General features: G+C 65.9%; 224 protein-coding genes, 1 tRNA gene and 2 pseudogenes (2 of these 227 only partly in view). 134 read left to right on the top strand and 93 right to left on the bottom strand.

Annotated features, from left to right (window positions below; genetic code table 11):
- On the bottom strand, positions 1-174 hold the 5' portion of the coding sequence (locus ACQY8M_RS27305; RefSeq protein ID WP_428662403.1) for an inorganic phosphate transporter. 1,452 nt of this gene lie to the left of the window's left edge; the window shows 174 of its 1,626 coding nt (coding positions 1-174); it begins with the start codon at positions 172-174; the stop codon falls past the left edge of the window.
- Positions 175-332: 158 nt separating this feature from the next.
- Here ACQY8M_RS27305 and ACQY8M_RS27300 point away from each other — a divergent pair, with 158 nt between their 5' ends.
- Both ACQY8M_RS27300 and ppk2 read left to right on the top strand, forming a co-directional pair.
- Positions 333-1,508, top strand: a complete 1,176-nt coding sequence (locus tag ACQY8M_RS27300) for a patatin-like phospholipase family protein (protein WP_428662400.1) — start codon at positions 333-335, stop codon at positions 1,506-1,508.
- A gap of 19 nt (positions 1,509-1,527) precedes the next feature.
- Positions 1,528-2,454 (top strand): polyphosphate kinase 2, encoded by a 927-nt coding sequence (gene ppk2, locus ACQY8M_RS27295; RefSeq protein ID WP_428662398.1) that lies wholly within the window; start codon positions 1,528-1,530, stop codon positions 2,452-2,454.
- A gap of 93 nt (positions 2,455-2,547) precedes the next feature.
- Here ppk2 and ACQY8M_RS27290 read toward each other — a convergent pair whose 3' ends face one another.
- The 4 genes from ACQY8M_RS27290 to ACQY8M_RS27275 are packed head-to-tail and all read right to left on the bottom strand — an operon-like array spanning position 2,548 to position 6,364.
- Positions 2,548-3,672 (bottom strand): sulfate/molybdate ABC transporter ATP-binding protein, encoded by a 1,125-nt coding sequence (locus ACQY8M_RS27290; RefSeq protein ID WP_428675502.1) that lies wholly within the window; start codon positions 3,670-3,672, stop codon positions 2,548-2,550.
- Positions 3,608-4,465, bottom strand: coding sequence for a sulfate ABC transporter permease subunit CysW (gene cysW, locus ACQY8M_RS27285; RefSeq protein WP_428662396.1), 858 nt, complete (start codon positions 4,463-4,465; stop codon positions 3,608-3,610). Before cysW ends, ACQY8M_RS27290 begins: the two co-directional genes overlap by 65 nt.
- Positions 4,458-5,318, bottom strand: coding sequence for a sulfate ABC transporter permease subunit CysT (gene cysT / locus ACQY8M_RS27280; RefSeq protein WP_428662393.1), 861 nt, complete (start codon positions 5,316-5,318; stop codon positions 4,458-4,460). Before cysT ends, cysW begins: the two co-directional genes overlap by 8 nt.
- On the bottom strand, positions 5,315-6,364 hold the full coding sequence (locus tag ACQY8M_RS27275) for a sulfate ABC transporter substrate-binding protein (RefSeq protein ID WP_428662390.1): 1,050 nt from the start codon (positions 6,362-6,364) through the stop codon (positions 5,315-5,317). Before ACQY8M_RS27275 ends, cysT begins: the two co-directional genes overlap by 4 nt.
- A gap of 518 nt (positions 6,365-6,882) precedes the next feature.
- On the opposite strand from ACQY8M_RS27275, the gene ACQY8M_RS27270 reads away from it, so the two are divergent.
- The 6 genes from ACQY8M_RS27270 to ACQY8M_RS27245 all read left to right on the top strand — a co-directional run bounded on the left by ACQY8M_RS27270 (position 6,883) and on the right by ACQY8M_RS27245 (position 12,164).
- A complete protein-coding gene (locus ACQY8M_RS27270) occupies positions 6,883-7,863 on the top strand; it encodes a Bug family tripartite tricarboxylate transporter substrate binding protein (protein ID WP_428662387.1) in 981 nt (326 codons plus the stop codon).
- 269 nt (positions 7,864-8,132) lie between these two features.
- Complete coding sequence (locus tag ACQY8M_RS27265) at positions 8,133-9,197, top strand: ABC transporter substrate-binding protein (protein WP_428662384.1); 1,065 nt, start codon at positions 8,133-8,135, stop codon at positions 9,195-9,197.
- 11 nt (positions 9,198-9,208) lie between these two features.
- Entirely contained in the window at positions 9,209-10,219 is a 1,011-nt protein-coding gene (locus ACQY8M_RS27260; RefSeq protein ID WP_428662381.1) for an ABC transporter permease, read from the top strand.
- Entirely contained in the window at positions 10,213-11,010 is a 798-nt protein-coding gene (locus ACQY8M_RS27255) for an ABC transporter ATP-binding protein (RefSeq protein ID WP_428662378.1), read from the top strand. Before ACQY8M_RS27260 ends, ACQY8M_RS27255 begins: the two co-directional genes overlap by 7 nt.
- A gap of 5 nt (positions 11,011-11,015) precedes the next feature.
- Entirely contained in the window at positions 11,016-11,234 is a 219-nt protein-coding gene (locus tag ACQY8M_RS27250) for a hypothetical protein (RefSeq protein WP_428662376.1), read from the top strand.
- A 120-nt stretch (positions 11,235-11,354) separates the two neighbouring features.
- Entirely contained in the window at positions 11,355-12,164 is an 810-nt protein-coding gene (locus ACQY8M_RS27245) for a CmcJ/NvfI family oxidoreductase (RefSeq protein ID WP_428675500.1), read from the top strand.
- Positions 12,165-12,202: 38 nt separating this feature from the next.
- Here the strand turns inward: ACQY8M_RS27245 and ACQY8M_RS27240 are convergent, their stop codons facing one another.
- Complete coding sequence (locus ACQY8M_RS27240; RefSeq protein WP_428662374.1) at positions 12,203-12,391, bottom strand: hypothetical protein; 189 nt, start codon at positions 12,389-12,391, stop codon at positions 12,203-12,205.
- A 25-nt stretch (positions 12,392-12,416) separates the two neighbouring features.
- Here ACQY8M_RS27240 and ACQY8M_RS27235 point away from each other — a divergent pair, with 25 nt between their 5' ends.
- Positions 12,417-14,636, top strand: a complete 2,220-nt coding sequence (locus ACQY8M_RS27235) for a molybdopterin-containing oxidoreductase family protein (protein WP_428662371.1) — start codon at positions 12,417-12,419, stop codon at positions 14,634-14,636.
- On the opposite strand, the gene ACQY8M_RS27230 is transcribed toward ACQY8M_RS27235, so the two are convergent.
- The 3 genes from ACQY8M_RS27230 to ACQY8M_RS27220 all read right to left on the bottom strand — a co-directional run bounded on the left by ACQY8M_RS27230 (position 14,624) and on the right by ACQY8M_RS27220 (position 17,246).
- Entirely contained in the window at positions 14,624-15,067 is a 444-nt protein-coding gene (locus ACQY8M_RS27230; protein WP_428662369.1) for a hypothetical protein, read from the bottom strand. The genes ACQY8M_RS27235 and ACQY8M_RS27230 overlap by 13 nt on opposite strands.
- A gap of 104 nt (positions 15,068-15,171) precedes the next feature.
- Positions 15,172-16,776 carry a GMC family oxidoreductase gene (locus tag ACQY8M_RS27225; protein WP_428662366.1) on the bottom strand — a complete coding sequence of 535 codons (1,605 nt, stop codon included), beginning with the start codon at positions 16,774-16,776 and terminating at the stop codon, positions 15,172-15,174.
- Between the two features lie 5 nt (positions 16,777-16,781).
- Entirely contained in the window at positions 16,782-17,246 is a 465-nt protein-coding gene (locus ACQY8M_RS27220) for a YbaK/EbsC family protein (RefSeq protein WP_428662363.1), read from the bottom strand.
- Positions 17,247-17,314: 68 nt separating this feature from the next.
- On the opposite strand from ACQY8M_RS27220, the gene ACQY8M_RS27215 reads away from it, so the two are divergent.
- Positions 17,315-17,515, top strand: a complete 201-nt coding sequence (locus tag ACQY8M_RS27215) for a hypothetical protein (RefSeq protein ID WP_428662360.1) — start codon at positions 17,315-17,317, stop codon at positions 17,513-17,515.
- Positions 17,516-17,604: 89 nt separating this feature from the next.
- Here the strand turns inward: ACQY8M_RS27215 and ACQY8M_RS27210 are convergent, their stop codons facing one another.
- Positions 17,605-18,279 (bottom strand): OmpA family protein, encoded by a 675-nt coding sequence (locus tag ACQY8M_RS27210; RefSeq protein ID WP_428662357.1) that lies wholly within the window; start codon positions 18,277-18,279, stop codon positions 17,605-17,607.
- Positions 18,280-18,348: 69 nt separating this feature from the next.
- Between ACQY8M_RS27210 and ACQY8M_RS27205 the strand changes: the two genes are divergently transcribed.
- From ACQY8M_RS27205 to ACQY8M_RS27195, 3 genes are read left to right on the top strand one after another with little or no spacing between them, the layout of a single operon-like run.
- A complete protein-coding gene (locus ACQY8M_RS27205; RefSeq protein WP_428662355.1) occupies positions 18,349-18,690 on the top strand; it encodes a hypothetical protein in 342 nt (113 codons plus the stop codon).
- Positions 18,691-18,700: 10 nt separating this feature from the next.
- Positions 18,701-19,549: an amidohydrolase family protein gene (locus tag ACQY8M_RS27200; protein WP_428662352.1), complete on the top strand. Its 849-nt coding sequence runs from the start codon at positions 18,701-18,703 to the stop codon at positions 19,547-19,549.
- Between the two features lie 5 nt (positions 19,550-19,554).
- On the top strand, positions 19,555-20,394 hold the full coding sequence (locus ACQY8M_RS27195; RefSeq protein WP_428662349.1) for an amidohydrolase family protein: 840 nt from the start codon (positions 19,555-19,557) through the stop codon (positions 20,392-20,394).
- Here ACQY8M_RS27195 and ACQY8M_RS27190 read toward each other — a convergent pair.
- A complete protein-coding gene (locus tag ACQY8M_RS27190; protein WP_428662347.1) occupies positions 20,370-20,567 on the bottom strand; it encodes a hypothetical protein in 198 nt (65 codons plus the stop codon). The two genes, ACQY8M_RS27195 and ACQY8M_RS27190, sit on opposite strands and share 25 nt — an antisense overlap.
- A gap of 588 nt (positions 20,568-21,155) precedes the next feature.
- Between ACQY8M_RS27190 and ACQY8M_RS27185 the strand changes: the two genes are divergently transcribed.
- Positions 21,156-21,551 carry a hypothetical protein gene (locus ACQY8M_RS27185; protein WP_428662344.1) on the top strand — a complete coding sequence of 132 codons (396 nt, stop codon included), beginning with the start codon at positions 21,156-21,158 and terminating at the stop codon, positions 21,549-21,551.
- A 190-nt stretch (positions 21,552-21,741) separates the two neighbouring features.
- On the opposite strand, the gene bcp is transcribed toward ACQY8M_RS27185, so the two are convergent.
- Together bcp and ACQY8M_RS27175 are read right to left on the bottom strand one after the other, a co-directional pair.
- A complete protein-coding gene (bcp, locus tag ACQY8M_RS27180) occupies positions 21,742-22,206 on the bottom strand; it encodes a thioredoxin-dependent thiol peroxidase (protein ID WP_428662341.1) in 465 nt (154 codons plus the stop codon).
- Complete coding sequence (locus tag ACQY8M_RS27175; RefSeq protein ID WP_428662338.1) at positions 22,203-25,055, bottom strand: bifunctional [glutamine synthetase] adenylyltransferase/[glutamine synthetase]-adenylyl-L-tyrosine phosphorylase; 2,853 nt, start codon at positions 25,053-25,055, stop codon at positions 22,203-22,205. The genes bcp and ACQY8M_RS27175 overlap by 4 nt, the downstream gene beginning before the upstream one ends.
- A 187-nt stretch (positions 25,056-25,242) precedes the next feature.
- Here ACQY8M_RS27175 and ACQY8M_RS27170 point away from each other — a divergent pair, with 187 nt between their 5' ends.
- Entirely contained in the window at positions 25,243-28,353 is a 3,111-nt protein-coding gene (locus ACQY8M_RS27170; protein ID WP_428662335.1) for a DUF3971 domain-containing protein, read from the top strand.
- A 70-nt stretch (positions 28,354-28,423) separates the two neighbouring features.
- On the opposite strand, the gene tyrS is transcribed toward ACQY8M_RS27170, so the two are convergent.
- Positions 28,424-29,677, bottom strand: coding sequence for a tyrosine--tRNA ligase (tyrS, locus tag ACQY8M_RS27165; protein ID WP_428662332.1), 1,254 nt, complete (start codon positions 29,675-29,677; stop codon positions 28,424-28,426).
- Positions 29,678-29,730: 53 nt separating this feature from the next.
- Here tyrS and ACQY8M_RS27160 point away from each other — a divergent pair, with 53 nt between their 5' ends.
- Both ACQY8M_RS27160 and ACQY8M_RS27155 read left to right on the top strand, forming a co-directional pair.
- A complete protein-coding gene (locus ACQY8M_RS27160) occupies positions 29,731-30,816 on the top strand; it encodes an anhydro-N-acetylmuramic acid kinase (RefSeq protein WP_428662329.1) in 1,086 nt (361 codons plus the stop codon).
- A gap of 60 nt (positions 30,817-30,876) precedes the next feature.
- A complete protein-coding gene (locus ACQY8M_RS27155; protein WP_428662326.1) occupies positions 30,877-31,701 on the top strand; it encodes an alpha/beta fold hydrolase in 825 nt (274 codons plus the stop codon).
- A 45-nt stretch (positions 31,702-31,746) separates the two neighbouring features.
- Here the strand turns inward: ACQY8M_RS27155 and ACQY8M_RS27150 are convergent, their stop codons facing one another.
- Positions 31,747-32,421 (bottom strand): alpha/beta hydrolase, encoded by a 675-nt coding sequence (locus ACQY8M_RS27150; RefSeq protein WP_428662324.1) that lies wholly within the window; start codon positions 32,419-32,421, stop codon positions 31,747-31,749.
- Between the two features lie 216 nt (positions 32,422-32,637).
- On the opposite strand from ACQY8M_RS27150, the gene ACQY8M_RS27145 reads away from it, so the two are divergent.
- The 12 genes from ACQY8M_RS27145 (at position 32,638) to mnmA (ending at position 42,297) form a co-directional block, all read left to right on the top strand.
- The gene (locus tag ACQY8M_RS27145; protein ID WP_428662321.1) at positions 32,638-33,111 is read left to right on the top strand and encodes an Rrf2 family transcriptional regulator; all 474 of its coding nucleotides are present in this window, start codon (positions 32,638-32,640) and stop codon (positions 33,109-33,111) included.
- Positions 33,112-33,124: 13 nt separating this feature from the next.
- Complete coding sequence (locus ACQY8M_RS27140) at positions 33,125-34,240, top strand: cysteine desulfurase family protein (RefSeq protein WP_428662318.1); 1,116 nt, start codon at positions 33,125-33,127, stop codon at positions 34,238-34,240.
- Positions 34,241-34,258: 18 nt separating this feature from the next.
- Entirely contained in the window at positions 34,259-35,497 is a 1,239-nt protein-coding gene (locus tag ACQY8M_RS27135) for an IscS subfamily cysteine desulfurase (protein WP_428662316.1), read from the top strand.
- 25 nt (positions 35,498-35,522) lie between these two features.
- On the top strand, positions 35,523-35,933 hold the full coding sequence (iscU, locus tag ACQY8M_RS27130; protein ID WP_428662313.1) for a Fe-S cluster assembly scaffold IscU: 411 nt from the start codon (positions 35,523-35,525) through the stop codon (positions 35,931-35,933).
- A 7-nt stretch (positions 35,934-35,940) separates the two neighbouring features.
- Positions 35,941-36,345 (top strand): HesB/IscA family protein, encoded by a 405-nt coding sequence (locus ACQY8M_RS27125; protein ID WP_428662310.1) that lies wholly within the window; start codon positions 35,941-35,943, stop codon positions 36,343-36,345.
- Positions 36,346-36,357: 12 nt separating this feature from the next.
- A complete protein-coding gene (hscB, locus tag ACQY8M_RS27120) occupies positions 36,358-36,867 on the top strand; it encodes a Fe-S protein assembly co-chaperone HscB (protein ID WP_428662307.1) in 510 nt (169 codons plus the stop codon).
- Positions 36,864-38,759: a Fe-S protein assembly chaperone HscA gene (hscA, locus tag ACQY8M_RS27115; RefSeq protein ID WP_428662304.1), complete on the top strand. Its 1,896-nt coding sequence runs from the start codon at positions 36,864-36,866 to the stop codon at positions 38,757-38,759. Before hscB ends, hscA begins: the two co-directional genes overlap by 4 nt.
- Before the next feature lie 155 nt (positions 38,760-38,914).
- On the top strand, positions 38,915-39,250 hold the full coding sequence (locus ACQY8M_RS27110; RefSeq protein ID WP_428662301.1) for a ferredoxin family 2Fe-2S iron-sulfur cluster binding protein: 336 nt from the start codon (positions 38,915-38,917) through the stop codon (positions 39,248-39,250).
- 9 nt (positions 39,251-39,259) lie between these two features.
- Entirely contained in the window at positions 39,260-39,466 is a 207-nt protein-coding gene (iscX, locus tag ACQY8M_RS27105) for a Fe-S cluster assembly protein IscX (protein ID WP_428662298.1), read from the top strand.
- A 56-nt stretch (positions 39,467-39,522) separates the two neighbouring features.
- Positions 39,523-40,401, top strand: a complete 879-nt coding sequence (locus ACQY8M_RS27100) for a hypothetical protein (protein WP_428662295.1) — start codon at positions 39,523-39,525, stop codon at positions 40,399-40,401.
- Between the two features lie 44 nt (positions 40,402-40,445).
- Positions 40,446-40,952, top strand: coding sequence for a hypothetical protein (locus ACQY8M_RS27095; protein WP_428662292.1), 507 nt, complete (start codon positions 40,446-40,448; stop codon positions 40,950-40,952).
- Positions 40,953-41,064: 112 nt separating this feature from the next.
- Complete coding sequence (gene mnmA / locus ACQY8M_RS27090) at positions 41,065-42,297, top strand: tRNA 2-thiouridine(34) synthase MnmA (RefSeq protein ID WP_428662289.1); 1,233 nt, start codon at positions 41,065-41,067, stop codon at positions 42,295-42,297.
- Here the strand turns inward: mnmA and ACQY8M_RS27085 are convergent.
- Positions 42,210-42,488, bottom strand: coding sequence for a hypothetical protein (locus tag ACQY8M_RS27085; RefSeq protein WP_428662286.1), 279 nt, complete (start codon positions 42,486-42,488; stop codon positions 42,210-42,212). The genes mnmA and ACQY8M_RS27085 overlap by 88 nt on opposite strands.
- A 1,313-nt stretch (positions 42,489-43,801) precedes the next feature.
- On the opposite strand from ACQY8M_RS27085, the gene ACQY8M_RS27080 reads away from it, so the two are divergent.
- Positions 43,802-44,569: a Crp/Fnr family transcriptional regulator gene (locus tag ACQY8M_RS27080; protein ID WP_428662283.1), complete on the top strand. Its 768-nt coding sequence runs from the start codon at positions 43,802-43,804 to the stop codon at positions 44,567-44,569.
- A 693-nt stretch (positions 44,570-45,262) separates the two neighbouring features.
- On the opposite strand, the gene ACQY8M_RS27075 is transcribed toward ACQY8M_RS27080, so the two are convergent.
- A complete protein-coding gene (locus ACQY8M_RS27075) occupies positions 45,263-45,403 on the bottom strand; it encodes a hypothetical protein (RefSeq protein WP_428662280.1) in 141 nt (46 codons plus the stop codon).
- 49 nt (positions 45,404-45,452) lie between these two features.
- Here ACQY8M_RS27075 and ACQY8M_RS27070 point away from each other — a divergent pair, with 49 nt between their 5' ends.
- From ACQY8M_RS27070 to ACQY8M_RS27050, 5 genes are all read left to right on the top strand, one after another.
- Complete coding sequence (locus tag ACQY8M_RS27070) at positions 45,453-46,445, top strand: isopenicillin N synthase family dioxygenase (RefSeq protein ID WP_428662277.1); 993 nt, start codon at positions 45,453-45,455, stop codon at positions 46,443-46,445.
- A 127-nt stretch (positions 46,446-46,572) separates the two neighbouring features.
- A complete protein-coding gene (locus ACQY8M_RS27065; RefSeq protein ID WP_428662274.1) occupies positions 46,573-47,043 on the top strand; it encodes a hypothetical protein in 471 nt (156 codons plus the stop codon).
- Between the two features lie 50 nt (positions 47,044-47,093).
- Positions 47,094-47,170: transfer RNA gene (locus ACQY8M_RS27060), tRNA-Met, on the top strand.
- A gap of 123 nt (positions 47,171-47,293) precedes the next feature.
- Complete coding sequence (locus tag ACQY8M_RS27055; protein WP_428662271.1) at positions 47,294-47,554, top strand: hypothetical protein; 261 nt, start codon at positions 47,294-47,296, stop codon at positions 47,552-47,554.
- A gap of 150 nt (positions 47,555-47,704) precedes the next feature.
- Positions 47,705-48,724: an NAD(P)/FAD-dependent oxidoreductase gene (locus ACQY8M_RS27050; protein ID WP_428662268.1), complete on the top strand. Its 1,020-nt coding sequence runs from the start codon at positions 47,705-47,707 to the stop codon at positions 48,722-48,724.
- Between the two features lie 11 nt (positions 48,725-48,735).
- Here ACQY8M_RS27050 and ACQY8M_RS27045 read toward each other — a convergent pair whose 3' ends face one another.
- The 6 genes from ACQY8M_RS27045 to ACQY8M_RS27020 all read right to left on the bottom strand — a co-directional run bounded on the left by ACQY8M_RS27045 (position 48,736) and on the right by ACQY8M_RS27020 (position 55,742).
- Entirely contained in the window at positions 48,736-49,803 is a 1,068-nt protein-coding gene (locus tag ACQY8M_RS27045; RefSeq protein WP_428662265.1) for an ABC transporter ATP-binding protein, read from the bottom strand.
- The gene (locus ACQY8M_RS27040; protein WP_428662262.1) at positions 49,800-50,801 is read right to left on the bottom strand and encodes an ABC transporter ATP-binding protein; all 1,002 of its coding nucleotides are present in this window, start codon (positions 50,799-50,801) and stop codon (positions 49,800-49,802) included. Before ACQY8M_RS27040 ends, ACQY8M_RS27045 begins: the two co-directional genes overlap by 4 nt.
- Positions 50,802-50,871: 70 nt before the next feature.
- Entirely contained in the window at positions 50,872-52,335 is a 1,464-nt protein-coding gene (locus tag ACQY8M_RS27035; protein ID WP_428662259.1) for an amidohydrolase family protein, read from the bottom strand.
- A 19-nt stretch (positions 52,336-52,354) separates the two neighbouring features.
- Positions 52,355-53,929, bottom strand: coding sequence for an ABC transporter substrate-binding protein (locus ACQY8M_RS27030; RefSeq protein WP_428662257.1), 1,575 nt, complete (start codon positions 53,927-53,929; stop codon positions 52,355-52,357).
- An 8-nt stretch (positions 53,930-53,937) separates the two neighbouring features.
- Positions 53,938-54,843 (bottom strand): ABC transporter permease, encoded by a 906-nt coding sequence (locus ACQY8M_RS27025; RefSeq protein WP_428662254.1) that lies wholly within the window; start codon positions 54,841-54,843, stop codon positions 53,938-53,940.
- A complete protein-coding gene (locus ACQY8M_RS27020; RefSeq protein ID WP_428662251.1) occupies positions 54,840-55,742 on the bottom strand; it encodes an ABC transporter permease in 903 nt (300 codons plus the stop codon). The genes ACQY8M_RS27025 and ACQY8M_RS27020 overlap by 4 nt, the downstream gene beginning before the upstream one ends.
- A 114-nt stretch (positions 55,743-55,856) precedes the next feature.
- Here ACQY8M_RS27020 and ACQY8M_RS27015 point away from each other — a divergent pair, with 114 nt between their 5' ends.
- The 4 genes from ACQY8M_RS27015 (at position 55,857) to ACQY8M_RS27000 (ending at position 60,089) form a co-directional block, all read left to right on the top strand.
- The gene (locus tag ACQY8M_RS27015) at positions 55,857-56,816 is read left to right on the top strand and encodes a dihydrodipicolinate synthase family protein (protein ID WP_428662248.1); all 960 of its coding nucleotides are present in this window, start codon (positions 55,857-55,859) and stop codon (positions 56,814-56,816) included.
- Between the two features lie 8 nt (positions 56,817-56,824).
- A complete protein-coding gene (hydA, locus tag ACQY8M_RS27010) occupies positions 56,825-58,294 on the top strand; it encodes a dihydropyrimidinase (protein WP_428662245.1) in 1,470 nt (489 codons plus the stop codon).
- A gap of 117 nt (positions 58,295-58,411) precedes the next feature.
- Positions 58,412-59,362: an N-carbamoyl-D-amino-acid hydrolase gene (locus ACQY8M_RS27005; RefSeq protein ID WP_428662243.1), complete on the top strand. Its 951-nt coding sequence runs from the start codon at positions 58,412-58,414 to the stop codon at positions 59,360-59,362.
- A gap of 100 nt (positions 59,363-59,462) precedes the next feature.
- On the top strand, positions 59,463-60,089 hold the full coding sequence (locus tag ACQY8M_RS27000) for a flavin reductase family protein (RefSeq protein WP_428662240.1): 627 nt from the start codon (positions 59,463-59,465) through the stop codon (positions 60,087-60,089).
- A 36-nt stretch (positions 60,090-60,125) separates the two neighbouring features.
- On the opposite strand, the gene ACQY8M_RS26995 is transcribed toward ACQY8M_RS27000, so the two are convergent.
- Positions 60,126-60,782, bottom strand: a complete 657-nt coding sequence (locus ACQY8M_RS26995; protein ID WP_428662237.1) for an aspartate/glutamate racemase family protein — start codon at positions 60,780-60,782, stop codon at positions 60,126-60,128.
- Positions 60,783-60,866: 84 nt separating this feature from the next.
- Here ACQY8M_RS26995 and ACQY8M_RS26990 point away from each other — a divergent pair, with 84 nt between their 5' ends.
- The 9 genes from ACQY8M_RS26990 to ACQY8M_RS26950 all read left to right on the top strand — a co-directional run bounded on the left by ACQY8M_RS26990 (position 60,867) and on the right by ACQY8M_RS26950 (position 69,257).
- Positions 60,867-61,709, top strand: a complete 843-nt coding sequence (locus ACQY8M_RS26990) for a transporter substrate-binding domain-containing protein (protein ID WP_428662235.1) — start codon at positions 60,867-60,869, stop codon at positions 61,707-61,709.
- Complete coding sequence (locus ACQY8M_RS26985) at positions 61,709-62,446, top strand: amino acid ABC transporter ATP-binding protein (protein WP_428662233.1); 738 nt, start codon at positions 61,709-61,711, stop codon at positions 62,444-62,446. The genes ACQY8M_RS26990 and ACQY8M_RS26985 overlap by 1 nt, the downstream gene beginning before the upstream one ends.
- Positions 62,447-62,618: 172 nt before the next feature.
- On the top strand, positions 62,619-63,299 hold the full coding sequence (locus ACQY8M_RS26980) for an amino acid ABC transporter permease (RefSeq protein ID WP_428662231.1): 681 nt from the start codon (positions 62,619-62,621) through the stop codon (positions 63,297-63,299).
- Entirely contained in the window at positions 63,287-63,961 is a 675-nt protein-coding gene (locus ACQY8M_RS26975) for an amino acid ABC transporter permease (protein WP_428662229.1), read from the top strand. The genes ACQY8M_RS26980 and ACQY8M_RS26975 overlap by 13 nt, the downstream gene beginning before the upstream one ends.
- Before the next feature lie 69 nt (positions 63,962-64,030).
- A complete protein-coding gene (locus ACQY8M_RS26970) occupies positions 64,031-64,840 on the top strand; it encodes a TIGR03084 family metal-binding protein (RefSeq protein WP_428662226.1) in 810 nt (269 codons plus the stop codon).
- 23 nt (positions 64,841-64,863) lie between these two features.
- The gene (locus tag ACQY8M_RS26965; RefSeq protein WP_428662223.1) at positions 64,864-66,483 is read left to right on the top strand and encodes a thiamine pyrophosphate-dependent enzyme; all 1,620 of its coding nucleotides are present in this window, start codon (positions 64,864-64,866) and stop codon (positions 66,481-66,483) included.
- A 1-nt stretch (position 66,484) separates the two neighbouring features.
- Complete coding sequence (locus ACQY8M_RS26960) at positions 66,485-67,720, top strand: alpha/beta fold hydrolase (RefSeq protein ID WP_428662220.1); 1,236 nt, start codon at positions 66,485-66,487, stop codon at positions 67,718-67,720.
- 55 nt (positions 67,721-67,775) lie between these two features.
- On the top strand, positions 67,776-68,747 hold the full coding sequence (locus tag ACQY8M_RS26955) for a Bug family tripartite tricarboxylate transporter substrate binding protein (protein ID WP_428662217.1): 972 nt from the start codon (positions 67,776-67,778) through the stop codon (positions 68,745-68,747).
- A 120-nt stretch (positions 68,748-68,867) separates the two neighbouring features.
- A complete protein-coding gene (locus ACQY8M_RS26950) occupies positions 68,868-69,257 on the top strand; it encodes a response regulator (protein ID WP_428662214.1) in 390 nt (129 codons plus the stop codon).
- A gap of 51 nt (positions 69,258-69,308) precedes the next feature.
- Here the strand turns inward: ACQY8M_RS26950 and ACQY8M_RS26945 are convergent, their stop codons facing one another.
- Positions 69,309-69,875: an NnrU family protein gene (locus ACQY8M_RS26945; protein WP_428662211.1), complete on the bottom strand. Its 567-nt coding sequence runs from the start codon at positions 69,873-69,875 to the stop codon at positions 69,309-69,311.
- A gap of 109 nt (positions 69,876-69,984) precedes the next feature.
- Here ACQY8M_RS26945 and ACQY8M_RS26940 point away from each other — a divergent pair, with 109 nt between their 5' ends.
- On the top strand, positions 69,985-70,536 hold the full coding sequence (locus ACQY8M_RS26940; RefSeq protein WP_428662208.1) for a hypothetical protein: 552 nt from the start codon (positions 69,985-69,987) through the stop codon (positions 70,534-70,536).
- 29 nt (positions 70,537-70,565) lie between these two features.
- On the opposite strand, the gene ACQY8M_RS26935 is transcribed toward ACQY8M_RS26940, so the two are convergent.
- Together ACQY8M_RS26935 and bamE are read right to left on the bottom strand one after the other, a co-directional pair.
- Positions 70,566-71,204 (bottom strand): isochorismatase family protein, encoded by a 639-nt coding sequence (locus tag ACQY8M_RS26935; RefSeq protein WP_428662205.1) that lies wholly within the window; start codon positions 71,202-71,204, stop codon positions 70,566-70,568.
- Positions 71,201-71,473, bottom strand: a complete 273-nt coding sequence (bamE, locus tag ACQY8M_RS26930; RefSeq protein ID WP_428662203.1) for an outer membrane protein assembly factor BamE domain-containing protein — start codon at positions 71,471-71,473, stop codon at positions 71,201-71,203. Before bamE ends, ACQY8M_RS26935 begins: the two co-directional genes overlap by 4 nt.
- Before the next feature lie 94 nt (positions 71,474-71,567).
- Between bamE and ACQY8M_RS26925 the strand changes: the two genes are divergently transcribed.
- Genes ACQY8M_RS26925 through ACQY8M_RS26910 form a run of 4 tightly spaced genes read left to right on the top strand, consistent with a single transcriptional unit; the run spans position 71,568 to position 75,664 of the window.
- Positions 71,568-72,785 (top strand): pyridoxal phosphate-dependent aminotransferase, encoded by a 1,218-nt coding sequence (locus ACQY8M_RS26925; protein WP_428662200.1) that lies wholly within the window; start codon positions 71,568-71,570, stop codon positions 72,783-72,785.
- 7 nt (positions 72,786-72,792) lie between these two features.
- On the top strand, positions 72,793-73,563 hold the full coding sequence (locus tag ACQY8M_RS26920) for an ABC transporter ATP-binding protein (RefSeq protein ID WP_428662198.1): 771 nt from the start codon (positions 72,793-72,795) through the stop codon (positions 73,561-73,563).
- The gene (locus ACQY8M_RS26915; RefSeq protein ID WP_428662195.1) at positions 73,560-74,369 is read left to right on the top strand and encodes an ABC transporter permease; all 810 of its coding nucleotides are present in this window, start codon (positions 73,560-73,562) and stop codon (positions 74,367-74,369) included. Before ACQY8M_RS26920 ends, ACQY8M_RS26915 begins: the two co-directional genes overlap by 4 nt.
- Positions 74,370-74,377: 8 nt before the next feature.
- On the top strand, positions 74,378-75,664 hold the full coding sequence (locus ACQY8M_RS26910) for a J domain-containing protein (RefSeq protein WP_428662192.1): 1,287 nt from the start codon (positions 74,378-74,380) through the stop codon (positions 75,662-75,664).
- 174 nt (positions 75,665-75,838) lie between these two features.
- Here ACQY8M_RS26910 and ACQY8M_RS26905 read toward each other — a convergent pair whose 3' ends face one another.
- The 3 genes from ACQY8M_RS26905 to mepA form a co-directional block, all read right to left on the bottom strand.
- Positions 75,839-76,579, bottom strand: coding sequence for a hypothetical protein (locus ACQY8M_RS26905; RefSeq protein WP_428662189.1), 741 nt, complete (start codon positions 76,577-76,579; stop codon positions 75,839-75,841).
- A 13-nt stretch (positions 76,580-76,592) separates the two neighbouring features.
- Positions 76,593-77,492, bottom strand: coding sequence for a hypothetical protein (locus ACQY8M_RS26900; protein ID WP_428662186.1), 900 nt, complete (start codon positions 77,490-77,492; stop codon positions 76,593-76,595).
- Between the two features lie 159 nt (positions 77,493-77,651).
- Complete coding sequence (mepA, locus tag ACQY8M_RS26895; RefSeq protein ID WP_428662183.1) at positions 77,652-78,491, bottom strand: penicillin-insensitive murein endopeptidase; 840 nt, start codon at positions 78,489-78,491, stop codon at positions 77,652-77,654.
- 166 nt (positions 78,492-78,657) lie between these two features.
- On the opposite strand from mepA, the gene ACQY8M_RS26890 reads away from it, so the two are divergent.
- Complete coding sequence (locus ACQY8M_RS26890; protein ID WP_428662181.1) at positions 78,658-79,461, top strand: enoyl-CoA hydratase/isomerase family protein; 804 nt, start codon at positions 78,658-78,660, stop codon at positions 79,459-79,461.
- A gap of 4 nt (positions 79,462-79,465) precedes the next feature.
- Positions 79,466-80,308, top strand: a complete 843-nt coding sequence (locus ACQY8M_RS26885) for a TauD/TfdA dioxygenase family protein (RefSeq protein WP_428662178.1) — start codon at positions 79,466-79,468, stop codon at positions 80,306-80,308.
- Here ACQY8M_RS26885 and metG read toward each other — a convergent pair.
- The 4 genes from metG to ACQY8M_RS26865 all read right to left on the bottom strand — a co-directional run bounded on the left by metG (position 80,280) and on the right by ACQY8M_RS26865 (position 86,595).
- The gene (metG, locus tag ACQY8M_RS26880) at positions 80,280-81,902 is read right to left on the bottom strand and encodes a methionine--tRNA ligase (RefSeq protein WP_428662175.1); all 1,623 of its coding nucleotides are present in this window, start codon (positions 81,900-81,902) and stop codon (positions 80,280-80,282) included. The genes ACQY8M_RS26885 and metG overlap by 29 nt on opposite strands.
- A gap of 210 nt (positions 81,903-82,112) precedes the next feature.
- The gene (locus ACQY8M_RS26875) at positions 82,113-84,548 is read right to left on the bottom strand and encodes a penicillin acylase family protein (protein WP_428662173.1); all 2,436 of its coding nucleotides are present in this window, start codon (positions 84,546-84,548) and stop codon (positions 82,113-82,115) included.
- Between the two features lie 4 nt (positions 84,549-84,552).
- Complete coding sequence (locus tag ACQY8M_RS26870; RefSeq protein WP_428662170.1) at positions 84,553-85,710, bottom strand: CaiB/BaiF CoA transferase family protein; 1,158 nt, start codon at positions 85,708-85,710, stop codon at positions 84,553-84,555.
- A gap of 9 nt (positions 85,711-85,719) precedes the next feature.
- A complete protein-coding gene (locus tag ACQY8M_RS26865) occupies positions 85,720-86,595 on the bottom strand; it encodes a DMT family transporter (RefSeq protein ID WP_428662167.1) in 876 nt (291 codons plus the stop codon).
- 29 nt (positions 86,596-86,624) lie between these two features.
- On the opposite strand from ACQY8M_RS26865, the gene ACQY8M_RS26860 reads away from it, so the two are divergent.
- Positions 86,625-87,626 carry a YheT family hydrolase gene (locus ACQY8M_RS26860; RefSeq protein WP_428662165.1) on the top strand — a complete coding sequence of 334 codons (1,002 nt, stop codon included), beginning with the start codon at positions 86,625-86,627 and terminating at the stop codon, positions 87,624-87,626.
- Here ACQY8M_RS26860 and ACQY8M_RS26855 read toward each other — a convergent pair.
- The gene (locus ACQY8M_RS26855; protein WP_428662162.1) at positions 87,616-88,503 is read right to left on the bottom strand and encodes a LysR family transcriptional regulator; all 888 of its coding nucleotides are present in this window, start codon (positions 88,501-88,503) and stop codon (positions 87,616-87,618) included. The genes ACQY8M_RS26860 and ACQY8M_RS26855 overlap by 11 nt on opposite strands.
- 101 nt (positions 88,504-88,604) lie before the next feature.
- On the opposite strand from ACQY8M_RS26855, the gene ACQY8M_RS26850 reads away from it, so the two are divergent.
- Positions 88,605-89,465, top strand: a complete 861-nt coding sequence (locus ACQY8M_RS26850) for an isocitrate lyase/PEP mutase family protein (protein ID WP_428662159.1) — start codon at positions 88,605-88,607, stop codon at positions 89,463-89,465.
- Here the strand turns inward: ACQY8M_RS26850 and ACQY8M_RS26845 are convergent.
- Together ACQY8M_RS26845 and hemB are read right to left on the bottom strand one after the other, a co-directional pair.
- Positions 89,452-89,940, bottom strand: coding sequence for an NUDIX domain-containing protein (locus tag ACQY8M_RS26845; RefSeq protein WP_428662156.1), 489 nt, complete (start codon positions 89,938-89,940; stop codon positions 89,452-89,454). The two genes, ACQY8M_RS26850 and ACQY8M_RS26845, sit on opposite strands and share 14 nt — an antisense overlap.
- A gap of 10 nt (positions 89,941-89,950) precedes the next feature.
- Complete coding sequence (hemB, locus tag ACQY8M_RS26840) at positions 89,951-90,961, bottom strand: porphobilinogen synthase (protein ID WP_428662154.1); 1,011 nt, start codon at positions 90,959-90,961, stop codon at positions 89,951-89,953.
- 83 nt (positions 90,962-91,044) lie between these two features.
- Between hemB and ACQY8M_RS26835 the strand changes: the two genes are divergently transcribed.
- From ACQY8M_RS26835 to ACQY8M_RS26795, 9 genes are all read left to right on the top strand, one after another.
- Positions 91,045-92,184: an acyl-CoA dehydrogenase family protein gene (locus tag ACQY8M_RS26835; protein WP_428662151.1), complete on the top strand. Its 1,140-nt coding sequence runs from the start codon at positions 91,045-91,047 to the stop codon at positions 92,182-92,184.
- Positions 92,185-92,333: 149 nt separating this feature from the next.
- The gene (locus ACQY8M_RS26830; RefSeq protein ID WP_428662148.1) at positions 92,334-93,401 is read left to right on the top strand and encodes an enoyl-CoA hydratase/isomerase family protein; all 1,068 of its coding nucleotides are present in this window, start codon (positions 92,334-92,336) and stop codon (positions 93,399-93,401) included.
- 170 nt (positions 93,402-93,571) lie between these two features.
- On the top strand, positions 93,572-94,453 hold the full coding sequence (gene mmsB / locus ACQY8M_RS26825) for a 3-hydroxyisobutyrate dehydrogenase (protein WP_428662146.1): 882 nt from the start codon (positions 93,572-93,574) through the stop codon (positions 94,451-94,453).
- Positions 94,450-95,130, top strand: coding sequence for a glutathione S-transferase N-terminal domain-containing protein (locus tag ACQY8M_RS26820; protein WP_428662143.1), 681 nt, complete (start codon positions 94,450-94,452; stop codon positions 95,128-95,130). The genes mmsB and ACQY8M_RS26820 overlap by 4 nt, the downstream gene beginning before the upstream one ends.
- Positions 95,127-95,741, top strand: a complete 615-nt coding sequence (locus ACQY8M_RS26815) for an HAD-IA family hydrolase (RefSeq protein WP_428662141.1) — start codon at positions 95,127-95,129, stop codon at positions 95,739-95,741. Before ACQY8M_RS26820 ends, ACQY8M_RS26815 begins: the two co-directional genes overlap by 4 nt.
- Before the next feature lie 26 nt (positions 95,742-95,767).
- Positions 95,768-96,253, top strand: coding sequence for a MaoC family dehydratase (locus ACQY8M_RS26810; RefSeq protein WP_428662138.1), 486 nt, complete (start codon positions 95,768-95,770; stop codon positions 96,251-96,253).
- Positions 96,254-96,264: 11 nt separating this feature from the next.
- Positions 96,265-96,549 (top strand): putative quinol monooxygenase, encoded by a 285-nt coding sequence (locus ACQY8M_RS26805; protein WP_428662136.1) that lies wholly within the window; start codon positions 96,265-96,267, stop codon positions 96,547-96,549.
- Positions 96,550-96,567: 18 nt separating this feature from the next.
- The gene (corA, locus tag ACQY8M_RS26800) at positions 96,568-97,635 is read left to right on the top strand and encodes a magnesium/cobalt transporter CorA (RefSeq protein ID WP_428662133.1); all 1,068 of its coding nucleotides are present in this window, start codon (positions 96,568-96,570) and stop codon (positions 97,633-97,635) included.
- Positions 97,636-97,637: 2 nt separating this feature from the next.
- Positions 97,638-98,639, top strand: coding sequence for a glutathione S-transferase family protein (locus ACQY8M_RS26795; protein ID WP_428662131.1), 1,002 nt, complete (start codon positions 97,638-97,640; stop codon positions 98,637-98,639).
- Positions 98,640-98,660: 21 nt separating this feature from the next.
- Here ACQY8M_RS26795 and ACQY8M_RS26790 read toward each other — a convergent pair whose 3' ends face one another.
- The 6 genes from ACQY8M_RS26790 to ACQY8M_RS26765 all read right to left on the bottom strand — a co-directional run bounded on the left by ACQY8M_RS26790 (position 98,661) and on the right by ACQY8M_RS26765 (position 103,959).
- The gene (locus tag ACQY8M_RS26790; protein ID WP_428662128.1) at positions 98,661-99,407 is read right to left on the bottom strand and encodes a sulfite exporter TauE/SafE family protein; all 747 of its coding nucleotides are present in this window, start codon (positions 99,405-99,407) and stop codon (positions 98,661-98,663) included.
- Positions 99,408-99,412: 5 nt separating this feature from the next.
- A complete protein-coding gene (locus ACQY8M_RS26785; protein WP_428675499.1) occupies positions 99,413-100,627 on the bottom strand; it encodes an acyl-CoA dehydrogenase in 1,215 nt (404 codons plus the stop codon).
- A 73-nt stretch (positions 100,628-100,700) separates the two neighbouring features.
- A complete protein-coding gene (locus tag ACQY8M_RS26780; RefSeq protein WP_428675497.1) occupies positions 100,701-100,994 on the bottom strand; it encodes a HigA family addiction module antitoxin in 294 nt (97 codons plus the stop codon).
- A 362-nt stretch (positions 100,995-101,356) separates the two neighbouring features.
- Positions 101,357-102,157, bottom strand: coding sequence for an ABC transporter ATP-binding protein (locus ACQY8M_RS26775; protein ID WP_428662126.1), 801 nt, complete (start codon positions 102,155-102,157; stop codon positions 101,357-101,359).
- A 21-nt stretch (positions 102,158-102,178) separates the two neighbouring features.
- The gene (locus tag ACQY8M_RS26770) at positions 102,179-103,180 is read right to left on the bottom strand and encodes an ABC transporter substrate-binding protein (protein ID WP_428662123.1); all 1,002 of its coding nucleotides are present in this window, start codon (positions 103,178-103,180) and stop codon (positions 102,179-102,181) included.
- Positions 103,181-103,194: 14 nt separating this feature from the next.
- A complete protein-coding gene (locus ACQY8M_RS26765) occupies positions 103,195-103,959 on the bottom strand; it encodes an ABC transporter permease (RefSeq protein ID WP_428662120.1) in 765 nt (254 codons plus the stop codon).
- Here ACQY8M_RS26765 and ACQY8M_RS26760 point away from each other — a divergent pair.
- From ACQY8M_RS26760 to ACQY8M_RS26720, 9 genes are all read left to right on the top strand, one after another.
- Positions 103,958-104,842 (top strand): sugar phosphate isomerase/epimerase family protein, encoded by an 885-nt coding sequence (locus ACQY8M_RS26760; protein WP_428662117.1) that lies wholly within the window; start codon positions 103,958-103,960, stop codon positions 104,840-104,842. The genes ACQY8M_RS26765 and ACQY8M_RS26760 overlap by 2 nt on opposite strands.
- Positions 104,839-106,254: a mandelate racemase gene (locus ACQY8M_RS26755; protein WP_428662115.1), complete on the top strand. Its 1,416-nt coding sequence runs from the start codon at positions 104,839-104,841 to the stop codon at positions 106,252-106,254. The genes ACQY8M_RS26760 and ACQY8M_RS26755 overlap by 4 nt, the downstream gene beginning before the upstream one ends.
- Before the next feature lie 510 nt (positions 106,255-106,764).
- The gene (locus ACQY8M_RS26750; protein WP_428662112.1) at positions 106,765-107,784 is read left to right on the top strand and encodes an NAD-dependent epimerase/dehydratase family protein; all 1,020 of its coding nucleotides are present in this window, start codon (positions 106,765-106,767) and stop codon (positions 107,782-107,784) included.
- Positions 107,771-108,628, top strand: coding sequence for a hypothetical protein (locus ACQY8M_RS26745; protein WP_428662109.1), 858 nt, complete (start codon positions 107,771-107,773; stop codon positions 108,626-108,628). The genes ACQY8M_RS26750 and ACQY8M_RS26745 overlap by 14 nt, the downstream gene beginning before the upstream one ends.
- Before the next feature lie 9 nt (positions 108,629-108,637).
- Complete coding sequence (locus ACQY8M_RS26740) at positions 108,638-109,693, top strand: dihydrodipicolinate synthase family protein (RefSeq protein WP_428662107.1); 1,056 nt, start codon at positions 108,638-108,640, stop codon at positions 109,691-109,693.
- Between the two features lies 1 nt (position 109,694).
- Complete coding sequence (locus tag ACQY8M_RS26735; RefSeq protein WP_428662104.1) at positions 109,695-111,086, top strand: amidase; 1,392 nt, start codon at positions 109,695-109,697, stop codon at positions 111,084-111,086.
- 397 nt (positions 111,087-111,483) lie between these two features.
- The gene (locus ACQY8M_RS26730) at positions 111,484-112,539 is read left to right on the top strand and encodes a TRAP transporter substrate-binding protein (RefSeq protein ID WP_428662102.1); all 1,056 of its coding nucleotides are present in this window, start codon (positions 111,484-111,486) and stop codon (positions 112,537-112,539) included.
- A gap of 176 nt (positions 112,540-112,715) precedes the next feature.
- Positions 112,716-113,237 (top strand): TRAP transporter small permease subunit, encoded by a 522-nt coding sequence (locus ACQY8M_RS26725; protein WP_428662100.1) that lies wholly within the window; start codon positions 112,716-112,718, stop codon positions 113,235-113,237.
- Between the two features lie 12 nt (positions 113,238-113,249).
- Positions 113,250-114,629, top strand: coding sequence for a TRAP transporter large permease (locus ACQY8M_RS26720; RefSeq protein WP_428662097.1), 1,380 nt, complete (start codon positions 113,250-113,252; stop codon positions 114,627-114,629).
- Here the strand turns inward: ACQY8M_RS26720 and ACQY8M_RS26715 are convergent.
- The 3 genes from ACQY8M_RS26715 to ACQY8M_RS26705 all read right to left on the bottom strand — a co-directional run bounded on the left by ACQY8M_RS26715 (position 114,608) and on the right by ACQY8M_RS26705 (position 118,821).
- Complete coding sequence (locus ACQY8M_RS26715) at positions 114,608-114,937, bottom strand: ATP-binding protein (protein WP_428662094.1); 330 nt, start codon at positions 114,935-114,937, stop codon at positions 114,608-114,610. The two genes, ACQY8M_RS26720 and ACQY8M_RS26715, sit on opposite strands and share 22 nt — an antisense overlap.
- A 302-nt stretch (positions 114,938-115,239) precedes the next feature.
- On the bottom strand, positions 115,240-116,664 hold the full coding sequence (locus ACQY8M_RS26710) for a sodium:proton antiporter (RefSeq protein WP_428662091.1): 1,425 nt from the start codon (positions 116,662-116,664) through the stop codon (positions 115,240-115,242).
- A gap of 210 nt (positions 116,665-116,874) precedes the next feature.
- Entirely contained in the window at positions 116,875-118,821 is a 1,947-nt protein-coding gene (locus ACQY8M_RS26705; RefSeq protein ID WP_428662089.1) for a tetratricopeptide repeat protein, read from the bottom strand.
- 250 nt (positions 118,822-119,071) lie between these two features.
- Here ACQY8M_RS26705 and ACQY8M_RS26700 point away from each other — a divergent pair, with 250 nt between their 5' ends.
- Positions 119,072-120,793, top strand: a complete 1,722-nt coding sequence (locus ACQY8M_RS26700) for a calcium-binding protein (protein WP_428662086.1) — start codon at positions 119,072-119,074, stop codon at positions 120,791-120,793.
- A 380-nt stretch (positions 120,794-121,173) separates the two neighbouring features.
- Here ACQY8M_RS26700 and ACQY8M_RS26695 read toward each other — a convergent pair whose 3' ends face one another.
- Complete coding sequence (locus tag ACQY8M_RS26695) at positions 121,174-121,950, bottom strand: potassium channel family protein (RefSeq protein ID WP_428662084.1); 777 nt, start codon at positions 121,948-121,950, stop codon at positions 121,174-121,176.
- A gap of 296 nt (positions 121,951-122,246) precedes the next feature.
- On the opposite strand from ACQY8M_RS26695, the gene ACQY8M_RS26690 reads away from it, so the two are divergent.
- Positions 122,247-122,576, top strand: a complete 330-nt coding sequence (locus tag ACQY8M_RS26690) for a type II toxin-antitoxin system RelE/ParE family toxin (RefSeq protein WP_428662082.1) — start codon at positions 122,247-122,249, stop codon at positions 122,574-122,576.
- Here the strand turns inward: ACQY8M_RS26690 and ACQY8M_RS26685 are convergent.
- From ACQY8M_RS26685 to ACQY8M_RS26655, 7 genes are all read right to left on the bottom strand, one after another.
- Positions 122,554-123,405: a carbohydrate ABC transporter permease gene (locus ACQY8M_RS26685; protein WP_428662079.1), complete on the bottom strand. Its 852-nt coding sequence runs from the start codon at positions 123,403-123,405 to the stop codon at positions 122,554-122,556. The genes ACQY8M_RS26690 and ACQY8M_RS26685 overlap by 23 nt on opposite strands.
- The gene (locus ACQY8M_RS26680) at positions 123,389-124,279 is read right to left on the bottom strand and encodes a carbohydrate ABC transporter permease (protein ID WP_428662076.1); all 891 of its coding nucleotides are present in this window, start codon (positions 124,277-124,279) and stop codon (positions 123,389-123,391) included. The genes ACQY8M_RS26685 and ACQY8M_RS26680 overlap by 17 nt, the downstream gene beginning before the upstream one ends.
- A complete protein-coding gene (locus ACQY8M_RS26675; protein WP_428662074.1) occupies positions 124,276-125,514 on the bottom strand; it encodes an extracellular solute-binding protein in 1,239 nt (412 codons plus the stop codon). Before ACQY8M_RS26675 ends, ACQY8M_RS26680 begins: the two co-directional genes overlap by 4 nt.
- 215 nt (positions 125,515-125,729) lie before the next feature.
- On the bottom strand, positions 125,730-126,701 hold the full coding sequence (locus ACQY8M_RS26670; RefSeq protein WP_428662071.1) for a hypothetical protein: 972 nt from the start codon (positions 126,699-126,701) through the stop codon (positions 125,730-125,732).
- 13 nt (positions 126,702-126,714) lie between these two features.
- Positions 126,715-127,755 (bottom strand): hypothetical protein, encoded by a 1,041-nt coding sequence (locus tag ACQY8M_RS26665; protein WP_428662068.1) that lies wholly within the window; start codon positions 127,753-127,755, stop codon positions 126,715-126,717.
- Entirely contained in the window at positions 127,752-128,267 is a 516-nt protein-coding gene (locus ACQY8M_RS26660) for a UGSC family (seleno)protein (protein WP_428662065.1), read from the bottom strand. The genes ACQY8M_RS26665 and ACQY8M_RS26660 overlap by 4 nt, the downstream gene beginning before the upstream one ends.
- A gap of 16 nt (positions 128,268-128,283) precedes the next feature.
- Positions 128,284-129,156 (bottom strand): NAD(P)/FAD-dependent oxidoreductase, encoded by an 873-nt coding sequence (locus tag ACQY8M_RS26655; RefSeq protein ID WP_428662062.1) that lies wholly within the window; start codon positions 129,154-129,156, stop codon positions 128,284-128,286.
- Positions 129,157-129,222: 66 nt separating this feature from the next.
- On the opposite strand from ACQY8M_RS26655, the gene ACQY8M_RS26650 reads away from it, so the two are divergent.
- The 3 genes from ACQY8M_RS26650 to ACQY8M_RS26640 are packed head-to-tail and all read left to right on the top strand — an operon-like array spanning position 129,223 to position 130,762.
- Entirely contained in the window at positions 129,223-129,549 is a 327-nt protein-coding gene (locus ACQY8M_RS26650; protein WP_428662060.1) for a PadR family transcriptional regulator, read from the top strand.
- An 11-nt stretch (positions 129,550-129,560) separates the two neighbouring features.
- Positions 129,561-130,169 carry a hypothetical protein gene (locus ACQY8M_RS26645; RefSeq protein ID WP_428662057.1) on the top strand — a complete coding sequence of 203 codons (609 nt, stop codon included), beginning with the start codon at positions 129,561-129,563 and terminating at the stop codon, positions 130,167-130,169.
- Positions 130,166-130,762 (top strand): hypothetical protein, encoded by a 597-nt coding sequence (locus ACQY8M_RS26640; protein ID WP_428662054.1) that lies wholly within the window; start codon positions 130,166-130,168, stop codon positions 130,760-130,762. The genes ACQY8M_RS26645 and ACQY8M_RS26640 overlap by 4 nt, the downstream gene beginning before the upstream one ends.
- Before the next feature lie 45 nt (positions 130,763-130,807).
- On the opposite strand, the gene ACQY8M_RS26635 is transcribed toward ACQY8M_RS26640, so the two are convergent.
- Complete coding sequence (locus ACQY8M_RS26635) at positions 130,808-131,707, bottom strand: LysR family transcriptional regulator (RefSeq protein WP_428662051.1); 900 nt, start codon at positions 131,705-131,707, stop codon at positions 130,808-130,810.
- 100 nt (positions 131,708-131,807) lie between these two features.
- Here ACQY8M_RS26635 and ACQY8M_RS26630 point away from each other — a divergent pair, with 100 nt between their 5' ends.
- The 9 genes from ACQY8M_RS26630 (at position 131,808) to ACQY8M_RS26590 (ending at position 138,355) form a co-directional block, all read left to right on the top strand.
- Positions 131,808-132,806 carry an alpha/beta fold hydrolase gene (locus tag ACQY8M_RS26630; RefSeq protein ID WP_428675495.1) on the top strand — a complete coding sequence of 333 codons (999 nt, stop codon included), beginning with the start codon at positions 131,808-131,810 and terminating at the stop codon, positions 132,804-132,806.
- Positions 132,807-132,852: 46 nt separating this feature from the next.
- Complete coding sequence (locus ACQY8M_RS26625) at positions 132,853-133,677, top strand: alpha/beta fold hydrolase (protein ID WP_428662048.1); 825 nt, start codon at positions 132,853-132,855, stop codon at positions 133,675-133,677.
- Positions 133,678-133,742: 65 nt separating this feature from the next.
- On the top strand, positions 133,743-134,492 hold the full coding sequence (locus ACQY8M_RS26620; protein ID WP_428662045.1) for an SDR family NAD(P)-dependent oxidoreductase: 750 nt from the start codon (positions 133,743-133,745) through the stop codon (positions 134,490-134,492).
- Positions 134,493-134,582: 90 nt separating this feature from the next.
- Positions 134,583-135,587, top strand: coding sequence for an alpha/beta fold hydrolase (locus tag ACQY8M_RS26615; protein ID WP_428662042.1), 1,005 nt, complete (start codon positions 134,583-134,585; stop codon positions 135,585-135,587).
- 65 nt (positions 135,588-135,652) lie between these two features.
- Positions 135,653-136,099 carry a cytochrome P460 family protein gene (locus ACQY8M_RS26610; RefSeq protein ID WP_428662039.1) on the top strand — a complete coding sequence of 149 codons (447 nt, stop codon included), beginning with the start codon at positions 135,653-135,655 and terminating at the stop codon, positions 136,097-136,099.
- 46 nt (positions 136,100-136,145) lie between these two features.
- The gene (locus tag ACQY8M_RS26605; protein ID WP_428662036.1) at positions 136,146-136,466 is read left to right on the top strand and encodes an SH3-like domain-containing protein; all 321 of its coding nucleotides are present in this window, start codon (positions 136,146-136,148) and stop codon (positions 136,464-136,466) included.
- A gap of 2 nt (positions 136,467-136,468) precedes the next feature.
- Positions 136,469-137,146: a nitrile hydratase subunit alpha gene (locus ACQY8M_RS26600; protein WP_428662033.1), complete on the top strand. Its 678-nt coding sequence runs from the start codon at positions 136,469-136,471 to the stop codon at positions 137,144-137,146.
- On the top strand, positions 137,143-137,949 hold the full coding sequence (locus ACQY8M_RS26595; RefSeq protein ID WP_428662030.1) for a cysteine hydrolase: 807 nt from the start codon (positions 137,143-137,145) through the stop codon (positions 137,947-137,949). Before ACQY8M_RS26600 ends, ACQY8M_RS26595 begins: the two co-directional genes overlap by 4 nt.
- A 70-nt stretch (positions 137,950-138,019) precedes the next feature.
- The gene (locus tag ACQY8M_RS26590; protein WP_428662027.1) at positions 138,020-138,355 is read left to right on the top strand and encodes a nitrile hydratase; all 336 of its coding nucleotides are present in this window, start codon (positions 138,020-138,022) and stop codon (positions 138,353-138,355) included.
- Between the two features lie 84 nt (positions 138,356-138,439).
- On the opposite strand, the gene ACQY8M_RS26585 is transcribed toward ACQY8M_RS26590, so the two are convergent.
- On the bottom strand, positions 138,440-139,132 hold the full coding sequence (locus ACQY8M_RS26585; RefSeq protein ID WP_428662025.1) for a Coq4 family protein: 693 nt from the start codon (positions 139,130-139,132) through the stop codon (positions 138,440-138,442).
- A gap of 234 nt (positions 139,133-139,366) precedes the next feature.
- Between ACQY8M_RS26585 and ACQY8M_RS26580 the strand changes: the two genes are divergently transcribed.
- Positions 139,367-141,322: an acyl CoA:acetate/3-ketoacid CoA transferase gene (locus ACQY8M_RS26580; protein WP_428662022.1), complete on the top strand. Its 1,956-nt coding sequence runs from the start codon at positions 139,367-139,369 to the stop codon at positions 141,320-141,322.
- Between the two features lie 351 nt (positions 141,323-141,673).
- Positions 141,674-142,057, top strand: coding sequence for a hypothetical protein (locus tag ACQY8M_RS26575; protein ID WP_428662019.1), 384 nt, complete (start codon positions 141,674-141,676; stop codon positions 142,055-142,057).
- A 236-nt stretch (positions 142,058-142,293) separates the two neighbouring features.
- Here the strand turns inward: ACQY8M_RS26575 and ACQY8M_RS26570 are convergent, their stop codons facing one another.
- Together ACQY8M_RS26570 and ACQY8M_RS26565 are read right to left on the bottom strand one after the other, a co-directional pair.
- Positions 142,294-142,701, bottom strand: coding sequence for a type II toxin-antitoxin system VapC family toxin (locus ACQY8M_RS26570; protein ID WP_428675493.1), 408 nt, complete (start codon positions 142,699-142,701; stop codon positions 142,294-142,296).
- Positions 142,698-142,958: an antitoxin gene (locus tag ACQY8M_RS26565; protein WP_428662017.1), complete on the bottom strand. Its 261-nt coding sequence runs from the start codon at positions 142,956-142,958 to the stop codon at positions 142,698-142,700. The genes ACQY8M_RS26570 and ACQY8M_RS26565 overlap by 4 nt, the downstream gene beginning before the upstream one ends.
- Positions 142,959-143,077: 119 nt before the next feature.
- On the opposite strand from ACQY8M_RS26565, the gene ACQY8M_RS26560 reads away from it, so the two are divergent.
- Positions 143,078-143,260 carry a hypothetical protein gene (locus tag ACQY8M_RS26560; protein ID WP_428662014.1) on the top strand — a complete coding sequence of 61 codons (183 nt, stop codon included), beginning with the start codon at positions 143,078-143,080 and terminating at the stop codon, positions 143,258-143,260.
- Between the two features lie 288 nt (positions 143,261-143,548).
- On the opposite strand, the gene ACQY8M_RS26555 is transcribed toward ACQY8M_RS26560, so the two are convergent.
- Positions 143,549-143,797 (bottom strand): ribbon-helix-helix domain-containing protein, encoded by a 249-nt coding sequence (locus ACQY8M_RS26555; protein WP_428662012.1) that lies wholly within the window; start codon positions 143,795-143,797, stop codon positions 143,549-143,551.
- A 93-nt stretch (positions 143,798-143,890) separates the two neighbouring features.
- Between ACQY8M_RS26555 and ACQY8M_RS26550 the strand changes: the two genes are divergently transcribed.
- The 6 genes and pseudogenes from ACQY8M_RS26550 to ACQY8M_RS26525 all read left to right on the top strand — a co-directional run bounded on the left by ACQY8M_RS26550 (position 143,891) and on the right by ACQY8M_RS26525 (position 149,272).
- Positions 143,891-144,805, top strand: a complete 915-nt coding sequence (locus ACQY8M_RS26550; RefSeq protein ID WP_428662010.1) for an ABC transporter permease subunit — start codon at positions 143,891-143,893, stop codon at positions 144,803-144,805.
- 6 nt (positions 144,806-144,811) lie between these two features.
- A complete protein-coding gene (livM, locus tag ACQY8M_RS26545; RefSeq protein WP_428662007.1) occupies positions 144,812-146,224 on the top strand; it encodes a high-affinity branched-chain amino acid ABC transporter permease LivM in 1,413 nt (470 codons plus the stop codon).
- Positions 146,221-147,042: pseudogene (locus ACQY8M_RS26540) on the top strand (ABC transporter ATP-binding protein); the annotation flags it as partial. The gene livM and the pseudogene ACQY8M_RS26540, both read left to right, overlap by 4 nt.
- Positions 147,038-147,751 carry an ABC transporter ATP-binding protein gene (locus ACQY8M_RS26535; RefSeq protein WP_428662004.1) on the top strand — a complete coding sequence of 238 codons (714 nt, stop codon included), beginning with the start codon at positions 147,038-147,040 and terminating at the stop codon, positions 147,749-147,751. The pseudogene ACQY8M_RS26540 and the gene ACQY8M_RS26535, both read left to right, overlap by 5 nt.
- On the top strand, positions 147,748-148,110 hold the full coding sequence (locus ACQY8M_RS26530) for a DUF6867 family protein (RefSeq protein ID WP_428662002.1): 363 nt from the start codon (positions 147,748-147,750) through the stop codon (positions 148,108-148,110). The genes ACQY8M_RS26535 and ACQY8M_RS26530 overlap by 4 nt, the downstream gene beginning before the upstream one ends.
- Positions 148,111-148,159: 49 nt before the next feature.
- Positions 148,160-149,272, top strand: a complete 1,113-nt coding sequence (locus ACQY8M_RS26525) for a branched-chain amino acid ABC transporter substrate-binding protein (RefSeq protein ID WP_428661999.1) — start codon at positions 148,160-148,162, stop codon at positions 149,270-149,272.
- Between the two features lie 104 nt (positions 149,273-149,376).
- Here the strand turns inward: ACQY8M_RS26525 and ACQY8M_RS26520 are convergent, their stop codons facing one another.
- Complete coding sequence (locus ACQY8M_RS26520) at positions 149,377-150,585, bottom strand: MFS transporter (protein WP_428661996.1); 1,209 nt, start codon at positions 150,583-150,585, stop codon at positions 149,377-149,379.
- Positions 150,586-150,693: 108 nt separating this feature from the next.
- Between ACQY8M_RS26520 and ACQY8M_RS26515 the strand changes: the two genes are divergently transcribed.
- Entirely contained in the window at positions 150,694-151,599 is a 906-nt protein-coding gene (locus tag ACQY8M_RS26515) for a LysR substrate-binding domain-containing protein (protein WP_428661994.1), read from the top strand.
- Here the strand turns inward: ACQY8M_RS26515 and ACQY8M_RS26510 are convergent.
- Positions 151,596-152,066 (bottom strand): hypothetical protein, encoded by a 471-nt coding sequence (locus ACQY8M_RS26510; protein WP_428661992.1) that lies wholly within the window; start codon positions 152,064-152,066, stop codon positions 151,596-151,598. The two genes, ACQY8M_RS26515 and ACQY8M_RS26510, sit on opposite strands and share 4 nt — an antisense overlap.
- Before the next feature lie 11 nt (positions 152,067-152,077).
- Positions 152,078-152,503 (bottom strand): phosphoribosyl-AMP cyclohydrolase, encoded by a 426-nt coding sequence (gene hisI, locus ACQY8M_RS26505; protein ID WP_428661990.1) that lies wholly within the window; start codon positions 152,501-152,503, stop codon positions 152,078-152,080.
- A gap of 68 nt (positions 152,504-152,571) precedes the next feature.
- On the opposite strand from hisI, the gene ACQY8M_RS26500 reads away from it, so the two are divergent.
- Positions 152,572-153,051, top strand: coding sequence for a Fur family transcriptional regulator (locus tag ACQY8M_RS26500; protein ID WP_428661987.1), 480 nt, complete (start codon positions 152,572-152,574; stop codon positions 153,049-153,051).
- A gap of 128 nt (positions 153,052-153,179) precedes the next feature.
- On the opposite strand, the gene metC is transcribed toward ACQY8M_RS26500, so the two are convergent.
- The 6 genes from metC to ACQY8M_RS26470 are packed head-to-tail and all read right to left on the bottom strand — an operon-like array spanning position 153,180 to position 158,513.
- The gene (gene metC / locus ACQY8M_RS26495) at positions 153,180-154,373 is read right to left on the bottom strand and encodes a cystathionine beta-lyase (RefSeq protein WP_428661985.1); all 1,194 of its coding nucleotides are present in this window, start codon (positions 154,371-154,373) and stop codon (positions 153,180-153,182) included.
- 22 nt (positions 154,374-154,395) lie between these two features.
- Positions 154,396-154,995 carry a GNAT family N-acetyltransferase gene (locus tag ACQY8M_RS26490; protein ID WP_428661982.1) on the bottom strand — a complete coding sequence of 200 codons (600 nt, stop codon included), beginning with the start codon at positions 154,993-154,995 and terminating at the stop codon, positions 154,396-154,398.
- Positions 154,964-155,821, bottom strand: coding sequence for a 3-mercaptopyruvate sulfurtransferase (gene sseA / locus ACQY8M_RS26485; RefSeq protein WP_428661979.1), 858 nt, complete (start codon positions 155,819-155,821; stop codon positions 154,964-154,966). The genes ACQY8M_RS26490 and sseA overlap by 32 nt, the downstream gene beginning before the upstream one ends.
- A 54-nt stretch (positions 155,822-155,875) precedes the next feature.
- A complete protein-coding gene (locus ACQY8M_RS26480) occupies positions 155,876-156,577 on the bottom strand; it encodes an alanyl-tRNA editing protein (protein WP_428661976.1) in 702 nt (233 codons plus the stop codon).
- Positions 156,578-156,586: 9 nt separating this feature from the next.
- A complete protein-coding gene (locus tag ACQY8M_RS26475; RefSeq protein ID WP_428661973.1) occupies positions 156,587-157,468 on the bottom strand; it encodes a ribokinase in 882 nt (293 codons plus the stop codon).
- Between the two features lie 43 nt (positions 157,469-157,511).
- Positions 157,512-158,513 carry a cysteine synthase A gene (locus ACQY8M_RS26470; protein WP_428661971.1) on the bottom strand — a complete coding sequence of 334 codons (1,002 nt, stop codon included), beginning with the start codon at positions 158,511-158,513 and terminating at the stop codon, positions 157,512-157,514.
- 124 nt (positions 158,514-158,637) lie between these two features.
- On the opposite strand from ACQY8M_RS26470, the gene ACQY8M_RS26465 reads away from it, so the two are divergent.
- Both ACQY8M_RS26465 and ACQY8M_RS26460 read left to right on the top strand, forming a co-directional pair.
- A complete protein-coding gene (locus ACQY8M_RS26465; protein ID WP_428661968.1) occupies positions 158,638-158,820 on the top strand; it encodes a hypothetical protein in 183 nt (60 codons plus the stop codon).
- Positions 158,821-158,824: 4 nt separating this feature from the next.
- On the top strand, positions 158,825-159,616 hold the full coding sequence (locus tag ACQY8M_RS26460) for a hydroxyacylglutathione hydrolase (protein ID WP_428661965.1): 792 nt from the start codon (positions 158,825-158,827) through the stop codon (positions 159,614-159,616).
- A gap of 27 nt (positions 159,617-159,643) precedes the next feature.
- On the opposite strand, the gene ACQY8M_RS26455 is transcribed toward ACQY8M_RS26460, so the two are convergent.
- A complete protein-coding gene (locus tag ACQY8M_RS26455; RefSeq protein ID WP_428661963.1) occupies positions 159,644-160,147 on the bottom strand; it encodes a VOC family protein in 504 nt (167 codons plus the stop codon).
- Between the two features lie 93 nt (positions 160,148-160,240).
- A complete protein-coding gene (locus ACQY8M_RS26450) occupies positions 160,241-161,824 on the bottom strand; it encodes an ABC transporter substrate-binding protein (RefSeq protein WP_428661960.1) in 1,584 nt (527 codons plus the stop codon).
- A gap of 61 nt (positions 161,825-161,885) precedes the next feature.
- On the opposite strand from ACQY8M_RS26450, the gene ACQY8M_RS26445 reads away from it, so the two are divergent.
- Positions 161,886-162,842: a Bug family tripartite tricarboxylate transporter substrate binding protein gene (locus ACQY8M_RS26445; RefSeq protein WP_428661957.1), complete on the top strand. Its 957-nt coding sequence runs from the start codon at positions 161,886-161,888 to the stop codon at positions 162,840-162,842.
- 46 nt (positions 162,843-162,888) lie between these two features.
- Positions 162,889-163,464 (top strand): N-acetyltransferase family protein, encoded by a 576-nt coding sequence (locus ACQY8M_RS26440; RefSeq protein WP_428661955.1) that lies wholly within the window; start codon positions 162,889-162,891, stop codon positions 163,462-163,464.
- On the opposite strand, the gene ACQY8M_RS26435 is transcribed toward ACQY8M_RS26440, so the two are convergent.
- From ACQY8M_RS26435 to ACQY8M_RS26395, 9 genes are all read right to left on the bottom strand, one after another.
- Entirely contained in the window at positions 163,446-165,800 is a 2,355-nt protein-coding gene (locus ACQY8M_RS26435) for an Orn/Lys/Arg decarboxylase N-terminal domain-containing protein (protein ID WP_428661952.1), read from the bottom strand. The genes ACQY8M_RS26440 and ACQY8M_RS26435 overlap by 19 nt on opposite strands.
- Before the next feature lie 41 nt (positions 165,801-165,841).
- The gene (locus tag ACQY8M_RS26430; protein ID WP_428661949.1) at positions 165,842-167,023 is read right to left on the bottom strand and encodes an MFS transporter; all 1,182 of its coding nucleotides are present in this window, start codon (positions 167,021-167,023) and stop codon (positions 165,842-165,844) included.
- 179 nt (positions 167,024-167,202) lie between these two features.
- Positions 167,203-168,117: an HpcH/HpaI aldolase/citrate lyase family protein gene (locus ACQY8M_RS26425; RefSeq protein ID WP_428661947.1), complete on the bottom strand. Its 915-nt coding sequence runs from the start codon at positions 168,115-168,117 to the stop codon at positions 167,203-167,205.
- Between the two features lie 259 nt (positions 168,118-168,376).
- Entirely contained in the window at positions 168,377-169,597 is a 1,221-nt protein-coding gene (locus ACQY8M_RS26420; RefSeq protein WP_428661944.1) for a CaiB/BaiF CoA transferase family protein, read from the bottom strand.
- Between the two features lie 96 nt (positions 169,598-169,693).
- Positions 169,694-170,173, bottom strand: a complete 480-nt coding sequence (locus ACQY8M_RS26415; protein ID WP_428661941.1) for a MaoC family dehydratase — start codon at positions 170,171-170,173, stop codon at positions 169,694-169,696.
- On the bottom strand, positions 170,173-171,333 hold the full coding sequence (locus ACQY8M_RS26410) for an acyl-CoA dehydrogenase family protein (protein ID WP_428661939.1): 1,161 nt from the start codon (positions 171,331-171,333) through the stop codon (positions 170,173-170,175). The genes ACQY8M_RS26415 and ACQY8M_RS26410 overlap by 1 nt, the downstream gene beginning before the upstream one ends.
- Positions 171,333-171,821 (bottom strand): MaoC family dehydratase, encoded by a 489-nt coding sequence (locus ACQY8M_RS26405; RefSeq protein WP_428661936.1) that lies wholly within the window; start codon positions 171,819-171,821, stop codon positions 171,333-171,335. Before ACQY8M_RS26405 ends, ACQY8M_RS26410 begins: the two co-directional genes overlap by 1 nt.
- 15 nt (positions 171,822-171,836) lie before the next feature.
- A complete protein-coding gene (locus ACQY8M_RS26400; protein WP_428661934.1) occupies positions 171,837-173,180 on the bottom strand; it encodes an MmgE/PrpD family protein in 1,344 nt (447 codons plus the stop codon).
- A gap of 27 nt (positions 173,181-173,207) precedes the next feature.
- Positions 173,208-173,813, bottom strand: a complete 606-nt coding sequence (locus tag ACQY8M_RS26395) for a class I SAM-dependent methyltransferase (RefSeq protein WP_428661931.1) — start codon at positions 173,811-173,813, stop codon at positions 173,208-173,210.
- A 56-nt stretch (positions 173,814-173,869) separates the two neighbouring features.
- Here ACQY8M_RS26395 and ACQY8M_RS26390 point away from each other — a divergent pair, with 56 nt between their 5' ends.
- From ACQY8M_RS26390 to ACQY8M_RS26360, 7 genes are all read left to right on the top strand, one after another.
- Positions 173,870-174,889, top strand: coding sequence for an ABC transporter substrate-binding protein (locus ACQY8M_RS26390; RefSeq protein WP_428661928.1), 1,020 nt, complete (start codon positions 173,870-173,872; stop codon positions 174,887-174,889).
- Between the two features lie 140 nt (positions 174,890-175,029).
- Entirely contained in the window at positions 175,030-176,763 is a 1,734-nt protein-coding gene (locus ACQY8M_RS26385; RefSeq protein ID WP_428661925.1) for an ABC transporter permease, read from the top strand.
- Positions 176,760-177,740, top strand: coding sequence for an ABC transporter ATP-binding protein (locus ACQY8M_RS26380; protein WP_428661923.1), 981 nt, complete (start codon positions 176,760-176,762; stop codon positions 177,738-177,740). The genes ACQY8M_RS26385 and ACQY8M_RS26380 overlap by 4 nt, the downstream gene beginning before the upstream one ends.
- Before the next feature lie 21 nt (positions 177,741-177,761).
- A complete protein-coding gene (locus ACQY8M_RS26375; RefSeq protein ID WP_428661920.1) occupies positions 177,762-178,940 on the top strand; it encodes a CaiB/BaiF CoA transferase family protein in 1,179 nt (392 codons plus the stop codon).
- A complete protein-coding gene (locus ACQY8M_RS26370; RefSeq protein WP_428661917.1) occupies positions 178,940-179,737 on the top strand; it encodes an enoyl-CoA hydratase in 798 nt (265 codons plus the stop codon). The genes ACQY8M_RS26375 and ACQY8M_RS26370 overlap by 1 nt, the downstream gene beginning before the upstream one ends.
- A 2-nt stretch (positions 179,738-179,739) precedes the next feature.
- Positions 179,740-180,621, top strand: a complete 882-nt coding sequence (locus ACQY8M_RS26365) for a phytanoyl-CoA dioxygenase family protein (RefSeq protein WP_428661915.1) — start codon at positions 179,740-179,742, stop codon at positions 180,619-180,621.
- On the top strand, positions 180,618-181,442 hold the full coding sequence (locus ACQY8M_RS26360; protein WP_428661912.1) for a hypothetical protein: 825 nt from the start codon (positions 180,618-180,620) through the stop codon (positions 181,440-181,442). The genes ACQY8M_RS26365 and ACQY8M_RS26360 overlap by 4 nt, the downstream gene beginning before the upstream one ends.
- 37 nt (positions 181,443-181,479) lie before the next feature.
- On the opposite strand, the gene ACQY8M_RS26355 is transcribed toward ACQY8M_RS26360, so the two are convergent.
- Positions 181,480-182,331: a polysaccharide deacetylase family protein gene (locus ACQY8M_RS26355; protein ID WP_428661910.1), complete on the bottom strand. Its 852-nt coding sequence runs from the start codon at positions 182,329-182,331 to the stop codon at positions 181,480-181,482.
- A gap of 132 nt (positions 182,332-182,463) precedes the next feature.
- Here ACQY8M_RS26355 and ACQY8M_RS26350 point away from each other — a divergent pair, with 132 nt between their 5' ends.
- The 12 genes from ACQY8M_RS26350 (at position 182,464) to ACQY8M_RS26295 (ending at position 194,685) form a co-directional block, all read left to right on the top strand.
- The gene (locus ACQY8M_RS26350) at positions 182,464-183,285 is read left to right on the top strand and encodes an ABC transporter ATP-binding protein (RefSeq protein ID WP_428661908.1); all 822 of its coding nucleotides are present in this window, start codon (positions 182,464-182,466) and stop codon (positions 183,283-183,285) included.
- Complete coding sequence (locus ACQY8M_RS26345) at positions 183,282-185,237, top strand: AMP-binding protein (protein ID WP_428661904.1); 1,956 nt, start codon at positions 183,282-183,284, stop codon at positions 185,235-185,237. The genes ACQY8M_RS26350 and ACQY8M_RS26345 overlap by 4 nt, the downstream gene beginning before the upstream one ends.
- Positions 185,238-186,143, top strand: a complete 906-nt coding sequence (locus ACQY8M_RS26340) for a branched-chain amino acid ABC transporter permease (RefSeq protein WP_428661902.1) — start codon at positions 185,238-185,240, stop codon at positions 186,141-186,143.
- A gap of 166 nt (positions 186,144-186,309) precedes the next feature.
- Positions 186,310-187,377 carry a branched-chain amino acid ABC transporter permease gene (locus tag ACQY8M_RS26335; RefSeq protein ID WP_428661899.1) on the top strand — a complete coding sequence of 356 codons (1,068 nt, stop codon included), beginning with the start codon at positions 186,310-186,312 and terminating at the stop codon, positions 187,375-187,377.
- Positions 187,378-187,418: 41 nt separating this feature from the next.
- Complete coding sequence (locus tag ACQY8M_RS26330; protein ID WP_428661896.1) at positions 187,419-188,666, top strand: ABC transporter substrate-binding protein; 1,248 nt, start codon at positions 187,419-187,421, stop codon at positions 188,664-188,666.
- A gap of 3 nt (positions 188,667-188,669) precedes the next feature.
- The gene (locus tag ACQY8M_RS26325; protein ID WP_428661894.1) at positions 188,670-189,461 is read left to right on the top strand and encodes an ABC transporter ATP-binding protein; all 792 of its coding nucleotides are present in this window, start codon (positions 188,670-188,672) and stop codon (positions 189,459-189,461) included.
- 22 nt (positions 189,462-189,483) lie between these two features.
- Entirely contained in the window at positions 189,484-190,242 is a 759-nt protein-coding gene (locus ACQY8M_RS26320) for an SIR2 family NAD-dependent protein deacylase (RefSeq protein WP_428661891.1), read from the top strand.
- On the top strand, positions 190,242-191,258 hold the full coding sequence (locus ACQY8M_RS26315; RefSeq protein ID WP_428661888.1) for a TAXI family TRAP transporter solute-binding subunit: 1,017 nt from the start codon (positions 190,242-190,244) through the stop codon (positions 191,256-191,258). The genes ACQY8M_RS26320 and ACQY8M_RS26315 overlap by 1 nt, the downstream gene beginning before the upstream one ends.
- 10 nt (positions 191,259-191,268) lie before the next feature.
- Positions 191,269-192,003 carry an SDR family oxidoreductase gene (locus ACQY8M_RS26310; protein ID WP_428661885.1) on the top strand — a complete coding sequence of 245 codons (735 nt, stop codon included), beginning with the start codon at positions 191,269-191,271 and terminating at the stop codon, positions 192,001-192,003.
- 2 nt (positions 192,004-192,005) lie between these two features.
- Complete coding sequence (gene eda, locus ACQY8M_RS26305; protein ID WP_428661882.1) at positions 192,006-192,632, top strand: bifunctional 4-hydroxy-2-oxoglutarate aldolase/2-dehydro-3-deoxy-phosphogluconate aldolase; 627 nt, start codon at positions 192,006-192,008, stop codon at positions 192,630-192,632.
- A gap of 54 nt (positions 192,633-192,686) precedes the next feature.
- Positions 192,687-193,694, top strand: coding sequence for a hypothetical protein (locus ACQY8M_RS26300; protein ID WP_428661879.1), 1,008 nt, complete (start codon positions 192,687-192,689; stop codon positions 193,692-193,694).
- A gap of 16 nt (positions 193,695-193,710) precedes the next feature.
- Positions 193,711-194,685 carry a sterol desaturase family protein gene (locus ACQY8M_RS26295; RefSeq protein ID WP_428661876.1) on the top strand — a complete coding sequence of 325 codons (975 nt, stop codon included), beginning with the start codon at positions 193,711-193,713 and terminating at the stop codon, positions 194,683-194,685.
- 26 nt (positions 194,686-194,711) lie between these two features.
- On the opposite strand, the gene ACQY8M_RS26290 is transcribed toward ACQY8M_RS26295, so the two are convergent.
- Positions 194,712-195,632: a sugar kinase gene (locus ACQY8M_RS26290; protein ID WP_428661873.1), complete on the bottom strand. Its 921-nt coding sequence runs from the start codon at positions 195,630-195,632 to the stop codon at positions 194,712-194,714.
- Positions 195,633-195,666: 34 nt separating this feature from the next.
- On the opposite strand from ACQY8M_RS26290, the gene ACQY8M_RS26285 reads away from it, so the two are divergent.
- On the top strand, positions 195,667-197,463 hold the full coding sequence (locus tag ACQY8M_RS26285) for an IlvD/Edd family dehydratase (RefSeq protein ID WP_428661871.1): 1,797 nt from the start codon (positions 195,667-195,669) through the stop codon (positions 197,461-197,463).
- A gap of 148 nt (positions 197,464-197,611) precedes the next feature.
- Here ACQY8M_RS26285 and ACQY8M_RS26280 read toward each other — a convergent pair whose 3' ends face one another.
- Both ACQY8M_RS26280 and ACQY8M_RS26275 read right to left on the bottom strand, forming a co-directional pair.
- Entirely contained in the window at positions 197,612-198,193 is a 582-nt protein-coding gene (locus tag ACQY8M_RS26280) for a hypothetical protein (RefSeq protein WP_428661869.1), read from the bottom strand.
- 292 nt (positions 198,194-198,485) lie between these two features.
- On the bottom strand, positions 198,486-199,364 hold the full coding sequence (locus ACQY8M_RS26275; RefSeq protein ID WP_428661866.1) for an SDR family oxidoreductase: 879 nt from the start codon (positions 199,362-199,364) through the stop codon (positions 198,486-198,488).
- A gap of 115 nt (positions 199,365-199,479) precedes the next feature.
- Between ACQY8M_RS26275 and ACQY8M_RS26270 the strand changes: the two genes are divergently transcribed.
- Together ACQY8M_RS26270 and ACQY8M_RS26265 are read left to right on the top strand one after the other, a co-directional pair.
- Positions 199,480-199,998, top strand: coding sequence for a cold-shock protein (locus tag ACQY8M_RS26270; protein ID WP_428661863.1), 519 nt, complete (start codon positions 199,480-199,482; stop codon positions 199,996-199,998).
- Positions 199,999-200,031: 33 nt separating this feature from the next.
- Positions 200,032-200,520: a DUF192 domain-containing protein gene (locus ACQY8M_RS26265; RefSeq protein WP_428661861.1), complete on the top strand. Its 489-nt coding sequence runs from the start codon at positions 200,032-200,034 to the stop codon at positions 200,518-200,520.
- A 78-nt stretch (positions 200,521-200,598) separates the two neighbouring features.
- Here the strand turns inward: ACQY8M_RS26265 and ACQY8M_RS26260 are convergent.
- Positions 200,599-201,137 (bottom strand): annotated as a pseudogene (locus tag ACQY8M_RS26260) (O-methyltransferase).
- 135 nt (positions 201,138-201,272) lie between these two features.
- Positions 201,273-202,154, bottom strand: a complete 882-nt coding sequence (locus ACQY8M_RS26255) for an aldolase/citrate lyase family protein (RefSeq protein ID WP_428661858.1) — start codon at positions 202,152-202,154, stop codon at positions 201,273-201,275.
- A 67-nt stretch (positions 202,155-202,221) separates the two neighbouring features.
- Here ACQY8M_RS26255 and ACQY8M_RS26250 point away from each other — a divergent pair, with 67 nt between their 5' ends.
- A complete protein-coding gene (locus tag ACQY8M_RS26250; protein WP_428661855.1) occupies positions 202,222-203,196 on the top strand; it encodes a Bug family tripartite tricarboxylate transporter substrate binding protein in 975 nt (324 codons plus the stop codon).
- A gap of 111 nt (positions 203,197-203,307) precedes the next feature.
- Entirely contained in the window at positions 203,308-203,991 is a 684-nt protein-coding gene (locus tag ACQY8M_RS26245) for a glutathione S-transferase family protein (RefSeq protein ID WP_428661852.1), read from the top strand.
- A gap of 22 nt (positions 203,992-204,013) precedes the next feature.
- Here ACQY8M_RS26245 and glsA read toward each other — a convergent pair whose 3' ends face one another.
- A complete protein-coding gene (glsA, locus tag ACQY8M_RS26240) occupies positions 204,014-205,864 on the bottom strand; it encodes a glutaminase A (RefSeq protein WP_428675492.1) in 1,851 nt (616 codons plus the stop codon).
- 71 nt (positions 205,865-205,935) lie between these two features.
- On the bottom strand, positions 205,936-206,517 hold the full coding sequence (locus ACQY8M_RS26235) for a cupin domain-containing protein (RefSeq protein ID WP_428675620.1): 582 nt from the start codon (positions 206,515-206,517) through the stop codon (positions 205,936-205,938).
- Between ACQY8M_RS26235 and ACQY8M_RS26230 the strand changes: the two genes are divergently transcribed.
- The 6 genes from ACQY8M_RS26230 to ACQY8M_RS26205 all read left to right on the top strand — a co-directional run bounded on the left by ACQY8M_RS26230 (position 206,432) and on the right by ACQY8M_RS26205 (position 212,433).
- Positions 206,432-206,692, top strand: a complete 261-nt coding sequence (locus ACQY8M_RS26230) for a DUF433 domain-containing protein (RefSeq protein ID WP_428675490.1) — start codon at positions 206,432-206,434, stop codon at positions 206,690-206,692. The two genes, ACQY8M_RS26235 and ACQY8M_RS26230, sit on opposite strands and share 86 nt — an antisense overlap.
- Positions 206,626-206,835 (top strand): DUF5615 family PIN-like protein, encoded by a 210-nt coding sequence (locus ACQY8M_RS26225; protein WP_428661849.1) that lies wholly within the window; start codon positions 206,626-206,628, stop codon positions 206,833-206,835. Before ACQY8M_RS26230 ends, ACQY8M_RS26225 begins: the two co-directional genes overlap by 67 nt.
- 63 nt (positions 206,836-206,898) lie before the next feature.
- Positions 206,899-208,110 carry an acyl-CoA dehydrogenase family protein gene (locus tag ACQY8M_RS26220; protein ID WP_428661846.1) on the top strand — a complete coding sequence of 404 codons (1,212 nt, stop codon included), beginning with the start codon at positions 206,899-206,901 and terminating at the stop codon, positions 208,108-208,110.
- A gap of 108 nt (positions 208,111-208,218) precedes the next feature.
- Entirely contained in the window at positions 208,219-209,433 is a 1,215-nt protein-coding gene (locus ACQY8M_RS26215) for an acyl-CoA dehydrogenase family protein (protein WP_428661843.1), read from the top strand.
- Positions 209,434-209,538: 105 nt separating this feature from the next.
- Positions 209,539-210,555, top strand: coding sequence for an aldo/keto reductase (locus ACQY8M_RS26210; RefSeq protein ID WP_428661840.1), 1,017 nt, complete (start codon positions 209,539-209,541; stop codon positions 210,553-210,555).
- An 18-nt stretch (positions 210,556-210,573) separates the two neighbouring features.
- Positions 210,574-212,433: an ABC transporter ATP-binding protein gene (locus ACQY8M_RS26205; protein WP_428661837.1), complete on the top strand. Its 1,860-nt coding sequence runs from the start codon at positions 210,574-210,576 to the stop codon at positions 212,431-212,433.
- Between the two features lie 84 nt (positions 212,434-212,517).
- Here the strand turns inward: ACQY8M_RS26205 and ACQY8M_RS26200 are convergent, their stop codons facing one another.
- From ACQY8M_RS26200 to trpE, 6 genes are all read right to left on the bottom strand, one after another.
- The gene (locus ACQY8M_RS26200; RefSeq protein WP_428661834.1) at positions 212,518-213,396 is read right to left on the bottom strand and encodes a TauD/TfdA dioxygenase family protein; all 879 of its coding nucleotides are present in this window, start codon (positions 213,394-213,396) and stop codon (positions 212,518-212,520) included.
- A gap of 10 nt (positions 213,397-213,406) precedes the next feature.
- On the bottom strand, positions 213,407-214,537 hold the full coding sequence (locus tag ACQY8M_RS26195) for a glutathionylspermidine synthase family protein (protein ID WP_428661831.1): 1,131 nt from the start codon (positions 214,535-214,537) through the stop codon (positions 213,407-213,409).
- Between the two features lie 414 nt (positions 214,538-214,951).
- Positions 214,952-215,362 carry a DUF350 domain-containing protein gene (locus ACQY8M_RS26190; protein WP_428661828.1) on the bottom strand — a complete coding sequence of 137 codons (411 nt, stop codon included), beginning with the start codon at positions 215,360-215,362 and terminating at the stop codon, positions 214,952-214,954.
- 18 nt (positions 215,363-215,380) lie between these two features.
- On the bottom strand, positions 215,381-216,133 hold the full coding sequence (locus ACQY8M_RS26185; RefSeq protein WP_428661825.1) for an SDR family oxidoreductase: 753 nt from the start codon (positions 216,131-216,133) through the stop codon (positions 215,381-215,383).
- Between the two features lie 147 nt (positions 216,134-216,280).
- On the bottom strand, positions 216,281-217,093 hold the full coding sequence (locus ACQY8M_RS26180) for an enoyl-CoA hydratase/isomerase family protein (RefSeq protein ID WP_428661822.1): 813 nt from the start codon (positions 217,091-217,093) through the stop codon (positions 216,281-216,283).
- A 189-nt stretch (positions 217,094-217,282) separates the two neighbouring features.
- Positions 217,283-218,728, bottom strand: partial view of an anthranilate synthase component I gene (gene trpE / locus ACQY8M_RS26175; protein ID WP_428661819.1) — the 3' portion only. 81 nt of this gene lie beyond the right edge of the window; 1,446 of the gene's 1,527 nt are visible here — the last part of the coding sequence; its start codon lies beyond the right edge, outside the window — the gene reads right to left on this strand; it ends in the stop codon at positions 217,283-217,285.

Below are 218,728 nucleotides of genomic sequence, written 5' to 3'. Positions count from 1 at the left end.
GCCGCTCTCACCGACATCGACATACAGGCTGTAGGCCACGTACAGCAGCGTGGCGGCAAGGACCCCTCCGAACACGATGATCGTGAGCGGGTTGACCGGGTGGTGAAGCTTGGGACGCGGATCACCGTGCGGCGTTCCTCCTGAATGACGCAGCGGTGCGGTGATGTCGGTCATGATCGCTCTCCCCCGAGAACACAAATGCAGGCTACAGCAAACAGCGAACCCGTTACGGTCTCGTGATGGATTGGGCGCAGTGCATCTGCAATTGGGCGCCGTCACGATCGTGTCACGCGTTGATGGCCAAGTATGGCCCTCGGCTAGCGGAGAGATCGATGGGTGACGCTGCAGTGAACGTCGCGAAATCGTTGCAGGGGCGTGCAACGCGTCTTGTCCCGCGACCGGAAGGCTGCGACCGGATCGCGCTCGTGCTGCAAGGCGGCGGAGCGCTCGGTGCGTACCAGGCCGGAGTCTACGAGGCGCTCCAGGAAGCGGGCCTCGAGGCCGACTGGATCTCGGGAGTGTCGATCGGCGCCATCAACGGGACGATCATTGCCGGCAACCCGCCGGCGCTGCGGGTCCAGAAGCTGCGCACCTTCTGGGAGCGGATCACCGAGCGCAAGGTGTGGAACTACACGCCCGACGGCGACATCTTCCGCCAGGCGCGCAACGCGGCGAGCTCGTGGCTCACCATCACGCAGGGACAGCCCGATTTCTTCGCGCCGCGCCATCCCAGCCCATGGTTCAGCTTCGCCGGCTCGCGGAACGCCACCAGCTACTACGACAGCGCGCCGCTGCGCGAGACGCTACTCGAGCTCGTCGACTTCTCGCTGATCAACGAGAAGGCGGTCCGGCTGGCGGTCGGCGCCGTCAACGTGCTCGACGGCAACTTTGTCTACTTCGACAATGGGCGCGACGAGATCGCCCCCGAGCATGTGATGGCCAGCGGCGCCCTGCCGCCGGCACTGCCCATGGTGAAGATTGGCACCGACCATTTCTGGGACGGCGGCATCGTCTCGAACACGCCGCTGCAGCATCTGCTCGACCAGGAGGACAACCTCAACTCGCTGGTCTTCCAGGTCGACCTTTTCAGTGCGCGAGGTGTCCTGCCGCGCGACATCCACGAGGTGATGGCGCGGCACAAGGACATCATGTATTCGTCGCGCACCCGCTACAACACCGACCTCTACCGGCGCATCCATTCGTGGAAGACCCGTCTCAAGCAGGCGCTCGCCAAGATCCCGGCGGAGCTCCTGAGCGAAGACGAGCAGCGGCTTCAGGCGGAGTTGTCGGACTTGCCCGAGGTCGCCATCCTGCAGCTGATCTATCAGCAGAAGTCCTACGAGGGTCACGCGAAGGACTACGAGTTCTCGGGCACCTCCATGCGCGAGCACTGGCAGAGCGGATACGAGGATACGATGCGGACCTTGAAGCATAAGGTCTGGATCTCGATGCCTCCCCCGGGGCAGGGCGTCGTGGTGCATGACGTGCACCGCGAAGACGGTTTGTGAGTCACACGGAGCCATTGCCATGAACGACATGACTGACGAGAAGGACGCCGCACTGCGCGCACGCCTCCACGACGAGATGGCGGACAACATCGACGAGGAGCGCGAGCTGGAGATGGACGACGATCGCCTGGCGCAGCTGCTCGAGGAATCCGGCGACAGCCCGGCGCCGGAGAGCGTCGAGCGCCACCACTATTTCAAGGAGCTGCTTCGGCTGCAGCGCGAGCTGATCCGGCTGCAGGACTGGGTCGTGCACAAGGGCCTGAAGGTGGTCGTGCTGTTCGAGGGCCGCGATGCCGCGGGTAAGGGCGGCGTGATCAAGCGCGTGTCGCAACGGCTCAATCCGCGCGTCTGCCGGACGGTGGCCCTGTCGGCGCCGACCGAGCGCGAGCGCAGCCAATGGTATTTCCAGCGCTACACCGCCCATCTGCCGGCGGCCGGCGAGATCGTGCTGTTCGATCGGAGCTGGTACAACCGCGCCGGCGTCGAGCGGGTGATGGGCTTCTGCTCGCAGGGGGATGTCGAGGAGTTCTTCCGCACGGTGCCCGAGTTCGAGCGCATGCTGGTGCGCTCGGGCATCGTCCTGATCAAGTACTGGTTCTCGATCACCGACGAGGAGCAGAACCTGCGCTTCCTGATGCGGATCCACGACCCGCTCAAGCAATGGAAGCTCAGTCCGATGGATCTCGAATCCCGGCGCCGCTGGGAGGAGTACACCAAGGCCAAGGAAGAGATGCTGCACCGGACGCACATCCCCGAAGCGCGCTGGTGGGTGGTCGAAGGCGTCAACAAGAAGGCGGCACGGCTCAACTGCATCCATCACCTGCTGCAGCAGATCCCCTACGAGGACGTGCCCCGCCCGCCGATCGTGCTGCCGGTGCGCGAGCACAAGCCCGACTATCACCGGACGCCGGTTGCGCCTGAGCTGTACGTGCCGAGGACCTACTGATCCAAGCGGAAGGCGGTCAGGCGCCGGTCGTCTCGTCCGCTCGATGTAGCGCGATGGCGGCCTCTCGGCGGCGTTGCAGCTCGTCGGCCGTCGTCATCGCGGATACAGCCGCAGAGAGAGCAGCCGGACGTGCACCATCTGGCCCTTGCGCACGGTTTGCCTCAGCGGCAACTCGATCTCCACCGGCGGCAGGCCGTCGTCGAGCAGAAGCTCGGCCCGCCGCGCCGGTCCCGTGCGGCGCACCGAGAGGATCGTCGCCGGGAGAGCATTTCCGCCGGCGGCATTGGCAAGGGCGACATCGTGGGGACGCACGAACAGGTCGGCCGGTCCGTCCTTGATCGCGTGCGGTACCGAGAGGGAATGTCGTCCGATCCGCAGCGAGCGGCCTGCGATCTCGACCGGAAGACGTACGGCCTCACCGACGAAGCCCGCGACGAAGGCGGTTGCCGGATGGTCCAGCACCTCGTCGGGGGAGCCGACTTGCTCGATCCGGCCACGATTCAGGATGGCGACGCGATCGGCCAGCTCCAGCGCCTCCTCCTGGTCGTGGGTGACGAATAGCGTGGTGTGACCGGTGCGTTCGTGCAGGTCGCGCAGCCAGCCGCGCAGGTCGCGCCGCACCTGGGCGTCGAGCGCGCCGAATGGCTCGTCGAGCAGCAGCACGCGCGGCTCGACGGCCAGCGCGCGGGCTAGCGCCACGCGCTGGCGCTGGCCGCCCGAGAGCTGCGCCGGTGCGCGCTTGCCGAGGCCGCCGAGCTGGACCAGGTCGAGCAGCTCGTCGACGCGGCGCCGGATCTCCCGCGCGGAGGGCCGGGTCCCACGCGGCCGGACGCGCAGGCCGTACGCCACGTTCTCGGCCACGCTGAGATGCTTGAAGAGCGCGTAGTGCTGGAAGACGAAGCCGACCCTCCGGTCGCGGACGCTGAGAAGGGTCGCATCCTCGCTGCCGAATAGAATGCGGCCGGCTGTCGGCGTTTCCAGGCCGGCAACGAGACGTAGAAGGGTCGTCTTGCCCGAGCCGGACGGACCGAGCAGTGCCAGAAGCTCGCCCGGCCCGACCTCGAGGTCGAGGGCGTCGATCGCGACGGTGGCGCCGAAGCTCTTGCCGAGCCCCTGCGCCGTGATGCGAACGGCGTCTTCGGCGGGAGGACCGCTAGTGTCGCCGGGCGGCGGCGAGCCCGTCGCCGTGTCGCCATTCGAGGATGGACTTGCCGACAAGGGTGACGAGGGCGAGGCCGGCCAGAAGCGAGGCGACGGCGAAAGCAGCGACGAAGTTGTACTCATTGTAAAGGATCTCCACATGCAGCGGCATGGTGTTGGTGAGGCCGCGGATATGGCCGGAGACGACCGACACTGCGCCGAACTCGCCCATCGCGCGGGCGTTGCACAGCAGCACGCCGTAGAGCAGCGCCCAGCGGACGTTGGGCAGGGTGACCGTGAGGAAGGTGCGCAGGCCCGAGGCGCCCAAGGTCAGCGCCGCTTCCTCCTCGGCGGTGCCCTGTTCCTGCATCAGCGGGATGAGCTCGCGGGCGATGAAGGGGAAAGTGACGAAGACGGTCGCCAGCACGATGCCGGGGACGGCGAAGATGATCTTGAAGTCCCAATCGTCGAGGATCGGGCCGAGCAGGCCCTTGGCGCCGAACAGCAGCACGTAGACCAGCCCGGACACCACGGGCGACACCGAGAAGGGCAGGTCGATGAGGCTGACCAGCAGGCTCTTGCCCGGGAACTCAAACTTGGCGACTGACCAGGCCGCGCAGATGCCGAACACCAGGTTGAGCGGAACCGCGATCGCCGCGATCAGCAGGGTGAGCCAGATCGCCGACTGCGTGTCCTCGTCGGCGAACGAGGCGAGATAGGCGTCGAGCCCGCGGCGCAGCGCTTCGGTGAAGACCGCCAGCAGCGGCAGGGCGAGGAATAGGGTGAGGAATCCGACCGCGACCGCGATCAGGACCCAGCGCACGATGGCACTCTCATTCGTGGCGGTCTCGCCGGTGGCCGTTTTACGCATTGCCAAGCCTCCGCCGGCCTAGCGCCTGCAACAGGTTGATGCAGAGCAGGGCCACGAAGGAAATCGCGAGCATGACGGTGGCGATCGCCGAGGCGCCGGCATAGTCGTACTCCTCGAGCTTGGCGACGATCAGCAGCGGGGCGATCTCCGATTTGAACGGCATGTTGCCGGCGATGAAGATCACCGAGCCGTACTCGCCGACCGCGCGGGCGAAGGCGAGAGTGATGCCGGTGAGCAGCGCGGGCAGAAGCGTCGGCAACACGAGACGGAAGACGGTCTGGCGGCGGCTGGCGCCCAGCGTCGCGGAAGCTTCCTCGACCTCACGGTCGAGGTCCAGCAGCACCGGCTGCACGGTGCGCACGACGAACGGCAGGCCGATGAACACCAGTGCGATGAAGATGCCGAGCGGCGTGAAGGCGATCTTGATGCCGTACGGCGCGAACAAGGAGCCAATCCAGCCGTTCGGCGCATAGAGGGCCGCGAGCGCGATTCCTGCGACGGCGGTCGGCAGCGCGAACGGAAGGTCGACTGCAGCGTCGATGATCTTGCGGCCGGGGAACCGGTAGCGAGTCAGCACCCAGGCCACGACGGTACCGAACAGTGCGTTCACGGCGGCGGCGAAGGCAGAGATGAAGAAACTGGTCTCGAGCGCGGCCAGCACGCGCGGCGTCGTCGCCACGCGCCATATGCCGTCGAGGCCGAGGCCGCTCGCGCGCCACACCAGCGCGGCCAGTGGCAACAGCACAATGAGCGACAGATAGGTGAGCGTGAAGCCGAAGGTGATCCCGAAGCCCGGCAGCGGGCTGGGTCTCGGGATTGCCGGCGTCCACGTACGGAGCGCCGCGACGCTCATCGCGTCGCCGCTCCGCCCGGCTTGTAGATCTGGTCGAACAGCCCGCCGTCGGCGAAATGGGTCGCCTGCGCCTTGGCCCAGCCCCCGAACGACTCGTCGATCGTTGTCAGGCGAATCTTGGGAAAGCGGGCGAGGTCGGCGGCATCGGCCAGTTCCGGCTTGAACGGCCGGTAGAAGTTCTTCGCGATGATCTTCTGGCCCGCCGGCGAGTACAGGTAGTTGAGGTAGGCCTCGGCGACCTTGCGGGTGCCGCGCTTGTCGACGACGGCATCGACCAGGGACACCGGCGGTTCGGCCAGGATGGAGTACGGCGGCACGACGATCTCGAACTTGTCGGCGCCGAACTCCTGCAGGATGAGGAACGCCTCATTTTCCCACGAGATGAAGACGTCGCCGACCGCGCGTTGCGCGAAGGTCGTGGTCGAGCCACGGGCGCCTGAATCGAGCACCGGCACGTTGCGGAAGATCGCTTCGACGAACTTCTGCGCCGCGGCCTGGTCGCCCTTGGTGCGGTCGAGCTCGTAGGCCCACGCGGCGAGATAGTTCCAGCGCGCGCCGCCCGAGGTCTTCGGGTTGGGCGTGACGACGCCCACTCCCGGCTTGCCGAGGTCCGGCCAGTCCTTGATCGCCTTGGGATTGCCCTTGCGTACGACGAACACGATCGTTGAGGTGTAGGGCGCGGAGTTGTTCGGCAGCCGTTTCTGCCAATCCGCCGGCAGGCGCTTGGACTCGCGGGCGATGGCGTCGATGTCGCCGGCGAGCGCCAGGGTGACCACGTCGGCCTCGAGGCCGTCGATGACCGAGCGCGCCTGCTTGCCCGATCCACCGTGCGAGGCGCGCACCGTCACCTTCTGGCCGGTGCTGGCGAGCCAGCTCCTGGAGAAATCCTCGTCGATCGCGCGATAGAGCTCTCGCGTCGGGTCGTAGGACACGTTGGTGAGAACCACGGGCGCGGGCGTCTGGGCATGCGCGGTGGAGAACGTCGCAGGCAGGCCGAGGGCGGCGCTGGCGGCGAGAAGGAAACGGCGGGAATACGACACGGTCATGACTTCACTCCTGCCGGCCCCCGGGCCGGCTTTGTCTTCAAGAGACGATCGACTGTGGTTCAGCTGAACCGACGACAGGGGCGGCACATGCCGCGTCGACAGAGAGAGCGAAGGAGAAACACTACTGCCTCGGGCGTTGCGTTGCGACCCTCTTGAAGTGCCTTGGATCGGACAACGTCACAATGATTGCCGTTGCCAAAGTTTGGAGCGGTCGAAGCAAAACCTTCGGGGTGCGCGGCGCTCCCCGAGCAAAAGCCGGTTTCTTCCAGTTCCACAGGAGGTCGTGCCGCGCCTGCGGCGGCCCATCGCCGCGTCCAGGAGAAACCAGAATCCGCTTCTCTGCTTGCGGCGGAAGAAAGCCACTTTCGCGTAGCCGCCCAACTTTGGATTACCGGATCATTTACGCCGGCAATCGCGCGCCCGATGTTTTGGTCGCCTTGAGGTCACGGCCGATTGCATTCGGCGTGAGCCTCACCACCACCCCGTCTTATGCTTTTCGCTGTATCAGGAGTACAATTATGCTTACGCGCCGCCGCTTCGCCACCTTCTCCGCGGCGTCAGCCGTGGCAGCACCGTTCGTCGCCCACGCACGCGAGGATTATCCGACACGCTCCATTCGGCTGATCGTGCCGTGGCCACCCGGCGGCGGCGTCGACGTCTTCGGACGGGTCATCCAGGCCGCACTCGGCACGCAGCTGGGGCAAAATATCGTCATCGAGAACATCGGTGGCGGATCGGGCCGCATCGGCACGCAGGCAGCCTCGCGGGCCGCACCCGACGGCTACACCCTCCTGTTGGCCAACGACACATTCGCCGCCACCGATGCGCTTCCGATCGCCGGTGCGGCGCCATTGCGCCCGGCATTCGAGCCGATCACGCTCGCCATTTCCGCGCCGCAGGGCGTCTTCACGCATCCAAAGTCAGGCATTCGGACGATCGAGGAGTTCGCCGCCGCGGCCAAGGAGCGGCCGGGGAAACTCAATGTCGGCGTACCCGGCATCGGCAGCTCGCAGCATCTCACCAGCGAGCTGCTGCTGCGGGCGGCGGGCAATCTCAGGGTGACGCATATCCCTTATCGCGGCGGCGGCCCGCTGCTGCAGGACCTGATTGCGGGGAACGTCGACGCAGCCACGGTTACCTTCGCCGCAGGGGCGCAGCAGGCAACGGCAGGCCAGCTCGTCGCCCTGGCCGTGACGAGCGCCGACCGCAACGCTGCCTTCCCCAAGGTCCCGACGATCGGGGAGACCATCGCCTCGGGCTTTGCGCAGGCGACCTGGATGGGCATCCTCGCCCCCAAGGGCACTCCCGAGGACATTCGTCGCCGCCTCCACACGGCTACACTGCAAGCTCTCCAGGAAAGTAGCGTCGTTGCGCGCCTGCGCGATCTCGGCTTCGAGCCCGTCGGCCTCGATGGTGCGGCCTTCGGCAAGCTGTTCGACGAGACGGTGCGCACCTTCGCGGACATCGTGACAGAACGGCAGATCGTTGCCGGTGATTGATCGCAACTATTCCTCCCTGCGCGCAGCTGCACGCAGGGAGGAGTATGATGGGCATTTGAGAAAGTAGAATCCTCTTCGCTGCGCCCGGGTAGAGAAAGCGACTTTCCCGCAACCACACAACTTTGGTTTTCCAGATTATTTACCGCGGTCATCGACCAAGCGATGCTCAAGGCACGATGAGCAAGCGAGCCGCCCCGATTTCGATCTGTTGCTGTCGCAGCTGACACCGCGTCGCGCTCGTCGTCTTCCCCGAGTCCCGGAGTACCCTGATGTCCCGCTTCACCACCCGACGTACGTTGCTGCGCGGTGCCGCCGTTGCCAGCACGCTCGTTCCCGCTGCGGCGATCGCGCAACGCGCCTTCCTGCGCGACGGCCTGTCGACCGAGTCGTTCGATCCCGCGATCTGCCGCACCTCTTTCGGCCAGCCGATCGTGCTGCCGCAGAAGCGCGCGCTCAAGCTGACATGGAACGCCACCGCGATCTGCACCGTCGGCGTGCCCGTGGCACTGGAAAAGGGGTACTTCGCCCAGCACAATCTCGACGTCGAGCTGATCAATTTCGCCGGTTCGACGGACCAGCTGCTCGAGGCGATCTCGACTTCGAAGGCCGACGCCGGCATCGGCATGGCGCTGCGCTGGCTGAAGCCGCTCGAGGGCGGCTTCGACGTCAAGATCGCGGCGGGCATCCACGGTGGCTGCATGCGGCTGTTCTCTGCCGGAGACACGGGCATCACCAGGCTCGAGCAGCTCAAGGGCAAGGCGATCGGCGTCACCGATCTCGCCGCGCCCGACCGCAACTTCTTCTCGATCATGCTTCATCGGGCGGGCATCGACCCGAACAAGGACGTCGAATGGAGGGTATTTCCCGGCGACGTGCTGCCGATCGCGCTGAAGAAGGGTGAGGTGCAGGCATTCTGCCAGGGCGACCCGCTGGGCTGGATGGCGCGCGAGCGCGACAAGCTGTTCGAGGTCGCCAACAATCTCACCGGCGATTACGCCAGTCGCACCTGCTGCGTCCTCGGCATACGTGGCAGCCTGATCCGGCAGGAGAAGCCGGTGGCGGCCGCGCTCACCCAGGCGCTGCTCGAGGCGCAGGAATGGGTGGCGGTCAACCCCGACGCGGCCGCGGCGATCTTCGCGCCGTACGCCAAGGCACCTACGGACCAGCTCGCCGCGATGCTGAAGAGCCACACGCACCATCACAATCCCCTCGCCACCGACCTGCGCGAGCAGATCGGGCTCTATGCCCAGGAACTGAAGTCGATCGCCGTGTTCAAGCCCACGACGGACGTCCAGAAGTACGCGGCCCGTGTCACCGCAGACCTTCTGGCGTAGGGAGGCTTGCGATGACGGCGATTGCAGAGGCCGCATCCGCGGCAGGGACGGATGCGCCTCGGTTGGGCGACGACAGGCAGCCGTACTCCCTCGGCCTGCTTGTCGTCGCCGGCCTGCTCTGGTTGGCACTCGGCATCTTCGTGCTCGGCTGGGCCGACGCGCAGGAGGTCGAGCGCACGACATTATTCGGCATCCTCGTGCTGGCGCTGGCGGGTGCCCAGCTCGTCGCGGGGATCGGCGGCTGGTTCGCCACTCCTCTGGCACGGCTGGGGCGTTTCGCGCCCTGGCTGATCGTCCTCGCGCTGTTCCTGACGGCGTGGGAGGCGGTGACGGCCAAGCTCGATCTGCTACCGCTGCCGTTCTTTCCATCGCCCCAGGCCTTCGTCGAGGTCTATACCGACGACTGGCGGCGGTTGGGCGACTCGCTGTTGCACTCCGTGTGGCTGCTGCTGCGCGGCTTCGCGATCGGCGCGGCCGTGGGATTCACCATCGGTGTGGCGCTCGGCTGGTCGAAACGGGTCGGGTATTGGATTCATCCGGTGCTGCGGCTGGTCGGGCCGCTACCCGCGACCGCGTGGCTGCCGCTTGCGTTCTTCATCTTCCCGACCAGCGGCAGCGCCAGCACGTTCCTCATCGCCCTGGCCACGGCGTTCCCGCTCACCGTGCTCACCTGGTCGGGCGTGGCCGGGGTGCCGACCGCCTACTACGACGTCGCCCGCACGCTCGGAGCCAATCCGCGCTTCCTGATCCTCAAGGTCGCGATTCCCGCGGCGCTGCCGCACGTCTTCGTCGGCCTGTTCATGGGGCTGGGCTCATCCTTCGCCGTGCTGGTGGTGGCCGAGATGCTGGGCGTGAAATCCGGGCTCGGCTGGTACCTGCAATGGGCGCAGGGCTGGGCCGCCTACGCCAACATGTACGGCGCGCTGCTGGTGATGGCGCTGATGTGCTCGGCGCTGATCACCCTGCTGTTCCGCCTCCGTGACAGGGTGCTCGCTTGGCAGAAGGGGATCGTCAAATGGTAGCGCTGGCGACGCGCGAGCCCGTAGCCGAGACGGTCTTCGGGGCCGATCTCGACGTCCGGGACATCGAGCACGGCTTCGTCCTGCACGAAGAGTACCTGCCGGTGCTCTCCGAGGTCTCGTTCAAGGCCATGGCGGGAGAGTTCTTAGCTCTCCTCGGGCCTAGCGGCTGCGGCAAGTCGACCTTGCTGCGACTGGTCGCCGGTCTCGACCGGCCGCGGCAGGGCAGCCTGCTCGTCGCCGGCGCCGAGGTCACGGGCCCCGATCCCTCGAGGGTCGTCGTCTTCCAGGACCCGACGCTCTATCCGTGGCGCACGGTGTGGCGCAACGCGTCGCTGGGGCTGGAGACCCGCGCACTGCTGAAGCAACAGCGCCACCGCGTCGACGATGCGCTGGCGCTGGTCGGCCTCGAGAAATTCGCCAAGGCCTTTCCGCACCAGCTCTCGGGAGGCATGGCGCAGCGCGCCTCGCTCGCCCGCGCCCTGGTGAACGATCCCAGCCTGCTGATCCTCGACGAGCCGCTGGGCAAGCTCGACAGCCTGACCCGGCTTACCATGCAGGGCGAGCTGACACGGCTGTGGCAGCGCCGCGGATTCACCGTCCTGATGGTGACGCACGATGTCGAGGAGGCGCTGCTGCTCGCCAACCGCGTGATCGTGTTCAGCGACCGGCCGGCGCGCATCCGCGCCGATCTCGCGGTGGACCTGCCATTTCCGCGGCGTCGCGACCATCCCGAGCTGCTCCGCCTGCGGCGCGAGGCGCTGGAGCTGCTCGGCCTGGCGCGGGACTGGTGAAAGCCATGGCCGTCGATACGCTCGCTGTCCGCATCTGCCGCGCCATCCGCACCGTGCGTCGTGACGACGAGGCTTGGGTCGCGCTGGACCGCCTCGTCGGACAGCCGGGACTGGAGCGTCGCACCGAGGTCGATGCGGCCGCGGCCTTCGCGGCGGCGAAGGGATGGCTCGCCTTCGGTGACGAGGCGGCAAGCTTTGCCTTGCTGCTCGATCGCGCGCCATGACGGGCGCCGGTCAAGTTTTCTCGTGTGTGCAGCCACGAATTGTCGTGCGCCGCTCCAGTTGGAAAGGAGCGGGGCAATCCAAGATCAATCGCGACGTCGATTTATGAGGAGAAGATCATGATGTCTCTCGTTGCCGACATTCAGACCAAGCCGCTTACCGCCACGCTCCACTATCTGAAGCGCGGCTCGGAGAAACCGACGCGCTATGTCGAGGAGCCGCCACCGGGCGTGCCGCAGTGGAACGGCATCGACGATCCCCGCGAAATCCCGATCGCCGATGCGCGCGGGCGTGAACGCGACTTCACGCTCGATCGCAACGGCTTCCAGCTCGTGAGGTCTCCGAGCCGGGTCGGCGATTTCTACGCACCGGAGGAGGTTGAGCGCATCTACTATTCCGAGGTCGAGACGCTTCTCCGCGATACGCTTGGAGTGAGCCGGGTGAAGATCTTCGATCACACGGTTCGCAACGCCGCCCGGGCCGGTGCCCGTGAGCCGGCGCGGCGCGTCCACAACGACCATACGGTGAACTCGGCGCCGCGCCGGGTGCGCGACCATCTCGGTGAGGAGGCGCCGGAGCTGCTGAAGCGCCGCTTCGGCATCGTCAACGTGTGGCGGCCGATCCGCGGCCCGGTGCAGGACTCGCCGCTCGCGCTGTGCGACGCGCGAACCTTCACCGACGGGGACCTGATCGCGAGCGATCTCGTGTACCGGCACCTGCGGGGCGAGACCTCGTCGGTCGAGTACAAGCCCGGTCACCGCTGGTACTACTTCTCCGACATGCAGCCCGACGAGGCGCTTCTGATCCGCGTGCACGACAGCGCCGCCGACGGGCGCGCCCGCCTCTCCTTCCATACCTCGTTCGAGAATCCTCTGGCGGTCGGCGCGCCGCCGCGCGAAAGCATCGAGGTCCGGGCCCTGGTCTTCTTCTAGAGCGAGGGCCGCCGCCACGCGGCGGATCTGAAACGCTGTCAGGCGTCGGGGACGACCGGCCTGCTGCTGCCGCAGTAGTCGCAGCGCAGGCTGGGCGCTCCGCGCAGGCGCTTACAGCCGGGACAGAAGCCGATGCCGAAGCGGGCGATGTCGGGCATGGCGCGGACCGTCGCGCCGGGCGGCGGCGCGAACAGGAAGCGGACGACACGGAGCCAGTTCGGAGGCATAGTTTCATCTTACGAGGTGAACGCAGTGCCCGACCAGACCGTCTACCAGATGCCCCGGCGCGCCGAGCAGCCCGGCGAAGCGATCGTCACCAGCACCTGCGGCCACAATTGTGGTGGCCGTTGCGTGGTCAATGCGCATGTCGTCGACGACAGGATCGTCAAGATATCGACCGATCCCGCCCGCTGGCAACCCGAACTGCCGCCGCTGCACGCTTGCGCCCGCGGCGTGGGCCAGATCGAGCGTGTCTATCATCCCGACCGGCTGAAATATCCGATGCGTCGCGTAGGGCTGCGCGGTGCAGGGCAGTGGGAGCGGATTTCCTGGGACGAGGCGATGGAGCAGGTCGCCGGCGAGCTGCAGAGGGTGCGTCGCAAGTACGGCAATGCCGCGATCCTCGACGCCTCGCGCTCGGGCAGCCTGTCGATGCTCCATGGCGGCGGCGTCGCCAAGCGCTTCTTCCACAAATTCGGCGGTTGTACGAACCTGTGGTCAAACATGTCGGCAGAGGCCGAGGTCTTCGCGGTGCGCATGACCTTCGGCGCGAAGGCCGACTACAAGACCGCTGGCCGCGAGCCGACCGACTACGTGAATTCGAAGTTCATCCTGATGTGGGGCTGGAGCCCGGCCGACGGCACCTTCGGCACCGGCACGCCGCAGTACCTCAGGGAAGCGAAGAAGAAGGGCGTCCGCATCGTTTGCGTCGATCCGCGCCGGGCACGGACGAGCCGCCAGTTCGCCGACGAGCATATCTTCATCAAGCCCTCGACCGACGCCGCTGCCCTGATCGCGATGGCCTATGTTATCGTGAGCGAGGGGCTGCACGACCAGGCCTACTGCGACCGCCACGTGCTCGGCTTCGACGACGCGCATCTGCCGGAGGGCGCGCCGGCCGGCTCGTCCTATCGGGCCTATCTGATGGGAGAGAGTGACGGCATACCCAAGACTCCGGAGTGGGCTGCCCCGTTGTGCGGCATCCCGGCGGAGACCATCCGCCGGCTGGCGATCGAGTTCGGCTCGACCAAGCCGGCGGCGCTGCAATGCGGCTACGCGCCCGGCCGCACGGCGTTCGGCGAGCAGTTCCATCGCGCCGCCTACGCTCTGGCTGCGATCACCGGCAACATCGGAATCATCGGCGGCAGCACGGGCGTGAGCAACGGCGTCACCGGCCGCAGCGGCATCAAGAGCTTGCCGCCCGGCACCAATCCGATCGATTCCAAGGTGGCGACGCCGCTGCTCGCCGACCTGCTGGCGCGTGGCACGGCGGGCGGCTATCCGGCCGACATCAAGCTGATCTATTCGGCCGGAGGCGACCTGTTCAACCAGTGCCCCAACGCCGGCAAGATGGCGGCCTCGCTCGACGGCGTGGAGTTCATCGTCGTGCAGGACCACTTCCTGACTCCGACCGCCCGGCACGCCGACATCGTGCTGCCGGCGACGACCTTCTGGGAGCGCAACGACGTGCACACGCCGTGGGCCGGCGCCGGGCACTATGCGATCTACATGAAGCAGGCGATCCAGCCTATGTACGAGTGCCGTAACGACATGGACATCTTCGCCGATCTCGCGGCCCGCGTCGGCATCAACGACTACAACGAGCGTAGCGAGGAGCAATGGCTGCGCGAGCTGACCGCTGATGCCGTGGACGACTTCGATGCCTTCGCCGAGCAGGGCGTGGCGCGCTTTGCGCCGCCCGAGGATGCGGTCGCCTTCGCCAAGCAGATCCGCGATCCGGAGAACCACAAGTTCACGACACCCTCGGGTAAGATCGAGGTCTATTCGATGGCTTTGGCGGCCAAGCCCGATCCCTATGGGCTGGGCGTCATTCCGCCGATTCCGACCTGGATTTCGCCGGTCGAGGCCGATCCGCGTCATCCGCTGATGCTGTGCAGCCCGAAGTCGCGGGCGCGCACCCATTCGATCCACGGCAACCAGCCTCTGCTGGCGCGGGTCGATCCCGACGATGTGTGGATGCACGCCGACGACGCGGCGGCGCGTGGCATCGCCAATGGCGACAAGGTGCGCGTGTTCAACAACCGGGGTGCCACGTTCCTGCCGGTGAAGGTGACTCGCGACATCGCGCCGGGCGTGGTCTCGATCAAGGAGGGCGCGTGGTTCGCGCCCGACGCGGAAGGCACCGACACCAGCGGCTGCGCCAACGCGCTTGCCGAGGATCGCGCGGCGCCGAGCGGCGCGACGACGTACAACACCAACCTGGTCGAGGTCGAGCTGGCTCAGCGCCGGTAGAACGGCGCGCGCTTCTTTACGGGATCGAGCAGGGACCAGTCGCCCTGCTCGACGACATGGCCGAGCGGGAAGGGCGGACGTGGGTCCTGGCCGAGCGAGCGCATCACCCGGTCATCGCGGTAATAGCAAAGCAGGATCATGCGCGTCAGCGCGGCGAATGGCAGGCCACCCTCGGCGCGCAATTCGTTGGCGACAGTCAGCCGCCGCGCGGCCGGAAGGTCGGCGAAAGCGCCGCCTGCCAGGATCGCGAGCCGGCTGAGAGCAAGGCCGATGTCGTCGCGGTCGCGGCCGAGGCTCTTCACGATGTCGGCGAAGATCGTCTCGTCGTCGGCTCCGGGCGCATCATAGCGCGCACTTGCGGGGATCATCGTGCCGGCGAACGCGCGAAGGTCGCGGGTTTCGGCGCCGGTGAGGGGACTTTCGTTTGTCATTGGTAGACACTCAAACCATATGAGGTGGTGTCATCCCGAGCGCAGCGAGGGATCTATGCTGATCGGTATAGATCCCTCGCTGCGCTCGGGATGACAAGTTGACATCAATCGAACAGGGTGCCGTCGGCGGCACGGCGCTTGATGTTGTCGGCGATCCAGAGTGACAGCGCCTGGATGGTCGAGGTCGGGTTCACACCGCCGGACGTCACCCAGATGCTGCCGTCGACGATGAACAGGTTCTTTACGTCATGGCTGCGGCCCCAGCCGTTGACGACCGAGCGTTCCGGATCGTTGCCCATGCGCGCGGTGCCGAGCAGGTGCCAGCCGCCGTTCAGGATCGGCGCCTCCGTCGAGATGTCCTTCGCGCCGGCGGTTTCGAGCACCGTCGTGGCGCGGGCGATGCCGTGGGCCATCATCCTGCGGCTGTTGTCGCTCAGCGTGTAGTCGATGCGCGGCGCGGGGATGCCGTTCGAATCCTTCAGCACCGGATCGAGCGTCACCCGGTTGTGCGCTTCCGGCAGGTCCTCGCAGATCGCGCTGAGGCCGATGCGATGGTTGAGCAGCCGGCGATAGACGGCGTGATGATCCTCGCCGAACGGCAGGCGGCCCGCCGCCGTGCTCGAGATCGCCTCGACGATCGAGGCGGTGCCGCGATTGATCTGGAAGGTGTAGCCGCGCACGAAGTCGCGTGCCTTGTCGGTCTCGTAGAACTCCTGGCTCCACAGGCAAAGGATCGGGCCGCGATTGCCGTCCATCTCCTCGTCGACATAGCCGTAGGTGTAGGCATAGGGATGGAACATCAGGTTGCGGCCGACCAAGTCGGTCGAGTTGGCCAGGCCGTTGGGGAAACGGCCGGACTGCGAGTTGAGCAGCAGGCGCGGCGTGCCGACGCCATTGCAGGCGACGATCACCAGCTCGGCCGGCTGGAACTGCTCCTCGCCCTTGGCGTCGTAGTAGATCGCGCCGGACGCCATGCCGTGCTCGTCGAGCGTGATCTCGCGCACCCGGCAGCGCGTGCGCAGCTCGACACCGGCGCGGATAGCCGCCGGCCAATAGGTGATGTCCGTGCTGGCCTTGGCGCCCTGTGCGCAGCCCGGTGTGCAATGGCCGAGGTTGATGCAGCGCCCGCGCCCCTCGTAGTCCTCGGTGGCGATCGTCGAATCGGACGGCCACCAGTGCCAGCCGAGCTTGTTCATCGCCGCGCCGATGCGCTGGCCCGTCTTGCCGAGCGGCATCGGCGGCATGGGCGGCTGGTGGAACGGATAGGCGGGATCGCCCGCGAGGCCCGAGACGCCCATCATGCGGTCGTTCTCGCTGAAGAACGGCTCGAGCGTGTCGTAGTCGACAGGCCAGTCGTCGGCGACGCCGTCGAGGCTATGCACCTTGAAGTCGGCCGGCTTCAGGCGCGGGTAATGCGCCGTGTACATGATGGTGCCGCCGCCGACGCCATTGAAGTTCACTACCTTGATCGGCGAGTTGGCGTCGTTGATCGGGTAGTCGGTCTCGCGCGCGCGGCGGTTGGGATTGATCGCGAAGTCGCTGAACAGCCGCGCTTCCCAGTCCCGCCCGTTGCTGGGATAGTCGGTCGGCTTCACCCAATCGCCCTGCTCGAGGCAGAGGATGCGCATCTTGCTGTCGGCGAGGCTCCACGCCGCCGCGGCGCCGGAGGCACCCGAGCCGATGATCAGCACGTCGACCTTGTCGTTCATTTCACTCACCCCGCATCGCAGACATCGACCCATTCGGCCTCTACCAGCTCGGCCATGCGCGTCGGATCGATCCGCAGCGCCGAATGAGCCGAGCCGGCGGCCGGCACGACTTCATCGAACGCCTTGAGCGAGACGTCGCAATAGACGGGCAGGGGCGTCGCCAGGCCGAACGGGCAGACGCCGCCGACCGGATGGCCGGTCATGGTCACGACCTCGTCGGCGGTCAGCATGCGCGGCTTGCCGCCCAGCACGTCCTTGATCTTGCGGTTGTTGAGTCGCGCCGTGCCCGAGGCGACAATCAGCAGGGTGCGATCCTTGATGCGCAGCGACAGCGTCTTGGCGATCTGCGCCGGCTGTACGCCGTGGCCCTTGGCCGCCATGTCGACGGTGGCGGTGCTGACATCGGTCTCGAGGATCTCGATATCGGGGGCATTGGTGGCGAGGAACGCGCGGACTGTCTCGACGGTCATTGTGCCATCCTAGCGCGTCCGCGATTCTGCGCTATAGGAAGTGGACTTTGACCCGAAGGGAGCGTGCGATGTGGTTCGTGTTCGAGGCCGAGTATGCCATCGAGAACGGTCGCGCCAACTGGAACAGGCCCGTGCCCGAGACGATCGTCTGGCACGGCCCCTATGAGTCCTTCGAGGAGGCCGACAAGGTCGTGCGCGCCCGCATGTGGGCCAAGATCGACATCTACGCGCACAAGGCACGCGCGGTGGACCTCACGGTGCGTGATTAGATCGTCATGCTCTTCCGGACCGCGAGCCTCTGGCTCGCTCATGCGCATGAGCGAGCCAGAGGCTCGCGGTCCGGAAGAGCATGAAAGCTTCAGCGAATGACGATCTCGACGCGGCGGTTCTGCGCTTCGCGGACGCCGTCGGCGGTTGGGACCATCGGCTGGCTTTCGCCGAGGCCTACGACGGAGATGTCCGACCCGGGGACGCCCTCGCGGACCAGCTGGTTCTTGACCGCGTTTGCGCGGCGCAGCGACAAGGCCATGTTGTAGGACTCGGTGCCCGCACGGTCGGTGTGGCCGCTCGCCTTGATCTGCGCGCCGCCCTTGGTGTTGTAGGCGATTACGGCCTTGCGGATCGTGTCCCGTGCGGCCGGCGTCAGCTCAGACTTGTCGAAGTCGAAGAACACGACGAAGGACGGCGCCGTGATGATCATCGCCGGTTCGACGCACCAGACTGTGCGATCGGTGACGTCGTCGCGGGCGGTGCGGTCGGTCCGGTCGGTGATGTCGTCGCGGTTGATGCGATCGGTGCGGTCCGTGCGGTCTCCGCGATCGGTGCGGTCCGTACGGTCGGTGCCGTCGTAGCAGGGGCCAGCGTAGCCTTGCACCGGCCTGCTGCTTGTGCCGGTGCCTGTGACCGTCGGTGTTGCCGTCGCGGCGGCGGGCGTGGCGCAGCTCGCGATCAGAGGGCCGCTCGAGCTGGCCCCTGGCTCGTCACAGCCGGCGAGGATCAGGAGCACCACTAGCCCGGCAAACCACTTCGACATCCCGATTTCTCTCCAGCACGCTATCATGACAGGCCAGTCCGAACTTGCAATTTCACTGCAGCGAACACGATGAAGCGATCGGTCTTGTTCTCTATGGTCGTGCTGGCCGCCGCGTCCCCTGGGGCCGCATATGCACAGGTGCTGAACTACTCCTGCACGTCCAAGGACGTGACCGGCGACCAGAGCCCGCCTTACTTCGAGGTCAACCTCGCCACATCCATGGTCTCGTTTCCGAAGGGCGATCCGCCGCGCAGCGTGACGGTCGAAATCACCGACAACGAGTTCGCGTTTATCGTTCCCTATAACTACTACGAAGTTAAGATCGACCGCCGTTCCGGCCTGGTGCTGACCCGCAGCAACCGGCGCATCTGGGCCGAGAACGGCACGTGTACGCCTGCGAAGGCCAACTAGAGGGAATGCCATGCTGACGATCGACGCCCAGGTTCACTGCTACGAGCGCAACCATCCCGGCCGGCCCTGGACGGCGGTGCTCGCCGGTCCGCCGGAGGTGACGGGGCCGGACATGATCAAGGCGATGGACTCGGTCGGCGTCGACGGCGCGCTGCTGGTCTCGGTCTACACCATGTACCGCTGGGACGAGTCCTACGCCGTCGCGGTGCAGAAGGCCCACCCCGATCGTTTCGGCGTGATCAAGCCGGTCAATGCCAACGATCCCAAGGTCGCCGACACGATCGCCGACTGGGCGGCGATGCCCGGCACGGTCGCCATCCGCATCATGATGACGCCGGAGATCTCGAGCGATGCGGCCGATCCCGGCATCAACCGCGTCCTTGCCGCCGCGGCCAAACACGACCTGCCAGTCAACATGCTGGGGCGCGGCCCCGAGCGGCTGGAGCAGCTCGGCCAGCTCGCCAAGCGCAACCCGGACACCCAGATCGTGCTCGATCACCTCGGCATCGAGCAGCCGATGATGCCGCCGGCGCCGGCCGAACCATGGCATGAGCTGCCGCTGGTGCTGAAGCTTGCGGAGAACAAGAACGTCGCCATCAAGATCACCGGCGCCTGCACGCTCAGCCACGAGAAGTTCCCGTACAAGGACATCTGGGATCCGCTTGGCCGAATCTTCGATGCCTACGGGCTCGACCGCTGCATGTGGGGCACCGACTGGACGCGCGCCGTCAATCTTTTGACCTACAAGGAGGGCGTCGACTCGTTCCGCGTCACCGATCGTTTGAGCGACAGCGACCGCGCGATCCTGATGGGCGGCAGCCTGCAGAAGATCTACGGCTGGTCGCCGAAGAAGGCGTAAGGCGCGTGCCCGTCATCGACGCCCAGGTCCACTGCTATGGGCGCAATACGCCTGACGGCCCGTGGACTGATCCGTTTCCCGGACCTGCCGAGATGACGGGCGAGGACATGGTGAAGGCCATGGACGAGGTCGGCGTCGATGGCGCGCTGCTTACGTCGGTGTTCGCGATCTACCGCTTCGACGCGCGCTACGCGGTTGCGGTCCAGAAGAAGCATCCCGGCCGCTTCGCGCTGATCAAGCCGGTCGACGCGAACGATCCGGCCGTGGCCGAGACCATCGCCGACTGGGCCGCGGTGCCGGGCGCGGCGGGGGTGCGCATCATGATGCGGCCGGAGATTTCCGGCGATCCGGCCGATCCCGGCCTGAACCGAATCCTGGCGGCCGGCGCCCGGCATGACCTGCCGGTCAACATCCAGTGCTGGGGACGGTTGCCGCAGGTCGGCGCGCTTGCCGCGCGCAATCCCGACACGCAGATCGTGGTCGACCATGTCGGGATGACGCAAGTCTTCGCGCCGCCGGCGCGGCCGCAGCCGTTCGACGATATCGACAACGTGCTGGCGCTGGCGCAGCGCAGCAATCTCGCGATCAAGATCACCGGCGCCTGCACCTACAGCCACGAGCCGTTCCCCTATCGCGACATCTGGGATCCGCTGGCCCGCGTGTTCGACGCCTTCGGCCTCGACCGCTGCCTGTGGGGCACCGACTGGACCCGCGCGACGGCGCTGCTCACCTACAAGGAGGGCGTCGACGCCTTCCGCGTCACCGATCGCCTGAGCGACTCCGACCGCGCGACCCTGATGGGTGGCAGCCTCCAGACGATCTACGGCTGGGCGCCGACGAAGTAATCAGGACCGTCTTCCAGACCGCGAACGTGATGCTCGTGGTCCGGAAGAACAACGTAGAGGGCGTTGAGCGCTTCCTCGGCCTCGGCGACGTGCTTCGCGACCTTCACCTTGCGCCGGGTCCTGCGGACGACGTTGTCCTTTTCGATCAGGAACGTCGCGCAGTCGATGCCCATGTGCTTGCGCCCGTGCCACCCGACCGAAGCCGATACTCCGCTCGGACACTGGGCGACCCAGATCTTCGTCGCCGGACTGCGTTGCGACGGCCGACCCCGCCCTGATCGAACAGCTCACGGACCCACGGACCGGGCACCCGTCGACGCCCATGTCGAAACGCAGACCGCCCCAACTCTCCGGCACGGGAGGATGCGATCCTCGACGCTTGCCTCGTCGCAAGAGCGCAGAGGTTGAGGCTATCCTCGATCAGCGTGACGCCTTGCTCATCTTCTCTGGAAGCCGTTGGCGATGTCTGCGCCCTCTCTTCCGAGCAGGAGCGGCGAAGCAACTTCAAAGATGCTGGATATGCTCCGATTGAGCGTTCGATGCTCTAGGAAGCAACGGTGGGTTGAGGGTCGACTTGAAGCTCGCGCTGACCCGTGCAAGCATGCGCCGATCATTTCGCGGGGGGGGGCTGGTGGGAGCAAGGGGCATAGCGCCGCGCGCCTGCAGGTGACTGGCGCTCTGTATGATAACGAACTGCCCAGCGCGATCGGACTCAACCTCTTTGGTCAGTTGGTTTTCGCGTTCAACTTGGGGGCAACAACATGTCAGCGATCACGCGTAGCTCTGCAGTATTTGTCGTAGCCGTAGTGCTCGGGGGGAGCTTGCCAGCCAGCCTGCACGCGGCAGATGCTGCCTGGTTAAGCGCTAAGGTCTTGGAATCGGGGGTTCCGAGAAATTGCGGCGATTCGTACCCGGACTATCGAATCGAGATCAAAGGCAATTCTTTCAAATCTGTGCCGGTAGGCGGCGACACTTCCGAGGCTTCAAGCACAACGTTGAACCTCAAGTCGCTCAATCCTGACGGTTCAGGCAAGATCACCATAACCAACAAAGCCGGCAAAAACTGGAGCTATGAATTTTCGGTGGGAAACGGACCCCGAAAAATCAAATACGGCAATGAGCTCACATCTTGTCGATATGCCTGGGTGCCGAAATAGCGCATCCGCTGAAGAAGGCATGAACAGAGTTGTTGAGCGTGGGCTGCCTTCCGCATATGCCTCCTCGGGAACGACAGGTGGGGCGATCCGGTTGAACTGTCGACCGCTGTGAGCAGCGCCGCAGCTCGCTCTGCGGCGCGAGACTGCCCCGAAGGCTTTTCAGGCATTCCCGAGCGGGGAAAAGGAGAGGTCAGAACGCCTTCAAGGCCTCCTGCACCTCGTCGACATGGCCCTTGACCTTGACCTTGCGCCAGATTCTGCGGACCACGCCGTCCTTGTCGATCAGGAAGGTCGCGCGGTCGATGCCCATGTATTTGCGGCCGTACAGGCTTTTCTCGATCCAGGTGCCGTATTTCTCGCAGACCTTGCCGTCCTCGTCGGACACCAGCGGGAAGTTGAGCTGGTACTTGGCCTTGAACTTGTCGTGGCGCGCGACGCTATCCTTGCTGACACCGATCACCTGCGCCTTCAGCTTCTTGAAGGCCGCAGCCCCGTCGCGGAAGCCGCAGGCCTCGGTGGTGCAGCCCGGCGTATCGTCCTTGGGATAGAAATAGAGCACCACCGGCGCGCCGCGCAGCTCGGAGAGCTTGAGCTTGCCGCCGCCGTCGGTCGCGGCACTGAAATCCGGGGCTTTCTTGCCTTCCTCGACACTCATGTCCCGCTCCTTGATGTCCAGCCGGCCGCGCGCGCCGGCGTCTCCACGATCCGTTCATATATAGCACGCGCGGATTTTGCCTCAGCCTCGATCCGCGCCCGCAGCGCCGCGAGATCCGGCACATCCTGGGTCTGGGCGATCAGCCGTTGCTGGCCCTCGGGCGCCTTCGTCTCGTCGAACGAGGCCTCGTCGCCGTTCAAGGTGAGCCGCAGCAGGCTTTGGACATCGGACATCAGCAGCCGCGCAGCGCACAGGCGTTCGGCATCGGTGCTGTCGAGCAGGCCGGCGTCGGCGGCGCGGCGCAGGACCTCGGCCGGATGCGGGTCGAGGATGTCCGGCCGCGCCGCGGCGTGACGCAGTGCGAGGTACTGGGCGACGAAGTCGATGTCGAACAGGCCGCCGGGCAGGTGCTTGAAGTCCCACGGGCTCTTGGGTGGCGCGTGGCGGGCGATGCGGTCGCGCATGTCGGCGACGTCGCGCAGCAGTGCCTCCGGGTCGCGTGGCCGGCAGAGCGTGCCGAGGATGATCCCGCGCAGCCGCTCGACGAGCTCTTGCGGGCCGTGGATCACCCGCGCCCGGGTCAACGCCATGTGTTCCCACGTCCAGGCCGATTGCGCGTGATAGCTCTCGAAGCCGTCGAGCGAATTGGCCAGTGGACCGGCACGGCCGGAGGGACGCAGCCGCATGTCGACCTCGTAGAGTGCGCCCTCGTTGGTCAAGGCGGTGAGGGCGGTCACGATCTTGGCGCTGAGCCGCGTATAATACTGAATCGGGCCCAGCGGCTGCGGCCCGTCCGAGGCGTTGAGATCCGGCGGGATGTCGTAGACGAAGATCAGGTCGAGGTCTGACGTGGCCGACATTTCGCGGCTGCCGAGCTTGCCCAACCCGAGCACCGCGAAGCGTTGGCCGCGAAACATGCCGTGGGCCTGGGCAAAGCGCTTCTCGACCCTGTCGCACAGCGCCGAAATCGTCGCTTGTGCCACGTCGGAGTAAGCGAGGCCGGCCTCGGCCGGCCGCACGATGCGCTTGAGCTGCTGCACGCCGACCTGGAAGCGGCGGTCGTTGGTCCAGCGCCGCGCGGCGTCGAGGATGTCCTGCTCGTCGTCGACCTGGGCCAGAGTCCTGGTCAGATCGGCCGTCATGTCCGCCGCGGGCGGCAGGCGGTCATAGAAGGCCGGCGACAGGACCGAATCGAGCAAAACCGTGCGACGCGCGAGCTGGGCGGCGAGCCCCGGGGCACTGCCCATGATAGTGGCGACCAGCTCCAGCAGCGCGGGGTTCGACTTGAACAGCGAGAAGAGCTGCACACCGGCGGGCAGGTTGCCGAGGAACTGATCGAAGTTCAGCAGCGCCTGGTCGGGTGAGGCCGTCTCGCCCAGGGCCTTGAGCAGCGCCGGCATCAGCTCGGTCAGCAGTTCGCGCGCGCGGGCGGAGGTCGTGGAGCGGAAGCGCCCATGATGCCAGCGGCGCACGATGCCGGCGGCGGCGGACGCGTCCTTGAAGCCGAGCGCGCGCAGGGTTTCCAGCGTGCCGGGATCGTCGTCGGTGCCGGTGAAGACGAGGTTGCCGCCCGGCCCGGCAAGGCTCGGCGCCTCCTCGAACAGCCGCGCATAGTGGCCCTCGACGCAGCGCAGCGTCGCCAGCATCTCGGCCTCGAAGGACGGCCGGTCGGGATAGCCGAGGAAGGTCGCGATTGCGGCCAGGCCGGCCTCGTCCTCGGGCAGGCTGTGGGTCTGGCGGTCGTCGACCATCTGCAGGCGGTGCTCGACCCGGCGCAGGAAGCCGTAGGCCACGATCAGCTCGTCGGCCGCGCGCGGCTCGACATGGCCTGCAGCCGCCAGGGCGCGCAACGTCTCGCAGGTCCCGCGCAGGCGCAGCGCCGGATTGCGGCCGCCGAAGATGAGCTGCTGGGTTTGCGCGAAGAACTCGACCTCGCGTATGCCGCCACGGCCGAGCTTGACGTTGTGGCCCGCCACCTTGACTGTGCCGCCGCCGCGATGGGCGTCGATCTGGCGCTTGATCGAATGGATGTCGTGGATCGCCGCGAAATCGAGATGCCGCCGCCAGATGTAGGGCCGCAGCGCCGCCAGGAACTCCGCACCGACGGCGAGATTGCCGGCGACGGGATGCGCCTTGATCATCGCAGCGCGCTCCCAGTTTTGGCCGACGCTTTCATAATAGAGTTCCGCCGCCTGCGCCGACATGGCCAGCGGTGTTGACCCGGGATCGGGCCGCAGCCGCAGGTCGGTGCGGAAGATGTAGCCGTCGACCGAGGCCTCCGACATGAGTTGCACCAGCAGGCGTGAGGCGCGTACGAAATGGCGCGGGATCTGCTCGTTGCCCGCCAGCGCCGGCGCCTCGCGGTCGTAGAGCAGGATCAGGTCGATGTCGCTCGAGTAGTTGAGCTCACCGGCGCCGAGCTTGCCCATGCCCAGCACAGTGAAGCCGGCCGCCTGGGGATCGCCGCCCAACGCCAATTGGCCGTCGCGCTCGAGCTGCAGCAGGATCGCGTCGGTGATGGCGTCGAGGCAGGTGCCGGCGAAGCGGCTCAGCGTGCCGGTGACCCGGTCGAGTGGCCAGGCGTCGGCGATGTCGGCCACCGCCACGGTAAGGGCGACACTGCGCTTCAGGCGTCGCAGGCGCGCCGCGACCGCGTCGGGTGCCGCCCCGGACCCGGCGTCCGCGCGGACGGAGGCAAGGTCGCGTTCGAGCATCACGAGCGCGGCGTCTGGGCCGCCACGCCATAGATCGGTCAAGAAATCCGGGTTCTGTAGCGCCGTCTCGGTGAGGTAAGGGCTGTTACCGAACAAAGCGTCGAGCAATGCTTGGAAAGTGGCATCGTCGGGCACTGCCGCCTTCTCGCGCCAGCGAGTCCACGCCACGGCCAGGCGTGCAGAATCGTGCGGACGGGGCAGGTGAGTGGTCGAAAGCCAAGACATGAGGAGTGACGGCCGTTAGATTGGGCAGCGCGGCCGCCATCGGTCAACGCGGAAGTATCAGACTTTGGTCAAAAGGACGTTTCGGATTTGCGCACGCATGGTGACCGGCGTCGCCGTCGTCGCGGCGGTGCTGACGACGGCGTGCGCCCTTCGTCTGATGGCGGGTCCGGTCGATCTCGACTTCCTGAAGCCCCGTTTCCTCACTGAATTCGACACGTCCGACGGGCCCGTGCGGGTCGATGCCGATCGGCTATTTGCCGAATGGGGCGGCCTCCGGGAGCCGATGCGGGTCGTCTTTGTCGGCCTGCATGTGACGAATGCCAAGAAGGAGGAGATCGCGACGGCGCCCAGGGTCTCGCTCTCCTTCGAGCCGCGCAGTGTCATGCGCGGCCAACTTCTTCCCACGGCCATCGTCGTCGATCGTCCGACGCTGGATGCGGAGATCACGCGCGAAGGCGGCATGCTCAAGCGTGTGCTGGCAAAGTCCGATTCGAGCACGCAGGGCGAGTTCGTCGACCTGTTGATCGAGCAGCTGCTCGCCGAGCACAACTACCATTCGCTGCTGGGCCAGCTCGACACGGTCGAGGTGGTGAATGCGCGAGTCTCACTGCGGGACGTCTCGACCGGCCTGATGTGGATCGCGCCGAACGCCCAGGCGCGCCTCCAGCGCGATGATGCCGGCGTCGCCGTCTCGGCCAGCGCCCGCTTCAAGGGCGTGACCGGTGACCCGATCGAAGTCCGGCTTTCCGGCACCTACTCGCGTGATCGCAGCCGCGTCTCGATCGAAGCGGGCATCGATGGATTGAAGCCATCGATGCTTGCTCCGCTGTCGGACGATGTGGCGCTGCTGCGCGGTGTCGATATTGCCCTTTCCGGACGTCTGCGGGTCGAGGCGAGCGGCGAGGGCGAAATCCGTACGATCGCCATGGCGATCACTGCCGGCGCCGGTACCATCACGCTGCCGGGCGTGCTTGCAGCTTCGCACAAGGTCCGGTCGGTCAACGCGCTGGCGCACATCGATGCCGCTTCGCACACCGCACGGATCGATCATATCGACGTCGATCTCGATGGGCCGAAGATCTCGATGACCGGCACCGGCCTGCGCTCCGAGCAGGGCCAGGCATTCACCGGCCGGGCCGAGATCAAGCAGATCCCCGTCGACAGGATCGGCGACTACTGGCCGCTCGCGTTCGCCCCGGGCGGGCGCGACTGGGCGCTGGCCAACGTGAGCGGCGGCACGGTCGATGTCGCGGGCGAGTTCGGCCTTAGCATACCGGGCAACGACCTCTCCCGGCTTTCGGTCGACCGCACGGTTGCCTTCCTCGATTACCGTGGCATGAACGTCCACTACATGCCGCAGATGCCCGAATTGAAGAACTTGTCGGGCAAGGCGCAATTCGAGGGCGGCATTCTGCGCTTCGACATCGCCGGGGCGACGGCCGCCGGCCTGGGTGTGGCGGGCGCCACCGTCGAGCTAACGGGTCTCGACGGCCCGAACCAGCACGCGGCGATGCGGATTCCGATCACGGGATCGGCGCCGGCAGTCATCGCGCTGCTCGCCCGGCCCAAGCTCGGCCTGTCGCGTGATGCGCTCTATGACCCCAAGCGGTTGGGGGGCGACGTCGCCATCGATCTCACTCTCGCATTCCCGTTGTTGAATACCCTGGCCGTCGCCGACATCGACATCAAGGCGGAGGCGGCCCTGTCGGCCTTTTCGCTCAAGGGCGCGATCGGCGCCGTCGACCTGACCGATGCCGTGGGCAAGCTGGTCTATGCCAACTCGCAGCTCAGCGTCACGGGCGTGGGCAAGTTCGACGGCAATGCGGTGGACATCGCCTGGCGCGAGCAGTTCGCGCCGCGTGCGCCCTATCGCCAGCGCTACGAGCTGAAGGGCACGATCCCTGCAGCGCTGATCGCCAAGGCGGGATTTCCCTCGCCGGAGCCCTATATCTCCGGCGCAATCGGGGTGACGAGCCTCGTCTACCAGACCGCCGCCAACGGGACGAGCGATCTGCAGGGCCGCTTCGACCTCAAGGGCGCCAAGGTCGCGCTGGCACCGCTGGGCTGGACCAAGGAAGCCGGCACCGAGGGCCAGCTCACGCTCGCGTTGAAGTTCGGCGCCGGCGCCAAGCTCGCGACGGCGGATATCGAAGGTCGTGGCAACGGCCTCTCTGCCAAGGGACAGGTGCGGGTCGGTCCGGACAGCAGCATCCAGCAGATTTCGATCAGCCAGTTCACGCTCGGCCGTACGGATATGGCCGCCGACTGGCGGCGGATCGCCGGCGGCGGCGTGGAGGTTGCCCTGCGGGGTCGCTCGCTCGAACTGGCGCGTGTGCTCCAGTTGCTGAAGGCACGCGACGATATCGCCAAGACGACGCCGGGCGGCGCCGCGGCGACGGCGCGCGAGAATACACGCCTCACCCTGCAGCTCGACCGCGTCGTCCTGGCCGAGGGCAGCCTGGGAGCCTTGAACGGGCGCCTGGATCTCTCCGGCGAACGAATGGCTGCAGCCGACCTCACCATTGGCGCCGGCAAGGGGGGCATTCTCCGGATCGCGCCCGCCGGCTCGGGACGTACTCTCAATGTCAATGTCACCGACTTCGGCGCCCTGCTGAAGGAGACCGGCTGGCTCGACGGGATGGTCGGCGGCTCCCTCGACTTCCGCGGCCGGTTCGACGATACGTTCGCGACGATCCCGCTGACCGGCAAGCTGAAGATCGGACCCTATCGCCTGGAGAAGGTGGCGCCGAGGGCCGAAGTCGGCACGCTCAATTCCGCCATCGACGGGCTCAATCGCGCCGGCAACGCGCTGCAGCAGTTCGACGGTCTCGAAGCATCGGTGACCAAGATCGGCGATCGCATCGAGCTCAAGGACGGCCATACCTCCGGCAGCTCGATCGGGCTGACGACCGCCGGCATCATCGATCTCGCGAAGGACGAGGCGCATCTGCGCGGCATCGTCGTGCCGGGCTTTGCCCTCAACAACCTGCTGTCGAACGTGCCGCTGCTCGGCCCGCTCCTGACCGGCGGCAAGAACGGCGGAGTATTCGCGATCTCCTATCGCCTCGACGGGCCGCTCGACGCCCTCAAGACCGACATCAACATGATGGCCGCCATGACTCCGGGCGCGCTGCGCGAGCTCTTCCGCGAGGACATCGGCAGCAGCATGCCCTTGAACCCAGAGACCCCGAGCAACCGCGCGCCCTGAGCGCCATGGTCATGCTCTTCCGAACCGCGAGCGAGATGCTCGCCGTTCGCAAGATTATGAGCGCCAAGCCTTACGCGGCGCGGACGAGGACGTGGCGCTTGCGGCCAGCGGACAGTTTCAGCGTGCCGTCCGGGCCGAGGTCGCTGTCCTTGATGGCGGCGGTGTCCGACGCGATCGGCTTGTCGTTCAATCGGCCGCCGCCGCCCTTGATCAGCTTGCGCGCCTCGGTGCGGCTCTCGGCGAGGCCGGCCTGGTGGAACAGCTCGAACGCGGCTACGCCGACAGCGAGCTGCGCGCGCGGCACCGCGACGGTCGGCAGCGTGTCGGCCTTGCCGCCTTCCTCGAAGGTGCGGCGCGCGGTCTCGACCGCCTGCAGCGCTGCGGCGTCGCCATGGGCAAGTTTGGTCACCTCGGTCGCCAGGATCTTCTTGGCGTCGTTGATCTCCTGGCCCTGAAGCGCCTCGAGGCGGGCGATCTCAGGCAGCGGAAGCTCCGTGAAGATCTTCAGGAAGCGGCCGACATCGGCATCCTCGGTATTTCGCCAGTATTGCCAGAAATCGTACGGGCTCAGCCGCTCGGGATTGAGCCAGACTGCTCCGGCAGCGGTCTTGCCCATCTTGGCGCCCGAGGCGGTCGCGAGCAGGGGCGAGGTCAGCGCGAACAGCTCGGCGTTGACCATGCGGCGGCCGAGATCGGCGCCCATGATGATGTTGCCCCACTGGTCCGAGCCGCCCATCTGCAGGATGCAGTTGTGGCGCTTGAAGAGTTCCACGTAGTCGTAGGACTGCAGGATCATGTAGTTGAATTCGAGGAAGCTGAGCGGCTGGTCGCGATCGAGCCGCAGCTTCACCGAGTCCATCGTCAGCATGCGGTTGACCGAGAAGTGCCGGCCGACGTCGCGCAACAGCGGGATGTAGAGCAACGTGTCGAGCCACTCGGCATTGTTGGCCATCACCGCATCGGTCGGGCCGCTGCCGAAGGTCAGGTAGTTCGAGAAGCTCAGCCTGATCTTCGCCATGTTGGCGTCGATCTGCGAGGGGGTGAGGAGCTGGCGCGTCTCGTCTCGGCCTGACGGATCACCGACCTTGGTGGTGCCGCCGCCCATCAGGGCGATCGGCTTGTGGCCCGCCTTCTGCCACCAGCGCAGCAGCATGATCTGCAGCAGATGCCCGACATGGAGCGAATCGGCGGTGCAATCGAAGCCGATGTAGCCCGTGCGGATGCCGCTCGACAGCAGCTCGTCGAGGCGCGTTGCATCGCTGCACTGATGCACCATCCCGCGCTCGTGCACGATCCGCATGAAGTCCGACTTGTAGGCCGCCATGTCTCCGCCCGGCGATTGTTCGTAAAGGGCCGGGGGTGTAACACATTCCTGTCATGTCATCATCCTTCCTGCGGACCCTCGGCCTGATGAGCGGCACCTCGGTCGATGGCGTCGACGTCGCCTTCGTCGAGACCGATGGCGAGCGGATAGCTTCCTTCGGCCCGACCCTGACCGTCGCCTATCCGGACGCGGTCCGCCGCATAATCCGTGCGGCTTTCGGGGCCGAGCAGCACAACCAGGCAACCGCCGCAGCCGAGCGCGCCGTAACCGAGGCGCATGTCGCCGCCGCCGCCGAATGGTCGTCGACGCACGGCGTCTCGCTGTCCTCCATCGATGTCGTGGGCTTCCACGGCCAGACCATCACGCACCGGCCGGAGAGGCGCTTCACCTGGCAGATCGGCGACGGCGCGAAGCTCGCGCGATCGCTCGGCGTGCGGGTCGTCAACGATATGCGCAGCGCCGACGTGGCGGCCGGCGGGCAGGGCGCGCCGCTGGTGCCGGTGTTCCATGGCGCTCTCGCGCACGATCTCGCCCGGCCGCTGGCTGTGGTGAATATCGGCGGCGTGGCCAACGTCACTTGGATCGGCGAAGGCAATTCGCTGCTGGCCTTCGATACCGGGCCCGGCAATGGACCGATCGACGACTGGTGCGCGCGCCGCGCGGGCCAGCGCTTCGATCGCGACGGCGCGCTGGCGGCGTCGGGCAAGATCGACCGGACCCGCCTCGAGCGCTGGGCCGAACATCGCTATTTCGCACGCAAGCCACCCAAGTCGCTCGACCGCGCCGACTTCAACGATGCCTGGGTCGACGGGCTGTCGGTGGTGGACGGCGCGGCGACGCTGACCCGCGCCACAGCGCGGGCGATCGCGCTTGCCGCCCGGCACTTCCCGGTTCCGGCCAGGCAATGGATCATCACCGGCGGTGGCGCACACAATCCGACCTTGCTTGCTGCCATCGCCGAGGAGACACGCAGCTCGGTGGTGACGGCCTCCGGACTTGGCTGGGACGGCGACGCGCTCGAGGCTCAGGCCTTCGCCTTCCTCGCCGTGCGCTCGCTGCGCGGCCTGCCCTTCACCTATCCCACGACGACCGGCGCGCGCCAGCCGCTGACCGGTGGGCGGCTTCACCTACCTTCGTAGCATTGCGCCGTAACGGAGGCAGTGCATGCTGCCGCGAGTCATCTCGAGAAGGAGTGGATCGTGCCGATATTCAAGACCCGGGAAGGCGTCGAGATTTTCTACAAGGACTGGGGTGCGGGCCAGCCCATCGTATTCAGTCACGGCTGGCCGCTGTCGGCCGACGATTGGGATGCGCAGATGATGTTCTTTCTCAATCACGGCTTCCGCGTGATCGCGCATGACCGGCGCGGCCATGGCCGTTCGAGCCAGGTCGACGGCGGCCACGACATGGACCACTACGCCGGGGACCTCGCGGAACTGACCGAGCATCTCGATCTCAAGGAGGCGGTGCATGTCGGACATTCCACCGGCGGCGGCGAGGTTGTGCACTACATCGCCCGACATGGCGAAAGCCGGGTTGCGAAGGCCGCGATCATCAGTGCGGTGCCTCCGCTCATGGTGAAGACTGCAGCCAATCCCGGCGGCCTGCCCAAGGAGGTGTTCGACGGCCTGCAGGCACAGCTCGCCGCCGGCCGCTCGCAATTCTACTATGACTTGCCGGCAGGTCCTTTCTACGGCTTCAATCGCCCCGGCGCGAAAGTCTCGCAGGCGCTGATCTGGAACTGGTGGCGGCAGGGCATGATGGGCGGCGCCAAGGCGCACTACGACGGCATCGTCGCCTTTTCTCAGACCGACTTCACCGAGGACCTGAAGAAGATCACGGTGCCCGTGCTGGTGATGCACGGCGACGACGACCAGATCGTGCCCTATGCCGATTCGGCGCCGCTGTCGGCGAAGCTGCTGAAGAACGGTACGCTGAAGACCTACAAGGGCTTTCCGCACGGCATGCCGACGACCGAGGCCGCGACCATCAACGCCGACCTGCTGGCTTTCATCAAGGGGTAGAAGCCTCAGAGGAGCGCGCCACTCCAGTGGCGCGCTCCAATGACTCTAAGGTTCCTTGTTGCTCGTCGCGCGGCCGGGCGGAGTGATCAGGCACTTCTGCACGTACTTGTCGACATCGACCGCGAGCTGGTTGAGCGAGTCGTGGAAGAAGTGGTTGGCGCCCTTGATGGTGCGCGATTCGACCGTGATGCCCTTCTGCAGCGACAGCCGCGCCACCAGCTTCTGGATGTCGGCCAGCGGCACGACCTCGTCCTTCTCCGCGCCGACGATCAGGCCGGAAGAGGGGCAGGGGGCGAGGAATCCGAAGTCGTAGGAGTTGGCTGGCGGCGCCACGGAGATGAAGCAATCGATCTCCGGCCGGCGCATCAGCAGCTGCATGCCGATCCAGGCGCCGAACGAATAACCCGCAATCCAGCACGACTTGGCATCAGCGTTCATCGCTTGCAGCCAGTCGAGCGCCGCGGCAGCGTCGGACAGTTCGCCCATGCCGTTGTCGAATCGACCCTGGCTGCGGCCCACGCCACGGGTGTTGAAGCGCAGCACCGAGAAGCCACGGCTCACGAACACATGGAACAAGGAGAAGACGACCTTGTGGTTCATCGTCCCGCCGTACTGCGGGTGCGGATGGAGGATGAGCGCAATCGGCGCGTGTTCTTCTTTGCTCTGGTGATAACGGCCCTCGAGGCGCCCCTCTGGGCCGATGAACATCACGTCAGGCATTGAATCTCCGGTTTCTTCGTCGTTTTTGGCCGCCTCGGACCGCCGGTTTGGGGTCCGACAGTAGCAAATTAGGGCAAGAATCTTGATACTTGACCGGTCTACTCGGGTTTATTAAACCTGAGCCAACAAGTTGGTCTTTCCCAGATCCCTGTCCGGGGGGCTGGAATATCGTAGCAACGCCTTTGTTTTCAAGAACTTTAGGCGGAGGAGGATGCTGTGAAGCTCAGCACCAAAGGCCGTTATGCCGTCATGGCGATGGTCGATTTGGCCCGCCATGCCCAGGCGAAGCCGGTGTCCCTGTCGGACATCGCGGCCCGCCAGGAGATCTCTTTATCCTATCTGGAGCAGCTTTTTGCCCGCCTGCGCCGCGCCGAGCTGGTGAAAAGCGTGCGCGGTCCGGGCGGCGGTTATCGCCTGGCGCGCGGCTCTGCCGATACGCGGGTTTCGGAAATCATCTTGGCCGTCGACGAGCCAATCAAGGCAACCCGCTGCACCGAGATGGGACAGTCCGGCTGCCGGGCCGACCGCAGCAAGTGTTTGACCCATGATCTGTGGGAAGAGCTCGGCAACCAGATCCACGTCTTCCTGAGCTCGGTCAGCCTGCACGACGTGCTGGAGCGCAAGCTCGCCCCGCGCATCGTCGAGGCGCCCGCCCCGGCCAATTCCGAATCCATGGCTGCTGCCAGCTAAGTAAGCCAGCCCGATGCCAGCGTTCGCGTATCTCGACCACAACGCCACCAGCCCGATCCGGCCGGCGGTGCTCGATGCCATGGTCGAGGCTTTGCGCGCGGGAGGTAACCCGTCGTCGGTGCACTCTGCCGGCCGGGCGGCGCGGACCCGTATCGACGTTGCGCGCCGGCAGGTGGCCATGCTGGTGGGGGCGCCGCCATCCGAGATCATCTTCACATCGGGGGGTACCGAGGCCAACAATGCGGCCTTGGCTGGTACCGGTCGGAGGCGGGTGCTGGTCTCGGCCGTCGAGCACGAGAGCGTGCTGAAGGCCGTGCCCCAGGCCGACATCATTCCGGTCGATCGCAACGGTGTTGTCGATCTCGCTGCCCTCGAGCGGATGCTGGCGGGCTCGCCGCCCACGCTGGTGTCGGTGATGTTCGCCAACAACGAGACGGGGGTGATTCAACCGGTTGCCGAGGTCGTGCGCCTCGCGCACGCCGCGGGCGCGCTGGTCCATTGCGATGCCGTCCAGGCCGCGGGGAAGGCGCCCGTCGACTTCCGTGGGCTCGGCGTCGACTACCTCAGCCTGTCCGCGCACAAGCTCGGCGGTCCGACCGGCGTCGGGGCCCTGGTGGTGCGTGCCGGGGCGCCTTTCACTTCCGACCGCAAGGGCGGGGGACAAGAATCCAATCGTCGTGCCGGCACCGAGAACGTTGCTGGCATCGTCGGTTTTGGTGCAGCGGCGAAGGCCTCGCAGGACGGCCTGGACACGGTCGCGCTGCGCGGCCGGCTCGAAGCAGGGCTGCGGGCGATCGCGCCTTTGGCGACGATCCACGGCGCGGCCGTGCCGCGGCTGGTCAACACGACGTGCATCTCCATGCCGGGCGTGAGGGCCGAGACCCAGGTCATGGCGCTCGACCTGGCGGGGGTCTGCGTCAGCGCGGGCGCCGCCTGCTCCTCGGGCAAGGTCACCCGGTCGGCGGTGCTGGCGGCCATGGGCGTCGAACCTGCCGAATCGGAGACTGCGATCAGGATAAGTTGCGGCTGGAACACGGTTTCCGAGGACATTGATTGCTTGATCGCCGCGTGGAAGGGCCTATATATCCGAGTAACGCACTCGGATTTGTCCCAAGCCCGCGCGGCCTAGGAATTTCAAGGGGTTAGCATGAACGCGTTTTCCCAGATGCGGCGCAACGACCAGCCGATCTACCTCGATTACCAGGCCACCACGCCGATGGACCCGCGCGTCCTCGAAGCTATGATGCCCTACTTTACCTACAAATTCGGCAATCCCCATTCGCGCAGCCATTCCTACGGCTGGGAGGCGGAAGAGGGCGTCGAGAAGGCACGCGGGCAACTCGCCAAGCTGATCGGTGCGGACGAGAAAGAAGTCATCTTCACGTCGGGCGCCACCGAGTCGAACAATCTCGCCATTCGCGGTGTGGCCGAGTTCTACAAGGACCGCAAGAACCACATCGTCACCACCGTGACGGAGCACAAGTGCGTGCTCGATACCTGCCGCCATCTCGAGCAGAACGGCTTCGAGGTTACCTACCTGCCGGTGCAGAAGAACGGCCTGATCGATCTTCAGGTGCTGCGCGAGGCCATCACCGACAAGACGGTGGTCGTGTCCATCATGGCCGTGAACAACGAGATCGGCGTGATCCAGCCGCTGGCCGAGATCGGCAGGATCTGCCGCGAGAAGAAGGTCTTCTTCCACACCGACGCGGCGCAGGCCGCCGGCAAGATCCCGCTCGACGTCGAGGCGATGAACATCGACATGATGAGCATCTCTGGCCACAAGATCTACGGCCCCAAGGGAATCGGCGCGCTCTACGTCCGCCGCAAGCCGCGGGTCCGTCTCGTCCCGTTGATCGTCGGCGGCGGCCAGGAGCGCGGCTTCCGTTCGGGCACCCTGCCGACGCCGCTCTGCGTCGGGCTGGGCGAGGCCGCCGAGATCTGCATGAAGGAGATGGACGGCGAGGCCAAGCGGCTCAAGAAGCTGCAGGAGCGCATGCTGAAGGGCCTGCACGCCAAGCTGCCGGAGATCTACGTCAACGGCGACCTCGAGCACCGCATCCCGGGCAATCTCAACATCAGCTTCGCCCATGTCGAGGGCGAGTCGCTGATGATGGGCATCAAGGGGCTGTCGGTGTCGTCGGGTTCGGCCTGCACCTCGGCCTCGCTCGAGCCCAGCTACGTGCTGCGCGCGCTCGGCGTCGAGGAGGAGATGGCGCACACCTCGCTGCGCATCGGGCTCGGCCGCTTCACGACCGAGCAGGAAGTCGATACCGCGGTGGCCGACCTGGTGCATCACGTGACCAAGCTGCGCGAGATGAGCCCGCTCTGGGAAATGTCCCAGGAGGGCATCGACATCAAATCCATCGAGTGGGCCGCCCACTAGCAACCAGAAATTCGAGGAGAGTGTCATGGCCTATAGCGAAAAGCTGATCGATCACTACGAGAACCCGCGCAATATCGGGTCGCTCGACAAGAATTCCGAGGACGTTGGCACCGGCCTGGTCGGCGCGCCGGCTTGCGGCGACGTCATGAAGCTGCAGATCAAGGTGAGCCCCGAGGGGCTGATCGAGGACGCCAAGTTCAAGACCTTCGGCTGCGGCTCGGCGATCGCCTCCAGCTCGCTCGTCACCGAGTGGGTCAAGGGCAAGACGATCGACGAGGCCGAGACGATCAAGAACACTGACATCGCCAAGCACCTGGCGTTGCCGCCGGTGAAGATTCACTGCTCGGTCCTGGCCGAGGACGCGATCAAGGCGGCGATTGCCGACTATCGCGCCAAGACGGCCAAGAAGGACGAGACCCAGGACGCCGCGGAGTAACAGCGTAATGAGCACGCCTGTCATGAGCACAGCGGGGACCACCGATGCCCCCAAGCCGGCCGCGCGGCCGCGTCGGCCGCGCCCGCAGCTGATGTCGGTCACGCCGGCCGCCGCCGAGCGCGCCAAGGCGCTGCTCGACAGCCGCGGCAAGCCGACTGCCGGCATCCGCATCGGTGTGCGCACCAAGGGCTGCTCGGGCTTGAGCTACACCCTCGAATTCGCCGACAAGCAGGAGCCGATGGACGAGGTCGTCGAGACCGCCGGCATCAAGCTGCTGATCGACCCGAAGGCCTCGCTGTTCCTGATCGGCACGGAGATGGACTACGAGGAGGAGAAGCTGAAGTCGGGATTCGTGTTCAAGAATCCGAACGAGAAGGGCCGCTGCGGCTGCGGCGAATCCTTTCACGTCTGAAGCCGGGGCGTCATGGACCATTTCGCGCGGCTGGGGCTGCCGGCGGCGCTCGATCTGGACGCCGGCGCGCTCGACAAGGCCTACTTCGCCCAGCAGCGGCTCTGGCATCCCGACCGCTTCGTTGCCAAGCCTCCGGAGGAACGCGCGAAGGCCTCGGCCGCGGCGGCGGCCCTGAACGATGCCTATCGCACGCTGAAGGATCCGCTGGCGCGCGCGGTCTATCTGGCAGAGCTGAAGGGCGTCGAGATGCCGGCCGATGGCAAGACTATCGACGATCCGGAACTGCTGATGGAAGCCATGGAAACGCGCGAGGAACTTCATGAGGCGAGCACCATCCCCGCGATCGAGGGACTGGCCGCGAAGTCACGCGACGAGATGAACGCCACGCTGGCCCGGCTGCGCGGTTTGTTCTTGGCAGGCGACAAGCCGGCCATCAGAAAGGCGCTCCTTCGCCTGCGCTACCTCGACAAGTTTGCCGAAGAAGCGCGGGCGCGCCGCACCAATTTGGAACGCAAGGCATGAGCCTGCTGGAAATCCACGAGCCGGGCGAGACGCCGCTGCCGCATGCGGACGAGGGGAGTCTGGCGGTCGGCATCGATCTCGGCACGACCAACTCCGTCGTCGCCATCGCGCGCGAGGGCAGGCCCGCGGCGCTGCACGACGAGGCCGGCAGGGCGCTGGTGCCGTCGGTCGTCGCCTATCCCGCCGCGGGCGGTGTGCTGGTGGGGGACGAGGCGCGCCTGCTGATGGCCGAGGAGCCGAGGAACGTTGTCGCCTCGGTGAAGCGCCTGATGGGCCGTGGCGCGACCGACCTCCACGCCGTGGCCGGCGTGCTGCCCTACGAGATCGAGCCCGGCACCGGCCAGACCGACATGGTGAAGCTGCGCATCGGCGGCAAGGCGCGCTCGCCGGTCGAGATCTCCGCCGAGATTCTGAAGGCCCTGCGCTCGCGCGCCGAAGCCGCGCTGGAAAAGCCGGTCGAGCGGGCCGTCATCACCGTGCCGGCCTACTTCGACGATGCCGCCCGGACCGCGACCCGCGATGCTGCCCGCGTCGCCGGCCTCGAGGTGTTGCGGCTGGTCAACGAGCCAACCGCGGCAGCACTCGCCTACGGCCTCGATAAGGGCTCGGAAGGCCTCTACGCAGTCTACGATCTCGGCGGCGGCACGTTCGATTTCTCCCTGTTGCGGCTCGAGAAAGGCGTGTTCCAGGTTCTCGCAACCGGCGGCGACACCGCCCTGGGCGGCGACGATTTCGACCGCGCCATCGCCGAGCGCATGCTGGCCGAGCGCAAGACTGATGGTCTGGCCGATACTGTGGACGAGGGCGCGGTGAAGAATGCGCTCGCACTTGCGCGGCACATGAAGGAGCAGCTTTCCGACCGCGACCAGACGTCGGGCCGGCTGGAGCTGGACGGCGTACCGTCGTTCCACGCCCTGACGCGTGCCAAATTCGACGCGATGATCGCGCCCTACATCGAGCGCACGCTCGGCATCGCGCGCAACGTCCTGGCCGATGCCGGCATGTCCGCCGGCGAGATCCAGGGCGTGGTGCTGGTCGGCGGCTCGACCCGCGTGCCGCTGGCACGCAGCGCGGTCGCCGGGATGCTGGGCAAGCCGCCGCTTACCGACATCGATCCCGACGAAGTGGTGGCGCTCGGCGCCGCGTTGCAGGCCGAGGCGCTGACCGGCGGGTCGGACACGCTGCTGCTCGACGTGACGCCGCTGTCTCTCGGGCTGGAGACGATGGGCGGCCTGGTCGAGAAGATCGTGCCGCGCAACACGCCGATCCCCGTCCAGCTCGCGCAGGAATTCACCACCTACCAGGACGGCCAGAGCGCGATGGTGATCCATGTCGTGCAGGGCGAGCGCGAGATGGTCGACGATTGCCGCAGCCTGGCACGCTTCGAGCTGTCGGGCATCCCGCCGATGACCGCCGGTGCCGCACGCATCTGCGTCACCTTCGCCGTCGATGCCGACGGGCTGCTGACGGTGTCGGCGGAGGAGCGCACGACGGGTGTCGCGCAGCGGATCGAGGTCAAGCCTTCCTACGGCCTCAGCCACGACGACATGGCCGACATGCTCTACGACAGCCTCGACTATGCCGAGGAGGACATGGCGCGCCGCCTTCTGGCCGAGGCGCGGGTCGAGGCGAAACGCAATATGCTGGCGCTCGACGCGGCGCTCGCCAAGGACGGCGCGCTGCTGTCTGCGGAGGAACGCGAGCCCCTCGACGCGGCGCGGGCACGGCTGGGGACGGCCGTCGACGGCGACGATCGAGACGAGATCAATGCCGCGGCCGAAGCGCTCGAGGACCTTTCGAAGCCCTTTGCCGAGCGGCGCATGGACCGCGGGATCCGCGAGGCGCTGTCGGGCATGGCGGTGAACGACCTGCAGAGCCGGGTTGGAGAATGACCGTCGTCCCGAGCGAAGCCGCCCGAAGGGCGGCGCAGTCGAGGGACCTGTTCATGTCGGCGCTAGGAACATGAGCAGGTCCCTCCACTCCGCTTCGCTAATGCGCGAAGGCTACTTCGCGCGAGTCGGGACGACGGATTTATGAGGTTTGGTAGATGCCGAAGATGACGTTCATCCTGAGGGATGGCTCGCGCAAGGAGGTCGATGCGCCGCTCGGCCTTTCCGTGCTCGAGATCGCCCATCGCAATCACGTCGATATCGAGGGCGCCTGCGAAGGCTCGCTTGCCTGCTCGACCTGCCATGTCGTGGTCGAGGGCCCCTGGTTCGACAAGCTCTCTCCGGCCAGCGAGGACGAGGAGGACATGCTCGACCTCGCCTTCGGCCTGACCCACACCTCGCGGCTCGGCTGCCAGATCCGCATGACCAAGGAACTGGACGGGCTGGTGGTGAAGCTGCCGGCGGCCACCCGCAACATGATGGTCGACAAGTAGGAGACCTCGATGGCCCGCAAGCTGCGCTGGACCGACGTGCACGACATTGCCATCGAGCTCGAGGAGGCTCATCCTGAAGCCGATAACGTCAACCTGCGCTTCACCGACCTGCATCGCTGGGTAATGGCGCTGTCGGATTTCGAAGACGATCCGGGGCGTTCCAACGAAAAGATCCTCGAAGCGATTCAGGCTGCCTGGATCGAAGAAAGAGGGTAGGCGCCTCAATTCGGTCAAGAATCGACTCGTACAGGAGTTGTGACCGGGAGGGTTTTATGAGGGGCGAGTCAATTCGGAGGTTCCTGCTGCCGGCGCTGCTGGCCGTGGGGCTTGGCGCCTGTGCGAGCAATGCCGTGCAGCCGGGAATCGTGAGCACGTCGGGCAGCAGCGTCGCAAGCGCGCCGCCCTACGGCAATGCGCAGACCTATGGAAACCAAAGTTACAGAAATCAGGCTTACGGAAACCAGGGCTACGGGAACGCCCAGAGCTACGCCAGTGCCCAGCCGGGCGAAACTGGCCGGGTGGTCTCGATCAATGACGTCAGCCTGCGCGGCGGTGGCGGAGGGGGTAGCGGCCCGGGCAACGGCACGATGATCGGCGGCCTGTTGGGCGGCCTGGGCGGTATCGCGATCGGCGCTTCGAGCGGCCGCGGCGTCGGCGGCGGCTTGATCGGCGGCGTACTGGGCGCCGTGGGCGGTGCGATTGCCGGCACCATCATCCAGAACCACACCAATGTAGGCGGCGGCGGGCGCGGCATCGAGGTCACCGTCCAGAAGGACGACGGCCAGACCGTCACGGTGGCACAGCGCGACGATGGCGATGTTCAGCTCGGCGACCGCGTGCAGGTCGTCCAGGGCCGCGGCGGTGTCGCCAAGGTGGTGCGGGACAACTCGCGCCAGCCCGACTACCAGTCCGCCCCGGCCCCGCAGGACTACCGCCAGTCACCCGGCACCTACGATCCGCCGCCGCAGGATTACCGCACGACCCGCACCACCTACGATCCGCCATCGCAGGACTATCGCCAGACGCAGTACGCACCACCGGTGAGCAGCACGCGGACCCCGACCCCGTACCAGCGGGGCAGCAGCCAGGACTACCGGCAGGGCAGCTATCCTCAGCCGGCCGACGATCCGCGCTACGGCAATCTCGACTAGCCTGCTACGTTCCTCCTGTTCGTGATTCAAGGAGGATGAATTCGATGTTCGGCAAATGGCTTTTCGCTCTGTTGGCGCCCCTGATGCTGGCGACCACGTTGAGTGCCTGCAACGAGCAGGGCGTGCAGCCGGGCGTTGTGCAGACGTCGGCCGGTGAGGGTTTCCGGGGTGAGGCGGGGCGCGTCGTCTCGATCCGCGAGGTTGCGGTTCGCAGCAGCCAGCAGGGTGTCAGTGACGGTACGTTGGTTGGTGGCGGGGTCGGAGCGGCGGGCGGTGCGATCGCCGGCGCCGCGATCGGCGGCAATGCGGGCAGCGCGGTCCTTGGCGGCGTGCTCGGCGCCGTGGGCGGCGCGATCGCGGGCACCGCCATTGACCGCAGCTCTACCCGCCAGGGCATCGAGGTGACGGTGCAGAAAGATGACGGTACGTCAGTCGTTATTGCACAGCGCGATGACGGCAGCATCCAGATGGGAGACCGGGTCATCATCGTCTACGACCGCAATGGCGTGGCTCGCGTGGTCCGCGAGACCGGCCGCCGCCGCGACTACTGATCTTCTGCCGGGAGCGCCACTCCAGTGGCGTGTCTTCTCGCGATCTTCCGGCCCAGATGACCGTGACGCACCACTGGAGTGGCGCGCCCCCGGCGCCTATATAGCCGCCGTCATGACCCGTAACTCCCTCGATCTGGACAAGGCGCCCGGCGACACCCGCGTGGTGGTCGCCATGTCTGGCGGCGTCGATTCGTCGGTCACCGCTGCGCTGCTGAAGGAGCAGGGCTACGACGTCGTGGGCGTCACCCTGCAGCTTTACGACCACGGCGTCGCGGTCGGGAAGAGCGGCGCCTGCTGCGCCGGCCAGGACATCCAGGACGCCCGCCAGGTCGCTGCGCGGCTCGGCATCCCGCACTACGTGCTGGACTACGAGAACCGCTTCCGCAGCGAGGTGATGGACTCCTTCGCGGACGCCTACCTGCGCGGCGAGACGCCGGTGCCCTGCATCGCCTGCAATCGCACGGTGAAGTTCCGCGACCTGCTCAGAACCGCGCGCGAGCTGGGCGCCGAGGCGCTGGCGACGGGCCACTATGTCCGCCGCGTGCGGGGCGAGGCGGGGCCCGAGCTGCATCGCGGCGCCGATCCGGCTCGCGACCAGAGCTACTTCCTGTTCGGCACCACGGCCGAGCAGCTCGACTTCCTGCGCTTCCCGCTCGGCGGGCTGTCCAAGAGCGAGACGCGTGCGCTGGCCGAGCGCTTCGACCTGCCAGTCGCGGCAAAGCCTGACAGCCAGGATATCTGCTTCGTGCCCAACGGCGACTACGCGAGCGTCGTGCAGAAGCTGCGTCCCGAGGCGAACGATCCCGGCGAGATCGTCGACATGGCCGGCCGTGCAGTGGGCCGCCACGACGGCATCGTGCGCTTCACCGTCGGCCAGCGCCGCGGGCTGGCACTCGGCGAGCGCAGCGGCACGGCCAACGACCCGCTCTATGTCGTCAGGCTCGAGCCCGAGGCGCGCCGCGTCGTCGTCGGCCCGAGGAGCGCGCTCGGCCGAAGCGAGATCGCGCTTTACGGCATCAACTGGCTCGGCCCGGATTTCGACGGCGCGCTGCCGGTGCAGGTGAGGGTGCGCTCCTCGCAGGCTCTTCGTCCGGCGGAGGTCCAGCGCGCCGGCGACGAACTCACCGTCCGCTTCGCCGAGCCCGAGGTGGGCGTCTCGCCGGGCCAGGCCTGCGTGATCCACGACCGGGCAACCGGCAGCCGCGTGCTGGGTGGAGGGTTCATCGGCCGATTTGATAATCGGGGCGGAGGGCGCAGTCAGCTGGGAGTCGGCGGCTCATCACATTCCCGCCCAAGCTCTTCCTCGATCTCCAGGAATACGTCGTCGAGCAAGTCGGCGACATAACCGGCCCCCAGGGCGCTGTCGATCGCATCAGGGCTGATGTTATGCTTTTTGGCGAGGCCATCGAGCAACAGCTTGATCGCGCACGTGGCCTCGATCTTGTCGCGCTCTATGGCCTCAAGGGCGGCAAACGGGTCGCGGCGGCTCACTTTGCTCCGCGCATGGCCGGGCGGCGGCCATTGAACAGTCATCATCGACTCCTTACGGACTCAACGGCCGCTGTGGATTCGGCGTTGCGAAACATCGTCTCGGCCCGGAGGACGCGCGATAGCGCACTCGGGGAAAAGCGCGCCCAAAAGAGGTGCCACACAAGGCGGGCACATCGGCCTGTCGGGCTGCCAACGCCGGCCGGGCGCACAATGAAGGTGCGTCGGTGCGGCGGGGAATGTACTCGCAATGACGGAGGTTGCCGGCAACTTGGGCGGTCGAGCAATGCAATGCAGCGATCGGCGGACTACCTTGCGGCGCTGCGCGCGCCTGTCGTTGAACTCAATTGTGTCCATGGTGTGCTCCACGCCGAAGCTGGAGCCCGGCGCTATTCGCGCCCTTGGCTCTCAGCCGCCGGCGCACTGGTGGCCGACCATTCGAAAGTAGACGGGCAGACTTACAACAACCTTGATGAAGTCCGGCGGAAAGACGGCTGAGCGATCAACACACGCACCCTGGCGAGGTCCTCCGTCGCGTCAGAGCACTGTGGCGCGCAGAAACCAGGCTGTCCTATTGCTTCGTCATCGAGATCGGATAAGACCTACCCGATCGGGGCTGCCATGTACCGTCCAGCTTTCCGTTCTTGTGCTGCATTTCAACCGTGGAGCCCGGACCGGTATACGCTGAACTGTGTGCAGGCCTTTGGTCTGTCCACCGCAGCCGTCACCTCCGGCGCGAATAGCCGGGCGGCGTCAAGAATTGCAAAACGCGAACGTCGCCGAATGGTGTCCCCCCCCCCCCGCGAGCGGTCGCTTTCGATAGCGATCCTACCACCCGAAGACGGAGGGGGAGGAAATGCAATTTCGGGCTATGACAGTGCTTTTCGCTGCCTTGCTGCAGTGGGCGCTGCCATGGGGCGGGAGGGGCGCTCGATCGTTGCCTGGCTGCCGCTGCGCCGATTTTCACCGCGCACGGCCGTGGAGGTTAGAGCCTGCCCGGCCCGGGCCACCCTGAACGACGCGCAGGTGCCGGGGCAGTGCGCGCCACTTCGGCCCTAGGGTATTACCCAGAAGGCGAAGGCTACTACCTAGAATGCGATGGCCGGGATCGTTGCTGGAAATGCGATTATCGCCAACAGGTCGAATCCAGATGGGGCCAAATCCATGGCCGCGGTGGTGGTGATGCGCGCAACGAATAGCGGATCAGCGGCCAGCAGATGGGCGTCGTCGGCGCAGCGCCGACGGCGGTGGGAAATGGAGTGCACGTTACCGCACATTTCAGCTTGAAAGGGAGGGTGCGGCCAAGTCGGCGATTGTACGCGGCATATGAACTCGACATACATGCGTGTGGGAAGTGGGAGATGGTTTTGGGCGAAGTATGCAATAGCATGCGGCGGTGGGAGTCGTGTGTCCCTGTAGGTCAACGGCTCAACACTCTGGGCATCACGGGAAGTGTCGACCTCGACGCATTCTGGAACCTGGTGAAGGTTCAGGATGGAATTGACCGCGGGGAAACCATCGTCGGTAGAACCGGCTTGACGAATCACTTCGCGGTGTTGCTTGAAGGCATCGCGTGCTTCTCCACCCAGCATGAGGATGGCGCCCGACAGATCTACGCCTTCCACTATCCGGGCGATTTTCTCGGTCTCCACGGCTTCGTGTTCCCGCGAACGGCGGAGCCCAGCGAAGTGCAGGCATTGACCAGCTGCTCCATCGGCACGATCGATCGCGATGCACTGGAGCAGGCAATGCAGCGTCATCCCGCGCTGGGGCGGGCGCTGTGGCGCGCGGCCCTGACGGAAGTGAGCATCTTTCGGCAGCGTCTGGTCGTCAGCCGGCGCCCCGCCCTCCAGCGAGTGGCTTATCTCCTGTGCGAGCAGCTCGTCCGGCTCGGAGACGACGAAAGAGTCATTCCGCTCACCCAGATAGATGTGGCCGACGCGGCGGGGCTTTCCGTCGTGCACATCAACCGCGTCTTCCAGGAGCTGCGCCAGCTCGGCGTGCTTTCGAAACAGCGGCTCATAGAGGTCGTGAACAAGGACCGTCTGCAGGAGCTCGCCGCCTTCGACCCCGGCTATCTCGATCCGGGCGAGGCGTTGTCTCAATGGGACTTGCGCATTGACGAATAGGCTGGACGACCCGCTACGGCAGGAACTGCTTCAGTCGCAACTATGGCTTTCGCCCTCAACCGATGAAGGCTCCATGAAGGCAATGCTCAGCGTTGCCGCGGCACGAGCGGAATCGAGTATCGCCTCGATGCGAGTGGCGAACAGGCGTGTTGAACGTTGGATCACGGTCGAATCGCTCTTGCGGCAAACTTCCCAGCCGAACGCCTCTGCTTCGTACCGGCAAATCCGCACAGTATGACAAGGCCCCGACCTTTGCTCAGAGTGCATACTGCCCCTAAGAGTTACTTTCAGGCACAAGAATATCACATATTCGTGAGTGTATCGACGGGCAACTTGTCTACCGCGCTACCTCGAGGCGGCAGGGTGATGCCGTTATCGGCTGAGGCTGCCACATCGCAGCAGAAGTTCTGAATGATCCCGAATGGCCAACAAGAGATGAGTTTCGTAGATATTTGAGGCGGAGGCTTTATCAGCCGCGTCGCTCAATAATGAAGTTCGACCATCTCAACCTCCCGTTCAGCGACCTCGACCGGTCGCGCGCGTAGTGGATCTCCTCGCCCGGGCCGCAGAAGAACTTCTGGGGCTATGGCGACGAGCTGGCCGACCTCCCATGGCTATCTCACCCCGCCTGTGGGATGCGCGCTCGATGGCCGAAAGGTAGAGTCTTTTCGCGGGGCTCGTGGCTCAATTCGGCTACACGATCGTCCGGCGGGACGGTAACGCCGCTCTCGCGGTCGATGCGCGGTCGGTGAGCGAGTTTCGCGGCGAGTCGATGCTGTCATGCGCCGCCTGCACCGGCTCCCAGATCGGCAGGAGCTTGGGCCGCCTTGGCATGTCGCTTGCTCCACACCTGTTCAATGCCTGAAGGGAGCTCGCGATGGTCATGGCTGCGGTTCCGGTCATCGATATCTCGCCCCATCGCAGCGGCGATGCAGCCACCCGGCAGGCGCTTGCCGCCGAGGTCGACCGGATCTGCCGCGAGATCGGCTTCATGGTGATCTCCGGGCACGGGATTGATCCTGACCTGATCGCGGCGGTGGAAGACATCAGCCGCACCTTCTTCGATCTGCCGCTCGAGGAGAAGATGCGAATTGTCCGGCCGGCGCCCGACGTGACGCGCGGCTACATGCCGATGAAAGCAGAAGTGCTCGTGCGCAGCCGCGGCGGCAACGCGCCGGGCGACCTGAACGAGAGTTTGATGATCGGCCCGGTCGATGCCGACGGCTCGCCTTACTTTACGACACCCGAAGCCGGCCGGCATTTCGCGACCAACCTCTGGCCGGAGCGGCCGGAAGGGCTGCGGGAGATCTACGAGCGCTACTACCGCGTCATGGACGCGCTTGGGATCGATCTCATGCGCCTCTTCGCTCTGGCGCTCGGCCTGCCCGAAAAATATTTCGACTCGAGCGTCGACCGCTCGATCAGCCGGCTGAGGGTGCGCAACTATCCGGCGCCGGAGGAAACCCCGATTCCGGGCCAGCTCCGCGCCAGCGCGCACAGCGACTACGGCAGCCTCACCATCCTGAAGACCGAGGACCGCCCCGGCGGGCTGCAGGTGCTGGGCAAGGCCGGCGAGTGGCTCGACGTGCCTCATCTCCCCGGCTGCTTCGTGGTCAACATCGGCGACATGCTGGCGCGCTGGACCAACGACCGCTGGGTCTCGACCCTGCACCGGGTCGTCAATCCGCCGGCCGATCGCGTGGCCGCGAGCCGGCGGCAGTCGGTGGTGTTCTTCCAGAACCCCAACTACGACGCGCTGGTGGCCTGCCTGCCGAGCTGCACGGATGCGGCGAACCCGCCGAAATACGCGCCGACGACGTCGGGCGGGCACCTGCGGGAGAAGTTCGTTGCCACCCAGCTGGCCTACGCCGACTGACGATGGCGCCCAAGTGCGTCATCGGGCATGATTCGGCATCGAGAAGGAGACGGACTCCACGAACCCGACGGTTCATCGACGCATTCGGACCAGGGAAGAGCTTGGCATTCCCAGGTGGGGTGCAGCCGTGGAGGGAACCTTCGACGATCCGCCAATCGTCATGTGGCAGGATCGCGTGAAAGTCTCGTTGATGAGCCTCGTGACGGCAGGGCTGGCAGCACTCTTCTACTGGCTATGTCCCGCGAGTGATGCTTCTCTTTTCTGGTCGGTTCTGTTGGGCCTCGTCGCAGCAGTCCTGGGCTGGATCGCCATCGCTCGCAGCGGGCTGATCGCCGCTCCCGAGGGATTAACCTGGAGGACAGGGTTTCGCACATTCAATTACGAATGGAGTGACTTCGAGAGATTCACCGTGGTTTCGGGCAGGAGCAATATGGTCGTCGGGGTGCTTTCTGAAAGATGTAACCGACGTCGCCGATGGTTCTTGCGCTGGATGGACTCAAGGACGTTTGGCGCGGTTTGGGAGCTGCCGCCGCAGAGGATAGTCGACATTCTCAACGAAGCGCTGACGCGCTGGGGCCCGCCGCGGCCAGCGTCATAGAGGGGATTCTTGACAGCCCGGGGGCCATCCCCTTAATACCGCCCACCCATGGCTGGGTAGCTCAGCTGGTTAGAGCACGGCACTCATAATGCCGGGGTCGGCGGTTCAAGTCCGCCCCCAGCTACCAATTTTCAATGACTTGGCCGCCAGATGGTCCCGGACAGGGATCATCCGGTGTGCCGGGTGGGCCAGGCGGTCCTCCCGGCGCGGATTGTGAAGCGTTCGCCCGTGGCGTAGGTTTCGGACCATCATGTCGGCTATTTCAAGCGTTCTTACGACCGTCAATGCGCCGTACAGCAAGAAGCTGGACGCGCAGGCGCTCGCATACTGCTTGACCCATCCAGAGGCTGCCAATGGCGCGCCGGGACAGATGTCAACGTTTTTCGGTGAAGTCAGCCCGGCACTGCAAAAGACTTTTGCCAGGACGTTCGACGTCATCGAGGCGACGTTGATCGCTGCCGCGAAGGCATTCGCCGAATATACCGGCGACGTCTACCCGCTCGCCGCGTGAGCGTGCCCGGCTCGGATTGGGTGCGTCTGTTCCGTATCGCCTGCTCGTTGATCCGACAGGTCAATTCCGAGCACGTGATCATCGATAGCTCGACGGCGCTCGAAGATGCCACAGAGCTGTTGAGATCAATCTGAGGAATTGTTCGGAACCATGGCCAACGGACATCATCAGACCGACGTCGTCATCGTAGGGGCGGGGCCCGTCGGGCTCTTCACCGTCTTCGAGTGCGGCATGGTGCGGCTTTCCTGCCATGTCGTCGACGTGCTCGACGATGCCGGCGGGCAGTGCACTGCACTCTATCCCGAGAAGCCGATCTACGACATCCCGGGCTTCCCCAAGGTCGACGCAGCCGAGCTGATCGTTAGGCTGAAGGCGCAGGCAGCGCCGTTCAGGCCGGTCTATCACCTGGGCGAGCAGGTCCAGTCGCTCGAGGCGCTGACCGGCGGCTTCTGGAAGCTCACCACCGCGAAAGGCACGGTGCTGCAGGCGCGCGCGGTGATCCTCGCGGCCGGCGTCGGCGCCTTCGGGCCGAACCGGCCGCCGCTCGAAGGGATCGAGGCGTTCGAGGGCAAGAGCGTCTTTTACTACGTGACCCAGCGCGAGAATTTCCGCGGCAAGCGGGTGGTGATCGCGGGCGGCGGCGATTCGGCGGTCGACTGGGCGCTGTCGCTGGCCGAGATCGCCGCGCGCGTGTCGGTGATCCATCGCCGCGACCGGTTCCGTGCCGCGCCCGAGAGCGAGGCGCGGCTGAAGGCGCTGGTCAAAGACGGCAAGATCGACCTCGTCGTGCCCTATCAGCTCCACAGCCTCGACGGCGCCGACGGCCAGATCACGGCGGTGAACGTGGCGACGCTCGACGGCATGGAGAAGAAGATCCCGGCCGACGTGCTGCTGCCGTTCTTCGGCCTGTCGATGTCGCTCGGGCCGATCGCCGAGTGGGGGCTGGCGCTGGAGCGCAACCAGATCGCGGTCGATCCTGCGACGGCAGCGACGAACCTCGCCGGCATCTTCGCCGTCGGCGACGTCGTCACCTATCCTGGCAAGCTGAAGCTGATCCTGACCGGCTTTGCCGAGGCGGCAGTGGCGGCCCGCTCGGCCTACGCGCTGGTGCATCCCGAGACGCCGTTGCACTTCGAGTATTCGACGACCGCGGGTGTGCCGGGAGCGTAGCTTTCCGGAATCTACGCCGCTGAGGCGCGGGTGAGGAGTCTCAACGCCGCCAGACGGGCGGCGTAGGGCGGCTCGTTCTCCGGCACCAGCGGCGGCGGCACGATCGTCTCGGCGAAGTGGCAGGCGACGCTTGCGCCTTCGTTGCCGATCGGGCGCAGCGGCGGCTCGTCGAACTTGCAGCGGTCCTTGGCGTAAGCGCAGCGGGTGTGGAAGTGGCAGCCCTTGGGCGGATTGAGCGGGCTCGGCACGTCGCCCGCCAGCCGGATGCGGGCGCGCGTGGCGGTCGGGTCGGGCACGGGCACCGCGGAGAGCAGCGCCTGCGTGTAGGGATGGCGCGGCAGGGCGAACAGCTTCCTCTTGGGCGCAAGCTCGACGATCTTGCCGAGGTACATCACGGCGACCCGGTCGGCGATGTGGCGCACCACGGCGAGGTCGTGGGCGATGAAAATGTAGCTGAGGCCGCGCTTGTGCTTGAGATCCTGCAACAGGTTGATGACCTGCGCCTGGATCGACACGTCGAGCGCCGAGACCGGCTCGTCGCAGACGATCAGCTTCGGCTCGGAGGCCAGTGCGCGGGCGATGCCGATGCGCTGGCGCTGGCCGCCGGAGAATTCGTGCGGGTAGCGCAGCGCATGCCAGGGCGACAGGCCGACCTCGCCAAGCAGGGCATCGATGCGCTGGCGGAGCTTCGCGGCCGAGGCCAGGCCGTGCAGGCGGAGCGGCTCGGCCAGCGCTTGGCCGACGGTGAGGCGTGGATTGAGCGAGGCGTAAGGGTCCTGGAAGATGATCTGGATGTCGCGCCTCAGGTCGCGCAGCGCGCGGCGGTCGAGCGCGCGGACGTCCTTGCCGGCGAAGCGGATCGTGCCGGCGCTGGCCTCGATCAGGCGCAGGATCATGCGGCCGGTCGTCGACTTGCCGCAGCCCGATTCGCCGACCAGCGCCAGCGTCTCGCCGGGCGCCACGTCGAAGGTCAGGCCGTCGACGGCGCGCACCGTGCCGACCGCGCTTTGGAACACCACGCCGCGCTTCACCGGGAAGTGCTTGGCGAGGCCGGAGACGGAGAGAAGCGGCTCGGTCATTCGGCGGCCAGCGCCAGGGTCTGGTCGAGCGGCGCCTTCCAACAGGCGGTGCGGTGGCCGGGCGAGATCTCGCGCAGCGCCGGCTGCTCGTCGCGGCAGCGTGAGTCGGCGAGCGGGCAGCGCGGGCTGAAGCGGCAGCCCGCGGGCAGGGCGAAGGGATTTGGCACCATGCCCTCGATCGCGGTCAGGCGCTCGTCGCCGTCGCTGCCCAGCCGGGGGATCGAGCCCAGCAGGCCCAGCGTATAGGGATGCTGAGGGTCGCCGAACAGGAGGTCGACCGGCGCCTCCTCGACGATGCGGCCGGCATACATCACGATCACGCGATGGGCGAGCTCGGCCACGACGCCGAGGTCGTGGGTGATCAGCATGATCGCCGTGCCCGTGCGCTCGCGAAGGTCGCGCAGCAGGTCGAGGATCTGCGCCTGGATGGTGACGTCGAGCGCCGTCGTCGGCTCGTCGGCGATCAGGATCTTGGGGTCGCAGGCCAGCGCCATGGCGATCATCACCCGCTGCCGCATGCCGCCGGAGAGCTGGTGCGGATACTCGTCGAGCCGCGTCTCGGGCGAGGGGATCCTGACCAGCCGCAGCATCTCGAGCGCGCGGGCGCGCGCTTCGGCCTTGCTCATTGCGCGATGCAGCTGGATACCCTCGATGATCTGGTCTCCGGCGGTCTGCACCGGGTTGAGACTGGTCATCGGCTCCTGGAAGATCATCGAAATCGCGTCGCCGCGTATCGCGCGCATCTCGGCTTCCGGCAGGTCGAGCAGGTTACGGCCCGCCAAGCGTACCGCGCCCGATGCGATGCGGCCGGGCGGGCTGGGCACCAGCCGCATGATCGACAGCGACGTCACCGACTTGCCGCAGCCCGACTCGCCCACGATGCCCAGCGTCTCGCCCGGCATCAGGCTGAAGCTCACGCCATCGACCGCCGCGAACACGCTGCCGCCCGAGCGGAACTCCGTGCGCAGATTGTCGACCTCGAGGAGGGGCGTCGTCATTGGACCGCGCGCATCCTGCGCGCCTCATGATCCTGAGCGCGCAGGATGCGCGCGGTCCAATGAGGAGAGATCACGTCACCGGCCTCGATTGCGGCAGGCGGTCCTTCTTAGCGTAGACCGGCGGCGAAAGAGCGTCGGCGTCGCGGCCGGCCCAGTCGCGCTGGCTGACGGTCGCGAGCCGCTTGCGCTGGCCCTCGATCAGGCCGGCGGTCGCGGCCTCGACGTCGATAGTCAGGACCTTGCCGTCCTTCACCACCTGCTTGCCGTCGACATAGACATGGCGGATGGCGCGCTCGCTCGCCGAGTAGATCAGGCTGCGCACCGGCTCGCGGCTCGGCTGCATGTAGGGATGGCTCATGTCGACCAGCGAGAAGTCGGCCTTGGTGCCAGGTGCCAGCCGTCCGAGGTCGGGCCGGCGCAGGATCTTCGCACCGCCGATCGTCGCCGCTTCGAAGGCGTGACGCGTCGTGCCCATCTTGTAGTTGCCGGTGAAGACGCGGGCGGCGTAGCAGACTAGCCGGATCTCATCGACCATGTTGTGCGGGAAGGTGTCGGTGCCGATGCCGACGGTGATGCCGGCATTCATGTAGCGGCCGATCGAGTTCATCACCATGCCGCGCCGCGCGAACACGGTCGGACAATGCGCCACCGCCGCGCCGGAATCACGCAGGCGCTCGAAGTCGTTGCTGTGCGGGTGGTGGATCTGCGGATGGTCGTTGAGGAAGATGCCGTGGCCGATCACCAGGTCGGGCCCGAGCACGCCGATATCCTCGAGCCATTCGATCGGCGTCCTGCCGTGCCGGCGCACCATCTCGTAGAACTCGACAACGGCCTGGCAGGCATGGGTCTGCATGGGGATCCCGCGCTTCTTCGCTTCTTGCTGGGCTTCGCGGAAGAAACCCTCGCGGCACGTGTCGATCTGCGCCGGGCCGGCCATGCCGCCGATGCGCCCGCTGGGATGCTTGATCGCCTCGTCGATCGTCTTCATCGAGGCTTCGAAGGCCTTCTCGCCGGCCTTCTCGTCCCACGCATAGTCGACCGTGTGGCCGTTCTGGGTGAACCACACGCCCTGCCGCATCATCGGGCAGACAACGGCGCGGATGCCGGTCTTCGCGAGGTCCTCGACCCATCCGTCGCGCGCCATCGAGAGGTCGGTGATGGTCGTGACGCCGCTCTTCAGCAGCTCGGACAGCGCAACCTGCGTCGACGGCCCCGCGTCCTCTGGCGCGAGGCCGTAGACCGTAAGGTACTCATAGAGCGAGCTCTGGCCCAGCTTGTCCGAGCCGTACTCCTCGGTCAGGCCCTTGTTGGCCGGTTCCGAGAAAGGATGGGAGTGCACGTTGACGAAGCCGGGGATCGCCATGAAGCCCTTGCCGTCGATCGTCGTGTCGACCGGACCGGCATAGCCCGGCCCGACATGCACGACCTCGTTGTCCTTGAACACCAGATCGCCGCCGTCGAGATAGACGTGGTGCTGCTCGGAATCGTCCCACGCCACGATGTGATCGAGGCCGGCGATCTTGGTGGTTTTCATGGACGTCTCTTCCCTGGGATTACTTGAACGCGATGCCGAGGCCCTTGTAGAGGCCGCAGCCATAGATGCCGTGGGCCTTGATCGGCTTCAGCTTCGCGCCGCTCACGACGAACAGCGGCTCATGATAGAGCGGGATCCATACCGCCGCATTGGTCACCTTCTCCTGCACGGCGGCGTAGGCGGCCGCGCGGGTCGCATCGTCGGTCGCGGTCATGCCCTTGTCGAGCAGCGCGTCGGTTTCCTTGTCCTTCCAGTTCATGCGGTTGGGCGTCGGCGTGTTGGCCGAGCGGAAGTAGAGGTTGAGCGCGTCGCCCGCCGAGACATACGGGAAGCTCATGCCAAAGGCGTCGAACTCCTGCGTCGCGAGCTTGCCCCACGCCACGGTCGAGTCGAACAGCTGGATCTGCAGGTCGATGCCGACCTTGCGCAGGTCGCCTTGGACCGCCTCGGCGACCTCCTTGAACTGGCCGGAGATGCCGTAGATCAGAGGCGCCAGCTTCTTGCCGTCCTTGTAACGGAAGCCGTCGGCACCCTTCTTCCAGCCCGCCTCGTCGAGCAGCTTCTCGGCCTCCTTGATGTTCTCGCCGTAGATCGCCTTGTCCACTTTCGGGTTGAAGTCGAGCACGCCCGAAACCAGCATCGTGTTGGCCGGCTCGGCGAAGCCGAAGGTCACGGCGTCGGAAATCGCCTTCTGGTCGACCGCGAGGTTGATCGCCTTGCGCACGCGGATGTCGCTCACCGTCTCCTTGTCGACCTTGAAGCCGATGAAGTAGGTCCAGAAGAAATTCTCGGCCTTGGTGACCGAGAGCTTCTTGTCGGCCATCAGTTCCTTGAGCGACCAGTAGGGCACGTACTGGCTGGCGTCGGCCTGGCCGGCCTGCAGCGCAGTCACGCGCGTGTTCTCCTCGGGCACGACCTTCCAGATCACCTTGTCGACCTGCGCCTCGGTGGCGTCGTAGATCGGCGGCCCCCACTTGTAGCCGGCATGCTTGGTCAGCACCGTCGAATCGCGCGGCGTCCAGCTTTCCATGCAGTACGGCCCGGTGCCGTCGACCGGCTTGATCCCGAAATCGGCGCCGAGTTGCTTGACCTGCTCGATGTTCAGAATCGTGTGGAAGTACTGCGTCATCTGGTAGAGCAGCTCGGAGAACGGCTTCTTGAGCCTGTACTCGACCGTGACGTCGTCCGGTGCCGTGACCTTGTCGACGTCGCCCATGCGCCACTTCACGAGGCCCTTGGTCTCCGGATCGAGCCAGCGCTCGTAGGTCGCGACCACGTCCTTCGCGGTCATCTTCTTGCCGGAGCAGAAGGTGACGTCATCGCGCAGCTTGAAGGTGTAGGTGAGGCCGTCCGGCGACACGCTCCAGCTTTTCGCGAGGCCGGGCTTCAGCGTCTTCATGTCGTAGTCGAGGTTGACTAGCGTATCGCCGATCATGTGCATGACCTCGGCGCCCGAGCGGGCCGTCGACTTGTGCGGATCGTAGCGATCGGTGTCGATCTCGCGCACGATGGTGACGGTCTTCTGCGCCAGTGCCGGCGTCGCGGCGCTCGCCGCGAGTGCCGCCAGCGCGGTCCAAAACAAACGCTTGCTCATACTGCCTCCTATTGCCTGAGCTTGGGGTCGAGGGCGTCGCGCAAGGCGTCGCCCAGGACGTTGAAAGCGAGAACCACGAGGAAGATCGCCGCGCACGGCAGGGTCGAGACGTGCGGTGCGATCGAGAGGAACTTGCGCCCGTCGGCGGCCATGCTGCCGAGCTCCGCCGTCGGCGCCTGCGCGCCCAGCCCGAGGAAGGAGAGGGCGGCGCCGAGCAGGATCGCCTGGCCGAGCTGCAGGGTCATGTAGATCAGGATGGTCGGCCAGCAATTGATCGCGAGGTAGCGCCAGATCAGCGCGCCGTCGCCCAGGCCGACCGCGCGGCCGGCCTCCATGTATTCCTGCTGCATGACGGACTGCGCCGCGCCGCGCGCGATGCGGGCGATCGATGGCACCGAGGTGACGCAGAGGGCGAGGATCAGGCCGAACAGGCCGGTGCCGACGACGGCAGCGATGGCGAGGCCGAACAGGATGGCCGGAAACGAGAGCAGCACGTCGACCAGCCGCATCAAGGGCGTATCGAGGCGGCGATAGAAGGCCGCCATCAGGCCGATCGCTGCGCCGATGCTGCCGCCGATCAGCACCGCGATCATGCCGATGCCGAGCGTCGAGCGCAGGCCGAACAGCATGCGGGTGACCATGTCGCGGCCTTGCTGGTCGGCGCCCAGCAGGAAATCCGGGCAACGGGCGCCGCCGATCGGGCACAGCCGCAGGCGCATGTTGTTGGAGTAGGGATCGAACGGCGCGATCCAAGGCGCCAGGATCGCCGCGGCGACGACAATGAACAGGAACAGCGCGGCGAGTGCGGCCGGCGGGTCCTTGAGGATGCGGCGCCACACGGCATTCTTGCGCCGGAGCGCGGCGATCGCGCGCTGGTCGGCCTCGCTTTGCAGCGGTATCGCGGCGTCGGTCATCCGCGCGCGATCCGGGGATCGAGATAGGCGTAGAGCACGTCGACGATCAGGTTCACCGTCATGAACCCGACCGCCAGGATCAGGATCGCGCCTTGCGCCAGCGGAAAGTCGCTCGAGGTGATAGCGCCGACCGCCATGCGGCCAACCCCGGGCCAGGCGAACATGGTCTCGGTGACGATCGAGCCGCCGAGCAGGAAGCCGATCTGCAGGCCGACGAGCGTGACGACCGGGATCAGCGCGTTGCGCAGCGCATGATGGATGGTCACCCGCCAGTCCGATGCGCCCTTGGCGCGCGCCGTGCGCACATAGTCGGCGCTGAGGGTTTCGAGCAGCGAGGTCCGCGTCATGCGGGCGACCGGTCCGACGAACACCGCACCGAGCGTGATCGCGGGCAGGATGATGCTGTGCAGTCCCGACGGGGTCCAGATCGGCCCATCGCGGCCCTGGAACGGCAGCAGGCCCGCGCCGCCGACATACTGAATCAGCAGCAGCCCGACCCAGAACACGGGCACCGATACGCCCATCACGGAGAGCGCCATGATGAAGCGATCGATCAAGGTGCCGCGCCGGCGGGCTGCCAGCGTTCCGAGCAGGATGCCGAGCGGCACGGCCCAGATCAGGCAGGCGAGCATCAGCTCGACCGTCGGCCACAGCGTCAGGCCGATCTCCTCGGAGACGGCACGATTGGAGATCATCGAGCGCCCGAGATCGAGCTGCAGCACGCGCCCGAGATAGAGCACGAATTGCAGCCACACCGGCTTGTCGAGGCCCATCTGCTGGCGGATCGCTTCGACGTCGGCCGCGGTCGCGCTCGGGCCGGCGGAAACCGTCGCCGGATCGGTGGGAACGACCTGCAGCAGCAGGAATCCGATCAGCAACACGCCCAGCAGCACGGGCATTGAAATCATCAATCGGTGGGCGATATGGCGCGCCATTTAATTCAGGACCTGCTGCCCTGCAGAATCGTATAGTGCATGGCACAAGTACTGCAAGAAGCGCGCCGGGAGTGGGTCATGTCTGCCGCAAAACTGAACGAGACCGCGAAGGGTGTCTACATCATCGCCGCCACGCCGTTCACGAACGACGGCGCGCTCGATCTGCAGAGCGTCGACACGCTCACGGATTTTTATCTGCGGTGCGGCGTCGACGGATTCACGCTGCTCGGGATGATGGGGGAGGCGCACAAGCTCACCGCCGACGAGTCGATCGAGGTGGTGAAGCGCGTGGTCGGCCGTGCCGGCGATCGGCAGGTGATCGTCGGCGTGAGCCATGCCGGGCTCGAGAATGTGCGGCGGCTGTCGCACGAGGTCATGGTCGCGGGCGCGTCCGGAGTCATGGTGGCGCCGCCGGCCGGGCTCAAGGGCGACGATGGCGTCTACAACTACTATGCGCAGGTCTTCCAGGCGCTTGGGCCGGATATTCCGGTCGTCTATCAGGACTATCCGCAGGCAACGGGAGTATATTTGGCGCCGCACGTGTTCGAGCGGCTGGTCGACGACTTCAAGCAGCTCGTCATGCTGAAGCACGAGGATGCGCCCGGGCTCGCCAAGCTGACGCGCGTGCGCGAGGGCGAGAAGAAGCCCGGGCGCCGCCGCGTCTCGATCCTGGTCGGCAATGGCGGCCTCTACCTTCCGCAGGAGATGCGTCGCGGCGCCGATGGCGCCATGACCGGCTTCGCCTGGCCCGAGATGCTGGTGCAGGTCTACGAGCTGTTCGCGGCAGGCAAGGCGGAGGAGGCGGAGGATCTGTTCGACCTCTACCTGCCGCTGGTGCGGCATGAAGTGCAGCCGGCGATCGGGCTCGCGTTGCGCAAGGAAGTGCTGTTCAAGCGCGGCGCGATCAAGAGCCCTAAACAGCGCGCGCCGGGCTCGTCGCTGACGGCGACCGATCGCGCGGAACTGGAAGCGATGATGACCCGGTTGGAGCGCCGTTTGGCGGCGTCGGGACGGTCGCACAAGCTGGCGGCGGAGTGAGAGGACTTATGGCTGACTATGATCTGATCGTTCGAAACGCAAAAATCGTCACCGAGGATCGCCAGAGCGAAGGAGACATCGGGATCAAGGACGGGCGCATCGCTGCCGTTGAGCCCGGCCTGAAAGGCAGCGCGACGCGCGAGATCGATGCTGGCCACAAGTTCGTACTGCCCGGCGGCATCGACAGCCACGTCCATGTCGAGCAGAAATCGGGCATGGGCGTGATGTGCGCCGATGATTTCTATACCGGCACGGTGTCGGCCGCGTTCGGCGGGACGACGACCATCATTCCGTTTGCTGCCCAGCACCGCGGCATGTCGCTGCGCAAGGTGGTCAACGACTATCACGAGGCGGCGACGCCCAAGGCCGTGATCGACTACGCCTTTCACCTCATCATCACCGATCCCAGCCCGCAGGCGCTGGGCCAGGACCTGCCGGCGTTGATCAAGGACGGCTACACCTCGTTCAAGATCTACATGACCTACAACGCCATGAAGGTCAGCGACTACCAGATGCTCGACATCCTGGCGCTGGCGCGGCGCGAGGGCGCGCTGGTCATGGTGCATGCGGAGAACCACGACATGATCCAGTGGCTGGCGCATCACCTGGTCGAGCAGGGCCATGGCGCGCCGAAGTTCCATGCGATCGCCCACGCGCGCGTGGCCGAAGCCGAAGCGACCAATCGAGCGATCTCGCTGGCCCGGCTGGTCGATGCGCCGATGCTGATCGTGCACATGTCGGAGATCGAGGCGATCGAGACGCTGCGTCAGGCGCAGAAGAAGGGCCTGAAGATATTCGGCGAGACCTGCCCGCAATATATCGGCCTGACCGCCGACGACATGGACAAGCCGGGCGTCGAGGGCGCGATGTGGTGCTGCTCTCCGCCGCCGCGTGATTCGGCGGCGCAGGAAGCGGTGTGGGTGGCGTTGAAGGACGGCACCTTCCAGACATTCTCGTCCGACCACGCGCCCTACCAGTTCAACGAGGGCGGCAAGATCCCCAAGGGCGACAAGACGACCTTCAAGGAGATGGCCAACGGCGTGCCCGGCCTCGAGATCCGCCTCCCGCTGCTGTTCAGCGAGGGCGTGCAGAAGGGCCGCATCAGCCTGCAGCAGTTCGTGGCGCTCTCCTCGACCAATCACGCCCGTCTCTACGGCCTCTATCCGCGCAAGGGCACGATTGCCGTCGGCTCCGACGCCGATCTCGCGATCTGGGACGCCGACAAGGACGTGACGATCCGCTGGAAGGACCTGCACGACAATGTCGGCTACACGCCGTACGAGGGCCGCGAGATCAAGGGCTGGCCGACCACGGTGATCAGCCGCGGCCGCGTGGTCGTCGAGGACGGCAAGCTCAACGCTGAACGCGGCTCGGGCCAATTCCTGCCCTGCGACTCGCCCGACTCGTCCAAGCCCAAGGGCATGATCGCGCCGGAGCTGCAGGCGATGAGCCGGTTCGGCCTGAAGCCGCTATTCTAGGTATGACTGTCATCCTGAGCGCAGCGAAGGATCTAGCGCTAGCTCCGGAGAGCTGCTTTGGAAGTGGCGCTAGATCCTTCGCTGCGCTCAGGATGACAGAGGAAAAGGAGCCTTAACGTGTCGCGTCGTCTAAAAGTCTCATCGGCCCAGCTGGGGCCCATTCATCGTGCCGACAGCCGCGCCAGCGTCGTGAAGCGCATGATCGAGATGCTGAAGGAAGCCGACTCGCGCGGCTCGAGGTTCGTGGTCTTCCCGGAACTCGCGCTCACGACCTTCTTTCCGCGCTACTGGATGGACGATCCGAACGAGGTCGAGAAGTATTTCGAGAACCAGATGCCGAGCCCGGAGACGGCGCCGCTGTTCGAGCTGGCGCGCTCCAAGGGGATCGGCTTCTACCTGGGCTATGCCGAGCGCACCGAAGAGGGCGGCGCCCCGCATCACTTCAACACCTCGATCCTGGTCGGTCCCGACGGGCGCCTGATCGGCAAGTATCGCAAGGTCCACCTGCCGGGACATGACGACCATCGTCCGAACGTGCCGTACCAGCATCTCGAGAAGAAGTACTTCGAGGTCGGCGATCTCGGCTTCAACGTCTGGAAGATGTTCAAGGAGGAGGTGATCGTCGGCCAATGCATCTGCAACGACCGGCGCTGGCCCGAGACGTTCCGCGTCATGGGGCTGAAGGGCGCCGAAATGGTCGTGCTGGGCTACAACACGCCGAGCGACAATGTCTATGCGCCGCATGAGCCGCCATACCTGCGTGTGTTCCATCACATGCTGTCGCTGCAGGCGGCCGCCTACCAGAACGGTATCTGGGTCGTCGCCACGGCCAAGGCCGGCAAGGAAGACGGCTTCTGGCTGCATGGCGGCTCGGTAATCGTGGCGCCGACCGGCGAGGTCGTGGCCAAGGGCACGACCGAGGAGGACGAGGTCATTTCCTATGACTGCGACCTCGCGCTCGGAGAATACATCCGCAACACCACCTTCAACTTCGCCAAGCACCGTCGTCCGGAACATTACAAGCTGATCAGCGAACGGGCGGGCGTGAAGCTCGAACCGTCGAACTAAGGGTTGTCGTCCTGAGCGAAACGAAGGACCTAGCAGAAGTTTAACCGGGCCTGCGGCGGAGGTGAGATCCTTCGCTTCGCTCAGGATGACAGGAGTAGAAATGCAATACGCCGCTTCCGATGTCGCGCCGCACGAGCGCTACAAGATACTCGCCGCCTTCGTCCTGCCCCGGCCGATCGCCTGGGTGACGACGCTCGGGCCCACCGGCGTGGTCAATGCCGCGCCGTTCAGCTTCTTCAATGTCTTCGCCGAGGACCCGCCGCTGATCATGTTCGCGCTCAACAAGCGGCCGGACGGGCGGCTCAAGGACACCTGGCTCAACATCCAGCGCACCGGCGAGTTCGTGGTCAACCTGACCGATGAGCCGCTGGCGCGCGCGATGCACGATTCGAGCGGCGACTTTCCGCCGAACGTCGGCGAGCCGGACTATCTCGGCCTGAAGCTCGCGCCGTCGGTCGACATCAAGCCGCCGCGCCTCGCCGATGCGCCGTGGTCGATGGAATGCAAGACCTGGCAGGTCATCAACGTGAAGGACGACCGCCAGCTCGTGATCGGGGAGGGCCTGCGCTTCCACATCCGCGACGAGTTGTGGGATCCCAAGGCGATGCGCGTGCACATGGAGCGCTATCACCCCGTCGGCCGCATGTTCGCCGACCGCTACTGCCGGACCGACGACCGCATGGAGTTCCCGGCGGCACCCGTCGTGACCGCGAAAGCGGCAGAGTAGACGTGGCTTGATGCCGGCGGGTCGCGCGCGCCCTGGCTACCAGTGTAGCCGGCTGCGCCCGATCGCCATCGAGACGGCGGCTTGCGAGGGCTCGACGACCGGCAGGCCGACGTGGCGCTGCAGGCGGTCGCGATAGCGCGCCATGCCGGCGCAGCCCATGATCAGGACATCGGCGCCGTCCTCGTCGCGCAACTCGGCAGCCACCTCGGCCATGCGGCTGAAGGTGCGCGTCTCGTCGGAGAGCTCGACCACGCCGAGGCCGATCGCGCGGTCGCCAGCCATGCGGTCGGCGACGCCCATCTGGCCGACATAGCGCAGGTGGCGCGGGATCGATTTCTTCAGGATCGAGATCACGCCGAAGCGCTGACCCAGGGTCAGCGCGGTGAGGATGCCGCACTCGGCGATGCCGAGCACCGGCTTGGTCGTGATCTCGCGCGCGGCATGCAGGCCGGGATCGGAGTAGCAGGCGATCACGAAGGCGGAGCAGTCGTTGCCGCGGTTCTTCACGGTGGCGCTGATCGGCGCCACGACGCTTTCGACATCGGCCTGCGTCTGGATTCCGGGCGGACCTTCCTTCAGGGTCACGCATTCGATCTGGGGACCGCCGCTCATGCGCAGCGGATCCATCGCGCGGTCGATGCCGTCGGTGACGGCCTGCGTCGAATTGGGATTGATCACGAGAATGCGTTCCATGGCGGCAAACATGGCCTCTAAATTGCAATCCAACAACCGCTGATCTAGCGTCCGGGTGTGGGCGTGACGAGGGAGAACAATCGAATGATCAACCGTATTGCGGCTGCTGCCGCAGCGATTTTGCTGTGCGCGTCGCCGGCAGTCGCGCAGGAAGGCAAGCCGCTGCGCACCGGGGTCGACGGCAGCTTTCCGCCGCATGCGTTTCCGAAGCCGGGCGGCGGAACGCAGGGCTTCAACATCGACCTCTTCACCGAGGTCGCCGCGCGCATGAAGCGTCCGATCACGATCGACGCGGTGAGCTTCTCGACCCTCATCCCCGGCATGCAGTCGGGCCGCTATGACTTCATCGCGGCGCCGACCACCGTCACGAAGGAACGTGCGGAGGCGATGCTGTTCACTGCGGGCTACCTGTGGACCGCCTTCCAGTTCGGCATCAAGAAGGGCAGCAAGCCGATCACCGGCTGGGCCGATCTCAAAGGCAAGGTGGTGGCTGTCAACAAGGGCACGCCCTACGAGACGCTGTCGAAGAAGATGGGCACGGAGCACGGCTTCGAGGTCCAGGCCTACGACTATCAGACCGACGCCGTGCAGGCCGTCCTGTCGGGCCGTGCCTACGCCACGCTGGTGGGCAATACCTCGATCCGCTACATCGCCAAGCAGACGCCGATGTTCGTCGCCGATCTCGAGCTCAAGGAGACCCGGGCGCATTGGGCCGCACCCGTGCCGAAAGACAATCCCAAGCTCCGCGCCGAGCTGCAGGATGTGCTCGACTGCATGAAGAAGGACGGCTCGATCAGCAAGCTTTCGGAGAAGTGGCTGGGCTACACGCCCGGGCCGGATTCGCTGGAGAACGTGATCACGCCGGGCTACGGCGTGCCCGACATGCCGGGCTACGACCCGACGCCGCACCCGCTGCATTGCGGTTGATGCAGAAGATCGTCAAAGCCTACGGCGTTCACAAGCATTTCGGTCACCTCCACGTCCTCAAGGGCGTCGATCTGGAGGTGGCCGAGCGTGAGCTCGTCTTCGTGATCGGCCCGTCGGGATCGGGCAAGTCGACCCTGCTGCGCTGTCTCAACCGGCTGGAGCAGCCGAGCTCGGGCAGCATCGAGGTCGCGGGCATCGACATGCTCAGTCCTCGGACCGACATCAACCATGCCCGCCAGCACATCGGCATGGTCTTCCAGTCGTTCAACCTCTATCCGCACATGACGGCGTTGGGCAACGTGATGCTGGCGTTGCGCAAGGTGGCGGGCAAGAGCCGCGCCGAGGCGGAGGAGGTGGCGGGCGCCGCTCTCGAGCGCGTCGGCCTCGCCGACCGCGCGCATCACCGGCCGGCGGAGCTGTCCGGCGGCCAGCAGCAGAGAGTCGCGATCGCACGCTCGATCGCGCTCGAGCCGAAGGTGATGCTGTTCGACGAGCCGACATCGGCGCTCGATCCCGAGCTGGTCGGCTCGGTGCTGGAGGTGATGCGCGATCTGCGCGAAAGCGGCATGACCATGATCGTGGTGAGCCACGAGATGGGCTTCGCCAAGGCGGCCGCCGATCGCGTGATCTTCATGGATCATGGCCTGATCGTCGAGCAGGGGCCGCCGGCCGCGATCTTCGACGCGCCCGCGCATGAACGCACCCGCACCTTCATCGGCCAGATCCGGAAGCATTGATGAGTGCTTCGGCGGAGCGCGCCAACCTTGATCTGCTGGGAGCGCGGCTCTCCAGAGCCGCTCTTCCTCGGATTGCCAGATCCCACGAGCGGCTCTGGAGAGCCGCGCTCCCAGCAAGCCGATCCCATCGAGAAAGCCGCCAACGCCGCAGCTCGCAGCCAGGCGCGCTGCCATGACCGGCCTGGACAAGTTCCTCGACACCTTCTTCAACGCGAAGGTGATGGCGAAGTACCTGCCGGACATCCTGGCGGGCACGCTGGTCACGATCGAGCTGGCGGTGCTGATCGTGGTCTGCGGCATCGGGGCCGGCCTGCTGCTGGCGCTGGTCCGCGCGCTGGCGATCCGGCCGCTCAACTGGCTGATCATCTTCGTGGTCGACCTGTTCCGCTCGCTGCCGCCGCTGGTGATCATCGTGCTGCTCTACTTCGGCCTGCCGTCCGCGGGCTGGTCGCCATCGGGCTTCCTCTCGACCTGGCTGTCGCTCACCCTGGTGCTGATGGCCTTCTCCGAGGAGATCTTCTGGGCGGGCATCACCTCGGTCCACAAGGGCCAATGGGAAGCAGCCCGCTCGACCGGACTCGGCTTCGGGCAGACGCTGATCGACGTCGTGCTGCCGCAGGCGCTGCGCCTCACGATCGCGCCGCTCACCAACCGCACCATCGCCATCACCAAGGGCACCGCGCTCGGTACCGTAGTGGCGCTGCACGAGATACTCGGCATGGCGTCGTCCGCCGTGTCGAACTCCTACAACCCGTCACCGCTGATCCTGGGCGCGGCGGCCTATCTCGTCCTGTTCGTGCCCGTAGTCGTCGCGGCGCGCTGGGTCGAAACGAAGTTCGCATGGAAGAGATAGTCGACAGCTTCTTCAATGCCGACATAGCGGCGGCGGCACTGCCGCTCGTCCTGTCCGGGTTGGGCAACACGATCCTTCTGTCGCTGATGGTCGTGCCGCTGGGCTTTTGCGCCGGCCTGCTGCTGGCCGTGATGGCGCAGTCGAAGCACTTCGCCGTGCGCTGGCCGCTGATGGCCTGGGTCGACTTCTTCCGCGCGTTTCCGCCGCTCGTGCTGCTCGTCCTGCTGTTCGCCGGCCTGCCGTTCATGGGGCTCGAGCTCGGCGGCTTCGCCTGCGTCGCCGTGGCCTTCATGCTGAACAACAGCGCCTATTACGGTGAGATCCTGCGCGCCGGCATCGATTCGGTGCCGCACGGCCAGATCGAGGCCGCGCGGTCGACGGGACTCTCCGCCACCCAGGCGATGATCCATGTCGTCCTGCCGCAAGCCATTCGGAACGTGATGCCCGATCTGCTTTCCAACACCCTCGAGGTGGTGAAGCTCACCTCGCTCGGCAGCGTCGTCGCTGTTCCGGAGCTGCTCTTCCGGGCACGCGAGGCGCAGAGCGTCAGCTTCAACGCCACGCCCGTCGTCATGGCGGCGGTCATCTATTTCCTGATCCTGTGGCCGCTCGTACGGCTGCTGAGCCGGCTGGAGAATCGCGCGCTCGCGGGACGGACCTGACGCGGGAGCCAGAGCGCTCGCTGCCCTGTTCCTCGATTCCGACTATGATGCGGGGGAGGTGAGGCCAGCATGACGTTGCAACAGATCGTCGATCTCCGCGCCGAGGCCGATGAATTCGACCGCCTGCTCGCCGGGCTGAAGGATGAAGATTGGCGGCGCGCCACCCTGTTCAAGGGCTGGACGATCGACGACATCGTCCAGCACCTCCACATGGGCGATCGGATGGGGCTCGCCTCGGCGACGGACGAGGCGGCGTTTGCCGCTCTGCGGGCCGACATCCAGGCGAAGCGGGAGGCGGGATTGAGCCGGCTCGAGGAGACGCGTCAGCGTCTGGCGGGGCTCACCGGCCGCGCGCTCCGCGAGCGATGGCGCGCGACGCTGTGGGAACTGTGCGATGCGCTCGCGGCCAAGCCGGCCGATGCGCGGCTCAAATGGGCGGGTCCCGACATGGGCGTGCGCATGTTCGCGACCGCGCGACAGATGGAGATATGGTCGCACTCGCAGGCAATCTACGACGTCATGGGGATCGAGCGGCCCGCGCCGTCGGCGCGGCTGCGCAACATCGCCGAGATCGGCGTACGCACCTTCGGCTGGACCTATCGCGTCAGGAACCTGGCGGTTCCATCCACGATGCCGCGGGTGCGCCTTGATGGTCCGAACGGCGAGACCTGGGAGTGGAACGCGGCGTGCGCGACGGACGGCGTGTCGGGCGACGCCGTCGCATTCTGCACTGTGGTGACTCAGACGCGCAATGTCGCCGACACGTCGCTCCTGGTGGAGGGCGACGTTGCCAAGCACTGGATGAGCATCGCACAGTGCTTTGCCGGGCCGCCGGAGACCCCGCCCGCCAAGGGCGCACGACAGCTGGCGAAGCCATAACGAACGGAAACGGGAAACGCCCAATGCCTCGCATGACCGGCGGAGACGCCATCGTCGACTCTCTCCTGCGCCACGGGATCGACACCATCTTCGGACTGCCCGGCGTGCAGATGTACGGACTGTTCGACGCCTTCGCGCGCAACGCCAACCGTCTGCGTGTGCTCAACGCGCGGCACGAGCAGACGACGGCCTACATGGCGATGGGCTACGCCCAATCGACCGGCAAGCCGTCGGTCTTCACCGTGGTGCCGGGCCCCGGCGTGATGAATGCGATGGGCGCGATGCTGACGGCGTGGGGCGTCAATACGCCGATCATGTGCATCACCGGCCAGGTGTCGAGCGCCATGATCGGCCGCGGGCGCGGTCAGCTCCACGAGATGCCGGACCAGCTCGCCACCCTGAAGAGCGTGCTGAAGTTCGCCGAGCGCATCGAGCATCCGACCGACGCGCCGCAGGTCATGGCGCGCGCGTTCGAGGCGATGGTGTCGGGCCGGCCGGGCCCGGTTGCCGTCGAGATGCCGCTGGACATGTTCCCGATGGTCGCCGACGTGACGCCGGTCGAGCCGCTCGGCAAGCGTCCCGCGCCGGTGCCCGATGGCGACAGGATCGCGGCGCTCGCCAAGCTGGTGAATGCGGCACGGGCGCCGATGATCTGGGTCGGCGGTGGGGCGAACGAGGCGGGCCCCGAGGTGCTGGCGCTGGCAGAGAAGATCGGTGCGCCAGTCGTCGCATTCCGCACCGGCAAGGGCGTGGTCGATTCGCGTCACCCGCTGTCGCTGACCACGGTCGCCGGCTTCAAGATCTATGACCATACCGACCTGCTGATCGGCATCGGCACGCGGCTCGACGTGCCGGTGGCGCGCTGGGCGCCGGCGCCGGCGGGACTGAAGATCGCGCGTATCGACATCGACCCGGCGGAGCATCGCCGGCTGACCGTCAACGTGCCGATCGTCGCCGATGCCGCCGAGGGCACGCGGGCGCTGACCGCAATGGTCGAGCGCAATGAGCGGCCTGAATGGCGCAAAGCCGTGGCCGAGGCGAAGGCGGCGGCGCTGGCGCAGATCCAGAAGGCCCAGCCGCAATGGTCGATGCTCGAGGCGATCCGCGAGGTGCTGCCGGACGACGGCATCGTCGTCGACGAGGTAACGCAGGTCGGCTACATCGCCTGGTACGGCTATCCGGCGCACCAGCCACGCCGGTTCATCACATCGGGTTTCTCGGGGACCCTCGGGTACGGCTTCCCGACGGCGCTGGGCGTGAAGGTCGGCAACCCCGACCGGCCGGTCGTGTCGATCACCGGCGATGGCGGCTTCCTTTTCGGCGGCTCGGACCTTGCGACCGCGATGCAGTTCGGCATCAACCTGGTGACAGTCGTCGTCAACAACTCATCCTACGGCAACGTCCTGCGCGACCAGCAACGGCTGTACGAAGGGCGGCATTCCGGCTCGCTGCTGACCAACCCGGACTTCCAGCTCTACGCCAAGTCGTTTGGCGTCGGCGCCTGGAAGGTGGAAACCGCCGACCAGCTCAAGGGCGCGCTGCGCGAGGCGATCGCCTCCAATGCTCCGGCGATGATCGAGGTGGTCTCCGACATCACCAAGGACTACCCGCCCTACGAGTTCCATCAGCCGAAGCGGGCGTGACATGGTCCAGTTCGACAGGTTGGCGCAGGCTCTCGACGGACGGCCGGCGCTGCAGCAGCGGGCGAGGAAGGCCGGCTTGTCGGTGGTCGTGCGCGCGGGCGACGCGGCGGCGACGGTTCGTGTCGGCGAGACGATCACGACGGCGCCCGGTGCGTCGTCCGACGCGGCTTTCACTCTCATCGCCAGCCCCGAGACGTGGGCGGCGTACGCGAGGCCGGTGCCGCCGGTCGGCTACCAGAGCATCGTCGGCATGGTCCGCATGGGCACGCTGCGGGTCGAAGGCGACATGCTGGCGTTCGGGCGCAACCTGCTCTTCCTCGAGCAGCTCTTCGCCGCCCTGCGTCCCGAGACACCCGTGGAAGCTTTGCCTGGGATCGGCGCGCCGGTCATCGAGCCGGTCGTCGGCCGCTACCTGAGGCTCGACCTCAATGGCCGTCCGCATCGACTCTATTTCGAGGAAGCGGGGCAGGGCATCCCGCTCGTCTGCCTGCACACGGCCGGCGCCGACGGGCGGCAATATCGCGCGCTGCTAAACGACGCCGAGATCACCCGCCGCTTCCGCGTCGTCGTTTTCGACCTGCCGTGGCACGGCAAGTCCTCGCCGCCGCCGGGTTTCGAGCGCGACGCCTATCAGCTCACGACCGACCTCTATGTCGACACGGTCATGGCCTTCTGCCGCGCGCTCGGGCTCGACCGGCCGGTGGTGATGGGCTGCTCGATCGGTGGCCGCGCCGTGCTCCATCTGGCGCTGCGCCACGGCGAATACTTCCGCGCCGCCATCGGCCTGCAGTCGGCCACCCATGCCGATGCCGGCGCCGATACCCGTCTGCGCGACCTCGGCGTGATGTACCGTCCCGACGTGCATGGGCAGGAAGCCGCCGCTGGCTCCGTCGCGTGCCTGATCGCGCCGACATCGCCCCAGAGCGAGAAGTGGGAGACGCTCTGGCACTACATGCAGGGCGGGCCGGGCGTGTTTCTCGGCGACCTGCATTACTATTTCACCGATGGCGACCTGCGGAACGGCCTGCTCGACAGCCTCGACACCAAACGCTGCCCATTGCACCTGCTGACCGGCGAATACGACCTCTCGGCCACGCCCGAGCTTACCGCCGAGCTCGCGAAGCTGGTGAAGGCGACGTCCTTCCAGGTGATGGAAGGCCTCGGCCACTTTCCGATGTCCGAAAATCCCGCGCAATTCCGCAAATACCTGCTGCCGGTGCTCGAGCGCATCGGCTGACTGTCATCTCGACTGCAAAAAATGATACTCTCGGCAAAAGTCTGGGAGGGAAGCAATGCACTCGATTTCGCGCCGCACTTTCGGCGGCCTGATGCTTGGCGTAGCAACCGCGCCCGTCGCCGCGCAAACCACCGCCTGGCCTGACAAGCCGGTCAAGCTTCTCGTCGGCTTCACGGCCGGCAGCGCGACCGACGTCACCGCGCGCATGTTCGCCCAGAAGTTCGGCGAGGCCTGGGGCCAACCGGTGATCGTCGAGAACGTCGCCGGCAATTCGGGTGCGATCGGCACCGACAAGGTCGCCAAGGCGGCGCCCGACGGCTACACGCTGATGTGGTCCGGTAATGCCGCGATCACCATACTGCCCAGCCTGCAGAAGCTGCCATTCGATCCGGTGAACGACTTCGAGCACATCTCGACCTCGCTGGCGACGTCGAGCATCGTCTTCGTGAACAACGACCTGCCGGTGAAGACGCTGGCGGAGCTGATCGCCTATGCCAAAGCCAATCCCGGCAAGCTCAGCTACGGCTCGCCGGGCGTTGGCACGCCGCAGCATGTGGCAGGCGCGCTGCTCTGCCACCTGGCAGGTATCAAGATGGAGCACATCCCCTATCGAGGTGCCAACCTCACCGACACGATGAGCGGCATCGTGCCCGTCGGCATCCAGAATGCGGGAGCGGCGATGCCCTTCGTGCGCGACGGCCGGGTGCGCGGCATCGCCGTGACGGCGCCCAAGCGTTCACCCAACTCCGCAAACCTGCCGACGGTCGCCGAGTCGGGCTTTCCCGGCTTCGAGGCGACCTCGTGGTTCGCACTGTTGGCACCCAAGGGCACGTCGAAGGAGATCGTCGAGAAGGTGCGGGCCGAATCGCTCAGGGTGCTGGCTGATCCCGAGATGGTGAAGAAGTTCGCCGTGATCGGGCTGGATCCGGTCGGCAGCACGGGCGAGGAGACAAGGGCGGCGATCGCCGGCGACATCCCGAAGTGGCGCAGGGTGGTCGAGGAAGCAGGCATCAAGGCTGGCCCTTGATAACCGAAGAAGGCGATGGACGCGGCCAGAGCAGCTTGAAAAATCCGCAACGTCGTCTTCGGGAGTACGTTCTCGATACGTGGCAGGATTATCGCCAAGGTACTGCAGAAAGTTGTCTTAATGTTGGGTGAAGCATCTTCCGGCCTCAAGGACCGTCCGCGTTGCGTGCTGATCGTGGAAGACGATGACCTGCTCGGCATCGCGATCGGCCTGTGCGTGGAGGACGCCGGTTACGAGGTGGCAGGCCTTGCGCGCTCGGTCGAGGCGGCCCTGGAGACGCTCGACCGCGAAACCGTCGATGCTGCGTTGCTTGACATCAACCTGCAGGGAGAGCTGGTGTTTCCGGTCGCAAATGCCCTGGCCGAGCGCGGCGTGCCGTTCGTCTTCGTGACGGCCCATCCGCCGCGCGACATTCCGGAGAAGCACCGCCATCGTCCGGTGGTCCCCAAGCCCTATTACGATGCCGCCATCTGCGCCGCGCTCGAGAGCGTGCTTTCGCTGAAGTCATGAACCGGGACCGCGTCACCCGTGGCGCGGTCCCCGCGAAGATCATCTTGCCTATCACGCTATGGGAACGCCGATCAGCCAGGGATGCAACCAGAACATCGCGCCATAGGCGATACTGCCGACGACGACGGCGATGGCGTCACCTGCCGTGAATCCGGAGCGCGGAGCGCCGGGATCGCCGCGGCGCTTAACCGCAATTCGGTCATAGACGGCCCAGGCGAGCAAGGTGCCGAACAGGATCAGTGAGCCCAGGTCGCCGTTGGCCAGGAGATGCGCCAGGGCCCAGATCTTCACGCCGACCAGCATGGGATGGCGCAGCAGTCCCTTGATTTTTCCGGGCGGCGCATACGCCGCCGCGAGAGCTACGAACGAGAACCACATCAGCAGCAGGGTCAGGTGGCGCAGCCCGACCGGCGGATCCCAGACCGGGATGTAGCCGTCAGCCCGATAGCGGCCGAAGCCCCAGACGATGAGGACAAGGCCGGCCGCCGACACGAGCGAGTAGAGCCCTTTGTAGGGCCCTTCGCCGATGCTGCCGATCAGCGCAGCGCGCGGCTCGCGCAGCGTCGTGAATGTGTGGATACCGAGGAAGAGCACAAGGCCTGCGATCAGCATCGTCATGGAGAACTCCGCGGTTGGCCGCGCAACTTTCCGCCGCGGCTGGCATTGCCCTTATACGGCTGCAGGGGGCCGTTTGGGCATGCGCGCATCCATATATGCTACGGGACTGTTGATTGCAGCGATCGAGTTCACCGGCGTTTCGGCGTTTGCGCAGCAGCTTGCCATGGCACCGTCTTGGACCGATTGCTCCCCGCAAGCGCCGGATTCGATACAGATCAGCTGGACTGAACCCTGCCTGGAAGATGATTGGCTGTTGGACGCGAAGACGGGTTGCCGGATGTGGGATTGGCATCCTGACCCACAGGATCGTGTCGTTTGGAGCGGCAGCTGCCCAGGCGGAAAAAGAGACGGTCGCGGAACGGTGCAATGGTTCGAGCACGGCCAACGGATCGACCGCTTCGATGGCACGTATCGAGGTGGCAAGCGCGAAGGCTTCGGCCGTTACGTCTGGAATGAAGAAAGCAGCTTCGAGGGCCAGTACGTCAACGACGTCCCGAACGGCTTCGGAACGGTGAACCTCCTGGGCGAGACGTTTGCCGGCGACTGGAAGAACGGCTGCCTGCACAAGGGCGGCCGGGTGATCGCCATCGGCGTGGAGCGAAAAAGCTGCGGCGAACTCGCCGCGCAGGTCGACCGGCCGCGGAACGGAGCGGCATTCTAGGGCCTCGTGGCGGCGCTCCCAACAGAGTGTCAGAGCGCGTTGCGGCGGGCCCAGCTTTCAAGGTAGTCGGTGCAGAAGGCGAGATCGACCACGTCGACGTAGCGCCGGCCGATGTCGCGCAGGTTGTCGCGATGGGGTTGCTCCTCGATGTCGCCGACACAGTCCTCGGGCACCAGGGTGCGATAGCGCAGGCTGAAGCTGTCCAGGGCGGTGCCGCGGATGCAGCCGGAGGTGTTGCAGCCGGTCACGATCACGGTGTCGACCCGCTCCTTGGTGAAATAGTTGGCGACGCCGGTCTCGAAGAAGATAGACGGGCCTTTCTTGGTAACGTGCACATCATAGGCGGCATCGTAGATCAGCGGATCGAGCCTGGTGCTTGGATGGCTGTGCAGGAAGGTCTCCCGCACGGCGGTGATCTTCCAGTAAGGCATCTCGCGCTCGTTCAGGTAGGCGGTATTGCACACCGCCACCGGCACGCCGTGCCGGCGCGCCACCTTCAGGAGCTTCGCCGTGTTGTGCAGCGCGCGCACGACCAGCGGCGCGCCGCCCAGCGGATATTGCGGATCGGTGAAGCCGACCTGGAAATCGACCACGACGATGCCCGGCCTTTCGCCGGTGCCGACCGGAATCGCGCCGTAGCTGCGGCGGGCGTAGTCGTCGTCGCTCATGTCGCCTGACCGAACGTGTCGACCTTGCCGTCGCTGTAACAGACGTAATAGCGGTCGGTCATGTTCCAGGGCACGCGGCTCCAGAAGTCCTTGGCGACGGTGTACATCTGGCATTCGCGGCCCGCCGTGTTGCTCGAGCCGTCCGGCGGGCCCATCACGGCGGCGACCTCCTCGCGGCTCATGCCGGCATGGACCTGCTCGACAGCTTCACCGTGGACGCAGCCGGCGGTAAGGAAGGCCATCAGCAATCCGAAAGCGGCGTGCTTCATCGGTAAACTCCAAGGGTGATGCGCCAACGATAAGCCAGGCTCGGCCTCGCTGCCAACAATAGTCCGGTGCGGCCGGGTGGCGAAGAAGTAGCCGATGCGCTACGTGCAACGCATGGAATTAGACCCTCGTTTCCTGCCCGCCGGGCTTGGCGCGTCGCTCAGCCGGGCGATCGCCCACGACCTCACCGAGACCGGCATCTCCGAAGTGGCGATGACGGTGTTCGGCGACCCCGACGTCGTGCCACTGTGGTTTGGCGAAGGCGACTTGGTGACGCCCGGCTTCGTGCGTGATGCGGCCGCCGCTGCGCTGCAGGCAGGCGAAACCTTCTACACCTGGCAACGCGGCCTGCCCGAGCTGCGCGCGGCGCTGTCGACCTACACCGAGCGGCTGTACGGCATCGAATGCGCCGCCGACCGCATCTCGGTCACCACCGGCGGCATGCAGGCGATCCTGCTGTGCTGCCAGATGCTGCTCGATCCGGGCGACAATATCGTGATCGTCTCGCCGATCTGGCCGAACATCAGCTCGGCGACGCGCCTGATGCGCGGCGAGCCCAAATACGTCGCGCTCGATCGCACGAAGGAGGGCGCCTGGTCGCTCGACGTGCAGAAGGTGTTCGACGCCGTCGACTCCCGGACGCGCGCGATCTTCGTGAACTCTCCCGGCAATCCGACCGGCTGGACCATGAGCTCGGACCAGCAGCGCGCGCTGCTCGACTTCGCCCGCAAGCGCGGCCTGTGGATCATGGCCGACGAGGTTTATGCCCGCCTGATCTACACCCGTGCCGTCGCGCCGTCGTTCCTCGAGCTCGCCGAGCCGGACGATGCGCTGCTGGTGCTGAACAGCTTCTCCAAGCCGTGGGCGATGACCGGCTGGCGCATCGGCTGGCTAACCCATCCCGCGGCCCTGGGCGATCAGCTCGCCAAGCTGGTGCAGATCAACACCTCGGGCCTGCCGGCCTTCCTGCAGCGCGGCGCTATAGCGGCGCTGGAGAAGGGCGATGCCTTCGTCGAGCAGATGGTCGAGCGCTGCCGCGCCGGCGGCGAGCTGGTGTTCCAGCGCCTGTCGGCCAACCCACGGGTCACGATCGCCCGGCCGGAAGCGGCCTTCTACAACTTCTTTTCGGTCGACGGCGTCGACGACACGATGGCGTTCTGCAAGCAGCTCGCACGGGACTACAAGGTCGGGCTGGCGCCGGGCGAGGCCTTCGCCGCGGGCGGGCAGGGCAACATCCGGCTTTGCTTCGCCTCGGGCGCAGAGCGGCTCAGCAAGGGCCTCGATCGCATCGAAGCGGCGATCAAGGCGCTATGATGCGGCCATGGCCGATTCCCTGTCCCTCGAGGTCCGGCACCTGCGCAAGGTGTACGGCGAGATCGTCGCGGTCGACGATCTGACCTTCTCGACGCCGCGCGGCGCCGTTCTCGGCCTGCTGGGCGGCAACGGTGCGGGCAAGACCACCACCATCGCCATGCTGCTCGGCCTGCTGGAGCCCACGGCCGGCGAGATCCATGTGCTCGGCATCGACATGCGGCGCCGGCGCTACGCCGCGTTGCCGCGCATGAACTTCTCGTCACCCTATGTCGACCTGCCTCACCGGCTGACCGTGCGCCAGAACCTCGCCTTCTATGGCCGTCTGTACGGCGTCAAGGATCTTGCCGGCCGGGTCGAGGAGATCGCCCGACACATGCAGATCGCACCGTTCCTCGATCGCCAGGCCGGCAAGCTGTCGGCCGGGCAGAAGACCCGTGTGGCGCTTGCCAAGGCGCTGATCAACCGGCCGGACGTCCTGCTGCTCGACGAGCCCACCGCCTCGCTCGATCCCGACACCGCCGACTGGGTACGCGGCTATCTCAAGGACTATCAGGCCGAGACCCATGCCACGATCCTGCTCGCCTCGCACAACATGGGCGAGGTCGAGCGGCTGTGCGACGACGTGATCCTGCTGCAGTCCGGCCGCGTCTTCGAGCGCGGTTCCCCGCGCGAGCTGATCGAGCGCTTCGGCCGAGAGGACATGGAGGAGGTGTTCCTCGACATGGCGCGCGGCCGCGGGCGCGGGCTCGAGGCGCTGAAGAAGGACGCCGCGCAATGAGCGGTGCGATCCACGATTCCGCACAACGCATCTACGCGCTGGTGCTGCGCCACATCCACATCTGGCGCAGCTCGGTGATGCGCCTGATCGATTCCATCTACTGGCCGGCGGTGCAGATGGTGATGTGGGGCTTCATGACCCAGTACCTGATGCCGCAGGCCTCGTTCGTGGCGCAGGCGGCGGGCGTGCTGCTGTCGGGCCTGCTGCTGTGGGAGGTGGTCGTGCGCGGCAACCTCTCGCTCTCGATCGCCTTCCTGGAGGAGATGTGGTCGCGCAACCTCGGCCATCTGTTCGTGAGCCCGATCCGATCGTGGGAGATGGCGACCGGCATCATCATCGCGGCACTCCTGCGCACCTTGCTGGGCATGATCCCGGTATCGCTGCTGGCCTGGGCCTTCTTCGGCTACAACATCTACACGCTCGGCCTGCCGCTGGTCGCGTTCTTCTTCATCCTGCAGATGTTCTCCTGGTCGATCGGGCTCGCCATGTCCGGCATGATAATGCGGGTCGGCCAGAGCGCCGAGAGCTTCGCCTGGGCCGCCGTCTTCATCCTGATGCCGGTGAGCGGCGTCTACTATCCGGTAAGCGTGCTGCCGAAGTGGCTGCAGGCGATCTCCCTGGGCCTGCCGCCGGCCTATGTCTTCGAGGGCATGCGGGCGATCATGGTCGAGAAGGTCGTGCATTGGGACAATCTCGGCATCGCCTTCGGCCTGTCGGTGGTCTATCTCGTGGTCGGCTTCCAGATATTCCAGTGGTTCTTCCGGCTGTCGCGCAGGGCCGGGACGCTGCTGGGGCAGGGCGAGTAGCCGCGGCCATGGGCGGTGTTCCGACGCGGGGACTGCGTTGGGTCGGCGCTCTGGTCGAGACGGCAAAGGCCGCCTGGTATCTGTTCCTGCGAACGGCGCGGCTGGTCGATCCTGTCTTTTCCGTACCGGGACGGCACCGGGGAATCGAACGCGGAAGCGCCGATGCGCCGCGCCGGGTACGCCTGCGGTTCGCGGATGATCCGCGATTGACGTCCGAGGATCCGGTCCTGCGGGTCTTGCGGCAACGCGCTGCCCTGGAACTCTTCGAATGGCTCGGCTTGGACCAGATTCCGATGGGTTACTGGACGCTGCTCGATCGCATGGGTGATCCGTCGAAGGCGCTCATGGCATTCATCTCGAACTACAGCTTCGATGCGACGCTGGTTCGCAGGCGCGACGCAGCGGAACTCGCGGCCTTCCGGAATTTCGTGCTTTTCGTGTGCCAGGTGGAGGAGTCGCTCGACCTCGTCTCGAAACGGCAGCGCGCCCTGCTGGATCGGCACATGCACTACGGCGAATATGCCACTGTTCGCGGTCTTCTCGAACTGTTCGTGGCGCTGAACGAGATAGGGAATCTCTTCGAGCGATCGCCGGCTCCCTACCGTTTTGCGGCCTTTGCGAGGCACACAAGCGAGATTGCGACCTTCCGTGAGATCGCCACCCTCGCGGATCTCGACGCTATGAAGGCGATGCTCGAGGTGTCGCGACGGTACGCACGCCTGACGTGGCGCTTCAGGACTGCGGCCGAGCGCAAGGAGATGCTCGAAGCGGCAGCCGCGGGCGGGTGGGCGTCGCTGTCGCAGCATGACCAGGCGACCTGCGCTGACCTGCTGTCCGATTTGGCGCAAAGCCGAAGCGCCCTGATGGACGACGCCGATTGCGATGTCCCGGAAGAGTTGGAAAAATTCGAGGGCCGCGTCGAATGGCTGGCCACGGTACTCGACGAAGCGGCGAAGCGGGCAAGGGACGCCGCTGCCGCCCGCCGCGCCGCCGAGGAACGCCGACGGCGCGAGGGAGAAGCGCGTCGGCAACGGGAGCGGTGGAAGGAGGACGAAGGCCGGGCCGGGCCGGATTTCGACGGCCGCGAGGCGCACGGTCTTTCCCGCGACGAGCTGCTTCGGATCTTCGGCTTTCCGCCGGGCGCCTCGCCGCAACTGGGCGCGTTGCGGAGAGCATTCATCAGGGAAGCGCTCAAGACTCACCCCGTGCCCGGCCAGCCTGACTATCGGGAGCGCAACGACCGGTTCCGGATTCTCAAGGATGCCTACGAACGGCTGAAGATCGCCCTCGGCTGAGTGGGTGTGAACTCTTGCATGGTCGGTTGCTGGGAGCGCGGCTCTCCAGAGCCGCTCATGGGATGTGGCAACCCGAAGAAAGAGCGGCTCTGGAGAGCCGCGCTCCCAGCGGTCCAAAACTTGCGCGGGGGCGCCACTCCAGTGGCGCGTCGTGCGTCGTCATTGCCGCGGCCATCAGTTGCCCCGCCTGGCGCGGATCTCGATCCTCCGCCGATTGCGGTCTTCTTTCTGGTCGCTTCCGGTCGACAACGCGTCGTTGACGTCGATGACCTGCGCGCCGGAGAGCGGGAGTATCTGCATCTTCAAAGCCTTGAGACCGGGGTCGGCGAGCAGGTAGCGCGCGACCGCGGCGGCTCTGGCCATGCCGAGGCCGGCATTGTCCGTGGCCTGGAGCTGCTGGGTCGTGTCCGGGCTGGCACCGGACCGGAGGAACGGGATCAGCATGTAATCGAGATTGGAGTTCCGCGTGCCGACCGGTACTTCGTCGGTATGGCCGATGACCTCGATGATATTGACGTTGTAGGTGCTCGCGTAACGAAGCAGCTCGGGCACCTTCTCGCGGGTCAGCTTGTCGCGGAAGTCCGCTGTCAGGGACGCGTCGCCGGATTCGAACTTGTAGCCCTGCTGTTCCTCCAGAGTGATGATCGGCGGTTTGTCGTTCAGCTTCTTGATCTCGTCGACGAGCCGCCTTTCCCGCGCCTCGAGCGCTGAGATATCGAGCAGGAGCTGGCTGTTGCGCTTGCCAAGGTCCGAGATCTGCTTGTCTGTGTCGGGAAGGGCAGGGGGCGGCGGCGGCGGCGGCGGCGGCCGAGCCGCCTGAGTGGCGTATAGCGCCAGGATCAAGGTTGCGAGGGCGAAGATCGACATCAGCAGATAGATGACTTCCTGCCCGAGTTGCAGATGCAGGGTGCGCAAGCGGGTGCGCTGTCTAGAGCTTGCCGGAGCCAAGATCGGATTCGGTGTTTGGCCGGATGAAGCGGTCGACGCTTCCGATCAGGTCGCGCAGGCCATTGAGCAGGACCCCGCCGGCCTGGAGCTTGCCGGAGAAGTCGTCGATCTGGTCGCCAAGTGACTGCAGGTGCTCGACCAGCGGGGCGGTACCGATTTCGTCGAGTTCCTCCGAGGACCTCGCCACCGAATCGTTCAGGGCGCGGATGCGCACCTCGAGCTCGGCAAGCTGCTCGACAATCAGGTTCGATCTTCCGTCGATGCCCGTGGCGAGCGCTTCGAGACTGGCGGCAACGCGGGTTGCGGCATCCTCATATCCCTCGGCACTGGCGTCGATCGCGGTGGACAGTGCGGTCATGCTTCGAGCCATGCCGGCGGCACGCTGCGCAAGCTCGCCGAGCGCCTGAGAGGTGTCGAGAGGGGCCTCGGCTTCTGTGATGCTCGATTTCCGGGCTTCGACGAAGCGCAGGACCATGGCGATGACGGGGGCGGCCGCCGCGCACGCCAGGCCCTCGGCGAAGACTCGCGCGACCTGCCGGACGATGCTCTCGGAAAAGCCCTTGTTCCGGGCGAGCTCGGCATCGACGTAATTGCCGGCAATGGCAACGTGCAGGATCAGGGACGCGATGCCGCAGGTTATGATCGCGTCCGAGGCGACGTGGGCATCGATGCCGGCCGCTCCGTCGGTTGTCAGCCAGTCGCAGCTCGCGCCGTACCAGATGGACGTGATGACGAAGAGAACGACGTAGACGAAATGGGCATCCTGGCTGACGACATAAGCTGCAGCGCCCACCAGCACGGCGAGATAGACGGCCAGATTGAGGAGCGGGTTGGCAAAGCAGAGCCGCCATGGGGCCGAGGGTGTCGGAGTCTCTGTCATCCTGTGGAAGTCCGGGACAGCCTTCACCTCATCATCGAGGATGCAGGAAGGATAACGAAGTCACTCCGGCGGCGCTACTTTACGCTCGCGCGTGCATCAATCGCGCTTGTTGAACGAGGCCCATTCCCGCAGCGCTACGACGATCATGACGCGGGAACATCAGGGCGCGTTCATTACGGCAGTGCAGGCCGCGGGCAGCTTCGGCCGGTAAGGCTTCTGCACCGCGTCGGGCGGCGGCAGCCTGACCGGCGGCGCCCTGAACCAGAGCTCGAGCGGCTCCCCGCAGCCATCGTCGCTGTAGTAGCCGGCCTGCGGCTGGCACTGCGGATTGCCGGGCGGGCAGTAAAGGCGCACATGGAAGTGCTCGTCATGCCCGACCCAGACGACGAGCTTGTTCAGCCAGGCGCGATTGCCGGTGGCGGTCTGGCAGGTTCGTTCCTTGATGAACTTGTTCACGAAGATGCGGTCGACGTTGGGCATTTCCGCCGCCGTGCGGAGCAGGCTCAGATGCGCCGGGGAGTAGACGGTGTCGTCGATGCCGGTGTCGTCGGCCTTGACCAGGGAGCGCAGCCGCGGGTTCTCGCGGTCGGCCGGGGCGCGGCGGGCGCCGGGCTGGCGTTCGAACCAGATGTCGGCGTCGAGTCCGACCTGGTGGCTGGCATGGCCGGAGGGGGCCGGCCCGCCGCGTGGCTGCCCAATGTCGCCAATGTAAAGATGTGCCTGCCCGGCAGCCCGCATTCTGGCTGCCAATGTCTGGATGTAGTCGATCATCACCGGCTGGCCCCAGTAGCGGTTGCGGCTGATCCGGATCGCCTCGTAGCCGGGCCCGTCGAGCGGCAGCGGCTGCGCCCCCTGGAGGCAACCCGCACTGTAGAAGCCGATCGACTGGGTGGGTCCGGGTGACGGCGTCGACACGGTCGACCAGTCCGCGGCGGCCGTGGGCCATACCGTGGCGCACGCCAGGAACACGGCGAGGAACGAGGCAGCGAAATGCTTCATCGAGCGAATCATCGCCCATGACGAGGTCGCTGTCATCCCGTGGGCTCTTGCCTTCCTCCCTTCGCGTAGCCAGGAGGGAACTCCACTCGCCGACGTGTCTATGTCTCGTTTCGGCTGCCGGTAAGGATCGCTCGCGGCGCTCGGGATGACAATGTAAGAAGCCGGAATGGTCGATTACGCCAACATCACGCTCGCACGAGACGGTGCGGTTGCACGGCTGACGCTGAATCGGCCCGACCGGCGCAATGCGTTGACCCACGCCATGATGCTGGAACTGGAGGACGCGTTCGGCCGCCTGCGGGATGACGGATCCTGCCGCGTGCTCGTGCTGCGCGGCGCCGGCGGGCATTTCTCGGCCGGCGGCGATCTTGACGCGATGGCCGACATGCCGCCGCCGCCGGCTGGCGGGACGGCCGATCCGCTGATCGCGGCCTATCGCCAGTTCGGCGACGCGCTGCTGGCGCTGAACGATCTGCCGCAGGCCACGGTGGCGATCGTCGAGGGCTCGGCGGTGGGCGGCGGCTTCGGCATGGCGTGCTGCTCCGATGTCGTCATCCTGCACGAGAGCGCACGCTTCGGCATGCCTGAGCCGAAGGTGGGCTTCATCCCCTCGCAGATCATCCCCTTCGTGGTGCGGCGGATCGGGGCAGGTCCCGCGCGCGACCTCGCCGTCACTGGGAGGGTCATCGACGCCGCGGAGGCAAGACGGCTGGGCGTCGGCAGCCATCTCTGCGCCGGCATCGCCGACATCAACCGGGCGCTCAAGGCGGTGCTCGACGACGTGCTGAAGCTCGAACCGCAAGCCGTGGCGGCGGTGAAGCGTCTGGTGCTGTCCTGCGCCACGGAGGATGATCGCGCCGTGCTCGACGACGCGGCTGAGAGCCTCGTTCGGCTGTTGCGCCGGCCGCAGGCGAGGGAAGGCATCGAGGCCTTCAAGGGAAAGTCGGCTCCGTCGTGGGCCAAGGGATGAGACGATGAAGAACTATCGTCATATCGAGGTGAGGCCGATCGCGGGCGCGCTGGGTGCGGAGATCTCGGGCATCGACATGGCGCAGGATCTCGATACCGAGGTGGTGTCGGAAGTGCGCCACGCGCTGCTCGAGCATCTGGTGATCTTCCTGCGCGACCAGAAGGCCACGCCGTTGCAGCAGCTCGCCTTCGCGAAGAAGTTCGGCGAGCCGGTCGAGTATCCGCAGCTCAAGGGGCTGCCCGAATCGCCGTTCATCACGCCGGTGGTGAAGCTCGAGCACGAGCGCAACAACTTCGGAGGCATCTGGCATTCCGACACGACCTACCTGCCGGTTCCGCCGATGGGCAGCATGTTGCTGGCCCGCGAGGTGCCACCCTATGGCGGCGACACGCTGTTCGCCAACCAGTATCTCGCCTACGAGACGCTGTCGGAGGGGCTGAAGCAGACGCTCGACGGGTTGATCGGCGTCAGCGCCTCGTCCAAGGCCGACGTAACCAAGACCCGCGAGGATGCGCTGAAGCAGGCCGGCTCGGGCGCGACACCGAAGAACCTCGAAGCCGAGCATCCGCTCGTGCGCACCCATCCGGAGACCGGCCGCAAGGCGCTCTACACGTCGGTGGCGCATACCGCTCACATCAAGGGCTGGACCGAGAAGGAGAGCCTGCCGCTGCTGCAGTTCCTCTGGGACCACCAGGTCAAGCCGGAGTTCACCTGCCGCTTCGGGTGGAAGGTCGGCTCGCTCGCCTTCTGGGACAATCGCTGCGCCATGCACAATCCGATCAACGACTATCACGGCTTCCGCCGGGTCATGCACCGCATCACGCTGGCCGGAGACAAGCCGCGCTGATCTTCGGGAACAGCACGGGCGGCACGCGAAGTCTCCGTCCTGCCGGGAGGGTGTCGGCGCTTGTCGGCCAGGCGACTGGTTCGCCGATGCAGTCCAGCACCTCTTCCGCGGCAAAGGGGATGAACGGCCATGCGGCGAGGGCCGCGATCCTGACCAGGTTGAGGCCGGTATGGACGACCGTCGCGGCACGTGCCTTGTCGGTCTTGATCGCAGTCCAAGGCGCGGCCTCGCTGAGATAGGCGTTCGCCAGCTTCCAGATCGCGCGCACTTCCTCCGCGGCTTTGCGGAAGGCCAGCGCTTCGTGATGGGCGCGCAGGTTGGCGAGGTGAGCGTCGAGGTCGATGGCGAGCTGCCGTTCGAGGGGACCGGGCTTACCGGGCTGCGGCACCGTCGCATCGAAGCGTGTCGCAGCGAAGGACAGGCATCGATTGACGAGGTTGCCGAACACGTCGCCCAGGTCCTTGTTCACGCCGTCGACGAAGCGTTCGACGGTGAAGTCGGTGTCGCTGCTCTCCGGCGCGTTGGCGGCGAGCCACCAGCGCCAGCAGTCGGCGGGACAGGCATCGAGTGCCGTGTCAGTGAAGATGCCGCGCCGGCCGCTGGTCGAGAACTTGCCACCCTCGAAGGTCAGCCAGTTGAAACCCTTGATCACGTCGACCAGCTTGAAGGGCAGGCCCGAGCCGAGCAGCGTCGCCGGGAAGCTGATCGCATGGAACGGCACATTGTCCTTGGCGAGGAACTGCAGGTATCGCACGTCGTCGGCCTGCCACCACGCGCGCCAGTCCGCGCTCGCTTCGAGGGCGGCTGCGATGTAGCCGATCGGCGCATCGAACCAGACGTAGAAGACCTTGTCCTCGAAGCCCGGCTTGGGCACCGGCACGCCCCACTCGAGATCGCGCGTGATGCAACGATCGCGCAATCCCTCGTCGAGCCACTTGCGCGCGATCGACTGGACCAGCGCCGGCCAGTCGCGGCGCGTCGCGAGCCACTCGCGCAGCCGGCCCTCCAGCGCCGAGAGTTTCAGGAACAGATGGCGCGTCTCGCGGAACTCGATGTCGGTTGCTCCGGAGATCGCGGAGCAGGGCGTCACGAGATCGCCGGGGTCGAGCAGATGCGTGCACGCCTCGCATTGGTCGCCGCGCGCGCCGGTGTTGCCGCAATGGGGGCAGGTGCCGACGACGTAACGGTCCGGCAGGAAGCGGCCGTCCGTCGGCGAGTAGGCCTGCCGGATGGTCTTCGGCTCGATGAAGCCCGCAGTATCGAGCGCCAGGAAGATCTCCTGCGTCAATCTGCGATTGGCCTCGCCCGAAGTGCGGGAAAAATGATCGAAGGACAGGCCAAACCCGCGGTAAATGACGGCCTGAACTGTGTGCTGGCGTGCGCAATAGTCGGCAACCGGCAGGCCGGCCGCCTGTGCCGCCAGCTCGGCGGGCGTGCCGTGCTCGTCGGTGCCGCAGAGGAACAGCACCTCGTGTCCCGTCTGTCGCCGGAAGCGGGCGTGGATGTCGGCGGGCAGGAGCGAGCCCGCGAGATTGCCGAGATGTTTGACGCCGTTGACGTAGGGCAGCGCGCTGGTGATCAGAAATCGGGTCATGGAACTCTCCGGCCCCTTGCGGGGCTATTCGCGTCGTTTGCGGACATGAAAAAGCCCTTCGCGCAGGAAGGGCCGGAGAGAGCGATCAGGCGTCCAGCGCCCGCGCGTCAGCGTTCCGTCCCATCCTGCCGAGGGGCACGGCGCATTCGAGGCGTGAGGTTGCGGGCGAGCGCGAACATCGCGGGAATATTGTCTCTCATGGCTCGCGCGTCAACGGGCGTCCGGATTGAGCGTGATGATGCCGACGGCGCTGCGGACGAGCTCGGCACGCGTGCCCATGATCTCGACATAGCGCAATGCCTTCCAGCTATCGACGAAGTTGTGCGACCAGCGCGACATCATGTTGCCCGACTGGCCGAGCGGAATGGCGAAGCGGCTGTTGTCGAGATCGCTGAAATCGTAGACCGCGCGATAGCCCGCGCCGTGAACGTCCTCGAACGGCATCGGCCCGCGGTAGCTCGGATTGGCACGGTTGAGCGTGTTCGCACCGCCATCGGACGGGAAGCGCACCGACGCCACATCGCGCAGGAGCGGGACGGTGTCGAACAGCGGATGGCGGTGGGCGGCCGGATGCTCGATGCCCCACTGCCAGCTCTCGACGTCGGGACCCTGCCGGCGCGCGATCCAGCCGAGCGCGCGCTCGAGCGCGGCCGCGATCACGTCGTCGCAGCTTTCGACCGCCGCGGTCCTCGGGTTGTCACACCATTCGGGCTTGTCGCGGAGGATGCGCTGGATCAGCAACAGGTTGGGTGCGGCAAGGTCATAGTAAAGCTCATCGCCCAGCCGGCCGGCGAGCAGGCCGCGCTGCAGCTCCCAGATCCAGGCGTCGTAGATCAGCGGCTCGGGCCGGCGCGCCAGCATGAAGCGGTTCCAGCGGCCCATTATCTCGCGCACCCTGATTGCACGCGGGTTGCGCGCCTCGGGTTTCAGCAATAATGGCACCATCTCCGCTGCGTCGGGCGTGAGGTTGTCGGCCTGGATGGCGATCATGCCGTAGACCGGATGGCGCTCGACCTCGCGCAGCAGCTGGTTGGCGCGGCGCTGGCGGTAGGGCGCCGCCCAGTCACGAGTGATGAAATAGCGATAGTCGTCGGGCACCAGCCGCGCATTGGCATTGACGATGATGCCGCTCGCCGGATTGTAGACCCGCGGCAGGTCGTCGAATGGCACGAAGCCCGCCCAGTCGTATTCGCCGGTCCAGCCGGGCGAGGGCAGCGAGCCGTCGCCCTTGCGCCGGATCGGCACGCGCGCCGGCGATATCAGGCCGATGTTCCCGGCGGTGTCGGCATAGACCACGTTCTGCATCGGGGTGATGACACGGCGCGTGGCGGCGAGGAAGTCGTTCCAGTTCTGAGCTTGGCTGATGCGCAGCAGGCCTTCGAGCGAGGTGTCGCCGCCGTCGAGCGCCGTCGCCTGCAGGGCCAGCACATGGCCGGCCGGCGAGTATTCCTCGGGCTTGCGCGCGAAATCGTCGATCACCACGCCATGACGGGTGCTGCGCACGCGCAGGCGCACCGGATCGCCCCACAGCACGTTGATCGTCTCCTCGCGCATCCCGAACGGGCGCGCGCCGTCCGGCGTGAGGTAGCGGCCGGGATCGGTCGGATCGACCCGCTCGACGAACAGGTCCTGGCTGTCGAGGTTGGTGGTGGTGAAGCCCCAGCCGATCGTGCCGTTGTGGCCGAGCACGATGCCCGGCGAGCCCGGCGACGTGGCACCGCGGATGTCGAAGCCCGGCCCGACCAGCCGCGCGAGATACCAGGTGCCGGGAAAGCCGAGCGACAGATGCGGATCGTTGGCCAGCAGCGGCTTGCCCGACACCGAATGCGCGCCGGACAGGACCCATTCGTTCGAGGCCTCGCGCTTGCGAGTGGCTGAATTGTCGGTGGCGCGGTAGAGGCGGTCGAGATCGAGGCCGTTCAGCGCCTCGTTGACCAGCGACAGCGTGGCGTCGCGGCCTTCGCCCGGCGAATCGATCAGGAATTTCATGGCCTCGTCGCCGATCTTCTTGGCAAGCCGCAGGCGCAGCAGCTCGCTGCGCCAGTTGCCGTCGAGCCCGAGCGCCATGATCTTCGCCCAGACCATCGAATCGGCCGGCTGCCAGGCGTCCGGCCGGTAGCGTCCGAGCGACAGCAGCTTGACCAGCGTGAGTTCGAGGCCGAACTGCTGGTTGTCGGCGGCGAGCCAGGCATTCACGCCGGCCGAGTAGGCCTCGAGCATGCTGCGAATGGCGGGAGAGAGCGCGCCCACGCTGTCCGACGCGGCACGATAGAGCCCGAGCCCGCGCATCGTGCGGTCGGTTTCGACGATGCCGTTGCCGACGATCGCCGGCGGCACGATCTCGGACAGCCGGCCCTGGCCGAGCCGGCGCATCATCTCCATTTGCCAGAAGCGGTCCTGGGCATGAACGAAGCCCAGGCCGAAGGCAGCGTCCTCGATCGATCCCGCGATGATGTGCGGGATGGCGTGCTTGTCGCGCACGATCTCGACCGACGCTTTCAGCCCCTTGCTGTCGAGGCGCCCGGCATAGGCGGGCAGGGCGCCGCGCACCTGGAAGTAGGCGCCGGCGCAGAAGACGAGCACAGCCAGCACGAGGCCGGCCAGCAGCTTTGCCAGCCCGGCGGCGAGGCGGACGAGCGCCCGCACCGAGTTAGCCGCCGATATACGAGAGAATGGCGGCGCGGTCGGCGTCGAGGTCGGGGGCGGCGCGGCGGGTCGTGGGATCGGCGAAGGCCGACATCTTGAGTGGATTGCCGGCCAGCTTCAGCGTACCGCCGCTGCCGTCGGGCACCTCGACCAGCATGTTGCGCGCCGCGACCTGCGGATGGGCGATCGCCTGCTCGATGTTGTTGATCGGCCCGCACGGCACGCCGCCCTTGGAGACGACCTCGATCCAGTACGCTGTCGGCCGGCCCTTGAGCACCGATTCGATCGCGAGCTCGAGCTGCTTGTGATGCTTCTGGCGCAGGGCGTTCGACTTGTAGTCGGGGCTGGAGGCGAGTCCTTCGAGGCCGAGCGCGCCGCACATCTTGACGAACAGGCTGTCGTTGCCGGCCGCGATGATGATCGCGCCGTCGGCCGTCTTGAACGCCTGGAACGGCGTGATGGTCGGATGGCGCGCCCCGAGCGGGCCGGGGATCTCGCCCTCGACCGTATAGCGCATGATCGCGTTCTCGAGCAGCGCGAGTTGGCAGTCGAACATGGCGATGTCGACCTTCGTGCTCTCGCCGGTCTTCGTCCGATGGACCAGTGCGGCGTTCACTGCGACCGCCGTATAGAGGCCGGCGCCGATGTCGCCGATCGACATGCCGACCCGCGACGGCGGCTGACCCTCGTTGCCGGTGATGCTCATGATGCCGCCCATGCCCTGCATGACCATGTCATAGGCAGGGTCCTTGGAATTCGGGCCGGTATGGCCGAAGCCCGAAGCCGAGGCGTAGATCAGCTTGGGATATTTGGGATGCAGCGTCTCCCAGCCGTAGCCCAGCTTCTCCATCGTGCCGGGCCGGAAGTTCTCGACCACGACGTCGGCCTTTTCCAGCAGCTTCTCGAAGATGGCGCGGTGCTCGTCGTTCTTGAGGTCGAGGGCAATCGATTCCTTGCCGCGGTTGATCGAGGCGAAGTAGGTCGACTTGCCGTTGACGAAGGGCCCGTAGGCGCGGGCGTCGTCGCCGCCCTTGGGCGGTTCGACCTTGATCACCCGGGCGCCCATCTCGGCCATGAGAAAGGTGCAGTAGGGGCCGGCGAGGATGCGCGACAGGTCGATGACGGTGATGCCCGAGAGGGGGCCGCTGGAAGTCTGGGTCATATCACGGTCTTAGCCAGTGGGGTGGCGCGAATCCAGCCACACATTCGCCGCGGCGGCACCGATCACGATCGCGCCGCCCAGCAAGGTCAGGTCGCCGGGCTTCTCGCCGTCGATCAGCCACACCCAGATCGGGCCGAGGACGAGCTCAAGCAGGCCGAGCAGCGCCGCGCGTCCGGCCGGAATGCGCTTGAGCGCCGCCATGTAGAGGAGAAGGCCGCCGGCGAGCTGGCCCGGCCCCAGTGCCAGCAGCCAGACGAACTCGGCCGCACCGGCGGCCGAGGGATCGGCGAAGGGTGCCGAGATCAGGGCGGAGATCAGCCCGGCCAGCAGGAGCGCCGGCGTCATGCTGACATGGCGGTGACGGCGAACGACTATGTAGTTGGCGCTCATGCAGAGCACGACGATGAAGGCGACCGCCATGCCGGCGAGCGCGCCTGCCGCCAGAGAGCCCGCGACCGACATTGCGAGACCGACGGTCGCGGCAGCCATCGCAAGCAGCGTGTGGCGATGCAGCGGCTCGCCCAGGACGAGACGGGCGGCCAGGGCGGTGATGAACGGCGTGGCGCCGAACACGATCAGCACGTTGGCGACCGGCGCCAGGCCCAGGGCGAGGATGAAGGCGATCATGCTGCCGGCAATCCCGATCGCGCTGGCGAACAGGGCGCCACCGGCATTGCGTGCGTCGATCCAGACCTCGCGGCGCCGCCAGACCAGCAGTGGCAGAATCGTGATCGTCATCAGGGCCGACCGCCAGAAGGATACGTCCCATGCAGGAAGATCGATCTGCCGGACGAGGAGGCCGCCGGTGCTGAACACCACTGCCGCAGTAATGGCGCAAACGGCGCCCACCGTGCCGGAACTCTCCCCGTAAGTCCGCGTTTTCATGACCAACCAACTGTGAATACGGAGTCGGCGTGCCCCCGTCCATCGATTCCCTGGACTTGCCGCCCTTCAAGCCACGCTTCCCGTGGTGGGGCCCCGATCTCCAGACGCTATCTGTCCTCATCCAGTCGTCCGCCTCGGATATGTCCCCGCACAAGAGCGAGCGCGTCTGCTTCCCGATGGCCGATCGCACCGGCGACATCCTCCTGGGGATGCTCGACCGCCCCGCGGAACGCATCGCGGGCCGCCCTCTCGCGATCCTCGTCCACGGCCTCACCGGCTGCGAGGACAGTGTCTATATCCTGAGCGCCGCGCGCCATCTGCTCGACCTGGGTTATCCGGTGCTGCGCTTCAACGTCCGTGGCGCCGGTCCCTCGCGTGCCTATTGCGGAGAGCACTACCACGTCGGGCGCACGGCGGACTTCCGTCGCGTGCTGTGGCAACTGCCCGAGGACGTCACCGAGGACGGAATCGTGGCGATCGGCTATTCGCTGGGCGGCGCGATGCTGCTGAAGTATCTCGGCGAGGAGGGATCGTTCTCGCCGTTGCGCGCGGCGGTGACCATCTGCTCGCCGATCGACCTGGTGCGCACCGCCAAGCACATGATGCGGCCGCGGAACTGGTTTTATCACAACTATATCCTGAACGGCATGAAGGCCGAGGCGCTGGCCGAAGGCGCGCGTATCTCCGACGCCGAGCGCGCCATCGTGCGCTCGGCGCGCAGCGTGACCGACTACGACGATCGTTTCATCTCGCCGCGTTACGGCTTCCGCGACGCCAAGGACTACTACACCCTGTGTGCGCCGCTGAATTTCATGCCCGAGATCAGGGTGCCGACGCTGGTCCTGGCGGCGTGCGACGATCCGTGGATTCCGATCGAGCACTATCGCGAGTTCAAGTGGTCCGATAACCCTTGGCTCCTGCCGGTCATGCCGTCGACCGGAGGGCATGTCGGCTTCCATGGCGATGCAGGCAACCGCCCGTGGTGCAACCTGGCACTCGAGAGGTTCCTGGAGCGCGCCGTCACTTCGTGAGCAGGTCGAGCAGCGCCTTTGCCGCCGGGGAGAGATAGCCCTTCCGGCGATGCAGGGCTGTTATCGGGATGTTGACGCGCATGTCGGGCACGTCGAGCATCACGAGCGTTCCTTGTTTCAGTTCGTCCCGCACGCTGCTCTCCGGAACGAGGGCGAGCCCGAAACCAGCCTGCGCCAACCGCTTCTGGGCGGTCAAGCTGTCGATCAGGGTCAGGTCGGCGTGTTCCAGACCGGCGCGGATGAGTTGCCGCGCCAACAGATGGCCTGATGAATCGCGGTCGCCCGGAGACGGCGGAAACCCGATCCACCGCTCGCCGGCCAACTCCCTGGACGTGCGCAGGCGGCGGCCGGCGAGCCGGTGGCCGCGGCCCGCCACCACGACCATGGCTTCGCTGCCGGCCTCGAGCTCGACGAGGTCCGTCCGGTCGCTGGCGAAGTAGCGCAAGCCGAGGGTCGCTTCGCCGCGCCGCACGAGGTCGGTGACTTCCGCGCTCGAGGCCGTGCGCAATTCGAGGCGCACCTTTCCGGCCTTGCGGGCAAAGCGCCGCAGCGTGTCGACGATATAGGTGTCGGCGAGGGTGCCGACCAGCGCGAGCGAGACGGCGCCCTGCAGGCCCGTCTGCAGATCGCGTACCGCGTCCCGGCCATCCTTCAACGCGGCCAGCGCGGCCTGGGCGTGGGGCAGGAAGGCTCGACCGGCCTCGGTGAGCCGGATGCGGCCGCGAATCCGATCCACCAGCTTTGCACCGAGCTCGAGTTCGAGCTGGTCGAGGCGGCGACTGATCGCCGGCTGCGACCGATGCAGGCGCTGGCCCGCGCGCGTGAAACCTCCGGTCTCGGCGATGACGAGGAACGTACGGACTTCTTCGAGATCCATCGATCAGGAATCCAGATGCTGATTTCAAGAACTATGCATTTCACAAAGTGATGTCAGCTCCTCAGTTTGCCGCGAGCAATCTTTGCCCACCGGAGAAACCGATGCCGAGCTCAGCCGACAAAGCCGCAACTTTCCGCGCCCTGCACGACAGGCCGGGCGCTTTCATCATTCCCAATCCCTGGGACGCAGGGACCGCCCGGCTGTTGGCGGCGTTGGGCTTCGAGGCGCTGGCCAGCACCAGCCTGGGATTGGCCAACATGCTCGGCCGTCCCGACAGTCAGGTCAGCCGCTCGGAGGTGATCGAGAACTGCCGCGCCATCGTCGACGCGACGGACCTGCCGGTGAATGTCGATCTGGAGAACGGCTTCGCCCATGCGCCCCAGGATGCAGCCGAGGCGATCCGGCTCGCCGCACAAGCGGGGGCTGCCGGCGGTTCGATCGAGGATGCGACCGGCGATGCAAGGAATCCGATCTACGATTTCGATCTCTCGGTGGCCCGCGTCCGGGCGGCGGTCGCGGTCGCCCGCGCCCAGCCGGTGCCATTCCTGCTGACGGCGCGCGCCGAGAACCTGATCCGCGGTCGCACCGACATGGCCGACACGATCCGTCGCCTTCAAGCCTATGAAGAGGCCGGCGCCGACGTGCTCTACGCGCCCGGCCTGCGCAATCTCCCCGAGGTCCGGCAGGTCGTCGGCGCCGTCAACCGTCCGGTGAACGTCGTCACCGGCTGGCTCGATCCCGCCATCACGGCCGGTCAACTGGCCGAGGCCGGCGCCAAGAGGATCAGCGTCGGCGGCGCGCTCTCTCGCCTCGCCCTGGCCACCTTCGTGAATGCGGGGCGCGCCATGAAGGAGCAGGGCTCGTTCGCCTGGATGCCGCAGATGCTGGGAGTCGCCGAGATGCAGCGCCTGCTGGGCGCGGGTGCTGGAGTTGCGCCCAGCGGACGATTCAGGACAGCGTGATTGGCTCCGCAGGCGGTCCGTCGCGCAGCAACAGCTTCAGCCGAGTGGCGAGATCGACGGGCTCGAAGCGCTCCGGCGAGGCGGCGATCTCGTCGGCGGTCCACCAGCGATGATCGAGCGTCCAGCTTTTCTCGCGGTCGTCGAGGCCCGAGGTATCGACTGCCACCGACGCGGCGCGGGCGAGGAAGAAGCGTTCGCGATGCAGCACCTTGCGCTCGCGCCATTGCATGACGCGTTCGCGCTGCCACACCCAATGCACGGTGCCGGCGACGGAAAGACTGGTCTCCTCGCGCGCCTCGCGCACGGCGGCCGCGGCGTAGTCCTCGCCCGGATCGACCATGCCGCCGATCAGCACCCAGAACGGATCGTGGAACGGATCGGCCGGGTCGTAGACCGCCGGATTGTGGACCTTGAACAGGAAGAGCCGATCCTGCGGGTCGAGCAGGATCAGCCGGGCCGACGGACGTTCAATCATCGGGGGGCGATCATTTGGCTTTCAGCAGCCTCGCCGCGTCGACCGCGCCGTAGGTCAGGATGCCGTCGCAGCCGGCGCGCTTGAAGCTGCCGAGCGTTTCCAGCAGCACCTTGTTCCAGTCGAGCCAGCCGCGGTCGCAGGCGCCGCGCAGCATCGCGTACTCGCCGCTCACCTGGTAGGCATAGGTTGGCACGCCGAAGGCGTCCTTCACGCGGCGCACGATGTCGAGATAGGGCAGGCCCGGCTTCACCATCACCATGTCGGCGCCTTCCTCGATGTCGAAGCCGACCTCGCGCAGGGCCTCGTCGGAGTTCGCCGGATCCATCTGGTAGGTCTTCTTGTCGCCCTTCAGCGCGCCCGAGCTGCCGATGGCGTCACGGAACGGATTGTAGAAGCCCGAGGCGTACTTGGCGGCATAGGACATGATCTGGGCGTGCTGGTAACCCTTGTCGTCGAGCGCCTTGCGGATCGCGCCGATGCGGCCGTCCATCATGTCGGAGGGCGCCTGCACGTCCGCGCCGGCCTCGGTCTGGACGATCGCCTGCTTGATCAGCGCCTCGACCGATTCGTCGTTCAGGATGATGCCGTCGCGCACGATGCCGTCGTGGCCGTCGCTGTTGAACGGATCGAGCGCCACGTCACAGACGATGCCGATGCCGCTCACCGCCGTCTTCGCCGCGCGGATGGCGCGGCAGACCAGGTTGTCCGGATTGTAGGCCTCGCGGGCGTCGGGCGTCTTGGCCTCGGGGTCGGTCTCGGGAAAGATCGCGACGGCGGGAATGCCGAGATCGCGCGCTTCCTTGACCGCCTCGACGAACAGATCGACCGTGAGCCGATCGACGCCCGGCATGGAAACCACGGGCGTACGCTCGTTCCTGCCTTCCTGGACAAATACCGGCCAAATCAGGTCGTCGACGGAGAGTTTCGTCTCGGCCACCAGCCGGCGCGACCAGTCCTCGCGGCGGTTCCGGCGCATGCGCGTGTTCGGGTAGCGGCCCAGGGTGGAAAAACGTGTCGCCATGGCGGCGGTTATCGCGCGAACCGTGGGGACCTGCAATGTGGCTTGTTTGACTGCAAAGCGCTCGCCGATATGATCCGCCGCGCATGGATTTCCACCTTACAGAGGACGAGCAGGCGTTCCGCGACACGGCGCGGCAATTCGCGACCGATCGCATGCTGCCGGAAGCCGCACGCTGGGACGTCGAGAAGATCTTCCCGGAGTCGGTGCTGCGCGAGGCGGCCGCCCTCGGTTTCGGCGGCATATACGTCCGCGACGACGTCGGCGGCAGCGGCCTCACCCGATTGGGCGCCGCGCTGATCATGGAGGAGCTGGCGGCGGCCTGTCCCAGCACCGCGGCCTACATCTCGATCCACAACATGGCTGCCTGGATGATCGACGGCTTCGGCGACGACGAGCAGCGCCGGCGCTTCCTGCCGAAGCTCTGCTCGATGGAGCATTTCGCCAGCTACTGCCTGACCGAGCCGGGCGCGGGGTCCGATGCGGCGGCGCTGTCGACGCGTGCCGAGCTGCGCGGCGACCATTACGTGGTGAACGGCAGCAAGGCCTTCATCTCCGGTGGCGGCCGCAGCGACGTCTATGTCGTGATGTTGCGCACCGGCGGGCCGGGAGCGGGCGGCGTGTCGACGCTTGTCGTTGAGGCCGGAACACCGGGCCTGTCGTTCGGCAAGCAGGAACAGAAGCTCGGCTGGAACAGCCAGCCGACGGCGGCGGTGATCTTCGAGAACTGCAAGGTGCCGGTCGCGAACCGTCTCGGGCCGGAGGGCCACGGCTTCAAGATCGCGATGATGGGACTGGACGGTGGCCGCATCAATATCGGCGCCTGCTCGCTGGGCGGCGCGCGCGCCTGCCTCGAGACGGCGTCGCGCTACGTCGTCGAGCGCAAGCAGTTCGGCAAGCCGCTGGCCGACTTCCAGGCAACGCAGTTCAAGCTGGCCGACATGGCGACCGAGCTGGACGCCGCGCGGCTGATGATCTGGCGCGCGGCTTTTTTGCTCGATGCGAAGTCGCCCGAGGCCACGCAAGCCGCCGCGATGGGCAAGCGCTTCGCCACGGACGTGGGCTTCCGGGTCGTGAACGATGCGCTGCAATTGCATGGCGGCTACGGCTACTTGAAGGACTTCCCGATCGAGCGGTATCTGCGGGATCTGCGCGTGCACCAGATCCTCGAGGGAACGAACGAGATCATGCGCGTGATCATTTCGCGCCGCTTGTTGATGGGGTAAGGCACTGATGTGCAAGGGGTCACGCATCCACCGTGTCATCCCGAGCGCAGCGAGGGATCTATGTGGACCGGCATAGATCCCTCGCTGCGCTCGGGATGACACGGAATGAGTAGCGACGGCGAGGGGCTTGGATAAGGTACGGAGTTCGGATGTCTGACGCGGAAATTCTGTTCGATGTGAAGGACGGCCTCGGCCTCATCACGCTCAACCGGCCCAAGGCGCTGAATGCGCTGACGCATGGCATGATCCTCGAGATGGAGAGGGTCATCCCGGGTTGGGAAAAGGATCCGGCGATCAAGGCGGTCGTCCTCCGCGGTGCCGGCGACCGTGCGTTCTGCGCCGGTGGCGATGTCACCAATCTCTATCGCGAGAGCCGCGAGAACCCGTCGGGCACGCTGCGCCGCGATTTCTTCCGCGACGAATACATCATCAACCGCCGCATCTACCGCTATGCCAAGCCGTGGATCTCGCTGATCGACGGCGTTTACATGGGCGGCGGCGTCGGCCTCTCGGCGCACGGCTCGCACTCGGTGGCCAGCGAGAAGCTCCTGTTCGCCATGCCCGAGACGACCATCGGCCTGTTCCCGGACGTCGGCGGCGGCTATTTCCTGACCCGCCTGCAGGGCGCACTCGGCGTCTTCCTCGCCTTGACCAGCTATCGGCTGAAGATCGCCGATGCGCTGTGGGCCGGCATTGTCCATTTCCATGTCCCGAGCGCGAGAATGAACGACCTGCAGGCCGCCCTCGGCGCGGCCGATCTCTCCGGTCCCGACGCGGACCGGAAGGTGGATGCGGTGATCGCGGGCTTCACCGCGGATGCCGGCATGCCGACCCTGCCGGCCATGATGCCGGACATCGATGCCTGCTTCTCGGCGGAGTCGGTCGCGGAGATCGAGGCCAAGCTCCGCAAGCGGGGCGGCGAGTGGGCCGACAAGCAGCTTGCCGCGCTGCTCAAGCTCTCGCCGCTCGCCATGGCGATCACGCTGGAGCAGCTCAGGCGTTGCGCCAACCGCTCGTTCGAGGACTCGATGACGATCGAGTACCGCATGTCGCAGGCCTGCATGCGGCCGGACCACGATTTCTTCGAGGGCGTGCGCGCGTTGCTGATCGACAAGGATCAGAAGCCGAAGTGGAACCCGCCGACGATCGACGGCGTGACGCCGGCGATGGTCGAGGCACATTTCAAGCCGGTATCGAACGACCTGTTCTTCGACTAGTTTTCGTGGAGAGGCTTCTCACGCCCGCACCGTGTCATCCCGAGCGCAGCGAGGGATCTTTCAGGCCATGAGCAAAGATCCCTCGCTGCGCTCGGGATGACACGGTGCGTAGACTGGAGCCAAGGGCAGTCACGCGCATTTTCGAATCACGACACCAAAGGGAGCACGCAATGGCGAAAATCGCCTTCATCGGTCTCGGCAACATGGGTGGCCCGATGGCCGCCAACCTCGCCAAGGCGCAGCATCATGTGACGGCCTTCGATCTGTCCGATGCCGCCGTCGCCGCGGCGGTCGAGAAGGGTGCTCACAAGGCTGCGAGTGCCGCCGAAGCGGTGAGGGACGCCGAGATCGTCGTCACGATGCTGCCGGCCGGCAAGCACGTGCGCGAGGTCTACGAGAAGGATGTGCTGCCCAACGTCGCCAAGGGCGCGCTGCTGATCGACTGCTCGACGATCGACGTCGAGAGCGCGCGGCATGTCTCCGCGGCGGCCGCGAAGGCGGGCTTCGAGATGGTCGATGCGCCGGTGTCGGGCGGCGTCGGTGGCGCCACGGCCGGCACGCTCACCTTCATGGTCGGCGGACCGGAAGCGGTCTTCGCCAAGGCCCGGCCGATCCTCGAGAAGATGGGCAAGAACATCGTCCATGCCGGCGACAGCGGCAACGGCCAGGCCGCCAAGATCTGCAACAACATGATCCTCGGCATCTCGATGATCGCCGTCAGCGAAGGCTTCATGCTGGGCAAGCGGCTCGGTCTCGATGCGCAGAAGCTGTTCAACGTCGTGTCGACGGCGTCGGGCTCGTGCTGGTCGCTGGTCAACTACTGCCCGGTGCCGGGGCCCGTGCCGGCTTCGCCCGCCAACCGCGACTATCAGGCGGGCTTCACCGCAGCGATGATGCTGAAGGACCTGCTTCTGGCGCAGCAGGCGTCGGCTGCCTCGGGGGCCGCCACGCCGCTCGGCGCGGAGGCGGCGCAGCTCTTCAGCCTCTTCGTCAACGCGGGCAATGCCGGCAAGGACTTCTCCGGCATCATCAAGATGCTGGACGGCAAATGATCACACTCTACGACCTCCTTTTCGCCAACGACCTGCGGCCGAGCCCGTTCTGTTGGCGCACGAAGCTCGCGCTGAAGCACAAGGGGCTTGCTTGGCGCGACGAGCCCTGCGGCTTCACCGAGAAGCAGAAGGTCGCCTTTGCCGGATCGCAGACTTATCCGGTCATCCATGACGGCACGACGGTGGTGAAGGACAGCTGGGCGATCGCCGAGCATCTCGATACCGCCTATCCGGACAAGCCGTTGATGCCGGACAAGCCTTACGCCCGCTTCGTCAATGGCTGGACGGACACGTCGGTCAATCCGGCGATCTTTCCGCTAATAGCCGGCGACCTGTTCGATCGCGTGCGGCCGCAGGACAAGGAGTACATCTCCGAGTCTCGCGGCAAGCGGCTCGGCACCACCGACTTCGCGGGCTTCCAGGCGAAGGCGCGCGAGAAGGGTGTCGCGGCGTTCCGGGCCGCGCTGGAGCCCGCCCGACGCGTCCTGAAGGAGCAGCCGTTCCTCTCCGGCGATGCACCGGCCTATCCAGACTACATCCTGCTGGGCACTTTCATGTGGCCGCGGACCCTCAGCCCGCTCGAGTTGCTGGACAAGGACGACGTGGTTTACGCCTGGCGCGAGCGCATGCTCGACCTGTTCGACGGCATGGCGCGCAAGGCGCCGGCGGCTGCGTGAAATACGACGCCGTCGTCTTCGACCTGCTGACGGCGCTGCTCGATTCCTGGACCTTGTGGAACGCCGTGGCCGGCTCGGAAGAAGCCGGCATGCGCTGGCGGCGGCGCTATCTCGAGATCACCTATGGCTGCGGCAGCTACCGGCCCTATGAGACGCTGGTCCGCGAGGCCGCGGCCGATGTCGGTCTGCCGGAAGGGCTTGCCGGCGCGCTGGAGCGTCGCTGGCCGGAGCTGCAGCCGTGGCCGGAAGCGGCCGCCGTCCTGAAGACGATCCCGGTGCCGCTCGCGGTCGCCACCAATTGCTCGATCCGGCTCGGCCGGCAGGCGGCCGATCAGGTCGGCGTTCCGTTCGAGGTCGTCGAAACCGCCGAGAGCGTGGGCTTCTACAAGCCACGCCCCGAGGTCTATCGCGCCGTGCTGCAAAAGCTCGGTACGCCGGCGGAAAGGACGTTGTTCGTCGCCGGTTCAGCGTCCGACGTGCCGGGGGCCAAGGCTGTCGGGATGCCGGTCTACTGGCACAATCGCGTCGGCCTGCCGCCCCGTGATGATGCAAATCCCGACTATCTCGAACCATCGCTCGACGCTCTGGGCCGGCTGTTTCCCGCGGTCTAAGCTGCCTCCCATCAAGGGAGGAACACGTGGCGGAAGCGGCTAAATTCGATCCGGCAGAGCATCGATTCGGACCGACGCACTGGTTCGAGGATCTCTCGGTCGGCCAGAAGTTCTACATCAACTCGCGGACCCAGACCGAAGCGCTGTTCGCCGCCTTCCAGCTCGCGAGCGGCGACAACCATCCGATCCATTACGATCGCGAGTACTGCAAGGAACGGGGCCATCGCGACCTGCTTGCGCACGGTCTGCAAGTCGCGATCCAGGGCGCTGCCGGCGCGGGCGTCTTCCCGCATGTGATCGGCGACGCGCTGGTCGGCTTCCTCGAGCAGTCGTCGCGCTTCCTCAAGCCGGTCTATTGCGGCGACACCCTCTATCCGCTGCTCGAGGTCAGCGACTTGAAGGGAGGCCGCACGACCGGTGTCGTCACCATGAAGCTCACCATCCACAACCAGGCGGGCGTGCTGGTCTGCGACGGCGAACACAAGTACCTTGTGAAGAAGCGTCCGAATTGAGGAGAACGATCATGATCGGCGTCATCGCGAAGCTGACCATCAAGCCCGGCACCAACGCCGATTTCGAAGCGACGATGAAGGCGCTGCAGGCCAAGGTGCAGGCCGATGAGCCGGGCAACAAGCTCTACGCCCTGCACAAGACCGACGACGCTAACCTGTATGTCATGTTGGAGCGCTATGACGACCAGGCGGCGCTGGCCGCTCACCGCGCTGCTCCGCATTTCAAGGAGCTGGGCCGCAAGCTCGGCGACTATCTCGCCGGCAAGCCCGACGTGCAGGTGATGCAGGAAGTCTAGAAGGGACGGCAGCAAGCAATGGATGGAGTCCTTCCGCGCCATACGCAGCCGGGAACCGCGCCGGGCACGCTTGCCGGCCGTGCACCCGTGCCGGACGAGGCGCTCGACTTCACCCTGGTCGAGTACACGCAGGAGGACGTCCAGATCCTGCACAATGTCGAGGTCGACGAATGCCGCTTCCATCTCGGCACGCCTGGCCGGACCTGGATCGACGTGGCCGGGCGGCCGAGCTCGGACATGCTGCGCGACCTCGGCATGGCCTTCAACCTCCATCCGCTGGCGCTCGAGGACGTGTTCCATGGCAACCAGCGCGCCAAGCTCGACATTTACGAAGGCCAGGGCTTCATCGTGCTCAACGATCCCACCTATGAGGAGGGCGAGATCCAGCTGCGCCAGGTCAGCATCTTCTTCGGCGACAACTACGTCATCTCGTTCCACGACCACAAGCAGGACATCTTCAAGCCGGTGCGCGAGCGCGTGCAGGCCTCGGGCACGCGGCTGCGAACGTTCGGCACCGACTATCTCGTCTATGCGCTCATGGATCTGGTCGTCGATCGCAAGTTCCCGCTGATCGAGACGCTCGCCAGCCATCTCGAGGAGCTCGAGGACGAGGCACTGGGCCATCCGAACAACGACACGCTCGGCCATATCCACCAGGCGCGGCGGGCCCTGGTCACCTTCCACCGCCTCGAATGGGCGGAGCGGGAGACGATCCTCGGCATGATGCGGCCGGAAACGCCGTTCATCATGCCCGAGACGCGCACCTACCTGCGCGACTGCTTCGATCATTCGGTTGCGCTGCTCGATCTGCTCGAGAGCTATCGCGAAATGTGCAACGGCCTGATGGAAATCTATCTGCTGCAGGCCTCGAATCGCATGGCCGAAGTGATGAAGACGATGGCGGTCATCACCGTCTTCTTCATGCCGCTCAGCTTCCTCGCCGGGATCTACGGCATGAATTTCGAGCGCGATGTCGGCAACATGCCCGAGCTCGGCTGGAAATACGGCTACGGGTTCTTCTGGGTGCTGGTTGTCGTGATCGTCAGTGGTTTGTACCTGTGGCTGAAACGCAAGCGCTGGATCTGACCATGAGCGATACCTACCGCATCTTCGGCTCCGAACTGTCGCCCTATTCGGTGAAGGTCCGCTCGTACTTCCGCTACAGGGGCTTGCCGCACGAATGGCTGCTGCGCTCGCCGGCGAACCAGGGCGACTTCCAGAAATACGCCAAGCTCCCGCTGGTCCCGCTGGTGGTAACGCCGCAGGGCGAGGGCATCCAGGATTCGACGCCGATCATCGAGCGCTTCGAGGCGTTGGCACCGTGCCTGCAGCCCGACGATCCGGCGCTCGCCTTCATCTCCGCGCTGCTCGAGGAGTACGGCGACGAGTGGGGCAACAAGTGGATGTTCCATTATCGCTGGACCTATCCCGCCGATTGCTGGGCGACGGCCGAGCGCATCGCCGTCCAGATGATGGGCGCGCAGGGCACGCTCGCCGTCGCGCAGGCGCGCGGCGCCATAGCCGAGCGCATGAGCGGACGGCTGGGCTTCGTCGGCTCCAATCCGACGACGCGGCCGCTGATCGAAGCTTCCTTCAAGCGCGTGCTGGAGATCCTCGACGCGCATCTCGCGTCGCGGCCGTACATGTTGGGCGGCCGGCCGGCGATGGCCGATTTCGGCCTGTGGGGCCAGCTTTACGAGGCGGCGACCGATCCGACGCCGGGCGCCCTGATGCGGGCGTCGTCGCCGAACGTCATGGCCTGGGTGGAACGCATGGTGTCGCCCAAGGCACACGGTGAATTCGAAACCTGGTCCTCGCTGTCGGCGGGCCTGATGCCGCTGCTCACGGAGGAGGTCGGGCGCCTCTTCCTGCCTTGGTCGATGGCCAATGCGGAAGCGATCGGGAAGGGCGAGAAGAGCTTTTCGATGACCCTTGCCGGATCGACCTGGTCGCAGGAGCCGCAGAAGTACCACGCCCGATCCCTTCAGGAGATCCGCCGCAAGTACGCCGCCGCCAAAGCCGCTCCCGGCCTCGACGACATCCTGGAGAAGGCGGGCTGCCTCAGCGCCCTTCGCGCCGCCGCGACCTAGCCCGACCCGGGCGCTCCGCCGTCACAGCAGAGCGGACCCGATCAGCGTCAGGCCGGAAAGACCGAGCAGCACGATCACGAGGCGGCGAAACTGCGCGTCGTTGATGCGGCCGTAGAGCCGCAGGCCGATATGCGCGCCGATCAGGGTGACGGGCAGCGTTATCGCCGCCCAGAGGAAGAAGGTACGATCGAGGAAGCCGGCGACGGCAGCGGAAATCAGCGACAGCGCGAGCACGCTCATGTTGAAGGGCTGGTTGACGCCGCGCTGCGCCAGCATGGTCCAGCCGCGCAGCTGGACCCAGATCACCGGGATCGGCCCGCTGAGGCTCGCCATGCCGCCCAGGACGCCGCCGCCCAGCCCGGCGGTCGCGTCGGCCAGGCGTCCGCCGCCCATTACCACGGGCGGCCGGCGCACCAGGCCCATCCAGCTGCAATAGAAGATGAGCAACAGGCCGACGCCGACCTTGAGGGGCTGCACCTGCACGAAGCCGAGCAGAGCGGTGCCCACTGGCACACCGATCAGGCCGCCGGCCAGGAACGGCCAGAGTCGCGACCAGATCACGCCCTTCCAGATCCTGGGCAGCGATTGGATATGCCCGCCGACGGAGCAGAAGGCGACCAGTGGCGCGGCCGTGACCGGCGACATGGCATGGAGCCAGAAGCCCAGCGCCACGAGGGCATAGCCCGTGCCGCTCAGGCCATTGACGAAACCGGCCGCCAGGGCGCCGGCGACAACGAGTGCAATGTCGCCGGCCGGCGGCAGATCCACCGCGATCAGCCGGCTGCGCTGAAGGCCTGGATGCCCGTGATGGCGCGGCCGAGGATCAGCGCATGCACGTCGTGCGTGCCCTCGTAGGTGTTGACCGCCTCGAGGTTCATCGCATGGCGGATCACGTGATACTCGTCCGACACGCCGTTGCCGCCGTGCATGTCGCGCGCGACGCGGGCGATGTCGAGCGCCTTGCCGCAGTTGTTGCGCTTGATCAGCGAGATCATCTCCGGCTGGGCGTGGCCGGCGTCCTTGAGGCGGCCGACGCGCAGGCAGGCCTGCAGGCCGAGCGTGATCTCGGTCTGCATGTCGGCGAGCTTCTTCTGGATCAGCTGGTTGGCGGCGAGGGGCCGGCCGAACTGCTTGCGGTCCATGGTGTAGGTCCGTGCCTGCTTGAAGCAGAACTCGGCCGCACCCATGGCACCCCAGGCGATGCCGTAGCGCGCGTTGTTGAGGCAGCCGAACGGGCCGCCCAGCCCCGCGACGTTGGGCAGCATGTTCTCGACCGGCACGAAGACCTCGTCGAGCATGATGGCCCCGGTCACCGAGGCGCGCAGGCTGAACTTGCCTTCGATCTTGGGCGTCTCGATGCCCTTCCAGCCACGCTCGAGGATGAAGCCGCGGATCGCGCCGCCGTCGAGCTTGGCCCAGATCACCAGCACGTCGGCGATCGGCGAGTTGGTGATCCACATCTTGGAGCCGGACAGGCTGTAGCCGCCGGGCACGGTGACGGCCCGGGTCTTCATGCCGCCCGGATCCGAGCCGTGGTCGGGCTCGGTCAGGCCGAAGCAGCCGACCCATTCGCCGGTGGCGAGCTTGGGCAGGTACTTCATGCGCTGCTCTTCGGTGCCGTAGGCGTAGATCGGATGCATGACCAGCGAGGACTGCACGCTCATCGCCGAGCGGTAGCCGGAATCGACCCGCTCGACCTCGCGGGCGACCAGCCCGTAGGTGGTGTAGTTGGCGCCGGCGCAGCCGTACTTCTCGGGCAGGGTGGAGCCCAGCAGGCCGAGCGCGCCGAACTCGTTCATGATCTCGCGGTGGAACTTCTCGTGGCGGTTGGCCTCGAGCACGCGCGGCATCAGCTTTTCCTGGCAGTAGTCGCGCGCGACGTCGCGGACGGCGATCTCCTCCTCGCTGAGCTGGTCGTCGAGGAAGAACGGGTCCTCCCAGTCGAACGGCTTGGCGTCGGCGCTGATGCCCTTGGCGGCGCTCTTCATCGGGACGGCGGCGGTTGCCATGGTCACTCCTGTCTGTCTTTGCGGCGTCTTATCAGGCAGCTAGGGCGGGCGTCTATGCCGCCATCGCCTTGGGTACGAACGGCTTCACCCGGATCCGACCGGCCTTCAGGCGCATTTCGGCGATCTCGTAGGAGGTTTGCATGCGCAGCAACGTATCCATGCTGGCCCCAAAGGCCTTCTCGACCCTGAGCGCCATCTCCGCAGACAGGGCGGCGCGCCCATTCAGCAGCGCGGACAGGGCGGGGCGGGTGACACCCAGAACCTTCGCCGCGTCGGTTACGGAAAGCCCGTGAGGCTCGACGATCTCGGTACGGATGAAGGGTCCGGGATGGGAGGGCTTGGCCATACGCATGAATTGCTCCCTAGTGATAGTCCTCGAAGTCCAGATTGACGATCTCATTGTCCTTCTCGTCGACGCCAAATGTGATCCGCAATTGCGGGACACCGTCAGGCTCCAGAGCCCACGCCGATCGCCGGAGAGCTTGTGCGCTCGCCATAGCGGAAAGGCCTTAAGTTCGTCGACGTCGCCCATGTCTTGGACGAACGAGATGATGTTGCGGATCTTCCCGATGAAGGATGCCGGTAGACCGGATGTCTCATCGCGCTCAATAAAGCGCTTCAGACCTCGATGACGGACGCTTCGAATCCGCATGCCAATTGGTAAAAGACGACCTGTTGCCTGTCAAGCTACACGATACGAAGCAGCCTCTATGACGTGGCGCCGCCGACCGTCCGTCCCGTGAGCGTCCGGAAGATCTCGAGGCTGAGCTTGCCGAAGGCCTCGGACGCCCGCAGCTCGACGGTGCGGGGGCGGGGGAGGTCGATGCGCAGGTCGGCGGCGATCCGGCCGGGACGGGCGGACATGACCACCACGCGGTCGGACAGGAACACCGCCTCGGAAATCGAATGGGTGACGAACAGGACGGTCTTGCGCTGGTTGCGCTCGAGGTCGAGCTCGCCCCAGATGCGCAGCAGCTCGAGCGCCATGTCGTCGCGCGTCATGGCGTCGAGCGCGCCGAACGGCTCGTCCATGAGCAGCAGCGGCGGGTCGAGCAGCAGGGCGCGGCAGAGCGAGGCGCGCTGCTGCATGCCGCCCGACAGCTCGCGCGGCAGCTTCTCCCCGAAGCCGTGCAGGCCGGCCATTTCGAGAAGCTGCTGGGCGCGGGCCCAGTGGGAGCGGCGGTCCTTGCCCGCCAGCTCGGCCGGCAGCAGCACGTTGTCGAGGATCGAGCGCCATTTCAGCAGGATCGGTGCCTGGAACACCATGCCGATGTCGGGGATCGGCGCCGTCACCTCGCGGCCGGCGACTTTCACCGCGCCGCGCGTGGCGGGCCTCAACCCGGCAACGATGCGCAGCAGGGTGGACTTGCCGCAGCCGCTCGGACCCACCAGCGACACGAACTCGCCCGTGCCGACGGTGAGCGAGATGTCGGCGAGCGCCTCGACCGGGCCGCTCGCCGCCTCGTAGATCATGCCGACCTTCTGAAGGTCGATCAGGTCCTTTGCCACGCTGGTGAACGCCGCCGGTCGTCAGTTCGTCTTCTTCGGCATCTCGATCTTGGTGAAGAACTCCATCGAATAGACGTCCTTGCACTCGGCCTTCTTGGTCAGGCCCATGTAGGTATTCACCAGGTCGACCGAATTGCACATTTTCTTGTCCTCGATGAAGCCGATGCCGTTCTTGGCGTACCGCTCCGTGTTCATGAGCGCGAGGCCCATCAGCATGTTCTCGGAGATCACGTCGTAGTCGATCTCGGGCACACGCTTCTTGTAGATCGCCATGGCGGCCTTCGGGTCGGCCATGACGTCGCGCCAGCCCATGTAGGAAGCTTCGAGGAAGTCCTTCAGCACCTTGGGGCGTTCCTTCATGGTCTTGGCGCTGGCGGCGATCGACAGCGAGTAGAGGTCGAAGCCGAAATCGGCCCACAGCATCTGCACGACGTTGCCCTTGCCCGAGGCCTTCTCGTAGAGCGGCAAGCCGGTGACGGCGTCGCCGACACCGTCAAGGCGCTTCTCGGCGAGGGCCGCGACCTTGGCGGCCGGCTCGATATTCACCCAGGTGACCTTGCTGGCATCGATGCCGGTGATCTTGGCGAAGCCCGGGAACATCTGGCGTTGGCTGTCGCCCGGAGGAGCGCCGAGGTTCTTGCCCTCGAGATCCTTGGGCTTCAGGATCGGATTGCTCTTGAGGCTGAAGAAGTTGAGGGCGGTGTTGTCCCAGATCATGCCGACCGACTTCACGGTCGAGCCGCGCGTCGAGGCGGCGATGACCACGGCGGCGTCGGCGACGCCGGCATCGGCGCGTCCGGTATCGAGCTTGGCAATGACGTCGCCCGAGCCCTTGGAATTCTCGAGCGTCACGTCGAGGCCCTTCGCCTTGTAGTAGCCCTTATCGAGCGCCACCCAGTAGGCGGCATGGTCGCCGACAGGGAACCAGTTGAGCGCGAAGGTCAACTTCTCCAGCGTCTGCGCCGAGGCGCTGCCCCCGGCCGCGAGCAGCGCGGCCAGCGCCAATGACAATGTGCGTTTCATGACAACCCCTTCAGCTAATCGATGCCTTCGGCCCACGGCGCCCACAGATGCGCCAAGAGCACGACCAGGCCGTACAGCACCAGGCCGACGATCGAGATCCAGACCAGCGCGGCGAACGCCACCGAGGTGTTCATGCTGCTCTGGGTCGCAACGATGACGTAGCCCAACCCCTTCTGCGAGGCGACGAACTCCCCGACGATCGCTCCCACGACGGCGGCGGTGGCGGTGATCTTGAGCGCGCTCAGGATGTAGGGCAAGGCGTTGGGAATGCGGATCTTCACGAAGATCTTCCATTTCGGCGCGTTGAAGACGCGGCCGAGGTCGAGCATATCGGCTTCGACCTGGCTCAGTCCCACCGCTGTGTTGATCACCACCGGGAAGAAGCCGATCAGCGCGCCCATCAGCATGTTCGGGAAAATGCCGTAGCCCATCCAGATCAGGAACAGCGGCGCGATCGCCACCTTGGGCAGGGTGTTGACGAACACCAGGAACGGCACCAGCGCCTTGGCGAGCAGCGGAGACCAGGCGATCGCGACACCCAGTGCCACACCGACGACGCCTGCCATGACGAAGGCGCCGACGATCTCCCAGGTCGTGACCCAGATATGCTGCGCCCAGGTGATATCCGGATGCCACATCGCGTTCCAGACCGAGAGCGGCGGCGGCAGCAGATACTCGCGGATGCCGGTCATGCTGACGGCAAGCTGCCAGACCGCGATCAACCCGATGAACAGCGCGGCGGTCGGCCAGTACTGACGGGTTACCGCCTTGATATTCATGATATCCTGTGACGCATTGCACTCAGACTGGCCAACGCCTTTGGGGCCGTCAAGGCGAGGATCATTGGTGAAGCTTTCCCTGTGCAATGAAGTGATTCGGGAGCTTCCCTTCGACCGGCAATGTGCTCTGGCAGCAGGCCTCGGCTATCGCGGTCTCGAAATCGCTCCGTTCACTTTCGGCCAAGATGCATGGAGCATGCCGGCAGCCAAACGGGCGGAAATCCGCCGCGCCTGCAGCGACGCGGGCATCGAGGTGAGCGGCCTGCACTGGCTGCTGGCGGCACCCGCCGGCCTCTCGATCACAAGTGCCGACCGCCACGTCTGGCAGAAGAGCGTCGCCGTCCTGCGCGCCTCGGTCGAAATCTGCGCCGAGCTGGGCGGTGACTATCTCGTGCACGGCTCGCCGGCGCAGCGGCGGGTGAGCGATCCATCGGATCGGCAGCGCGCCGAAGAAGCCTGGGCGCTCGCCGCCGAGGCGGCTCGGAAGGCTGGCGTCGTCTATTGCCTCGAACCGCTCGCGAGCCCTGACTGCAATTTCATCAATACGCTGGCCGAAGCCAGCGACGTCGTAAGGCGGATTGGCAATCCAGCGTTCAAGACGATGGTCGACACGCTCGCTGCCAGCCTGATGGAGCCTGAGCCGGTCGCTGACGCCGTCCGGCGCGCGATGCCGACCGGGCTGATGGCGCACATTCAGCTCAACGACCGCAACAAGCGCGGGCCGGGGCAGGGCGGCGACAAATTCGCGCCGGTCATCCAAGCGCTGCTCGAAACCGGCTATGACGGCTGGATCGCGATGGAGCCTTTCGTCTATGAGCCTGACGGCGCGACCTGTGCGGCGCGCATGATCGGCTACATCCAAGGTCTTCTGGAGCAGGCATGAAAATCAAGCTGGAGGAGGTCGAACGCTACGAGCGGCCGATGACCATGCGGCTCGCCTTCCGCTTCGGCGTCATCACCGTGACCGGCGGCATCCAGGCCGTGATCCGCGTGCGCATCTCGCTGCCCGACGGACGGTCGGGCCAGGGCGTCGCCGCCGAGGCGCTGGCGGCCAAGTGGTTCGAGAAGAGCCCGGAGTTCACCGACGACCAGAATCTCGACCAGCTCCGCCAGTCGCTCGATCTCGCCATCGACCACTACAAGGGGCATGGCGCCGACACGCCGTTCGGCCTGTTCGCCGGCACCTACGGCGAGCAGCAGAAGAAGGGCGCGGCGCTGCGGCTCAATCCGCTGGTCGCGTCCTACGGGCCAGCGCTGCTCGACCGTGCGATCCTCGATGCGCTGGGCAAGATCACGGGCAATTCCTTCTCCCAGATGATCGTCAGCAACCTGCCGGGCATCCGGACGACGGAACTCACGCCGGATATCGAGCAGATTCCTCTCGCGCGCTTCCTCGCAGCGCTGAAGCCGGCCAGCTCGATCGAGCTGCGCCACACGGTCGGGCTGGTCGATCCCCTGACGGCGGGCGACCGCACGCCGATGGAGCGCATCAACGACGGCTTGCCGGAGACGCTGGAGGAGGTGGTCTCTTACTATCGCGGCCGCTACTACAAGCTGAAGGTCGCGGGCGACATCAAGGCCGACCTCGATCGGCTGAGCCGCATTGCCTTCGTGCTCGATCATCGCCTGCCGGAGTACCGGACCACCCTCGACGGCAACGAACAGTACGAGGACGTCGAAGGCATCGTCGAGCTCTGGCGCAAGGTCGGCGAGACGCCGGCGCTGGCGCGCCTGGCGCAGTCGACGCTGTTCATCGAGCAGCCGATCAAGCGCAGTGTGGCGCTCAGCCGCTCCGTCGAGTCGCTGGCCAAGCTGCGGCCCGTCATCATCGACGAATCGGACGGCGAGTTGTCGTCCTTCCCGACGGCACTGAAGCTTGGCTACTCCGGCGTCTCGAGCAAGAATTGCAAGGGCTTCTACAAGTCGATCCTCAATGCCTCCCGCGTGGCGCAGCTCGGCCCCGGCTATTTCATGTCGGCCGAGGACCTGACGACCCTGCCGGGGGTCAGCCTGCAGCAGGACCTCGCCCTCGTGTCGCTGCTCGGCATGACTCATGTCGAGCGCAATGCTCACCACTTCGTCGACGGCATGTCCTTCGCCTCGGAGGCCGAGCAAAAAGCCTTCGTGTCAGCGCACCGCGCCCTCTACGAGCGCAAGCCGGGCCACCCCGCACGCCTCAAGGCGCCCGGCGGCAAGATCGCGCTCGCCTCGCTGAACGTGCCGGGCTTTGCGGTCGGGGCGGAGATGGATTTCCGCTCGATGACGCCCCGGACGACGCAGGTCTATCGCGTATGAGACATTGCCCGTCGTCTCTCCATTCACGCCTTGCTATTGGAGCATGTGAGCGTTTTGTCCTTAGCTGGACTTTCAACCTCATCCTGAGCACTTGTGAATGCTTCGGCGCGCTGGCCCAAAGCATAGCAGGGCAACGATCCCACCTCATCCTGAGAGCCTTTGAATTTTTCAATCCAGCTTCTTCAGTCGTGGAGTCGACGAAACGAAAGATCCCTCGCTGCGCTCGGGATGACAACAATGCTGTCATCCCGAGCGCAGCGAGGGATCTTTGTTTCTTCAATCAGCCGCCGAGGACAAGACCGACGAAAAATTCACAAACTCTAAGGAGCGGAGCGAAGCGGAGTGTCTCGAAGGATGGCAACGCAAAGGACGGTACTGCCGGGATCATGAGGTGCAGGGGCACCGGGCTTGTTGCCACCCTTCGAGACACTCCGCTTTGCTCCGCTCCTCAGGGTGAGGCGGGGTGCGTGGCTACTCCGTCGATAAATCACGATCTCTGAGAGTGACAACATGACCTTGCCCGCGCATTTCGAGAGCGTCGCAGCGCTCGAGGATTTCATGACGACCCCGCCGCCCGAGTTGGTCGCCGAGATGAAGACGCTCGACGGCGACATTCTGGTCCTCGGTGTCGGTGGCAAGATGGGGCCGACCTTGGCGCAGATGGCCAGGCGCGCCGGCAAGCGCGTGATCGGGGTGGCGCGGTTCAGCGAGCCCGGTCTGCGCAAGGCGCTGACTCGAGGCGGCGTCGAGACCGTGTCCGCGGACCTGCTCGACCGCGACGCGCTGGACCGGCTGCCCAAAGCCGCCAACGTGATCTTCATGGCCGGGCGAAAGTTCGGCGCCACCGGCGACGTGCCGCTCACCTGGGCGATGAACGTGCACGTTCCGGCGATGGTCGCCGAGGTGTTCAAAACCTCGCGCATCGTTGCCTTCTCGACCGGTTGCGTTTACCCGTTCGTGCCGGTCGAGAGCGGCGGTGCGACCGAGGACGTGCCGCCGGTGCCGCCGCCCGGCGACTACGCCACCTCCTGCGTCGGCCGCGAGCGCATGTTCGAGTATTTCTCCGCGCGCCACGGCACGCCGGGGCGGCTGTTCCGGCTCAACTACGCGATCGACATGCGCTATGGCGTGCTGCACGACGTTGGCCGCAAGGTACGCGACGGCGAGACGATCGATCTCGCCATGGGCCACGTGAACGTGATCTGGCAGGGTGACGCGAACGCGATCGCGCTGCGCTGCCTGGCGCATGCCACGACGCCCACGACGCCGATCAACGTGACCGGGCCGGAGACGATCGAGATCCAATGGCTGGCGGGGGAGTTCGGCAAGCTCCTGGGCAGGAAGCCGACCTTCAGCGGCAGGCCCTCGCCGACCGGCTGGCTCAACAATTCGGCTCGCATGGTCAAGGAATTCGGGCCGCCCAGCGTGCCGCTCGGCAGGATGATCGAATGGACGGCGGACTGGCTGTCGCGCGACATGGCCACGCTCAACAAGCCGACGCACTACGAGGTGCGCGATGGCCAGTACTGACGCGCTGCCCATAACCCCGATCGACGCGGCGGAAAGCGAGGCGGTCTGGCCGCTCTCGATCGAGGCCGGCTGGAACCAGAACGTCGCCGACTGGCGATTCATGCTGGGTGCCGGCCGTGGCTTCGGCCTGCGCAACGAGGCAGGTAGATGGGAGGCGAGTTCGCTCGTGCTGCCGCTCGGCCAGAAGCTCGCCTGGATCAGCATGGTGCTGGTCACGAAGGACCGCCGCCGTGGCGGGGTAGGCACCGGCCTGCTGAGGCGCTGCATCGCGGAGGTGCAGGCCAGCGGCGCCGTCGCGGGGCTCGATGCGACGGAGCAGGGGCGGCCGATCTACCTGCCGCTGGGCTTTCACGATCTCTATCCGATCAGGCGCTGGCATTTCGACCGGGCAATGGATGTGCCTGACGACGTTCTCGTGCGCCCCTTCACCATGGCCGACCTGCCGAAGCTGGCGCTCTACGACCGACCCCTGAGCGGCATGGAGCGGCCGACTCTCCTGGCGCATCTCGCGATGCGCCAGCCCAGCCTGGCCTGGGTGGTGGAAGCGCCGGGCGGGCGCCTGGCCGGCTTCGCGCTGGGCCGAGAGGGAAGGGTCGCCAGTTCCATCGGCCCTGTGGTGGCAGACAGCGAGGAGATCGGCCTTGCGCTGATCGCCAAGGCGGCGTCATCGGCCGTCGGACCGTTCATCATCGACGTGCCGGAGGCGCATACCCGCATTCGCCAATGGCTCCAATCGCAGGGCGCGGTCAGTCCGCGCGGCTATATGAGGATGACCTTGGGTACTGCGAAGGGCCTCGATGACCCGGGCCACGTCTTTGCTCTCGCGGGTCCTGAACTGGGATAGGATGCGCCCATGCAATGGAATGACCTTCCCGCACCGATCCTGTCGACGCTGCGCCATGGCGCGGTGATCCCCGCTCATCCGCTGGCGCTCGGGCCCGACCGCCAGTTCGACAGGCAGTCGCAACGCGCGATCAGCCGCTACTATGTCGATGCCGGCTCCGGCGGTCTCGCCGTCGGCGTGCATTCCACCCAGTTCGCGATCCGCGAGGTCGGCCTCTACCGGCCGGTGCTCGAGCTTGCGATCGAGACGGCGCGTGACTGGACCGACCGGCCGCTGGTTATGATCGCCGGCGCCGTCGGCAAGACGGCGCAGGCGGTCGAGGAAGCCCGCACCGCGCGGTCCATGGGCTACCACGCGGTCCTGCTGTCGCTCGCCGCCCTCAAGGGCGCGAGCGAGGACGAGCTGATCGACCACTGCGCGGCCGTCGCGAAGGAGATGCCGTTGATCGGCTTCTACCTGCAGACCGCTGTCGGCGGCATTCCATTGTCGCGCGCCTTCTGGGCGCGTTTCGCCGCGATCGAAAACGTCGTGGCGATCAAGGTCGCGCCGTTCAATCGCTATCGTACGCTCGATGTCGCCTTCGGAATCGCCTCGGCCCATGCCGAGGAGCGGATCACGCTGTACACCGGCAACGACGACCATATCGTCGCCGACCTCGTCACGCCGCTGGTCGTGCGCACCGGCAATCGCGAGGTCACCCTGCGTTTCCAGGGCGGCCTGCTCGGTCACTGGAGCGTCTGGACGCGCGGCGCCGTAAAGCTTCTGGAGAAGCTCAAGCTGTCGGTCTCGGCCGGCGCCATAACGCCGGAGACACTGGCGCTCGATTCGTTCGTCACCGACTGCAATTCGGTGGTGTTCGATGTCGACCACGACTTCGCCGGCTGCATCCCGGGCTGCCATGAGATCCTGCGCCGGCAGGGCCTGATGACCTCGATCGAATGCCTCGATCCGCACGAAACGCTGAGCGCCGGCCAGAGCGAGGGCATCGACCGGCTCTATGCCACCTATCCAGAGCTGCACGACGATGCCTTCGTCGCGGCCAACCTCGAGCGCTGGCGGAACTGAGTTGGACGATCTCTTCGCGACGCACGACGCGCTCGCCGTTGCCGACCTGATCCGCACCCGCAAGCTCGGTGCGAAGGAAGTGCTCGATGCCGCGATGGCGTCGCTGCACAAGGCCAACGAGCAGCTGAACGCGATCACCGACTTCTATGACGACGCGCCGCGTCCCGCCGATGGCCCGTTCCACGGCGTGCCCTACGTCATCAAGCAGCTCATGGCCGATTGCGCCGGCCATCCCACGACCCTGGGCTCGAAGCTCTTCGGCAGGACGCCCGTGGCCGCTGCCGACAGTGCCGCCGTGGCTCGCATGCGCCGCGCCGGCCTGCGCATCGTCGGCCGTACCAACACCAGCGAGTTCGGCCTCGCGCCGACCACCGAGCCGGCCTTCGGCGGGCCGACGATCAATCCCTGGCGCGCTGATCTTTCACCGGGCGGCTCGTCCGGCGGGTCGGCAGCGATCGTCGCGGCGCGCGCTCTGCCGATGGCCCACGCCACGGACGGCGGGGGCTCGATCCGCATCCCGGCCAGCCTGTGCGGCCTGTTCGGCCTCAAGCCGTCGCGCGGGCGGATCAGCCTGGCACCGATCGGCGAGACGCTGGCCGGCGCCGGCGCGCAGCATTGCGTGTCGATCTCGGTGCGGGACAGCGCGGCCTTGCTGGACGCCGTCGCCGGCGGTGAGCCGGGAGACCCTTATCGCGCGCCGCCAGCCGAGGGCACGTTCCTCGACGCGACCAAACGAGCACCAGGCAAGCTGCGGGTTGCCTTCATGCGCCAGCCCGTGGGGCAGGGATCTCTCGATCCTGTGCTGGTCGGGGCTATCGAGCGCACGGCGAGGCTTCTGGAGGAGCTGGGCCATCACGTCGAGGAAGCGTCGCCCGACTACGACGCGGCGGCGCTCGACGCGGCCTTCTGGCGGATTATGTGCGCCAACACCTGGACCAACATCCAGCTGCGCGCCGCCGGCCGGGTGCCGGGTCCCGGCGATCTCGAGCCGGTGACGCGGCTCTATGCCGAGCGCGGCCGCGCCGTGACAGCCGATGACTACATCCGCAGCGTCCAGACCTTTCATCGCACGGGACGCCAGCTCGGCGTCTTCTTCGAGAGATGCGACGTGCTGCTCTCGACCACGATCGCGCGCACCAGCCTGCCGCTCGGCACCGTGCGCATGGACGGATCGGCCGAACAGTTCGAGCAGGCCGTCGCGCCGATGACGGCTTTCACGGCCGTGTGCAACGCGACCGGCGTGCCGGCCATGTCGGTGCCACTGGAGTGGACTGCCGACGGCCTGCCGATCGGCCTGCACTTCGTCGGTCGGTTCGGCGCCGAGGAGATGCTTTACGCGCTCGCCGCCCAATTCGAGCAAGCGCGGCCCTGGAGTCATCGCCGGCCACGGTGATCTGCGACGCACCGGCCCGTATCCGGTGCGATCTATGCCGGCCTGTTTTAAGCCGACGTCCAGAGGACGCCCTTTCCAGCAGTGTCGGTCTCGGCCTGCACGCGGGAAGGTCTCGCTTTCCTGGTTGGGAGTGCGCGCCATAGCTCGGGCAGCGAGACGCCCGAGAGCCTGCCCCCCGAGGATTGCGAAGATTGTGCGGGGCGGCTTCAATTCTTGCATTCAATATGCGTTTGACATTTCGGTAAGCGAACTTACGATTGCCTTACACAGGGAATGCACTAACGCCCGCAGAGGCGTGGTGCGGGGTGAGCCGGTCAACGGCTGTCCATCAGAGAGCAGAGGCATGGCCCGGCGCGGGTTGCATCCTTTGCTTTGGCTTCAACGAATGGGAGGAAACATGCGCACGATCACAAGGTTGGGCGGCGCTGCCGTCGGCATTGCGCTGGCACTGTGTGCCGCGACGGGCACGGCCACGGCCCAGGACAAGAAGATAAGAATTCAGATGCAGTCGAACTTCGCCTCGACTCTGGCTCTCCTCGGACCAAACGCGAACTATACCGTTGATCAGATAAAGAAGCTGTCGAACGGCAACATCGATATCAAGTTCTTCGAGCCCGGTTCCCTGGTGCCGCCGGGTCAGGCGTTCGATGCCGTGGCGTCCGGAGCGCTCGACGCTGCCTGGGCGACCCCCGGCTTCTGGACAGGCAAGGATATCGCCTTTGCCGTCTTCTCCACCGTGCCCTTCGGTCCCGGCCTGGGCGAGTATCTCGCCTGGATGAAGGAAGGAGGCGGCGAGAAACTGATGCAGGCATTGTACGCCAAGTACAACGTCCACTCCGTCATGTGCCACCTGATCCCGCCGGAGGCGTCCGGCTGGTTTCGCAAGGAGATCAAGACGCTCGACGACCTGAAAGGGCTCAAGATGCGCTTCTTCGGTCTCGGCGCGAACGTGATGCAGAAGCTCGGCGTCTCGACGCTGCTGCTGCAGGCCGGTGAAATCTTTCAGGCGCTCCAGCTTGGGACCATCGATGCGACCGAGTTCTCCATGCCGGTGATGGACCTCAGCCTCGGCTTCTATCAGGTGGCGAAGTTCTACTACTTCCCTGGCTGGCATCAGCAGGCGACAGTCGGCGACCTGATAATCAACAAGGCCAAGTGGGATTCGATGTCGGCGCACCAGAAGGCGATCGTCGAGGCGGCCTGCGATCAGACCGTGCTGAAGGGCATGAGCCTGGGCGAGTCGCTGCAACCCAAGGCGCTGCTCGAGATCGAGAAGAAGGGGGTCAAGCTGATGACCTGGGGCCCCGAATTCACCGCTGCCTTCGAGAAGGCGTGGAACGAGGTCGCGGTCGAGCAATCCGAAAAGAGTCCCGAGTTCAAGAAGGCTTGGGATTCGCTCAGCAACTTCCGCAAGGAATACGCTGTCTGGAAGGATCGCGGCTACCTGAGGTAGTCGCCGGAGCCGGGCGCGATCGGAAGCCGATCGCGCCCTTTCCTTTCGTCATTTCCAAGAGCGTTCAGGCGATGCCCGTGTTGGCCCGCAAGGGGCGACCAGCAGATGGCTCGCGTCGATCCGGGGGAACTTGAAGGATGAGTACATTACTTGGCGTAAGCGACGCGATAGACGGCGTGCTCGCGCGCATCGCGCATCTCTTCGGATGGCTATTCATCGTGCTGGTCATCGTCATCTGCTTCGACGTGATCTCCCGCAAGGTAGGATTCCAGATTCCGTTTTTCGGTTCCACCCCGCTTCAGGAGCTCGAGTGGCACATTCACGGACTTCTGTTCCTGCCGTGGCTCGGATACTGCTATATTCGTAACGTTCACGTCCGCATCGACGTCTTCACCGCCAATGCCGGCCCCCGCAGGCAGGCGATCCTCGAGATATTCGGTATCCTGATCTTCGCGGCGCCCTATTGCCTGGTCGCGACTTATTTCGCCTTCGATTTCTTTCAAGTGTCCTACATGCAGGGCGAGTCCTCAGATGCCCCGAACGGGCTCCGGTTTCGCTGGGTCATGAAAGGGGCGCTATTCGTTGGCCTGGTGCTGCTCGACTTTGCTGTCGCCTCGGTTCTTTTCCGCAAGCTGGTCCAGCTCTATGGACCTCCCGATCTCGCTGCGCGTGCCGCGGCGGCTCAGACCGGTCGCTGAGGGGAGGCGGTCATGGAATGGGTTGGTGATCATCTCGCGCTGTTCATGTTCGCCGTGCTCACGGTCATCATGTTCGTGGGTTATCCGGTTGCGTTCGTCCTGGGCGGCGTGGCGCTGGGCTTTGCCGTGCTCGGCATGTTCTTCGATGTCTTCCGCCCGGCACAGCTCGGAAGCCTGATCCCGCGCATCTGGGGCCAGGCGGTGCAGAACCAGGTTCTGATCGCGGTGCCGATGTTCGTGTTCATGGGCACGATCCTGGAGAAATCGGGCGTGGCCGACGAGCTCCTCAAGGCCCTGCAGGTCCTCACCCGGAAAATTCCCGGCGGGCTTGCGATGTCGGTGACGGTGATGGGCACGATCATGGCGGCAACGACCGGCATCGTCGGCGCCTCGGTGATCATGCTGACGCTGATCGCGCTGCCGACGATGCTCGAGCGCGGCTATTCGAAGGAATTGTCGGTCGGCACCATCGCGTCGGCCGGCACGCTGGGAATCCTGATTCCGCCCAGCATCATGCTGGTCATCATGGGCGACATCATGACGATCTCGGTCGGCACGCTGTTCACGGCGGCGATTCTCCCGGGCCTGCTCCTGGCCGCCGTCTACCTCGTGTATATCGGCTTTTTTGCCGCGCTGAATCCGAAGAAGGCGCCTCCGCTCGCCGCGGACCAAGGGCCCCAGAGCGGCGCCGAGCTGCTTCGCATGCTGTTGCGCAGCTTTCTGCCGCCGGCATTCCTGATCTTCGTCGTCCTCGGGTCGATCTTCGGCGGTCTCGCGACGCCGACCGAAGCCGGCGGAACCGGCTGCGCCGGTGCGCTCCTGCTGGCGTGGTGGAACAAGCGCCTTAACATGAAGATGCTGAGGGAAGTCATCGAGAGCTCGGCGCTCACCAACGGGCTGGTGTTCTTCATCATCTTCGGTGCGACCCTGTTCTCCTACGTGTTCCGCGCGCTCGGGGGCGACGACCTGGTTGCCGAGCTGCTCAAGGCGGTCGGAATCGACACCGGCTGGGAAATCCTGATCTTCGTGATGGTGCTCGTCTTCATCATGGGGTTCTTCTTCGACTTTCTCGAAATCTGCCTCGTCGTCCTGCCGATCTTCGCGCCCCTCTTGAAGCTGGTCGATTTCACGCCGCACATCGCCGAGAACAAGGACTTCATGATCTGGTTCGTGATCCTGATGGCGGTGAACCTGCAGTCGGCCTTTTTGACGCCGCCCTTCGGATTCGCCCTGTTCTACATGAAAGCGACGGTGCCTCCGGAAGTCACCATGGCGCACATCTACCGCGGCATCGTTCCCTTCGTGATCCTGCAGGTGGTGACGCTCATAATGTGCATCTACTGGCCGGAAATCATCCTGGTCCTGCCGCGCTACTTCGGCTTCCTCAGCTGAGCCAGCGAGAGACCGTATCGGGTGGACCTTCGATCGAGGCCGCGTTGGGTGCGCCAGTCGACGTCCTCGATGGTGGCGCACCGGCAGAGCGTGGCATTGCAGAACCTCGCGGTGAGTTTCCGATTGGAGCTTTCGGTGGCTTTGCGGTCGAGCAGCGGAGCGAGGCACTCGGCGTGGCAGAGGTCTGCGGTGCTTTGGGTACTATGCAACTCCTTGAAGGCGCGGGCCAAGCTGGCGCGCCGAGCTTGACGAGCTGATCGAAAGCAACCTGCTCCGCCTCGACGTCGATGCCAAGAAGCGTCGTCCACAAAGCAGTGGGAGACGTCCCAAGAGCCCGGCCGTGCTGGTCCAGAAGCAACCGGTAGAAAGCAGATGCCTCGATGCAGCGCGACGGCTCAAGAGGAAACCGAGCTTTGCGCCGCCAACCAGCAATTATCCGACAACGACTGCTCCGAAGAGCGGGGTGCTCTGGGCGTATCCGAAACGGCCCGCTTGCCACAGCCACGCCGCGCCGCCAGCAAAGACACCCCAGAACGGCAAGCAATGATCAGCCGCGCGCGACGCAGGCATCGAGTGATGATTTAAAGGTCCTCTTCCTTGGTCCGCCGCTTCACCGGAAGAAGACCAGAGTCAGAAGCACGAATAGCGGAATCAGGATCGCACAAGACCAAGCCATGTATCCGAAAAAGCTGGGCATCCGGATGTCGGCTTCCTCAACCACCGCCTTGACCATGAAGTTGGGCGCATTGCCGATGTAAGTGATGGCGCCCATGAACACCGCGCCGCAGGAGATGGCCGTCAGCGTGCTGGCGAGTGGCCCCATCAGAGCGACCGGGTCGCCGCCGGCGATATTGAAGAACACGAGATATGTCGGCGCGTTATCAAGGAAGCTCGACAGGATGCCGCTCAGCCAGAAGTACCAGACGTTGTTCGGTTGGCCATCGGGATTGGTCACCATCGACACCAGGGGCGCGAGCGCCCCGTCCTGGCCTGCCTTCAGGATGGCGATGACGGGCGCGATGGTGATGAAGATGCCGGCGAAGAGCTTTGCGACCTCCAGCATCGGCCCCCACGTGAACGAGTTTTCGCTGCGTACCTGGCGCGATGTCAGTCGAAGCGAAGCAAAGCAAATCGCCACCAGCAACAAGTCGCGCAGGACATGTTGCAGCTCGAGGGTCACGTGGAAGATGGTGAAGCTCACCCCTGGATTCCACGAACCGCTCATCAGCACGGCGCCGACGACGGCGGCCAACAGGATGACGTTGAAGCCGCCATCGATGCGTACCGGAGACTCCGGGGTCGGGTCGCGCTTCCGATAGCCTTCCTTGCGGTACCAGTAGCTGTCGAGGGCATAGAACAGGACGAGCAGGGCAATGATGCAGAACAGCATCTCGCTGAACAGGTGGGTCGTCGTCCAGAAGAAGCTGACGCCCTTCAGGAAGCCAAGGAAGAGCGGCGGATCGCCAAGCGGCGTCAAGGCACCGCCGATGTTGGACACCAGGAAAATGAAGAATACGAAGACATGGACCTTGTGCCGCCTGTCGTCGTTGGCGCGCAGCAGCGGACGGATCAGCAACATCGACGCACCGGTCGTTCCCATCCAGCCCGCAAGCATCGTGCCGATCGCCAGCAGGGCCGTGTTCATCGACGGCGAGCCGTGCAGGTTGCCCTTGATGTGGATGCCGCCGGTGACGGTGAATAGCGCCAGCAGCAGCACGATGAAGGGGATATAGTCGAGCAGGAGCAGGTGCAGGATCTCGTAGACCATCGTCGACAAGCCGAAATTCACGGCGAAAGGCACGACGACCAGGATCGCCCACACCGCCGAGACCTTGCCGAAGTGGTGGTGCCAGAAGTGCGGGACCGCGAGCGGCATGATCGCGATGGAGAGGAGGATGCCCGCGAACGGGACGGCCCACAGCAGGTTGATCTCACGCCCATCGACGGCCGGCCCTCCGGGACCGGCGGCCAGCGCGGGCAAGGCGAACGTCGCGACCGCGACCCCGAGCGTCGCCAGCAGCGCGCCGCGTGTCATGTAATCTCCCCCACGAATTCTGGTCGTCGGCACCTTACTATCCCGAGCCGCATGATGGCCATCCGCTCTTGAACGGCAGCAGGCCGGCGAGCTCTGGCACTGTCACGCGAGGACGGGAATGATGACGCACTGAGTGGTTCGCCAGAGAGCTGCGGCAGCGGCTCTGCCGGCGCGGGTGAGATAGTATCGATAGGTTCCGGTGACGCGCCGTCAGGACTGATGGGCGATCCCGGCAGCTTTCAGCCCGGTCCAGACCCGCATCCGCAGCTCCTGCGGCGCCGAGGCGACCAGCCGGGCGAAACTGTCGAGCGAAAGCGACGGCTCGATCCTGCGCGCTTCGGCGACGACTGTCTTCGCCTCTTCGACCCGGTCGAGTTCGACCAGCGCTACCGCAAGGGCAAGCCGCGACCAGGTCTCGTGTCGCTGGAGCTGGGCCGCGTGCCGGGCATCGGCCTCGGCCTGCGCATAGTTGGTCAGGCTGTAGTGACAGAACGAGCTTAATGTCAGCATCATGCTGGCCAACGGGTCCTTCGGGCTGAGCCTCCGCGCGGTCGCAATGCTTTCCAGCGCCTGCTGCGGCCTCGCGGCGTAGATCAACGCCTGGGCGAGGCCGAAATGCGCCTGCGCAAAGCTCGGATTGAGCTCGATCGCCAGCGCGAGATGATGCAAGGCGCGGTCGAGATCACCCGCGACGGTCAACAGGCGGCCGATCGCGAAATGAGCGAACGCGCTGTCGCCGTCGAGCGAGAGGGCCTGCCCGGCCTGCGCCAGCCCGCCAGCGATGGCCGGCTTCGGATCGGCGACGAAATAAAAGACAGCCTTGACGTAGGCGGCGTAGGCGAGACCGGCATGCGCAAGCGCGAAGTCGGGCGCGCGCTCGAGCGCCTGCTCGAAGAGCCGTTCGCCGGCCGAGACGTCGTCGCGCGTGAAGCGGTAGACATGCCACAGGCCGCGATGGAACAGCTCCCAGGCGTCGAGTTCGCTGGGCAGCTTGCGTGCGGCACGCTCGCGCTCGTCGTGCCGGACCTCGGCGTCGACACTGGCGACGGTGCTCGCGACGATCTCGTCCTGGACCGCGAAGATGTCGGCAACTGCGCGGTCATAGCGCTGCGCCCAGATGCAGCGGTTACCGAGAGCGTCGATCAGCTGCACCGTCACACGAAGCCGCTCGCCAGCGCGACGCAAGCTGCCCGTAAGGGCATACCGAACCGACAATTCCGTTGCCGCTGCCGAGGCCGTCTCCGGACGTCCCGAGAACTGCGCGCTCGACTGACGGGCGATCACCATGAATTCCCGCCGACGTGAGAGCTCAGTGATGAGATCCTCCGAAAACCCTTCGGCGAGGAAGTCCTGCCCCGGTTCACCGCCGAGATCGGCGAAAGGCAGCACCGCGATCGAGAAACGGCCGTAGACCGCATCGGCAGCAGCCGGCGCCGCGGACGGCCGGCTTTCGGCACCCCGTGTGCCTCCTCCCGGCCGCAGCAGTGCGGCGGTTTCATCCGAGATCGCAACGCCGAGCTCGCGGGCGAGCACCTCACGACAGCTCTGCAACTGCGCGCTCGCGCGCGATTGTTCGCCTGCTGCCAGATAGCTGCGGATGAGCACGCGTTGGCTGTGTTCGCGCAGCGGGTCGCGCGCGACGAGACGCTGCGCCAGATCGATTGCGGCCGCGAAGCGCCCAGCCTGCTCATGCGTGGCGATGGCGCGCTGGGCCGCGCGCGCAGAAAGCCCGACGCAGCGCGTGCGCTCGAAGGAGAGCCAATCCGCGAAGCTTTCCGACGGCGGCACCACCCCCTCGAGCAGCTCCGTCCGCAGGGCGAGCTGCAGGAAGGCGTCACCGATGGCGGCCTCGCCTGCCGCCGCTGCTGCGAGGCGGTCGATGTCGGTCGAGAGGTGGACCGGTTTGAGCTCCACCATGTCGCGCTCGCCCCGGATGGCGTCAGCCCCGAGCACGGCTCGCAGAGCGGCGATCGCATTGCGCAGGCTGGCGCGGGCCTGTGCGTCCTGACGATCGCCCCAGAGGAGGGCTGCAAGCTTGTCACGCGAATGAGCGTGCCCCGCCGGAAGAGCGAGGTAGGCAAGCAGCATCTCCGCCTTGCGGGTCGGCAGCACCAGGACAGGACCATCGACGCGACGCAGCTCGAAGCCGCCGAGCAATCCAAGCTCGACCATAGCTGCGCTTCCGCACGCCCCGATCCTCGCGTTCTCGATCGCCACGCCCTGCTCCTCGGGGAGTTATCGCCGATTTACCGCAAGTTTCACGCTGCTTCCACGCCCGCCTGACGCCTCCCGCGTAAGCCATGACCGACGCCGCCCGGCACCCCGCCGGAACGAGCGATCCCATCCGGGAACCCGGATGCGCATTCACAGGAACCGATTTTCTTAAGCAATTCAGAGGAGAACGACAATGGGCTACACGATTTATGGGGCAATGGCAGACGACGATACCGGCGGGGTCGTCGCGCTCACCCACGCCACAGTCGCGGCTTTCGAGCATACCGAGTGGAGCGGCGGGAGCCTGGTCACGACGCTCTGGAACGGCACCTATTACGGGGAGGGCGGTGACGACGTCATCGTCCGGGACCGGCCGGGCGGATACAGGGCGAACACGCCGGACACAACGATCTTCGGTGGCACCGGCAACGACACGATCTCTTATGCCTACTACACCACCGGTGGGGTGGAGATCGACCTCTCGACGGCGCAGGATGTGTACGGCGCCTACGGCGTTGCGCGAGCCTACGGACTGACACCGGTCCCGATTCTCGGCGAAGACAAGCTCTATAGAATCGCCAATGCCGACGGATCGGGCTCGGCCGACAAGATCACCGGCAGCGCGGCCGACAACCGACTGGCCGGTCTCAACGGCGACGACCAGGTCTGGGGCGAGGGCGGCGACGACATGATGCTCGGCGGCAACGGCGCGGACCGGATGTGGGGCGGCGACGGCACGGATGACCTGCGCGGCGGCGCCGACAACGACAAGCTCTATGGCGGAAACGGCAACGACCTGGTGCGCGGCGAGGACGGCAACGACGTCCTCTGGGGCGACAGCGGCAACGACTACCTCTACGGCGGATCGGGCTTCAACGTGCTGTGGGGCGGGATCGGCAACGACGTGCTGGCGATCGAAGGAAGCGGGCGCGCTTACGGCGAGGATGGCAACGACATCCTGGTCGGCGGCGCGGCCGTGGACGAACTCTACGGCGGCAAGAACGACGACCACCTCCATGGCGGAGGCGGCAACGACACGATGTACGGCGACGACGGGCTCGACCTGATGCGCGGAGGGGACGGCAACGATCGGCTCTATGGCGGCAACGGCGTCGACGAGATCTATGGCGATGCCGGCAACGATACCATTGTCGGCGGCGCCAACAGCGACACGCTGCGCGGCGGCGACGGCACGGATACCGCGATCTGGGAGGGCTCGGCGCGCGTCGAGATCAGCCTCAACACGTTCGGCCGCGGTACCGCGGTGCAGTCCGGGTTCACCGACAGCCTGATGGAGATCGAGAATTTCCGTACGGGATCGGGAAATGACACCATCCGGACCGATGCCGGCGCGAACGTCATCGATGCTGGAGCCGGCAACGACACGATCGACGGCGGAAGCGGCAACGACGTGCTGATCGGCGGCGACGGCAACGATGTGCTCGACGGCGGCAATGGCGGCGACACGCTGACGGGTGGCGATGGTGAGGACGTGCTGCGGGGCGGAGCCGGCAACGACACCGTGAACGGCGGCGACGGCAGGGACAGCCTCTACGGCAATGCCGGCAACGACGTTCTCTACGGAGGCGCCGACGCCGACCGCTTCATCTTCACGTCCAGCAGCGACGGCGTCGACCGGCTCGCCGACTTCGAACTCGGCGAGGACACCATCGTCCTGTCGTCCTTCCTGGCCGACCCGCCGACCGTCGGCGAGAGCTTCTCCGGCTCCGTCTATGCAGCGAGCTTCGACGGTGGCTACAACACGACGCTTGTCGGCATGACGGCGGACGGCTGGCGCGCCTTCGCGCAGACCACCGCCTACAGCGCGACCGAGCTCAACCAGGCAATCGGCAACGGGGTGCTGTTCCACGGCACGCTTGCCAATGACGGCGCAGCCGACTGGCTCTTTTCGTAGCGCCATACCAACGGACCGGCCGCCTGAGGGCGGCCGGATGCGCGTGATAGCCCTCCGATTCCGAGCGCTGGCTATTATACCAAAGGCTTGGGTCTGTGACTCGCCGAGGAATCCTTCCCCGGCAGTGGCGCCCCCCGGCGTGACTGCGCACGGACGCGCAAATATCGTCAGCGCTCTAACGCAACACACAGTCTGCGTGCCCGCTCCTTAAAGACTGTGTCATGCGCCGAGCTTTCGGAGGAGCGATTCCATCGGCAACGAGGATGCCTGGCCTTCGGAAGGTCGAAGAGGGAGCAGAGGCGAGTAACCACTGTTAATTCGTCATCGAACGATACCGCGCCGTCCTGACCCGGATGGGCGCGTGCAGTCTGGGAACGGCCTTAGGCAGCGCCTTCTGTCTCGATATGCAGGACCCGTCCACAATGCTTGCAGTGGACTGCATCCGCATCATGGACCAGAAGGCCGCAGTCTGGACACTCGAACCGGACCTTATTGGGCCGGAAGATTGCCTGAAGGAGGCGCAGGAACAGCCCGACCCCGACAATCATGATCAGCACCGCCAACAGCCGCCCGGCGGGTCCTTGCAGCGTGATGTCACCAAATCCGGTCGTCGTGAGAGTCGTGATCGTGAAATACAGCGCATCTACGTAGTTCGAGATCTGCGGATTGATGAGATGCTGGGTGACATACACCACGGAGGTCACGATGAAGATGAACACGCCGAGGTTGACGGTGCGTTGTATGATGTCTTCGTGCTGGCGGAACCAGACCGAGTCAGCGCGCAGGTCGCGCAGCAGATGGTAGGAGCGCAGGAGCCTCAGCGCGCGAGCGATCCGCAGGAATGCGAGATTCTCGATGAAGGCTGGCAGCAACAGCGAGAGGATGACGATGAGGTCGGCGGCCGTCGCAAGACTCAGGAGGTAACGACGGCGCGCGGGCTCGGCAAACAGCCGGGCTGTGAAGTCCAGGATGAGCAGGAAGCCGACAAACAGGTCGAGGGGAATCATCCACCATCGTTCGCGTGCCACTGACGACAAGAGAAAGACCGCGATTGTGGCGATGTCGAAGGCGATGAGCCCATAGCGAAATGTGCGAGCACGCCTGTCTTCTCCCAAATAGAGCCTTTGCAGCTTCTTCCGGAGGTTGGACGATGTCATCTCGATGCTGCCTCAAAGGCGGAGGTACGCGATCGGTACTGAAGACGAGACCAAGCCACAAGCGCTAGTTCGCCGTGTCCGACTGGTCGCGCCTGGCGTGCTCCTACCGGCAGGGCGTGACCATGTTCACCGAGGAGATGTTTTGGCTGAAGGTTGAGGGCCTCAGATGGGGCATGGGTCGCGGCGTCTGCGACTGGCTGGGCTGGAAATTTTGACGAACTTATTGGTGGGGTTCAGCTCAAAGAGGTCTTTGATCGGCTGGAGGCGAAATATCGCGAGATGGCCAAGCAGCGGCCGTGAAGGTCATCCTATCGCGCACAGCCGAGCGTGACCTGGAGCAGATCGGCGATTGGATCGCGCAAAACAATCCCGTTCGCGCTGTGTCATTCGTCGGTGAATTGAGAAGCGCTAGTAACGGGATTGGGAGAGCACTTCGCTTCTATCCGCTGGTCGACGAATCCCGCGATTCGGCTTTGCGTCGCAGAGTTCACGGCAACTGCCTGATCTTCCTCGATATCGGCACGGCCGGGGTGGAAATCCTGCATATCCTCACGGCGCTCGAGACTATGCGGGGATCGTCTTCCCGGATGATCCGGACTGACCTCACCGCACGCCCGACGTCGTGAACGCGGAGATGAGCTGGCGTTGCGCGACGAGATAGAGCGCGACGACGGGCAGGGCGGCGAGCAGCGCGGTGGCCATCAGCGGCCCCCATTGGCCGCCCTGCTCGCCGGTGGTGGCGAAGAGCTTGAGGCCGATCGAGAGCGTCTTGTGCTCGCTGGCGTCGAGGATCAGGTGCGGCCAAAGATAGAGGTTCCAGGCGCCGAGGAACGACAGCACCGCCATGGCCGCGACGGCGCCGCCGATGTTGGGCAGCCCGATCTCCAGCATCTGGCGCCATGGTCCGGCGCCGTCGATGCGCGCGGCCTCGAACAGCTCGCGCGGCAGGGACTTGAAGGCCTGGCGCAGGAAGAAGACGACGAACCCGCAATGGCCGACCGTCGGCACGATCACGCCGCTCAGCGTGTCGTAATAGCCGAGGCTCGCGACGGCGACGTAGGTCGGCAGCAGCGTGATCACGTAGGGCACGGTCATCGTGCCGACGACGATGCCGAACGCAAGGTCGCGGCCGCGAAACGTCAGCACGCCGAAGGCGAACGCGGCCGGGATCGCGAGCACCAGCTTTCCGGCGGTGATACCGACCGATACGATCATCGAGTTGACGAACCAGGTCCCGACCGGATGGAGCCGGAAGGCCGCGGGGAAGTTGGCGACAGTGGGATTGTCGGGCCACAGCGAGAGGGTCGCTTGAAACACCTCTCTTGACGGTGCGAAGGCGGTCCTCAGCATCCAGGCCAGCGGGAACAGCGTGACCAGGCAGACAGCGACGAAGGCGAGGTGAAGGAGGAGTTGACCGCCGCGCCGCTCAGGAACGGCGTCACTCGTAGTGGACATGCCGCTCCCCGAAGCGGAACTGCGCCCAGGTGACGAACGCCACGATCGCGGCGATCAGCACGGCGACGGCAGCCGCCTCGCCGAACTGGAAATGGCGGAAGCCGCGTTCATAGAGGAAATAGAGGAGGTTGCTCGAGGTGCGGTACGGCCCGCCCTCGGTCAGCACGTCGACCGCGCCGACGATCTCGTCGAGCACGACGATGATCGTGGTCACGACCGCAAAGAAGATTGCCGGCGAGACCAGCGGGATGTCGATGTCGATCGCCTGCCGCAAGGGCCCGGCGCCGTCGATCCGCGCGGCCTCGGCGACATCCTTCGGCAGGTTGGCGAGCGCCGCGAGGAAGATCAGCAGGTTGAGGCCGAAGCTTTTCCAGAAGGCCACGGCGACGACGCTCCAGAGGGCGAGATCGGGATCGCTCAGCCAGCGCTGCGCCGGCAGTCCCGCCGAGGCGAGCAGCGTATTGAGGAAGCCGACCGTCGGGTTGAACAGCCACAGCCAGACGACGGCGGCGACGGGGAACGACAGCACCGAGGGCGCGAACAGAGCGGTGCGATAGACGCGCCCGACCGCCCTGGCTTGCACCCTCACCAGCGCGAGCGCCAGCACCAGCGGCACGCCGACCTGCAGCGGCAGTAGCACGCCGAGGTAAAGTCCGGTGTTGGTCAGCGCGAGATGGAAGTCGGGATTGGCGAGCGTGCCGCGATAGTGGGCGAGGCCGCGCCACGTCGCTTCCTGGCGCAGCAGGCTCCAGTCGAAGAAGGACAGGCCCAGGGTCGAGACCATGGGCAGCCAGACGAAGGCGATCGAGGCGGCGACGGCGGGGCCGGCGAACAGCCAGGGCGACTGGAGGAGGCGGCGTCCCGCCAGCCTCATGCCGATACGAGCTTCTCGACCGCCTCGCGGCTGCCGCGCAGCCCGTCCGGCACCGAGACCGCGCCGTTCACGATCTTGGTGATCCAGTCGATATGCACCGTGAGCGCCTCGAGGCCGCGCGCGCCCGGCCAGATCGTCTCGCTGGTCAGGCCGGCTTCCATCTGGGCGTGGGCGGCCTCGTTGCCCGGCCGCACCGGGATGTCGTTCAGGGTGACGTTGAGATAACCGGTCGCGAGCCACAGCTCGAAGCCCTCGCGGCTGGCGATGAACTCCATGAACCTGTAGGCGCCTTCCTGCTGCTCCTTCACCTTGGAATAGACGGCGAGGAAGTTGCCGCCGGAATTCATGCGGCGCGGATGGCCGGCGAGGCCGGGCATCTGGATCAGCCGCAGGTCGAAGGTCGCGGCCCCGCGCACGCCCGACTGGCGCGCAGAGGACGAGGCCATGACGCCGATGGCGCCGGCCTGGAAGGACGCGATCATCTCGGAGATGGTCATCGGCTTCCACAGGTTCTCGCGACGCGGCTGCACGAAGGCCTCGATGCCCTTCACGGCGGCGGGGCTGTCCATCGCCGGCTTGCCGTCGGCATCGATCACGTCGCCGCCGGCATTCTGGATGAAGGCCTGCGGCAGCCACTCGTTGACCTCGTAGATCAGGCCCTGCTTCCCGGTGCGCTCCTGGAGCTGGCGCACCATCGGATAGAGCTCCTCGACGGTCTTCGGCTCGGCCGCAGGATCGAGGCCGGCCGCCGTCCACAGCGTCTGGTTGATGTAGAGCACCGGGGTGCTCATCGCCCACGGCAGGCCGATCGACACGCCGCCGACCGACGCAAGCGGCCGGACCTGCGGGCGGAACTTGCCGAGCAGGGCGTCGGTGCGCTCCGTGCCGTAGATCTGGCGGAAATCCTGGGCGCCCAGCGTCTTGCGCGCGAAGTCGCCGAGCTTCCAGCCGGTGGCCATCAGTGCCGGCCCGCGGCCGGCCGCGATCGACGACATCGCCTTCTGGGTGATGGTCTCGTAGGTCGTGCCGTCCTGCCGGCTGACCACGGTGACGCCGGTGTTCTTCTCGTTGAACGCCCGGATGACCTTCTGGACCGGGTGGTCGGCACCCGACCAGAGATGCACGAAGTCGATCTTCGCATCGGCACCCAGCGACGCGCGCGGCAGCAGGGCGGGCGCGGCGAGGGCCGCGGCGGTGGCGAGGGTGAAACGGCGACGGCTGACGGCGCGGGACATCGCGACCTCCACGAGAACGGACGGGTCGCGTCCTCTCGCCTGCGCCGATGTCAGTGCGATGACTGCTGGATGAGGGTTCGATGTCGGCCCTGTGCAAGGCGTTGCGCACTCAGAGCCTACGAATCGCGTATCGCTGGGAGCGCGGCTCTCCAGAGCCGCTCATGGGATGCGGCAAATCTGAAGGAAGAGCGGCTCTGGAGAGCCGCGCTCCCAGCCTAGACCCGGCGCATCACCGTCTGCGAGCCGCCGCCCCAGATCGGCAGGTAGCTCATCTTGTAGCCGGCGCCGCCGGTGACGATGGGATGGATCGCTTCGGGCGCCTTGGCGACGCCGTCGCCCTGCTCGAAGACGTAGCGCTGGACGCGGGCGAGATCCCAGCCGTCGTGCTTGACGATCTTCTCCGCCATCTCGAGCGGCAGCAGGAAGACCTGCTCGCCACGCTCGTTCTTGCGGCTCGCACCGGACATCACGATCGCGGCGCGCATGCCGGTGACGATCGGCGACAGGATCGCCTCGGGCGTGGCGCCTTCGCCGTCGCCCGGCAGCACCTCGGCGGTGCCCGAGATGCCCATCACCGTGATCGCGCTCGCCTCCTTGCCGAGGCCGTGGCGCTGAGGGAGGGTCGGGAAGGGGCCGTCGTCGCGCTCGGCGAAGCACAGCGTGTACTTGCCGGGCTGGCCCATGGTCGCCATGTCGCCGACGTCCGAGCGCGCGCCGCCGATATTGCGGATGCAGAGCTGCAGCGCGCGGCCGATGCTGGCATTGGCGCGATTGCCGGGACCGAGGCAGTTGGTGCCGGCATTGACGCCGAGCTGGCGCGCGATCGGGCCGTGCACGCAGAGCGCCACGCAGGCGGTGCCGGTCGTGGTCGCGATGCCGAGCAGGTTGAAGTCGGGTTCGAGCGTCGCGACCGCGGCCGCGAGCACCACCTTGAGCTCTTCCGGCCGGCAGCCGGCGATCACGCATTGATAGGCGACCGACTCGGGCGTGATGTCGCCGAACATCGGCGGCATCATGCCCAGCGGTTCGGCGCGGCCGGCAACGCCGGCGATCATGGCATCGAGGCGCCGCTGCGTCGGCGGCACCAGCGGCAGGCCGTCCGACAGCTCCGCGTCGGCCAGGGTCTGCTGTACGGCCTCCCAGGCGGTCGTCTCGCCGACGACCGGCCAGCCGCACCAGTCGCTCATCGCGACCAGTCTCTCATCGGGCGATGCGCACCGACGCCACGGTCGTGCCGCCGAACGATGGGATGAACGCCGAGTGCTTGCCCGGACCGCCGGCCACGGTGATGTGGATGTCGTCCGGGCTGCGGCCGATGCTCAGCCAGTCGCCGTCCGGCTTGTGGCCGGTGGTGGCATAGGTGTCGAGGTTCTCCGCCGAGACGCGCGACAGGTGCACGCGCGAGCGCTTCCACAGCTCCTCGCGGATCGTTTCGAGCGTGAAGCCGTCGCGCTTCAGCGTCGCGGCATGCTCCGGCCCGATGATGATGAACATCGGACCCTTGCCGTAGATCGTGTTCGCCCCTGGATTGGCCATGCCGCCGGCAAAGGTCGTCAGCAGGCCGATGCCGGTGGTGCTGCCATGGTCGTTGAGATTGTGCGGACCCTCGCCCGACATCACCGTCACGACGCTGTCGGTCGGCGCGAAGCCGCGCTGGACGTGGTATGGCGTCCAGGGATTCTCTTCCTCGTTCTCGCCGAAGCAGAAGGTGTACTTGGCGGGATTGCCCTGGGTCGAGCGGTCCATCTCGCCCGGCTTGGCGCCGGCGACGTTGAGCAGCATCAGCCCCAGCGCCCGTCCGATCGTGGCATTGGCCTGGCGGCCCTGGCCGAAGCAATTCGAGCCGCAGTTGATGTTGAGCTCATGGCGGATTGGGCCGCTCACCATCACCATCGGCGCGCACGAGTGGGTGGTCGCGAGCGTGCCGTGGAGATTGTATTCGGGATCGAGCACGCCCCGCAGCGCGGTCGTGACCACCGGGAAATACTCCGGCTTGCAGCCCGCCATCACCGCGTTGGCCGCGAGCGCCTGGATCGTCGGGATGACCTGGCGCGGTGGCACGGGCGGGTAGGGGCGGTTGTCGCCCCGTACCGTCTCGACGAACTTCGCCACCTTGCTCTCGGTCGGGACGTAGAGCGGCATGCCGTCGCTCCAACCCTGCTCGGTGGCGAACTCGTTGAACGCCTCGACGTCCATGTCCTCGAGGTCGATCACTTCCTGATCGGCGATATCCTTCATCACTTGGTCGCCTCGGTCAGTCCCTTGGTGGCGGCTTCGATACGTTCCCGCAGCTCCTCGGCATTGAGGCCGCCAACGGGGTGCTTCACCACGATCAACCGCGGCTCGACCTTGCGGGCTTTCGCCTGGGCCAGGACCAGCGGCTTGAAGGTTTCAGTGGCGATCACGTAGGCCGTGATGCCGAGCTTCTCGAGTTCGAGGCTGTCGTGGAAACTCCACGATGAACAGCTGCCTCAATCCCCTAAGGCGAGCAACGCGGCCTTGTAGTTGGTCGCGACCTCCTGCAGCAGGTCCTTCGGGGCCGGCTGGCTGGCGCTGTTCTTGGCCAGGAACTTGATGTTCTCGACCTGGCGATGCGCGCCGAGCTTCTCGCGAACGCCCATCAGCAGCTCGCGTGCATTGGGCTTGGAGTTGGAGATCAGCGCGATGGCATCGGTCTTCCAGTTGACCGGCTTCAGCGTGACCTTTTCCTTGCTCGTGGCGGAAAGGCCGAAAGAGGGATTGTAGATACGCATGCGGAGGTTCCTCCTCTTAACTCTTCTTCAGGGCCGACGCGACGGTCTGGGCGGCGCGCTGGCCGTCGGCGATGGCGTCGGACAGATGATAGCGTGCCCCGGCCCGCACGTCGCCTGCGGCGAACACCATCGGCATCGCGGTGCGGCCCTCGGCATCGATCACGATATGCCCTGAAGCGTCGCGTGCAAGCGAATCCGGCAGGAATTCCGCAGCGGGAGACTGTCCGACATAGACGAACACCGCGCTGGTCGGAATGGTCTTCCGCTGGCCCGCGGTCTCCACGGTGACCGACTCCAGGCCGTTGCTGCCCGCGAGGCCGACGATGCGGCCTTCCATGCTCCGGACGTCGGCCAGCGCGTGACCCGGCTTGGAGTCGATCATCGTGATCTCGCTGGCCACGCCGACGAGTTCCTTCGCCTCCAGATCGGCCCAGCCGCCGGCCCCGGCCACGATCACCGGCAGGCCGGTGTAGAGCGGTGCGTCGCAGTGGGCGCAGTGCGAGATGCCGCGGCCCTCATACTCCTCCTCGTTGGGCAGGCCGAGCTTGCCCTTGTTCATGCCGGTCGCCACCACGATGGCGCGCGCCGTGTGCTTCTCGCCGTCGGTCGTCTCTATGTCGAACGGTCCGCTGCCCGTGACGCTCGAGACCTCGCCGAAGCCGAGCTCGACGCCGGCGACGGTCGCGTCGTCAGTCATCCGCGAGGCGATGTCGGGACCGTTTCCCATCTCGTCGGTGTCGTGCAGCTCGCCGAGATTGATCAGCGCGCCACCGGGGGCGAGCTTGTCGAGGCAGAAGACCTTGAGGCCGGCGCGCGCGGCCTCGGTCGCGGTGGTGAGGCCGGCGGGGCCGGCGCCGATGACGATGACGTCGTATGTGGGCGTGTCCATCGTCCTCCTCATGCCAATTGACAGGTGAAGCTTCCATACCTAGTGTTGCTAGGTATGGAAGCGGAAATGCTCAAGGGTCATCTCGACGCCATCGTGCTCGCCGCGCTGGAGAGCCGGCCGGCGCACGGCTACGCGATCATCGAGGCGATCAGGACCCGCAGCGGCGGCACGTTCGATCTCCCCGAAGGCACGATCTATCCCGCCCTCCATCGGCTGGAGGAGGCGGGGCTGCTGTCGAGCGACTGGACCACGCCGCCGGGCGGCCGGCGACGTCGGGTCTATGCCCTGACCCGGCGGGGGACGTCGCGATTGGCGGAGGGCCGCAAGGCGTGGGACCGCTTCGCCAGGGCCGTGGAAGCGTCGCTGGGAGGAGGCCGCGCATGGCCGGCATGATCGAGACCCCCATGATCGAAGCATACGTCGCCCAACTGAGGCGCGATCTCGACTTCGACCCCGCGCTGGCCCGGCGCATGGCCTGCGAGGTCGAAGCCCACCTGCTCGACGCCGCCGAGGCCGATCCGGCCTGGCCATCGGCGGACGCCGAACGGCGCGCGGTCGAGCGCTTCGGCCTGGCGCGCGAGATCGCTGCGCAATTCGCCACCGACGCGGTGAACCGCCAGGCACGCCGCAGCTGGATCGTGCTGCTGGCGACGGTCGCCGTGACGTTCGTCGCCATGCGGCTGCGGATCCTGTGGCTGGCCGATGCCGGCGACAGCCTCTCGATGCTCGCCCCGCTGATCGACCGCTATGCCTTCGTCGCCGCGCTCGCCGTGGGATCGATCGGCTGGTGGGCATTCCGTCGCTCCGTCCTGCCGCTCGCGGTCTGCCTCGCGGCGCTGGTCGCGTCGATCGCCGCCGGCATCGTGCGCGCCGGCCTGTTCGTCGACGGCGCACCGCTGCAGGTGCTGCTGGCGGCGGCGGGCGAGATCGCCCTGATCGGCCTGCTGCTCTTCCATGTGGTCGGACTCGGCCGCCGGCTGAAGCGGACGGCCATGCTGCGGAGGGTCGGATGAACGGTTGGCGCCTGACGGGTCTGCTCTCGCTGCTGCTGTTGGCGATGTCCGTGGTCCTTCTCGCCGGCCAGCCCGACCTCGAGGGCCTGCGCCTGGTGGTCCGCTCGACGGCACGCACGTCGCTGATCCTGTTCGCCATGGCCTTCGCCGCGAGCGCCGTGGCCGAGCTCGCGCCCAACGGAGTCACCCTCTGGCAGCGGCGCAACCGCCGCTATCTCGGCGTCTCCTTCGCCGTCTCGCACGCCATCCATCTCGCCGCGCTGATCGCGCTGGCGCAGCTCGATGCCGAGCTGTTCTGGACGCTGACCAATCCCGCCACCTTCGTGCTCGCCGGCGCCGCCTACCTGCTGCTCGCGGCGATGACCGCGACCTCGTTCGACCGGACCGCCGCCTGGCTCGGCCCCCGCAAGTGGCGCCTGCTGCACCTCGTCGGCGGCTGGTACATCTGGATCAGCTTCGCGGTGGCGGTCGGCAAGCGCCTGCCGCAGGGCCCGGTCTACTGGGCCATGATGGCGCTGCTGCTGGCCGTGGCGATCGTCCGCCTGGTCGCGATGTCACGCCGCAGCCGCCGGGCGCGGGCGCTCGCGGTCTGAGGAGCTCAGTCGTCCTTTCGGCCGGGGATAGGCCAAACCTCTCGCTCAAGCGAAGCTCAGGCGCGATTTGAGCCGCGGTGTCATCCAGTTGAGAAATGCGCGCAGCTTGATCGGCACCGGCTTTCGCGGCGCGTAGATGATGTGCACCGGAAGGGGTTCCGGTTCGAACTCTTCCAGTACGACGGCAAGCTTTTCTGCGCGCTTCGCGGCGTCCATCTTGTACGACATGACGCGAGCCAATCCGGCGCCTTCGATAGCTGCCAGCACCGCCGCTTCGGAAGTATTCACGCACAACCGTGAACGGATCGGCGCGACCCTGGCACGGCCGCCACGCACGAATCGCCAGGCCGATGGCGTCGCATGATCGTCGATAGTTATGCAATCGTGCTTCGCCAGATCGGCGAGCGTCCTCGGCTTGCCACGAGCCTCGAGGTATGACGGGCTCGCGCAGACGACGATTCGGATCGAGCCAATGCGAGTTGCGATCATATTGCTGTCCGGGAGGGACCCGACGCGTATGGCAATATCGATGTTTTCTTCGGTCGTATTGACGATTTGATCGGTCAGCATGAGCCGCAACGAAATGTCGGGGTAGGCCTCGAGGAATTCGACGGCCAGCGGCAGCAAATGCGTGTGCCCGAGGCCCCAAGGGGTCGTCAACGCCAGCTCGCCCTTTGGCACCCGGTACTCGCCCGACACCTCCCTCTCGGCGTCATCGACCTGCTCGATGATGCGTTTGCAGGCATCGATGTAGGACCGTCCGGCAGCAGTCAGCGTCATCCGCCGGGAAGTGCGTTGAAAGAGCTGGGCCTTGAGACGCGCTTCGAGCTCGCCGACCTTGCGGCTGACGGTCGCTATCGGCGACTTCAAACGACGCGAGGCAGCGGAGATGCTGCCGGTTTCGGTCACGGCGACGATCACAGACATCGCCTCCAGCCGATCCATCTTGGCCGCCCCGTTCCAAATTTCGAGAAGCTCCTTCGCAAACATACCGGCTGCCCGGGTTTGCTGCAACGCGGTACCCACGTTTCACCCGGAGGGTCAGATGTCTCATCCGAACGATGGCAAGCCATTCGACAAGGCTTCATCCCGCCGAAACGCATTGTTTGGCGGTCTTGTCGCGGCTTCAGTCCTGGCACCGCTGACGAGCATGACGGCACAGCCGAAAGACGCAATGCAACCGCCGGGCTCATCAGGGATGGCGGCCTCGAGCGCCAGCATGGTTGAGACAAAGGACGGGACGAACATCTTCTACAAGGACTGGGGGAAGGGCCGGCCTCTCGTCTTCAGTCACGGGTGGCCGCTCAACGCGGACGTCTGGGACGACCAGATGATGTTCATGGCGTCGCATGGTTTTCGCTGCGTCGCTTTCGATCGCCGCGGGCACGGCAGGTCGGATCAGCCGTGGGCGGGAAACGACTACGACACCTTCGCCGACGATCTCGCGGCGGTGATCGAAGCTCTCGATCTGAGAGGCGCCATCCTGGTCGGCCACTCCGCCGGCGCGGGAGACATCGCACGCTACGTCGGGCGGCAAGGCACGGGGCGCGTATCCGGCATCGCCCTGGTGCCGGCGATTCCGCCTTTGATGCTCAGGACAGCGGCCAATCCAGAGGGCGTTCCGATCGAGGTGTTCGATGGCGTTCGCGCGGCTGTTGCCGGGGATCGGGCGCAATTCTACCGCGCTCTCGGCGATGGTCCGTTCTTCGGCGCCAACCGCCCGGGCTCGAAGGTGTCGCAAGGCATCAAGGATGCCTTCTGGCTTTGGTCCATGCAGGTCGGCCTGAGGGCAGCCTACGAAGGGATCGCGGCATTCTCGGCAACGGACTTCACGCACGACCTCGGAAGATTCGATGTCCCGACGCTGATCATCCACGGCGAGGACGACCAGAACGTTCCGATCGCGACCACGGCGTTGCGGTCCGCGAAGCTGATCGCGAAATCGACGTTGAAGATCTATCCCGGTGCGCCCCATGGGCTGACCGTCAATCACAAGGACGAATTCAACAACGACCTTCTCACCTTCGTGAGGGGCTTGAGCTGACTTGCAACGCGGGCCGCCTGCCGGCCAGGCCGAGGGAGTGCGTACAATGGGCACAGTGACGACGAAAGACGGCGTCGAAATCTACTACAAGGACTGGGGCTCGGGTCAGCCGATCGTCTTCAGCCACGGATGGCCTCTATCGGCGGACGATTGGGACGCGCAGCTGCTGTTCTTCCTGGCCAAGGGCTACCGCGTCATCGCGCACGACCGGCGCGGCCATGGCCGTTCGACGCAGGTCGATGGCGGCCACGACATGGATCACTACGCCGATGACCTGGCCGCGGTGACGTCCCATCTCAACCTCGAGAACGCAATTCACGTGGGCCATTCGACGGGCGGTGGCGAGGTCGTGCGCTATCTCGCGCGGCACGGCGTGAGCCGAGTCGCGAAGGCCGCCATCATCAGCGCTGTGCCGCCGCTGATGGTGCAGACGACGGCCAACCCCGGCGGCTTGCCCAAGAGCGTGTTCGATGGGTTTCAGGCAGAGCTCGCCGCCAACCGGTCGGCGTTCTACCTCGCGGTCGCCAGCGGCCCTTTCTACAACTACGACCGGCCGGGCGCGAAGCCGGTCGAGGCCAACGTCCGGAACTGGTGGCGTCAGGGCATGATGGGCGGCGCCAAGGCCCACTACGACGGTATCGTCGCTTTCTCCCAGACCGATTTCACCGCCGACCTCGGGACGATCGATGTGCCGGTGCTGGTGATGCACAGCGAGGACGATCAGATCGTGCCTTATGCCGACGCGGGGCCGCTGTCGGCGAAGCTGCTGAAGCACGGCGTGCTGAAGGCCTACAAGGGTTTCCCCCACGGCATGCCGACCACGCACGCCGAGACGATCAACGCCGATCTTCTTGCCTTCATCAGAAGCTGACGGCCGGCGGCCGCTCCGGCCCTCAGCCAGGTCCTATGCACAATGCGATGGAGAAGGGAGTCCACATGGGCAAGCTTCAAGGCAAGGTCGCCGTGATCACGGGTGCCAACAGTGGCATTGGATTGGCTACGGCGCGCCTCTTTGTCGAGGAAGGCGCGAACGTCTTCATGACGGGACGGCGGCAGCGGGAGCTCGACGACGCCGTGAAGTCGATCGGAAGCGGCGCGCGTGGCGTGCAGGGTGACGTCGCGAATCTCGTGGACCTCGACCGTCTGTTCGCCATCGTGCGGGAAGAGGCGGGAACCATCGACATTCTTTTCGCCAATGCAGGCGGCGGTACGTTGGCGCCGCTCGGATCGATCACGGAAGAGCATTTCGACACCATCTTCACCGCCAACGTCAGAGGGACTCTATTTACCGTCCAGAAGGCACTTCCTCTGATGAAGGACGGCGGTTCGATCATTCTTACCGGGTCCACCACCGGGACGACCGGCACGCCTGCCTTCAGCGTCTACAGCGCGAGCAAGGCTGCGGTGCGCAACTTCGCCCGAACCTGGATCCTGGATCTCGCGCCGCGGAAGATTCGGGTCAACGTCCTCGTGCCCGGCGCGACCTCCACGCCTGGCCTGCATGGCCTCGCACCCGACGCAGACGTGCGCCAGGCCATGATCGGAGCCTTGGTTGCTGCCATCCCGCTCGGACGAATCGGTGAACCCGAGGAAGCCGCTCGCGCCGCGCTTTTTCTTGCCTCGGATGACAGCAGCTTCGTCAACGGAAGCGAGTTGTTCGTCGACGGCGGATCGGCGCAGGTCTGAACGTCATCCGACGCCGACCAAGAGCCTGGCCATGAGTCAAGTATTCCCCCCACGGCGGATCGAGCCATCGCCTTCTACCAGGAGAGTGACATGAAGATCGTTGATCAGGCCGGCGCAGGCGCGGCCTCGAACCGCCGCCGGTTCGCTCTTGCACTGCCGCTGCTGGCGTTCGGCGCGGCTTCCTTGCAGCAGGTCCGGGCCGCGCGGGCGGCGCCCGACGCCAAGGCGCCAATCGTGACCCACTACAGGACGCGAACGGTCGACGGGATCAAGATCTTCTATCGCGAAGCGGGTCCCGCCAACGCTCCCACGGTTGTCCTGCTGCACGGCTTTCCGACCTCATCGCACATGTTTCGCAATCTGATCCCGGAACTCGCCGACCGCTATCGCGTGATCGCCCCCGACTATCCGGGCTACGGGCAAAGCGACATGCCCGACCACGCGAAATTTCCCTACACCTTCGATCGCTTTGGAGAGCTCGTCGGCGCGCTGCTCGACCAGATCGGTGTCAACCGGTATGCGATGTATGTGATGGATTACGGCGCGCCCGTGGGTTGGCGTCTCGCCCTCAAGAACCCCGACCGCATCACCGCGCTCATCGTGCAGAACGGCAATGCCTACGAAGAAGGGCTCAAGGAGTTCTGGGATCCGATCAAGGCCTACTGGTCCGATCACTCCGAGGCGCATCGCAAGGCGCTTCACGTGCTGGTCGCACCGGAGACGACCATCTTCCAGTACACGGACGGTGTCAGCGATCTGAGCCGAATCGCGCCGGACAACTGGGTTCACGACCAGGCGCTGCTCGACCGGCCGGGCAACCTGGAAATCCAGATGGACCTGTTCTACGACTATCGTACCAACCTGCCGCTTTATCCCGCCGTGCAGGCGTATTTCCGCAAGCACCAGCCGCCGACGCTGATCGTCTGGGGCAAGAACGACAAGATCTTCCCGGCAGACGGCGCCCATCCCTACAAGCGCGATCTTCCCAAGGTCGAGTTTCACCTCATCGATACCGGGCATTTTGCGCTCGAAGACAAATCCGATGAAATGGTGCCGCTGATCCGCGACTTCCTCGATCGCAAGATCTCGCCGTGAGGGGGCCTCCCGAAAGGGGACGTGGGCGCCTGCGCAGTGCGCTTGCCGCCAGCGTCCTCGCATTAGTGGCGCCCACGGCCAGCCAAGCAGATGAAGACGGCTCTCCTGTCTTTGGCGTCAAGATGCCTGTCGGTTACAGGCAATGGGAGCTAATTGCACCGTCCCATGAAGCCGGCGATTTCAACGAGCTTCGGGGAATTCTTGGCAATTCCATCGCCATGGCAGCTTATCGGGAAGGCACGCTTCCGTTCCCGGATGGCGCGATCCTCGCAAAGCTGGCCTGGAAACGCGAACCTTCGTCCGAGTTCCCCGGCGCTTTCGTCCCCGGACATGCAACGACGGTTCAGATCATGGTCAAAGACTCGAAGCGATACGCGTCGACCGGCGGGTGGGGCTTCGGCCGCTTCGTGGGTGGCAAGCCCGTCGATCGCGCCCAGCACGAAACATGCTTCGGCTGCCACGACGCCCATGTGAAGAATCACGATATTGTTTTCACGCGCTTTGCTCCGTGATCGACAAAGTGGTCATCGGCAGCAGCGCCACTGATTCGGGGGTCTTATGACCGAACCTGGCGTCGTGTTGGCTCTCGGCGAGGCTCCGGTCTTCCAGCCCGGCGACAGGATCCGGGTCGCCGATCGATCTCCGATCGGGCACTACCGCGTCCCCGCGTACCTGCGCGGCAAAGCTGGGACGGTAGAGGCGGTCATCGCGCCGGCTGGAATCGACAACGAGGAAGAAGGCTACGGCCGTAACGCAGGGACGAAGCGCCACTACTATCGGATCGCCGTCCCGCTGAGGGATATCTGGCCCCACTACGCGGGCTCGCCACGCGACGGCCTGCGCATCGAAGTCTTCGAGACCTGGCTCGAGGGAGCATGAGAATGAGGACGCACAACGAAGGCCACGAGCATGATCACGACCATGATCACGACCACGGTCAGCCTCATGACGAGATCGCCCAGACCGGCCCGCCCGGCTACTACGAGATCATGGAGACGGCCGTTCGCGAGCTGCTGGTCGAGAGAAAGCTGATCGGCGCTCATGAGATCCGTCGGCAGATCGAGGTTCTGGATTCGCGCACGCCGGCGCTGGGCGCGAAGGTCGTGGCGCGCGCCTGGGTCGATCCCGATTTCAAGGCAAGGCTCCTCGCCAATGGCCGGGCGGCCTGCGAGGAGCTCGGCATCAGCTTCTATGACGACACCTCGCTCATCGTGCTCGAGAATACCGATGCGGTTCACAACCTCATCGTCTGCACGCTCTGCTCCTGCTACCCGCGGCCGGTGCTCGGGCTTCCGCCGGATTGGTACAAGCTGAAGCCCTACCGGGCGCGCGCGGTGTCCGAGCCGCGCGCGGTGCTGGCTGAGTTCGGCACCGTCATTCCCGACGACGTCGAGGTCCGCGTCAGCGATTCGACGGCGATGGTTCGCTACCTCGTCCTGCCGATGAGGCCGGAGGGCACGGCGGACTATCGCGAGGACGAACTGGCGGCCCTTGTCACGCGCGATGCGATGATCGGCGTGATCCCGGTCACGATAGGCGAAGGGAGGAGCATGTCATGAGCGAGTCGAATTGCCCGCTGAACCACAGCCACGAGGATCAGGCGGCATCGCGGCGTGCAGTCTTGCTCGGTGGCGTGGCGGCGGCCGGCGCGGCCGCGCTGACGACGGTATCCGATACCGCCATCGCTGCAGATTCGGACGCCGCGAAGCAACCCCTGGATTTCCGGAAGACCGACACGGCGGTCGTCTTCATCGATCCTCAGAACGACGTGCTGAGCGAGAAGGGCGCGAACTGGGGTGCGGTCGGTGCGAGCGTGACGGCCAACCGGACCGTCGAGAACATGGAGCTGATCTTCAAGGCCGCCAAGCTGCGCGGATACCACGTGTTCATCTCGCCGCACTATTTCTTCCCCACCGACGGCGGCTGGAAGTTCAACGACCCCCTCGAGAAAGAGGAATTCAAGAGCCAGAGCTTTGCCCGGCGCGGACCGCTCACCCTGGAGGGGTTTGCAGGCTCGGGGGCGGACTGGCTGGACCGCTTCAAGCCCTACATCGAAGACGGAAAGACGGTCATCGTCAGCCCGCACAAGGTCTGGGGACCGCAAACGAACGATCTGGTCCTGCAGCTGCGCAAACGCGGCATCGGCAAGATCATCTTGGGCGGCATGCTGGCGAACATGTGCGTCGAATCGCATTTGCGCGAGCTGCTGGAGCAGGGCTTCGAGGTCGCCGTGGTCAAGGACGCGACTGCCGGGCCTCGGCATCCCGAATGGGGCGACGGCTATCAGGCGGCGATGATCAATTATCGCTTTCTGGCCCATGCCGTGCTCTCGACCGAAGAGGCGGTCGAACGCATGCGTTGAGAAAGCCTGTTCACCTGCTTGAAACCGCGCACCGGCGCCTTTTCTCGCCGAAGATCCAGGAGGGCACTCGATGACCGAGACAGAAGGCCTCGTTAGGCGCCTGCCGAATGACATCGGCGGCGTGCCGGCGGACCCGATCCAGCGCGTCGACCATGAGCTCGAGCCCTGGGAGAAGCGTTGCCATGCGCTGGCCGACGTCCTCGACTTTCACAAGATCATCAACACCGAGGAAAAGCGCTGCGGTGTCGAAGCGCTTGGGACTGAAATGGTCGGCAAGCTGAGCTACTACGAGCGGTGGATCGTCGCCTTCTCGAACATTTTGTTCCGCAAGGGAATTCTCACACCCACGGAGCTGGCGCTCAAAATGCGCGAGGTCGAAGCGCGTTGGGCGAAGGAGGGCGAGTAGCGCCAGGAGCGACCGGTCAGCCGTGCGCCTTGAAGGTCGAGAAGGGGCCGCCTTCGTCGCCGGCGGCCGTTGCCGTCCCGTCAATCACGCCACCATCCCGGGGGTCTCGTGCCAGCTCGTATCGCCCGACATGACCGGTGTGATGCCGAGCTCCTGGCGCCAGACGGCGAGCGGCTTGTCCCAGCCGTCCTCCCACTTGATGCCGGCCAGCGGCTTGCAGTCGTGGCCCATCTTCATGCCGACGCCGATCCAGTCGAAGGTCTGCTGGAAGGCGCCGCCGGGATGGACGCTCAGCGCCATGGCGGCGAGGTCGATCAGCAGGTAGGCGGGATAGCCGAACTGATAGGCCGAGACGGCGATCACCCCGGTCTCGCCATGTCCCCTGGGGACGAACCCGGTCACCGCGTGATGGATGTCGTGGGTCTTGCGCATGCGCATGATGCAGTAGTCGGCATCGGTCCTGAGCTCGCGGTCGCGATAGAAGTGCGCGGCATAGTTGAAGTTCTTCAGCAGCCTGGCATAGGCGTGCCCCAGCGTATCGGGCGGCAGCCTGATCAGCGCGTCGGGATCGTAGTCCGGCGTGACGTAGCCTTCGGCAATGCACCTGCCCATTTCCGGATCGGCCTTCATGCGCTCCACGCAGGCCGCCATCTGCGGCGAGCCGACATAGCTGTCCTCCAGGTCGAAGACCGTGGCGACGTCGCGGTTGGGCGTGGCGATGAAGCCGGTCACCATCTTGACGCGCTCGATCATCGGCGCGAGCCCTTCGTAGGCCATTGCAGTTCTCCCTCTGTTTTTCGACCCTGGACGATCGGTGGCGCGACTCACGCCGGCGGCGCAGACAGCGACCGGGTCCCCATGTCACCGTACGCCCTCCCGTGTCGACCTTCGACAGGTGCGCCTTCGAAGTGTCAAGCGAATGACACGGCCACCCTGAAATTGGACTGGCGCTTGCGTCAGGGCTGCTAGGATGGCCGGGCGCAGGCCACAGCCGGGGGGATCGCAGCGTCCATGATCAAGCAGAAGATCGTTTCCGCGGACGAAGCCGCCGCCATCATCCATGACGCCGACACGGTGTGCGTCTCGGGCTGCGTCGGCATCGGCACGCCCGACGAGCTGCTGCTCGCGCTCGAGCGGCGCTTCCTCGCGACCGGCTCGCCCGCCAATCTCTCGCTGCTGTTCGCCGCGGCGCCGGGAGACGGCAAGGACCGCGGCCTCAACCGGCTGGCCCACGCCGGGCTGATCAAGCGGGCGGTCGGCGGCCACTGGGCGCTGATCCCGAAGCTCGGCGCCCTGGCGCTGGCCGGCCGAATCGAGGCCTACAACCTGCCGCTCGGCTGTGTCTCGCAGCTCTATCGCAGTATAGCGAACCACGGTCCCGGCGTGATCTCCAAGGTCGGGCTCGGGACCTTCGTCGACCCCCGCCTGCAGGGTGGCAAGCTGAACGACGTCACAGTGGAGGACCTCGTCGAGCTCGTGCGCCTCGACGGCGAGGATTGGCTGCGCTACCGCGCCTTCCCCATCCATGTGGCGCTGCTGCGCGGCACGACGGCGGACCCGGCGGGCAACGTCACGATGGAGCGCGAGGCGCTGCCGCTGGACGCGGTGGCGATGGCGACGGCGGCGAAGAACTCGGGCGGCTTCGTGATCGTCCAGGTCGAGCGCATCGCGGCCAGCGAGTCCCTCGGCCCGCGCGAGGTGCAGATCCCGGGCGTCCTCGTCGATTGCGTGGTCGTGTCCGACCCGGCGAACCATCATCAGACATACGGCACGACCTACAGCCACGCCTTCTCGGGGCGCCAGCGCGTGCCGATGGACCGGCCGAGACCGCTCGCGCTCGACGAGCGCAAGATCATCGCCCGGCGCGCCGCCTTCGAGCTGCCGCCGGGAGGCGTGGTCAATCTCGGCATCGGCATGCCCGAAGGGCTGGCCGGGGTCGCGAGCGAGGAGCACGTGCTGAAGCTCGTCACGCTCACCGCCGAGTCCGGCGTCATCGGCGGCATGCCGCAGGGCGGCGGCGACTTCGGCGCGGCGCTCAATCCCGATGCCGTCATCGAGCTCAACCAGCAGATCGACTTCTACGACGGCGGCGGTCTCGATCTCGCCTGCCTCGGCATGGCGCAGGCGGACGAGGCGGGCAACGTCAATGTCAGCCGTTTCGGCACGCATCTGGCGGGCGCGGGCGGGTTCATCAACATCTCGCAGAACGCCCGCAAGCTCGTGTTCGCCGGCACCTTCACCAGCGGCGGCCTCGAGGTCGCGGTCGAGGACGGCAGGCTGCGCATCGTGCGCGAAGGCTCGGTCCGCAAGTTCGTGGCCAAGGTGGAGCAGATCACCTTCAGCGGCGAGCGGGCGGCCGCGACCGGGCAGCCGGTGCTGTACGTCACCGAGCGCTGCGTGCTGCGGCGGACCGCCGACGGAGTCGAGCTGATCGAGGTCGCGCCGGGCATCGACCTGGAGCGCGACATCCTGGGCCAGATGGAGTTTCGCCCGTTGATCCGCGACGTGCGTCCGATGGACCCGCGCATTTTCCGCGACGAGCCGATGGGGCTGGACCAGGTGCTGCTGGGCCGCAAGGTCGCTGACCGCCTCCACTACGATGCCGAGCGCAACATCCTGTTCGCCAACCTGCAGGGCGCCCGGATCGGCACGATCGACGACGTCGACCTGATGCGCCGCGAGGTGGAGGCGGTGTGCCGCGCCGCCGGCAAACCCGTGGCCTTCATCGCGAACTACGATGCGTTCCAGCTCGATCCGGCCGTCAGCGACGCCTATTTCTCGATGGTCGCGTATCTGGAGCAGCGCTACTACCGCTCGGCATCGCGCTACACCACCAGCGCCTTCCTGCGGCTGAAGCTCGGTGAAAGCCTTGCCGAACGCCATCTCGCGCCGCACGTCTTCGAGACCGAGGTCGAAGCGCAAGAATTCGCGCTTTCCCAGAGCGACGATGCCGCTCGGCCAGAGTGACCGGGGGATTGGGGGCCAGCGCACGCAGGCCGAGGATTCCCAACCTCAGAGCTTGCGAATGTCGGGCCTGGAGCGACACATGTCTTGTAGACCCCCCTGAAAATGTCGGGCGGCGCCATGGGTCTCTCCCTTGAGACTCCCCCGGGGCGTACAAGGCGTGCCGGATCGTGAATCGCAGCCCAATCGCGGCAAGGGCACGGGCTGCACGTGCGAGCCAGCGGCCTCGACGAGACCGCGCGGAACACCGTCGAGCGTTGCGATCGGTCCGGCCCTCGGTCCTCTGGCTTGAAATAGACAGGGCGGCCCGAGAGCCGCGTGTCTAAGATGCTGCGCGCAGGGGAGGTAGGAGAGATGCATCGCAAACTGTTAATGGTGGTCGTTGCCGCGGCCACCGCGAGCGGCTGCACCACGGGCGACGACGTTCGCCCGGGCCCCGGGCCCGTCATTTGGACCGCCTCGTTCAACGCCCAATTCGACGCGATGGCGAACTGCCTCGCTCGCCTCTATGCCCCCGAATACACCGCGGTGCCTCGGATCGATCAGCGCGAGCAACGCGCCACCGTGGTTCTGACATTCCCGCAAGGCTCGGCCGTCATGGGGGAGTTTCAGATTCGTCAAGCCAACGCAAGCACGTCCGAGATTTCATGGCGCACGGTTGGCGGTACGCCTCAACGCCCAGGGTCTAGCCGCCAGGCTCGCGAACGCGTCGAACGTTGCGAGCGCGGCGGCGCCTGACGCCCAGGCAGCCCAGGAGACTGTAGGTGACTCGTGCCGATGATGCTGACAGCCGACCGAGACCAACTTCAGACTTGGCTCCGCTTTCCCAAGCGCTTCAGATCGAGCCAGCGGTTGAATGCCTCAGGAGTCGGGCGCGCAGGTGAGCGGATTCTCGAAGTCTTGTCCCAAGTTCATCGTGCTGGCACCGTGATGAATGGCTTCGAATTGAGCCGCTTCTTCGTTGCAGGCGAAGACTATGGTTCGGTCCAATCCTCGATCTCCAATCCGTCGACGCGCTGGAACTCGGAGAGATTGTTGGTCACGAGCGTCAAGCCGCGCGCTCGTGCCTGTCCGGCGATCAGCACGTCGTAGGGGCCGATCGGCGTGCCCTGCCGCGCGAGCGTGGCTCTGATCGCGCCAGCCGTGCGGGCATCTTCCCGATCGAGCTCGAGAATGACGAGGTCCGCAAAGAGCAAACGCAGCGTCTCCAGGTTGAACTCGATCTTCTGGCTGCGATACGCCCCGAAATAAAGCTCGTGCGCGACAATCGAGGAGACGGCGAGCGTTCCGGGCTCCGCTGCCTCCACGTGGCGCAGCAAGGCGTCGGACCTCCGCGCCACCAGGGCGATGACGGCGTTGGTGTCGAGCAGCCAGGCCATCAGTCAAAAGCTTTGTCCAGCTCCGGCCGGCTTTGGGTGTCGGGCTGCCGACGGCCGTCGGCCATGAAGTCCGGGCTGAAACCCCGGTCCACGGCGGCGCGCAACGAAGCCCACCGGGTCGACCCGCCCCGGCGAGGACGCAGGATCACGGCATCGCCCTCGCGCGAAATCTCGACCTCTTCGACGTCGAACCGGAAGTCCTTGGGCAGGCGGACGGCTTGGGAGTTGCCGGAGCGAAACACCTTGGCGAACTGGGGCATGACTGCTCCTGTATATACGTTCGAGGATATATGGCTCGCTTTGGCTCATCGCAAGCCGCTCGTTGAGACTTGGGAAAGTTCAGGGGAGACTGCTTCCAGCGAAGGACGCGGAGAGAGCGATGTCCAACCCAAGCAATTTTAGTCGGCACGAGCTGCTCAGGCTGCTCGATCGGCTGGACGACGTTGATCCGAAGTGCATGCCGGACGTCATCGTCGGTAAGTGGGCCGTCGCCGATCCCGAGGCGCGGCGAACCATCGAAGAAGAGATCGACCGATTACCCAAACGGAAGAAACCAAACTGACCCATTACCGGAGCGCCTCTCTCCACGGACGAGGGCGCTTACCGTCCGAGAAGCCGAGGTGATCTTCTCGGAGTTTGTCATTTTTAATCAGGTCGGCTCCGCTGGGGCCGCTTCACTCAGTTCACCAGGCGCCCACGACGACCCGCTGTAGACAAAACGACCAGGCTCTAGCTGGGAGCGCGGGTCTCCAGACCCGCTCGGAATCATGAGCGGGTCTGGAGACCCGCGCTCCCAGCAAGACCATGAGCACTCAGGTGCTGCATTGCTAGGATCTCGCGAGACGCGCCATTAGGCTTTGGACGAGCGCAGGACTTCGTCGATGTCGGCGATTGCCTCTTCCAGGGTCGATGTCTCACCACGGGCGACGGCCGCCCGGGCCTCGTCGACCAGCGGCCTGGCCCAGGCGAGGTCCGTGTCGTCGACGATCATGCGCTCCGCGATGAGCTGGCGGACGGCGTCCTCGGCCGACTGGAATTCGCCCCTGGCGATACGCGTCTCGAGCCAGTGCTCCTGATCGGCAGGAAGGGTGATGTTCATGAGGCGAATATATAGCCAGACTGGTCCGCGATTTGCACCCCTGCCATCCTCAGGTACTGTCGCAGGATAAAGAAGGGGAGAGCCGACGGCCGGATGGCGTATTTTTCGCAGCAGCTGATCAACGCCCTCACGCTCGGCTCGATCTACGGGCTGATCGCGATCGGCTACACGATGGTCTACGGCATCATCGGCATGATCAACTTCGCGCACGGCGAGGTCTTCATGATCGGCGGCTTCATCTCCCTGATCGGTTTCATGATCTGCGCCGCGCTCGGCATCTCCTCGGTGCCGGTGGCGATCGTCTTCGTGCTTCTGATGGCCATGGCCTTCACCGCCGTCTATGGCTGGACCATAGAACGGGTCGCCTATCGGCCGTTGCGCGGCTCGTTCCGGCTGGCGCCGCTGATCTCGGCGATCGGCGTCTCGATCCTGCTGCAGAACTACGTCCAGCTGGCGCAGGGCGCGCGGCCCAAGGCGGGCGGCAATATCGTCCAGGGCGGCTACACCCTGTTCAGCGCCGACGGCTTCGACGTCCGCGTCACCTGGCTGCAGATCACCATCTGGGTGGTGACGGTGGCGCTGATGGCGGGCTTCTCCTGGCTGATCGCCGCCACGCCGCTCGGCCGCCAGCAGCGCGCCTGCGAGCAGGACATGAAGATGGCGGCGCTGCTCGGGGTCAATGTCGACCGCACGATCTCGCTCACCTTCGTGATGGGCGCGGCGCTGGCCGCCGTCGCCGGCATGATGTTCCTGATGTATTACGGCGTGGTCGATTTCTTCATCGGCTTCCTGGCCGGGATCAAGGCGTTCACCGCCGCGGTGCTGGGCGGCATCGGCTCGCTGCCCGGGGCGATGCTGGGCGGGCTGCTGATCGGGCTGATCGAGGTTTTCTGGGCGGCCTACTTCTCGAGCGAGTACAAGGACGTCGCCGTGTTCGTCATCCTCGTGCTGGTGCTGATCTTCCGGCCGAGCGGGCTGCTCGGCAAGCCGGAGATCGAGAAGGTCTGAGCCGGGATGGATGCGCGCCTGCCCCCGATGATCAAGGACTCGGCGCTGACGGCGCTGGTCGCTGCCGCGCTCGGCGTGTTCATCGTCGGCTTCCGGACCGTGGACGTGGGGCAGGGCGGGCCGGTGTTCGACTACCAGCTCGTCGATCTCGCGGTCGCCGTCGTCACCATCTTCTTCGGCCGGCTCGGGCTGCAGCTTGCGTCGGTCGGGCTGAAATGGCCGGCCTTCGTGCTCGGCACGGCGCTGGTCGCGATCGGGGCGGCGCCGCTCAGGCTGCCCTCGACCTTCCTGCACTGGTTCGTCGTGCTGGCCGGCATCCTGATCATCCTGCGCACGGTCTGGCCGTGGGCGAACGAGGCGATGGCGAGCGCGCGCCAGTCGCCGCGCGGCGTGATCTATGGCCGGAACTTCGTGAAGTTCTTCGGGGCAGGGCTGCTCGTGGCCGCCGTCCTGATGCCGTTCACGCCGTTCGCCGACCAGAAGACGATGGATCTGGCGGTGTTGATCCTGACCTACGTCATGCTGGGCTGGGGGCTCAACATCGTGGTCGGCCTCGCGGGGCTGCTCGATCTCGGCTACGTCGCGTTCTACGCCGTCGGCGCCTATGCCTATGCGCTGCTCAGCACGCAGTACGGGCTCGGCTTCTGGACGGTGCTACCGCTGGCCGGGATGATGGCGGCGGCGTTCGGGCTCGTGCTGGGCTTTCCCGTGCTGCGGCTGCGCGGCGATTACTTGGCGATCGTCACCTTGGGCTTCGGCGAGATCATCCGGCTGGTGCTGCTGAACTGGGTCGATCTCAGCCAGGGGCCCGCCGGCATCGGCGGCATTCCCGGCCCGACCCTGTTCGGCGCGGTGTTCGCCGAGACGGCGCCTGCGGGCAAGCAGACCTTCGCCGAGATGGTGGGGATCCCGTTCGACAGCAACCAGCGGTTGATCTATCTCTATTACATCATCCTGCTGCTGGCGCTGGTGACGAACTTCTTCACCCAGCGGGTCCGCCGCCTGCCGGTCGGGCGCGCCTGGGAGGCGCTGCGCGAGGACGAGACGGCGTGCAAGGCGCTCGGCATCAACCCGACCAACACCAAGCTGACGGCGTTCACGGTCGGGGCGATGTTCGCGGGCTTCGCCGGCTCGTTCTTCGCCGCCAAGCAGCGCTTCATCAGCCCGGAGAGCTTCACCTTCATCGAATCGGCGATCATCCTGGCGATTGTCGTGCTGGGCGGCATGGGCAGCCAGATCGGCGTGGTGCTGGCGGCGGTGCTGCTGATCGGGCTGCCGGAATGGTTCCGCGATCTCGGCGCCTACCGCATGGTCGTGTTCGGCCTCGCCATGGTGCTGATCATGGTGTTCCGGCCGCGCGGCCTGATCGCCCATCGCGAGCCGTCGGTGCGGCTCCATCCGGCGCGGGCCGGGCCATGACGGGGGCGCTGCGCGGCGAGGGCGCGCCGCTGATCGAGGTCGAGCATCTCACCATGCGCTTCGGCGGGCTGGTGGCGGTCGACGACGTCTCCTTCACCGCGCGGCCGCGCGAGATCACGGCGATCATCGGCCCCAACGGGGCGGGCAAGACCACGGTGTTCAACTGCATCACCGGCTTCTACAAGCCGACGGTCGGGCGGCTGACCCTGCACGGCGAGCCGGACTACCTGCTGGAACGCATGCTGGGCCACGAGATCGGCCAGAAGGCCAAGGTAGCGCGCACCTTCCAGAACATCCGCCTGTTTCCCGGCATGACGGTGCTCGAGAACCTGCTGGTGGCGCAGCACAACAAGCTGATGCGGGCGTCGGGGATGAGCGTGTTCGGGCTGCTCGGCCTCGCGCGCTATCGCACCGCCGAGGCGGCGGCGATCGACAAGGCGCGGGTCTGGCTGGAGCGCATCCAGCTGCTGGCCGATGCCGACCGGCCGGCCGGCGAGCTGCCCTATGGCGCGCAGCGGCGGCTCGAGATCGCGCGCGCGATGTGCACCGATCCGCGGCTGCTCTGCCTCGACGAGCCGGCGGCCGGTCTCAACCCGCGCGAGTCGGCGGAGCTCAACGACCTCTTGGTGTCGATCCGCGACGGCGACGGCGTGGGCGTGCTTCTGATCGAGCACGACATGAGCGTGGTGATGAAGATCTCCAATCATGTCGTCGTGCTCGACTACGGCCGCAAGATTGCCGAGGGAAACCCGGAGGAAATCCGCAATGACCCGGCGGTAATCCGCGCCTATCTGGGCACCGAGGGCGATTCCGATGCTTGAGGTGCGGGGAATTGCGGCCTTTTACGGGGCGATCCAGGCGCTGCACGGGGTCGACCTCGACGTCGCCCAGGGCGAGATCGTGACCCTGATCGGCGCCAACGGCGCGGGCAAGTCGACGCTCCTCATGACGGTCTGCGGCAATCCCCGCGCGCGGGCCGGCACCATCAAGCTCGACGGCGAGGACATCACCCACCTCCCGACCCACGAGATAGTCCGCCGCGGCGTGGCGCAGGTGCCGGAAGGCCGGCGCATCTTCCCGCGCATGAGCGTGTTCGAGAACCTGCAGATGGGCGCGGTTATTGCCGATCCGGCGCACTTTCAGCGCGATCTCGACCGCGTCCTCACCATGTTTCCGCGGCTCGCCGAGCGGCGCGAGCAGCGCGGCGGCACGCTGTCGGGGGGCGAGCAGCAGATGCTGGCGATCGGCCGCGCGCTGATGAGCCGGCCGCGCCTGCTGCTGCTCGACGAGCCGTCGCTCGGGCTCGCGCCCCTGATCGTCCGCCAGATCTTCGAGGCGATCGCGCGGATCGCGCGCGAGGAGGGCGTGACCATCTTCCTGGTCGAGCAGAATGCCTTCCACGCGCTGCGGCTGGCCGACCGCGGCTACGTGCTGGTGAACGGCCGGGTGCGGCTGTCCGGCACCGGCAAGGAGCTGCTGGCGAACCAGGAGGTCCGCGCGGCCTATCTCGAGGGCGGCCACGCGTGAGCCCGCTCGACACCTTCATGTTCGACTGGTTCGGCGACACGCTGTTCAACGTCCTGCTGTTCAATATCGTGCTGGTCGGCCCGGCCTCCTTCGCGGCGGGGCAGGCGGTTGCGAGCACCTGGCGATCGTGGCCCCAGGTGGTTGCCTATGCGGCCCTGCTGTCGGCCGGGTTGCGCTTCTTCGACTACGCCCTGGCCGGCGGCGAGCTGTGGTCGATCGGGGGATTTCTGCTCGGCTGGCTCGTGCAATTCGCGATCGCAGGCTTTGCCCATCGGCTGACGCGCGTGCGCCAGCTGATCCGGCAATATCCCTGGCTGTACCGGCGCAAAGGCTTGCTGGGCTGGGAGGAGCAGCACTAAGCTGTGGCAGGGCTCCACTTGGTGGAGAATCACGAAAAGGGAGACATTCATGAGCAGGATTTACGGCGCTCTGGCCGTCGCGGCGCTGGCCCTCGCGGTGTCGCCGGCCTTCGCCCAGATCAAGATTGCCTCGGTCGGCCCGATGACGGGTCAGTACGCCGCCTTCGGCGAGCAGTTGCGCCGGGGCGCCGAGATGGCAGTAGCCGACATCAATGCCGCGGGCGGCGTCAACGGCCAGAAGATCGAGCTGCAGATCGGGGACGACGCCTGCGATCCCAAGCAGGCGACGGCGGTGGCCAACAAGCTCGCCTCCGACAAGGTCGCGTTCGTGGCCGGTCATTACTGCTCGGGCAGCTCGATTCCGGCGTCCGACATCTACAAGGAAGCGAAGATCCTTCAAATCACGCCAGCGTCGACCAACATCAAGCTGACCGACGATGCCGCCGCGAAGGGCAACACGACCGTGTTCCGCACCTGTGGACGCGACGACGTTCAGGGTGCCACCGTCGGCGCCTATATCCTGAAGAACAAGAAGGACGCGAAAGTCGCGATCCTTCATGACAAGTCGCCTTACGGCAAGGGCGTGGCGGACGAGACCAAGAAGGCGCTGAACAAGGGCGGCCTGCGCGAGGCGATGTACGAGTCCTATAACGATACCGACAAGGACTTCACCGCGCTGATCAACAAGATGAAGCAGGCCAAGATCGACATCATCGTGCTCGGCGGCTACCACACCGCCGGCGCGATGCTGATCAAGCAGTCGCGCGAGCAGGGCTTCGGTGCGCAGATGGTGGGCTTCGACGCGCTCGAGGACGCCGAGTTCGCCAAGCTCGGCGGCGCCGCCACCGACGGCGTGCTGATGTCGTTCCCGCCCAAGGCCGAGGACGATCCGAAGAATGCCGCCCTCGTGAAAAAGTTCCGCGACGCCAAGTACGAGCCGGCCGGCTACACGCTGTTCACCTACGCCGCCGTGAAGGTGTGGGCGGATGCCGCCAACAAGGCCAAGTCGACCGAGGCGGCCAAGGTAGCGGCGGCGCTGCGCAGCGGCACCTACGACTCCGCCGTCGGTCCGCTGACCTATGACGCCAAGGGCGACATCAAGGACCCCGTCTACGACATCTATGTGTGGAAGGGCGGCAAGTCGACGCCGATCGCAAAGTAGGCGACCTCATCGCTGACGAGGGCCCGGTTCGCCGGGCCCTTTTTCTTTGGCTGGCCGGCCTGACCGAAGGCCGGCGATAGCCTCTCGCTCCCCCAATCAATGAGTCATCGAAGAGACGCGCCCTCGGCGCGGAATGCCGGTCGAAGCGCCCAGACCAGCGGTACGGTGAGCAGGGCGAGGATGCCGACACCCATCATTGCAGGGACGAGGCCGATCAGGTCGCCCAGCAAGCCGAACAGGAACGGGCTTCCGGCGCCGGCGATCGAGCCGCCGGTGTAGAAGACGGCGAAGGCATGGGTGCGTTTCTCGACCTTAACGAATTCAGGGATCGTGCCGTAAAGCACCGACGATGTGCCGTTCAGCATCAGGCCGACGAGGGGCAGTAGTGCGAGGGTCAGCGTGAGGGGCAGCGGCAGAAGCACCAGGATGAGCGTGGTCGTGGCCAACTCGGTCGAGATCACCGAGGACACGACTCCCAAACGCGCGCCCAGCCAGCCCATCACCAGCTTGCCCGCGGCGCCGCCGGCGAACAGCAATGACAGCGCGAGGCCAATGGTCGGCAGGTCGGCGCCCTTGGCCTGCAGCAGGAACGGCAGGAAGATCAGGAAGCCCGAGCGAACGGCGCTGTCGGCGACGTGGATGCAGAACAGCAGCCAGAACGCCCACGGCCGGTCCTCGCCCTCGCCCGTCCTGCCGCTCTTCGCCGCCCTTGCACCCATTTCAGCCGACTGCAGGCTGAGCAAGATCGCTCCCGCGCCAACGATCGCGATGGCGGCGCTCACCAGCAGCGCCTGTCGCCAGCCGAGCGACGCGGCGACCAGGGCGAACACGGCGGGCAAGGCTACCTTGCCGACATCGCCGGTGAAGTTGTAGGTGCCGAGCGCGGTGCGTGAGCGCAGGCCGGGATAGGCGCCGGCCACGAGGGTGGAGGCGATCGGATGCTGCGTACTGCCGCCCAGCCCCGCGAGCAGCAGGCCCGCAATCACGCCGTAGAGCGAGCCCGTGAGGCCAGCGAGCCCGTAGCCGGCCCCGACGAGCGCCGTGCCGACGGCCAGCACGGACACGCCGCTCAGCTTTCCGGCGAGCCAGCCCGAGGGAATCTGGCCGCTTGCCATGGCGCCGGAATAGACCGCCTTGAGCGCACCGATCGCGGCATAGCTCAAACCGAACTGCGCCTGCAGCAGCGGATAGAGGACGTTCAGGAGATCGGTGAAGCCGTCATGTAGTGCGTGGGCCGCCCCACAGGCGGTCAGTGTCCGGCGCGAGGAGCTGCCTGCATTGGCGGCGACATTCGATTGGCTATCGCTCGACATTCCAGCGGCGGTCCCATTGTGTAACAGGAATGTAACCTATACCGGTGAATTTTTGCGGAATAGTCTCACTCTGATCACCATACCTGTCAGCTTTCCTCACTTTGGCTAATGCGACGCCTACCACCGCTCAATGCGCTTCGCGTTTTCGAGGTCGCCGCCCGAACGAACAGCTACGTCGAAGCGGCCGCCGAGCTTGGCCTTACCCACGGTGCGGTCAGCCGGCAGATCGCGATATTGGAGGGCTGGCTAGGCCAGCGGCTGTTCACGCGCTCGGGGCGCCGCATGGTGGCGACGCCAATCGCCCGCGTCTTCGCGGCGGAGGTGAGCCTGTCCTTCGATCGGTTGACGACGGCGGCCGAGGCCTGCGGCCAGCCCGGGACGCGGCGCATCCTGCGCGTGAGCGCGCCGACGACGTTTGCCAGCCGCTGGCTGATTCCGCGCCTCGAGACCTTCCACGACGCGCATCCGCTGGTGGAGGTCTCGGTCACCACGGTAACGACAGGGCATGAGGAGCTGCGCGGCGGTTTCGACGTTGCGGTGCGCCGCGGCGCGGCGACGGCCGACGCGTGGCCCCAGCATCGGGCGGCCCACATCTTCGACGATCTCGATACTCTGGTCATGAGCCCGGCCTTGTTCGCGCAGCGTCAGATCCGGCGGCCTGCCGATATCGCCGGCCACGTCCTGCTGTCGTCGGAGACCCGGCCGGGGGATTGGATCGATTGGCTGGAAAGGGCGGGACTGGCTCACATGGCCGGACAGCGGCGACGCATCTTCGACCACTTCCACGTCACCCTGCAGGCAATCGTCGACGGCTTGGGAATCGGCATCGGTCCGCTGCCGCTTCTGGAGGCCGACCTGCGGGCCGGGCGCCTGATCACGCCGCTGCCCGACATCTGTGTGCCGCGCAGCGGCTACGTCGCGCTCGTTCCCTTCGACGCGGACAAGACCGCACCATTGAAGGGCTTCGTCGACTGGCTCATCGCGGAAGGAAGCCGCGGCTCGGCGGAGCGTTAGCGTCCCGGCATGCGCTCGACCCAGAAGGCAAGCTGCTGCTGGAAGTCCACCTCGGCGAACGCCGTGTCGGTGATGACGGTCGGTTTGCCGTTGCGTGCATAGCGCACCGAGGTCAGCCGTTTGAAGTTCCTGTCGCAATTGTGGAAGATGAACACTTCGTTGTGGAATCGGTGCAGAACGAACTCGTAGACCTTCCGGATGCTGACCAGTGCGATGACGTAGCGGCCGTCGGACCCGTTCTCGCCGAGCAGCCTGACCGGGATGTCGCGCCCCTCGTTCGTGATGCCCATCAGCGTGAGTGCATCGGGCGCCATCATGCGCTCGGTGCCGGTGTTGTAGACCCAGCGCACCATGCGGTCGCCGCGCGATTGCACCTTCGTCTGGCCGCCGCTGGTGCCGCAGGCGGCAAGAGGCAGGACGAACGCGGCGCCGAGCAACGCACGCCGCGGAAAGCTACGTTGGGGCAAACTCGGTCCTTTCAATCTTTGGCCTTTCCAACCGTGGCCATGTCGATCTCGACCGGCGCGATCTCTTCCAGCTCGCCGTTGCGGATCGCGCGGAAGAAGCAGTTGTGCCGCCCGGTATGGCAGGCGACACCGGTCTGCTCGACCTCGGCCAGCAGGGTGTCGCCATCGCAATCGATACGTAGCTCGACCAGCTCCTGGATGTGGCCCGACGTGTCGCCCTTGCGCCACGGCGCCTTGCGCGAGCGTGACCAGTAGCAGACGCGGCCCGTCCGCATCGTCTCGGCCACGGCATCGCGGTCCATCCATGCCATCATCAGGACCTCGCCGGTGCCGTGCTGCTGGGCGATTGCGGGCACCAGGCCCTGGCCATCGAAGCGGACGGCCGCCAGGAATTTTTCGATGGCGGCCTGCGGATAGGTGGTCGGCGTGCGGGACATGCTGCCTTGGCCTCTCGAAGAAAGGGGGCGTATAATCATCGGCTCCTCGCTTGGCAAATCGGGACCCCGTGAAAAAGCAGGCAAAATCCGCTCCGCACGGCCATGACCACGAGCACTGCATCGAGGATGCGGTTGCTGCTGCGGTCAAGCTCTGCGCCGACAAGGGCCTGCGCTTCACCCCGCTGCGCCGCCGTGTGCTCGAGCTCGTCTGGTCGAGCCACAAGCCGATCGGGGCCTACGCGCTGCTCGACCAGCTGCGCGACGAGGAGCTGGGCTCGGCGCCGCCCACCGTCTATCGCGCGCTCGATTTCCTGATCGAGAACGGCCTGATCCACCGCATCGAGCGGATGAATGCCTTCGTCGGCTGCAGCCATCCCGGCGAGGCGCATCGCGGCTTCTTCCTGATCTGCGCCGATTGCGGCAATGCCGAGGAGATGGAGAGTGCCGGCGTGGCGGAGTCGATCGCCGCGTCAGCGAGCCGCCGCGGCTTCACTGCGCGCGACATGACGCTCGAGGTCACCGGCACCTGCGCGGACTGCATGAAGTAGTTTGCGAATTTCGAACTGCTGGGAGCGCGGCTCTCCTGAGCCGCTCTTCCTTCGGCATGCCACACCCGATGAGCGGCTCTGGAGAGCCGTGTTCACAGCTGCCAGAGGACTTTCGCTTCGCTCACGTCTCAGGCATTGTGCGCCCGGTTGAGACGCTCGAACCCTTCCGCCAGGTCGGTCTTGAGATCCTCGACGTCTTCGAGCCCGATATGGACGCGCAGGATCTGCTTGTCCTTCGGCCACGGCACGGCGGTGCGGTAGTTGTCGGGATGCGACGGAATCATCAGGCTCTCGTAGCCGCCCCAGGAAGCACCCATGCCGAAGATGTCCATGCCGTCCAGCATCGCGGCGAGGGCGTTCCGGCTGTAGCCGTCCTTGAGCGTGAAGGAGAACAGGCCGGACGCACCCTTGAACATGCGCTTCCAGTTGTCGTGGCCGGGGCAGTCGGGCAGGGCGGGATGCAGCACCTTGTCGACCTCGGGCCGCGTCTTCAGCCAGTTGGCGATGTGGATGCCGCTCTTCTCGTGATGGCGCAACCGTACGCCCATCGTGCGTAAACCGCGCAGCGCGAGGTAGCAGTCGTCCGGCGCGGCGTGGAAGCCGAAGTTCTGGCACGCCGTCTTGGCGATCTCGAACATCGCGCGATCGCGGCACGAGATGATGCCCATCATCGCGTCCGAATGGCCGACGATGTACTTGGTGCCGGCGTGGATCGACAGGTCGCAACCATGGTCGAACGGCTTGAAGTAGAGCGGCGTCGCCCAGGTGTTGTCGATCAGTACCGCCGCACCATGCTTCTTGGCGACGCCGGCGATCGCATCGACGTCCTGCACCTCGAAGGTCTGCGAGCCCGGCGCCTCGAGATAGACGAGCTTGGTGTTTGGCCGCATCAACTTCTCGATGCCGGCGCCGATCATCGGATCGAAGAACGTCGTCTCGACGCCGAAACCCTTCAGCGTGGTGTTGGAGAACCGGCGCGCCGGACCGTAGGCGTTGTCGGTCACCAGCATGTGGTCGCCGGTCTTGAGGAAGCCCACGATCGCGCCGGTGACGGCGGCGAGGCCGGACTGCACGGCGATCGAACGGTGTGCGCCTTCGATGGCGGCGACGGCGTCCTCGAGCGCCTTCTGCGTCGGCGTGCCGTTGCGGCCGTAGCCGAAGCCTTCGAACGGCACGCGGTTCTCGAACTTCGCCATGGTCGGCGAGAGGATCGTCGAGGCGTGGTAGACGGGCGGATTGACGATGCCGAAGTTGTTGTCCGGATCGCGGCCGGCAACGGCCAAGATGGTGTCGGGCTTGGTATAGGTTTTCTTCGCGGTCATGGCCCCGACTATGGCACGTCGTTCACTTCGGCGGCCACCGGTAGATGTCCGGCCACAGCAGCCGCGGGTCCTGCAGCTCCCTGGTTTCACTGCGTACGACGCGGAATCCCGCCTTGCGGTAGGTGTCGAGCGCACGCGGATGGTCGGCCGTGTTTGTGTTCAGGATCAGTCGCGATGATCCGCGCGCTAAGGCGCGCTCTATGGCCCGGTCGAGCAGCCACGGCCCGATCCGCCGGCCGATGAACTCGGGCGTGAGGCCGAAGAAGACGACCTCGTCCTCGTAGAGCTCGAAGTAGCCGACGAGCGCACCGTCGTGCCGCGCGACATGGACCTCGTGGCCGGGCCGGTTGAGCAGCGAGGTGAGCTCGTCGTAGCCGTACAGCCGGCGCTCGTACCACAGCCACGGCCGGCCGACGCGATCGTAGAGGCGGAGGTAGAACGCGGCCGTCGGCTTCGGCTCGCGCACGATGTCGACTTCGATCGCGGGTGCAATGCCACGTCGTGTCCAGTCGTCCGGCGCCAGCTCGAGATGGGTGATCGTGACCGCCAGCACGCCATCGCTGCGCGGCGGCGGCTGGTGGGCGAAGAGGTCAGGGACCGGTGACGATGGCCGTGTCGGCACGTCCGCCCCATTCGGTCCACGAGCCGTCGTAGATCGCCGCTTCCGGCGCACCCGTGAGGTACAGGCCGAGACCGACGACGCAGGCAGTGACGCCCGAGCCGCAACTCGCGGTGACCTTCTTCGACGGATCGATGCCCGAAGCGGCGATACGCGCCTTGAGCTGATCGGCCGGCAGCACGGTGCCGGTCCTGGGATCGAGCAGCTCGTTGTAGGGCAGGTTGAAGGCGCCCGGCATGTGGCCACTGCGAAGGCCGGCGCGCGGCTCCGGCGTCTCGCCACGGAAACGGCCGGCCGCCCGGGCATCGACGATCTGCTCGCGCTTGCTGTCGATCAGTGCCTTCACATCGTCGATCGAGCGCACCAGCGTGTTGTCGAGGCGGGCAGTGAAATGGCGCTCGCGCGGCGGCGTCGGGTCGTCGGTGACCGGCCGGCCCTCCGCCATCCACTTCGGCAGCCCGCCGTCGAGGATCGCCACGTCCTTGTGGCCCATGGCGCGGAACATCCACCAGACGCGGCAGGCGCCGGTCATCGGCGAGGTGTCGTAGACGACGATCTTGTTGCCGTCGCCCAGCCCCAGCTTGCGCACGCGCGCCGAGAACTTTTCCGCCGACGGCAGCATGTGCGGCAGCGGGCTGTCGGTGTCGGCGATCTCGTCGATGTCGAAGAACACCGCGCCGGGGATGTGCTGGTTGACGAACTCCGCCTTGGGGTCGCGCTTCTGCGCCGGCAGGAAGAACGAGCCGTCGACGATACGGATGTCCGGCGCATCGAGATGGTCCGCCAACCACTCGGTGCTGACGAGGGCGTCGGGTCGGGCGTAGGTCATTCAGATTCCTCTGCTCATGTCTCTCTCTCCCTCGCCAAGGGGGACTGAAGGGTTCTAGGGAAGGGCGATGATGAACCGGCGGTTCATCTTTCCCTTGTTCTCGATCTTGGTGCACTCGACCCGGCCGATCTCGCCTGTGCGTGCGACATGGGTGCCGCCGCAGGCCTGCAGATCGACTCCTTCGATGGCCAGCAGCCTCACCCTGCCGGCGCCCATCGGCGGCCTCACGCTCATGGTCTTCACCAGTTCGGGCCGGGAGTTCAGCTCCTCGTCTGTGATCCATTGCGGCACGACCGGGCGGTCGACGGCGAGGAGCTTGTTGATCTCCTCGGTGACCCATTCCTTGGTCGGGACGTCACCCTCGAGGTTGAAGTCGAGCCGGCTCTTGTCGGCATTGACCTGGCCGCCGGTGACGTTGCCCTTGATCACGGCCGACATGACGTGCAGTGCCGTGTGCATGCGCATATGCTTGTAGCGCCGCTCCCAGTCGAGGACCGTGTGGACCGGAGTGCCGACGTCCGGCCTGGAAGCGTCGGGCGCCAGCACGAGCAGCACGTCGTTGCCGTCGGCCTTCAGCGTATCGACGACCTTGGCCTCGCCGCCCTCCCAGCGTAGCAGCCCACTGTCGCCGGGCTGGCCCCCGCCGGTCGGATAGAAGATCGACCGGTCCAGCCGCACGCCGCGATCCTCGACCGCGGTCACAGTGGCATCGGCTTCCTTGAGATAGGAGTCCTGACGAAAGAGTTCTTCGACCATGGGCAGGATTTAGGCCCTGGCCAGCCGCACCGCAACTTCCTTGGCCGTCGGCATCGAGGGCGCCGCGCCCAGACGTTCCACGGCACAGGCCGACGCGGCGCTGGCGTAGCGGGCCGCCTCGATCGGCGTGGCACCTTTCGCGAGGCAGGCGGCCAAGGCCCCGACGAAGCAGTCGCCGGCGCCGGTCGTGTCGACGACCTTGGCCGGAAAGGCGGGGATGTTGGTCTGGCCGTCGGCGGTAACCACCACCGCGCCGCGCTCGCCGAGGGTCGCGATCACGGCCCGGGCGCCGCGCTGGCGCAATTTCTCGCACGCCTCGCCAACGAGGCGCCGGCTGCTCGCGGCGCGCACCTTGGCGCCGGTCGCCTGGGCGAGCTCGATCTCGTTCAGGACAGCGACATCGACGCATTTCAGCAGGCGCGCAGAATGAGGAGCGAATGGTGCCAGATTGAGCACGGTGCGGGCGCCGGCGCGGCGTGCCTGCATCAGCAGGGCGTGCGTCGTCTCGAGCGGCGTCTCGAACTGCGCGACCCAGACCTCGTCCGCCCGCGGCCGGTCACGCACCATCGCGCTGGTGAACTGCAGGTTCGCGCCGGAGGCCACGGTGATCGCATTGTCGCCGCCGGCCACCTGGATCAGCGCCAGGCCGGTCGCGTGGCCCTTCAGGGCGCGCACACCCGAACTGTCGACATCGTTGTCGGCCAGGAAGCCGCGCAGTGTGTTGCCGAAGGCATCGTGGCCGATCGCTCCCGCCATCGCCGCGACGGTGCCGAGCCGCGCCGCGGCAACCGCCTGGTTGAGCCCCTTGCCGCCCGGCAGGAACGACACCTTGGCGCCGAGCAGCGTCTCGCCGGCATGCGGCCGCCGGCCGCTCTCGACGACCACGTCCATATTGAGGCTTCCGCAAACGACGACGCGGCTCATACGGGGCGGCTCATGTCATCCAATGCGGTATCGGCAGCTTCTTCTCGCGCAGGAATGCCGGGTTGAACAGTTTCGACTGATAGCGCGCGCCGCCGTCGCAAAGGATGGTGACGATCGTCTTGCCCGGGCCGAGATCCTTGGCAAGCCGCATGGCGCCGACGACATTGATCGCGGTCGAGCCGCCCAGCACCAGCCCTTCATGTTCGATCAGGTCGAACAGCACGGGCAGAGCTTCCTCGTCGGTGATCTGGTAGGCAGCGTCGATCGGGACGCCCTCGAGGTTCTTCGTGATCCGCCCCTGACCGATGCCCTCGGTCACGGAGTTGCCTTCCGCCTTCAGCGCGCCGTTGGCGTACCAGCCGTACAGGGCCGATCCCATCGGGTCGCTGAGTGCGATCCTGATGCCGGGATTGCGCTCCTTGAGCGCCATCGCAACACCGCCCAGCGTGCCGCCGCTGCCGACCGAGCAGGTGAAGCCGGCGACTTTCCCACTGGTCTGCTCCCAGATCTCGGGACCGGTGGTGCGGTAGTGGCCGTCGCGGTTGGCGGTGTTGTCGAACTGGTTGGCCCAGATCGCGCCGTTCGGCTCCCTGGCGGCGATCTCCTTGGCCAGCACCTCCGAGTAGCGCACGTAGTTGCCGGGATTGGCGTAGGGCAGGGCCGGGACCAGGCGCAGGTCGGCGCCGCACAGCCGCAGCATGTCCTTCTTTTCCTGGCTCTGCGTCTCGGGCATCACGATCACCGATCGGTAGCCGCGCGCATTGGCGACCAGCGCGATGCCGATGCCGGTGTTGCCCGCGGTACCCTCGACGATCACGCCGCCAGGCCTGAGCTTTCCCTGCTTCTCCGCGTCCTCGATGATCGCGAGTGCCGCGCGGTCCTTCACCGAGCCGCCCGGATTGAGGAATTCCGCCTTGCCGTAGATCTCGCAGCCGGTCGCGGCCGATGCCGCCTTCAGCTTGATCAGCGGCGTATTGCCGATGCTGTCGATGAAACCCGACCGGACATTCATAACGATCTCACTCTTCGGCCCCGCACTTCGCTCCCGGCCGGACGGTAGCGTTCTTTTGGGACGGCGCAAAGCGCGTCGGATCAAGTCGAGCGCTCGCGGACCTCATCGCGACGCAAGGCGAGCCATGCAGAGCGATCACGCCGCCGGCCTCCGGTATGTCCACGCGGCCGAGGAGGATCTGGCGGACATGGTCCTGCTCGTCGACCGCCACGATGCCGATCTGGTCGAACAGCCAGTTATTCGGGAAGACGGGTCGCTTGGCCCGCGCTCCAGCGCTATCATGATCGACGCAACTGACCGGAGCTGATGCCGTGATCGTCAAACAGATCTGGACTGCCAACGCCTACCGCAACTTCAACTACCTCATCGCCTGCAGCGAAACCGGCGAGGCCTTGGCCATTGACCCCCTGGATCATGAAAAGTGCCTGAAGGCCGCCAAGGATGAAGGATGGGAAATCACAAAGATCCTGAACACGCACGAGCATCGCGACCATACGGGCGGAAACGACGCTGTCGTCGGCAAAACCGGAGCGACGATTCTGGCGCACCGGAATGCCAAGGACAAGATCGCCGACATGGGCCGAGGCCTGGGCGCGGGCGATGTCGTCAAAGTGGGCAAGACGGTCGAGCTCGAGGTGCTGGACACGCCCGGCCATACCATGTGCCACGTGTGCCTGAAGTCCCACACCGATCAGCCGGCGCTCTTCTGCGGCGATACCCTGTTCAACGCCGGCGCCGGGAATTGCCACAACGGTGGCCATCCAGAAGAGCTCTACAGGACGTTCGACCAGCAGCTCGCCAAGCTCCCGCAATCGACATTGATCTATCCGGGACACGATTATGTGGAGAACAACCTGCGCTTCACGTTGGATCGCGAGCCCGACAACGCGGACGCCCGCGAGCTGCTCGACAAGCTTGCGGGTCAAGACCCCAGCAACGCGTATGTATCGACGCTCGAGGTCGAAGAGAGGATCAACACGTTCTTTCGCCTGTCCAGCCCGACGATCGTCGCGAGGTTGCGCGAGGCCTTTCCCGACATGCCCGAGAAGCCCGATCAACGCGCTGTATTCGTGAAGCTCCGTGAGCTGCGCAACTCGTGGTGACCGGTGGCGTGTCGCGCCGGAAGGGGGTCAGGCCAGCACCGGCTGCTTCTTGCTGCTCTGCCAGTCGTTCAGGATCTCGCGGGCGCGGTTCTTCTTCGGGTCCATTGCCGATGCGCGGCCGGGCACCTTGGCAGCGAGCTCGATCACGTAACCGTTCGGGTCGCGGAAGTAGATCGAGCGGATGAACTTGTGGTCGGAGATGCCGCGCACCTCGCGGCCTTCCCGCTTGCCGCGCTCGAACATCGCCTCGAGCACGTCGGGCTCGACTTCCAGCGCGATATGCAGGTCGAAGTCGTGCTGGTCCTTGAACTCGAACGGCATATCCGGCGCTTCGAAGAAGGCGAGGGACGAGCCGTCGTCGAGCTGGAAGAAGGCATGCAGCACGCCCGGCCCGCCGGTCTTGCGGCCGGTCATCGTCTGCTCGATCCTGAAAGCGTTGACCAGCGGCAGGCCGAGGAAGTCCTCGTAGAACTTCCGTGTCTCCTCCGCGTCGCGGCAACGATAGGCGTTGTGATGCAAGCCTTTGATCATGGTAGCGCTCCTGCTTCCTGGACGCCGTCGAGATAGGCCCGCGGTTCGCACCGGACAAGTTCCCCGATGGTAACCGGCCGGGTTCCGGCCCTTCTAGCGATCCAGCCAGACATCCTCGAAACGCCAGTGGTTGTAGATCGAGTTGACGGACAGCTTGATACCTTTCGTTTCCGGCCGCCAGCAGGTGGCCCCCTGGCCGTGCTGGATCACGGGCCGGGCGCCGTCCTCCTGCAGCTGCTTGTCGATCTCCCAGACCAGCTTCCTGCGGGCCTCGATGTCGGACATGCGCGACTGCTGGTCGAACAGCTTCTCGATCTCGGGACTGCAATAGTTCGTGTAGTTGCGCTCCGAGCCGCAGGAATAGGTCTCGTAGAACACCACATCCGGATCGTCGATGCCGACGCCCTGGATGTTCATGCCGACCGCATAGTCCTTCTTGAGCAGGCGATTGTACCAAACCGAGGTGTCGAGCGGCTCGAGCTCGGCCTGGATCCACACGTGCTTCAGATGGTCGATCAGGATCACGGCCTGGTCGCGATAACTCGGGATGTTCCGGGTCGAGACCTTGATCTTGAGCGGCTTGTCGGCGCTGTAGCCCAGCCCGGCCATGATCTTGCGGCCCTCTGCACGCTGCTTCTCGGTGTCCGCGCCGTAGCCTGCGACGGTCGCCAGAAAATCGTCAGGCATACCCCACAGGCCCTCGGGTGGCGGCAGCATGGCGCCGCCCTGCCGGTTGGCACCCTGGCCAATGATCTCGGTGAAGGCCGAGCGGTCGATCGCCAGCACCATCGCCTTGCGCACCTGCGCGTTGTCGAACGGCGGCCGGTCGCGATTGACCAGCAGGTTGGCCTGGGTGTTGGTCGGCAGCAGCTCGCACTGCGCCCAGGGCGCCTGGATCTTGAGGTCCTTCAACGCCGGCGCCGCGATCTCGGCCGTGAAGGTGAGGTCGTACTGGCCGGCGACAAAGGCCAGGATCGACGTCGCCCGGCTCGGGATGATCCGAAATTCGATGGCGTCGAGATAAGGCCGGCCCTTCTTCCAGTAATCGGGGTTCTTCACGAGCTTGATCGATTCGTTCTGCTTAAGCTCGACGAACTTGAAGGGCCCGGTGCCGACAGGCCGGGTCCGCATCTGGGCGGTGCTGACATGGCAGGGATAGACCGGCGAGAAGGCGCCCGCGAGCATGGTCAGCACCGAGGGCTGCGGCCGCTTGAGATGGAAGGTGACCTCGCGCTCGCCGTTGACCGTCACCTCCTGGAGGTTGAACCACCAGGACTTGCGCGGGTTCTTGCGAAGCTTCGACTCGTCGCCGACCAGCATGTCGAAGGTGCATTTGACGTCGGCGCTGGTGAAGGGCTTGCCGTCGTGCCACTTCACGCCGTCGCGCAGCTTGAAGGTGAGGTCCTTGCCGTCGTTGCTCCACGCCCATTCGGTGGCGAGGTCGGGGACGATCCTGTCGGGTCGGTTCTGCTTGCTGTCCGGATCGAATACCACGAGGTTGTTGTAGACCGACATGAACGGCATGACGGTCGAGATCGTCGCCTCTTCGTGGATCGAAGCGCTGGGCGGGTTGTCGCGATGGCTGACACGCAAGGTGCCGCCGCTCTTTTGCGCCGACGCGGGCGCTGCGAGGGCCAGAAGCGCCGCGATTACCGGCACGATGAACATGCGCCGCATGGTGTTCCTCCGTTTTTGGTTGCGACGACGCTAGCACGTCGTAGGGTTCCGCATCATGCGAATGCTCATCTGTCTGCTGGGTCTGCTGGCCGGAATTCTGCAAACGGCGCCGCTCGCCGCACAGGACTTCCCGAACCGGCCCATACACATCATCGCGCCGTTCGGACCGGGGACGGCGACCGACACGGTTGCCCGCGTCGTGGCGGCAGAGATGTCGCGCCGCACGGGGCAATCGGTGGTGGTCGACAACCGGCCCGGCGCCGAGGGCCAGATCGGCGCGCAGGCGGCAGCCACGGCGGCGCCGGACGGCTACACGATATTCGTCACCACCCAGACGACGCAGGCAATCAACCAGCATGTCTACAAGACGCTGCCTTACGATCCCGTGAAGAGCTTTGCGCCGATCAGCGGTCTGTCGAGCGGCGCGCAGATCGTCATGGTGCGCAACGACCTGCCGGCAAGGTCGATCCCGGAGCTGATCGCGCTCGCGCGAGCGCAGCCGGGCAAGCTCACGTTCGGCAGCGGCAACGGCTCGGCCCGGGGCGCGGCGGAGCTGTTCAAAATCATGGCCAAGGTCGACCTGCTCGGCGTGCCCTACAAGACCCAGCCGCAAGTCATTGGAGACCTCCTGGGCGGGCGCATCGATGTCACCTTCAGCGACTTCACCACGGGACTGCCGCCGGTGCGGGACGGCCGGGCGCGTGGCCTCGCCGTGACCAGCGCGGAGCGCTATCCCGGACTGGAGCAATTCCCGACGGTCGCCGAAAGCGGCCTGCCGGGCTACGAGTCGCGACCTTGGAACGCGGCCTACGCGCCGGCCGGCACGCCGCGGCCGATCATCGACAAGCTCAACCAGCTGATCCGCGAGGCGGTGGCGTCCGAGTCTTATCAGACGCTGCTGCGCACGACGCTCGGCGTCCCTTTCCCTGGCTCGCCAGAAGAGTTGGCGGCGTGGCAGGAGAAGGAAATCGTGAAGTGGGGCGAGATCGTCCGCATCGCCGGGATGAAAGAGCCCTGAGCCGGCGACATGAAAACGTCATCTGCGTGTGATTGATCGGGCGGCAATGACCGAAGTTCGACTGGAAGCGCCGCAAACCATCGTCGTGCGTCCGTCCGTGGAAGCGGACGTCCCGGCGATGCTGGCGATCTATACCCACCATATCCAGCGCGGCGTCGGCGACCTCGTGGATCCCGAACCGTTCCACGATGACGACATCAAGCGGCGACGCAAGAACATGCTGCGGCGCAAGCTGCCGCATCTGGTGGCCGACCGTGGCGGCATCGTCGTGGGCTACGCTTATGCCGTGCCGTTCCGCAAGCGGCCGGCCTACCGCTATGCCGTCAAGCACTCGATCTACGTGCACCCGGATTACCTGCATTCGGGCGTTGGCCGGCTGCTGTTGCCGGCATTGATCGATGCCTGCGCCGCGGCAGGCTTTCGCCAGATGTTCGGCTATATCGACGGCAGCAACACACCGTCACAGAAATTGCACGAGGCTTTCGGCTTCGAGCGCGCCGGACTGCTGAAGGACGTCGGCTTCAAGTTCGGCCGCTGGACAGACAGCCTTTTGATGCAGCGCGCGCTGGGGCCGGGCGCCGCCGAGCCGCCGGCCGACGACAGCTACTCCCGCACAACGTAGGTATAGAACCTCACCGTCCCGTCCTTTTCGATCTCGCGATAGATGCCCTGGACCTCGACGTCGAAGCCGGGGAACAGGTTGGCGCTGCGCTCGAACATCGCAAGATAGTCGAGCATCGGGCGCGCCCGCTCGTCGAGACGCTCGCCGGGCACGATACTGGCGATGCCGGGCGGATAGACCACAAACATCGTGGTCGCGATCCGCCCGAACACCTGGCTGATCGGCAGATAATCGACGTTGTTGCGCACCAGCTGCCGCACCGCCTCGTTCGGCGGCATTACGAGCGTCGGCAGGTGATCGGGCATGAACTGCGCGCGCTGCAAGGTACTGGCGCCGCTGTCGCGAAAGAAGGCGTGCATCTGTGCGCAAAAATCGCGCAGGCGCACGCCCGAGTATCGAGCCGGCCGCCGGGCGACGAACTCGCCGATAACGTCGTCGAGACGGGCATTGTCGTCGTGCAGCCGCTTGAACGCCACCAGCGTGCTGAGCAGCGTTCCCGCCTTGCTCGATTCGACGCCGGGGGTGAGCAGGAAGAGCAGCGAATTGAGATCGTTCTTCTCGGACACGACCCGGTTCTCGCGCAGGTATTGCGCGACCACGGGCGCCGGAATGCCGAAATCCGAGTAGGCGCCGGTGGCGCGGTCGAAACCGGGAGTCAACACGGTCAGCTTGCTGGGATCGGTGATCGCGTAGCCTGGCGCCACATGGCTGAAGCCATGCCAGCTGGCCTCCGGCGCGAGTTCCCAGCAGCGCGGATCCGAGGCCAGGTCGTCGGTCGAGACCTCTTCCCACGCGATCTCGCGCTCCGGCGCGCCGTCGCGGCCGGGAACGGCGAGACGATCGGGGACAAAGACATCGAAGAACCAACGGCGGGCCGGGTCCTTCTCCTTGTGCTCGAACTCGCGCCGGATCGCGCGCACCTTCTTGCGAAGCTCGATGCCGAGCCGGATCGTGTCGTCCCACAGCACCACGCCGGACCGGCCCTTCATCATCTGCGCCCCGACATCGAGCGAGGCGAACAGCGGATAGAACGGCGAGGTCGAGGCGTGCAGCATGAAGAATTCGTTGAAGCGGCGATGCTCGATGCGGCGGCGCTGGCCCTCGATATGGCTGTCCTTGACGTGGATCTGCGAGGCTTGGGAGAAGCTCGCGAGCTGCTTGTGGGTCGATTGCGTCGCCATGATGCCCGGCCGATTCGGTCCGAGATCGGTAAGGCCCATGGCATAGCGCCCGGCATAGAGCGGATGGAACTTCATGAAGCCCGCCCAGGCTTCATCGAACAGGATGTAGTCGCAGAGGTGGCCGATCTTCTCGATGATCATGCGGGCGTCGTAGATCGTGCCGTCATAGGTGCATTGCTCGATTACGGCGACGCGGAACGGCCGCTCGCGGCGCCACGCTTCCTTGTCGGCGATCAGAGGATGATTGCGGATCTTCTCGCGGATGCGCGTTTCGTCGAGCGCCTCGTGGAAGATCGGGCCGATCAACCCGTGCGCGTTGCGGTCGGTCTCGAGGAAGATCGGGATTCCGCCGCCGAGGAACAGCGCGCCGTGATGCGCCGCCTTGTGATTGTTGCGGTCGAACAGCACGAGGTCGCCTTCGGCGACCAGCGCCGAAAGCACCATCTTGTTGGACGTCGACGTGCCGTTCAGCACGAAGTAGGTCTTCTCGGCGCCGAAGATCTCGGCCGCTTCCTGCTGCGCCTTCAGGGCAGGGCCTTCATGGACCAGCAGGTCGCCGAGCTCGAGCACGGAATTGTCGAGATCATCACGGAAGACCGCCTCACCGAGGTGCTCGACGAAGATCCGGCCGATCGGGCTACGATTGTAAAACACGCCGCCATTGTGGCCGGGGCAGGTCCAGAGCTGGTTGCCGCGTTCGGCGTAGTCGACCAGCGCGCCGAAGAACGGCGTCTTCAGCGTCTCGGCATATTGCTTGAGCCGGCTCACCAGGTTCTTGGCGATGAAGGCGGGCGTCTCCTCGGCGAGGAAGATGTAGCCGTCGATGAAATCGAGCACCTCGACGGGGATGTCCTCCAGGCGCTTGCGGCGCACCAGCATGACGATCGGCATCTCCAGCCCGCGCCGCCGCATCAGGTTGATCAGCGAGGAGGTCTTGCCTTCCAGGCCTTTCTTGCCCCAGTCCACCACCATGCAGCCGATGGCAGCGTCGGTCTGGACGGCGATCTCGGCATCCTCGGTCCGCCGAGCCTGGATGACCTGGAAGCCGAGCTTCTCGATCTCGACGATTATCTCGCGCAGCCGGTGGCCTTCGAGGTCGTCGGCGTCGAAGGCCGGTGCGGAGAAGAGGAAGGTGAAGCGCCTGAAGAAATCCATCGGTCCGACCCTATGACGCGGATGTTTCAATATTGTGGTCGTCACCCCGGCGCGTGGGACACTCGCGCGGCCAGGAGCTGCCAGACGGCGGCAGCGAGCACGCAGGCGGCAACGGCGAAGAAGGCCATGCGGTAGCTGAGCATCGATGCGATCAGCGCGAAAAGCGGTGGCCCGAACACCGCGCCGGAGAAGGCGAGCGAGGTCTGCACTGCTGCGACGGCGGCGGCTTCACCAGGCGGCGAGAGATGGGCGAACTCGGCTTGCGAGGTTCCGTTCCAGCTGATCACGACCGAACCATAGCCGATAACCACAAGCGTGATCAGCCAGAACGGCGTGTCGGACTGCAGCAGGCCGGTGGCGATGCAGCCGAGGGTCATGCCGATTCCGGTCCAGCCCAGCAGCTTCATGCGGGGAAAACGGTCGCCAGCGCCACCGCTCAGCAGGCGGACGCCGGTGCCGACGATCTGCGACGCCGACAGGAGCGCGCCGGCCTGGGCAATGGTGAGGCCGCAGTGCTCATAGAGATACGTCACCAGGTAGAAGGTGAAGGTGTGCTGGGCGACGACGTAGATGAAGGCCGACCAGCCGAGCACGCGGAGCTGCGGGTGCCCGAGCACGAAGCGGACCGAGCGCCAGATGCTGGCGGCAGGCTTGCCGGCGACGGCGATGACGTCGAGACGCGGCCGCAGCGGCTCGATCGCGACCGCCGAGAAGGCGAGGGCACCGGCGGCGACCAGGCTCGCGCCGCGCCAGTCGACCCAGGCGAGCAGGGCAGGAAAGATGAGGCCCGCCAGCGCAAAGCCGATCGGCACGCCGGTCTGCTTCAGCGAGAAGACCATGCCGAAATACTCGCGCGGCACCCGCTGCGACAGGACGTGGGCCGAGGCCGGGTTGATCGGGCCTTGCGCCATGCCGATGAACAGGACCGCGACGACGGTCGCTGCCACCGCCGCGATTGAATTGAGCGAGAGTCCGATGGCAGCCATCAACAGCGCTGCCTGGCAAACACGCACCGCGCCCAACCGCACGATGGGGCCTGCGGCGGCGAGCGCCACCGACGCAGCGACTCCATAAATGAGGGCGGTAAAAATGCCGACCAGCTTGGCGTCGATCGCCAGGTCGCGCGCCACGGCTGGCATCATGACGCTGAGCGACAGCACGCTGAACGAGACCATCACCTGGATGGCCAGCATGCTGGCCACCGGGACGAAGGCGCGCTTCATGCCATCGCCTCGAGCCTTCCTCCCCTTCGCGGATTCCGCGAAGGGGAGGTGTCGCCGTCATACGGCGACGGAGGGGTCATGAGTCGCGACATGGAAGAACCGTAACGGACTCATGACCCCTCCGCCCTCGTAAGACGAGGGCATCTCCCCTGCGCTGCGCGCAAGGGAGGAGTGGGCAGTCACATCCCGAACAGGTCGGCCTTGTTCAGGATCGTGTTGCGCAGGATGCGGATCGAGGCGACGTCGACCATGATGCCGTCGACGTTGATTGCGCCCAACCCTTTGGCCTCGGCCTCGGCATAAGCCTTCTCCAGCCGGCGCGCGCGGGCGATGTCCTCGGGCTTGGGCGAGTAGATCTCCAGCGCATGCTCGATCTGCGACGGATGGATCGCCCACTTGCCGACGCAGCCCAGGATCATCGAGCGGCGGCATTCCTCACGATAGGCCTCGGGGTTCTTGAAGTCGGCGAACGGGCCGTCCACGGGGTCGATGCCGGCGGCGCGGCAGGCCATCACCAAGCGGAAGCGGGCGTAGTGCCAGATATCGCCGGGATAGCCGTCGGACTCGCCGACGTTCTTGTTGGTGACGCCCATCGAGGCCGAGAAGTCGCCCATGCCGAACACCAGGCATTCGAGCCGCGGCGTCGACCTCGCGATCTCGTCGACGTTCTGCATGCCCTCGACTTCCTCGATCAGGGCTTCGAGGCCGATGCGGTTCTTGAGCTTCAGCTTCTTTTCCATCTGATTGAGCAGCTTGTCCGCGAACAGGATGTCGGCCGCGGTCTGCACCTTGGTCATCATGAAGGTGTCGAGGTGCTCGCCGGCACCTTCGACGATCTCGATGATGTCCTCGTAGGCGTATTCAGTGGTGAGGTCGTTGATGCGCACGCAGCGCGTCTTGCCCTTCCAGTTCAGCGTCTTGAGCGCTTCCACGATCTTCTTGCGGGCGTCGCGCTTCTGGCTCGGCGCAACGGCGTCCTCGAGGTCGAGGAAGACATGATCGGCCTTCGACTCCGAGGCCTTCTGCATCATCTTCTCGCTGGAACCGGGTGTCGAAAGCTGGACGCGTCGGGCGCGGCGGGGACGGTTCGTCATGGTTCTCTCCTGTAGTTTAAATTCTGCTTCAACCGGATCGCCTCACCCCCGACCACCTCATCCTGAGGAGCGTAGCGTAGCGAAGCGTCTCGAAGGATGGGAACGCGAAGGACGGCACTACCGCGATCATGAGGTGGGCCGGCACCAATTCTGCTGCCACCCTTCGAGACACTCCGCTTCGCTTCGTTCCTCAGGGTGAGGTGAGAGTGTCGCCTCGACGTGAAGTGTTGGCTCGCTGGCATCTGCTTGAGAGCCTTCCTCAAGCCACGATCTTGTCGGCGCGCAGGCGGGCGATGTCGCCCGCGCTGCAGCCGATGGATTTCAGATAGTCGTCGGTATGCTCGCCCAGCAGTGGCGCGCGGTGGCGCACCTTGCCGGGAGTCTCGGTCATCTTCACGGCGACGCCGGCGATCTGGACTTCGTGGTCGAGTCCCGGATGCGGCACCCAGGGCAGCATCTCGCGCGCCTTGAAGTGCGGGTCGGCAACGATGTCGCGCACGTTGTAGACCGGCGAGAACGGCACTTTGCCGCCGAAGTGCTCGAGCAGCTCCTGCTTGGTGCGCTGGCGGGTGAAGGCCGAGACCGTGGCGATGATCTCGTCCTGGTTGGCGCGGCGGTCCTGCACCGTGACGAAACGCGGGTCGGTCGCCATCTCCGGCTTGTCGATCAGTCGGCAGAGAATCGGGAAATGCGCGTCGGCGTGGGCGGCAATGGTGACGAAGCCGTCCTTTGCCGGGAACATGCCGAACGGGCAGAGCAGGGGGTGATGATTGCCCTCGGGGGCCGGCAGGGTCTGAGCGTAGGAATGCTGGTGCATGATGCGTTCGCAGACCGCCAGGATCGCGTCGACCATGCCGACGTCGACGAACTGGCCCTTGCCGGTCTTGTGGGCGCGGAAGATCGCCGAGACGATGCCGAAGGCGCAGGTGATGGCCGGAACGATGTCGCCGACGCCGGGACCGACCTTGAGCGGCGTGTCCTTGTCCGGCCCGGTGATCGCCATGATGCCGCCCATCGCCTGGCTGATCACGTCATAGGCCGGGAAGTCGGAGTAGGGGCTCCTGCCGGTGCGCGGATCGCCGAAGCCGCGGATCGTGGCATAGACCAGCTTGGGGTTGCGCGCGTGCAGCGTCTCGTAGCTGAGGCCGAGACGGTCCATCACGCCGCCGCGATAGTTCTCGACCACCGCGTCGGCGCCGTCACACAACCTGAGAACGAGGTCCCGGCCCTCGGGCTTCTTGAGATCGATGGCGATCGACTTCTTGTTGCGGTTCACCGAGGCGAAGTAGCCACCGAAAGCCTTGAGCTTGTCGTCGACATGATAGGGTCCGATGATCCGCGTATGGTCGCCGTCGAGCGGCTCGACCTTGATGATCTCGGCACCTTGGTCCGCCAGCAGCATGGTGCAGTAGGGACCGGCCAGCATCTGCGTGAGATCGACGATCTTCACACCGTCCAGGGCGCCGAGGACTTCGCTCATGGCTGGGGACGCGGCTCTCCAGAGCCGCTCATGGGATGACCTGTCCGAAGAAGAGCGGCTCTGGAGAGCCGCGCTCCCAGCAAGCCGCCCCCGGCGTCACTTGTCGCCCCAGTGGCTGCGGCGCTTGATCAGGACCCAGCGCTCGCCCTCGAAGATGTGCTTGTCGTCCTGGTTCACGCCGTAGTGCTTGAAGCGGACGATGCCGGCGTCGGGCTGCTCGGCATCGCTCGTCCCGAGCACCTCGCTGTAGCAATAGAGCGTGTCGCCGTGATAGAGGGGCCCCTTCAGGCGAATCTTGTCCATGCCAAGTTCGGCCAGCGCGTTCTCCGCGGTGTCCTGGGCCGCGAGCCCGATGCACATCGAGATGGTGACGCCGCCGAAGCCGAGCCGCTGGCCGTAGTTCGTGCTCTTGGTCAGGTGCTCGTTGAAGTGCGCTTCGGCGGTGTTCATAGTCACGTTGGTGATCCAGACCTGCTCCATCGGCTCCACGGTCTTGCCGCGCGCGTGCTTCAGCACGTCGCCGACCTTGAAGTCCTCGAAGTAGTTGGCGGTCCCGGTGAGGGCGGAGACTTTCATCAGTTCCTCCCGCGGCCGAGCAGCCGGTCGGAGATGATGCGCTTCTGGATCTCCGATGTTCCTTCGAAGATCTTCGTCAGGCGCGCGTCGCGCCAGTGGCGCTCGACGGAATGCAGCGTCGTATAGCCTGCGCCGCCGTGGATCTGGATGCCCTCGCTGCAGACGCGCTCGGCCATCTCGGAGGCGAACAGCTTCACCATCGAGGCTTCCTTGTCGCAGCGCTGGCCTGTGTCGATCTGCTCGCAGACGAAGTAGTTGAGCTGGCGCGCCGCCTCGATCTGGGTCGCCATCTCGGCGATCTTGAAGCGGATCGCCTGGAAGTCGGAAATCGGCCGCTCGAACTGGCGGCGCTCGCCGGCATACCGGATCGAATCGTCGAGCGCCCCCTGGGCGAGGCCGATGGCGCGAGCCGCCGTATGGGCGCGCGCCGTCTCGAGGCCGGAGGTGGCATAGTAGAACGCCTGGCCTTCCTCGCCGATCATGTCGCTGGCCTCGACGCGGAAATTGTCGAAGGCGAGCTCGTAGGTCTTCCAGCCGAAATAGCCGATCTTGGGAATCGGCGCGCCGTTGCAGCCCTTCGGCAGGGTGCCGCGCTTCTTCTCGACGAAGAACATCGACAGGCCGAGATGGCGCTTGCCCGGCGGGGCATCCGATGTGCGGGCGATGATGATCAGGAAGTCGGCGCCATCGGCGAAGGTGCACCAGTACTTGTTGCCGCTGATCAGGTAGCCCGTGCCGTCCTTCCTGGCGCGGCAGGAAATATTGGAGATGTCCGAGCCGGCGTTGGGCTCCGACATCGAAAAAGCGCCCAGGAACTCACCCTTGGCCATGCGCGGAAGATACCGGGCCCGCTGCTCCTCGCTCATCATGTGACTGCCGATCAGCAGGTTGCCGCGGGCGATCAGCGAGGCGACGCTCATCCAGCCGCGCGACAGCTCCTCGGTCACCAGGCAGTACTCGAAGCAGCCGAGGCCGAGGCCGCCGTACTGCTCGGGGATCAGGATTCCGAAGTAGCCAAGCTCCGCCATCTTGTCCCGCAGGTCCATCGGGATGTCGCCCTTCTCGGGATCGAGCTTGTTGGCGACGGGCAGGACCTCGTTCAGGGTGAACTCGCGCGCCTGCTCCTGGATCATGCGGCGTTCTTCGGTGATGTAGGGCATTAGGCGGCCGTCCTTTGGCGAACGAGGTTGGTGCGCTTGAAGTCGATGACCTTCTCTTCACGCTGATTCAAGCCAGTTGTGTGCCAGGTGACGATGCCGAAGCCCTTGTGAGAGTCCGACACGCGGCGGTCGAGCACGACCGACTCGGCCCGCAGCGAATCGCCCGGGTACACCGGCTGGTGATAGCTGAGCTGGTTGACCCCGAGGAACGGACCGCCGCCCTCGCTCAGGTCCTCGACCGTCAGGCCGAACACCGTGGTGAATACCAGGAGCGGATTGACGACGATGCCTTGGTGACCGTGCGCACGAGCGTAGGCCGCGTTGTAGTAGTGCGGGTTGAAATGCAGGGTCAGGGTCGAGAAGAGGGTGCTTTCCGATTCGGTGACGGTCCGGCCCCAATGGTGCTTGAACACCCGGCCGGGCTCGAAATCCTCATAACGGTTTCCCTTGGGCACGGGCCGGGCCCGTGTCCTGAAGTCGTCCGACATTCCGTCTCCTTGCGTCTACTTCGTCGCAGCGCGGGCCAGTTCGCCCACATCGGCCAGCGTGTCAATGCGCTCGATGGCGTCGCGGAGGCGGCGCGCGCCGGCGGCACCAAGCACCGGCGTGACCAGGCTGTCGAATTTGGTCTCCAGCGCGGTGCGCTGCCTGGCGACGTCGGCCCAGGGAATCCCCGAGTCGTGGGTCGCCTCGATCGTGGTGCCGTCGTCGAGCTGGATCGCCATCTCGGAAAGGGACTTGGCCCAGCCCGGCTTGAATTCGATCTCCATCTTGTCGCGCAGCGCCTTCATGCGCGGCTCCTGCGTGACCGCGGCGGTGTAGGAGTCGACATTCGCCGTATCGACCCCGGTGAGCGCCATCGCCACCGTCTGCCGGAGCGAGAACTTGGCTTCCAGCCCGCTCGTCGGGTCCGCGATGTTGCAGACCTTGTCTGCGCCCGAATCGATCCTGAGCGTGATCTTCCGCACCCGCTCCGGTGGGAAGTTGCTCTTCAGCCGGATTTCTCGCGCGCACTCGATCGGCGCATGCGTCAGGTAGCAGGCGGCATGGTGCTTGAAGAGATTGTTGCGGAGATGCCAGCCGGACGGGGGCTCGGCGAGGGCGGCGTCGATCTCGAGATCGTCGCTTTGCGAGGAGGCAAAGCCCTGGTCGCACTCGAGCGAGTCGCCGCGCGCGGTGAAACCCTTGGCGGCGAGCCGGGCGGCGCGCAGGCCGTGCTCGGACGCCGTGCCGGCGTGCAGGGGCTTGCACATCGTTCCAAAGTTCGACTTGAGGCCGGCGGCCTGGGTGGCGGCGATGCCGAAGGCGACGGCGAGCTGTTCGTCCGTGAGGCCCAGCATGCGGCCGGCGGCAGCCGTCGCCGAGAAGGAGCCAACAGTGCCGGTGACGTGGAAGCCTTTCAGGTAATGGCTTGGCGCCACAAGCCTGCCGACCCGTCCGGAGGTCTCGTAGCCGGCGATGAAGCTCTCGATGAAGAGGCGGCCCGGCGCCTTGATCTGCTCGCCGAGCGCCAGCAGCGCCGGCACGACGGTCACGGTCGGATGGCCGCCCATGGCGAAGTTCACGTCGTCGTAGTCGAGTGCATGGCTCGCCGCCCCGTTGATCAGGGCGGCGGCCGAGGGCAGCGTCTTCTCGCTGCGGCCGACGAGGCTCGCCGAGCCGATGGCGCCGTCCTCGATCGCCTCTCGGACCAGGATGTCGGTCAGCTCGTCCTGCGCGCCGCATACGGTGACGGCAAACCAGTCGAGCAGGCACTGCTTGGTGCGCTCGACGAGATCGTCGGGAAAATCGCTCCAGGCGAGGTGAGCGGCCTTCCTGGCGATTTCGGCTGTGACGGCGACGGCCATGCTGGTTCTCCCTTGGGACGACGAAGTTTATCGCTTCCGAGCGACGATATGGAAGATGTGCCAGTGCTTTGGATTGCCCCGCGGCGTGACGCCGTCGGCCTCTTCTTCCTCGAACATCTCGACGTCGAACCCGTCGAGCAGCGCCAGCGCCTCGCTGCGATCGAGGAACGTAATGCCCGCGCGGCCCATCCAGCTGTCGCGCTTGCCGTACCACTGGCCGCTGAAGCGACCGCCCGGCGGAAGCGCCTCGCGAATTCGCGTCCATAGGCCGTGAAATCGCTCCGGCTCGCAAAGCGGCATGGCGAAGCTCGAATTCACGAGCTGCAAGCCGAGTGGCAGCGGCACGTCTTCCAGCCGCGCGACGATCGGCGTGATCCTCTCCGCGCCGGGAAGGTCGCGCGCTGCGAGCCGGCGCAAAGCCTCCGGCTCGGCATCGACCGCAACGACGCTCCAGCCGCGTCGCAGAATTTCGACGATGTCGCGTCCGTCACCGCAGCCGAGATCGATCGCGAGCGCATCCGCGGGCGTTTCACCCGACGCGCCGAACGCGTCGAGCGCGGCGACGAGCGTGCGGCGCGGCGGTCGGTCGCGCAGCTTCTCATAGTAGTCGGCCCATCCGCGAGCTTGTGACATTGCGCTCCGTGTGATTCTATCGAGCCAACGATAACAGAGCGTTCCGGGAGGAACACATGAAGAAGTGGGCGTCGCTTATCATCGCTGCTGCGTTCGTATTTGGCCCGATGACGGCGCATGCCGACATGAAGGCGCTCGAGGAGGCCGCCAAGAAGGAAGGCGAGCTCACCTGGTATGTCGCGCATTACACCTCGGAAGGTGCCGAGGAGCTGGGAGCCGACTTCGGGAAGCTCTACGGCATCAAGGTCAACGTGGTCCGCACCACGGCGCAGGTCGCCTATCAGCGGCTGACCCAGGACATCAAGAACAACCAGACGATTTGCGACGTCTTCTCGTCGACCGATATCGGCCACTATGTGCGCCTGAAGGCGGAAGGCAAGCTCGAGAAGTACACGCCGGAAGACACGACGAAGATCGTCGAAGCGTTCCGCGGCCTCGACCCGGACGGCTACTATCACACGACCTCGGCCGGCCTCGTGCTGTTGACCTACAACACCTCGAAGGTGAAGCCTGAGGACGCGCCGAAGAACTGGACCGATCTGCTCGACCCGAAGTGGAAGGGCAAGGTTTCGACCGGGCACCCGGCCTTCTCGGGCTACGTCGGCACCTGGGTCCTGATGATGAAGAAGTTGTATGGCTGGTCGTTCTTCGACAAGCTGGAGAAGAACAAGCCGCAGATCGGCCGCTCGATCAACGACACGGTGACGGCGCTCAATGCCGGCGAACGCCAGGTTGCCGCCGGCGCCGACGGCTCGACGCTGTTCAGTGCCGCGCGCGGCAACCCCCTGGCCATCAGCTATCCGAAGGATGGAGCCGTGCTGATCATCGCGCCGTCCAGCATCATGAAGGGCACCAAGCATCTCAACGCGTCCAAGCTCTTCATGGAGTACCTCTATTCGGTGGAAGCGGCGAAGATCAACGCCAAGCATTTCGCCGTCCCGCTGCGGCCGGAAGTGCCGGCGCCTCCGGGCGCCAAGCCGGTCGCGGAGGTCAAGACGGTGAAGCCGACCGTCGCCGAGATCGACAAGGGCATCCCCGAGGTGATCGAGCAGTGGCGGGACACTTTCGGCAACTGAGACGTGAGCAGCGTGCGTATGGTGCCAGGCCGCGGAACGTTCACCGTGTCGTCGCGAGCGCAGCGAGGAAACTGTACTGGTCATCTTAAATCCCTCGCTGCGCTCGCGATGACGAAGTTCTTTTGCCAAGGGAGAGCATCGTGACCGTCGCCGCCCCAGCCCTGCCGTCGGCGGCAAACCGCTCGTCGCGGCTCGGCGGCTTCGATCCGACCTGGCTGCTGTGGCTCGCGATCATCGCCGTGCTGCTGTTCCTGGTGGTGAGCCCCTTCGTCTACCTCGTGCTGACGAGCTTCCAGAACGAAAAGACGGGTGCCTTCACCTTCGCCAACTATGGCATCGCCTACGGGCGCGAGCGTTATGTCGATGCCCTGTTCAACTCGCTGCAACTGGGCGCGGGCGCGGCGCTGCTCGCCGGCGCGTTCGCCGTGCCGCTCGCCTGGGCGGTATCGCGCACCAACATGCCGGGACGTGGCTTCGTACGCATGATGGTGCTCGCGACCTTCATCACGCCGCCCTACACCGGCACCGTCGCCTGGATCCTGCTGGCCGGGCCCAACGCGGGCTGGCTCAACCGCATCTATGTGATGCTGACGGGAGCGGAGGCGGGGCCGTTCAACATCTACAGCTTTCCCGGTCTCGTCGTCGTCATCGCGCTCTATTCTTTCCCGTACATCTTCATCTTCACCAACGCCGCGCTAGAGCTCGTTTCGTCGGAGATGGAGGACGCGGCCAACATCCTGGGCGCCGGCGCCTGGCGCACCATGCGCAAGGTGACGCTGCCGCTGGCGCTCCCGGCGATACTCGGCGGGCTGATCATCTGCTTCCTCGAGGCGATCGCGCTGTTCGCCTCGCCGGCGATGATCGCGATCCCTGCACGCTTCAACGTGGTGACGACCCAGCTCTTCCAGTTCTTCGGCAATCCGGTCCGCGTCGAGGTCGCGGCTGCCTACGCCATGCCGCTGCTCGGCGTCACGGTTCTGCTGTTCCTGGTCCAGCGGCTGATGACCCACCGCAAGGGCTTCGTGTCTCTGACCGGGAAGGGCGGCGAGCGCCGGCCGATTGATCTCGGACCGTGGCGGTGGGCGGCGTTCGGCTACGCCATGTTCGTGGGCGCCCTGTCGGTGTTCCTGCCGTACATCTTCCTGCTGCAGGCGGCCTTCGCCAAAGCCTGGGGCAGGGGCTTCGCAGTCGACAACCTCACGTTCAAGAACTTCAATTTCGTGCTGTTCGAGCATGCGACGGCAGCCCAGTCGGTCTGGAACAGCTTCCTGTTCGGTGGTGCCGCTGCGACGGCGGGTGTGATCATCACCCTGGGCGTCGCCTACATCGTCGTGCGCCGGCTGGTGCCGTTCGGCGGCCTCCTCGGCTTCCTGTGCGTGGCGCCGTTCGTGATCCCGGGCGTGGTGCTGGCGATCGGCTTCTATGCTGCTTACGCCCCGCCGCCGCTCGCGCTCTACGGCACCTCGCTGATCCTGATCCTGGCTTTCACCACGCGCTTCCTGCCGATCGGCTACGTCAATGCCCACTCGGCGATCCAGAGTCTCAATCCCGAGATGGAGGAGGCCGTGCGCGTGCTGGGCGGCAGCCGCCTGACGGCGCTGCGCCGGGTCGTGGCACCGCTGCTCAAGCGGAACCTGCTGGGCGCGTGGCTGCTGATCTTCATTCCGGCGACCCGCGAGCTGTCGTCGGCGATCTTCCTCTATGGGCCCGGCACCAAGGTCGTGTCGGTCATGATCTTCGACATGAGCGAGGAGGGCAACTTCGAGTATCTCGCGGCGCTTGCCCTGGTTCTGCAAATCCTGACCCTACCGCTCCTGTACATCGGTCAACGGGCCTTGGGACGTGACTTCATGCTGAGGCGCACCGCGACATGAGCAAGCTCGTCCTGAAGAACATCGGCAAGACCTACGGCAACTTCCACGCGGTGAACGACTTCTCCCTCGAATTGCAGTCGGGTGAGTTCGTGTCGCTGCTGGGGCCGTCCGGCTGCGGCAAGACCACGACCCTGCGCATGATCGCCGGCTTCATGCCGCCGACCTCCGGCACGATCGAGATCGACGGCCAGGTGATCTCCTCGCCGGCCGGCGTCGTGCCGCCCGAGAAGCGCGGCATGTCGATGATCTTCCAGAGCTACGCGATCTGGCCGAACATGACCGTCGGCCAGAACGTCGGATTCGGCCTCGAGGTCCGCAAGCTGCAGCGTGCCGAGATCGAACGGCGGACCGATCGCATCCTCGAGGTCGTCCAGTTGAGTGCTCTCAAGGGCCGCTATCCGGCCGAGCTGTCGGGCGGCCAGCAACAGCGCGTGGCTCTTGCCCGTGCCATCGTCGTCGAGCCGGCGGTGCTGCTGCTCGACGAGCCGCTGTCGAACCTCGACGCCAACCTGCGCGAGGAGATGCGCTTCGAGATCCGCCGCCTGCACGACGAGTTCAAGATCACAACGGTCTATGTCACGCACGACCAGTCCGAGGCGATGGTGACGTCGGACCGCATCGTCGTCATGAACAAGGGCCGTATCGAGCAGGTGGATCCACCTCACGTCCTGTACGGCAAGCCGAGGAGCCGCTTCGTGGCGGGCTTCATCGGCCGCACCAACTTCGTCGATCGCGACGGCGGCACCTACTCGATCCGGCCGCAGGCGATCGGCCTGTCCGCCGCCAGGCCGGTGGCGAACGCGGTGGAGGCCGACATCGTCGGCCGGTCCTATCTCGGCGAGTATTGGGACTACCTGGCCCAGCCGCTGGGCGAGACGAAGCCGCTGCGAGTCTCGACCGGGCCCAATGTTCTGTTCGATGTCGGCCAGCGGGTCTGGCTGGAGATCGATCCCGCCGCCATGGTACGTGTGGAGTAGCAACGTTCAAGAGAGTGAGAAATGACCGCAGGACCGCTCGCCCGCTATACCGTGCTCGATCTGACGCGGGTGCGCGCCGGTCCGACCGCGGTGCGGTACTTCGCCGACTGGGGCGCCAACGTCATCAAGGTCGAGATGCCGCCGTCGGCCGGCGAAATGGACATGGGCGGACCGCGCCACGGGCCCGACTTCCAGAACCTGCACCGCAACAAGCGCTCGATCACGCTCAACCTGAAGGAGGCCGAGGGCAAGGCCATCTTCATGAAGCTCGTGGAGAAGGCCGACGTGGTGGTCGAGAACTACCGCGCCGACGTGAAGTTCCGGCTCGGCATCGACTACGAGAGCCTGAAGAAGGTCAATCCGCGCGTCATTCTCGGGTCTATCTCCGGCTTCGGTCAGGACGGCCCCTACGCCGAGCGTGCCGGCTTCGACCAGATCGCCCAGGGCATGGGCGGCATCATGTGGGTGACGGGGCAACCCGGCGGCGGCCCGGTGCGCGCCGGCATTGCCGTCGCCGACGTGGGCGCGGGGCTGCATTGCGCCATCGGCTGCCTGATCGCCCTGCTGGAGCGCGAGGTATCGGGGCAGGGCCAGTGGGTGTCGAGCTCTCTCCTGCAGGCGATGATCTCGATGTGCGACTTCCAGGCCGCGCGCTGGACCATCGCCAAGGACGTGCCGGGCCAGGCCGGCAACAATCACCCGACGGGCATTCCGACCGGCGTGTTCAAGACCAGCGACGGCTATATCAACATCGCAGCCTCCGGCGACCACATCTACAAGCGCTTCTGCGAGTGCATCAAGGCGCCAGAACTGCTGAGCGACGAGCGCTTCTCCACGGCCAAGGCGCGGGTCAAGTACCGCGACGTGCTGAATGAGGAGATCGACAAGCGGATGGCGGCCTTCACCAGCGCCGAGGCGGTCGAGAAGCTCAACAAGGCCGGCGTGCCGGCCGGGCCGATCTACAAGATGGACGAGATGTTCGCCGACCCGCAGGTCAAGCACCTCAAGATGGCGCACCCCGTAGACCATCCCAAGCTCGGCACGATCGAGCTGATCGGCCAGGCGATCAACATGAGCCGTACGCCGTTCGAGATGAAGACCGCCACGCCGGAGCAGGGCGAGCACACCGACGCGGTGCTGAAGGAAGCCGGCTACGACGAGGCCGCCATCGCCAGCTTCCGCCAGCGGGGGGTGATTTGATGAACATCAGCCCCACCCCGAACATGATCGCGGAGAAGAACGGGCCGGTCGGCCGGCTCGTCTTCAACAAGCCGCAGAAGCACAACGCCACCTCGACCGACATGTGGGAGGCGATTCCGGTCATCCTCGACGACTTCGAGAAGGACCCGGCGATCAGGGTCGTCGTCGTCACCGGCGCAGGCGACAAGGCCTTCGTCTCGGGCGCCGACATCTCGGAGTTCGAGAAGGCACGCAACACGCCCGAGCAGGTCGCCTACTACGACAAGATCGGTGAGATTGCGAACGCCCGCCTCAACAAGTGCTCCAAGCCGACGATCGCCCGCATCCGCGGCTACTGCATCGGCGGCGGGCTGGCGGTGGCGCTGCTGTGCGACATCCGCATCGCGTCGGACGTCAGCAAGTTCGGCGTGCCGGCGGCGCGGCTCGGCCTCGGCTATCGCGCCAGCGGCCTCAAGATCCTGACGGATCTGGTCGGACCGTCGCACGCCAAGGAGATTTTCTTCACCGCCCGGCACTTCAATGCGCAGGAGGCATTCGGCATGGGCCTCGTAACCCGCATCGTCCCCGACGCGGAGCTCGACGCCTATGTCGATAACTATTGCAAGCTGATCGGCGAGAACGCGCCGCTCACCATTCATGCCGCCAAGCGCACGATCGAGGAGCTGACACGGCTCGACGGCAAGCCCGACTTCGACCGCCTCAGCGAGCTGGTCAAGCAGTGCTTCGATTCCGAAGATTACATCGAGGGCCGCACGGCATTCATGGAGAAGCGCCGGCCGCACTTCAAGGGACGCTGACCATGAAGACCCTGACCAAAGAGCAGTACGACGCGTTCTGGCGAGACGGCTACCTCATGGTCGAGGATGCCGTTACCCCCTCGCAGCTTGCCGCGCTGCAGGCCGAGATCAGGGCCTGGATCGAGGAAAGCCGTGCGCATCAGAAGCCGTTCGGGCCGCCGACGATCGACGGCCGGCCGCGCTTCGACATGGGCGCCGAGCACAGTGCCGAGAGGCCGGCGCTGCGCCGGATCAACAACCCGTCCGACATCTCCGATGCCTATCGCGAGGTCATGCTCGACGCCCGCACCGTCGACATGGTGGCCGACCTGGTCGGGCCGGACGTCAAGTTCCATCACTGCAAGATCAACCTGAAGCTTTCCGGCGCCAGGACCGAGGTCTCCTACCACCAGGACTTCGCCTACACGCCGCACACCAACGACGACATCGTGACGGCGCTGCTGTTCCTCGACGACATCGACGAGGATAACGGCTGCCTGACCGTCGTGCCGGGCTCGCACAAGGGGCCGCTGCTGTCGCTGTTCGAGGGCGAGCGCTTCACCGGCGCCGTCGCCGCCGACGCGGAAAAGCAGGCGCTGGCCCAGTCGATCCCCTGCATCGGCAAAGCGGGTGCCGTCTGCCTGATGCATACCAAGCTGCTGCACGGCTCGGCGGCCAACCGCTCGGATGCCTCGCGTGGGCTCTACATCTGCGTCTACACCGCGGCGGACGCCGTGCCGATCGCGCGCAACCCGATGCCGAGCCTCAACGAGGGCCGCATCGTGCGCGGCAAGGAAGCGCGGTTCGCCCGCTTGAGCGAAGGGCTAGTCGAGCTACCGAAGCAGCCCAAGACGGCCTCGTTCTTCACCGTGATCGGCCAGGAGTCGAAGCAGGCCGCCGAGTGAGCGATCCGTTTCCCGCCGTCACCGAGACGGCAGCCATCGGCGAAACCGCCGAGCTCTTTGCCGACATCCGCGCCACGGTCGGTGTCCGCGTCGTCAATCTCGTGTGGCGCCATCTCGCCACGATCGACGGTGCGCTGCCGTGGGCCTGGCGTGCGGTCAAGCCGCTCTACCTGCAGGGCATGGTCGACCGTGCGGCCGTACGGTTCCGGGAGACCATGAACCTGCCGGTGCTCGGCTCGCTCGCGGGCGATCAGCCGAAAAGCGTCGACGACGTGCTGGCGAGCTACGACCACTCCAACACGATCAACCTCTTCGCCCTGGGCGCACTGGTCGCGTGGCTGCGCGGCGAGATGGCGGGAGAGGGACTGCCCGAGACCGGTTCGCGTCTTCCAGCCCCGGACATCGTCCTGCCCAAGCTCGCTTCGGCGGAAGACGTTGCTCCAGAAACCTGGGCATTGGTCTTGCGCCTCAACCGCTTCGGCGATCCGCGCCAGCTCATTCTGGCCAGCATGTACCGGCATCTCGCCCATGCACCGGCGTTCCTGCAGCAGCTCGAATCAGTCCTGGCGCCGGTCGAGGCCGACGGTTCCCTCGCGCAGGCCATTGCCGGCAATCGCGCCGACGCCCATCAGCGCGCCAAGGTTCTGGCCCGTGCGATCGATGCAGCGAGGCCGCAGCATGCGACCGTGATCGAGGCTGCCATCGCGGCCTTCGTCGATCACGCCATCGGCAAGATGGTCACCATCTGCCGCGCGGTCCGGGTGGCGCGAGACGTTCCGCTTTCTCTTGCTGGGAGCGCGGGTCTCCAGACCCGCTCATGATTCCGAGCGGGTCTGGAGACCCGCGCTCCCGGCAGAGTTACTCCGCCGCCTTCGCTTGCCGCCGCGCCAGCCACTCCTTCATCGCCTGCTCCATGGTCATGAACACCGCGCCGCCGGCCTGCAGCGCCTTGATCAGCCGCTCGAGCATCATCATGCGGTGGCCGCGGCCGATCACGTGCGGGTGGAAGGTGTAGGTGAGGATGCCGAACTCCGGGCAGACCTCGTTCATGTAGCTGAAGTCGTCGACGAAGTTCGCCAACACATTGTTGGCGTTCATCAGGCCGGCCTGGATCGATCCGTTCGCGTTGCGCATGTATTCGAAGTGCGGATAGTCGTCGAGCGACCAGCTGATCGGCATCTCCACGAGCCGCGTCTCGCGGCCGCGCTGGAACGGCTTTTTGAGCTCGACCACGTCGTCCTGACGCGCGTAGTAGCAATCGTAGTCGTGGCCCATCAGCGAGCTGTCGTACTGGATGCGGTGCTTCAGCAGCAGGTCGATCGAATGGGGCGACAGGTCCCACGCCGGCGAGCGGTAGCCGCGCGCAAACTGACCGCTGATCCGCTTGATCGAGTTGTTGCCGCGGACGATCTCCTCCTCTTCCTCGTCACGCGACAGGCTGGCCGGCAGGCGATGGGTCCAGCCGTGGTGGGCGAGCTCGTGGCCGGCCTCGACATAGGGCATGACCGCCTGCGGGCTGCTGTCGATCGTATGGCCCGGCGTGAAAAAGGTCGCCTTGATATCGTAGCGGCCGAGCAGTGCTACCAGGCGGGGAATGACAACGGCGTCGTACTCGCCTCGCGAGATGTAGGTGGGTGTTGTCTGGCCGCGGGCGATGAAGCCGGACATGTGGTCATGGTCGAAGGTCAGGCAGACGATGTGGCGCGGCATGTCGCAATCCCTTGTGAATCGGATTCCTTGTGAATTGCATCAAGTCTAGGCGGATTTGTTGCGTTCGCCCATCGAAGCCTGCATGATGCGAAATAACGATAAGCAAAACAGGACCTTGAGTAGGGAGGGGTCATGGCGGGGGCGTCTGCCCGGCGCGCCGTTGCGGCCGAGGGTGACAACCAGCTCGTGGTCGACGGCGTGTCGAAGAAGTTCGGTGGCGTGGTTGCGTCGCAAGGCGTCTCTCTGGAAGTGCCGCGTGGCAGCATCGTGTCGATCATCGGCCCGAACGGTGCCGGCAAGACCTCGCTGCTGAACATGATTTCGGGCTTCTACAAGCCCGACACCGGCCGCGTGCTGCTCGAAGGCCAGGACATCACCCACCGCAAGCCGAGCGACATCGCCGGCCTCGGCATCGCACGGACCTTCCAGAACATCGCTCTCTTTCAGGGCCTGACCGTGCTCGACAACCTGATGCTGGGCCGCCACGTGCGGATGAAGGCGGGCGTGCTCGCCAGCGTCGTTTACTGGGGCATGGCGCAGAAGGAGGACATCAGGCACCGCGAGGCGGTCGAGGAGATCATCGAGTTCCTGAAGCTCCAGGACCTGCGCAAGCTGCCGACCTCGGCGCTGGCCTACGGCCTGCGCAAGCGGGTCGAGCTCGGCCGCGCGCTCGCCTCGGATCCCAAGGTGCTGCTGCTCGACGAGCCGATGGGCGGCATGAACCAGGACGAGAAGGAGGACATGGCGCGCTACATCCTCGACGTGAACCAGGAGCGCGGCATGACGGTCGTGCTGATCGAGCACGACATGGGCGTCGTCATGGACATCTCGGACAGGGTCGTGGTGCTCGACCGCGGCCGGCGGATCGCCGCCGGCACGCCCGACGAGGTGCAGCGCGATCCCAAGGTGATCGAGGCCTATCTTGGCGTCGCCAAGAGCGGAGGACGGACATGAGCCTGCTCGACTCGCCGAAGACCGACACGCTGCCGAAGTTGCTGCAGCGCAATGCGGAGGAGAGCCCGGGCGCGCCCGGCATCCGCGAGAAAACACGCGGCGTCTGGCAGACCTACGACTGGGCGGCCTATCGCGACCGGGTGCGCGACTTCGCGCTGGGGCTGGCCGCGATGGGCTTCAAGCGCGGCGACAAGCTCAGCGTCGTCGGCGACAACCGTCCCCAGCTCTACATGGCCCAGCTCTCCGCCCAGGTGCTGGGCGGGTTCTCGGTGCCGGTCTACCAGGATTCGATCGCTTCGGAGCTGGTCTACGTGCTCGATCATGCCGAGACGTCGGTGATCGTCGCCGAGGACCAGGAGCAGGTCGACAAGGCGCTGTCGCTCAAGGACAGGCTGCCCAAGCTGCGCTGGATCGTGTTCGACGATTCGCGCGGCCTGTGGGCTTACGACGATCCCATGCTGCGCTCGTTCGAGAGCGTTCTGGAAGAAGGCCGCGCCTTCGGGAAGGCCAATCCGGCATTCTACACCGCCGAGCTGGCTAAGGGTGGGCCGGACGATCTCGCGATGATCGCCTACACGTCCGGCACGACCGGCATGCCCAAGGGCGTGATGCTCAGCCATCGCAACATGATCGCATCGGCCGAGGCCTTCATCGAGATCAACGATACGAAGCCCGGCGACAATTGGCTGTCCTACCTGCCTATGGCCTGGGTCGGCGATGCCGCCTTCTCGCTCGGCATGACGCTCGCGGGCAAGCTGGTCGCCAACTGCCCGGAGAGTCCGGAGAGCGTGCAGCGCGACCTGCGCGAGCTTGGACCCAACGCGACGCTGGCCCCGCCGCGCATCTGGGAAAACATGCTGACCACGGTGCAGGTCAAGAGCGGCGATGCTTCTCCGGTCAAGCGCCGCGTGTTCGAGCACTTCCGGGCGCTGGCGGAGCGCTGCGAGCTCAAGAAGACCGACGGCAAGGCGCTCACGATGGGCGAGCGGCTGGGGCTCATGCTCGGCGAGGTGTTCGTCTACGGCCCGGTGCGCGATCAGCTCGGCCTGCGCAATGCGCGCTGGTGCTACACCGGCGGCGCGCCGCTCGGACCGGACACCTACCGCTTCTTCCGCTCGTTCGGGATCAATCTCAAGCAGGTCTACGGCGCGACCGAGGCTTCGGCCCTGATCGCCTGCCAATCCAACGCCGAGGCCAATCCCAACACGGTCGGCCGGCCGATCCCGCGGGTCGAGATCAGGATCGATGACAACGGCGAGGTCATGCTGAAGGGGCCCAACGTGTTCGTCGGCTACTTCAAGCAGGACGAGGTGACGCGCGAGACCCTGGTCGACGGCGGCTGGCTGCGCACCGGCGACGCCGGCTTCTTCGACAAGCAGGGCCAGCTCGTGATCATCGATCGCGCCAGGGACGTGGGCAAGCTGACCGACGGATCGGCCTTCGCGCCGCAGTTCATCGAGAACAAGCTGAAGTTCAGCCCGTTCATCCGCGAGGCGGTGGCGTTCGGCCACGGTCAGCCGATGGTCGTGGCGATGATCGCCATCGACATGCAGACGGTCGGAACCTGGGCGGAGAAGCAGGGGCTGGCCTACACCAGCTTCATGGACCTGAGCCGCAAGGCCGAGGTCGCTGGCCTGATCGCCGACGAGATCGCCAAGGCCAATGCCACCTTGCCCGACGTGCAGCAGGTCAAGCGCTTCCTGCTGCTCAACAAGGAGCTCGAGGCCGACGATGCCGAGATGACCCGCACCCGCAAGGTGCGGCGCAAATTCGTGGCCGAGAAATACGCGGCGGTGATCGATGCTTTCTACAACGGCGGCAAGGAGGTGCAGGTGACGATGGACATCACCTTCGAGGACGGCCGTAAGTCGTCGCTGACGAACGACATCGCGATCCACGACATCGAGCGCTACGGCACAGCGCGGCTGCAGCCCGCGCGGCAGGCGGCCTAGATGTCGGAGGATTTCGGCTTCTTCATCGCGCTGATGCTGAACGGCGTGTCGATCGGACTTATGTACTCGCTGATCGCGCTGGGGTTCGTGCTGGTCTACAAGGCGACCGACGCGATCAATTTCGCCCAGGGCGAATTCGTGATGATGGCCGCCCTGGTCGGTGCCGTCGTCGCCGGGCTCAGCGGCCCGCCGGTCGTGATGGCGATCGCGGCGGTGATCGCGACCCTGGCGGTGATGATCGGGTTCGGCTTCGGCCTCGAACGGGTCGTCCTGCGGCCGCTGCTCGGCCGGCCGATCGTCGCGGTGATCATGGCGACGATCGGGCTCGCGGCTGTCCTGCGCGGATTGACGCCAATCATCTTCGGCGGCGAGACGCGCGCGCTGCCACTGCCGATCAGCGACGATCCGATCACGATCGGCCCGGCGACCCTGCCGCCGATCCAGGTGCTGGGGGCGGGGGTGGCGATCCTGCTGTTCGTCTGTTTCAGCTGGTTCTTCAAGAAAAGCCGCATGGGTGTGGCGATGCGCGCCGTGGCCGACAACCAGCAGGTGGCGCAGGCGATGGGCATCAACGTCGAGCGCTACTTCGCGCTCGCCTGGGCGATGGGCGGCATCGTCGCGGCGCTGAGCGGCATCGTCTGGGGCAGCATGCTGGGCGTCGACGTGCAGATCGCGGTGGTCGGGCTCAAGGTGTTCCCGGTGGTGATCCTGGGCGGACTCGATTCGATCGGCGGCGCCCTGGTCGGCGGGCTGATCATCGGCATCGTCGAGAGCCTGGCCGCCGGCTATCTCGACCCCTATGTCGGCGGCGGCACCAAGGACTTCGCACCCTATTTGCTCATGATCCTGGTGCTGATGTTCCGGCCCTACGGCATCTTCGGCAAACGCCAGATCGAGCGCGTATGATGGACATCATTTTCCCGTCGTCCCGAGCGGAGCGAAGCGCAGTCGAGGGACCTGCTCATGTCCGCAGGCGTCGTATGAAAAGGTCCCTGCGCTGCGCCTCGCTACGCTCGGCTCCGGTCGGGACGACGAAGGTTTGTGTGGCACGCTTGGGCGAGGCGTCCTGATCATGTTCCATCGCGAAGCCGGAGTGTTCAAGACCAGCTACGCCGCGGACATGGCGCTCTATCCGCTGCCGATCGCCAAATGGACGGTGGCGGCGCTGGCGCTGATCTTCGTCGTGATCGTGCCGCTCACCCTGCACGATTATTATCTTTCGATCCTGAACCTGATCTTCATCGCCGTCGTCGGTGCGCTCGGGCTCAACATCCTGGTGGGTTACACCGGCCAGATCTCGCTGGGCCACGGCGCCTTCATGTCGGTCGGCGCCTATACCGCGGCCAACCTGGCGGTGAGACTCGACCTGCCGTTCTGGCTCACCTTGCCGGCCGGCGGCCTGATGGCGGCGTTCATCGGCGTCATGGTCGGTATCCCGAGCCTGCGCATCAAGGGCCTCTACCTGGCGATCGCGACGCTGGCAGGGCAGCTCATCATCGAATGGACGATCAACCACGTGCCGGCGATCTCGGGCGGCGCGCAGGCCTCGATCCAGGTCGACCGGCCGGATCTGTTCGGGCTGATCCTCAACACCCAGGGGCGGCTCTACTACTTCCTCCTGTTCTTCGCGGTGCTGGCGATCGTCGCAACGCTCAACCTGATGCGCAGCCGCATCGGTCGGGCCTTCATCGCCGTGCGCGACCAGGATATCGCCGCCGAGATCATCGGCATCGACATCTTCCGCTACAAGCTCCTGTCGTTCGCGATCTCGTCATTCTTCGCCGGCGTCTGCGGCGTGCTCTACACCTACTATTTCGGCATCGCCAACTACGAACAGTTCCAGCTCGGCGTGTCGATCGACTACCTCGCCATGATCATCATCGGCGGGCTGGGCTCGGTGCTAGGCTCGATCTTTGGCGCCGTGTTCATCACCCTGCTGCCGATCGTGATCCGCACGCTGATGGAGAACGTCGGCTCGCTGTTCTTCACCGAATCGGAGCTGGCGAGCGTGGTCTCGGGCACCCGGCTCGCCGTGTTCGGCGGGCTGATCATTTTTTTCCTGGTCATCGAGCCCGAGGGGCTCAATCGGCTGTGGCGCAATGTCCGGAGCTATTTCCGGGTCTGGCCCTTCTCCTACTAGGGGCGGGGTGTCGTAGCGAAGCAAGGCAAAGGGAGGAACGCATGGTGAGGTTCAAGAGGCGTTGGCTGGGCCTGGCGGTTACGACCGGCAGCCTGGCGTTTGCGACGGGCGCCTTTGCCCAGAGCAAGGAACTGATCTTCGGCTTCCAGTGCGATCGCACCGGGCCGACGGCGACGGTCGGCACCGTGCTGTGCCCCGGCTATCACGACTATATCGGCCTGATCAACAGCAAGGGCGGGGTCGAGGGCTACAAGATCCGGGTCATCGAGGTCGACAACGAATACAAGGTGCCGCCAGCGATCGAGGCGCACGAACGCTTCAAGAAGGAGGGTGCCGTTCTCGAAGGTCTCTATGGCACGCCTCAGACCGCCGCGCTGAACAAGAAGCTCGAGGAGGACAAGATACTCGGCACCTCGCCGGGCTTCGGCACGGCTGCGGCGGCCGACGGCAAGCGCTTCCCCTACACCTTCCCGATCGCGGCCAGCTACTGGTCGCAGGCTGGTGCCGCCCTCGAGTTCGCCAAGGAGAAGATGGGCGGGCTGAAGGGCAAGAAGATCGCCTACCTGTACTACGACAACCCGGCCGGCAAGGAAGGGTTGCCGATTATCGAGGATGTCGCCAAGACCGAGGGCTTCGAGCTGCGCACCTTCGCCGTGCCGGCGCCGGGCGTCGAGATGGGCTCGCAGGCGACCGACATCGTCCAGCGCTTCAAGCCGGACTTCATTGTCACCCACCTGTTCGGCCGTGCCCCGTCGGTCTCGATCAAGGAGCTGAAGGGCAAGGGCTTCCCGCTCAGCAAGGTCATCGCCTTCGTATGGGGCAGCGCCGAGGCCGACATCGTCGCCGCCGGCGGCATGGGCGTGGCCGAGGGCTACAACACCATCCAGTTCGCGGGCGTCGGCAAGGACTTCCCGGTGCTGAAGGAGATCGAGGCGATGTACAAGGCGCAGGGCAAGTCCGCGCCGAAGGAGATGGACTCGACCGTCTACTACAATCGCGGCGTCATGAACGCGGCGCTGCATGTCGAGGCGGTGCGCAATGCGATCAAGGCCAAGGGCGGCGCAGCGCCGACCCCGGAGGAGGTCAAGAAGGGCATGGAGTCGATCAAGGGCTTCACCCTGGGCGGCCTGCTGCCCCCGATGGAGCTGACGCCGACCGATCACGAGGGTGGCGGCTGGTGCCAGGTCTGGACCGTCAAGGGCGGCAAGCTGGTCATGACCAAGGACTGGTTCCAAGGCTACCGTGCGGTGATCCAGAAGCACCTCGCGGCGGACGCTTCGAAGTCCTGAACCTTGCTGTCGATCAACAACATCGAGGTCGTCTACGACCGCGTCATTCTCGTGCTCAAGGGCGTTTCGATCGAGGTCCGCGAGGGCTCGATCACGACGCTCCTGGGCGCCAATGGCGCGGGCAAGACGACGACCTTGAAGGCGATCTCGGGCGTGCTCCGCTCGGAGCGCGGGGAGGTCACCAAGGGCTCCGTCCAGCTCGCCGACCGCCGCATCGACGGCATGCGGGCGCACGAGGTAACCAAGCTCGGGCTGGTCCAGGTGTTCGAGGGCCGGCGGGTGTTCGAGCACCTGACGACCGAGGAGAACCTGGTCGCGGGCGGGCACGTCAGGAACGGCGCCGCGGTGAGCCAGGGGATAGACATGGTCTATTCCTACTTCCCCCGCCTCAAGGAACGGCGCCAGCAGCTCTCGGGCTACCTGTCCGGTGGCGAGCAGCAGATGCTGGCGATCGGCCGGGCGCTGATGAGCCAGCCCAGGGTCGTGCTGCTCGACGAGCCTTCGCTCGGGCTCGCACCCATGCTGGTCGAGGAGATCTTCGGCATCGTCGACCGGTTGGTGAAGCAGGAAAAGCTCTCCGTCCTGCTGGTCGAGCAGAATGCCAGCATGGCGCTGACCGTGGCCGACCACGGATATGTGATGGAGAACGGCCGCATCGTGCTGGAGGGGCCGGCGTCGAAGCTTCGCGACAATTCCGACATCAAGGAGTTCTATCTCGGGCTGAACGAAGGCGGCGCGCGCAAGAGCTATCACGACACCAAGCATTACAAACGGCGCAAACGCTGGCTATCCTAGGAGCACCGCAGGAGAGTGCCCCATGAGTGAGCCCACAAGCGAAACCGACCGGCTGCGCGACATGATCGAGGGCGCCAGGCGCATCGTCGCCTTCACCGGCGCCGGCATCTCGACCGAATCCGGGATCCCGGACTTCCGTTCGCCGGGGGGCATCTGGACCAAGTATCAACCGATCGACTTCGATGACTTCATGTCCTCGGAGGAGATGCGGCGCGAAGCGTGGCGCCGGAAGTTCGCAACCGACGAGACGATGGTCAAGGCCGAGCCCAATGCCGGCCATCGCGCGCTGGCCAAGCTGGTCGAGCAGGGCAGGATGACGGCGATCATCACCCAGAACATCGACGGCCTGCACCAGCGCTCGGGCGTGCCGGCTTCCAAGATCATCGAGCTGCACGGCAACACGACGTACGCGACATGCCTCGATTGCGGCCAGCGCCACGAGCTCGAACCGATCAGGAAGGCGTTCCTCGGCAAAGGCACCCTGCCGATTTGCGAGAAGTGCGACGGCATCGTGAAGACCGCGACGATCTCGTTCGGCCAGGCAATGCCCGAGATCCAGATGGCGCGTGCTCAGGACGTGACCAACAATTGTGACCTGTTCATCGTGCTCGGCAGCTCGCTCGTGGTCCAACCCGCGAACGCTTTCCCGCAGATCGCCAAGCAGCGCGGGGCGAAGCTGGCGATCCTGAATCGCGACCCGACCGACCAGGACGACGACGCGGACCTCGTCATCCACGGAGAGATCGGCCCGACCATGAGCCGCGTGGTGGGTGTGAACTGATGCCGTCACGCCGTTCCGCCCTCGCAGGCGCCGCCTTCCTGCCGCTTGCTGCCCCCCTTTTTTCGCGCCTCGCGCACGCGCAGCAGGACATCACATTCTTCCGGATCCTGACCGGCGGCACGGTCGGCACCTATTTCCCGATCGGCGGCCTGATCGCCAACGCGATCTCCAACCCGCCCGGCTCGCGGCCGTGCAACGAGGGCGGATCGTGCGGCGTGCCCGGCCTGGTCGCGACCTCGGTGGCATCCAACGGCTCGGTCGCCAATGTGGCGGCGATCGCGGCAGGGACCGCCCAGTCCGGCTTCGTGCAGTCCGACATCGCCCACTGGGCCTACAACGGCACCGGCATCTATCAGGGCCGCCCCAAGGTCGACGGGTTGCGCGCCATCGCCAACCTCTATCCCGAGAGCATCCAGCTCGTGGTGCGCAAGGGCTCGGGCATCAAGTCGGTGCCCGACCTGCGCGGCCGCAAGGTGTCGCTCGACGAGCCTGGCTCAGGCACTCTGGTCGATGCGCGGCTGATCCTGTCCGCCTTTGGCGTCAGCGAGAAGGACCTCAAGGCCGAGTACTTTCGCGCCCAGCAGGTCGCTGACAGCCTGAAAGACGGGACGGTCGACGCATTCTTCAGCGTCAGCGGCTGGCCGCAGAGCGCCGTCGCCGATCTCGCCGCCACGGTCGGAATCGAGCTGGTGCCGATCGCCGGCCCCCAGGTCGACGCGTTGGTCTCGCAGTTCCCCTTCTTCAGCATCGAGGAGATCCCTGACAATGCCTACAGGGGCGTAGCAGGCGTGAGGACCGTGAGCGTACACGCGATCTGGGCAACGTCAAGCAAACAGGGCGAAGAGCTGATCTACAAGGTGACGGCGGCGTTGTGGAATCCGGCGACCCGCAAGCTGCTCGATTCGGGCCATGCCAAGGGTCGGGAGATCCGCCTCGAGACGGCCACGACGGGGCTCGGCATTCCGCTCCATGCCGGCGCCGAAAAGTTCTACAAGGAACAGGGCCTGATCAAATAGGCGGGGGATCATGCGACTGAAGGGCAAGGTATGCGTCGTCACAGCGGCGGGGCAGGGCATCGGCGCGGCTACGGCTCGAGCCTTCGCCCGCGAGGGCGCGACGGTATGGGCGACCGATCTCGATGAGGGCAAGCTGCAGGCGCTTGGCGGCACGGCCGGCGTGCAGACCCGCAGGCTCGACGTGCTGGACAAGGCGGCGATCGGTGCGCTCGCCGCCGAGACCGGCGCGATCGACGTATTGTTCAACTGCGCGGGCTTCGTGCATCATGGCACGGTGCTCGACGCCACCGACGAGCAATGGCAGTTCGCCTTAGACCTCAATGTCCGCAGCATGTTCTGGACGATCCAGGCCTTTCTCCCCGGCATGGTGGAGAAGGGCGGCGGCTCGATCGTGAACATGTCGTCGGCCGCCTCCTCGGTGAAGGGAGCGGCGCTGCGCTTCATCTACGGCACGACCAAGGCCGCCGTGGTCGGCCTCACCAAGTCGGTGGCGGTGGATTACGTCAGCAAGGGCATCCGCTGCAATGCGGTCTGCCCAGGCACTGTCCAGACGCCGTCGCTCGACGAGCGGATCGCCGGCCTCGGCGGTGGCGCGGACGCCCGCACGTTCTTCCTGCAGCGCCAGCCGACCGGCCGGTTCGGCTCTGCCGACGAGATCGCCGCCCTGGCGGTCTACCTGGCCAGCGACGAGGCGGCCTTTACCACGGGCACGGTGAACGTCATCGACGGCGGCTGGAGCGTCTGACTGTGGATATCTCGGCCATCGCCGCCCTGGCGCCGGTCATTCCGGTCCTTACCGTCGACCGGGTGGCCGACGCCGTGCCGCTCGCGCGAGCGCTGGTCAAGGGCGGCCTGCCGGTGCTGGAGATCACGTTCCGGACTGCGGCGGCGTTGGAGGCGCTGGGCGCCATCGCCTGCGAGGTGCCCGAGGCGGTGGTCGGAGCGGGGACGGTGCTCGACGAGGCGCAGGTAAGGCAGGCAATGGCGGCGGGCGCGCGGTTCGGCGTCAGCCCCGGCTGCACTCCGGCGTTGGCCAGGGCCGTGAAGGAGGCTGGCCTGCCGTTCCTGCCGGGCGTCCAGACGGTCTCCGAGGCAATGGTTCTCCGCGAGCTGGGCTTCGGATTGCTCAAGTTCTTCCCGGCCGATGCAGCCGGCGGCACGGCGTGGCTGAAGGCAGCTACTGCACCACTCGCCGGTCTGCGCTTTTGCCCTACGGGGGGCGTGGGCCTCGGAACCGCGCCGGCCTACCTGGCGTTGCCCAACGTCGCTTGCGTCGGCGGGTCCTGGGTGGCCCCGCGCGAGGCCGTGGCGGCGGGCGACTGGTCGAGGATCGAGCGGCTTGCCGCCGCGGCGGCCGAGCTCAAACGAGCCTAGCGCGCGGGCCGGAAAACTGCTTCAAGAGGACCGGGCAGGAGTTCGTTCCCGAACATGAAAAAGGCGGTCATTGCGGCTTTGGCGCTGGTTATGGGCGCGAGTGCGGTCGCGCGCGCGGATCAGGTCATCGTGCTCAATTCGGAAGAGGCATCCTACAGCATCCTGAGCCGCGGCCTGCGCGTGGAAACCCAGCGCCTGCCGCTCGGGCGCGAGCCGCATCACCTGATGCCGACGCCGGACGGCAAGGAACTGCTGATCGCCTCGACCGTCACCAACGAGCTGGTGGCGCTCGACACCAAGACCGGAGAGCGCAAGCGCACCATCCGCGGCATCATCGACGCCTATCAGCTCGGCTTCAGCCCGGACGGCCAGTGGTTCGTGACCGCAGCTTACCGGCTCGATCACGTCGACATCTATCGCTACGACGGCAATTTCAAGCTCGCCGGCCGCATCTTCATCGACGGCATGCCGAGCCATATGGCGTTCGACAGCGATTCCAAGACGGTGTTCGTCACCCTGCAGCAGAGCGGGAAGGTGGTCGCCTTCGACCTGCACACCCAGCTCATCAAGTGGAACATGGAAGTGGGCAAGGCGCCGGCCGGCGCGGTCATGCTTCCGGACAACAAGCGCTTGCTGGTCGCACTGACCGGTGAGGATTCGATCGTCACAGTGGATCCGAAGGACGGTTCGGTCGTCGGCCGGCTCAAGACCGGCAAGGGCGCGCATAATTTCTGGCCGAAGGGTGACGGCCGCCATTGGTTCCTGAGCAACCGCGTTGAAGGGACCGTTTCTCTGATCGACACCCAGGACATGCAGGTCGTTGGCACCATACGTATTCCGGGCGGCCCCGACTGCATGGACATCACACCCGACGGCAAGGAGCTGTGGGTGACGCAGCGCTTCCTGCGCCGCATCGCGATCGTCGACCTCGCGACGATGAAGGTCAGCGGCAGCATCCCGACCGGCAAGTCGCCGCACGGCGTGTACATCCTGAAGGCACCGGCCCTGACGCCGCCGTCGCCCCTGCTGCGCGCGGCCTCGAACGAGCCGGATCCGAAGTAGGCCGGATTCGAAGCCGATGGTGCGCCCGGCAATCGATCTCTGGGTCGGTGTCCAGACCTGGCTGTTCGAGACCTTTGTCAGCCCGGTGCTGTTCTCGCTCAGCCTGATGGAGTGGTTCGAGCCGGCCTTCAACGCGGTCGAGTTCTTCATGTTGGGGGTGGTCCAGATCCTGGTGATCCTGCTGGTCATGCGCCCGCTGGAGCGCCGCTGGGGTGTCGAGCGCGGCGAGGCGCGGCTGGTCGGCGTGGACCGGGTCTACACGCTGCTCAACAAGCTCGGCGTCATCCCGCTGCTGGTCTTCGTGCTCGCCTATCCGATCACAAACGAGATCGAGCATCTGGTGAGGGTGTTCGGCTTCACGCCGCCGCGGCTCGAACGGCTGGTTCCGGGCCTGTACGACAGCGCCTTCCTGTCGTTCCTGGTTTATTTCGCGCTCTACGACTTCGCCGCCTACTGGGTGCATCGCGCGCAGCATCGCTTCGGCTGGTGGTGGGCGCTGCACAGCCTGCATCACAGTCAGCGCCGCGTGACCGTCTGGACGGACGACCGTAACCACCTGATCGACGATCTGCTGGTGAATCTGGTGCTGGCGGTGTTCGCGCAGTTCGTCGGCGTGCAGCCCGACGACTTCGTGCTCATCCTGATGGTCGGGCGCATGGTCGAGAGCTGGTCGCATGCCAATGTCGACATGAGCTTCGGCCGGCTGGGCGAGCGGCTGTTGGTCGGGCCGCGTTTCCACCGGCTGCACCACGCGCTGGCCGATGCCGCCCAGCCGCATATCCATGATCACAATTTCGCGCCGGTCCTGCCGGTATGGGACATGCTTTTCGGCACGGCGCGCTTCGGCGATATGCCGCGACCGACCGGCGTCGACGATCCCCGGATCGATGCCGACAACGGACGCGGCTGGCTCGGCCAGCAGATGGTGGTGTTCAAGCGGTTCGTCGCGGCCCTCATGCCGCGCGGATCATGGGCGACGCAGCGCCGCTGAAGTGCTGGGGAGCTGCGCTCCCGGCATCACAAGTGCTTCAGCACCGCCTCGCGGCGGGGGATCGGCGTCACCGCGCCGTAGCCCAGTGTCGACAGCGCGGCGGCGACGTTGGCGTAGCGTGCCGCGGCCTCCGGGTCGTCGCCTTCCAGCAGCCGGGTGAGGAACGCGCCGTCGAACGTGTCGCCGGCGCCCGTGGCGTCGAGCGCGTCGATGCGATGCGGCGCGATCCGGATGCGCCGGCCGGGCAGGGCGAGCAGGGCGCCTTCGCTGCCCATCTTGAGCGCGACCATCGGCGCGCCGAGATCGAGGTAGAAATCGGCGATGTCCTCCGCGGCGGACAGCCCTGTGAGCTGCTGGGAATCGTCGAGGCTCGGCAGCGCCACGTCGCAAAGCGGGATGGTGGCGTGGATCTTCGCGCGCGCCGTCTCGAGGTCCCACAGCCTCAGGCGCAGGTTGGTGTCGTAGGACACCTTGACGCCCGATGCCCGCGCGGCGGCGATTGCCGCATCGCAGGCCGCGCGGGCCGTTTCGCTGATCGCCTGGCTGATCGCCGATAGATGCAGGAAGCCCGCGCCCGCGATGTAGTCCTTCGGCACGTCGGCAGGCGTCATCAGCGACGCGGCGGAATTCCTGCGCAGGTAATCGAACTTGTGGCCGGCCGGGCCGTGGGTGACGAAGTTCACGCCGGTCGGCGCGGTCGGATGGCGGCCGACCTTCGAAGCGTCGACACCTTCGCTCTTCCACAGTTCGAGGAAGGCGTCGCCCATCCAGTCCTGTCCGAGGCTGGTGAGATAGCCCGCGCTCGTGCCCTGGCGTGCAGCGGCGATCGCCACGTTCTGTGAATCGCCGCCGAAGCCCTGGAGCCAGGTGCGGCCGTCGCCGTCCCTGGGCCGATTGAATTCGATCAGCGGTTCGCCGATGGAGACGATGGCGGGAGAGGTGTTCATTGGGTTAGGGTCACCGAAACCGTGGAGGAACGAGATGGCCGCCGACAACAAAGCCAACGGCAAACGCCGCCTGCGCAGCCGCGAATGGTTCGATGCGCCGGGCGACCCGACGATGGCCGCGCTCTATCTCGAGCGCTACATGAATTTCGGCCTGACCCTTGGCGAGTTGCACAGCAACCGGCCGATCATCGGCATTGCCCAGACCGGGAGCGACCTGTCTCCCTGCAACCGGCACCATCTCGACCTCGCGACCCGCGTGCGCGACGGCATCCGCGACGCCGGCGGCATCCCGATCGAGTTTCCCGTCCATCCCATCCAGGAGACCGGCAAGCGGCCGACCGCGGCGCTTGACCGCAACCTCGCCTATCTCAGCCTGGTCGAGAGTCTGTACGGCTATTTCTTCGACGGCGTCGTGCTGACCACCGGCTGCGACAAGACCACGCCGGCCATGATCACCGGCGCCTGCACGGTCAACATACCGTCGATCGTGCTGTCGGGTGGGCCGATGCTCGACGGCCATTACGCTGGCGGGCTCGCGGGTTCCGGCACCATCGTCTGGTACGCGCGCCAGGAGCTCGCCGCCGGCCGGATCGACCTGCAGACATTCCTGAAATGGGTTGCGGACAGCGCGCCGAGCGTCGGCCATTGCAACACCATGGGGACGGCGCTCTCCATGAACAGCATGGCCGAGGCGCTCGGCCTGTCGCTGCCCGGCTGCGCGGCCATTCCCGGGCCGTATCGCGAGCGCGGCCAGATGGCCTACGAGACCGGCAAGCGGATCGTCGACATGGTATGGGAGGACCTCAAGCCGTCCGACATCCTGACTCGCGAGGCGTTCGAGAATGCGATCGTGGCGGCGAGCGCGCTCGGCGCCTCGACCAACTGCCCGCCGCACGTCAACGCGATCGCGCGCCATATCGGCGTGGACCTCGACAACGCCGACTGGGACAGGATCGGCTACGACATCCCGCTGCTGGTGAACTGCATGCCGGCCGGCAAGTATCTCGGCGAGGCCTTCCATCGCGCCGGCGGCGTGCCCACCGTGATGGCCGAGCTGATGGCCAAGGGCAAGTTGCGCGGCAATGCGCTGACGGTAACGGGCAAGACCTACGCCGAGAACCTCAAGACGGCCAAGCAGGCCGATGGCGAGGTGATCAAGAGCTACGACAAGCCGATGCTGGGGCAGGCGGGCTTCGCCGTGCTGTCGGGCAACCTGTTCGACTCGGCGATCATGAAGACCTCGGTGATCTCGTCCGAGTTTCGGCAGAAGTATCTCGAGAAAGCCGGCGACAAGGACGCCTTCGAGGGCACGGCGATCGTGTTCGAGGGGCCCGAGGACTATCACCACCGGATCAATGATCCGAGCCTGCCGATCGACGAGAACAGCATCCTGTTCATCCGCTACACCGGCCCGGTCGGCTATCCGGGGGCCGCCGAGGTGGTGAACATGCTGCCGCCGGACCGGCTGGTGAAGGGCGGCGTGCTGCTGCTGCCCTGCGTCGGCGACGGCCGGCAGAGCGGGACGTCGGCCAGCCCCTCGATCCTGAATGCCTCACCCGAGGCTGCGGTCGGCGGCGGGCTGGCGCTGCTCGTGACCGGAGACAAGGTCAGGGTCGATATCGGCAAGCGCACCGCCAACATCATGATCTCCGACGAGGAGCTGGCGAAGCGCCGCGCGGCCTGGAAACCGCACATCAAGGAGAGCCAGACTCCGTGGCAGGAGCTGCAGCGCAAGTTTGTCGGCCAGCTCGCCTCCGGCGCCTGCCTCGACTTCGCAGTCAACTACCAGAGGATCGCTCAGACCAAGGGCGTGCCGAGGCACTCGCATTAGTTAAAGGCGCCCATAAAGTTCTCCTCCCTCGCGAAGCGGGGGAGGCGGCGCGGTAATCCGCGAGGGGGTCATGAGCAATGACCCCTCCATCGGCGTAAGACGCCGACACCTCCCCTGCGCGGGATCCGCCAAGGGGAGGAAAGGACTTTTATCGATAAAGCCGTTGCTCGACCGTGATCGGCAGATCGGTGCGGTTGATCAGCACGATCGCCCACGGCGAGGTCGGTGGTCCTTGAGGGGCGCGGCCAGCCGGAGGAGGCGGGGGGGCGAGACTGGACGTTGCTCCCGGAGCGACGAAGCCCGCGGCAGGCGCACCGCCGAAGGTCGGGCCGGCGAAAAGCGACCGCGGCGCCGATTGCATTGGCGGAGGCGGAGCGTGCTGGGCAACCATCGTCTCGGACGGTCCGCGCTCCTCGAACACCACCATGATGCGATCACGGCGGCGACTGGCCGAGAGCACATTTATCGAATAGGGACCGGGGCGCATGCCGAGAAAGATACCGATCGCATTCGTGCGTCCCGGCTCGAACAAATCGGGAGGATTGGCGCCGACGCGCGTCCACAGGCTACGCCATTCGGCCATGGTGTACGCCATGACCTGCTCAGGCTGGCGGACGACTGCTGCCGAGCCGCGCCACTGGCGAAGCTCGACGGACTGCGCCGTGGCCCCACCCGCGCAACCAACAAGCGCGGCGACGGCGAGCAAGAGCGACTTCAACTTGGACAACACGCGGGCAGCTCGTTCCGAACCTGGGCTGATGAACCGGGAACCCACAAACACCATTACAGTTTGGCTCAAATGCGGCGAACGGCATCGGGTCAATGCGAACCGACATCGGATTCCGTCGATGTGATGCTCAAAAGCCACAGTGCTGCACGAGCCCTGTGCTTCGCGACTGTGTATGCTGCAGTGCATTAAAAGCGCGGCCATCCTGCGCTTGCATCAAATCCGACTGCGGTGCCTCCTCATTGAATACCTCCTCGCCGCTTCACCCCTTGGTAGGAAGGAGGAGCATGAGAGCTCACGACCGCTTCGCCTTGTCGGCGGCGTTGGTCGACTGGATCTGTTCGCGGATGCGGCGCCAGTCGTCGTCGCTGTAGGCCATCATGCTGGAGAACGTGCCGTTGCCCATGATGCCCATGCCGCCGTCGATCGCGATCACCTCTCCGTTGATGTACTCGACCTCGTCGCTCATCAGGAACGCCGCCATGTTGGCGAGCTCGCCCGGGCGGCCGACCCGGCCCATCGGGTTGCGCACCTTGTAGCGATCGTCGTCGTCGTCCTTCATCGGATTGAGTCGCGCCCATGCGCCTTCCGTGGGAAAGGGGCCGGGCGCGATGGCATTGAGGCGGATGCCGTGCCGCGCCCATTCGACGGCGAGGCTCTGCGTCATCACCGCGACGCCGGCCTTCGACATCGCCGACGGCACCACGAAGGGACTGCCGGTCCACACCCACGTCGTGAGAATGCTGATGACGCTGGCCTTGCGCTGCTCGGCGATCCAGCGCTTGCCGCAGGCGTTGGTCATGTAGAAGGTGCCGTGCAGCACGATGTTGGCGATCGCATCGAACGCGCGTGGGCTGAGGTCCTTGGTCTGCGAGATGAAGTTTCCGGCAGCATTGTTGACCAACCCGTCGAGCGGTCCGCCCGCCCAAATTTCGCCGATCATCTCCTCGACGGCGGTCGCGACGCGGATGTCGACAGTAAATGTGTCGACCCGGCGGCCAGGATGCCTGGCCATGATCTCCCTGGCGGTTTCCTCGAGCACGCCGCCACGGCGGCCGCAGATCACGCAATCCGCGCCGAGCTCGACGAAACGCTCCATCATGATCTTGCCAAGTCCCGTGCCGCCGCCGGTGACGAGGAATCGCTTGCCCTTGAACAGGTCGTTTCTGAACATCGCTGTCTTCCCCCGTGCCTCAACCTTTCGTTTATCTTACGACTTCAAATGTTCACAAGTGTTGCGCGCGCCAACCGGACTGATAGGATTTCAGGATAACAAGAGGGATCGTTGAATGACGACCCATCAGGGAGAGCAAGGCGGGGACGTCGGGTCGGTTGAGCTGCGTGGTAAGGTAAAGTGGTTCAACGCCGTAAAGGGCTATGGATTTCTTGCCCTCGAAAGCGACAACAGCGACGCGTTCCTGCACGTGACGACACTTCGGCAATCCGGGCATGAGGATCTCAAGCCAGGCGCTACGGTGTTATGTGCTGGTGTCCGCGGGCCCAAGGGCTGGCAGGTGATGAAGGTGCTCGACGTTGATTCGTCGACTGCCGTCGCAACCACGCCTAAGCCTCCGCCCGCGCCAGAAGGCATTGCCATGGGCGACTACATCGCCGCCCTGGTGAAGTGGTACAATAACGAACGCGGCTACGGCTTCGTCACACGTGAAGCGACGGACGGGGATATCTTCGTCCACGCTGCGGTGCTGCGACGGCACGGCATGGAATCGCTGGCACCGGGCCAGAAGGTGATGGTGCGCATCGCCGAGGGGCAGAAGGGCCTGCAGGTCGTCGAAATCCGAGGCGCTTGACCTCCACGGGTCTGGTCGCGCACTAAGGCGACCATGGCGTTTCAAGTGGTGTCGCGGCCGGTCGGTCGCCGGTTCATCTTCGCTGCTCCGCTGATGTTCGCGGCCGTGGCCGCGCGCGCCCAGCCTGCGGACGTCCAGTTCAAGCGCTCGTCGCTGACGATCGTGGCCGGTGGGCGCGACCTCAGGTTCGAGGTCGACCTCGCGACCAATGACGCCGAGCGCTCGCGCGGGCTGATGTTCCGCAAGCAGCTCGGTGCCTACGAAGGCATGCTGTTTGATTTCTTCCAGGAGATGCCGGTCAGCTTCTGGATGAAGAACACGCTGATCCCGCTCGACATGGTGTTCATCGCCGGCGACGGCACGGTGAAGCATGTGCACGCCAACGCCGTGCCGCTCTCGACCGATGCCATCCCCAGTCTTTATCCGGTGCGCGCCGTGCTCGAGATCAACGGCGGCAGCGCCGCACTGCTCGGCATCAAGCCAGGCGACAAGGTCAAGCATCCAATCTTCGGCAACGCTTGACGCAGCTTTCAATCTCTTGCTGGGAGCGCGGGTCTGGAAACCCGCGCTCCCAGCAAGACGATGAGCAGCTTTCGAGGGCTACCGCTTCAGCGCGCAGGTCATGCCGTCGCCGACGGCGAGCAACGTGAGGTCGACCCGCTCATCGTTCCTGAGCTTTGTGTTGAGCGCGCGGATCGCCTTGGTGTCCTCGCTTTGGTCCTTGCGATCGACGACAGAGCCGCCCCATAGAACGTTGTCGATAGGATCAGGCCGCCGCGACGCAGCAGCCTGAGGCAGCGCTCGTAGTAGGCGTCATAGTCGTTCTTGTTGGCGTCGATGAAAGCCATGTCGAGCTGCCCGCCCAAGCCTTGAGCCAACAGCCAATCCAGCGTCTTCAGCGCTGGACCGATGGTGAGCTCGATCCGGCCCTCGACGCCCGCTTCTCTCCAGTAGGACCGGCCGATGCGGGTCCACTCTTCGCTCACGTCGCAGCACCAGAGCTTGCCGTCGGGCGGCAAGGCCCCTGCGACGCAGAGCGCCGAATAGCCGGTGAAGGTGCCGACCTCGACGGCGCGCCTGGCGCCGATCGCGCGGGCGAGCAGGGCCATCTGCTGGCCCTGATGGGCGGAGATCTGCATGCCGGCCTGGGGCAGCCTGGCCGTCTCCTCGCGCAGGCGCCGTTTCAGCGGGTTGTCGCGCAGCCAGTTGTCATCGACATATTCGGACAGTTCACCACCGATCGTCGGCCAACTCTTCATCGCTGCACCTGATGTTCAGACCGGCATCGTGCGCTTCTGGTGCGCCCGCCCGACCTTGGCGGACTCGGGATTGTGGCCGGAGATGACGCGCACGCCTTCGTCGAGGCTGGCGGCGATCTTGTCCGGCGTGGCACCCTCGAGGAAGGCAAGCTTGTTCCTGCGGCAGCCGGCGAAGACCTTCTTTCGCGCCGCTTCCATCTCCGGCGGGTAGGGACGCCGCTGCAGCGTGGTGTAGCCGAGCGCGAGGCCGAGATCTCCTGGTCCAAGCTCGGCGAAGCCCAGCCCCGGTACGGCGAGGATCTCGTCGGCATTGGCGACGCCGGCCGGGCTTTCGATCTTGACGCCGAGCAGCAATTCGCCGGTCGGGCTGAGCGGCCAGGGCTCGGCACGGTCGAAATATTCCTCCTGAGTCAGGCCCCAGATCGGCGCCGCCGTCGGTTCGGAGCCGCGGCCGCGCGTGCCGCCACCCAGCGTGTCGGTGCCGGTCTTGTGATGCGGAAAGCGGCAGGCGCGCACGAACCCCTTCACCGCGTCGGCGGACTCCGCCTGGCAGAGCAGAATGCCGTGGGCGCCGCGCGCGAGGATCTGGCGGAACTGCCAGGCGTTGAAGGTGACGTTCGGTCCGTCGGTGCCGTTGACCGGTGCCTCGACGATCACCGTCGGCGTCCGGTGGCCCGAGCGCGTCGGCCCGCCGTCGAGCAGGCCGCGCATGTAGTTCTCGAGTCCGGTCATGTCGAAGGCGCCGTGCTCCATGCCGACGTTGATGTAGTCGGCCCATGTCTTGGCGTCGGCGCGGCCCTGATCGTAGGTCAGCACGTGTCCGGTGTGCGGGCCATCGTAGTAGATCGCCTGATCGGCTTCCAGGAGCTCGATGGCGCGATTGATGCGGTTGGCCATGACGTTTCCCCATTTTCTTCCGTTGCAGGCCAGCATAGACCGTACAGTTGCGCAAACGGGAGGAAACATGACGATTCGATTGGGGCGCCGAGCGGTCTTGGCCGGAACGGCTTCGCTTGCCGCCTGGCCCGCGGCCGCTCAGGCGGGCTATCCGGACCGGCCGATTCGCCTCGTGGTGCCGGCCGGAGCCGGCGGGCCGACCGACGTCGTCGCCCGCATCCTGCAGCCCCACCTCTCGCAGATCCTTGGTCAATCGGTCGTGGTCGAGAACAAGGCGGGCGCGAGTGGCAACATCGGCGCCGCGATGGTCGCCGGTTCCGCCCCCGACGGCTACACGATCCTGATGGCGCCCTCGACCAACGCGCTTACGCCGGCACTCTACGGCAAGGCGTTGGGCTACGATGTCGTCAATGCCGTCACGGGTGTGGCTTATGTGGCGAGCGTGCCTCTGATCGTCGTTGGGCCTGCCGAAGGTCCCAAGACCTTGCCCGAGCTGATCGCCCTGCTGAAGAAGGAGCCGGGCAAGCATTCCTACGCTTCCTCGGGCAATGGCGGGATCATCCACCTCGCGGGGTTCCTGTTGCTTGAAAAGGCAGGGGTCGAGGCGCTTCACGTGCCTTATCGCGGCTCGGCGCCGGGCATGATCGACACGATTGCCGGCCGGCATGCCTTCCAGGTCGACACGCTGGGCTCCAGCAAGGGCTTCCTCGACAGCGGCAAGCTCCGGGTGCTGGCGGTGATGGCCGACAAGCGCATGCGGCAGTTGCCGGACGTGCCGACGGTCGAGCAGGCCCTGGGCTTCAAGATGGCGATCAATACCTGGTACGTGATGCAGGCGCCGACGGCGACGCCGCGTCCCGTCATCGACAAGCTGAACGCGGCCTTCAACGAGGCCCTCAGAAATCCCGACGTGGTGAAGCGGATGGCTGAGCTCGCCATCGAGCCGATCCAGTCCACGCCCGAGCAGGCCAAGAAATATTTCGACGACCAGATGGCATTCTGGGAACCGATCATCAAGAAGTCGGGCGCCAAAGCGGAATAGCCTTGGTCGTTGCGGGTTGTATCGTCGGCCTTGCTGTTCGCCGATTGGCAGAACAAGCTCTGCACGTATGGTCTCCCGACCGATCAACGCCTCAAGATGGAGTAAGCAGACATGATCAAGTTCTATTGGAACACCGCACCCAACCCGGCCAAGGTTGCGCTCTGCCTCGAAGAGATGGGCCTGCCCTACGAGATCGTGCCGATCGACACCCGCAAGGGCGATCAGCACAAGCCGGAATTCCTGGCGATCAATCCGAACGCCAAGGTGCCGGCGATCGTCGATGACGGCGAGATCGTCTTCGACAGCAATGCCATCCTGCTCTATCTCGCCGAAAAGACGGGCAAGTTCCTGCCTGCCAAGTCATCGGATCGCGGCCAGCTCCTGTCGTGGCTGATGTTCGTTGCGTCGGGCATCGGGCCCTATTCGGGCCAGTCGGTGCATTTCCGGAACTTCGCGCCTGAGCCCAAGGACTATGCCGTCAACCGCTACACTTTCGAGGCGCAGCGCCACTGGGGCATCCTCGATGCGCGCCTCGGCAAGCAGAAGTACATGGTGGGCGACGCCTACGGAATCGTCGACATGGCGGTGTGGGGCTGGTCTCGCCTGATCCCGTTCGTGCTGGGACCCGAGGCGCCCACGCAGTTCCCGAACCTGCAACGCCATCTCGCCGAGATCAGCGCGCGGCCAGCGGCCGTGAAAGCCCTCGCGCTCAAGGACAAGTACACCTTCAAGACCGAGATGGACGAGACGGCGCGGCTGGCGATGTTCCCCCATCTCGCAAAGAAGGTGGCCTGATCGTCATCGCGATGCGCTCGCGTCAATCCGACACGAGCGCATCGATCTTCCGGTTGGCGACGATCAGCTTGCGGGCGAGCAGGGCAGCAAGGTTGCGTATGATGCGCTCGCTGGCTTGCGGATGGGTCTCGCGGAAGTGCGCGTAGGCGTCGAGCGAAAGTTCCAGGCAATCGACGCGCGTATCGGCCCAGACGTCGGCGCTGCGATAGGTTTCCAGCAAGGCCATTTCACCGACCGCCATGCCGGCGACGAGGGTGGCGAGGCGCACGCCGCTCTCCAGCTTGACGCTGACCATGCCGCGCAGGATGAACAGGATCGAGGACGCGGCCTCGTTCGCGGAGATGATCCGCTCTCCCGGCTGGAACCTTCGCTTGTCCATCGCGGCGGCCAGCACCTCGACCTCCTCGGCGGATAGTCCGTCGAGAAGTGCCTGCTCGCCGAGAGCGGCCCGCTCGTGCAGCCTGTCGTACCCGCCGTGGAGGTAGATGATCTGGTCTTCCGCCCACTCGATCGCTTCATCGAGCAGCGCCGCCTTGCGCAGTTTGGGCACGCGCGCGAGCCACGAATCGACGGTTGCGGAGAACGTCGTCATGTGCGCTGTGCCGGACAGAGTGACGGTGACGCCGGCCGCGGCCATGCCGTCGAGGCTGTCTTCCAGCAGGCGGACGGCGGCATGGCTGATGGTGGACACCCGGCGGAAATCGACGATGGCCTGAATGGCGCGGCCCTTCGCATCGGCAAGGCGTCGCGAGACATATTCCATGCTGCCGAAATTGATCGCGCCGCCGAGCTCGAGCGTGATGCCGCTCGTCTGGTACCTGTCGAGGATCTTCTGTTCGCCGGGCTGTCGACTGCGGCGTGAGGAGACACCGCCCAGATCATAGGCGGCTCCGACGCAGGTGCGGACGTCGGCAATGCGGTTGAGCAGGTGCAGGTCGAAGTGGGAGGACAGGGCCTCGCATGCCTGCACGCCGCGCACGCTATGGCCGTGCGAGTCGAGCAGCGGCGAATAGATCCCGAGCCCGAGCTGGGAGGGCAGCGTGGCGACGATCCCCCCGCCAACGCCGCTCTTGGCGGGTATGCCGATCCGGTAGCCCCATTCGCCGGCATAGTCGTACATGCCGGAACTCACCATCACCGAAAGGGTGCGGGCGACCACATAGGGCGAGAGCACCGACTCGCCGGTCACCGGATTTACACCGTTGTTGGCCAGCGTTGCGGCCATGATCGAGAGGTCGCGGGCAGTCACCTGCACGGCGCACTGCCGGAAGTAGACGTCGAGCGCCTGGTCGACCTCGCATTTCAGGACGCCATGCGTTCGCAGCAGGTAGGCAATCGCCCGGTTGCGGTCGCCGGTTGCCCGCTCCGATTCGAACACCGCGCGGTCGTAGGCCAGTTTCCGGCCGGCGAAACGAGAGAGTTCCTGCAGGATGCGCTCGAAGGCGCCGCTGCCTTCGGCATCGCAAATCAGGCCCGAGCAGGCGATCGCGCCGGCATTGACCATCGGGTTGAACGGACGGTTGGCGGCATTCAGCCGGATCGAATTGAAGGCATCGCCGCTCGGTTCGACGCCGATCGTCGCTTCCACCTCTTCGGCCCCGACCGTCTCGAGCGCCATCGCGAAGACGAAGGCCTTCGAAATCGATTGGATGGTGAAAGGCACCAGGCTGTCGCCCATCTCGTGGACGTAGCCGTCGACCGTGGCGATGCAGATGCCGAAATGGGCCGGATCGGCCTTGGTCAGTTCCGGGATATAGTCCGCCAGCTTGCCGCTGGAATTCGGTGCAAACTCGCCATGGCAGCGCCTGAGAAATCGAAGCAATGGTAGGTCAGACATTTTCCCCGACGCGCGTAGATCCCACGCCTCACTCATAGCAATACCGGGCCCACGATCCGGTCCATTGCAAGCGGCAAATCGTCTCGCGTTTCGGTAGAAATGCAGCCTCAACGTGTCTGCATCTTCGCCTTCGGTTGCCTCGCAGTCTTGGCAAGCCGTCCGGCCGGTTTGGCACCGACAAGCACGGCGGCGACCACGCACGGCTCTTTGGTGCGAACGCTCCAGGAATGGTTGGTGCCGCGCTGGATCAGGATGTCGCCCTGCTTCAGGAGCTTCTCGCCCTTGTCCAGGATCGCCCAAATCTCGCCCTTCAGCACGATGATGTAATCGACCGTCGCGGTCGCATGCATCATTGCGTCCCCCGACGCGTGGTCCGGCGCACCGCCGGCACCGATCGACTTGAATGCCTTGGCGGCATTGGCCGACTTGCGCCACTTCGTGTCGGGCGGGAACTCGACGATCCGCAGGATCGTACCCTCGGCCGGCGGCTCGAGCTTGATCTTGCCCCTCGCGGCATCCGCGTTGCCGCTGTTCGAGGCCGGCGCGGTTTTGGTTCGCCACAGATCGGTGAGCGCCACGCCCGGCATCGACGCCATCTCGAGGATGTTCGGCGCCTTGCCGTCCATGACGAAGACCGATCTGCCGTCCTTGTCGTGTCCGGTGACGACGCGGCGAATGCGTTTGACCATGCTGCTCTCCTGGTTGGGGCGGGTTGGTCTGGGAGGGTGCCTCCGCTATTATGCTCCAATGACAAGCTCACGCATCTCCGTCGACCCTACCGTCATGATGGGCAAACCGTGCATCGAGGGGACACGCATCACGGTGGAGTTGCTCTTGTGGACGAGAATATCGCGACCATTGTAGTGGCTCGCCTCCGCACCGCCGGCCACGATTTTGTGGCCATCGCTGAGACAGCGGCAGGCGCCTCGGACGATCAGGTACTGGCCATAGCCGTCGCCGACCAACGCATCCTGCGAATTCGCCCTCTCGTTCATCGGTCCGATTGAGCGGCCAGCCGCTTTACGGGACGGAACCGCACGCGGTACTTTCCCGGCCCAAAGGAGCCCCAGATGGACCTGACGTTCGGCAAGGAAGAACTGACCTTCCAGCAGGAAGTGCGCGACTGGTTGAAGGAGAACCTGACGCCCGAGATCATGGGCGAGATCAAGGTCGGCCGGAACGCCTACATGCCGAAGGAACGGCTGATCGATTGGCAGAAGCGGCTGGCGAAGAAGGGCTGGCTGTGCACGGGCTGGCCGAAGGAATTCGGCGGCCCGGGCTTCACCACGACGCAGAAATACATCTTCGAGATGGAGATGGCGAAGGCGGGGGCTCCAGGCACCTCGCCGTTCGGCCCGAAGATGTGCGCGCCGGTGATCATGAAGTACGGCTCGGACGAGCAGAAGAAGCGTCACCTGCCGCCGATGCTGAATTCCGACCTGATCTGGTGCCAGGGCTACTCCGAGCCAGGTTCGGGCTCCGACCTCGCGTCGCTGCGCACCAAGGCGGAACGGCAGGGCGACTTCTACATTGTGAACGGCCAGAAAACCTGGACGACGCTGGCGCAGACCGCCGACTGGATCTTCTGCCTGGTGCGGACCTCGAACGAGGGCAAGCGGCAGGAGGGCATCTCCTTCCTGCTGATCGATATGAAGACGCCGGGCATCTCGGTCGAGCCGATCATCACCGCCGACGGCAACCGCGCCGGCACGCAGGAGGTCAACTCGGTCTTCTTCACCGACGTGAAGGTGCCGGTCGAGAACCGGGTCGGCGAGGAGAACATGGGCTGGACCTACGCCAAGTACCTGCTCGAGTTCGAGCGCGGCGGCAATCCCTACAGCCCGCGGCTCCGCTCTGGCTTCGAGCGGCTGAAGCGCCTGGCGCAGTCGATGCCGGACGGCGAGGAGTCGATCATGGCCGACACGGCGTGGCGCGAGAAGCTCGCCCGCATGGACATCGAGATCTCCGGCCTCGAGATGTTCGAGATGGAGTTCTATTCCAAGCTCGCCTCGGGCCAGAACCCGGGGCCGCTGTCGTCGATGATCAAGCTGCGCGGCACCGAGGTCATGCAGCAGGTCCAGGAGTACGCCGTCGAGGCGGCCGGCTATTACAGCCAACCGTTCCCCGAGCAGCGCGCCTGGAACGCCAATGTCGAGCCGATCGGTCCCGAGGGCGTCGATGTGCTCGCGCCGCGCTATTTCAACGGCCGCAAGATGACGATCTACGGCGGCTCGTCCGAGGTGCAGCGCGGCATCATGTCGAAAGTGATGCTGGGCCTCTAATCTTGTCGTCCTGAGCGCAGCGAAGGACCTCACGCCAGTTTCACAGAACGCCGCCTGGGCAAGCGCTAGATCCTTCGCTTCGCTCAGGATGACAAGAAGGGCACTGAAATGGACCTAGCCTTCAACGCCGAGGAACTCGCCTTCCAGAAGGAAGTGCGCGATTGGATCACGGCCAACATGCCGCCGGAGGTGGCGGAGGAGAGCCGCCGCAGCCGTACCAGCCACGTGTCGAAGGAGCGGCTGCTGCAGTGGCAGAAGAAGCTCGCAAACCGCGGCTGGCTCTGCCCGAACTGGCCCAAGGAATACGGCGGACCGGGCTGGAACTCGACCCAGAAGTTCATCTTCGAGATGGAGATGGCGCGGGCCGATTCGCCCTATCTGTCATCCTTCAGCATCAAGATGGTGGCGCCCGTCCTGATGAAGTACGGCAGCGACGCCCAGAAGAAGCGCTACCTGCCGAAGATCGCGGCCGCCGAGGAGCTGTGGTGCCAGGGCTATTCGGAGCCGGGCTCGGGCTCCGATCTCGCCAGCCTGCGTACGCGCGCCGAGCTAAAGGGCGGCCACTACGTGGTCAATGGTCAGAAGATCTGGACCACCAACGCCCATTGGGCCGATTGGATGTTTTGCCTGGTGCGGACCTCGAACGAGGGCAAGCGCCAGGAGGGCATCTCCTTCCTGCTGATCGACATGAAGACGCCCGGCATCAAGGTCGATCCGATCTACCTCGTCGACGGCACGCGTACGCCGATGCGGCACGAGGTCAACCAGGTCTTCTTCACCGACGTGAAGGTGCCGGTCGAGAACAGGGTCGGCGAGGAGAACAAGGGCTGGACCTACGCCAAGTACCTGCTCGAGTTCGAGCGCGGCGGGCAGGCCTTTGGGCCTCGCCTGCGCAAGGCCTTCCGGCATCTGAAGGAGCTGGCGCATACACAGCTCGATGCCGGCGCGCCGTTGTCGGAGAACCGGAACTGGCGCGAGAAGATGGCGGCGCTGGAGATGGAGATCGACGCCGTCGAGATGAACGAGCTGATGTTCTATTCGAGCATGAAGACCGGCGACAATCCCGGCACCCAGGCCTCGATCGTCAAGATGCGCGGCACCGAGGTCGGCCAGAAGGTCACCGAGCTCGCCGTCGAGGCGGTCGGCTGGTACGGCACGCCCTTCACCGAGCTGCGCAACTACGACAGCAACGTCGTCCCGGTCGGCGGCGAGTATGTCGACGACGTCTCGCCGCGCTACTTCAACACGCGCAAGACGACGATCTACGGCGGCTCGTCGGAGGTGCAGAGGAACGTCCTGGCGAAGGCGATGCTGGGCCTATAGTCGTCCTGAGCGAAGCGAAGGACCTCACGCCTACACCAGAGAACGTTGCCGGACCTGGCGCTAGATCCTTCGCTGCGCTCAGGATGACAGAGGAAGAATGTGCTCATGGATTACCGCCGCCTCGGCCGTGCCGGCCTCAAGGTCTCCGAGATCTGCCTCGGCACCATGACCTTCGGCAATGGCGCCGACCAGGCCGAAGCCACGCGCATGGTGAGCGCCATGCTCGATGCCGGCGGGACGTTCTTCGACACGGCGAACTCCTACGTCGGCGGCACGTCGGAGACGATGCTGGGCGAGGCGCTGAAGGGGCGGCGACACGACGCCATCGTCGCGACCAAGGTGTTCAATCCGATGGGCCACCGGCCCAACGATTCGGGGATGTCGCGGCTGCACATCAAGCAGCAGATCGAGGCCAGCCTGAAGCGGCTGCAGACCGACTACATCGACATCTACTACATCCATCACGTCGATCATCAGACGCCGCTCGACGAGATGCTGCGCGCTTTCGACGATCTCGTGCGCGAGGGCAAGGTGCTCTACACCGGCTGCTCGAACTACGAGGCGTGGCGGCTGATCGAGGCGATGTGGATCAGCCAGAGCAACGGCTGGGTCGGCTTCTCCTGCTACCAGCCGCAGTACAGCCTGGTCGTGCGGGACCTCGACGAGGAGGTCGGGCCTGCCTGTGCCGCCAAGGGCCTGGGTCTTGTCGCCTGGTCGCCGATGGCCGGCGGTTATCTTGCCGGCAAGTACACGCCGGGCAGCCTCAAGGTGCAGGGCACGCGCTCGGCCGAGGGCTGGGGCTTCAACAGCCGCTTCTTCGCGCCCAACCACGCAGAGATCCTGCAGGTGCTGTTCGATGTCGCCAGGGAGGTCGGCCGCACGCCGGCCCAGGTCGCGCTGCGCTGGGTGATGGACCAGCCAAACATGACCAGCGCCATCGTCGGCGCGCGCAATGCCGAGCAGCTCCGGGACACGCTGGCCGCCGGCGGCTGGCGCCTGCCGGCTGAGGCGCTCGAGAAGCTGAACAAGGCCTCGGCCCAGCCGAGCCGCTATCCGCGGGCCTTCGAGGACCCGATGCCTGCGCGGCGAAACAGTGCCGTCAAAATGCCGGGGATGTCGTAGACCGTCGCCGACGGTCCCATGAGCGATTCCCGGTCGATTCCCAATCCCCGAACGTTCAGGGAGCGCTTCGGCGCGCTCCGCACGCTGGGGCCTTTCCTGGCGATGGTCTGGCAGATCAGCCCGCGCCTGATGGCGGGAGCGCTGGCGCTGCGGCTGGTCCGCGCACTGGTCCCCATAGCCGGCCTCTATATCGGCAAGCTGATCATCGACGATGTCGTGCATCTGGTGCAGATGCCGGATCGGCCGGTGAGCTTTCAGGCGTGGCTGGACAGCGGGCATCTGGCGTGGCTCGGCGCGCTGCTGCTTGCCGAGTTCGGCGTGGCGGTTGTCGGGGACGTGCTGCTGCGGCTCGTCGGCCTGACCGAAGGCCTTCTGGCGGAGCAGGTGACCAACGGCTCGAGCGTACGCCTGATGGAGCATGCGGCCACGCTCGACCTCGAGGATTTCGAGGACGCCGAGTTCCAGGACCAGCTCGAGCGGGCGCGGCGGCAGACCAGCGGACGGCTCACGTTGCTGGGCCAGCTCTTCGCGCAGGCGCAGCAGGCCCTCACCATCGCGAGCCTGATCGTCGGTCTCTTCGTCTATGCGCCCCTTTTGATCCTGCTGCTCGCGGTCGCGCTCGTCCCGGCCTTCATGACCGAGGCGCACTTCAACGCCCGGACCTATACGCTCGATTTCGGCCGCACCCCCGAGCGCCGCGAGCTCGACTACGTGCGCCAGACCGCAGCGAGCGTGGAGACGGCCAAGGAAGTGAAGATCTTCGGCCTGCACGGCTTCCTGATCGACCAGTACAGGCGGCTTGCCGGCGAATTCTACGACGCCAACCGCGCGCTCGCGGTAAGGCGCGCCGGCTGGGGCAGCGTGTTCACCACCGTCGGAACGATGGGCTACTACGCAGCCTATGCCTACATCGTCTGGCGCACGCTGCACGGCGATTTCTCGATCGGCGACCTGACCTTCCTGTCGGGCTCCTTCCTGCGGCTGCGCACGATGCTGGAGAACCTCCTGTTCAGCTTCTCGTCCGTCGCCGGTCAGGCGCTGTATCTGAACGACCTGTTTTCCTTCTTGCGCACCCGGCCGGAGATCCTGTCGCCCGCCAACGCCCGGCCGTTCCCGCATCCCATCCAGGAAGGGTTCGCATTCGAAAATGTCGGCTTCATCTATCCCGGCGCCGAGCGCTGGGCGGTGCGTCACCTCAGCTTCATCCTGAAGGCGGGCGAGGTGGTGGCGCTGGTCGGCGAGAACGGCGCCGGCAAGACCACGCTGGTCAAGCTGCTGACACGGCTCTACGACCCGGACGAAGGGCGCATCCTGCTCGACGGCCATGACCTGCGCGACTACGACCTCGAGGCGCTGCGCGGCAGCATGGGCGTCATTTTCCAGGATTTCGTGCGCTACAACTTCACGGCCGGAGAGAATATCGCGGTCGGCCGAATCGAGGCGCGCAACGACCATGCCCGCATCGAACGCGCCGCCGAACGCAGCCAGGCCGACCAGGTGATCGAAGCGCTGCCCGGCGGCTACGCGCAGCGGATCGGCAAGCGCTTCAAGAACGGTGTCGAGCTGTCGGGCGGCGAATGGCAGAAGGTTGCGATCGCGCGCGCCTACATGCGCGAGGCCGAGGTGCTGATCCTCGACGAGCCGACGGCCGCGCTCGACGCGCGTGCCGAGTTCGAGGTCTTCCAGCGCTTCAAGGAGCTCAGCAAGGGCAAGACGGCGGTGCTGATCTCGCACCGCTTCTCGAGCGTGCGCATGGCCGACCGGATCTTCGTCCTGGCCGACGGCAAGGTCGAGGCGCAGGGCACGCACGAGGAGCTGGTGGCGCGGCCGGGATTATACTCAGAGCTGTTCGAGCTGCAGGCGGCTGGATACCGGTAGCGTCTTTCGCTGGGGGCGCGCCACTCCAGTGGCGCGTCAGGATCATGAATCGCGCCACTGGAGTGGCGCGCCCCCAGCGAAGGATTATCCCGCGAGAACCGGCTCGCCGACGATCTGGGTCCGGTGCATCAGGCGGCGCAGGCTCTCATCGAAGGCGTCGCGGCGGTGCATGACGCAGCGGTTGTCCCACATCACGAGGTCGCCGATCCGCCACTTCTGATACCAGGCGAAGCGCTCCTGGGTGGCGTGCGCCCACACCGCGTTCAGAAGCGTCTCGCTTTCCTCGACGCTCAGCCCGTGGATGTAGGCGCCCGGCCGGCGGCCGAGGAACAGCGCCTTGCGATTGGTGATTGGGTGCAGCCGGACGAGGGGATGCACCGCGCCCGGCGTGGTGCGAACGTCGTGCGTGGTCTGGAACCCCTTGCGGAGCTCGCCGGCGGAGTTGCGGCTCGAGTCGTGGATGCAGGTTTTGCCTTCGATCGCCTGCTTGAGGTGATCCGGCAGGGTCTCGTAGGCACTGTACATGTTGAGGAAGCCTGTATTGCCGCCGTCGGGCGGCACCTCCAGCGCATAGAGCAGCGAAGCGCGCGGCGGCAGAGGGTTGTAGGACATGTCGGTGTGCCAGACGAGCTCGTAGCTGCCGAGCCCGCCTACGGCCTTGCCGTCCTTCTTCACGCTGGCGATCACCGCGACCCATTCTTCGGCTTCCTTGGGCACGCCGGAGTTGGAGCGGTCGAAGCCGGCCGAGGCGATCGGCACGCGGTCGAGATCGCCAAAGCGGGCGCTGAACTTCATCAGCATGTGGTCGTCGATCTTCTGGCCCGAGAACCGGAGCACGAGGTGCTCGCTCCAGGCCTCGGCGATCCTGTCGAAGGTCGCATCGCTCACCGGTTGGGACAGATCGACACCATGGACATCGGCGCCGAGTGCGCCGCCGGTCGGCTGGATCCAGATCTCGCTCATGGAACGCTCCTCACCTGAAATAATGCGGCACGAAGCGGCTGTTGTTGTGGGTAATGCGCCGCTCGTCCTCGCGCATGCCCACGCCGGCCGCTTTGCCCTCGACCACCCACGAGCCCGTCACCGCATGGTTGCCGTCGAACACCGGCAGCGGCTGGTAGGTCTGCCAGATGTAGCCCTCGTCACCGTAGCTCCCGGCGGCAGTGTCGAACAAGCCGGGTCCGACCAGGGTGACGTTATGGCCCTCGCGGCCAAAGATCGGCTTTTTCACATGGGCAGGACCGAGATCGGCGTGCTGTGTGTCGAAAGCCGGCAGCAGGTTCTCGTGGCCCGGAAATCCTTCCCACAACAGCGGCAGCAGCATCTTGTTGCTGAGGATCATCTTCCATGCCGGCTCGATGAACGCCGTGGTGTCGGTCAGGACATGCACGCCAAACTGCTCGCGCGCCATCCATTCCCACGGGTACAGCTTGGCCATCACCCGGATCGGCATCTCGTCGAGATCGGTGAAGCGCCTGCCGTTCCAGCCGATTTGCGGCACCGCCAGCGGCTTGCCGGCGAGGCCGGCCTGCAGGGCGGTGTCGCGCATGTATTCCGACGTCGCGAGATCCTCGGGCTGATCCTCGAAGCGCGCGAAATGCACCAGCGCCTCGGGCGGGAGCCGCTTCAGGATGCCGCGCCAGGCTTCGATCAGTCGCTCATGGATCGAGTTGAACTGGTCGGCGTCGGGCTTCACGTCCTTCAGCCAGTACCATTGCACGACGGCGGCCTCGTAGAGCGCGGTCGGCGTGTCGGCGTTGTATTCGAGCAGCTTCGGCGGGCCGTTGCCGTCGTAGGCGAGGTCGAAGCGGCCGACGAGCGTCGGGTCGGAGCGCCGCCATACCGTCTCGATGTAATCGCCCCATGCCGGTGGGATGCGCATGCGCTCCCAGAGCCTGTTGGCGACGACATATTCGACGGCCTCGAGGCAGAGCTCGTGCAGCGTTTCCGTGGCCGCCTCGAGCTGGTCGACTTCGTCGGAGGAGAAGGCATAGCAGGCCTGCTCGGTCCAGTAGGCCTTGCCGTCGAGCATGTAGTAGTCGAAGCCGAGCTGGTCGAGCTTGCTCTGCCAGCCGGGACGGGGCGAAACCGCTTCGCGACGCATCAGGACGAACCCGACGAGCCGTGCGAACTGGCCGAGCTCCCGAACCCGCCGCGCGAGCTGGTCGACTGGGCGGACGAGCTACTGCCCGTGGTCGACGATGTCGATGTCGCCGAGCTGGAGCTGCCGCCGCGGTAGCCCGAGCCGCCAGTTCCGCTGCTGCCACTGCTGGCGCCCGCCTGGCTCGGCGCACAGGCCGGGGAGCCGGGCACGGCCGGGCCGCAATTCGGGGCGACAGGTCCGCGATAGAATGGATTGGACATGCCCCAGAGCAAGGGCAGGGCACCAAGTCCTCCAAGCCCGCCGATTGCCGGTGTGCAGGAATAAAGCAGGGCCGCGCCGCCCACCCCCATGAGCGCGAGCTTGACGCCTCGCGACATGCGCTTCTTGCCACCGTTAGGATTGGGCATCGACATGTCAGTACGTAAGGCAGGCCGCGTTGATCAGGCCGAAGGACAGCGAAAAGCCTCCGGCAGTGATGCCCGACGCCGACTCATTGGCTTCGATCGCCTGCTTGAGATAGGGCATCGTGAGGCGCAGCGTCAGGTGCACGACCACCTGAACGAGAAGCGCCACCAGCGACCACAGCACGACGTCGGTCAGCGATGAAGAGTGCGCGATGGTGTTGGCGAGCGGAAGGCAGAAACCCAGCAGCGCGCCGACCAGCGCGATCGCGGCGGCAGAGTTGCCGGTTCGGATCAGGGCGAATTCACGCCACGGCGTGATCAGTGCGTAGATCCAGAGGAAGAGGCCGGCGAGAGCGAAGCCCACGACGACGTAGCGCACGAAGTTCGGAAAGGCCGCGACCAGCCAGTTCAGCTCGGGCATGGCGCGACTTTCCGCCGCCTAACCGTGCATGGTCAAGCCGCCCGATACGCTGATCGTCTGGCCCGTGATGAAGGCGGCATCCTCACTGGCCAGGAAGCAAACGGCGCCGGGGATGTCGTCGGGCTGGCCGACCCGCTTCATCGGGATGGCGCTGACCAGAGCGGCGCGGATCTTCTGGCCGCGTTCGTCGGCGCCGGCGACCGCCGCCAGCAGGGGCGTGTCGGTTGGGCCGGGGCAGACGGTGTTGAGGGTGATGCCCTTGCGTGCCACCTCGCGCGCCACGGTCTTGGTGAAGGCGATGATGCCGCCCTTGCAGGCCGAATAGACCGCTTCGAGTGAGGAGCCAACCCGGCCGGCATCGGAGGCGATGTTGACCACGCGGCCGCTGCCGCGGCTCACCATGCCCTTCAGCACGACGTGGCTCATGTTCAGTGGGCCATGCAGGTTGATTGCTATGATCCTGTTCCAGAGCTCGGGTGTGGTGTCGATGAAGGGGACGAACTGGTCCCAGCCTGCGTTGTTCACCAGCACGTCGGTCGGCCCGACCTCCTTCTCAAACCGCGCGATGGCCTCGGCGACGCCCGCGTAGTCGGTGATGTCGACACCCGAGGCGAAGCCCTCGATCTCGCCGGCGATCTTCTTCGCACCCTCGAGATTCTTGTCGAACACGCCGACGTGCGCGCCGTAGCCGGCGAAGTGCCGGCAGATCGCGCCCCCGATCGCCCCCGCGCCGCCCGTGACGATGACGTTCTTTCCGTTCAATCCACGCATTGCTTCCTCCCGTATCAAGCGCTTCCGCACACCCGGTGTCATCCCGAGCGCAGCGAGGGATCTAGGGGCCGCAGCATAGATCCCTTGCTGCGCTCGGGATGACAGCTTCGGCGCGGCGGCCTCATCCTTTCTCGATCTGCAAGCCCTTTACAGCGGCGAGTACGGATCGAACTTCGGCTTGCGCTTCTCGAGATGCGAGGCAAGGCCTTCCTTCACCTCGGGGCCGAGGAAGCCCAGCATCTCGAGTGCGGTCGAGGCGTCGAATGTCGGCCCCATCATGCGCAGCCAGTTGTTGAGCGCGTATTTGGTGAAGCGGATCGAGGTCTGCGCGCCCTCGGCGAGCTTGGTCGCGACTTCGAGTCCCTTGGCCTCGAGCTGGTCGTCCTCGACGCAGAGCGAGACCAGGCCGATGCGCTCGGCCTCCTCGCCGTCCACTGCCTCGCAGAGCAGCAGGTAGTATTTGGCCTTGGCCATGCCGCAGAGCAGCGGCCAGACGATGCAGGCATGGTCGCCGGCCGCAACGCCGAGCCGCGTGTGGCCGTCGATGATCTTGGCCTTCTTCGAGGCGATCGAGACGTCGGCCAGGATGCCGGCGACCAGGCCCGCGCCGACGGCCGGGCCGCGCATCGTCGAGACGATCGGCTTGGAGCAATTGATCACGTTGTAGACGATGTCGCGCGCTTCCTTCCAGGTGCGCAGCAGCGCGTTGTAGTCCTTGATGTTGTTCTCGATCAGGTCGAAGTCGCCGCCGGCCGAGAACACCTTGCCGCCGGCGCCCTGGATGATCACGCAGTTGACCGTGTCGTCGCCGTCGATGTCGCGCCACACGTGGACCAGCTCGGTGTGCATGATCGAGTCGGTGGCGTTGTATTTGTCCGGCCGATTCATGGTGACCCGCAGCACCTTGGGATGCGGGCGATCGAACAACAGGCGCTGGTATTTCTTTTGCCAATCCGACATCAGGCTTCCTCCGTTTGCGGAAGCCTATCTCGAATCCCTCCACCGTCATACGGGGGAGGTGTCAGCGTCTTACGCTGACGGAGGGGGAGGGCAACGGAGATGGTGCGTCACACCCCCTCCGTCGCGGATTACCGCGCCACCTCCCCCGACGACGGGGGAGGAGAAGACAATGGCAAAGCCGCTGCGTAATTAGCGGCGCGCGTTCCCTGAGTTGCGTGAGCTGGCGAAGCGGACGGCTTCTTCGGCGGCTTGCACCAGGGCGCGGGCCTTGAGCACGCTTTCCTGATATTCGGCCTCGAGATCGGAATCGGCGACGACCCCGACACCCGCCTGGACATACAGTGTGTTGTCCTTCACCAGCCCGGTGCGCAGCATGATACAGGTGTCCATCGAGCCGTTGGCGGCAAAATAGCCGGCACAGCCGGCATAGATTCCGCGACGCTCCGGCTCCAGCTCCTCGATGATCTCCATCGCCCGGATTTTCGGCGCGCCCGACAGCGTACCGGCAGGGAAGCCCGCCTTCAGCGCATCGATCGCCTCCAGCCCGTCTTCGAGCGTGCCCTCGACGTGGCTGGAGATGTGCTGGAGGTGGCTGTACTTCTCGATGGTGAACTGCTCGAGGACCTTGACCGAGCCGAGCTTGGCGACGCGGCCCACGTCGTTGCGTGCCAGGTCGAGCAGCATGAGGTGCTCGGCGTGCTCCTTGGGATCGGCCAGCAGCTTATCGGCCAGCTGCTTGTCCTCTTCGGGCGTGGCGCCGCGCCGGATGGTGCCGGCGAGCGGGCGGATGGTGACGATGTTGTCCCGCAGGCGGACCAGGATCTCGGGGCTGGAGCCGACGATCGAGAAGTCGCCGTAGTCGAAGAAGATCAGGAACGGCGAAGGATTGATTCGGCGCAGTGAGCGATAGAGCGACAGCGGCGGCAGCTTGAAGGGCAGCGAGAAACGCTGCGACGGCACGATCTGGAAGGCGTCTCCCGCACGGATGTATTCCTTGCAGGTCTCGACCATCGCCTTGAAATCGTCCTTCGACATGTTGGCCTGCGGCTCGGGCAGGGGATCCAACGTATCGGCGCTCTCGCGGCGGAAGGGCAGCGAGCGCTCGAAGTCGGACACGGCATCGGCCAGCCGCTCCTGTGCCGCTTCGTACGCTGCGCGCGCGGACGTGCCGGGCTGCGGCCAGACCGGCGTGACCAGGGTCACGTTGTCTTCCAGCCGGTCGAAGATGCAGATCAGGGTCGGCCGCACCATGATCGCATCGGGCAGGCCGATCGGGTCGGGATTCTCGTCCGGCAGCCGCTCCATGTCGCGAACCATGTCGTAGCCCAGGAAGCCGAACAGGCCGGACGCCATCGGCGGCAGGCCCTTGGGCAGCTCCATCTGGCATTCCCGGATCAGGAGGCGCAGCGTTTCCAGCGGCCGGCCGTCGAGCGGCTCGAAGGCATGTGCATCGGAGCGGGCGCGGCGGTTGATCTCGGCCTTGTTCTTTGTGCAGCGCCAGATCACATCCGGCTTGAAGCCAATGATCGAGTAACGGCCGCGCACCGAGCCGCCCTCGACCGATTCCAGCAGAAAGGAGTTGGGCCGGCCGTCGGCCAGCTTGAGGTAGGCCGAGACGGGAGTCTCGAGGTCGGC

The organism is Reyranella sp., from assembly GCF_965279465.1.
Classification (GTDB): domain Bacteria; phylum Pseudomonadota; class Alphaproteobacteria; order Reyranellales; family Reyranellaceae; genus Reyranella.
Note: the sequence above shows the minus strand (reverse complement) of the source record. Positions and strands in the feature narration are given on the sequence as shown.

What these genes read in the sequence shown, in the direction of transcription:
- ACQY8M_RS26795 (WP_428662131.1), top strand. Translation starts at nt 97,638, where the DNA reads ATGAGCGATACCTACCGCATCTTCGGCTCCGAACTGTCGCCCTATTCG.
- ACQY8M_RS26650 (WP_428662060.1), top strand. Translation starts at nt 129,223, where the DNA reads ATGCTCAAGGGTCATCTCGACGCCATCGTGCTCGCCGCGCTGGAGAGC.
- ACQY8M_RS26780 (WP_428675497.1), bottom strand. Translation starts at nt 100,994, where the DNA reads ATGGCCAAGCCCTCCCATCCCGGACCCTTCATCCGTACCGAGATCGTC.
- ACQY8M_RS27230 (WP_428662369.1), bottom strand. Translation starts at nt 15,067, where the DNA reads ATGACAAACGAAAGTCCCCTCACCGGCGCCGAAACCCGCGACCTTCGC.
- ACQY8M_RS27030 (WP_428662257.1), bottom strand. Translation starts at nt 53,929, where the DNA reads ATGAGCAAGCGTTTGTTTTGGACCGCGCTGGCGGCACTCGCGGCGAGC.
- ACQY8M_RS27135 (WP_428662316.1), top strand. Translation starts at nt 34,259, where the DNA reads ATGAACGCGTTTTCCCAGATGCGGCGCAACGACCAGCCGATCTACCTC.
- hemB (WP_428662154.1), bottom strand. Translation starts at nt 90,961, where the DNA reads ATGGCGACACGTTTTTCCACCCTGGGCCGCTACCCGAACACGCGCATG.
- ACQY8M_RS27275 (WP_428662390.1), bottom strand. Translation starts at nt 6,364, where the DNA reads ATGACCGTGTCGTATTCCCGCCGTTTCCTTCTCGCCGCCAGCGCCGCC.
- ACQY8M_RS26335 (WP_428661899.1), top strand. Translation starts at nt 186,310, where the DNA reads ATGTTCCATCGCGAAGCCGGAGTGTTCAAGACCAGCTACGCCGCGGAC.
- ACQY8M_RS27020 (WP_428662251.1), bottom strand. Translation starts at nt 55,742, where the DNA reads ATGCCCGTGCTGCTGGGCGTGTTGCTGATCGGATTCCTGCTGCTGCAG.
- glsA (WP_428675492.1), bottom strand. Translation starts at nt 205,864, where the DNA reads ATGAGTGAGGCGTGGGATCTACGCGCGTCGGGGAAAATGTCTGACCTA.
- ACQY8M_RS26950 (WP_428662214.1), top strand. Translation starts at nt 68,868, where the DNA reads ATGTTGGGTGAAGCATCTTCCGGCCTCAAGGACCGTCCGCGTTGCGTG.
- ACQY8M_RS26585 (WP_428662025.1), bottom strand. Translation starts at nt 139,132, where the DNA reads ATGGCCTACGAAGGGCTCGCGCCGATGATCGAGCGCGTCAAGATGGTG.
- ACQY8M_RS26620 (WP_428662045.1), top strand. Translation starts at nt 133,743, where the DNA reads ATGGGCAAGCTTCAAGGCAAGGTCGCCGTGATCACGGGTGCCAACAGT.
- ACQY8M_RS26300 (WP_428661879.1), top strand. Translation starts at nt 192,687, where the DNA reads ATGAAAAAGGCGGTCATTGCGGCTTTGGCGCTGGTTATGGGCGCGAGT.
- ACQY8M_RS26365 (WP_428661915.1), top strand. Translation starts at nt 179,740, where the DNA reads ATGAAGACCCTGACCAAAGAGCAGTACGACGCGTTCTGGCGAGACGGC.
- ACQY8M_RS26985 (WP_428662233.1), top strand. Translation starts at nt 61,709, where the DNA reads ATGCAGAAGATCGTCAAAGCCTACGGCGTTCACAAGCATTTCGGTCAC.
- ACQY8M_RS26275 (WP_428661866.1), bottom strand. Translation starts at nt 199,364, where the DNA reads ATGTTCAGAAACGACCTGTTCAAGGGCAAGCGATTCCTCGTCACCGGC.
- ACQY8M_RS26200 (WP_428661834.1), bottom strand. Translation starts at nt 213,396, where the DNA reads ATGAGCGAGATCTGGATCCAGCCGACCGGCGGCGCACTCGGCGCCGAT.
- ACQY8M_RS26345 (WP_428661904.1), top strand. Translation starts at nt 183,282, where the DNA reads ATGAGCCTGCTCGACTCGCCGAAGACCGACACGCTGCCGAAGTTGCTG.
- tyrS (WP_428662332.1), bottom strand. Translation starts at nt 29,677, where the DNA reads ATGGCGGCCTACAAGTCGGACTTCATGCGGATCGTGCACGAGCGCGGG.
- mepA (WP_428662183.1), bottom strand. Translation starts at nt 78,491, where the DNA reads ATGAAGCATTTCGCTGCCTCGTTCCTCGCCGTGTTCCTGGCGTGCGCC.
- metC (WP_428661985.1), bottom strand. Translation starts at nt 154,373, where the DNA reads ATGACCGCGAAGAAAACCTATACCAAGCCCGACACCATCTTGGCCGTT.
- ACQY8M_RS26285 (WP_428661871.1), top strand. Translation starts at nt 195,667, where the DNA reads ATGGCCGCCGACAACAAAGCCAACGGCAAACGCCGCCTGCGCAGCCGC.
- ACQY8M_RS26680 (WP_428662076.1), bottom strand. Translation starts at nt 124,279, where the DNA reads ATGAGGCTGGCGGGACGCCGCCTCCTCCAGTCGCCCTGGCTGTTCGCC.
- ACQY8M_RS26710 (WP_428662091.1), bottom strand. Translation starts at nt 116,664, where the DNA reads ATGACACGCGGCGCGCTGCTGGCGACGCTCGGGGTCGCGGTCGCGACG.
- ppk2 (WP_428662398.1), top strand. Translation starts at nt 1,528, where the DNA reads ATGAACGACATGACTGACGAGAAGGACGCCGCACTGCGCGCACGCCTC.
- ACQY8M_RS26855 (WP_428662162.1), bottom strand. Translation starts at nt 88,503, where the DNA reads ATGGATCTCGAAGAAGTCCGTACGTTCCTCGTCATCGCCGAGACCGGA.
- ACQY8M_RS27040 (WP_428662262.1), bottom strand. Translation starts at nt 50,801, where the DNA reads ATGACGACGCCCCTCCTCGAGGTCGACAATCTGCGCACGGAGTTCCGC.
- ACQY8M_RS27250 (WP_428662376.1), top strand. Translation starts at nt 11,016, where the DNA reads ATGGCCGTCGATACGCTCGCTGTCCGCATCTGCCGCGCCATCCGCACC.
- ACQY8M_RS26745 (WP_428662109.1), top strand. Translation starts at nt 107,771, where the DNA reads ATGGCCAGTACTGACGCGCTGCCCATAACCCCGATCGACGCGGCGGAA.
- ACQY8M_RS26730 (WP_428662102.1), top strand. Translation starts at nt 111,484, where the DNA reads ATGCGCACGATCACAAGGTTGGGCGGCGCTGCCGTCGGCATTGCGCTG.
- ACQY8M_RS26770 (WP_428662123.1), bottom strand. Translation starts at nt 103,180, where the DNA reads ATGAAACGCACATTGTCATTGGCGCTGGCCGCGCTGCTCGCGGCCGGG.
- ACQY8M_RS26420 (WP_428661944.1), bottom strand. Translation starts at nt 169,597, where the DNA reads ATGAGCGAAGTCCTCGGCGCCCTGGACGGTGTGAAGATCGTCGATCTC.
- ACQY8M_RS26805 (WP_428662136.1), top strand. Translation starts at nt 96,265, where the DNA reads ATGATCGGCGTCATCGCGAAGCTGACCATCAAGCCCGGCACCAACGCC.
- ACQY8M_RS26185 (WP_428661825.1), bottom strand. Translation starts at nt 216,133, where the DNA reads ATGCGTGGATTGAACGGAAAGAACGTCATCGTCACGGGCGGCGCGGGG.
- ACQY8M_RS26885 (WP_428662178.1), top strand. Translation starts at nt 79,466, where the DNA reads ATGAAGAACTATCGTCATATCGAGGTGAGGCCGATCGCGGGCGCGCTG.
- ACQY8M_RS26645 (WP_428662057.1), top strand. Translation starts at nt 129,561, where the DNA reads ATGATCGAAGCATACGTCGCCCAACTGAGGCGCGATCTCGACTTCGAC.
- mnmA (WP_428662289.1), top strand. Translation starts at nt 41,065, where the DNA reads ATGACCCGTAACTCCCTCGATCTGGACAAGGCGCCCGGCGACACCCGC.
- ACQY8M_RS26900 (WP_428662186.1), bottom strand. Translation starts at nt 77,492, where the DNA reads ATGACAGAGACTCCGACACCCTCGGCCCCATGGCGGCTCTGCTTTGCC.
- ACQY8M_RS26235 (WP_428675620.1), bottom strand. Translation starts at nt 206,517, where the DNA reads ATGGTCAAACGCATTCGCCGCGTCGTCACCGGACACGACAAGGACGGC.
- ACQY8M_RS26480 (WP_428661976.1), bottom strand. Translation starts at nt 156,577, where the DNA reads ATGGTCGAAGAACTCTTTCGTCAGGACTCCTATCTCAAGGAAGCCGAT.
- ACQY8M_RS26785 (WP_428675499.1), bottom strand. Translation starts at nt 100,627, where the DNA reads ATGAAGAGCGCCGCCAAGGGCATCAGCGCCGACGCCAAGCCGTTCGAC.
- bamE (WP_428662203.1), bottom strand. Translation starts at nt 71,473, where the DNA reads ATGAAGCACGCCGCTTTCGGATTGCTGATGGCCTTCCTTACCGCCGGC.
- ACQY8M_RS26515 (WP_428661994.1), top strand. Translation starts at nt 150,694, where the DNA reads ATGCGACGCCTACCACCGCTCAATGCGCTTCGCGTTTTCGAGGTCGCC.
- ACQY8M_RS26740 (WP_428662107.1), top strand. Translation starts at nt 108,638, where the DNA reads ATGCAATGGAATGACCTTCCCGCACCGATCCTGTCGACGCTGCGCCAT.
- ACQY8M_RS26755 (WP_428662115.1), top strand. Translation starts at nt 104,839, where the DNA reads ATGAAAATCAAGCTGGAGGAGGTCGAACGCTACGAGCGGCCGATGACC.
- ACQY8M_RS26205 (WP_428661837.1), top strand. Translation starts at nt 210,574, where the DNA reads ATGAGCGATTCCCGGTCGATTCCCAATCCCCGAACGTTCAGGGAGCGC.
- ACQY8M_RS26920 (WP_428662198.1), top strand. Translation starts at nt 72,793, where the DNA reads ATGGCCGATTCCCTGTCCCTCGAGGTCCGGCACCTGCGCAAGGTGTAC.
- ACQY8M_RS26670 (WP_428662071.1), bottom strand. Translation starts at nt 126,701, where the DNA reads ATGAGCGACTGGTGCGGCTGGCCGGTCGTCGGCGAGACGACCGCCTGG.
- ACQY8M_RS26265 (WP_428661861.1), top strand. Translation starts at nt 200,032, where the DNA reads ATGGCGTTTCAAGTGGTGTCGCGGCCGGTCGGTCGCCGGTTCATCTTC.
- ACQY8M_RS27080 (WP_428662283.1), top strand. Translation starts at nt 43,802, where the DNA reads ATGGTTTTGGGCGAAGTATGCAATAGCATGCGGCGGTGGGAGTCGTGT.
- ACQY8M_RS27240 (WP_428662374.1), bottom strand. Translation starts at nt 12,391, where the DNA reads ATGCCTCCGAACTGGCTCCGTGTCGTCCGCTTCCTGTTCGCGCCGCCG.
- ACQY8M_RS27050 (WP_428662268.1), top strand. Translation starts at nt 47,705, where the DNA reads ATGGCCAACGGACATCATCAGACCGACGTCGTCATCGTAGGGGCGGGG.
- ACQY8M_RS26955 (WP_428662217.1), top strand. Translation starts at nt 67,776, where the DNA reads ATGCACTCGATTTCGCGCCGCACTTTCGGCGGCCTGATGCTTGGCGTA.
- ACQY8M_RS27025 (WP_428662254.1), bottom strand. Translation starts at nt 54,843, where the DNA reads ATGACCGACGCCGCGATACCGCTGCAAAGCGAGGCCGACCAGCGCGCG.
- ACQY8M_RS26435 (WP_428661952.1), bottom strand. Translation starts at nt 165,800, where the DNA reads ATGGATTTCTTCAGGCGCTTCACCTTCCTCTTCTCCGCACCGGCCTTC.
- ACQY8M_RS26850 (WP_428662159.1), top strand. Translation starts at nt 88,605, where the DNA reads ATGCCGAGCTCAGCCGACAAAGCCGCAACTTTCCGCGCCCTGCACGAC.
- cysW (WP_428662396.1), bottom strand. Translation starts at nt 4,465, where the DNA reads ATGCGTAAAACGGCCACCGGCGAGACCGCCACGAATGAGAGTGCCATC.
- ACQY8M_RS26245 (WP_428661852.1), top strand. Translation starts at nt 203,308, where the DNA reads ATGATCAAGTTCTATTGGAACACCGCACCCAACCCGGCCAAGGTTGCG.
- ACQY8M_RS26945 (WP_428662211.1), bottom strand. Translation starts at nt 69,875, where the DNA reads ATGACGATGCTGATCGCAGGCCTTGTGCTCTTCCTCGGTATCCACACA.
- ACQY8M_RS26470 (WP_428661971.1), bottom strand. Translation starts at nt 158,513, where the DNA reads ATGAATGTCCGGTCGGGTTTCATCGACAGCATCGGCAATACGCCGCTG.
- ACQY8M_RS26455 (WP_428661963.1), bottom strand. Translation starts at nt 160,147, where the DNA reads ATGATCAAAGGCTTGCATCACAACGCCTATCGTTGCCGCGACGCGGAG.
- iscX (WP_428662298.1), top strand. Translation starts at nt 39,260, where the DNA reads ATGGCCCGCAAGCTGCGCTGGACCGACGTGCACGACATTGCCATCGAG.
- ACQY8M_RS26375 (WP_428661920.1), top strand. Translation starts at nt 177,762, where the DNA reads ATGACCGCAGGACCGCTCGCCCGCTATACCGTGCTCGATCTGACGCGG.
- ACQY8M_RS26625 (WP_428662048.1), top strand. Translation starts at nt 132,853, where the DNA reads ATGGGCACAGTGACGACGAAAGACGGCGTCGAAATCTACTACAAGGAC.
- ACQY8M_RS27125 (WP_428662310.1), top strand. Translation starts at nt 35,941, where the DNA reads ATGAGCACGCCTGTCATGAGCACAGCGGGGACCACCGATGCCCCCAAG.
- ACQY8M_RS27015 (WP_428662248.1), top strand. Translation starts at nt 55,857, where the DNA reads ATGTCTGCCGCAAAACTGAACGAGACCGCGAAGGGTGTCTACATCATC.
- iscU (WP_428662313.1), top strand. Translation starts at nt 35,523, where the DNA reads ATGGCCTATAGCGAAAAGCTGATCGATCACTACGAGAACCCGCGCAAT.
- ACQY8M_RS26430 (WP_428661949.1), bottom strand. Translation starts at nt 167,023, where the DNA reads ATGAAGCGCGCCTTCGTCCCGGTGGCCAGCATGCTGGCCATCCAGGTG.
- ACQY8M_RS26195 (WP_428661831.1), bottom strand. Translation starts at nt 214,537, where the DNA reads ATGCGTCGCGAAGCGGTTTCGCCCCGTCCCGGCTGGCAGAGCAAGCTC.
- sseA (WP_428661979.1), bottom strand. Translation starts at nt 155,821, where the DNA reads ATGACCTACGCCCGACCCGACGCCCTCGTCAGCACCGAGTGGTTGGCG.
- ACQY8M_RS26310 (WP_428661885.1), top strand. Translation starts at nt 191,269, where the DNA reads ATGCGACTGAAGGGCAAGGTATGCGTCGTCACAGCGGCGGGGCAGGGC.
- ACQY8M_RS26190 (WP_428661828.1), bottom strand. Translation starts at nt 215,362, where the DNA reads ATGCCCGAGCTGAACTGGCTGGTCGCGGCCTTTCCGAACTTCGTGCGC.
- ACQY8M_RS26415 (WP_428661941.1), bottom strand. Translation starts at nt 170,173, where the DNA reads ATGAAAGTCTCCGCCCTCACCGGGACCGCCAACTACTTCGAGGACTTC.
- ACQY8M_RS27035 (WP_428662259.1), bottom strand. Translation starts at nt 52,335, where the DNA reads ATGAAAACCACCAAGATCGCCGGCCTCGATCACATCGTGGCGTGGGAC.
- ACQY8M_RS26405 (WP_428661936.1), bottom strand. Translation starts at nt 171,821, where the DNA reads ATGTCGGACGACTTCAGGACACGGGCCCGGCCCGTGCCCAAGGGAAAC.
- ACQY8M_RS26820 (WP_428662143.1), top strand. Translation starts at nt 94,450, where the DNA reads ATGATCACACTCTACGACCTCCTTTTCGCCAACGACCTGCGGCCGAGC.
- ACQY8M_RS26565 (WP_428662017.1), bottom strand. Translation starts at nt 142,958, where the DNA reads ATGCCCCAGTTCGCCAAGGTGTTTCGCTCCGGCAACTCCCAAGCCGTC.
- metG (WP_428662175.1), bottom strand. Translation starts at nt 81,902, where the DNA reads ATGACCCGATTTCTGATCACCAGCGCGCTGCCCTACGTCAACGGCGTC.
- ACQY8M_RS26425 (WP_428661947.1), bottom strand. Translation starts at nt 168,117, where the DNA reads ATGACGAACCGTCCCCGCCGCGCCCGACGCGTCCAGCTTTCGACACCC.
- ACQY8M_RS27185 (WP_428662344.1), top strand. Translation starts at nt 21,156, where the DNA reads ATGTCAGCGATCACGCGTAGCTCTGCAGTATTTGTCGTAGCCGTAGTG.
- ACQY8M_RS26180 (WP_428661822.1), bottom strand. Translation starts at nt 217,093, where the DNA reads ATGTCGGATTGGCAAAAGAAATACCAGCGCCTGTTGTTCGATCGCCCG.
- ACQY8M_RS27045 (WP_428662265.1), bottom strand. Translation starts at nt 49,803, where the DNA reads ATGACCGAGCCGCTTCTCTCCGTCTCCGGCCTCGCCAAGCACTTCCCG.
- ACQY8M_RS26980 (WP_428662231.1), top strand. Translation starts at nt 62,619, where the DNA reads ATGACCGGCCTGGACAAGTTCCTCGACACCTTCTTCAACGCGAAGGTG.
- ACQY8M_RS26685 (WP_428662079.1), bottom strand. Translation starts at nt 123,405, where the DNA reads ATGTCCACTACGAGTGACGCCGTTCCTGAGCGGCGCGGCGGTCAACTC.
- ACQY8M_RS26445 (WP_428661957.1), top strand. Translation starts at nt 161,886, where the DNA reads ATGCTCATCTGTCTGCTGGGTCTGCTGGCCGGAATTCTGCAAACGGCG.
- ACQY8M_RS26765 (WP_428662120.1), bottom strand. Translation starts at nt 103,959, where the DNA reads ATGAATATCAAGGCGGTAACCCGTCAGTACTGGCCGACCGCCGCGCTG.
- ACQY8M_RS27210 (WP_428662357.1), bottom strand. Translation starts at nt 18,279, where the DNA reads ATGTCGAAGTGGTTTGCCGGGCTAGTGGTGCTCCTGATCCTCGCCGGC.
- ACQY8M_RS27160 (WP_428662329.1), top strand. Translation starts at nt 29,731, where the DNA reads ATGTCATCATCCTTCCTGCGGACCCTCGGCCTGATGAGCGGCACCTCG.
- ACQY8M_RS26655 (WP_428662062.1), bottom strand. Translation starts at nt 129,156, where the DNA reads ATGGACACGCCCACATACGACGTCATCGTCATCGGCGCCGGCCCCGCC.
- ACQY8M_RS26350 (WP_428661908.1), top strand. Translation starts at nt 182,464, where the DNA reads ATGGCGGGGGCGTCTGCCCGGCGCGCCGTTGCGGCCGAGGGTGACAAC.
- ACQY8M_RS26965 (WP_428662223.1), top strand. Translation starts at nt 64,864, where the DNA reads ATGCCTCGCATGACCGGCGGAGACGCCATCGTCGACTCTCTCCTGCGC.
- ACQY8M_RS26560 (WP_428662014.1), top strand. Translation starts at nt 143,078, where the DNA reads ATGTCCAACCCAAGCAATTTTAGTCGGCACGAGCTGCTCAGGCTGCTC.
- ACQY8M_RS26315 (WP_428661888.1), top strand. Translation starts at nt 190,242, where the DNA reads ATGCCGTCACGCCGTTCCGCCCTCGCAGGCGCCGCCTTCCTGCCGCTT.
- hydA (WP_428662245.1), top strand. Translation starts at nt 56,825, where the DNA reads ATGGCTGACTATGATCTGATCGTTCGAAACGCAAAAATCGTCACCGAG.
- ACQY8M_RS26915 (WP_428662195.1), top strand. Translation starts at nt 73,560, where the DNA reads ATGAGCGGTGCGATCCACGATTCCGCACAACGCATCTACGCGCTGGTG.
- ACQY8M_RS26390 (WP_428661928.1), top strand. Translation starts at nt 173,870, where the DNA reads ATGAAGAAGTGGGCGTCGCTTATCATCGCTGCTGCGTTCGTATTTGGC.
- ACQY8M_RS26295 (WP_428661876.1), top strand. Translation starts at nt 193,711, where the DNA reads ATGGTGCGCCCGGCAATCGATCTCTGGGTCGGTGTCCAGACCTGGCTG.
- ACQY8M_RS27190 (WP_428662347.1), bottom strand. Translation starts at nt 20,567, where the DNA reads ATGGGCATCGACTGCGCGACGTTCCTGATCGAAAAGGACAACGTCGTC.
- mmsB (WP_428662146.1), top strand. Translation starts at nt 93,572, where the DNA reads ATGGCGAAAATCGCCTTCATCGGTCTCGGCAACATGGGTGGCCCGATG.
- ACQY8M_RS26890 (WP_428662181.1), top strand. Translation starts at nt 78,658, where the DNA reads ATGGTCGATTACGCCAACATCACGCTCGCACGAGACGGTGCGGTTGCA.
- hscA (WP_428662304.1), top strand. Translation starts at nt 36,864, where the DNA reads ATGAGCCTGCTGGAAATCCACGAGCCGGGCGAGACGCCGCTGCCGCAT.
- ACQY8M_RS26340 (WP_428661902.1), top strand. Translation starts at nt 185,238, where the DNA reads ATGTCGGAGGATTTCGGCTTCTTCATCGCGCTGATGCTGAACGGCGTG.
- ACQY8M_RS27055 (WP_428662271.1), top strand. Translation starts at nt 47,294, where the DNA reads ATGTCGGCTATTTCAAGCGTTCTTACGACCGTCAATGCGCCGTACAGC.
- ACQY8M_RS27260 (WP_428662381.1), top strand. Translation starts at nt 9,209, where the DNA reads ATGACGGCGATTGCAGAGGCCGCATCCGCGGCAGGGACGGATGCGCCT.
- ACQY8M_RS26290 (WP_428661873.1), bottom strand. Translation starts at nt 195,632, where the DNA reads ATGAACACCTCTCCCGCCATCGTCTCCATCGGCGAACCGCTGATCGAA.
- ACQY8M_RS26760 (WP_428662117.1), top strand. Translation starts at nt 103,958, where the DNA reads ATGATATCCTGTGACGCATTGCACTCAGACTGGCCAACGCCTTTGGGG.
- ACQY8M_RS26270 (WP_428661863.1), top strand. Translation starts at nt 199,480, where the DNA reads ATGACGACCCATCAGGGAGAGCAAGGCGGGGACGTCGGGTCGGTTGAG.
- livM (WP_428662007.1), top strand. Translation starts at nt 144,812, where the DNA reads ATGGATGCGCGCCTGCCCCCGATGATCAAGGACTCGGCGCTGACGGCG.
- ACQY8M_RS27150 (WP_428662324.1), bottom strand. Translation starts at nt 32,421, where the DNA reads ATGCCTGACGTGATGTTCATCGGCCCAGAGGGGCGCCTCGAGGGCCGT.
- ACQY8M_RS26550 (WP_428662010.1), top strand. Translation starts at nt 143,891, where the DNA reads ATGGCGTATTTTTCGCAGCAGCTGATCAACGCCCTCACGCTCGGCTCG.
- ACQY8M_RS26395 (WP_428661931.1), bottom strand. Translation starts at nt 173,813, where the DNA reads ATGTCACAAGCTCGCGGATGGGCCGACTACTATGAGAAGCTGCGCGAC.
- ACQY8M_RS26330 (WP_428661896.1), top strand. Translation starts at nt 187,419, where the DNA reads ATGGTGAGGTTCAAGAGGCGTTGGCTGGGCCTGGCGGTTACGACCGGC.
- ACQY8M_RS26410 (WP_428661939.1), bottom strand. Translation starts at nt 171,333, where the DNA reads ATGCCCTACATCACCGAAGAACGCCGCATGATCCAGGAGCAGGCGCGC.
- ACQY8M_RS26215 (WP_428661843.1), top strand. Translation starts at nt 208,219, where the DNA reads ATGGACCTAGCCTTCAACGCCGAGGAACTCGCCTTCCAGAAGGAAGTG.
- ACQY8M_RS26475 (WP_428661973.1), bottom strand. Translation starts at nt 157,468, where the DNA reads ATGGACGTGGTCGTCGAGAGCGGCCGGCGGCCGCATGCCGGCGAGACG.
- ACQY8M_RS27110 (WP_428662301.1), top strand. Translation starts at nt 38,915, where the DNA reads ATGCCGAAGATGACGTTCATCCTGAGGGATGGCTCGCGCAAGGAGGTC.
- hscB (WP_428662307.1), top strand. Translation starts at nt 36,358, where the DNA reads ATGGACCATTTCGCGCGGCTGGGGCTGCCGGCGGCGCTCGATCTGGAC.
- ACQY8M_RS27300 (WP_428662400.1), top strand. Translation starts at nt 333, where the DNA reads ATGGGTGACGCTGCAGTGAACGTCGCGAAATCGTTGCAGGGGCGTGCA.
- ACQY8M_RS26975 (WP_428662229.1), top strand. Translation starts at nt 63,287, where the DNA reads ATGGAAGAGATAGTCGACAGCTTCTTCAATGCCGACATAGCGGCGGCG.
- ACQY8M_RS26230 (WP_428675490.1), top strand. Translation starts at nt 206,432, where the DNA reads ATGTTCGGCGCCTTGCCGTCCATGACGAAGACCGATCTGCCGTCCTTG.
- ACQY8M_RS26320 (WP_428661891.1), top strand. Translation starts at nt 189,484, where the DNA reads ATGAGTGAGCCCACAAGCGAAACCGACCGGCTGCGCGACATGATCGAG.
- ACQY8M_RS27070 (WP_428662277.1), top strand. Translation starts at nt 45,453, where the DNA reads ATGGCTGCGGTTCCGGTCATCGATATCTCGCCCCATCGCAGCGGCGAT.
- ACQY8M_RS26600 (WP_428662033.1), top strand. Translation starts at nt 136,469, where the DNA reads ATGAGGACGCACAACGAAGGCCACGAGCATGATCACGACCATGATCAC.
- ACQY8M_RS26695 (WP_428662084.1), bottom strand. Translation starts at nt 121,950, where the DNA reads ATGACATCGTCCAACCTCCGGAAGAAGCTGCAAAGGCTCTATTTGGGA.
- ACQY8M_RS27255 (WP_428662378.1), top strand. Translation starts at nt 10,213, where the DNA reads ATGGTAGCGCTGGCGACGCGCGAGCCCGTAGCCGAGACGGTCTTCGGG.
- ACQY8M_RS27100 (WP_428662295.1), top strand. Translation starts at nt 39,523, where the DNA reads ATGAGGGGCGAGTCAATTCGGAGGTTCCTGCTGCCGGCGCTGCTGGCC.
- ACQY8M_RS26750 (WP_428662112.1), top strand. Translation starts at nt 106,765, where the DNA reads ATGACCTTGCCCGCGCATTTCGAGAGCGTCGCAGCGCTCGAGGATTTC.
- ACQY8M_RS26355 (WP_428661910.1), bottom strand. Translation starts at nt 182,331, where the DNA reads ATGCCGCGCCACATCGTCTGCCTGACCTTCGACCATGACCACATGTCC.
- ACQY8M_RS27200 (WP_428662352.1), top strand. Translation starts at nt 18,701, where the DNA reads ATGCTGACGATCGACGCCCAGGTTCACTGCTACGAGCGCAACCATCCC.
- ACQY8M_RS26865 (WP_428662167.1), bottom strand. Translation starts at nt 86,595, where the DNA reads ATGAAAACGCGGACTTACGGGGAGAGTTCCGGCACGGTGGGCGCCGTT.
- ACQY8M_RS26450 (WP_428661960.1), bottom strand. Translation starts at nt 161,824, where the DNA reads ATGCGGCGCATGTTCATCGTGCCGGTAATCGCGGCGCTTCTGGCCCTC.
- ACQY8M_RS26520 (WP_428661996.1), bottom strand. Translation starts at nt 150,585, where the DNA reads ATGTCGAGCGATAGCCAATCGAATGTCGCCGCCAATGCAGGCAGCTCC.
- ACQY8M_RS26250 (WP_428661855.1), top strand. Translation starts at nt 202,222, where the DNA reads ATGACGATTCGATTGGGGCGCCGAGCGGTCTTGGCCGGAACGGCTTCG.
- ACQY8M_RS26370 (WP_428661917.1), top strand. Translation starts at nt 178,940, where the DNA reads ATGAACATCAGCCCCACCCCGAACATGATCGCGGAGAAGAACGGGCCG.
- ACQY8M_RS27085 (WP_428662286.1), bottom strand. Translation starts at nt 42,488, where the DNA reads ATGATGACTGTTCAATGGCCGCCGCCCGGCCATGCGCGGAGCAAAGTG.
- ACQY8M_RS27095 (WP_428662292.1), top strand. Translation starts at nt 40,446, where the DNA reads ATGTTCGGCAAATGGCTTTTCGCTCTGTTGGCGCCCCTGATGCTGGCG.
- ACQY8M_RS26835 (WP_428662151.1), top strand. Translation starts at nt 91,045, where the DNA reads ATGGATTTCCACCTTACAGAGGACGAGCAGGCGTTCCGCGACACGGCG.
- ACQY8M_RS27225 (WP_428662366.1), bottom strand. Translation starts at nt 16,776, where the DNA reads ATGAACGACAAGGTCGACGTGCTGATCATCGGCTCGGGTGCCTCCGGC.
- ACQY8M_RS27245 (WP_428675500.1), top strand. Translation starts at nt 11,355, where the DNA reads ATGTCTCTCGTTGCCGACATTCAGACCAAGCCGCTTACCGCCACGCTC.
- ACQY8M_RS26220 (WP_428661846.1), top strand. Translation starts at nt 206,899, where the DNA reads ATGGACCTGACGTTCGGCAAGGAAGAACTGACCTTCCAGCAGGAAGTG.
- ACQY8M_RS26380 (WP_428661923.1), top strand. Translation starts at nt 176,760, where the DNA reads ATGAGCAAGCTCGTCCTGAAGAACATCGGCAAGACCTACGGCAACTTC.
- ACQY8M_RS26580 (WP_428662022.1), top strand. Translation starts at nt 139,367, where the DNA reads ATGATCAAGCAGAAGATCGTTTCCGCGGACGAAGCCGCCGCCATCATC.
- ACQY8M_RS26575 (WP_428662019.1), top strand. Translation starts at nt 141,674, where the DNA reads ATGCATCGCAAACTGTTAATGGTGGTCGTTGCCGCGGCCACCGCGAGC.
- ACQY8M_RS27140 (WP_428662318.1), top strand. Translation starts at nt 33,125, where the DNA reads ATGCCAGCGTTCGCGTATCTCGACCACAACGCCACCAGCCCGATCCGG.
- ACQY8M_RS27215 (WP_428662360.1), top strand. Translation starts at nt 17,315, where the DNA reads ATGTGGTTCGTGTTCGAGGCCGAGTATGCCATCGAGAACGGTCGCGCC.
- ACQY8M_RS26555 (WP_428662012.1), bottom strand. Translation starts at nt 143,797, where the DNA reads ATGAACATCACCCTTCCTGCCGATCAGGAGCACTGGCTCGAGACGCGT.
- ACQY8M_RS26465 (WP_428661968.1), top strand. Translation starts at nt 158,638, where the DNA reads ATGCAGAGCGATCACGCCGCCGGCCTCCGGTATGTCCACGCGGCCGAG.
- ACQY8M_RS26535 (WP_428662004.1), top strand. Translation starts at nt 147,038, where the DNA reads ATGCTTGAGGTGCGGGGAATTGCGGCCTTTTACGGGGCGATCCAGGCG.
- ACQY8M_RS26720 (WP_428662097.1), top strand. Translation starts at nt 113,250, where the DNA reads ATGGAATGGGTTGGTGATCATCTCGCGCTGTTCATGTTCGCCGTGCTC.
- ACQY8M_RS26700 (WP_428662086.1), top strand. Translation starts at nt 119,072, where the DNA reads ATGGGCTACACGATTTATGGGGCAATGGCAGACGACGATACCGGCGGG.
- ACQY8M_RS26935 (WP_428662205.1), bottom strand. Translation starts at nt 71,204, where the DNA reads ATGAGCGACGACGACTACGCCCGCCGCAGCTACGGCGCGATTCCGGTC.
- hisI (WP_428661990.1), bottom strand. Translation starts at nt 152,503, where the DNA reads ATGTCCCGCACGCCGACCACCTATCCGCAGGCCGCCATCGAAAAATTC.
- ACQY8M_RS26635 (WP_428662051.1), bottom strand. Translation starts at nt 131,707, where the DNA reads ATGGATCGGCTGGAGGCGATGTCTGTGATCGTCGCCGTGACCGAAACC.
- ACQY8M_RS26595 (WP_428662030.1), top strand. Translation starts at nt 137,143, where the DNA reads ATGAGCGAGTCGAATTGCCCGCTGAACCACAGCCACGAGGATCAGGCG.
- ACQY8M_RS27170 (WP_428662335.1), top strand. Translation starts at nt 25,243, where the DNA reads ATGGTGACCGGCGTCGCCGTCGTCGCGGCGGTGCTGACGACGGCGTGC.
- ACQY8M_RS26960 (WP_428662220.1), top strand. Translation starts at nt 66,485, where the DNA reads ATGGTCCAGTTCGACAGGTTGGCGCAGGCTCTCGACGGACGGCCGGCG.
- ACQY8M_RS26400 (WP_428661934.1), bottom strand. Translation starts at nt 173,180, where the DNA reads ATGGCCGTCGCCGTCACAGCCGAAATCGCCAGGAAGGCCGCTCACCTC.
- ACQY8M_RS26870 (WP_428662170.1), bottom strand. Translation starts at nt 85,710, where the DNA reads ATGACCCAGACTTCCAGCGGCCCCCTCTCGGGCATCACCGTCATCGAC.
- ACQY8M_RS26845 (WP_428662156.1), bottom strand. Translation starts at nt 89,940, where the DNA reads ATGATTGAACGTCCGTCGGCCCGGCTGATCCTGCTCGACCCGCAGGAT.
- ACQY8M_RS26640 (WP_428662054.1), top strand. Translation starts at nt 130,166, where the DNA reads ATGAACGGTTGGCGCCTGACGGGTCTGCTCTCGCTGCTGCTGTTGGCG.
- ACQY8M_RS26910 (WP_428662192.1), top strand. Translation starts at nt 74,378, where the DNA reads ATGGGCGGTGTTCCGACGCGGGGACTGCGTTGGGTCGGCGCTCTGGTC.
- ACQY8M_RS26995 (WP_428662237.1), bottom strand. Translation starts at nt 60,782, where the DNA reads ATGGAACGCATTCTCGTGATCAATCCCAATTCGACGCAGGCCGTCACC.
- ACQY8M_RS26675 (WP_428662074.1), bottom strand. Translation starts at nt 125,514, where the DNA reads ATGTCCCGCGCCGTCAGCCGTCGCCGTTTCACCCTCGCCACCGCCGCG.
- ACQY8M_RS27205 (WP_428662355.1), top strand. Translation starts at nt 18,349, where the DNA reads ATGAAGCGATCGGTCTTGTTCTCTATGGTCGTGCTGGCCGCCGCGTCC.
- ACQY8M_RS26590 (WP_428662027.1), top strand. Translation starts at nt 138,020, where the DNA reads ATGACCGAGACAGAAGGCCTCGTTAGGCGCCTGCCGAATGACATCGGC.
- ACQY8M_RS27000 (WP_428662240.1), top strand. Translation starts at nt 59,463, where the DNA reads ATGCAATACGCCGCTTCCGATGTCGCGCCGCACGAGCGCTACAAGATA.
- bcp (WP_428662341.1), bottom strand. Translation starts at nt 22,206, where the DNA reads ATGAGTGTCGAGGAAGGCAAGAAAGCCCCGGATTTCAGTGCCGCGACC.
- ACQY8M_RS26925 (WP_428662200.1), top strand. Translation starts at nt 71,568, where the DNA reads ATGCGCTACGTGCAACGCATGGAATTAGACCCTCGTTTCCTGCCCGCC.
- ACQY8M_RS26525 (WP_428661999.1), top strand. Translation starts at nt 148,160, where the DNA reads ATGAGCAGGATTTACGGCGCTCTGGCCGTCGCGGCGCTGGCCCTCGCG.
- ACQY8M_RS26630 (WP_428675495.1), top strand. Translation starts at nt 131,808, where the DNA reads ATGTCTCATCCGAACGATGGCAAGCCATTCGACAAGGCTTCATCCCGC.
- ACQY8M_RS26440 (WP_428661955.1), top strand. Translation starts at nt 162,889, where the DNA reads ATGACCGAAGTTCGACTGGAAGCGCCGCAAACCATCGTCGTGCGTCCG.
- ACQY8M_RS26830 (WP_428662148.1), top strand. Translation starts at nt 92,334, where the DNA reads ATGTCTGACGCGGAAATTCTGTTCGATGTGAAGGACGGCCTCGGCCTC.
- corA (WP_428662133.1), top strand. Translation starts at nt 96,568, where the DNA reads ATGGATGGAGTCCTTCCGCGCCATACGCAGCCGGGAACCGCGCCGGGC.
- ACQY8M_RS27220 (WP_428662363.1), bottom strand. Translation starts at nt 17,246, where the DNA reads ATGACCGTCGAGACAGTCCGCGCGTTCCTCGCCACCAATGCCCCCGAT.
- ACQY8M_RS26605 (WP_428662036.1), top strand. Translation starts at nt 136,146, where the DNA reads ATGACCGAACCTGGCGTCGTGTTGGCTCTCGGCGAGGCTCCGGTCTTC.
- ACQY8M_RS27075 (WP_428662280.1), bottom strand. Translation starts at nt 45,403, where the DNA reads ATGCCAAGGCGGCCCAAGCTCCTGCCGATCTGGGAGCCGGTGCAGGCG.
- ACQY8M_RS26210 (WP_428661840.1), top strand. Translation starts at nt 209,539, where the DNA reads ATGGATTACCGCCGCCTCGGCCGTGCCGGCCTCAAGGTCTCCGAGATC.
- ACQY8M_RS26990 (WP_428662235.1), top strand. Translation starts at nt 60,867, where the DNA reads ATGATCAACCGTATTGCGGCTGCTGCCGCAGCGATTTTGCTGTGCGCG.
- cysT (WP_428662393.1), bottom strand. Translation starts at nt 5,318, where the DNA reads ATGAGCGTCGCGGCGCTCCGTACGTGGACGCCGGCAATCCCGAGACCC.
- ACQY8M_RS27265 (WP_428662384.1), top strand. Translation starts at nt 8,133, where the DNA reads ATGTCCCGCTTCACCACCCGACGTACGTTGCTGCGCGGTGCCGCCGTT.
- ACQY8M_RS27270 (WP_428662387.1), top strand. Translation starts at nt 6,883, where the DNA reads ATGCTTACGCGCCGCCGCTTCGCCACCTTCTCCGCGGCGTCAGCCGTG.
- ACQY8M_RS26255 (WP_428661858.1), bottom strand. Translation starts at nt 202,154, where the DNA reads ATGGCCAACCGCATCAATCGCGCCATCGAGCTCCTGGAAGCCGATCAG.
- ACQY8M_RS26970 (WP_428662226.1), top strand. Translation starts at nt 64,031, where the DNA reads ATGACGTTGCAACAGATCGTCGATCTCCGCGCCGAGGCCGATGAATTC.
- ACQY8M_RS26615 (WP_428662042.1), top strand. Translation starts at nt 134,583, where the DNA reads ATGAAGATCGTTGATCAGGCCGGCGCAGGCGCGGCCTCGAACCGCCGC.